The sequence below is a fragment of the Streptomyces sp. NPDC020747 genome (assembly GCF_044334695.1).
Lineage (GTDB): Bacteria > Actinomycetota > Actinomycetes > Streptomycetales > Streptomycetaceae > Streptomyces.
The window spans coordinates 772,823-1,003,508 of the sequence record NZ_JBIRTJ010000001.1 but is presented as its reverse complement, the minus strand read 5'-3'; the positions used below and the strand labels follow the sequence as shown (position 1 = coordinate 1,003,508).

Here is a 230,686-nt window from a genome sequence, read left to right as displayed (position 1 = left end):
GCGCCAGTTCCAGCTGACTGACCCGGCGCTGCTCCCGCCAGCCGCGCAGCAGCGGACCGACACCCTGGTCGACGGCGGAGGCGGTGGTGGACACGCCGGCGGACTCGGCAGCGGACGGGGAGGCGGACGCGGCGGCGGTCATACACCGACCGTAGTCGATCTGCCGCCCGGGAGTCGATGAGCCGCCTGGCGGCCGAATGCCTGCCCCGCCCCTTGCGCCGGACGCGCCTGACCAGCGACGGGACGGCCGGACTGTGGCACGCTGAGGAGATCCGGACGTCACGGAAGGAGCGCGATCATGCCCCTTGCACCGCTGTCTCAGAAGGAGATCGAGGACCGGCTCGCGGAGCTGCCCGGCTGGTCCCTGGACGGAGACCGGATCGCCCGCTCCTACCAGCTCGGCTCGCACTTCGCGGCGGCCGCGCTGGTCGTGCACATCGCCCAGGTGCAGGACGAGCTGGACCACCACTCCGACCTCACGCTCGGTTACCACAGCGTCTCCCTCACCGTGAACACGCACAGCGTGGGCGGAGCCGTCACCGAGCTGGACCTCGACCTGGCACGCCGGGTCGAGGAGCTCGCCGCCGGGCACGGCGCACATTGAGCCCGCTGGTGTTCGACTACGACAAGGAAGCGGAGCGGTACGACGTGTCCCGAGGCGGCGAACCCCGTGCCGCCGCGGCCGCGAGCGCCGTGCTCGGACTGGTCCCCGAGGGCACGGGCAACCTCCTCGACATCGCCTGCGGCACCGGCATCGTGACGCGCCGGCTCGCGGCGGCCGGTCTCGACGTGGCGGGCGCCGACGCGGCGTACGGCATGCTGCGGCGGGCCGCCGAGCGCGTACCGGGCCGCGTGATTCTCGCGGACACCCGTCAACTCCCCTTTCCCGACGCCTCGTTCGGGGCCGTCACGGCCGTCTGGCTGCTGCATCTGCTGGACGACGCGGAGCGGGTCGTGGCCGAGGCGGCCCGGGTGCTGCGGCCCGGCGGCGTCTTCGTCACGACAGTCGACAAGGCCGCCTCGCACGACGTCCGCAGCGACATCGACGCCGTGATGGCCCCGCGCCCGCGCCGCGCGGCCCGCGACCGCGACGACCTCGTGGGCTCCTTCGCCGACCGGCACGCCCTGATCCCGGCGGGCCGGGCCTGCTTCCGCGGCTACGGCCAGGGCCGGGCTCCGGCGCGGGCCGCCGCCGACGTACGACGCGGCTGGTACACGCTGCTGCCGCCGGGCGCGCCCCTCACCGAGAAACTCGCGTTACGTCTGGAACAGCTCCCGGACCAGCATGTCCCGCGCCCTGACCCGAAGTTCAAACTGCGGGCGTTCCGGAAACCGGGTCCGGCGTTGAGCCCGTCCGGTGTCGGCGCGTGAAGTCCATGACCCAGTTGGTCACCCACGTCCTCTCGCCGTCCACGGAGAACGCCTGCTCCCAGCGGGCCGTGGTCGCCGAGATCCCCGACCACACGAACCGCACGCGCACGTCCTTGCCGTCGTACGTGTCGTCCCCGTAGAACTCGCCCCGCCCGTCGGTGAATTGGCCGAACACGGGCGGGAACAGCCGTCCACTGCGACTGCTGGACCAGTTCAGCGACCACTGCCCGGTCTCGCGGTCACGCAGCCGTAGGGTCAGCCCCTTCCAGCCCTGGCCGGGCACGTCCATCTCGTCGATGTTGCCTGCCCCGTCGAAGAGGCTCCAGCAGCGGTTCGTGGCGGGGAACTCCTCCCAGTCGCTCCCGGCGTCCAGGAAGTCGGTGCGGCGGCGATTGGCCACCTCCCACTCGCCGACGAAGAAGTCGAAGTCGTGCGGTGTGCTCATGAACGGTCTCCGGTCGTGCCCTCGGGCAGGCAGTCGGCCATGTAGGCGTCGAGGTCGGGGACGTCGGGGGCGAGCATGTGCCGTACCCAGGCGTCGCGTTCGTGCAGGATCGGCGGCAGCTCCCAGACACAGCCGATCCACGGCAGGTCGGGAGCGACGAAGTGCGTCGGGTCGCGATCCGGACAGCCGAGCACCGGCTGGCCCGCCGAGGCGCCCTTGAAGTGCAGGACGTTGTCCCACACCCAGCTGTACGCGTTCAGGTAGGCGCCGGAGTCGGCGCCCCGGTGCAGCACGACGAACGTCGCGGCCGGTGTGCCGTCCGCCTCCGGCAGCAGCTTCGGCAGCATCGCGTACGCCGCCTCCTGGACGTCGGACGCGATGCCCGCCGGGTCGGCGGTCACGTGGTAGCGCTTGATCCGCCGCCCCGCCACCTCGATGGGCGGCGGCACGGTCAGCAGTTTCTCCGCGAAGTTCCTGGAGGTCGCGGAGACCTGGGCGGGCTGGGAAGCCTTGGAAGTCATGAGAGGACGCTAAGGCCGCTTCACTGACACCTTCTGTCAGTGAAGCCTGACATTCTGGAGAGGTGAAATCAGCCCGACTCGTCTCGATCCTCCTGCTCCTCCAGACCCGGGGCCGGATGACCGCCGCCGACCTCGCCGAGGAGCTGGAGGTCTCGGTGCGCACGGTCTACCGGGACGTCGAGGCGCTGAGCGCCGCAGGCATCCCGCTGTACGGCGACGCCGGGCACGCGGGCGGCTACCGGCTCCTCGACGGCTACCGGACCCGCCTCACCGGCCTGACCGCGGGCGAGGCGGAGGCCCTGTTCCTCGCGGGCGCGCCCGGACCCGCCGCCGAGCTGGGCCTCGGGCCCGTCCTCGCCGCCGCCCAGCTCAAGGTGCGCGCGGCCCTCCCACGCGAGCTGCGCGAACACGCCGACCGCATCAGCGGCCGCTTCCACCTCGACGCGCCCGGCTGGTACGCCGACACCGACAGCGGGGGAGCCCCGTACCTCCCCGCCGTCGCCGACGCGGTCTGGAACAGCCGCGTCCTGAACGTCCTGTACCGCCGCTGGCGCGAGCCCACCGACGTGGAGCGCCGCCTCGAACCGTACGGCCTGGTCCTCAAGGCGGGCCGCTGGTACGTCGTCGCGGGCCCCGGACCACGTACGTTCCGCGTCGACCAGATCCTCGAACTGGCCACGTCCGGTGAGGAGTTCACCCGCCCCGACGACTTCGACCTCGCCGCGTACTGGACGGCGTACCAGCGTGACTTCCACGACCGGCTGCACCGGGGAGAGGCGGTGGTCCGGCTCGCCCCGGGCGTCCGTCTCACCGGACCGGCGGGCGACGCCGTACGGTCCAACGGCCGTACGGACGCGGACGGTTGGACCCTGGCCACCGTCCCCATCGAGTCCGTCGACCACGCACACGGCGAGTTCCTGCGTCTCGGCACGGACGTCGAGGTGCTGGAACCGGCCGAGTTGCGCGACCGCATCGCCGGGACGGTCGCCGCGCTGTCCCACACGTACGACGTATCCAGCACATCCGACGCATCCAGCACGTCCGAAGAATCCCGCACGCAGAACACATAGACAGCGCTTGCTGAATCGCGGCAACTCCCGTGCCCCCAGCGGCAACTGAGGTAGCAGAACCCGTCTGCCCCTCCCAGGGAGGTACGTCACCGTGCAGCACCCGCAACGCAGACGCAGCAGCAGAACCAGGCTCCTCCTCACCACCGTCGTCGCCGGCACCCTCGCCGCCGCAGGCCTCACCTCGCTCACCGCGAGTCCGGCGCATGCCGCGACCGCACGCCAGGTCGAGAGGCTCGACCGGGGTGTGGTCAGCGTGCACACCGACGCGGGCAACCTAGTCAGTTGGCGCTGGCTCGGCACCGACCCGAACGACGTCGCGTTCAACGTCTACCGGGCGGGTACGAAGGTCAACTCGGCCCCGGTCACCGGCTCGACGAACTACTTCCACTCCGGCGCGCCCTCCCAGGCCGACTACACGGTCCGCGCGGTCGTGGGCGGCGTCGAGCAGGGCGACTCGGTCCACGCGATCCAGTTCCGTACCGGATACAAGGACGTGCCCATCACCCCGCCCGCCGGTGGCACCACCCCGGACGGCGTCGCGTACACCTACGAGGCCAACGACGCCTCGGTCGGCGATCTCGACGGCGACGGCGCGCTCGACTTCGTCCTGAAGTGGCAGCCGACGAACGCCAAGGACAACTCCCAGTCCGGCTACACCGGCAACACGGTCATCGACGGCGTCAAGCTCGACGGCACCCGGCTGTGGCGCATCGACCTGGGGCGGAACATCCGCTCGGGCGCGCACTACACACAGTTCCAGGTGTACGACTACGACGGCGACGGCAAGGCCGAGGTGGCCGCGAAGACCGCCGACGCCACGGTCGACGGAACGGGCGCGGTCATCGGCAGCGCCTCCGCCGACCACCGCAACTCCAGTGGGTACGTCCTCGCCGGTCCCGAGTACCTGACCATGTTCAACGGCCAGACGGGCAGGGCGATGCAGAGCGTCGACTACGTCCCGGCGCGCGGCACGGTCTCCTCGTGGGGCGACTCGTACGGCAACCGCGTGGACCGGTTCCTCGCCGGGACCGCCTACCTGGACGGCGCCCGGCCCTCGCTCGTCATGGCCCGCGGCTACTACACGCGTTCGGTGATCGCGGCCTGGGACTGGCGCAACGGGGCGTTCACGCGGCGCTGGACCTTCGACACCAACTCCTCGACCAACAGCGGCAAGGGGTTCGACGGCCAGGGTTCGCACAGTCTGTCCGTCGGGGACGTCGACAACGACGGCAAGGACGAGATCGTCTACGGGGCGATGGCCGTCGACGACAACGGCAACGGCCTGTGGACCACGAGGACCGGGCACGGCGACGCCCAGCACCTGGGCGATCTCGACCCGGGGACGTCAGGCCTTGAGTACTTCAAGGTCTCCGAATCCACGTCCCAGCCCGCCGAGTTGTACATCAACCCCGCGAGCGGCGCGATCCGCTGGCAGCTCGCCGCCTGCTGCGACAACGGCAGGGGAGTGGCCGGGGACATCTACGCGGGCAACGACGGCGCCGAGATGTGGTCCGCCTCCGACACGAACATCCGTGACGAGTCCGGCGCCACCAAGGGCCGCGAGCCGTCCTCCGTCAACTTCCTGTCCTGGTGGGACGGAGACACCACGCGCGAACTCCTCGACGGCACCCGCATCGACAAGTACGGCACGTCCGGCGAGACCCGCCTGCTGACCGGCGCCTCGGTCCACTCCAACAACGGCACCAAGGCGACCCCGGCGCTGTCCGGCGACCTCTTCGGCGACTGGCGCGAGGAGGTCGTCTGGGCCACCAGCGACAACAGGGCACTGCGGATCTACTCCACACCGGCCGAGACCACCACGAAGATCACGACCCTCCTCCACGACACGATGTACCGCACGGGCATCGCCTGGCAGAACACCGCCTACAACCAGCCCCCACACCCGAGCTTCTACATCGGCAACGGCATGCCGACGGCCCCCAGGCCGACGGTCTACACGCCATGACCTGCTGAAACGGGTTCCAGGGGTGGGATGAAGGGGCGGCCGTCCGAGCTCGTGGGACGGCCGCCGAAACTCGGCCCGTCAGCCGACCTTCTTCCACGTCTTGCAGCCGGTGGACTGGAACGCCCCGTCGCTGCTGGAGACGGTGACCGTGGTGGGGCCCTTGACGTTGCCGTTCGCGATGATGTCCTCGAAGTCGCCCGACGTGCCCTTCAGCCGCGCCCAGTAACAGTTCGGGATCACCGAGTCCTCGGCGCCCGCCGTCCTGTACGTGCCTGCCTTGATGTCGTCGCCGACGACGAAGGTCCCGTCGCCGGGGATGGTGGCGACCTTCGGCTCGGCCTTCTTCGACGGCTTCGCCGTGACGGTCTCGGTTTTGGTGACCGTGACCTCCGGTGCCGGTTCGGCATCGGCATCGGCTTTCAGGTCGGCGGCGGTGGCGGTCACGGTGACGGTCGGCCGTGCGGACGCCTTCTTGCCGGACTCCTCCCCACCGGACGCTCCGATGCCGGCCCCGACCGACAACAGCACGACTGCGGCGGGGATCACGATGCGCTTGCGCGCCCAGCCGGGCCGGGGAGGCGCGGGCGGCGGCGGGGGCGGGCCCCACTGAGGCTGTGGCTGTGGAGGCGTGGACGGCGGTGGTCCGAAAGACATGGGTCCCCCCGGGGTTGTGGAGGAATGACCGTAACGAGAGAGTTAAATAGAGTGTAAGGGGTGTGTGTGGATAGTGCCTCAGTTGTGACGTAGGCAGTCCGTCTCCGCAGCCGTCGAGCGCACGAAGAGGGCGCGGGCCTTGTCGGGCCCGCGCCCTCCAGCTCGTCCGGCCCTGGTGTCAGGTCACCGTGTGGACCGGTCGGCGAGCTTGCGCCGACGAACCGGACACCACGTTCGCGTCCGACGAGTCGCCGTAGACGACGCCCCGGCCGTTCGTCGACACGTACACACGCCCGTAGACGCGCGGATCACCGGTGATGGCCGCGCCCGTCCAACCCCACTGGTGTGCCTCGTCGTTGACGCGGATCCAGGTGGTGCCCTTGTCCGTGGAGCGGAAGATGCCGCGTACGCCGCCGATCTTCGCGCTCGTGTAGAGGGTCTGGTAGGAGGCGCCGGCCGCCGCCTTGCCGAAGCCGATCGTGTCGGCCTGCTCGACGCCCGGCAGCTTGGTGAAGGTCGCGCCGCTGTCCGTGGAGTGCCACAGCCCGTACGCGCCGTCGCTCGCGCCGCCCGCCAGCCACACGTCACCCTTCGTGCCCGGCAGTGCCTTGAACCGTACGCTGTCGCCGCTCGGCAGCCCGGTCGCGGACGAGGCCGTGAAGGAGGCGCCGCCGTCCGAACTGACGTAGAACTTGCCGGACTTGAAGCCGTAGAAGGTCTTCGGGTCGACCCGGTCCGACTCGACGACCGCACCGGCAGGAATGCCGGTCGAGGCCGACCACGAGGTGCCGAAGCCCGTCGCGTGGTGGACGCCCGCGCCGTCCGGGCTCCACACGAAGCGGCTCCCGTCGGAGGCCGCCGCGACCGTGCCGCCGCCGCTCACGCCCGAAGGGTCCGTCCCCGCGAACCAGTTGGCGCCGTTGTCCGTCGAGTACGCCACATGCGGACCCGAGTCGAGATCGCCGGTCCGCACCACCGTGCCCGGGTTGGACTCCGCGAAGTCGAGGCTCGTGGTCGTGGTGAAGTTCGGCGAAGTGAACATCAGCGAGGGGACCTTGGTGAGGTCCGTGTGCCGGAAGCCGCCGATGTCGCCCAGCGCGCTGAGGAGTTGGGCCCCGCCGGACGGGGGAGCGGCCAGGTCGTTGACGGCCGTCTCCTCCAGCCCCTGGACCATCGGCCTGATGGTGAACTGGCCGCCGCTGTCCCACTGGTTGAGGTTTTCGGTCCCGTAGACCGTCGCGCCCGTCCCGTACATCATCCGGGCCGAGTTGAACGGGTCGATCTCCAACGCCTCGGTCATCCAGCCCAGTTTGGGAGCCTGCTCGGGCGGCGACGGATTGGCGCCCCAGCTCAGCCACGGCGAGGACGAGACGTCCATCGTGTAGCGGTTCGAGCGGTTGGGGTACGAGGTGTAGTCCCAGGCCTTCGTCCAGGTCCCGCCGCTGTCCGTGGAGCGGAAGATCTGTGTGTCGGGCCACCAGGAGCTGTACGCGGTCGCCATGACTGTTCCCGGCTTCTGCCGGTCGACCGTCAGCCCGCTGAAGCCGTAGTAGGTGTCCGCCTCCGCGACCGGGCTGATGTTCGTCCAGGCGCCGGTCGCCGTCGCGTACCGCCACAACTGCCCCTTGCCGCCGTCGTACGGGCCGCCCTTGTCGCTGTAGGCCAGGTACAGGTAACCGTTCGTCGCGTCCAGGACCCCCTTGTGGGCCAGGTGTCCCGTGGGCTGCCCGGCGAGCCGGGACCAGGTCGCGCCCGCGTCGGTGGAGCGGTAGACGGCGTTGTCCTTGTCGGCGACACCGACATAGACGGTCCCCGTCGCGTTGGTGCCCGTGCCGGTCGACTCGTCGAAGGTGACCCAGGCGATGCCCTGGTTGTCGGAGGCGTACCCGCTGGTGTCGGTCGGATCCTGCACGTAGTTGCCGACGTTCGGGAAGTTCGTCACCTGCGACCAGGATGCGCCCGAGTCGGTGGACCGCCACAGTCCCTTGCCGCTCGGGGCGCCCAGATACAGCACGCTGTTCCTGTGGGGGTCGACAGCGAGCCGTTCGCCCATGCCGCGCCCGGGCATGTTGCCGCCCAGCTTGAACGGCAGATCGGCCTTCTGCCAGGTCGCGCCCCGGTCGGCGGACCTGAGCACAGCTCCGTTTCCCGGGTCCCAGCTGTTCGTGTACGTCCCGACGGCCGCGTACACCTTGTTCGGCGCGACCGCGTCGGAGGCCAGGCTCACGACGCCGGTGTGGCCCCAGCGGTCCCAGCCCACCGAGTCGAGCAGCGGGGTCCAGCTCTTCGACGACTCCTGCCAGCGATAGGCGCCGCCGATGTCGGTCCGCGCGTACGCGAGGTTCTTCTCGGACCGGTTGAAGACGATGCCGGGGACGAACCCGCCGCCGTCGATGCGCGCGTTCTTCCAGGTGTACGCGTCCACGGCGACGGACGCCGAGGGCGCGGCCTTCTCGACGGGCTGCGCGGCCAGCGCGGGCGGCGTACCCGCGAGCAGCCCGGCCGCCAGCCCGAGCACGGCGGTGAGGACGGGGGTTCTTCGCACGGTGACCCTCTCCTTGCACGTGGGGGGATGAGAACGCGAAAGGCCGGGCGGCCCCCAGTGAGGGTGGGGACCGCCCAAGGGCACGGTCGCCGTTCCCCGCGCCCCCCTTTAGGGGCGCGGGGCCGGGTCGACCCGCGGCTTCCGTACCGACCTCCCCGCGGAGCGATCAACGGGGCTATTCGAGGAGCTCCGCGTACGAGCCCATGGCAAGGGCGATGTCCGCCTGGGCCCAGAACCGGTGATACGTGAACGAGGGCGCGGCCCCGCCCGCCAGATACGCCTCGATCTTCGACCAGGCCGGATCGTCCTCGTAGAACGAGCGGATCGAGTCGAAGGTCGACGACGAGTTGATCGTGTCGCCGTTCGGCATCTTGCCGGTCCAGCCGCTCGGGACGTACACGCCGTCGTCGAAGCGGTTGTAGTCGGAGCGGGTCTCCGGGACCGCGATGCCCAGCGCGTCCTGGTTGTTCGCCCACATGCCGTCGAGCAGCGCCTTGGCCGTGGTCCTGGCCTCCGCGTCACCGGAGCGGTCGGCGTAGTACGTCAGGGTCTTGGCGTACGCGGCCGCCACGCCGACGTCGTTCGTGTAGTCGGCGACGGTGACGTGAAGTCCCGTGTTCCCACCGGGACTTGACGCGTTCCAGGTGTCGGGCTTGCCCGACCACTGGAGGGTGTTGGGGATACGGAAGGAGCCGTCCGGGTTGACCGTGGTCTTGGACAGCGCCCAGTCGACCCACTTGTCGAGGACGACCTTGGCGTCCGCGTCACCCGTCTGCTGGTAGTACTCGGCGACCCGCTCCATCGACCACGCCTGGAAGCCGAACCACTGGTTGGACGGTGGGTCGTGGTAGACCGGCTTCTCGTCGTAGAACATGCCGTAGAAGGTCGGCGTCCCGGACGGCGGCGTTGCGTAACGCCCCTGCCAGCTGTTGGTGGCGCCGCCCGCGATGGCTCCCTCGCTGGACTGCAGCCAGCGGTAGAACTCCAGCTGCCGGTCGAGGGACTTGGCCCAGTCCGCCTGTCCTGTCGCCGACTTGGGCTTCAGGTCGGTGTACGAGCTGAGCGCGTAGGCCGCCAGCGGGTTCTGGTAGCCGCCGTGGGTGTGGCTGGAGCCGATGCGCCAGGCCCAGCCCGCCGAGGCGTCGGTGGCGCCGCCCCACGCGTAGTACCAGTTCAGCAGGTAGTGCGAGGCGTCCTTGCCGGTGCCGGCCGGGCAGGTCGACGGTCCGACGCAGTTGCCGATTTTCTTGAAGTACTTGTCGTACATGGAGTAGCGGAGATAGTCGCCCATCTTCGCGGCCTTGCCGACGGTCGCCGTGACGGCGGAGCCGTTGCCCTGTTGCTTGGCCCAGATGTCGGCCCAGTACGCGGCCTGCACGGCCCGGGCGTCGGCGTCGGGGGCGTTGGTGAACTTCCACTGCTTCGCGTACGAGGCGTCCTTGGTGAACAGGTCCAAGTACCCGTTCGTACCGCCGTACTTGAAGGCGTCGCACGTCGGCTGCGGCACGGTCTCCCACACCGACTCCTGCGATCCGCGCTGGAAGGTGTTGATGTACGAGGGACCGGTGTCCGCCGGACCCGCCTCGCATTTCCCGGGCGAATTGCCGTACCCGTAGACGTTGTCGACGTCCTGCAGCCAGTGCATGCCGTAGATGTCGTCCGTGCCGTACGCGCTCTTCAGCTCGGCGGCGATCGGGTCGGGACCGACCGAGACGCCGCTGTCGAGCTGCGCAGGGTACTCGTTCGGGGTGTCGTGCTCGGGCGCGTAGGTCGCCGGCTTCGAGGCGTTGTAGAACGAGTTGGTCGGCTGGTCGGCCTTCGTGGGGATCATGAACTTCTCCATGATCTCCCAGGCGCCGTTGAACCTGGTCCAGTCGCCCGTCACCTTGCCGTACATGGCCTGGAGCCACAGCAGATAGCTGTACGCCTCCGACGTCGTCTCATGGCCGTGGTCGGGCGCCTCGACGATCAGCGTCTCCACCGAGTGGTACGGGATGCCCTCCGGCGAGAAGTAGCCGTTCGCCGGGTTGGTGATCTTCCCGTAGAGGTCCAGGAAGCGGGCGTCGTACTCCTTCGACGCGGCGAGCTGCGTGACGGTGACCGCGCCCTTCGCGTGCCCGGTGGCCGTCGACTCGAAGGTCGCCGAACCGGTGCCCGAGGCGGCGGCCGTGACGGTCACCTTCTGGGCGGTGTTCCAGTTCGCCGGCGTGAAGGTGAGCGACGCCCCGCCGGTGACGGACAAGCCCGTGTTGCCGCTCGCCCGAGCGGTCGCCACGGTCACGTTCGCCGACGGCTGGGTCGAGAGCTTCACGTCGTACGTGCCCGACTTGCCCTGCTGGACGCCCAGTTGGGTCGGCGAGACCACCACGGCGGGACCCGAGGCGACCGTGATGCCGACCGGTGTGGACTCCGCGGACGCGCCCAGGCTGTCGTACGCCTTCGCGAGCAGCGAATGACTGCCCACGGTCAAGCCGGAGGCCGAAAGCGAGTACGGCGAGCTCGTGTCGGTGCCCAGCAGCGTCGTGTTGTCGTAGAACTCGACCTTGCTGATCGTCGCGTTGTCCGCGGCCGCGGCGGTCGCGGCGAGCGGGACCGCGGCGCCCTGGGAGTAGACGGCACCCGCGGTGGGACTGGTCAGCACGGTGATCGGCGGCTGGTGGGCGCCGGTGCAGGCCGTGCCGTTGATCGCGAAGGAGGTGGGGGCCGCGTTGGTGCCGCTGTACGTGAACTGGGCGCCGGTCGTCACCGCGGCACCCACCGCGATCGTCCCGTTCCAGGACGCGTTCCTCGCGGTGACCGTCCTGCCGGCCTGCGACCAGGTACCGCTCCAGCCGCTGCTGAGCTGCTGGTTGCCCGCGTAGTCGTACGTCAGGACCCAGCCGCTGATCGCCTCCGTGCCGCGGTTGGTGAGGGTGAGCTCGGCGGTGAAGCCGGAGCCCCAGTCGTTCGTCTTGTAGTCGACGCTGCACTGGACGGCCGCCGCCTGAGCGGGGGTCGCGCCGGTCGCCAGTGTGGTCAACGGAAGGGCGAGGGCCGCCACCACGGCGGTCCACATCCGCCGCGCGAGGCGGCGTCTGCGTCTGGGTGCCATGTTCTGGTTCCTCTCCATGCGGCTCGGAGATGGGGGGAGGGGCAACAAGCCTTGAACCAGTGGGAGCGCTCCCATAGTGGGGATGCGGGTCGAAGGGGTCAAGGTGCTTGAAGAGTCGAAATGATTCGATAGATCAAGAGTGCAACTCCTCTGTCCTTTACCAACACTTGGCGCTACCTTCTTCGGCACCAGTGGGAGCGGTTCCATCAGTCGACACGTCCGTCACGACGTGTCAGAGCTGCAAGGAGTCGCTCATGCGACACCCCCCGCGTTCATCTCTTTTAGTGGTCGGCGCCCCGGCGTTCCCTCTCATGGGCACCGCGGTCGCGCCGCTCGTCACGGCTTCGGGAGCCGCGCCCGCCTGCACGGTGGAGTGCTCAGGGCACGCCCTCATCTCCCGGTACGACGGCACACCCACGTCATTCGGCATAGGGCCGCGCGACCGCCTGCGCTCCCTCGACGGATAGGACACCCCGCACATGAGCCGTACCAGAACAGCAATCCTCGCGGCGATGGCGCTGGTCGCCGGCACCGCGGGCGCCGCCGTCGCGGCGATACCGTCGGACGTCGGCGTGGCCGCCGTCCCCTGCACCGTCGACTACAAGGTGCAGAACCAGTGGGACTCCGGCTTCACCGCCGCGGTCACCGTCACCAACAACAGCGCGGCCAAGTCGAGTTGGGCCGTGAAGTGGTCGTACGCCGGAAACCAGAAGGTCACCAGCGGCTGGAACGCGAAGCTCAGCCAGAGCGGCACCGCCGTCACCGCGGCCAACGAGAGCTACAACGGCACGCTGGGGACCGGGAGTTCGGTCAGCTTCGGCTTCAACGGCACCTACAGCGGCACCAACGCGCTGCCCACCACGTTCACCCTCGACGGAGTGACCTGCAACGTCGACGACGGTGGCAGCGGCCCCGGACCCACGGACCCACCGGGCCCGGGCACCAAGGTCGACAACCCGTACGCGGGCGCCAAGGTGTATGTGAACCCGGAGTGGAAGGCGAAGGCCACCGCGGAGACCGGTGGCAGCCGGATCGCCAACCAGCCGACGGGCGTGTGGCTCGACCGGATCGCCGCCATCAACGGCGTGAACGGCGGCATGGGCCTGCGCGCCCACCTGGACGCGGCGCTGGCGCAGAAGGGGTCCGACGAACTGGTCGTCCAGCTGGTCATCTACAACCTGCCGGGCCGTGACTGCGCGGCCCTCGCCTCCAACGGCGAACTCGGCGCGACGGAGATCGACAAGTACAAGACCCAGTACATCGACCCGATCGCGGCGATCCTCGCCGACAGCAAGTACGCGGGTCTGCGGATCGTCACGACCGTCGAGATCGACTCGCTGCCGAACCTCGTCACGAACGTCTCGCCGCGTGCCACCGCCACCGCCAACTGCGACACGATGAAGGCGAACGGCAACTACGTCAAGGGCGTCGGCTACGCGCTGAACAAGCTCGGCGACGCGCCCAACGTCTACAACTACGTGGACGCCGGACACCACGGCTGGCTCGGCTGGGACGACAACTTCGCGCCCTCCGCCGCCCTCTTCAAGGAGGCGGCCACCGCCGAGGGCGCGACTGTCGCCGATGTGCACGGCTTCATCGTGAACACCGCCAACTACAGCGCCCTCAAGGAAGCCCACTTCACGATCAACGACTCCGTGGGCGGCGCGTCGGTCCGTACGTCGAAGTGGATCGACTGGAACCGCTACGTCGACGAGCAGTCGTACGCGCAGGCCATGCGCACCCAGCTGGTCTCGATCGGCTTCCCGTCCGGGCTCGGCATGCTGATCGACACCTCCCGCAACGGCTGGGGCGGCACGGCACGGCCCACCGGTCCCGGGGCGACGACCAACGTCGACACCTACGTCGACGGAGGCCGCTACGACCGGCGCATCAACACCGGCAACTGGTGCAACCAGTCGGGCGCCGGCCTCGGCGAACGCCCGCAGGCCTCACCGGCGACCGGCATCGACGCGTACGTGTGGATGAAGCCGCCGGGTGAGTCGGACGGGTCGAGCACCGCCATCCCGAACGACGAGGGCAAGGGCTTCGACCGGATGTGCGACCCGACGTACACCGGCAACCCGCGGAACAACAACAACATGTCGGGCGCGCTGGCGAACGCGCCGCTGTCCGGGCACTGGTTCTCGGCGCAGTTCCAGGAGCTCATGAAGAACGCGTATCCGGCACTGTGACCTTCCGCTGAGCGCGGGGTCACGTTGCGCAGTTCCCCGCGCCCCTTTCGGGGCGTGGGGAACTCTTTGCTGTTTCGGCAAGGTGAGTGGCTGTTTTGGGGAGGTGGTAGCACGCTGTCCGTATCCCGGACGAGAGGCTTGGAACCATGGCACACGACCACGGTCACCACGGTCACCACGACGAACACGGCGACGAACACCGCGACGAACACGGCCACACCCACATCGACTTCGCCGAGATGCTGCCGATGCTGGAGCAGGAGGCCGAGTTGTTCACGCCGCTCTACGCGGAGGCGGCGGGCTGGCTGCGGGAGTGGCAGCCGGAACCCGAGATGATCGTGGACGCGGGCAGCGGCCCCGGTGTCATCTCCTGTCTGCTCGCCGACACGTTTCCCAAGGCACGGGTCGTCGCCGTGGACGGCGCCGGGCCCCTCCTGGAGGCGGCCCTCGCCCGCGCCGCCCGCCTTGGGATCGCCGACCGCTTCGGCACGCTGGAGGCCGAACTCGGCAACGGGCTCGGAGACTTGGAGTACCCGGCCGATCTTCTCTGGGCCAGCCGGTCGCTGCACCACGTCGGCGACCAGCGGGCCGCCCTCGCCGGGTTCGCCGACCGGCTCGCGCCCGGCGGGATCGTCGCCCTGCTGGAGGGCGGCCTTCCCTCGCGCTACCTTCCGCGCGACATCGGCATCGGCCGGCCCGGTCTGCAGCCCCGGCTGGACGCGGTCGAGCAGGAGTGGTTCACGCGGATGCGGCGCGAGCTGCCGGGCGCGGCCGAGGAGACCGAGGACTGGGCCGGCCTGCTGACGGCCGTCGGGCTGCGGCATGCGGCGACCCGTACGTTCCTGCTCGATCTGCCCGCGCCCCTGTCGGAGGAGGGCCGCGCCTTCGTCGCGACCAGCCTCGGCCATCGCCGGACCGGGCTCGCGGAGAGCCTGGAGGCCGATGACCTCGCTCTGCTCGACCGGCTTCTCGACGCGGACGACAAGGCGAGCGTGTTCCAGCGGTCGGATGTGTTCGTGCTGGCCGCGATGACTGTGTATGTCGGGGTGAAGGGGTCTCCAACTGTTGGGGGTTTCGCTTAAGCCGACTGGTTGATGCTGTTTCGTGCCATCGGTACGGATCCTCAGGATCTTCCACTGTTTTCATCCCGTCCGGTTGTGGTTTCCGATGTTCTTGAGAGACGCGGGTGTTCCCCCTCCCCGCCCCTCTCTCGCCCTTGGTCTCGTCGGATGGCGGACTCGTACGGGGAGCGGGTGGCGGGGGTGGGCAGGGTGATGGCGACGGCCACGTGTACCGCTTTCCGCGGCGTCCTGGAAACCACCGGTGAGCGGGTCGTCCAGCGTGTCCTGCTGGAACGGGTGGGTTTTCTCGCCCGGTTGAGCCGGGAGTTGACCGGTGCTCTGGTGGCTTCCCGGTGGGATGAGGCCTCTCTGGACTTGTTGGCCGCCGGGGTGGATGAGCGGGGCGAGGTGTTGCCGTCCAAGGGCTGGATGGCACTGCGCCGCCTCGGCTGGCCGCAGGCTGTCACGCCCCTGACGGGGGTGTATGTGTCGGACCGGGTGCGCCGGGGTGTGGAGGAGTACGCGGCGCGCACGCTGCGGCTGGCCCTGCACCGGCGCGGCATCGTGGCGGCGGTCCTGGCCACCTGGCCCGCCGATCCGCACCGGCGTACCGAGGCGGAGTGGACCGCGTTGCGGAAGCTGCTGCCTGCCGGGGTGAACGGTGCGGAGATCCGTAACCGCACCCGGCAGGTCCGCGCGTACCTGTCCGAGCACGGGTGCCTGCCTGCCGGGTTGTGTGTGCTGGAGGGCCCGCCGCAGGTGGCCGGGCTGGTGCTCCTGGCCGCGATGGACCGCCAGCAGGTCACCCTGGCCAGGGTGGATGCGGCCACCGCCCGGCTGAGGGTCAAGCTCCCCCTGTGCGCGGTTCCTGCCACGGGCCGGGAGTGGGCCTGGCACGTGATCGACATCCGGCTGCCCGCCACCATCACACCGGACGCGGTGCTGCACACCCCGACCCTGCGCCCCACCCCGGCCGGGCGGATCGCCGTCGACCTGTCACACTCCCGGCCCGCCCCGACCACCAAAGCGACGGGCCATACGGTGGCCCTCGGCTTCGACTGGGGGGTGCTTCTATCTGTTCAGTCAAGGTCTGTGGGCTTGGTCAGGCTGTTTGTTCGTGCCCGGGCTGGTAGAGGGTGCGGTGTTTGAGCATGGCGTGCAGGACGTCGACGCGGCGGCGGGTGAGGCAGATGAGGGCTGCGTTGTGGCGCTTCTTCTCCGCCCGTTTCCTGTCGTAGTAGGCCCGCGATTCTGGGCTGCTCAGCGAGGCGAACGAGGCGAGGAACAGGGCCCGTTTGAGCATCTTGTTGCCGCCGCGGGGTGGTCCTTCGCCCCGGATGGAGGTTTCCGAACGGCGCGTGGTGGGGGTCAGTCCCGCGTAGGAGGCCAGGTGGGCGGCGGTGGGGAACGCGCCGGCGTCGCCCACCTCGGCCAGGATGCGGGCACCGGTCCTGACCGCGACCCCGGGCATGGAGGTCAGGACCTTCGCGAGAGGGTGTGCCCCCAGCAGTGCGGCGATGCGAGTCTCCAGAATGTCCCGGCGCCTGAGGAGGACCGCGAGGGCCTCGGCCAGGCCGGAGACGATCTCGCCTGCCGAGGCGGTGCCGGGGACCTGCACCGTCTGCTCGGCCAGGGCGGTGGTGATCTGGTCGGCCAGGGTGCGGGCGCTGCGCATCCGCGGTGCGGCCTGGAGCATGACCTGCGCGATCTGCTCGGTGCCGGCCTGGGCCAGCTGGGCCGGGGAGCCGAAGGTCTGCAGCAGGGCCAGAACGGCCGGGTGCCGCAGGCGCGGCCCCAGGACGCGTTCGAGGGCGGGGTGGATGGAAGTCAGCAGTCCGCGCAGCCGGTTGGAAGTGCGGGTGGCGTCCTGGGCGAGGTCGTCGTCGTGGCCCAGGACCATGGTCAGTTCGGCCCGCACGCTCTCCCCGACGTCGAGGGAGTGAAGCAGGTGGGGCAGGGTGCGGGCGGCATCGGCGATAACGTAGGCATCGCGGGCGTCAGTCTTGCCGCTGCCGGGGTGCAGATCGGCCAGCCGGCGCATCGACAGGCCCGGCAGATAGGCAACCTCGCACCCGCACGCGCGGGCGACGGTCACCGCCAGGGTGCCGATGGAGGCCGGCTGGTCGACCACGACGAGGACCTTCCCCTTGCGCTTGAGGCGGTTGAACAGCTCCCGCAGCTGGGGCTCGCCGTTGGGCAGCGGCTTGTCGAAAGCCGTGCGGCCATCACGCAGCAGGGCCGTGCCGTGGTGGGCGGACTTGCCCACGTCCAAGGCGCAGAACACATCGATCAACGTGAAGTCGTTGCTGGTCACCGGGCTTTCCCTCCCCGGAGTCGCCACCGGTGGCCCACCCGGGCACCGGAGATCGGCAGCCACATTACGCAGCCCTGCCTGTCGGCGGACACGCTTCCATCAGCGACCATCCAGTGCCGCCGGGACCGGTGACAGCACCCCCCGGATCATCAAGGACAGGGGCAAAGAGTCATACCGGCCCCGAAGGCCACGAACCCGAACCGGGCTCTACGAAGAAGGTAATGGGCAACACCCTTCTCACCGGCGCACTGGGCCGCCTGACCGGGAAAGGGCAGGGTGAGCGCGTACTCACCGACGGGCGTCCGCTGGTCTTCGACGCCACCGCGGTGAGCGCTGTCCTGCACCGGCTGCGCACCCTGCGCGAGCACCTCGCCGTCAAGCGCGATCACTGCCAGGCCCTCGCGGACGGGCTCGGCTCCCCGCACCTGGCCTGGGGCGAACACGTCGCACGGGCCGGGGTGCTGGCGGTGGAGCATGGGCGGGTGTGTGCCCGGATCCGGCACCTGAATACCGCGCTGGCCCGGGCGGCCGCCCGCTGGGCCGTCGACCAAGCGGCCGCGCTCGGCGCGAGCGTCATCTGCCTGGAGGACCTGGCCACACTGGAGGCCCGCGGCCACCGCAGGGGCAACGCCCGGCTGTCCGGACAGGTCCGCGGCACCGTGGCCGAGGCGATCCGCCACCTGGCCGCGAAGGCGGGGATCGCGGTGGTCACCGTCCCGGCCCGGGGCACCTCCAAACGCTGCCCCGGCTGCCTCGGCACGCTCACTCATCATCCGGCCCCCGACCGGCTGTCCGAGCGGGGCTGGAAGTGGGCGCACTGTGCGGGGTGCGGGCTGTCGATGGACCGCGACCTTGCCGCCGCCCGCCGGATCGTCTCCCGCGGCCTCCTCGCCCAGACCCACACCGTCACCGACCGCGCCACCGGCATCCGGGCCATCCGCACCACGGTGGAGGGCACCGTGGCCCTGGTCCGCCGTCCGAAGAAGACCACCCGCCGCCTGCGCCGCAGGCGCCACGCCCAGAGCGCCCCACCCCGCCCGGCCGGGCCGAAGACCACCAAGGGCACGGGGCACCCCACCCCCACCAGGCCGAGCGGCCCCCGGCACCGGCGTGCCCTGCGCACTGCCGCAGAACAGGCCCCGGCCCAGGCCCCGGGCTCAGAGATTTCCCGCCGTATGCCCGATGTGCGTACGGTCCCCGCCACCACCCCCACCGGGGTGGTTCAGCGTCCGGCGGGGCATGACACCACGACACCAGCCCCCTCCGGGCCGGTGCCAGGTCATGGAGTACCCGCACCCCACCGGACCGAAGACCACGTTCCTCGGTCCGGCCGGGTACGGCTCTCACACAGAACCTGTCGACGGCGCACCCGCGCCGCCGAGCGGACCGGCTTCCACCACCTGCGCACCACCGAAGTCCACCCCCTCACCCCGAGGTTCGGACCACAACACGGTGACCGCACACGGCTACGCCGCGCCCGAAAAGCCTGGAAACCACAGGCACACACAGAGTTCTAGAGACGCTTAGCGCTTGCCGCCGGGACCGTTCGTCGGTTGTGGGTTCGTGGGCGCCGGTCACGCCCACGCGGCGGAGCCGCACATCGCCACAGCCCCGGGCCCCTCACGGGGACCTGCCCCTCAGCACTCGCCCGGGCGGGCGTACACCGTCACCCGGGCTCCGTGAGCCTTGCGTGTGGCGCACTCCTCGAAGTGGGCCTTGAGTACGTTCCGCTTGATCGCCTCCCCTGCGAAGGCGTCCAGTGGTTGGCCCGCGGGGTCGCGGACCGTGACGATCCTCGGGGTGGCGAGCATGCGGGCGCGGATGTCGGAGGGGGGCACCTCTGTGCCGTACAAGGTGTGGGAGGCGTGGGGACCGCGGGCGAGTGCGAGGTCGCGGAGGCCTGCGACGGACTGCGGATACGGCAGGGACCACACGCGGCGGCGCAGCGGCATGTAGAGGATGCCGTCGCCGGGTTCGCCCATCTCCTGGACCGTGCGGGCGATGGCCGTGACGTCGTCGACGCGGCTTGCGGTGTCGCGCAGGTGCAGGGTGCCGGGGATCAGGGCGAGGACCGTCGCCGCCGCCGCGACCCGTACCCGGCCCAGCCTGCCGAACCGGTGGAGCGCGGCGCCGACCAGTAGGGCGAGCCCCGCGTTGCCGTAGAGGACATAGCGGTCCACGTACAGGGGCTGGAACACGGACACCAGCATGAGCAGGGCCGCCGGTGCGACGAGGAGGGCGAGCGCGAGTGTCCTCAAGTCCACGGTCCGGCCTGTGCCCCGAGGGAGGACGCGTGCGCAGGCCAGGCCGAGGGCTGCCACGGCCGCGAACGTGACGTACGAGACGGTGTCGAAGCCGATCCACCCGACCTGCTGCGACTGGCCGGTGCTGAGAATCGCGACGGGGGCGAGCCCGAGGACCACGGAGGCGGCGGTGACCGCCCAGCCGCGCCGGTCCGCGCTCGGGACGGCGCACACGTGCGCGGCCAGGGCGAGGACCGCGAACTCGTGCAGCAGACAGGCCGCGAGCATCAGCGTGCCGTAACCGACCCAGACCATCGCGTTCCGTGTGGCCACCGCCCGGACCAGCGCATACGTGGCCCACACGACCAGCGCGCACACGACCGCGTAGGAACGGCCCTCCTGCGCGTACTCCTGCACAGGCGGCAGCAGGGCGAAGACGAAGCCCGCCAGAAGGCCCGCGCGGGGGCCCGCCAGCCCGTGCCCGAGCCGGATCACGCCCGCCGTGGCCGCCGCCGTGGCGAGCACCGACGGCAGTCGCATGACAAGGAGCGGGTCGGCGCCGCCGAACACGGCGTACAGGGCGTGCATGAGGAGGTAGTACGTCCCGTGCACGGCGTCCGCGTTGCCGAGCGTGGCCCACAGGTCGGGCAGACTCCGGTGCGCCATGTCGTACGTGACCGCCTCGTCCCGCCACAGCGAGCCGCCCCGGCGGACACCCCACAGACCGAGGGCGAGGGTGAGGAGGACCGGCAGCAACATGAGGAGCGGGCCGGGGCGACCTGTGACGGCACCCGGGAGGCGCGCGATGGCTGTGGGGGCCGGACGGAGGGACTGCGCGGTGGCGATGACGGGCTCCCGTACGTGGGTGTCGTCCGCGGGGTGACGACGGAGGGACTCGGAGATATCGAGTCCAGCCGCCGGAGGATTGATGCGCAGGCCCGTTCCGGGCGCCAATCAATCGGATTCCGGCGTCCCCGGGCGTGGCCGGACGCCGGTCGGCACGGTTGCGGGGCTTGCTACCGTGCCGTGGGAAACGGTTGCGTCTGGGGGACGGGGGAGACGCCTGTGGGACGCCGAGAGAAACCGCTCGACCCGGCCGCCGGGCCTGTGCAGCGCTTCGCGCACGCACTGCGCAAGCTCCGGGACGAGGCGGGCGGTCCCACTTACCGGGACATGGCCCGGGAGGTTCCCTATTCGGCACCGACGCTCTCCGCCGCGGCGGCCGGCGAGCGGCTGCCCTCGCTGTCTGTGCTCCTCGCCTACGTCACCGCGTGCGGCGGCGATCCGCACGAGTGGGAGCGCCGGTGGGCCGAGGCGCTGGCCGAGGCGGCCGACGACCGGGCACCGCAGGACGGCGACTCGCCGTATCCGGGGCTCGCCCGCTTCGAGGCCGACGATCGGTACGCGTTCCACGGGCGTGACGAGCTGGTCGCGGAACTCATCGAGCTGACTGGCAGACGACGGATCCTGGCCGTCATCGGTGCCTCCGGCAGCGGTAAATCCTCTCTGCTGCGCGCCGGACTGATACCCGCGCTGCGGGCATCCGGCGAGGGGCTCGACGCCATCCGGATCCTCACTCCCGGAGACCGCCCGGCCCGCACCCACCGCGACCTCTTCGTTCCGCGAGCCACCGACGGGAACGGGAGCAGGAACGGGAACGGGAGTGGGGAGAGCGGTGAGGGTGGGGGTAGGAAGGGAGCCGGGGGCAGGGAGAAGACCGGGGACACGCTGCTCGTCGTCGACCAGTTCGAGGAGGTGTTCTCGCTCTGCCACGACCCGGCCGAGCGGGCCACGTTCCTCGACCAGCTGCTCGCCGCACGCGACCCGGACAGCCGGCTCCGTGTGATCCTGGCCGTCCGTGCCGACTTCTACGGCCGCTGCGCCGAGCACGGCCCGCTCGCCGAGGCGCTGTCCGACGCGAACCTCCTTGTCGGCCCCATGCAGCCGGACCGCCTGCGCGAGGCGATCGTCCGGCCCGCCACCATCGCCCGGCTCGTCGTCGAGCGGGCCCTGACCGCCCGGATCGTGGCCGACGTAGGCGGCGAACCGGGCGGTCTGCCACTGATGGCGCACGCCCTGCACGAGGTGTGGCGGCGACGTTCGGGCAAGACGCTCACCGAGGCCGCGTACGACGCGATCGGAGGCGTACGCGGGGCCGTCGCGCACACGGCGGAGGAGGTGCACGGCACGTTCACCCCCGCCGAAGTCGCCGCCACCCGGGCGCTGTTGCTGCGCATGGTGTCGCCGGGCGACGGCACCTCCGACACCCGGCGTCCGGTCGACCGTGCCGAACTCGCCGCCGACGCCGCCACGGAGCGGGTGCTCGAACGTCTCGTCCGTGCCCGCCTGTTGACGGTCGACGGCACGGTCGTCGACCTCGCCCACGAGGCGCTCATCGACGGCTGGCCACGGCTGAAGGGCTGGATCGACGAGGACCGGGAGCGGCTGCGGCTGCACCGGCGGCTGACCGAGTCGGCCAACGCCTGGGCCGAACTCGCCCGCGACCCTGGCGCGTTGTACCGCGGCACCCGGCTCACCGCGGCCCGCGAGAGCTTCACCGACCCCTCGTGCCTGAGCCCGCTGGAGCGCGACTTCCTGACCGCGAGCATCGAGTCGTACGAGCGCGGGGCGCGCGCGGCCACACGTACCACCCGACGGCTGCGCACCCTCACAGCCGCGCTGGCGGCGCTGCTGTGCGTCGCCGTCGTGGCGGGCCTGTCCGCCTGGCGGCAGAGCGGCACGAACGCCCGGCAGCGCGACGAGGCCGAGGCCCGCCGGATCGCCGATGTGGCGAGGGAGTTGCGCACGTCCGACCCGCGTACCGCGATGCGGCTGTCCGTGGCGGCCTGGCGGATCGCGGATCTGCCCGAGACCCGGGCGGCCGTGCGGGCGGCCGCGGGGCGGCGTGAACAGACGGCGTACACCCCGCCCGACGGGTTGTCCCTGAACGCGCCGTCGTGGCTGAGCGGGGACGGCCGATCGCTGACCACGGTGTCGCACGACCGTGTCACGCAGTGGGACGTCCGCGCGGAGCGCGAGGTCCGGTCCGTGAAGGTGCCGGGGATCTCCGAGGGCGTCACGGATGTCTCCGGGGACGGACGGTGGATCGCGTACCACAGCGAAGGAGGGGTCACCGTACGGGACTTGACGAGCCGGACGACGCGGCACCTCCTGGTCGGTGACCGACGTGACGACGACGGGGCGTTCTCGCCGAGCGGTCGTCTGTTCGTCGACAAACGGCACATGGGTGAGGATCGCGCACGGATCCAGGTGTGGGACGTACGGCGGCAGAAGCGCGTCTTCACGTACGGGCGCGCGGAGGACGGCGGCCAGATGCCGGTGGTGAGCCCGGACGACCGGCTGGTCGCCTGGTGCATCCGACCTGAGGCCAGGCTGGAGATCCACGACCTCGCCACCGGCCGCCGTTTGGCGCCCAATTGGCCGCCCGCCATGGGGCAACGCCTCTGCGGATCCGGTGGGGACGAGTTCGACTTCACACCCGACGGCCGGGCCGTCGCCGTCGTGAACACGGACGGTGTCCACACCTGGGACTTCCGTGCGGGGCGTGAGCGTGCGGCCCTGCCGTTGAACGGAGTCGGTCAGACGGCCGTGCGCTTCGACAGCACGGGCGACTACGCCCTGACCTGGTCCGGCGGTCTCTTCGCGGTCTGGCGCACGGACAGTCCTGACCGACCGCTCATCACCTTTCCCGTCCCCAACCGCACGGTGAGCGAGTACCGGTTGGACATTGCGGACGCGGTGCTGCGCTACCGCGAGGGCGGCCGGACGAACAGCGTTCGCACGTTCTCGCTCGACGGGCTCGTCGGCGATATGAGATGGCGTCAGCGGGCGCTCACGCACGTGGTGTTCGACCAGGACGGGAGGACGGTCCGGTCCCCGGGGCCGGCGCGCATGACCCGTACCGTGGCCAGGGACGGCACGCTCTTCACCGCCGTCACCACGGACAGTGGTGTCGAGGTCCGGCGCGGAGGCGACCGGCCCAGGAGCTGGATGGTGGGAACGCCGCAGATGAGCGCGGTCGCCATCGCTCCCACCGGACGCACCGTCCTTGAGGTGCAGGGCCAACTGATCGATGTGTCAACGGGTCGTAGGAGCAAGGCCGTTCGGGGTGAGGACCTGGTGGAGGCGGCGGCCTTCAGCCCCGACGGGCGCTACCTGGCTGTCGCCGTCGGCAACGGGCGGATCTCCTTGTGGGACGCACGTGGGCAGCGCCGGATCGCCGTGCTGGTCGACACCGACGACGCCATGTCGCCCCCGGTGCTCGCCTTCTCCGCCGACGGCTCGCTGCTCGCGGTGGGCGACGAGGGCGGCTCCGTACGCGTCTGGGAGACCGCGGCGCCCCGTCTGTCGCCCGCGTTGGTACAGGTGGGGGACGGTCCGCTGCTCGCGGTCGGATTCACCCCGGACAACCGGGAGTTGAGGGTGGCCACACCGCATCTGCCCCAGCGGGGGTACGCGCTGGCACCGGAGAGCGCCGCCACGACCGTCTGCGCTCGGGCGGGCGGCGGCGTGAGCGAGGAGCAGTGGCGTGCGTATCTGCCCGCGGTGTCCTATCGGGGCACGTGCTGAGGGCGACGCGCCGCCGATTTGTGCTGACGAGGGACTGCGTCGCGACGTGTTGACATCGAGTGCTCTCCAAGTGATGGACTCCGGGCACTTCGTGACGGACACGACACGGACACGGCTTGGGGGAACGTATGACTGACTCACCAGTGGCGCTGATCACCGGCGGCGGCAGTGGGATCGGCGCGGCGGTGGCGCGGCAGCTGCTCGACGCCGGGCACCGGGTGACGGTGACCGGGCGCGGGGAGGAGCGGCTGCGCGGGTTCGCCGAACAACTCGGCAAGCCCGAGGGGCTGTTGACGATCAGGGGTGACGCGGCCGACTACGACCACGTCCAGGCGGCCGTCGAGGCGACGGTGAAGGAGTTCGGACGGCTCGACACCGTCGTCGCCAACGCCGGGTACGCCACGCACGACACCGTCGCCGAGGGCGATCCGGCCGGGTGGCGGGACATGTTGCTGACCAATGTGCTCGGCCCCGCGCTGCTCATCCGGGCGTCGATCGACCAGTTGAAGGAGACCAAGGGGAGGATCGTGCTCGTCGGCAGCGTCGCGGGCCACATCCACGGGCCCGGCAACATCTACGGGGCGACGAAGTGGGCCGTGACCGGGCTCGCCGAGAACACCCGGCGGCAGGTCACCGAGTACGGCGTGGGCGTGACCCTGATCTCGCCCGGCCGGGTGGAGACACCGTTCTGGGACAGCTACGGCAGCCTGCCGCCCGGGCATCTGCTCACCTCGGACCAGCTCGCGGAGTCGGTCGTCTGGGCGATCCGGCAGCCGAGCGGGGTGGATGTGAACACCGTCGTGATACGGCCGATCGGCCAGCCGGTCTGAGTCGGTCTGAGTCGGGGGACAGCTGAGGCCGGTCCGGCCGCGGCAGGATCCGCGGCCGGACCGGCCTCAGCCGGTTCGCCGGCTCGTCGGCTTACCGGTACGCCGGCTCGCCGGTACGTCAGTGCGCCGGTTCGTCGCTTCTCGGGCGTTCTTTTCTCAGTTGTTCTCCAGGAACCGCTCCGCCAGCGCCTCGCCGAGGGACGTCGCCGCTTCCTGGTCCTCGATGGGGGAGACCCGGGAGTCGGTGAAGACGATGTACGTCACTCCCGAGGCCGCGCCGCCGGTCGCCGGGTCGGGATTGATGCCGAGAGCGCGCGCGGTGGCGTACGAGGCCTCGCCAATGATCTTCGTGGGGCCGGTGTCACCGACGACCGCGTACTTGACCTCGTCGCCGTGGATCACCGCCGCCACGCTGCCGCCCCTGATGCCGGAGCTCGCGTAGTTCCAGATGCCGCTGGGGCCGGGCACCACGATGTAGGGGAGATCCTCGGAGTTCAGCGGTCTGCCGTCGGACTGGTGGAACGCCGTCTGGTCCTGGAACCACGGATCGGTGCGCTTGTTGCACTCGGTGGTGACCTGGCCGTCGCAGTCGATGTCCATGTCGGCCTTCCAGTAGACCGCGCCGTTCGTGCCGCACACCGGGACGGTGGCCGGTGCCCCCACGTCGAGGCTGTACTTGCCGTTCGAGATCTGCGAGCAGGACGTCATCTCGGCGAGCAGGTCGGAGGCGGTGACCGTACCCTCTCGAGCCTGTACGGGGGCGGCGCCCGCCGGGAGGGCCGCGGCGGCGAGGAGCGCGGTGCCGGCGGCTGCGGCGGCGAGGGTCAGTGTTCGAGTGCGCACTGTGGGAGGACCCTTCTGGGCCTTGGGGACGTCACGCGGCGGGGCGACGTGCATCCGACGTGTAGGGGGACATCGATGAGGACGAGGGGGCATCGACCGGGCATGACGGGGGGCATCGACCGGGCATATGTGTGTTCGCTGAACGGGTACTCGGGCGAGCCTGACCGATGCCCCTCGCATCGGCGAGGATGCCGCGCCTTGTCTCACCCGCCCGCCGCATCCACGACACCGTGTCGGCAGAGCCCCTCGCCCGACCGTGAGCCGTGGTTCAGGAGACCGGGATACCGGGGAGACCGGGAGGCCTCGAACACATGACGAAGCCGCCGCCCGAGCGTGTCGGGCGACGGCTTCCGGTGTCGCGGGTCGTACGTCCGTACATCCGTCCGTACATCTGTCCGTCCGTACGTATGTCCGTCCTACGGTCAGTCGTTGACCTTCGTCGGGTCGGAGCCGACCCGGCGGTCCTCGTTGAGTGCGCTGATCGCGGCGATGTCCTCGGTGTCGAGGGAGAAGTCGAAGACGTCGATGTTCTCCTTGATCCGGGACGGGGTCACGGACTTGGGGATCACCACGTTCCCGACCTGGATGTGCCAGCGCAGGACGATCTGGGCCGGCGTGCGGTTGTGCTTCTGGGCGATGGCCACGATGGCCGGGACCTCCAGCAGGCCCTTGCCCGAACCGAGCGGGGACCAGGCCTCCGTGGCGATGCCCTGCTCCGCGTGGTACTCGCGGGACGCGTGCTGCTGGAGGTGCGGGTGCAGCTCGATCTGGTTGACGGCCGGAATGACGGACGTCGCGGCGATCAGCTTCTCCAGGTGCTCCGGAAGGAAGTTGGAGACACCGATCGACTTGACGCGGCCGTCCGCGTGGAGCTTCTCGAAGGCCTTGTACGTGTCGATGTACTTCTCCTTGGCCGGCATCGGCCAGTGGATGAGGTACAGGTCGACGTAGTCGAGGCCCAGCTTGTCCAGGGACGCGTCGAAGGCGCGCAGCGTCGAGTCGTATCCCTGCTCGGCGTTCCAGAGCTTGGTGGTGACGAAGAGATCCTTGCGGGCGACGCCGGAGGCGGCGAGGCCCCTGCCGGTGCCCTTTTCGTTGCCGTAGATCGCCGCGGTGTCGATGCTGCGGTACCCGGCCTCCAGCGCGGTGGCGACGGCCCGCTCCGCCTCGTCGTCCGGCACCTGCCAGACCCCGAAGCCCAGCTGGGGCATCTCGACGCCGTTGTTCAGGATGATCGGGGGGACCTTGCTCACGAGCTCTCGATCCTTCAGTCGTCGGGTGGTACTCCCATCGTCAACGATCACGGGCCGCCATGCATTCCTGTCCTGTTTTTCGGTCCCGTGCGTGCGTCGAGCGAGTTGGAGATTGGCCGGAAACCTACCCGGGTTCACTGGTCCGAACCATTGACCGCGTCCTGCCATTACAGAGACTCTTTTGCATGTTGGTGAACGGGGTGCACGTATGTGAACTCAGGAGCTCGTCTACGAGAATGAGAGACCGATGACCCCCACACGAAGGAACCTGCTCGGCGCGGCACTCGGCGGCGTGGCCGCGGCGGCCGTCGGTTCACCCGCCCTCGCGGCGACCGCCGCGTCCTGGCAGCTGAAGTGGTCACCGTCGGCGCGCACCGACGGGCTCGGCGCCTTCGAGACCCTGGAGGACGACCGCGCGGACTCGCACCCCGCGGCCTCCCCGCACATCTTCGCCACGGGCGACAACTGGCGCTTCAACATGCACACCGTCGACCGCGACACGTCGACGGACCGCCAGCGGCACGAGGTCACCGGCCTGCGCAACGGCTCCGGGAGCAACTACCTCAAGTGGACGGAGGGCCAGACCTGGCGGGTGACGTACTCGATGTACATCCCCAGCTCCCTGAAGGCGACCACCACGTTCACCCACATCATGCAGATGAAGCAGCCCGGCGCCGGCAGCTCCCCGATCGTCGTGCAGTCGCTCCGGCGGGTGGACGGTGTGCAGACCATCGAGCTGAAGCTGTTCGAGCAGGACATCCTCGTCGGCCGTACGAACCTGGAGCCCCTGCACAACAAATGGATCGACGTCGACTTCCAGATCAAGGTCGGCAACGGCTCGGCCGGTTCGGTCCGCTGGATCGTGAAGAACGGCTCGACGACGGTCGTCGACGCGTCACGGACGGGCGTGGACACGTTTCTGGCCGACCGCGTACGCCCCAAGTGGGGCATCTACCGCTCCCTCGGCGACACCTCGGGCTCGCTCCAGGACTGTTATCTGCTGCTCTCGAACATGCGGGGGTACCAGCTGGTCTGAGCCCGCCCCTTCCTGCCGTCAGTCCGCGGTCGTGCCCAGGTACGCGTCCCGCACCCGCCGGTCGGCGTGGACCTCGGCGGGGGTGCCCTCGGCGAGGACGCGGCCCAGGTCGAGTACGACGATCCGGGCGGACAGTTCCATGACGAAGGCGACGTTGTGCTCGACGAGGAGGACGGCACAGCCCTCCTCCTCGGAGAGCCGGCGGATGACGGACGACAGGTGACGACGTTCGTCGGCGGTCATCCCGGACGCGGGCTCGTCCAGCAGCAGCACCCTGGGCGGGTCCGCGACCGCCCGCGCCAGTTCGACCATGCGGGCCCTGCCCACCGGCAGGGCACCGGCGTAGGTCTCACCGAGGTCGTCGAGCCCGCAGGTGCGCAGGACGCCGGCAGCCCGGGCCCGGCGGTCCCGCTCGTACGTACGCCGCGTCGGGGACGCCAGCAGATCGGCCGCGAGCCCGCCTCCGCCGCCGCGCCACTCCTGGGCCACCACCAGGTTGTCGGCCACGGTGAGCTGGCCGAACAACTGCTGCCGCTGGAAGGTGCGGCGCATCCCGCGACGCGCGCGCCATACGGGGGAGCGGCGGGTGACGTCCGTTCCGTCGAGACGGACGCGGCCCACGTCCGGGCGCCGGATGCCGGAGAGCACGTCGAAGAGGGTCGTCTTTCCGGCACCGTTGGGGCCGATGAGCCCGCAGATCTCCCCGGGACGGAGGGCCAGGCTCACGTCGTCGAGCGCCCGGACACCGCCGAAGCGGACGCCGATGCCGGTGGCCTGGAGGGCGGGGGGCACGGGATGCTCGGGGGCGCTGCTCATGGACGGACCCCTCCCCGGGTCTGGGACGGGACCGTCGGATTCACGGGGGACGTGGGGCCCGGCTCGGCACCGGGACCGGGGCTGGGGTCGGCTCCGGCCTCGGAACCCGCGGCGGGACCGGCTTCGGGATCCGTATCCGCTTCGGGCCCGGCCGCCAGGCCCAGGTACGCCTCCGTCAGCCGGGCCGTCTCCACGGACGCCCGGGGGCCGCACCACGTCACCCGCCCCTGCGCGAGGTACGCGACCGTGTCCGCGACGCCCAGTGCCTCGGTCGCCTTCTCCTCGACGAGGAGCAACGCCGTTCCGGTGTCGCGGAGTTCGGTGAGGAGGCGGAACACCTCCTCGACGATGCGCGGGGCGAGGCCGAGGGACGGTTCGTCCGCGATCAGGACCTTCGGGGGGCGCTGGAGAAGCGGGGCGAGGGCGAGCATCTGCTGTTCGCCGCCGGAGAGGGAGCCGGCGGGCACGCCACGGCGTCCGGCGAGGCCGGGGAACCGCTCGTACACGGCCTCGCGCTGGTCCTTCTCCCTCAGGTACAGGGCGAGGTTCTCCTCGATGGTGAGCGCCGGGAAGATGCCCCGGCCCTCCGGTGCCAGGACCACCCCGGCGCGCGACCGGCGTACGGCTCCCTCGCGGGTGGCGTCGCGACCGGCCACGTACACCCGGCCGCCGAGCGGACCGACCAGGCCCGCCGCGACACGGCACGTCGTCGATTTTCCGGCCCCGTTCGGGCCGAGGAGCGCGACGATCTCGCCGGGGTGCACGGCGAGATCCACCCCGTGCAGGACGGGCGTGCCGTCGTATCCGGCGCGGACGGCGCGGAGTTGGAGGGCGGGCGCCGGTTCGGTGGGGGAGGTGGGCGCCGCCGGCGGGGCGCCGGTTTCGGTGACGCCGGCTGGGCCCCCCTTCGGCTCCGCCCTCGTACCCATCGATGTCTCTGCCCCGGCCGGCCCTCCACGCCCCAACCGCCTCCGATGCACCCGCACCGACACCGCCGCGCAGTACCCGTCCGGGTCGTTCGCCAGTGCCAGGCCCGCGAGGCCGAAGAGGATCACCGGGAGGTGGACGGACTCGGTGACGTAGTCGGAGACGAGGTGCGGTACGAGGGCGTAGACGAGCCCGGCCACGACCGCGAACTGGGGGCGGCGCAGGCCCGCCGCGACGACCACCGCGAGCCAGATCAGTCCCGTCATCGCGGTGAAGTCGGTAGCGGTGACACGGGTGTTGTAGGACGCGTACATCACGCCGCCGAAGCCCGCGAGCCCGGCCGACAGAGTGAACAGGACCAGCTTGGTGCGGACGACCGACACCCCGGAGGCCATCGCCGCCGCGGGCGCCGAGCGCACCGCGAGCATGGCCCGCCCGGACGGTGAACCGCGCAGCGCGCTGAGCGCGGCGACGGCGGCGGTGACCAGTATGAGCAATGCGACGCCGAACGCCCGGTCGTCGTTCAGGTCCACCGGACCGAAGACCGGCCGGGGGATCGACCATCCGGTGTCACCGTTCCTCAACCAGCCCATCTGGAAAAGGACTTGGTCCGCCAGGAAGGCCAGCGCGAGGGTCGCGAGGGCGAGTGAACGGCCGCCCAGCCGCAGTGCCGGAAGCGCCACCAGGGCACCGAGTACGGCCGCCGCGCACGTCCCCACGGCGGCCGCGGCCACGAACGGCCAGCCATGACTCATCAGCAGCCCCGCCACCAGCGCCGCCCCGGTCACGAAGGTCGCCTGCGCCAGCGACACCATCGCGCCGAGCCCCGTCACCACCGTGAAGGAGACGAACACCAGGGACAGGGCGAGCCCTTGGGCGAGGATGCCGCTCCAGAAGGGGGTCGTCACCGTGTAGAAGGCCACGGCGAGCAGCACGGCGGCCACCGCCCACGGTCCCCACCGCCTCAGCCGGGACCGGCCCGCCAGATAGTCGACCGGCGGCGCGTCCACGGCCGCCGTCCCCGCCGTACGGCTGCGCCTGGTCAGCAGAAGCAGGCCGGCGAAGAGGATCAGGAACGGTACGGCGGTACGGAATCCGGTGATCCGCTCGGCGAAACCCGCGTACCCGGCGACCAGGTTCTGCAGCACCCCGAGCCCGAGCCCGCCCGCGAACGCAAGCGGGATGGAGACGAAGCGGCCGAGCACCGCCGCCGTCGCCGAGACGAAGAGGAAGAGCGTGAAGTCGTGGGCCGACAGGCCGAGCAGAGGGGTGGCCAGGACGCCCGCCAGACCCGCGAGCCCCGACGACAGCATCCACGCGATCGAAGACAGCCGGTCCGCGCTCAGCCCGCGCAGCTCCACCAGCGAACGGTCGTCGACGGCCGCCCGGAGCTTCAGCCCCAGCGGGGTGTGCCGCATCAGGACCCACAGGCCGACCGCCACCACCGCCGTCGCCACCCAGGTGATCAGCTGGTCCGAGTCGATGCCCACGCCGTCCGCGAGCTGCCAGGACTTGGCGGGACTCGGTCCGACACCGGGCAGCCCGAACTGGTTCTCGGCCGGTTTCACCGACGTGCCCGCGTCCTCCAGCAGCTCGACGATCCACAGCCCGAGCGCGGGCAGCGCCACCAACAGCCCGATGGTGGCGACGATCTGGGCCGTCTCACCGACCCGCGCCAGCTTGCGGAACATCAGCCGGTCGAGACCCCAGCCCAGCGCGGGTGCCGCCACACAGACCAGCAGCACGGCCGTCGGCACGGCGGGCCAGCCGAAGCCCGAGTGCAGCTCGTAGAAGGCGAGCGCGCACAGGTAGGCGGTCGCGCCGTGCGCGAAGTTGAAGAGGCCCGAGGCCGAGTAGGAGAGCACGAGACCGGTGGCGAGCAGCGCGTACAGCGCACCCGACACCAGTCCGCTCAGTACGAATCCGAGAAGGTCCGCCATGCCGAGTCCCCAAATCCCCAAAACTCCAGGTCGTCAAGTCGCCTTCGGCCGCGCCCACTTGCCTACTTGAAGGGGATCGGCGGATAGCACTCGAAGGGCGACGAGACGGTGTACTTCCCGTCCTTGAGCTGGACGAGCGCCCCACAGCCGAACGACTCCCGCTGCCCCTTGGGCTCCGCCCGGTCGCCGACCATCGTGCCGGTGTCCGTGAACCCGTCCGCCGCCTTCTGGAAGGACGCCACCGTCAGGTCCTTGCCGGCCTTCTCGGCGATGGCGAGGAAGAGATCGGCCGACATATAGCCGGTCATCATGTGCATGTTCAGGGGTACGTCCTTGCCGGCCGCCTTCGTGATGTCCTTCCTGAACTGCGTCATCGCCGCGCTGTCCTGCTCGAACGGCTGGAACGACAGCAGGACATGGACCCCGTCGAGCGCCTTCTTCGTCGCACTCTTGGCGAGCAGCCCGGGGTCGTAGTCGGTCGGATCGGTGAGCACACCGGTGTACCCCGCGCGCTTGATCGCCGTGAACAGGCCGATGTTGTACGGGGTCTGCATCACCGAGACGACCGCGTCCGGGGCCTTGCCGCCGTTGCTCCGCAGGATCTCCTTCGTGTACGCCGACCAGTCGTTCGGCACCGAGGTGGCGGGCACCGACGGCTTGGCGAAGGTCACCTTGAATCCGGCCGACGTGAAGCTCTGCTTGTACGTGCGGATGGCGAACGTCCCGGCGTCACTGTCGTTGGCGAGGATCGCCACGCTCTTGCCCGCCGAGCCGCCCAGCACCTTCTTCAGACCCTCGGGCCAGGTCTGCGAGATGGTGCCGCCGGGCATCGGGACCATGCAGCCGCCGAAACCGTAGATGTACGTGGGCCCGCAGAACGACGGCAGCGTGCCCCAGCCGAAGGTGGGCACCTTCTGCTTCTGCAGGAAGTCCGCGCCGGAGAAGGTCGTCGAGCTCATCGGCGCGATCGCGAACACCTTGTCCTGCTGGACGAGTTTGCGGGCCGCCGTGAGGTTCTTGGCCGGATCCTGGCCGTCGTCCTCGGCGCCCAGGTAGTCGATCTTCCGTCCGTTCACACCGCCTTCGGCGTTCGCGCGGTCGAAGCGGGCCCTGGCCCCGAGGTCGGTGTCCTTCTTCGAGTACCCGCTGGCGGTGGTCATCGAGACGATGCCGCCCACCTTGACGGAGGTGTCGGAGACTCCGCGTACGGAATCCTCGGCCTCCGAACTTCCTGTGGTGGACGCCGAGTTGCAGGCGCTCACCAGGAGCAGGGCGGTTGCGGCCGCAGCGGCGGCGATGGTTCGGATCGGTCGCGACACGGTCGGATCCCCCTCCGTCGGGTGACCGAAATGATCCGTGCGATCTGACGATGCGTCAATATCTGACGCATCGGTATGTGATGAACCGTCAGAGATGGGTTGTGAGTCGACTGCGGACCGGTTGTGGCCGGTCGCGCCCCGCGGCGGAGCCGCACGATGTCACAGCCCCGCGCCCCTCAGGGGGCGCGCTACGCGCGATAGAGGGCTTCGACCTCTGCCCCGTACGCGTTCTCGATCGCCTTGCGCTTCAGCTTCAGGGAGGGCGTCAGCAGGCCGTGTTCCTCGGTGAACTGGTGGGCCAGTATCCGGAACGTGCGGATCGACTCGGCCTGGGAGACGAGGGTGTTCGCGGCGACCACGGCGCGGCGCACCTCGGTCTCCAGGTCGGGGTCCCGGACCAGCTCCGACGCGGTCAGCTGGGGCTTGTCCCGCATCTGCAGCCAGTGTTCGACGGCCTCCCCGTCGAGCGTGACGAGCGCCGCGATGTACGGCCGGTCGTTGCCGACGACGATGCACTGCGCGACCAGCGGATGATCGCGCACCCGCTCCTCCAGGATCCCCGGCGAGACGCTCTTGCCGCCCGAGGTCACCAGGATCTCCTTCTTGCGCCCGGTGATGGTGAGATAGCCGTCCTCGTCGAGCGCTCCCAGGTCACCGGTGGCGAGCCACCCGTCGTGCAGGGCCGCGTCGGTGGCCTTCTGGTCGTTGAGGTAGCCCTGGAAGATGTTGGCGCCGCTCAGCCAGATCTCGCCGTCGTCCGCGATGTGCACGGTCGTGCCCGGGATGGGCTGGCCGACGGTGCCGTACCGGGTGCGCTCGGGCGGGTTGGCGGTGGCGGCGGCGGTGGACTCGGTGAGCCCGTAACCCTCGTAGATCTGCACTCCGGCGCCCGCGAAGAACAGCCCGAGCCGCCGGTCCATCGCCGAGCCGCCGGACATCGCGTGCTTGATGCGACCGCCCATCGCGGCACGGATCTTGGAGTAGACGAGCTTGTCGAAGAGCTGGTGCTGCATGCGGAGTGCCGCCGAGGGCCCGGGGCCGATGCCCCACGCCTTCGCCTCCGCCGCGTCCGCGTAGCGCACGGCGACCTCGACGGCCTTCTCGAACGGGCCCGCCCTGCCCTCCCGCTCCGCCTTCCTGCGCGCCGCGTTGAAGACCTTCTCGAAGATGTACGGCACCGCGAGGAAGAACGTCGGCTGGAAAGCGGCCAGATCAGGCAGCAGGGCCGCCGCGTTGAGCTGCGGCTGATGGCCGAACTTGACCCGCCCGCGGATCGCCGCGACCTGCACCATCCGCCCGAAGACGTGCGCGAGCGGCAGGAACAGCAGGGTGGCCGCCTGGTCGCCGCGCTTGGAGTGGAACAGCGGCTCCCAGCGCTCGGTGACCGTGTCCGACTCGAACATGAAGTTCGCGTGCGAGAGGACACAGCCCTTGGGGCGGCCGGTCGTTCCGGACGTGTAGATGATCGTCGCCGTCGACTCCGGCGTGACCGCACGCCGGTGCCGGTGCACCACCTCGTCGTCGATGTGCCCGCCGGCCTCGTACAGCTCCTGCACCGCGCCCGTGTCCAACTGCCACAGCTTGTGCAGTGTCGGCAGCCGGTCGATGACCGTGGCGATGGTCATCGCGTGGTCCTCGTGCTCCACCATCGCGGCCGACACCTGCGCGTCGTGCAGCATCCAGAAGACCTGCTCGGCGGACGAGGTGGGGTAGATGGGCACGACCTGCGCGCCGATCGACCACAGCGCGAAGTCGAAGAGAGTCCACTCGTAGCGCGTGCGGGACATGATCGCGACCCGGTCGCCGAACCGGATGCCGTGCGCCAGCAGACCCTTGGCCAGTGCCAGGACCTCGTCCCGGAACTCGGCGGAGGTCACATCGCGCCACTGGCCCTCGTCGTCCTTGCGGCCGAGTGCGATGTGGAGCGGATCCTCCTGGGCATGTTCGAACACGGCATCGGCCAGACCGCCCACCGGCGGTGCCGACGCCAGGGGAGAGTTGGTGAACTCGCGCAATCCCCGCTCCTTGTGGTGCTCGCAGCGCCGTGAAAGCTACCCCACCACGCTCCTCGGCGGGAGGGGCGCCGAATCGGTGTGAGGGCGGGTGTACGCACTGGTCAACCGTTGAAATACGGCCACAAGGGTGCTGGCCGGGACAGAATCCTTACTCTTCCGTAAGTTTCGGACCCGTAATCTCCACGGAATCTGTACGACCCGCTTACCGGTGCGCTGCCGTGGCCCCCGCACCCCTGAAGGCGCCCCTTCGGGGCCGCCCCAGGGGCGTCGGGCCGGGTCAGGGGCGCGGTGCCGGGACCCTGTCCGCCGGGGCCGGGCTGTCCAGTGATGGTCCCTGGTGCGGGCGAGGCGCGCGCACCAGGGCCAGGACCAGGGCACCTGCGAGCGTTCCCGTCACGCCCGCCACCACGGCGGCCGTGTTCAGGCCGGAGGCGAAGGCCGCGTGCAGGGTGTGCGAGGAGAAGCTCGCCCGGAGGGCCTCCGCGCCGCCGCCCGCGAGGGTGTGGGCGGCCTCGTGCGGGAGGGTGTCCCGCATCCGGGACGTGAGGACCGTGCCGAAGACGGCGACTCCGAGCGCGTACCCGAGCTGCCGGGAGGTGTTGACCGCGCCGCCCGCCATGCCCGCGCGTTCGGGCCGCACGGTGGCCAGCGCGGCGCCCGCGAGCGTCGGCGCCACCAGACCCGTACCGAGGCCCACCAGGACCAGACCCGGCACGAGCACCGTCCAGGTGGTGCCCGTGTCGAGCACGGCCTGGCAGAACATGCCCGCCCCGATCAGCAACAGCCCGCCGCCCACGGTGAGCCGCGCCGGGACCCCGTGCAGCAGCCGCCCGACCAGCACGGACGCCACGACCGAAGCTCCCGTCATGGGCAGCAGCACGAGCCCGCCCCGCACCGGGCTCATCCCCTGCAGCGTCTGCAGCCAGATCGAGAGATACGGGATGACACCGAACGCCGCCGCGTTGAAGGCCAGCGCGCCCAGCATCACGCCCACGAACGCCGGCCGGCGCAGCAGCGCGAGATCGAGCAGCGGATGGGCCGCCAGCCGCTCGACGAGCACGAAGCCGAGCAGCGAGAGCGCCGCGAGCCCGTACGACACGAGGGTGGGCGTCGACGTCCAGCCGTCCGACCCGGCCCGCACCGTCGCGTACGTCGTCGCCCCCGCGAAGCACGCGAACGTCGCCGTACCCGCCCAGTCCACCCGCATCTCCCGCGGGCCGCGCGACTCGGGCACCACCCGCAGGGTCAGCCACACCGAGGCCACGCTCACCGGCAGGTTGACGAAGAAGATCCACCGCCAGCCGGGTCCCTCGGCGAGCAGGCCGCCGACCAGTGGCCCGATCGCGGCCGCGGACCCGCTCACCGCGCCCCATACACCGAGCGCGGCCGACCGCTGCCGTCCCTGGTACACCGAGCCAAGCAGCGGCAGCGTCGTCGCGAACATCGCGGCCGCGCCCACCCCCTGCACCCCGCGCGCCGCCACCAGCATCCCGGGCCCGGACGCGAGCCCGCACCACAGCGAGGCCGCCGCGAACAGCACGACACCCGCCACATGCACCCGGCGCCGGCCCAGCACGTCGGCCGCCGCGCCCGCCGCGAGCAACAGCGCGGCCAGCGCGAGCGCGTACCCGTCGACGACCCACTGCAGATCGCTCAGCGAGGCGCCCAGCGCCCGCGCGATGTCGGGCAGCGCCACGATCACGATCGTCACGTCCAGCAGCAGCATGAACGTGCCCAGACAGACCGCCGTGAGCGGTCCCCATGTACGCATCCTCAACAACTCCTCGTCCCTCGGCACGCGGCCCCGCGGCACGCATGAGGCGTGCCCGGCCGTCCGTGCTCACCGTCCGTGCCTCGTACGATGAGGTGCCGCCGGACGAATCAGGTGATCGGCGACGGAATGACGCCAGGAACCGACATGAAGGAGCGGTATCCCGATGGATTCCACCGTAGCCGACGCTCTCGACGTGGAACTCCTCCACGCCCTGGAACTGGACGGACGTGCCCCCTTCAGCCGGATCGCCACGGTCCTCGGGGTCTCGGACCAGACCGTGGCCCGCCGCTACCGCAGACTCCTCACCGAGGGCGGCCTGCGGGTCGTCGCCGTCCGCAACAACCGCAGACTCGGCCGGGACGACTGGATGCTCCGGCTGCGCTGCGCGCCGGACGCCGCGGAGACCATCGCCAACGCGCTGGCCCGGCGGCCCGACACGGCCTGGATCGGTCTCACCTCGGGCGGTACGGAGATCGTCTGCATGACCCGGCCGCGCACGGCGGGCGACCAGGACGACCTGCTGCTCGGCAAGCTGCCGCGGACGCCGCACATCCTGGAGATCCGGGCCTTCCAGATGCTGCACACCTTCTTCGGCGGGCCGGTGGGCTGGCTCGTCAAGCACGGGCCGCTCACCGAGGAGCAGGTCGCCGCGTTGCGCCGGGCGCCGGTCCCGGACACCGGGCCCGCCCGGATCACCGCCGAGGACGAGCCGCTGGTCGCCGCCCTCGAACGGGACGGCCGTGCCACGTATCCGGAGTTGCAGCGGGCCACCGGCCGGTCGGAGTCCGCCGTCAAGCGGCGGCTCGGTCAACTGCTCGGTTCCGGGGCGCTGTTCATCGACATCGAGTACGACTCGGCGCTCATCGGGTTCGCCGTCGGGGCGATCCTGTGGATCACGACGGCGCCGGACGCGTTGGAGGCGGTGGGAAGCGCGATGGCCGCGCACCCGGAGGTGGCCCACGCGGGGGCGACCTCCGGGCCGTCCAACCTGGTGGCGACCGTCGTGGCCCGTGACACCGCCGAGTTGTACGCGTACGTGAGCGGGAAGCTCGGGCGGCTCGACGGCGTGCAGCATGTCGAGACCTCGCCGTTCCTGCGGCGGGTGAAGCAGCTGACGTATCAAGTGCCGTTGCGGTAACGCTCCGAGGGGAGGTCGTGTGTCCGCCGCGGGTGGGCGGAGGCCGGGCACGCCCACGGGGCGGAGCCGCATGCTGTGGCAGCCCCGATCCCCTTACGGGGCGCTGCGGTACAGCCTGTTTCCGCCCGCCAGGATCGACGCCGCCAGCGCGTCCGCAGCACCCTTCGCCGCAGTGTGGCGTTTGGCATGTACGAGGACGAAGTCGACCTCGCCCAGTTCGGGGAGGCCCGCGCGGTCCGGGATGCGGACCAGGCCCGGTGGGATGAGGCCGCGGGAGTGGGCCATGACGCCCAGGCCCGCCCGGGCGGCCGCGATGAGGCCGTTGAGGCTGCCGCTGGTGCAGGCGATGCGCCAGGCGCGGCCCTGCCGTTCCAGCGCCTCCAGGGCGAGGGCGCGGGTGATGCCCGGCGGCGGGTAGACGATCAGCGGTACCGGACGCTCGGGGTCCAGGCGCAGCCGCTCCGCGCCGATCCAGACCAGACGGTCGTGCCAGACCAACTCGCCGCGCGGGTCCTCGGGGCGGCGCTTGGCCAGCACCAGGTCGAGCTTCCCGTCGGCCAGTTGCTCGTGCAGGGTGCCCGAGAGCTCGACCGTCAGCTCCAGGTCGACCTCCGGATGGTCGTGCCGGAAGCCCTCCAGGATCTCGGTGAGGCGGGTGAGGACGAAGTCCTCCGAGGCGCCGAAGCGCAGCCGGCCGCGCAGCCGCGTCCCCGTGAAGAACGCCGCCGCCTGCTCGTGGGCCTCCAGGATCCGGCGTGCGAAGCCGAGCATCGCCTCGCCGTCCTCCGTCAGCTCCACGGAGTGGGTGTCCCGCGTGAACAGCTGCCGCCCGGCGGTGTCCTCCAGGCGCCGCACATGCTGGCTGACCGTGGACTGGCGCAGCCCGAGCCGCCGGGCCGCCTGCGTGAAGCTCAGCGTCTGGGCCACCGCCAGGAACGTACGCAGCTGTGAAGGGTCGTACACACCACCCAGGCTATCGCGATTCGTAATGACAGTCAGAGTGGTATGCCGGATTCCCGATCAAGAGTCCGAGGAGGACGATGGAGAGGGCGCCGCCCAGCACTGAACCGCGGCACTGAACCACCACACCGAACCGCCGCGCTGAATCACCGCACCGAACTGAACCACCGCACCGAACTGAACCACCGCACCGAACTGAACCACCGCACTGAACCGACTGAGCAACGGAGCACCGTGAAACGCCTGAAGTGGCCGTCCTGGCTGCCGATCGACCCGTACATCCTGCTGCTGCTCGGGACGGTGGGGCTCGCCGCCCTGCTGCCCGCCCGGGGGACCGGAGCCGACGTCGCGTCCGGCGCCTCCACCGCGGCGATCGCCTTCCTCTTCTTCCTCTACGGGGCCCGTCTGTCCACCCGTGAGGCGATGGACGGCGTACGGCACTGGCGGCTCCACATCACGGTCCTGGCCTGTACGTTCGTACTGTTCCCGCTGCTCGGCCTGGCGGCACGCGGCCTCGAACCGGTGCTCCTGAACCACTCGCTCTACACCGGACTGCTCTTCCTCACGCTGGTCCCGTCCACGGTCCAGTCCTCGATCGCCTTCACCTCGATGGCGCGCGGAAACGTTCCGGCAGCGATCTGCGCGGGCTCCTTCTCCTCCCTCGTGGGCATCGTGCTCACCCCGCTGCTCGCGGCGGCGCTCCTCGGCGGCAGCGGGGGCGGCTTCTCCGCGGACTCGCTGCTCAAGATCGTGCTGCAGCTGCTGGTGCCGTTCCTGGCCGGGCAGTTGCTGCGCCGTTGGATCGGCGGCTTCATCGCGCGCCACAAGAAGATCCTCGGCTACGTCGACCGCGGCTCGATCCTGCTCGTCGTCTACACCGCGTTCAGTGAGGGCGTGGTGCAGGGCATCTGGCACCAGGTCAGCCCGCTGCGCCTGGGCGGCCTGCTCGCGGTCGAGGCCGTACTGCTCGCCGTGATGCTGGCCCTCACCTGGTACGGCTCGAAGGCCCTCGGCTTCAACCGCGAGGACCGCATCGCCATCCAGTTCGCCGGGTCGAAGAAGTCCCTGGCGTCCGGACTGCCCATGGCGAGCGTGCTGTTCGGCGCCCACGCCGCGCTGGCCGTCCTGCCGCTGATGCTCTTCCACCAGATGCAGCTCATGGTCTGCGCGGTCATCGCCAAACGCCGCTCCCGCGACCCCGAGACGGAACAGCCCGTCACCCCGGCCCCAGCCGCAGAGTCACGAATCGCGGTCGGTACAGGGACACGTTCCGGCTGAGGTTCGCCTGCGCCGCGACCCCGCCGTTCGCGTCCAGCCAGTTGACGTCGTAGCTGAGCACGAGCCTGCCCCGGCTCACCGTCGGATGGAGCTGCGGGTTGTACGCGGCCACGCCCGCCCCCTGCTCCGGCAGTGGCGGGCTGAAGCCCTTGCCGGGACCGTGCCAGGGCCCGGTGGGGGAGCACGCCCAGTACGAGGTGATCGTCGTCAGCCCCTCGGCGCCCGCCGCCATCGTGAACAGCACATAGGTGCCCCCGTCGCGGGCGACCGTGAACGCACTGCCCACCCCCTTGCGCCCGCCGTCGCCCAGCACGGGCTTCATGAGCGAGGGAATGGTCCACCGCTCGCCGTCCCAGTACCGCCACGCGCCCGGGTCGGCCAGCCGGCCCCGGGGCACGCGCGCGACGTACGCCTTCGACGCCGGCTGGGCGGCGGCCCGCGCGTCGTCGCCGCCGAAGACGTACGTCCAGTCCCCGTCGTCGGTCAGCGCGGTCGTGCCGAACAGCACCCGCTTCGCCGGGTCCTGGACCCGCTGCTGGTCGAGGACCCGCACGATGCCTTCGAGCCGCAGGTCGGGCAGCGAGAGAGTGGCCACCTCGGTGGCCGTCGGCACCCCGTAGATCCAGGGGTACGTGCCGGTCGTACGGGTCCACAGCACGACCCGTACGACCTGTTCGGACGAGCCGGGGGAGCGGGGCTCGACCCGGGCGGCCACCGGCCAGCGCCACTGGCCCGGGGCCGGGTCCGCGAACAGCGGTGCGGGCAGCGTGCGTTGGAGGCGGCCGTCGTCCATGACCACGGCCGAGTTGCGCACCAGGGGGGCGGTCGTGTCCCGCCACGCGTAGGACTCGCCCGCCGGGTTCGGCGGACGGTACACCTGGCCGAGAAATGTGTCCGAGAACAACCACAGCACCCGGCCGTCCGGCAGCCGCACCGAGTGCGTACCGTCGCCGCCGGTCCAGTCGTCGGCCCGCGAGGCGTCGTCCCCGTACCGCGCGAACTCTCCCGTGAGGTCCCGGTCAGCGGCCCAGGACGCGACCGTACGGGCCTGGCAGGAGCCCTCCCGGTCGTCGTCACCCGGGAGGGCGGTGAGCAGCACGGCGCCGAGGACCAGGGCCAGGAGCAGGCCGAGCCCGGTCCCCGTGCGCTGTCGTGCTCGTGCGTCGTCGGGCACGCCCGGGACGTTAGTGGCTGCCGCTCACCCGGTCCATGGGCAGCCACAGCACGGTGTCCCGGGTCACAGGAGCGTCCATCGTGCGGACATCAGTCAACTCGGCCTCGCTCAGCGCCCGGTCGTAGACCCGTACGTCGTCGATCGTGCCCGTGAAGTGCGCCCGGCTGTCCGGCTTCTGCCCGATGCGCACACCGAACGGCGCGTTGCGGCTCACGGAACCCGGCACGTCGGCCGTGCTGAGGATCGCCCCGTCGGCACCCTCGGTCATCGTCATCTCGGACGGCTTCTGCCAGAACGTACCGTCGGCCGCGATCGGCCACGAGTCCGTCGCCCCGATCCGCCAGTGGTCGCCGTCGTCGTCGCTGACGGTCGGCGCCGCTTGGTGGTGTGCGCCTCCCCCGGACGGGTGCTGACGGAGTGTCATGTCCGGCTGGGCCACCGGTTGACGGTGAAGGGGTCGAACCCGAGCAGTTCACGGGCCTATTGATCCGGATTTCCGGTACGGACGGCTGATGCGGGCTAACGTTCCGTCATGAACGCACCGGACATGGAACCCCGCCTGGCCCTCGACCCCGCACGCACCGCCCTCGTGCTCGTCGACCTGATGGACCGCATCGTCGGACTGCCCCTGGAGCCCCACAAGGGGACCGAAGTCCTCACCGTCGCGGAGGAGTTGGCGGCCGCCTTCCGGCAGGTGGGCGCGCTCGTCGTACTCGTGCGGGTGGAGCGGCCCGGTGTCCACGAGCAGCCGCCCGGCAGCGGTCTGGTCGCGGGGCTCGCGGCGGAGGGCGACGTAGAGATCGTGAAGCAGACCATCGGCGGTTTCCAGGACACCGGGCTGCACGAGCGGCTGCGTGAACACGGTGTCTCCACGCTGGTGTTCGGCGGAATCGCCACCAACCTCGGCGTCGAGTCCACCGCCCGCGCCGCCGGTGACCTCGGCTACGACCTCGTCTTCGTCGAGAACGCCATGGCCGCCCTCACCGGCCCCGAACACGAGGCCTCGGTGAAACTGGACTTCCCGCGCCTGGGCACGGTCGTCACGGCTTCCGAGGTGCGGTTCGCCGGGGCGTGAGCCCTCGTGGCACCGGGCGGGCGATCGGCCTCCCGGGACTGAGACGGGGCCCCTCCGGCGCAGGGGGCGCTCCCCGCCGGGTGGGGCCCCGCCGCCGTGCAGCGGGGAGACCGGTCAGCCCTGGGTGGCCGTGGCCCGCAGGGCGACGCGGTGCTCGCCCGCGTACACGTTCATGGAGGTGCCCCGCAGGAAGCCGACCAGTGTCAGGTTCGACTCGGCGGCCAGGTCCACCGCGAGCGAGGACGGAGCCGAGACCGCCGCGAGGAACGGGATGCCCGCCATCACGGCCTTCTGGGCCAGCTCGAAGGACGCCCGGCCCGAGACCAGCAGGACCGTGCGGGAGAGCGGCAGCGAGCCGTTCTGGAGGGCGCGGCCGACCAGCTTGTCGACCGCGTTGTGCCGGCCGACGTCCTCCCGGATGTCGACCAGCTCGCCGTCCTCCGTGAACAGCGCCGCCGCGTGCAGACCCCCGGTCCGGTCGAACACGCGCTGCGCCGCGCGCAGCCGGTCGGGGAGGCTCGCGAGCAGTTCGGGTTCGAGCCGCACCGGGGGAGCCGTGTCGCCCGCCGTGTCGTCGATCGACCAGCGGGCGGTCGTACGGACCGCGTCCAGGCTCGCCTTGCCGCACAGGCCGCAGGACGAGGTCGTGTACACGTTGCGTTCGAGGGTGATGTCGGGGATGACGACGCCGGGCGCGGTCCGCACGTCGACGATGTTGTACGTGTTCGAGCCGTCCACCGTGGCGCCCGCGCAGTAGACGATGTTCTGCAGTTCGTCGGCCGCGCCCAGCACCCCCTCGCTGACCAGGAAGCCCGCCGCGAGCGCGAAGTCGTCGCCCGGGGTGCGCATCGTGATCGCGAGGGGTTTGCCGTTGAGGCGGATCTCCAGTGGCTCCTCGGCGACGAGCGTGTCCGGGCGGGTGGAGACCGCCCCGTCCCGGATGCGGATCACCTTGCGTCGTTCCGTGACTCGTCCCATGTCCTGATCAGTCCCGGTTCTGTACGTGCTGGTAGCCGAAGCGGCCCTTGATGCAGAGGTTGCCGTGGGTCACCGGGTTGTCGTGCGGCGAGGTGACCTTCACGATCTCATTGTCCTGCACGTGCAGGGTGAGATTGCAGCCCACTCCGCAGTAGGCGCACACCGTGGTCGTCTCGGTCTGCGCCGGCTCGTCCCACGTACCCGCCGCGCGCATGTCGAACTCCGACTTGAACGACAGCGCGCCCGTCGGGCACACCTCGATGCAGTTGCCGCAGTACACGCACGCCGAGTCGGTGAGCGGCGCGTCGTGCTCGACGGCGATCCGGGCGTCGAAGCCGCGTCCGACGACCGAGATCGCGAAGGTGTTCTGCCACTGGTCGCCGCAGGCGTCCACGCACTTGTAGCAGAGGATGCACTTGTCGTAGTCGCGCACGTACAGGTCGTTGTCGACCTTCGGTTCCTCGTCGAGACGGGCCGCGTCCGGTCCGAACCGGTCGGGCTTCGCCTCGTACTCCTTGAGCCACCCGGCGACCTCCGGTGTGGTCGAGAGGTCGACCGAGGACGCGAGCAGTTCGAGGACGATCTTGCGGCTGTGCCGGGCGCGCTCGGTGTCCGTCCGCACCCGCATGTCCGCCTCGGCCTTGCGGGAGCAGGCCGGGACGAGGGTGCGCGCGCCCTCGACCTCGACGACACAGACGCGGCAGGCGTTCTTGGGGGCGAGGGTGTCGCCCTGGCAGAGGGTCGGGACGTCCTTGCCGACCGACCGGCAGGCGTCGAGGATCGTCGACCCCTCGGGGGCCCGTACGGGCTCACCGTCGATCGTGAACTCCAGCAGACGGCGGGGGATCCCCAGCGGTATCAAGGTCATTCGTACGCCCCCAGGCGGTCGATGGCGGATTCCACGGCGTTCCACGCGGTCTGCCCGAGACCGCAGATCGAGGCGTCCTTCATGGCACGGCCCACCTCGCGGAGCAGGGCGATGTCGGGTGCCGCGTCCGCGCCCGTCCGGTCGGCGATGCGGTGCAGCGCCTCCTCCTGGCGCACGGTCCCGACCCGGCACGGCACGCACTGCCCGCAGGACTCGTCGCGGAAGAACTCGGCGATCCGCAGCAGCAGACGCGGCAGCGGCACGGTGTCGTCGAAGGCCAGCACGACCCCGGAGCCGAGCGTCGTCCCCGCCTCCCGCGTGCCCTCGAAGGTGAGCGGGATGTCCAGCTCGTCGGGCCGTACGAAGCCACCGGCCGCGCCGCCGAGCAGCACCGCGCGCAAACGTTTACGTACGCCCGCGAGGTCCAGCAGCTCGCCGAGCGTCGCGCCGAACGGCAGCTCGTAGATACCGGGCCGGTCCACGCTGCCCGACACACAGAACAGCTTCGGTCCGGTGGACTTCTCGGTGCCGATCGCGGCGTACGCCTGCGCCCCCATCGTGAGGATGGGCAGCACGTTGACCAGCGTCTCGACGTTGTTCTCAGCAGTGGGTTTGCCGAACAAACCCTTCTCTACGGGGAAGGGCGGTTTCGACCGCGGCTCTCCTCTGTACCCCTCTATGGAGTTGAAGAGGGCGGTCTCCTCGCCGCAGATGTACGCGCCCGCACCGCGCCGGATCTCGATGTCGAACGCGTACCCCTGGCCGAGGACGTCGTCGCCGAGCAGTCCACGCGCGCGCGCCTGCCCGATGGCGTGCTCCATGCGTTCCAGCGCCCGCGGGTACTCGCCGCGCAGATACAGGTAGCCCTTGTGCGCCCCGACCGCGTAGCCCGCGATCGTCATCGACTCCACGAGGGAGTACGGGTCGCCCTCCATGACCACGCGGTCCTTGAAGGTGCCGGGCTCGGATTCGTCGGCGTTGCAGACGAGGTAGTGCGGATGGTCGGGCTGCGACGCCGTGGCCTGCCATTTGCGGCCGGTGGGGAAGGCGGCGCCGCCGCGCCCGACCAGGCCCGCGTCGGTGACCTCGCGGATGACCCCGGCGGGCCCGATCGCGAAGGCCTGCCGCAGGGCCGTGTAGCCGCCGTGCGCCCGGTAGTCGTCCAGCGAGGCCGGGTCGACCACGCCTACGCGGCTCAGCAGCACCAGCTCCTCACGGCCCGCCCGACCCGCCTGGGGTACCGCCAGGGCCGCCGACGGCTCCTCGGGCGCCGAGTCGGGCGCGCTCGCCGCGAGCACCGCCCGCTCGACGGTCGCGGGCGCCGACACGGCCGTACGCACCGGATCCCCGGCCTTGACCGCCAGCGCGGCCGGAGCCCGCTCGCACAGGCCCAGGCAGGGGCTGCGCTCGACGCTCACACCGCTGCCGAGGCCGAGCCTGGCCTCGACACCGGCGCACAGCTCCGACGCCCCGGCCGCCGCGCACGCGAGGTCCGTGCACACGTGCAGGACCGTCGCGGGGCGCGGCTTCACCGAGAACATCGCGTAGAAGGTGGCGACCCCGTAGGCCTCCGCCGGCGGCACGGTCAGCCGTCGGCAGAGGTAGTCGAGAGCGCCCTCGCTGATCCAGCCGATCCGGTCGTTGACGGCGTGCAGCCCCGGCAACAGCAGGTCACGGCGTTCCCGGGCCGCACGCCCGCCGCGTGCCCACCTCAGGTCGGCATCGCTGCGGTCGGCGCCCTCCCACGAAGACTCCGGAGGACCGAGCAGCGTGTCGATGGCCGCCCGTTCCTCGTCCGTCGGCTTGCTGTCACCGAAGTGCAGGTCCACCACACATCACCTCACTTGAATAGCAACCGGCAGCTTGTCGATCCGGATCGCCGACGCCTTGAACTCCGCCGTCCCCGCGATCGGGCAATTGGCCTCGATCGTCAGCTGGTTGGTGTCCACCTCGTCGGGAAAGTGCATGGTCATGAACGCGAGCCCGGGCCGCAGCGCCGTGTCGACCCACACCGGCGCCACCACCGCCCCGCGCCGCGAGGAGACCTGGACCTCCTCACCGACCACCACGCCGTAGCGCTCCGCGTCCTCCGGGCACAGCTCGACGTACTCCCCGCGCCGCAGCGGCGAGGCGAAACCGCCGCTCTGCACCCCGGTGTTGTACGAGTCGAGCCGCCGCCCGGTGGTCAGCCGGATCGGGTACTGCTCGTCCGTCAGGTCGACGGGCGGGTCGTGCTGGACAATCCCGAAGGGCGCGAGTCGGCCGCGTTCGGCCGGGTCGGAGGCCCACAACCGGCCGTGCAGATAGGTCGGTTCGATCCGGTCCGTCTCCGGGCACGGCCACTGGATGCCCTGGTGCTCCGCCAGGCGCTCGTACGTCATCCCGTAGTGGTCCGGGGACACCGACCGCAGCTCGTTCCAGACGGCCTCGGAGTCCGCGTACTTCCACTCGTGGCCCATTCGGGAGGCGAGGTCGCAGAGGATGTCGATGTCCTCGCGGGCCTCACCGGGCGGGACCACCGCCCGGCGCACCCGCTGAACGCGCCGCTCGCTGTTGGTCGTTGTGCCCTCGGTCTCGGCCCAGCCGGCCGTCGCGGGCAGGACGACGTCCGCGAGCTCGGCCGTCTTCGTCAGGAAGATGTCCTGGACGACGAGGAAGTCGAGGGCCCGCATACGGCGTACCGCCTGCTCGCTGTCGGCCTCCGACTGCGCCGGGTTCTCCCCGATGCAGTAGACGGCCTTGAGCGTGCCCTCCTCCATGGCCTCGAACATCTCGGTGAGGTTCATCCCGTAGTGGGGCTGGATGGCGGTGTCCCAGGCGGACTCGAACTTCAGCCGGGTGTCCGGGTCGAGGATGTCCTGGAAGCCGGGCAGCCGGTTCGGGATGGCGCCCATGTCGCCGCCACCCTGCACGTTGTTCTGCCCGCGCAGAGGCTGCAGCCCGGAGCCGAACCGGCCCACATGGCCCGTCAGGAGCGACAGGTTGATGAGCGCGCGGACGTTGTCCGTGCCGTTGTGGTGCTCGGTGATGCCGAGCGTCCAGCACAGCTGGGCGCGCTCGGCGCGGGCGTAGGCGTGCGCCAACTCCCGTATCGCGGCGGCCGGTACGCCCGTCACCTTCTCGGCGAGGGACAGCGTCCAGGGCTCGACGAGCTGCCTGTACTCCTCGAAGCCGGTGGTCGCCCGCTCGATGAACGCGTCGTTGGCCAGCCCCGCCCGGATGATCTCCCGGCCGATCGCGTGCGCCATCGGGATGTCGGTTCCGACGTTCAGCCCGAGCCAGCTCTCCGCCCACTCGGCCGTCGACGTGCGGCGCGGGTCGACCGCGTACATCCGGGCGCCGTTCCTGATCCCCTTCAGGACGTGCTGGAAGAAGATCGGGTGCGCGAAACGGGCGTTGGACCCCCACATCACGATGAGGTCGGAGTGCTCGACCTCGGCGTACGAGGAGGTGCCGCCGCCCGAGCCGAAGGCCGCCGACAGGCCCGCCACGCTGGGCGCGTGACAGGTGCGGTTGCAGGAGTCGACGTTGTTGGTGCCCATGACCACGCGGGCGAACTTCTGCGCCACGTAGTTCATCTCGTTGGTCGCGCGGGCGCAGGAGAACAGGCCGAACGCCTCGCGTGCCGCGCCGATGCCCCGGGCGGCGCGGTCCAGGGCCTCGTCCCAACTCGCCCTGCGGAAGGGCTCGTCGCGCGAGTCGCGGACCAGCGGATACTCAAGTCGGGTGTAGGTCTTGGGAGTTCGGTCGCGCTTCCTCATACGGCGTTCCTCAGAGTCCTGGTGAATGTCGTGGTGAAGGTCCTCATGCGGCGGTCCTCAGTGCGAGCAGGTCCGAGATGGCGTGGACGGTGCGGAGCGTGGGCACCGGGACGTCGGTGATCTCCGCGAGTTCGACGACGGCGGCGAGCAGCACGTCGAGTTCGAGCGGTTTGCCGCGCTCCAGGTCCTGGAGCGTCGAGGTGCGGTGGTCGCCGACGCGCTCCGCGCCGGCGAGGCGCCGTTCGATGGAGACGCCCACCTCGCAGCCGAGTGCCTCGGCGACCGCGAGCGTCTCGGTCATCATGATCTCGATGACCCGGCGCGTACCGCCGTGCAGGCACATCTGCCGCATGGTCGCGCGGGCCAGGGCGCTGATGGGGTTGAAGGAGATGTTGCCGAGCAGCTTGAGCCAGATGTCGTTGCGCAGTTCCGGCTCGACGGGGCACTTGAGTCCGCCCGCGACCATGGCCTCGCTGAACGCCGCACAGCGCACCGAGACCGAGCGGTCGGGTTCACCTATGGAGAACCGGGTGCCTTCCAAGTGGCGGACGACTCCCGGTCCCGCCAGCTCGGTCGCCGCGTAGACGACACAGCCGATGGCCCGTTCGGGCGCGATCACCGCACTGACCGCGCCGCCCGGGTCCACGCTCTCGACCCGGTGGCCGTCGTGCGGGCCGCCGTGCCGGTGGAAGTACCACCAGGGGATGCCGTTCTGAGCGGCGATCACCGCTGTCGTGTCGTTCAGGAGAGGCTCGATGAGCGGCCCGCACGCCGCGTACGAGTTGGCCTTCAGGCCCAGGAGGACGAAGTCGACCGGGCCGACCTCGGCCGGGTCGTCGGTGGCGTGCGTCCGCGCGGTGAAGTCGCCGCGCGGGCTGAGCACTCGCACTCCGTGCTGCCTCATGGCCGCAAGATGCGGTCCACGGGCGATGAGGTGCACATCGGCACCCGCGCGATGCAGCGCGGCACCGACGTAGGCGCCGATGGCACCGGCGCCGAGAACTGCCACTTTCACGAGAGGGGCTCCGTTCGGTCGAGGGTACCGAGGAGACGCTGAACAGCGTGGAATCATGTCGACTGAATATTGTCTACAGTATGGGAGTTGGGGCAGCAAGAGTTCGCGCAGCACCTGCGACATGCCTGGGGCTCCACCCGGTATCGCCGGGCACGGCCCCGGAGTTCGCTGAGCGTCGCGCCCCGAACACCCTTGGTGGAGCAGCCGAGTTCGGCCGGGCGTGGCCGAACTCGGTGCCCGAATGCCGTTCGTCCGACCGAACCGACCGTTCGTCGCGCACGGCATACCGTTCACCGCATATGGCATATGTGTTCGTGCGGCCGCCTTCCCAACCGGCCGACCGGTTCCTATCGTCCGGGATCATGAGTCCCCCTGTAGCCCCACCGGGCTGGAGCCGCTGGCTGGTCCCGCCGGCGGCCCTGTCGGTCCACCTCTCGATCGGACAGGCCTACGCCTGGTCCGTGTTCAAGCCGTCCCTGGAGTCCGCGCTCGACCTCAGCGGCACCCAGAGCGCCCTGCCCTTCCAGCTCGGCATCGTGATGCTCGGCCTGTCCGCCGCGTTCGGCGGCACACTCGTCGAGCGCAACGGGCCGCGCTGGGCGATGACGGTCGCCCTGATCTGCTTCTCCTCGGGCTTCCTGCTCTCCGCGCTCGGCGCCGCCACCGAGCAGTACTGGCTGATCGTCTTCGGCTACGGCTTCGTCGGCGGCATAGGCCTGGGCATCGGCTACATATCGCCCGTCTCCACGCTCATCAAGTGGTTCCCGGACAGGCCCGGCATGGCCACCGGCATCGCCATCATGGGCTTCGGCGGCGGCGCGCTCATCGCCTCGCCGTGGTCCGCGCAGATGCTGGAGTCCTTCGGCTCGGACAGCTCCGGCATCGCACAGGCCTTCCTCGTGCACGGACTGACGTACGCCGTCTTCATGTCCCTCGGCGTGTTCCTGGTCCGCGTGCCGCGCCCCACGAAGACCGCGGCCGACGGCACTCCGGCGCCGCTCCAAGGCGTACAGGTCTCCGCGAACAGCGCCATCCGCACCCCGCAGTTCTGGTGCCTGTGGGTGGTGCTCTGCATGAACGTGACCGCGGGCATCGGCATCCTGGAGAAGGCCGCCCCGATGATCACCGACTTCTTCTCGGACACCTCCACACCCGTCTCGGTGTCGGCGGCGGCCGGGTTCGTCGCGCTGCTGTCCGCGGCGAACATGGCGGGCCGTATCGGCTGGTCGTCGACGTCCGACCTGATCGGGCGCAAGAACATCTACCGCCTCTACCTGGGCGTCGGCGCGCTGATGTACGCCCTCATCGCCTGGGCCGGGGACTCCTCCAAGCCGCTGTTCATCTGCTGCGCCCTGGTGATCCTCTCCTTCTACGGAGGCGGCTTCGCGACCATCCCCGCCTACCTCAAGGACCTCTTCGGGACCTACCAGGTCGGCGCGATCCACGGACGGCTGCTGACCGCCTGGTCGACCGCCGGAGTCCTCGGACCGCTGATCGTCAACTGGATCGCGGACCGGCAGGAGGAAGCCGGCAAATCCGGAGCGTCCCTCTACGGAGTGTCACTGATCATCATGATCGGGCTGCTCGTGATCGGCTTCGTCGCCAACGAACTCGTCCGCCCGGTCAACGCCCGCCATCACATCCCCGCCCAGAGGGAGGCCCCCGATGTCCACGAGCGACAGCAGTCCGCCTGAGGGCGCCACACCTGACCGCCGCCCACTGATCGCCTTCGCCTGGCTCTGGGTGGGGGCGCCGCTGGCCTATGGTCTGTACGAGCTGGTGCAGAAGGCCACCCAATTGTTCACAGGGTAGGTGTTCGGGTGTCCGAGGGCCTGACAGAAGCCGACAAGGGTGGCACATCAATCCTGTGACTTTACGTGCCCTCGTACCCGTGAGTACCTGATCAGACTGGTGAGTCCCGTTACCCAGGCAACCAAGGGGACCGCCCATGAACGGCTCACGCATCGCCGCTGTCGGCCACTACCAGCCCGCCAGGATCCTCACCAACGAGGACCTGGCGGAACTGGTCGACACCAGCGACGAGTGGATCACGAGCCGGGTGGGCATCCGTACGCGGCACATCGCGGGCCCCGACGAACCGGTCGACGAGCTGGCCGCGCACGCGGCGGCCAAGGCCCTGGCGGCCGCCGGCCTCGCCCCCGACGACATCGACTTCGTCCTGGTGGCCACCTCCACCGCCGTCGACAAGTCGCCGAACATGGCCGCCCGGGTCGCCGCCCGCCTCGGCATCCCGTCGCCCGCCGCCATGGACGTCAACGTCGTCTGCGCGGGCTTCACCCACGCGCTGGCCACCGCCGACCACGCCGTACGCGCGGGCGCGGCGACCCGGGTGCTGGTCATCGGCGCCGACAAGATGTCCGACGTGGCGGACTGGACGGACCGTACGACCTGCGTGCTCGTCGGGGACGGCGCGGGGGCCGCGGTCGTCGAGGCGGCCGAGGCCGCCGAGGAGCCCGGCATCGGGCCCGTGCTGTGGGGCTCGGTGCCCGAGATGGGGAACGCGGTACGCATCGAGGGCACCCCCTCGCGGTTCGCGCAGGAGGGCCAGAGCGTCTACCGCTGGGCCACCACCAAGCTGCCGGCCATCGCACGCAAGGCCTGCGAGCGCGCCGGCCTCGCCCCCGAGGACCTCGCCGCGGTCGTGCTGCACCAGGCCAACCTGCGCATCATCGAGCCCCTCGCCGCGAAGATCGGCGCCGTGAACGCGGTCGTCGCGCGTGATGTCACCGAGTCGGGCAACACCTCCGCCGCCAGCATCCCGATCGCCCTGTCCAAGCTCGTCGAGCGTGGCGAGATCTCCACCGGCGACCCGGTCCTCCTCTTCGGCTTCGGTGGCAACCTCTCGTACGCGGGACAGGTCATCCGCTGCCCGTGACGTGCGCGTTCTCCGGCGAGCGAGCCTCTCAAAAGGGGCGTGTGACGAGGCCAACTCCCCCTCGGCCTGGCCATTGTGCGCCGTAGACTGTAGACGAAAGACAATTGATACTGGCTCTGAGGCTGCCGTGCGGCCGCCGCGCACGCCGCCACTGCCCAGGAGGGGGACCGCGATGTTGTCGACCGGACTGCCGCAGGGGTCGGTGCCCAAGCTCGAACGGCCGGGACCACTCCGGGACCGGGTCTACGAAGCACTGCTCGAACTGATCACCACACGTGCCCTGCAGCCCGGCCAGCATCTGGTCGAGAGCGAGCTGGCGGGGCACCTCGGGGTCTCCCGGCAGCCCGTGCGCGAGGCGCTGCAGCGGCTGAACACCGAGGGATGGGTCGATCTGCGGCCCGCCCAGGGCGCCTTCGTGCATGAACCGACGGAGGCCGAGGCGGACCAACTCCTCACGGTACGCACGCTGTTGGAGGCCGAGGCCGCCCGGCTCGCGGCGGCCAACACGGGCACGGCGGGCATCGCCGCCCTTGAGGAGCTGTGCGCCCAGGGCGAGGAGGCGGTCGGCGCCGACGACGTGGACGGGGCGGTCGCGATGAACGCCCGCTTCCACGCCAAGGTCATGGAGCTCGCGGGCAACACGGTCCTCGCCGAACTGGCCGCCCAGGTCGACCGGCGGGTCCGCTGGTACTACACACCGGTCGCCCGGCAGCGCGGCCACCAGTCCTGGATCGAGCACCGCGACCTGATCGCCGCGATCGCGGCCCGTGACGAACAGCGCGCGACCGAGGTCATGCGCGCCCACACCGAGCACACCCGCAGGACGTACCACGCGCGACCGCGCGACTAGACGACCGGAACGGCCTGCGAGGAGAGGCGGTCCGGGCCCGTCAGAACGCGTCCGCGTGTTCCGCCGCCCACTCCCGGAACGTGCGCGGCGGCCGCCCCGTGATCTCCTCGACCGTGGGCAGGACCTGGGACTCGTCCAGGATCCCGTCGGCGAAGAAGCGGAGGAACGCCTCGGCGTACGGAGCCGGGAAGGCGGCCCCCAGCGCCTCGCGGGCCTCCTCGTCCGTGAGTCCGACGGTACGCAGCTCGCGGCCCAGCACCTCACCGAGGACGGTGATCCTGTCGGCGGGCAGCAGTGACTGAGGGCCCGTCAGAGTGTAGGCGTGGCCCGCGTGTTCGGGCGAGAGGAGGGCCCGGGCGGCGACCTGGGCTATGTCGTACGGATCGATGTCCGCCGTACGGACGCCGGGGAACGGCACACGCACCTCGTCGCCCTTGCGTATCTGGTCCGCGAGCGACACCGCGTTCGACATGAAGCTCACGGGCCGCAGGAAGGTCCAGGCGAGCCCGGACTCGCGCACCCCGTTCTCCGACGCCCGCAGATAGCGGGTGACCGCGTTGCCGTCGTCGACCGCCGCCGACTTGCCGGAGAGCATCACGACCCGCTCGACACCCGCCGCCCGCGCGTCGGCGAGGACGGCCCGCTGCCCCTCGTACCCGGGCATCAGGAACAGGGCGCGCACTCCGTCGAGCGACGCCCGTACGGTCTCCGGGCGGTTCAGGTCGCCGGCCACCCCCTCGGCACCCTGCGGCAGTCCGGCCCCCTCGCCCGTGCGGCTCATCGCCCGCACCGGCTCACCCGCGGCGGCCACCGCGCGCACCACACCGGCCCCGACGTTCCCCGTGGCACCCGTCACCAGGATCATGAGTTTCCCCCTCTCCCGCCCCGGGCCACGGCAGCCCGGAGCACAGGGTGCTCATCCTGCTGCGTCGTTCCGCGGGTGGCCACCGCTCCAACTCGCTTTGTCCTCTGAGTGGAAGAAGTCATCAGCAATTCGTGCGCAACTTCTTCCCAGCTTCGGCAGCCGCTGCTACGTTCCACTCGAAAGCCAACGACGGCGGTGCCGATGAGGCGGGGAGGGGCTCGTGAGACGCATGACGGCGCGACCCGGAAACGCCCACCAGGCGCGGCTGCTCAGGCTGCTGCGTGACGGGGGTCCCAACTCGCGGGCCCAGCTGGGCGATCAGGTGGACCTCTCGCGGTCCAAGCTGGCCGTCGAAGTCGAACGGCTGCTGGAAACGGGCCTCGTGGTGGCCGACGGACTCGCCGCCTCGCGCGGCGGCCGCCGCTCCCACAACATCCGGCTCGCTCCCGCGCTGCGCTTCCTCGGGGTCGACATCGGCGCCACCTCGGTCGATGTCGCCGTCACCAACGCGGAGCTGGAGGTGCTGGGGCACATCAACCAGCCCATGGACGTACGCGAGGGCCCGGTCGCGGTCTTCGAGCAAGTGCTCGCCATGGCAGCGAAGTTGAAGGCCTCGGGGCTCGCGGAGGGGTTCGACGGCGCCGGTATCGGCGTCCCCGGCCCGGTCCGTTTCCCCGAGGGCGTCCCGGTCGCCCCGCCGATCATGCCGGGCTGGGACGGGTTCCCGGTCCGCGAGGCACTGAGTCAGGACCTCGGCTGCCCCGTCATGGTCGACAACGACGTGAACCTGATGGCGATGGGGGAGCAGCACGCGGGCGTGGCCCGCTCCGTGGGCGACTTCCTCTGCGTCAAGATCGGTACCGGTATCGGCTGCGGGATCGTCGTCGGCGGTGAGGTCTACCGGGGTACGACGGGCAGCGCGGGCGACATCGGCCACATCCAGGCCGTGCCGGACGGCCGCCCGTGCGCGTGCGGCAACCGGGGCTGTCTGGAGGCCCACTTCAGCGGCGCCGCGCTCGCCCGCGACGCCACGGAGGCCGCCCAGCAGGGGCTTTCCCAGGAACTGGCGGCACGACTGGAGGCGGCGGGCGCCCTGAGCGCCGTCGACGTCGCCGCCGCGGCCGCCGCGGGCGACGCCACCGCGCTCGATCTGATCCGCGAGGGCGGCAACCGCACCGGCCAGGTCATCGCCGCACTCGTCAGCTTCTTCAACCCGGGCCTGGTGGTGATCGGCGGCGGGGTGACCGGACTCGGCCACACCCTGCTCGCCGCGATCCGCACCCAGGTCTACCGCCAGTCGCTGCCTCTGGCGACCGGCAACCTCCCGATCGTCCTGGGGGAGTTGGGCCCCACCGCCGGAGTCATCGGCGCGGCCCGGCTCATCAGCGACCACCTCTTCTCACCCGCGTAACGCCTGCTTCCAGAGCCGCAAGAGCGCAACCACTTCTCCACGAGCCGCAAAAGCGCCACTTCCGCACGAGCCGCCAGAGCGCCACATTCTCCACGAGCCGCAAGAGCAGCACCTCTTCCAGGGGCGTTACCGCACCACACCTCACAGCGCACCCTGCTTCGCCCTGCCTCACTCCGCCCTGCCCTGAGACCGGCCCGCACGCCGAGGGGAACCGTCATGGCTCCAGAACCACCCCTGCTCACCATGTCCGGCATCACCAAGTCGTTCCCCGGTGTCCGGGCCCTCGACGGCGTCGACCTCGACGTCCAGACCGGCGAAGTGCACTGCCTGCTCGGCCAGAACGGCGCGGGTAAGTCCACGCTCATCAAGGTCCTGGCCGGTGCCCACCAGCCGGACGACGGCACCATCACCTGGCGCGGCGAACAGGTCACCCTGCGCTCGCCCATAGCCGCCATGCGCCTCGGCATCGCCACCATCTACCAGGAACTCGACCTGGTGGAGCACCTGTCGGTGGCCGAGAACGTCTACCTCGGCCATGAACCGACGACCGCCGGTTTCGTCGTACGCGGCAAGGAAGCGAAGGCGTCAACTGCCGCACTGCTCAAGCGACTTGGGCACTCGGAGGTCGACCCCGGGCGGCTCGTCGGTGACCTGTCCGCCGCCCAGCAGCAGATCGTCTCCATGGCACGGGCGCTCTCCCACGACGTACGCCTCATCGTCATGGACGAACCGTCCGCGGCCCTGGACCCCGACGAGGTCGACAACCTCTTCCGCATCGTCGGCGACCTGACCGCGGAGGGCGTCGCCGTCGTCTACATCTCGCACCGGCTGGAGGAGATCCGCCGCATCGGCGACCGGGTCACGGTCCTGAAGGACGGCCGGGCGGTGGCGGGCGGACTGCCCGCGGAGTCGACGCCGACCCGCGAGGTCGTCGCCCTCATGACGGGGCGGAACGTCGAGTACGTCTTCCCCGAGCGGCCCACGCACCAGGCGCTGCCCGATCCGGTGCTGGAGGTCCAAGGCCTCGCCCGGGACGGCGAGTTCGCCTCGCTCGACCTCACCCTGCGCCCCGGCGAGATCGTCGGCCTCGCGGGACTCGTCGGCTCCGGCCGCTCCGAGATCCTGGAGACCATCTACGGCGCCCGGAAGCCGAGCAGCGGTCAAGTCCTCGTAGACGGCAAGAGGTTGAAGCCCGGCAGCGTCCGAGCCGCCGTCCACGCCGGCCTCGGCCTCGCCCCCGAGGAGCGCAAGGCGCAGGCCCTCCTGATGCTGGAGTCCGTCACCCGGAACGTCTCCGTGTCCTCCATGTCCCGCTTCTCGTACGGAGGTTGGCTCGACCGGAGCGCAGAGCGGAACGCGGCGCAGAAGGCGACGCGTGAGCTGTCGCTGCGCCCCGACAACCCGTCCGCCCCCGTGCGCACCCTCTCCGGCGGCAATCAGCAGAAGGCAGTCCTCGCCCGTTGGCTGCTGCGCGGCTGCAGGGTGCTGCTGCTCGACGAACCGACCCGCGGCGTCGACGTCGGCGCCCGCGCCGAGCTGTACGCCGTCATCCGCCGCCTCGCCGACGAAGGCCTGGCCGTGCTCATGGTCTCCAGCGAAGTACCCGAGGTCCTCGGCCTCGCCGACCGCGTCCTGGTGCTCCGAGAAGGCCGGGTCGTGCACACGGCGCCCGCCCAGGAGCTCGACGAACACCGCGTACTCGACCTCGTCATGGAAGGAAGCCCGGCGTCATGACGCAGCCCGTGTCCCCGCCCCGGGACGAAATCCCGAAGCTGTCACCACAGGTGGAACCCAGTCCCTGGCGGGTGGTCGTGGCCCGCGCCGACGTCCGCACGCTCTCGCTGCTCGGTGTGCTCGCCGCCCTGATCCTCATCGGAGGCATCACCAAGCCCGACGAGTTCCTCGACACCCGCAACCTCCAACTCGTCCTCACCCAGGCGTCGGTGATCGGTGTCGTCACGGTCGGCATGACCTTCGTCATCATCTCCGGCGGCATCGACCTGTCCGTCGGCGCGATCGTCGCACTCGCCTCGGTGTGGGCGACGACCGTCGCCACCCAGGACTACGGCTTCGCCGGCATCTTCTTCACGGCGGTGATCGTCGGAGTCGGCTGCGGCCTCGTCAACGGGGTACTGATCGCATACGGCACCATGGTGCCGTTCATCGCGACCCTGGCCATGCTCGCCTCGGCCCGCGGCCTCGCCCTCCAGATAACCGACGGCAACACCCAGGTCGTCACGGTCGACGGCATCCTCGACCTCGGTGAGCGCGACTCCTACGTTCTCGGTGTCCCGCCGCTCGTCATGGTGTTCGCGGTCGTGACGATCATCGGCTGGCTCGTGCTCAACCGCACCACCTTCGGCCGCCGCACGGTCGCCGTCGGCGGCAACGCGGAGGCGGCCCGGCTCGCCGGCATCGACGTACGCCGCCAGCGCCTCTACCTCTACCTGTTGTCCGGACTGTGCTGCGGCATCGCGGCCTTCCTGCTGATCATCCTGTCCGGCTCGGGCCAGAACACCAACGGCAACCTCTACGAACTCGACGCCATCGCCGCCGCGATCATCGGCGGCACCCTGCTCACCGGGGGACGCGGCACCATCACCGGGTCGGTGCTCGGGGTCCTGATCTTCATCACGATCCAGAACATCTTCGCCCTGAACAACCTGCAGAGCGACGTCCAGCAGATCGCCAAGGGCGCGATCATCGTCGCCGCCGTGCTCGTCCAGCGCCGTACCGCCAGCACGACCTGAGGAAAGGGTTCACCGCCATGCCAGAGATCACGAGCCGCAGAGGACTGCTCTTCGGCACCGCCGCCGTCTCGGCCGGTGTCCTCCTCACCGGTTGCACCAGCAACGAATCCAAGGATGAGCCGGCCTCCAACGACCAGCCCGCCGCCGACGACAAGCCCGGCAAGCAGGTCACCATCGGCTTCGCCGGCCCGCAGGCCGACCACGGCTGGCTCAACGCGATCAACGACAACGCCAAGAGCCGCGCCAAGAAGTACAAGGACGTGACGCTGGAGATCACGGAGGGCTCCAACGACACCGCCCAGCAGATCGGCCAGATCGAGACGCTGATCAACAAGAAGGTCGACGTACTGGTGGTGCTGCCCGCCGATGGCAAGGCGCTCACCCAGGTCGGCCTCCAGGCGATGCGCGCGGGCATCCCCGTCGTCAACCTCGACCGGATCTTCAACTCCCCGCAGGCGTACCGCTGCTGGATAGGCGGCGACAACTACGGCATGGGCCTCAGCGCCGGCCACTACATAGGCGAGAAGCTCAAGGACAAGAAGGGCGCCCGGGTCATCGAGCTCGCGGGACTCGACAACCTGGAGCTGACGAAGCAGCGCACGCAGGGCTTCGACGCGGCCCTCAAGAACTACCCGAACATCAAGAAGGTCGCCCGCCAGGCCGCCGATTTCACCGTCGAGTCGGGACAGGCCAAGATGTCCCAACTGCTGCAGGCCCAGTCGAACTTCGACGCCCTGTGGAACCACGACGACGACCAGGGAGTCGGCGCCCTGCGCGCCATCGAGCAGGCCGGACGCGACGACTTCCTGATGGTCGGCGGTGCGGGCGCCCTGTCCGCCATGCAGGCCATCGAGTCGGACAACAGCGTCCTCAAGGCCACCGTCCTCTACCCGCCCACCATGGCCGCGTCCGCGATCGACCTCGCCCGCGCCCTCGGCCAGGGCAAGGGCGTCGGAGGCCTCGCCGAGTTCGAGATCCCGGCGTCCCTGACCCTCTACTCGGCGGTCGTCGACAAGGCGAACGTGAAGCAGTACCTGCCCACGGGCTTCAAGTAGGCCGCGCCCCCTTAGGGGCGCGGGGAACTGCGCGACCAGCTGAAGCGGACCCGCAGTCTCCAACCGTGCAGCAAGCGGAGCGCCCCCGCACGACACCCCCCACCGCGCCACGACGAAGAGGAGGACCTCCGCATGGGACAGCCGCAGCAGCCCGACGAGGCACAGGCCGGGGCAGCGGCCGGAAGGCCGCCCCTGGGCGTCGGCATGGTCGGATACGCGTTCATGGGCGCCGCCCACTCACAGGGCTGGCGCACCGTGGGCCGTGTCTTCGACCTGCCACGCCGACCGGTCCTCGCCGCCGTCTGCGGCCGTGACGCGGAAGCCGTGAGAGCGGCGGCAGACCGGCTCGGCTGGGCCGCCGCCGAGACCGACTGGCGGGCGCTGATCTCCCGCGAGGACGTCGACGTGGTCGACATCTGCACCCCCGGCGACAGCCACGCCGAGATCGCCGTCGCCGCGCTCGCCGCGGGCAAGCACGTGCTGTGCGAGAAGCCCCTCGCCAACAAGGTCGAGGAGGCCGAGGCGATGGCCGAGGCCGCCCAAGCCGCCGCCGAGCGCGGCCAGGTCGCCATGGTCGGCTTCAACTACCGCCGGGTGCCCGCCACTTCACTCGCCCGGAAGATGGTCGCCGAGGGACGCCTCGGCACCCTGCGGCACGTACGGGTGACATACCTTCAGGACTGGCTGGTGGACCGGGAGTTCCCGCTCACCTGGCGGCTGCGCAAGGAGACGGCGGGCTCCGGCGCGCTCGGCGACCTCGGAGCGCACATCGTCGACCTCGCCCAGTACCTGGCGGGCGAGCCGGTCGTGGGAGTGTCCGCGCTCACCGAGACCTTCGTACGGGAGCGGCCGCTGCTGTCCGGATCCTCCAGCGGCCTCTCGGCGGCCGGGGGCGGTCAACTCGGGGCCGTCACGGTCGACGACGCCGCCCTGTTCACCGGACGGTTCGCCTCGGGCGCCCTCGCGTCCTTCGAGGCCACCCGGTTCGCCACCGGCCGCAAGAACTCCCTGCGCATCGAACTCAACGGCGAGAACGGCTCGTTGGCCTTCGACCTGGAGCGCCTCAACGAACTCTCGTACCACGACGGCACGGAGCCCGGCACCCACGCCGGCTTCCGCCGCATCCTCGTCACCGAACCCGACCACCCCTATCTGGAGGCCTGGTGGCCGCCGGGCCACGGCCTCGGCTACGAGCACACCTTCACCCACCAGGCCCGCGACCTGGTGCACGCGATCGCGGACGGCGGGCAGCCGCTGCCCTCCTTCGCCGACGGGCTGCAGGTGCAGCGTGTGCTCGCGGCGGTCGAGGAGAGCGCCGAGAAGAACTCCGTCTACACCCCCATCGCGAGCTGAGGAAGGCCAGTCCATGCCGCGCAACTTCACGCTGTTCACCGGTCAGTGGGCCGACCTGCCGCTCGAAGAGGTCTGCCGGCTCGCCCGCGACTTCGGCTACGAGGGGCTCGAACTCGCCTGCTGGGGCGACCACTTCGAGGTCGACAAGGCCCTCGCGGACTCCACCTACCTCGACTCGCGCAGGGAACTGCTCGACAAGTACGGCCTCAAGTGCTGGGCCATCTCCAACCACCTGGTCGGCCAGGCCGTCTGTGACGCCATCATCGACGAACGCCACCAGGCGATCCTGCCCTCGCGTATCTGGGGCGACGGTGAGGCCGAGGGCGTACGGCAGCGGGCGGCGGCCGAGATCGCCGACACCGCGCGCGCCGCGGCGGCCTTCGGCGTCGACACCGTCATCGGCTTCACCGGGTCCGCGATCTGGCACCTGGTCGCGATGTTCCCGCCCGCCCCCGAGTCGATGATCGAGCGCGGCTACGAGGACTTCGCCATGCGCTGGAACCCCATCCTCGACGTCTTCGACACCGAGGGCGTGCGGTTCGCGCACGAGGTCCACCCGAGCGAGATCGCGTACGACTACTGGACAACTCAGCGCGCCCTGGAGGCCGTTGACCACCGGCCGGCCTTCGGGCTGAACTTCGACCCCTCGCACTTCGTCTGGCAGGACCTCGACCCGGTCGGCTTCCTGTGGGACTTCCGCGACCGGATCTACCACGTGGACTGCAAGGAGGCCCGCAAGCGCCTCGACGGCCGCAACGGACGCCTCGGCTCCCATCTGCCGTGGGGCGACCCGCGCCGCGGCTGGGACTTCGTGTCCGCGGGCCACGGCGACGTCCCCTGGGAGGACGTGTTCCGGATGCTGCGCTCCATCGACTACAAGGGCCCCATCTCGGTCGAGTGGGAGGACGCGGGCATGGACCGCCTCCAGGGCGCACCCGAGGCGCTCACCCGGCTGAAGGCCTACGACTTCGAACCTCCGACGGCGTCCTTCGACGCGGCGTTCGGCGGCAACGACTAGCCACCCCCCTCACAGAGTTCGTTCCGGGGTGACGGCGCACCCCGGCGCATCGCACCCGCATGTACAACCAGCCCCACTCTGGAGGCATTCCGTGCACGGGAACGACCACATAAGCACCACCAGAACCGAGAGCCACAGACGACGCCCGAGACTGCGACTGCGCAAGGCGCTCGCCCTGTTCACCGGAGCGCTCCTCGCGGGTGCCTCGCTCACCCTGGCCACACCGCCGGCGGGCGCCGCCGTCGCCGACCCGGCCGCCGCACCGGCCGCACCCGTGGCCGCCGAGGACTTCCAGCAGGTCACCCTCGCCAAGGGCGAACCCGAGGTCGGCGAGCCCATGTCGCTGGCCGTCCTCCCGGACCGCTCGGTCCTGCACACCTCGCGCGACGGCGAACTGCGGATCACCGACAGCGCCGGCAACACCAAGCTGGCGGGCAAGCTCGCCGTCTACTCGCACGACGAGGAAGGCCTCCAGGGCGTCGGCATCGACCCCGGCTTCGCCGACAACCGCTTCATCTACCTCTACTACGCCCCGCCGCTCGACACCCCGGCGGGCGACGCCCCCGAGACGGGCACCGCGGCCGACTTCGCGCCCTTCGACGGCGTCAACCGGCTCTCGCGCTTCGTCCTGAACGCGGACGGCACCCTCGACAACGCCAGCGAGAAGAAGATCCTCGACATCCCGGCGACCCGCGGCATCTGCTGCCACGTGGGCGGGGACATCGACTTCGACGCGGCCGGAAACCTCTACCTGTCGACCGGTGACGACTCCAACCCGTTCCAGTCGGACGGCTACGCGCCGATCGACGAGCGTGCCGACCGCAACCCCGTCTTCGACGCGCAGCGCACCTCCGGCAACACCAACGACCTGCGCGGCAAGATCCTGCGCATCAAGGTGAACGCCGACGGCTCGTACACGGTCCCTGACGGCAACCTCTTCGCGCCCGGCACGGACAGGACGAAGCCCGAGATCTACGCGATGGGCTTCCGCAACCCGTTCCGCTTCAGCGTCGACAAGAAGACCGGCATCCTCTACGTCGGCGACTACGGCCCGGACGCCGGTGCCGCCGATCCCGCGCGCGGCCCGGCCGGCCAGGTCGAGTTCGCCCGCGTCACCGAGCCCGGCAACTTCGGCTGGCCCTACTGCACGGGCAACAACGACGCCTACGTGGACTACGACTTCGGGACGAAGGCGTCGGGGGCCTCCTTCGACTGCTCCGCACCGAAGAACACCTCGCCCAACAACACCGGTCTGACGGACCTGCCCCCGGCCCAGGCCGCGTGGATCCCCTACGACGGCGGATCCGTGCCCGAGTTCGGCACCGGCTCCGAGTCCCCGATGGGCGGCCCGGTCTACGACTACGACGCCTCGCTCGACTCACCGGTCAAGTTCCCGGAGGCGTACGACGGCGACTTCTTCGCCGGCGAGTTCGGCCGCCGCTGGATCAAGCGGATCGCCTCCGACGACAGCGGCACCGTGCAGTCCATCAACGACGTGCCGTGGACCGGCACCCAGATCATGGACATGGCCTTCGGCCCGGACGGCGCGCTGTACGTCCTCGACTACGGCCTCGCCTGGTTCGGCGGCGACGAGAACTCGGCCCTGTACCGGATCGAGAACGCGACCGACGGACACTCGCCCGTGGCACAGGCCGCGGCCGACCGCACCTCGGGACAGGCGAAGCTGAAGGTCAAGTTCTCCTCGGCCGGCAGCACGGACGCCGACGGTGACGCCCTCACGTACAGCTGGGACTTCGGCGACGGCGGCAAGTCGACGGCGGCGAACCCGACGTACACGTACAAGAGGAACGGCACCTACACGGCGACGCTGACCGCGAAGGACGCCACCGGGCGGACCGGCGGCGCGAGCGTACGGATCGTCGTCGGCAACACCGCGCCGAAGGTGACCCTCCAACTCCCCGAGGACGGACAGCTGTTCAGCTTCGGTGACGCCGTGCCCTTCAAGGTGAAGGTGACCGACCCCGAGGACGGCAGGTCGATCGACTGCGCCAAGGTGAAGGTCAGCTTCGTCCTCGGTCACGACAGCCACGGCCACCCGCTGACCACGGCCAACGGCTGCTCCGGCACCATCCAGACCAGCGCCGACGGCGGCCACGACGAGGACGCGAACATCTTCGGTGTCTTCGACGCGGAGTACACCGACAACGGAGGCGGCGGCCAGGAGGCGCTCACCACGCACGACCAGAACGTCGTCCAGCCCAGGCACCGGCAGGCCGAGCACTACGGCAAGTCGGAGGGCGTCACGATCCAGTCGAAGGCCACCGCTCACGGCGGCAGGACCGTCGGTGACATCAACAACCGCGACTGGATCTCCTTCGAGCCGTACGTCGTGAGCAACGCCACGAAAATCACGGCACGCGTCTCCTCCGGTGGCACCGGCGGCAAGCTGGAGGTCCGCGCGGGTTCGCCCACCGGCCGCCTGCTCGGCACGGCGACCGTCCCGGTGACCGGCGGCTGGGAGAACTTCCAGGACGTCACCGCCAATCTGACGAAGGCGCCGCGCGGCACCACCACGCTCTACCTCGTCTTCAGGGGGAGCGGGACCGGAGCCCTGTACGACGTGGACGACTTCACCTTCACAACCCGCTGAGGGAGGTGCGCCATGCGAGCAACTGGCCGAACAGTGACCGCGGTTGTCGGCGCCGCCCTGCTCATCGGGTGTGTCTCGGGACCGGCCGCCTCGAAGGGACCGGCCGCCTCGAAGGGACCGGCCGCCTCGAAGGGACCGGCCGCCTCGAAGGGATCGGCGGGTGAGCGGGTCCTGGTGTTCTCCAAGACCGCCGGGTTCCGGCACGACTCGATCCCCGAAGGGGTCGCCGCGGTGAAGAGCCTCGGCGCCGAGAACGGGTTCAGGGTCGACGCCACCGAGGATGCGAGAGCCTTCTCCTCGCGCAACCTCGCCCGGTACGACGCCGTGGTGTTCCTCTCCACGACCGGGGACGTCCTCGACGAGGCCCAACAGCGGGCCTTCGAGGGCTACATCAAGCGCGGCGGCGGTTACGTGGGCATCCACGCGGCCGCCGACACCGAGTACGACTGGGAGTTCTACGGCGGAATCGCCGGCGCCTACTTCCAGTCGCACCCGGCGATCCAGCCCGCGCGGATCGAGGTCGAGGACCGGGCACACCCGGCCACCTCGCACCTCGGGGAGTCCTGGAACCGTACGGACGAGTGGTACAACTACCGCTCCAATCCCCGGGACCGGGCCCACGTCCTGGCCTCGCTCGACGAGTCGTCGTACAGCGGCGGCACGATGAGCGGCGACCATCCGATCGCCTGGTGCCAGGAGTACCGGGGCGGCCGCGCCTTCTACACCGGCAGCGGTCACACCAAGGAGTCGTACGCCGATCCCGCCTTCCAGCAGCATCTGCTGGGCGGCATCCGGTGGGCCGTCGGCGCCGCGGAGGCCGACTGCCGCCCGGAGAAGGGGTATTCACCCCTCTTCGACGGGACCGCCGAGTCGCTGGCGGACTGGAGGCAGGCGGGACCGGGCTCGTTCTCGCTCTCGGACGACGGCACACTCACGTCGTCCGGCGGCCTGGGCATGCTCTGGTACGCGGACCGAGGCCTCGGCTCGTACTCGCTGAAGCTCGACTGGAGGATGGCGAGTGCCTCCGGGGACGACAACTCCGGTGTGTTCGTGGGCTTCCCGGCCTCCGACGACCCGTGGTCGGCCGTCGACAACGGCTACGAGGTCCAGATCGACGCGTCCGACGCCCCCGACCGCACCACCGGGGCCGTGTACAGCTTCCAGTCCGCCGACATCAGGAAGCGCGACCGTGCGCTGAACCCGCCGGGGGAGTGGAACACGTACGAGATCCGCGTGGAGGGCGAACGACTCCGTGTCTATCTCAACGGCGTGAAGATCAACGATTTCACCAACACCGATCCGGCGCGCAGCCTGCGTGACGGTCATGTCGGCATCCAGAACCACGGAGCCGAGGACCAGGTGTCCTTCCGGGACATCCGGATCAAGGAACTGCCGGCGCGAACCGGCGCGCAGGGCGATTGAGCGGCGGCGGGCGGAGGACGCCGGACCTCCGCCCGCCGTCTTGTCCCTTCTGTTCGTCCCCTCTGCGGCGGCTGATTCATCCGGCTGCCGCATCCGGCTCGCGTTTCCGGCTCGCGAACGACCTCACGTACGACAAGGAGGCTGCCCATGTCCGCCGAATCCTCCGTCTCCCCGCCCCGGGTGGGAGTGTGGCTGGTCGGAGCACGTGGCTCTGTCGCCACCACGGCCGTCACGGGTTGCGCCGCGGTGACCGCGGGGCTGCACCCACCGACGGGCATGGTCACCGAGACCCCCGCGTTCGCCGACTGCGGACTGCCCCCACTCTCGTCTCTCGTCTTCGGCGGGCACGACACGGTGGACTGCCCCCTGCCCAAACGGGCGGAGGCGCTCGCCGCGGGGGGCGTGCTGCCGCCCGGACTTCCGTCGGCCGTCACCGCCGAACTCGCCGCCGCCGACCGGGAGATCAGGCTCGGCGGCCCGCTGTCCGGTGAGACCCGGGGCGAGGACGAACTGATCGAGTCCCTGGCCTCCGACATCCGTGACTTCACGAGCCGGTGCGGTCTGGACCGTACGGTCGTGGTCAACGTGGCGTCCACGGAACCCGCGCCCACCGGTACGGAACTCCCGGCCAGCTCCCTGTACGCGTCGGCCGCGCTGCGGGCGGGCTGCCCCTACGTCAACTTCACCCCGTCCATGGGCCTGCACCACCCGGCACTCGGGTCCGCGGCCGCGGAGTCCGGGCTGCCGTACGCCGGCCGTGACGGCAAGACCGGCCAGACCCTGCTGCGGTCGGTCCTCGGCCCGATGTTCGCGCAGCGCGCGCTGGCGGTCCGCGCCTGGTCCGGTACGAACCTGCTGGGCGGCGGCGACGGCGCCGCCCTCGCCGACCCGGGGGCCGCGGCCGCGAAGAACGCGGGCAAGGAACGCGTCCTCGCCGACACCCTCGGCGGGGTTCCCGAGGGCGAGACCCACATCGACGACGTCCCGTCCCTCGGCGACTGGAAGACCGCCTGGGACCACATCGCCTTCGACGGCTTCCTCGGCACCCGGATGGTCCTCCAGACCACCTGGCAGGGCTGCGACTCCTCCCTCGCGGCCCCGCTGATCCTGGACCTGGCCCGCTTGGTCGCCCGCGCCCACGAGGCCGGCCTGTCCGGCCCGCTCTCCGAACTCGGCTTCTACTTCAAGGACCCGATGGGGGAGGGTCCCGCGGCCCTGGGCGAGCAGTACGCGCAACTGGTGGGGTTCGCGGGGCGGTTGCGGGAGGTCGGGGATCCGCAACCGCCTTCGGGTGAGGGGGCTGGCCCTTCGGGCGAACGACCGGGCCTTCCGGGGGAGCGGCGATGAGCACGGAGCCGGGGCGCGAGGCAGCAGACAGGTCCCACACGGAGACTCCGCACGGGAACTCCCGCACCGATGCTCCGCACGGGAACTCCCGTATTGAGGCTCCGCACGGGAAGGAGGAGCACCCGTGGCCACGGCGTAAGGGGCTGCGGTACGAGGCGTCGCGGGTCTCGGGGCCGAACTCGCAGGACGCGAACCGGAGCGAGCCGCATGCGAACCCGAGCGAGCCGCACGAGAGCCTGAGTGAGTCGCGCGAGAGCCCGGTGCAGCTGGAGGCAGACCCGGCGGAACAGCAGGCACGCCCTGGGGAGCGGGGCGCGAGCCCGATGCCACAGGACGCCGCGAGGGCGCAGCCACCACGGTCCGCGAGGCAGGGAGTGAACGTGAACGCCTGGGTGGAACTCCTGCGCCTCCCCGCCCTCTTCACGGTCCCCGGCGACGCGCTCGCGGGCGCCGCCGCGGCCGGGGCACGCCCGAACCCCCGAACCCTGGCGGCCATCGCCTCCTCCCTCTGCCTGTACGAGGCCGGTATGGCCCTCAACGACTGGGCCGACCGCGCCGAGGACGCCGTGGACCGCCCACACCGCCCCCTTCCTTCCGGCCGCATCAAGCCGGCCGCGGCCCTCGCGGCGGCCGGCGGCCTGACAGCGGCGGGCCTGGCCCTGGCGTCCACGGCGGGCCGACGACCCCTCGCGGTCGCCGGCGCACTGGCGGCCACGGTCTGGTCGTACGACCTGGTCCTCAAGCGCACCCCCGCGGGCCCCGTGGCGATGGCCGGGGCCCGCGCCCTGGACCTCCTCCTCGGCGGGGTGGCCGCCCACGGCGACATCCGCAGGGCACTGCCCTCCGCACTGGCCCTGGGCACCCACACCCTGGCCGTCACCACGGTCTCCCGCCACGAGACCCAGGGCGGTTCAGCGTGGGCCCCCTTGAGCGGGTTGGCCACGACGGCGGCACTGGCCTGGTCGGTCACCCGCGACGACCCGGCACGGGACCGGCAATCGGGAGAGGGCCTGCAAGGAGGACGGGACCGGCAAGCGGCACGGGACTGGCAACCGGGATGGGACCGGCAGCCAAGAGGGGATCGGCAAGCGGGACGGGACCGGCAGTCAGGTCGCGCGGCGGCAACCGCCACCAACCTAGTGTCCCTGCGCGGAGCACTCGCCGCCGTCTACGCGGTCACCGCCGCCCGCCCCCTCTTCCACGCCGCTCTCAACCCGTCCCCCCAACTCACCCAACGAGCCGTCGGCGGCGGCATCCGAGCCATGATCCCTCTGCAGGCCGCCCTCGCCGCCCGCTCCGGCGCTCCGGTCACCGCCCTCCTGACGGCGGCCCTCGCTCCGGCCGCCCGCCGGTTCGGCCGGAAGGTGAGCATGACATGAGCCTTCTGCCGAGCCCCCGCCCCACCGCTCACCCCCTCCGCTACTCCTACGGCACCAACGGCCTCACCGACCTCCGCCTGGACGACGCCCTCTCCCTCCTCGCCGACCTCGGCTACGACGGCGTCGGCCTGACGCTCGACCACATGCACCTGGACCCACTCGCCCCCGACCTCGCGGCCCGCACCCACAAACTCGCGCGCAGACTGGACGAGCTCGGCCTGGGCGTCACCATCGAGACCGGCGCCCGCTACGTACTCGACCCGAGGCGCAAGCACGGCCCGTCCCTCCTCGACCCGGACCCGGCCCAACGCGCCCGCCGCGCCGACCTGCTCGTCAGAGCCGTCCAGATCGCCACCGACCTCGGCGCCCACGCGGTCCACTGCTTCAGCGGCATCCTCCCGACGGACACCGCCACGGCCGGGGAAGCGGACGCCGAAGAGGATGCCGTCGCGGACGGTGAAGCGTCCGAGGACGCCGCCTGGAAGCGCCTCACCGAAACCCTCACCCCCGTCCTCGACGCCGCCACCGCCGCCGGAATCCCCCTCGCCGTCGAACCCGAACCCGGTCACCTCCTCGCCACCCTCGACGACTTCCACCGCCTGCGCACCGCCCTCGGCAGCCCCGACGCCCTCGGCCTCACCCTCGACATCGGCCACTGCCAGTGCCTCGAACCCCTCTCACCCGCCGACTGCGTACGAGCCGCCGCCCCCTGGCTGCGCCACGTCCAGATCGAGGACATGCGGCGCGGCGTCCACGAACACCTCCCCTTCGGTGACGGAGAGATCGACTTCCCTCCCGTACTCGAAGCCCTCGCCGCCGTCGGCTACCAGGGCCTGGTCTCCGTCGAACTGCCCCGCCACTCCCACGCCGGCCCCCAACTCGCCCAGCAGTCCCTCCCGTTCCTCCACCACGCGGCCGCCGTCTCCACACCCCCGGACGCCGACCGGCCGCCGATCCCCGGCGAGGGCTCCACCGCCTCCGAAGGGAGAACCCCGTGAACCACCTCCACGACGACCTCGGCACCCCGACGGACGTCGCCCCGCCGGCCCTCGCCGCCCTGCACACCCGCCTGAACGGCCGGCTCGACGGCGCCGCCCGCGCCTGGCTGGACCAGGCCCTCGACGAGGCGGCCGCCCACCCCGGCACCCACCGGCCCATCTCCGTATGGGAGTTGAGGATCGCCGAGGCCGGCCGCCGCTGCGGCCCCGAGCACGCGGAGGCGGCCCGCGTCCTCCTCCTGCACGCGGCCCGAGCCGACGCCACCACCCTCGCCCGCGTCTACCGCCAGGGCACCGCCGACGAACGCCGCGCCGTCCTCCAGGCCCTGCCCCACCTCGTGCCGGGCCCCGACGCCCTGCCGATCGTCGAGGACGCCCTGCGCACCAACGACACCCGGCTCGTGGCCGCTGCCGTCGGCCCGTACGCCGCCCTGCACCTGGACGCCCACAGCTGGCGGCACGCCGTGCTCAAGTGCCTGTTCACCGGTGTCCCCGTCGAGGCGGTGGCCGACCTGCCTCGCCGCGCCCGCGCCGACGCGGAACTCGCCCGCATGCTCGCCGACTACGCCGACGAACGCACCGCCGCGGGCCGTCCCGTACCCCAGGACCTGCACCACGTCCTGGCCCTGACCGAGCACCCGGCCACCCCGCCCGGCACCGACGCCCCCCACGGCAGCGACGGCAAGGAGTCCTGATGCGCATATTCGACCCCCACATCCACATGACGTCACGGACCACCGACGACTACGAAGCCATGCACGCGGCCGGTGTCAGAGCCGTCGTCGAACCCGCCTTCTGGCTCGGCCAGCCCCGCACCTCGGCGGCCTCCTTCCTCGACTACTTCGACTCCCTCCTCGGCTGGGAACCCTTCCGCGCCGCCCAGTACGGCATCGCCCACCACTGCACCCTCGCCCTCAACCCCAAAGAGGCCAACGACCCCCGCTGCGTGCCCGTCCTCGACGAACTTCCCCGGTATCTCGTCAAGGACCACGTCGTGGCCGTCGGCGAGATCGGATACGACTCGATGACCCCCGCAGAGGACACCGCCCTGGCCGCCCAGCTCCAGCTCGCCGCCACCTTCGAGCTGCCCGCGCTCGTCCACACCCCGCACCGCGACAAGCTGGCCGGCCTGCGCCGCACCCTCGACGTGGTCCGGGAGTCCGCACTGCCCCCGGACCACGTCCTGATCGACCACCTCAACGAGACCACGGTCAAGGAGGCCAAGGACGGCGGCTGCTGGCTCGGCTTCTCCGTCTATCCGGACACCAAGATGGACGAGGAACGGATGGTCGCGGTCCTTCACGAGTACGGGCCGGAGAAGGTGCTGGTCAACTCCGCGGCCGACTGGGGCAAGAGCGACCCGTTGAAGACCCGCAAGGTCGCGGACGCCCTGCTGAAGGCAGGGTTCACCGAGGACGACGTCGACCGGGTGCTGTGGCGCAACCCCGTCGCCTTCTACGGACTCAGCGGCCGCCTCGACCTGGAGGTCGCCGGCACGGACGCCACCCACGAGGGCAACTCCATCCTGCGCGGCGTCCCGAAGGCCGACCCCGGGACGGACCCGGACACCGCTTCCAAGGCCGATCCCACGATGACGGAGGCCTGACCCATGCGCTTCCGCCACCCCGACGGCTCCACCGTCCACCTCGCCTACTGCACCAACGTCCACCCCGCCGAGACCCTCGACGGCGTCCTCGCCCAGCTCCGCGACCACTGCGAACCCGTACGCAAACGTCTCGGCCGCGACCGGCTCGGCATCGGCCTGTGGCTCGCCAAGGACGCCGCCCACGCCCTCGTCTCCGACCCGTCCGCCCTGCGCGGGCTGCGCGGCGAACTCGACCTCCGCGGACTCGAAGTCGTCACCCTCAACGGCTTCCCCTATGAAGGATTCGGCGCCGAGGAGGTCAAGTACCGCGTCTACAAGCCGGACTGGGCCGACCCCGAGCGGCTCGAACACACCACGGCCCTCGCCCGCGTCCTCGCCGGACTCCTCCCCGACGATGTCGCCGAAGGCACCATCTCGACCCTGCCGCTCGCCTGGCGCACGGTGTATGACGACGGCCGTGCCGCCCGGGCCCACGCGGCCCTGGCCACCCTCGCCGAACGCCTCGACGCGCTGGAGGAACTGACCGGCCGCTCCATCCGTATCGGCCTGGAGCCGGAGCCGGGCTGCACCGTCGAGACCACGGCCGACGCCATCGCCCCGCTCACCGCGATCGGCCACCCCCGTATCGGCGTCTGCGTCGACACCTGTCACCTCGCCACCTCCTTCGAAGATCCGAACACCGCCCTGGACGCGCTTGCCGCCGCCGGCGTCCCCGTCGTCAAGTCCCAGCTCTCAGCCGCCCTGCACGCCGAACACCCCCACCTCCCCGAAGTCCGCGAGGCTCTCGCCGCCTTCGACGAACCCCGCTTCCTGCACCAGACCCGTACCCTCACCGCCGCCGGACTCCGTGGGACCGACGACCTCGGCGAGGCCGTCAAGGAGGACGCCCTGCCCGACGCCTCTCCGTGGCGCGCTCACTTCCACGTCCCGCTGCACGCGTCCCCGGACGCACCCCTCACCTCCACGCTGCCCGTACTGAAGGACACGCTGACCCGACTGGTCGGCGGCCCGCACCCGCTGACCAACCACCTCGAGGTCGAGACCTACACCTGGCAGGCCCTCCCGCCCGAGCTGCGCCCCCGCGCCCGCGCCCAGCTCGCCGACGGCATCGCCGCGGAACTCACCCTCGCCCGGGACCTGTTGACGGACCTCGGCCTGAAGGAACTCCCATGAGCACCCACGAGACCCCGGCAGCGCCGGCCGGCACCGACGGCTCCACGACCCCCACCCCTCTCCTCGTCCTCGACGTCGTCGGCCTCACCCCCCGTCTCCTCGACCACATGCCCCACCTCAAGACCCTCGCCCAGTCCGGCTCGCAGGCCACCCTCGGCACGGTCCTGCCCGCCGTCACCTGCGCCGCCCAGTCGACGTTCCTCACCGGCACCCACCCGTCCGAGCACGGCATCGTCGGCAACGGCTGGTACTTCCGCGACCTGGGCGACGTACTGCTGTGGCGCCAGCACAACGGACTGGTGTCCGGCGACAAACTGTGGGACGCCGCCCGGCGCGCGCACCCCGGCTACACGGTCGCCAATATCTGCTGGTGGTACGCCATGGGCGCCGACACCGACATCACCATCACCCCTCGTCCGATCTACTACGCCGATGGCCGCAAGGAACCCGACTGCTATACCCGGCCCCCGGCCCTGCACGACGAACTCACCGAGCAACTCGGCACGTTCCCGCTCTTCCACTTCTGGGGTCCCGGCGCCGACCTCGTCTCCAGCCAGTGGATCATCGACGCCACCCGGCACATCATCCGCACCCGCCACCCGGACCTGACCCTCTGCTACCTCCCTCATCTCGACTACGACCTGCAGCGCTTCGGCCCCGACGACCCGCGCTCCCTCAAAGCGGCCGCCGACCTGGACGCGGCCATGGCCCCCCTTCTCGACGACGCGCGAGCCGAAGGCCGGACCGTCGTCGCCCTGTCCGAGTACGGCATCACCCGCGTGGACCGTCCCGTCGACATCAACCGCGCACTGCGCCGCGCCGGACTCCTCGAAGTGCACACACAGGACGGCATGGAGTACCTCGACCCGATGGCCTCACGTGCCTTCGCCGTCGCCGACCATCAGATCGCCCATGTCTACGTACGCCGCCCCGAGGACCTGGAGGCCACGAAAGCGGCGCTCGCCGATCTGCCCGGCATCGAGCAACTCCTCGACGACGAGGGCAAGAAGACCCACCACCTCGACCATCCGCGCTCCGGCGAACTCGTCGCCGTGGCGGAGCCGGACGCCTGGTTCACGTACTACTACTGGCTCGACGACGCCCGCGCGCCCGACTTCGCGCAGCTCGTCGAGATCCACCGCAAACCCGGCTACGACCCGGTCGAGCTCTTCATGGATCCGCTCGACCCGTACGTCAAGGTCAAGGCCGCGGGCGCGCTGGCCCGTAAGAAGCTCGGCATGCGCTACCGCATGGCGGTCGTGCCCCTCGATCCCTCACCTATTCGAGGCAGCCACGGCCGCCTCCCCCTGAGCGACGACGAAGGTCCGCTCATCATCTGCTCCACCCCCCGCGCTGTCGGCGACCGCGTCGCGGCCACCGATGTGAAATCCCTGTTGCTCGACCTGGCCGGCCTCGGGTGACAGCACCCGGGAGTGGCCGGACGAGCGATTACGAAAAGTGAAACACACGGCACTGACAGTGTGTTCGGCCTGTGGATAACCGGCGTACCGCACGGCACCTGTCACAGCCGGACTCCTGACGAACATGGCTGGGCCCCTGCAGAACACGGTGGGCCCCTACCCGAAAGAGAGACACCGTGACCGCGTTCAACGACGAATCCGGAACCGGCGACGCCCTGCGTCGCGCGCTCGGCGTCAACCGCCGCCGCTTCCTCAGCACCTGCACCGCCGTTGGCGCCGGGGCGATCGCCGCCCCGGTGCTGGGCGCCTCACCGGCCCTGGCCCAGGACCGGGGCAGAGGCCACGACCACGGCCGTGGCCACGTCCTCGTTCCGCCGGGCAGGCGCGGCATCATCCTCTACACCGTCCGCGACGCCACGGCCCGCGACCCGCTCGCCTCGGACCTGCCCTCCGGCTTCCGCGAGGTGTTCAAGCAACTGGCCCGCCACGGATACCGCCAGGTGGAGTTCGCCGGCTACGGCCAGCACGCCAACGCGCCGGGCGGTGCCAACCTCGGTTCCGTGGCGGGCGCCAAGCTGCTGCGCTCCTGGCTCGACGACTACGGCCTGCGTGCCCAGGGCAACCACGGCTTCATACCGCCCTCCTGGCCGCTGACCAGCGCCGACGTGGACACCTTCAAGCTGAACCTGGAGATCGCCAACATCCTGGGCATGGACCACATGGGCACCGGCGGCGACCCCACCGGCAGCTCCTACCCGGCCGACTGGGACGTGGCGGCCGACAAGTGGAACGCGCTGGGCAGGATCGCCCGCCGCGAAGGCATCAAGCTGTACACGCACAACCACGACTCCGCCTACGGCTTCCTGCTCGACGGAGGCCCGCTGGACGCCCAGGGCCGGCCCACCCGCAGCTCCGGCATCCGCAAGCTGGAGTACTTCCTGAAGGCCACCGACCCGAAGCTGGTCTGGCTGGAGATGGACATCTTCTGGGCGCACGTGGCCCAGTACAAGTTCCACACCTACACCGCCCACGACGGCTCCACCCGCGAGAAGGTCTTCGACCCGGCGGGGCTCGTCGCCCGCCACAACAAGCGCTACCCGCTGTTCCACGCCAAGGACGGTGTCGTGAGCACCACCAACGGCATGGGCTACGACATGGTGCCCTTCGGAACAGGTGTCATCGACTACACCACGTTCTTCTCGCGGGTCGGGGACCGGAACTACCACAACCCGATGGTCGAGGACGACAACTCGCCCAGTGCCGCCGACCCCGCACAGTCGCTGCGCGAGGCCAAGATCAGTTACGACAACCTCGCGGCCCTCCGCGCAAGGCGCCGCTGACCACGACACGCAGCGAACGGTCCTCCCCACGTGGTGCGTGGGGAGGACCGTCGGCGTTTCCGAGGACTGAAGCGGTTCTTGGGGGGACTAGGACGTTGTCGGGGACGGGCACGGCGGACACGGCACGGGACGGTTCCGCGCTGCGGAGTTCATGGCGCGGCATCGCCTCACCAAAGCTGATCGTCTCCTCACCGCTCAGGCCATCTCCTCGCCGATCGGGTGCGGGTTGGGCACGACGCGCTTGGGACTCGGGCGGCCGGGAGCGCGCAGGAAGAGCGCGAGGACCGCGGAACCGAGACCGATGCTGCCTGCCAGTGCGAAGGCGCCTCCGTAGCCCCAGGTGCTCACGACGACGGCTCCCACGCCGGAGCCGACGAGACCCGAGATGAGCTTGGAGCTGTAGACCATGCCGTAGTTGGAGGCGTTGTTGTTCTCACCGAAGTAGTCCGCCGTCATGGCCGCGAAGAGCGGGAAGATCGCGCCGCCGCCGAAACCGGAGACCATCGAGCAGACCAGGAAGAACGGCATCGATCCCACGTTCCCGGAGAAGAACACGCCGAACTGCGAGCAGCCGAGGACGATACAGACGATGACGAGTGTGTTCCGGCGGCCGTAGCGGTCCGAGATCCAGCCGATGACACCGCGTCCGGTGCCGTTGACGATCGCCTTGAGTGACATCGCGGTGGCCACGATTCCGCCCGCGAACCCCATCTCCTTTCCGAACGGCACCTGCATGGCGATGCCGAAGATGTTGATGCCGGCCGTGCACAACAGGCAGAACCACATCATCCACAGGACGGGCGTCCTGGCCGCCTCCCGCGGTGTGTACTGCTTGACCGCCGGCGGGTTCTTCGCCAGTGCCCGCACGACCCGCGGGTCGTCGGAGGTCTTCAGCGGGTCGACGTTCGCGGGCCACCAGTTCTTCGGCGGGTCCTTGAAGAACCAGCCGGCGACGGCGACGACCGTGCAGCAGATCACGCCGACCATGACCAGCACGGTCTCGTAGTTGGACAGGTCCATGTAGGAGGTGAACAGGAACACGAAGGGCACGGAGCCGTAGGCGAAACCGCCGTTGACCATGCCGGTCTTGCCGCCCTTGCGCTCCGGATACCACTTGCCGACCATGTTCACGCAGGTCGCGTAGACGAGGCCGGCGCCGATGCCGCTGAACATGCCGAAGCCTATGTAGGCGACGATCACGTGCGGCGCGTACGCCAGTGAGACATAGCCGAGGACCGTGCCGAGCGCGCCGAGCATCATGGCGTACCGCGCGGGCAGTTTTCCGCTCTCGCGCAGCTGGCCGGCCGGGAAGGCCACGGCCGCCTGGAAGAACACCCAGACGCCCATCAGCCAGAAGATGTGCCCACTGTCCCAGAGGTGGGCCTCGTGCAGGGTGTCCTCGGCGGATGTGAACGCGTACTCCGAGGAGCTGATGCCCATCATGCCCATCCAGGGGAAGAGCACCATGGTCCAGCGTGGTCGCCCCATGATGTCCCGGTCGGTCTCACCGATCCGGTACAGGCGGCCGTTGCGGTCCGTCACCTCCCTGTAGGGGACGGATGTCGTGAAGTCGGTGGTTGTCATGTCGCGTAGCACCCCTCGCGTCGAAAGATCTGGCCAGCGCCCCCTGTCCAATTCCTTTCGTGTGCGCACGGGTCCCGGGGCGGGCCGACGCGCACCGTCGGCCCGCCCCTTCACCGGGTCAAGTCATGAACCGCCCCCCAACAGCGCCCGCCGTGCGCCGCGGCGTCACAACAGCCCCGCCGCGCGCGCCCAGCGGGCTGCCACACGCCCGGGGGACAACCCCCGGACCCCCGGCCGGTTCGCCGCTCGCCCGCCGCCTCACAACAACCCCGCTGCCCGCGCCCACCGATACTTCGCGCCGAGCACGGCCACCGGCTTCTCGGTCGTGTACGGGTATGCCACGACCCCGTGCTCGTAGAGGTACTGGCAGGCCTCCTCGACCTCGACGTCGCCCGCGAGCGACGCCACGACGGGCTTCTCGATCCCGCGCTCCCGGAATTCGGCCACCACGCGCGCGGTGAGCTCGGCGAAGACCATGGGAGGGGTCACGATGGTGTGCCAGTAGCCGAGGACGAGCGAGTGGATCCGCGGGTCCTCCAGACCGAGCCGGATCGTCGCCTCGTACGTCGACGGCGGCTCGCCGCCCGTGATGTCCACCGGGTTGCCGGCCGCGCCGAAGGGCGGGATGAACTTCCTGAAGGACGCGTCCAGATCCGGTGGGATCTCCATCAGGGAGAGGCCGTTGTCGGTCACCGCGTCGGACAGCAGTACGCCACTGCCGCCGGCGCCCGTGATGATCACGATGTTGTCGCCCTGGGGCGTCGGCAGCACCGGCAACGCGCGCGCGTACTCCAGCATTTCGTTCAGACCGGGCGCCCTGATGACACCGGCCTGCTTGAGGATGTCCTCGTACACGGCGTCGTCGCCCGCGAGGGCGCCCGTGTGCGAGCCCGCGGCCTTGGCACCGGCCGCCGTACGGCCCGCCTTCAGGACGACCACCGGCTTCTTGGGGACGGTCGCCCGCGCGGCCTCCACGAAGGCGCGTCCGTCCTTGAGGTCCTCCAAGTGCATGGCGATGCACTTGGTGTTGGGGTCCTCGCCGAACCAGGTCAGCAGGTCGTCCTCGTCCAGGTCCGACTTGTTGCCGAGCCCCACGATCGCGGAAACACCTGTCTTCGTAGTGCGCGCGAAGCCCAGAATGGCCATACCTATGCCACCGGACTGGGAGGTGAGCGCGACGCCGCCCTTGACGTCGTACGGCGTGCAGAACGTGGCGCACAGGTCGTGCCACGTCGAGTAGTAGCCGTAGATGTTCGGCCCGAGCAGCCGGACTCCGTAGCGCTCGCCGATGGCCACGATCTCGTCCTGGAGCGCGTGCTCACCGGTCTCCGCGAACCCCGAGGGGATCAGGACGGCGTTGGGGATCCCCTTGCGTCCCACCTCCTCCAGGGCCGAGGCCACGAACTTGGCGGGAATAGCGAAGACCGCCACATCCACCTCACCGGGAACGTCCGTGACACTCTTGTACGCCTTGCGGCCCAGAATGTCATCGGCCTTGGGGTTCACCGGGTGGATCTCCCCGGAGAAACCGCCGTCGATGAGGTTGCGCATGACCGAATTGCCGATCTTGCCCTGCTCGTTGGAGGCGCCGATCACGGCCACCGACGACGGCTGCATCAGCCGGCGCATGGTGGTGAGGATCTCGTCGCGCGTGTACTTCCGTCGCGGCTTGGCCACTTCCTCGGCGAGGATGACCCGGATGTCCGCGGCCATCGCGCCTTCCGGGGTCGCGATCACCGGGTTCAGGTCCACCTCGGCGATCTCCGGGAAGTCCGCGACCAGTTCGGAGACCCGGCGGATCTGCTCGGCGATCGCCCACCGGTCGACGGCCGGAGCGCCGCGCACCCCGCGCAGGATCTCCGCGGCCCGGATCGAGTCCAGCATCGACAGCGCCTCGTCCGCGTCCACGGGTGCCAGCCGGAACGTGACGTCCTTGAGGACCTCGACGAGCACACCGCCGAGCCCGAAGGCCACGACCTTCCCGAACGTCGGATCGGTCACCGCGCCGACGATGACCTCCTGCCCCTTGGGGAGCAGTTCCTGGACCTGTACGCCCTCGATACGGGCCTGGGAGTCGTACGCCCGGGCGTTCTCGATGATCTTGTGGAAGGCGGCGCGTACGTCCGTCGCGCCCTCCACGCCGACGATCACGCCGCCGGCGTCGGTCTTGTGGAGGATGTCGGGGGAGACGATCTTCATCACGACGGGCCCTCCGAAGCGCGCCGCGTAGGAGACCGCCTCGTCCACGTCGGTCGCCAGCTCCTCGCCGGGGACGGCGATCGCGTACGCGTCGGCGATCACCTTGCCCTCGGGCGCGGTGAGCGCCGTCCGCCCCTCGGCCCGCACGGCTTCGAGGAGCGTGCGCACCCTCAGCACCCGGTCTTCGGCCATCAATCAGATCACTCCGTTCGACTTGAGCAGGCGCAACTCCTCGTCGCCGAGACCGAGCTCGCCGACGTACACCTCTTCGTTGTGCTCGCCCAGCAGCGGCGAACTGGTCACGTCCACGGGAGAGTCGGAGAGCTTCAGCGGGCTGCCCACGGTCACGAAGTCGCCCCGCTCGGGGTGCGGCACCGTCACGACCATCTCGTTGGCGACCAGCGACTCGTCCTCGATGATCTCCTTGGTGGAGAGGATCGGGCCGCAGGGGATGTTGTGGGCGTTGAGCTGCTCGAGCACCTGCCACTTGGGGAGCGTGGACGACCACTCCTCGATGAGCTGGAACATCTTGGTGAGCTGCGGGAGGCGGGCCTCCGGGGTCGCCCACTCGGGGGCGTCCGCGAGTTCCGGGCGTCCGATGAGCTCGGTGATGGGCTTCCAGCCGACGGGCTGCACGATGACGTACACGTAGTCGTTCGGGCCGCCCGGCGCGCACTTGACGGCCCAGCCGGGCTGGCCGCCGCCGGACGCGTTGCCGGACCTGGGAACCTCGTCGCCGAAGTCGTCGTTGGGATATTCAGCCAGCGGTCCATGCCCGAGGCGCTGCTGGTCCCGCAGTTTCACCCGGCACAGATTCAGCACGGCGTGCTGCATCGCCACGTTCACGCGCTGCCCGCGCCCCGTGTTCTCCCGCTGGAACAGGGCGGCGAGGATCGCCGCCACCGCGTGGATGCCCGTGCCCGAGTCACCGATCTGGGCCCCCGTCGCCAGCGGCGGCCCGTCCTCGAAGCCGGTGGTCGACATCGACCCGCCCATGGCCTGAGCGACGACCTCGTACGCCTTGAAGTTGGTGTACGGGCCGTCCCCGAACCCCTTGATGGAGGCATAGACGATCTGCGGATTGATCTCCTGGATGCGGTCCCAGGTGAAGCCCATGCGGTCGACCGCGCCCGGTCCGAAGTTCTCGACCATGACGTCCGAGCGCCGGATCAGCTCGGTGAGGATCTCCTTGCCGCGCTCGGTCTTGGTGTTGAGGGTGATGCTCCGCTTGTTGCAGTTGAGCATCGTGAAGTAGAGGGAGTCGACGTCCGGGAGGTCACGCAGCTGCTTGCGCGTGATGTCTCCGGTCGGCGCCTCCAGTTTGACGACGTCCGCGCCGAGCCAGGCGAGCAGCTGGGTGGCGGAAGGACCGGACTGGACGTGCGTCATGTCGAGGACGCGGACGCCTTCGAGGGCCTTGGCCGAGGTCGTCGGCGTCGCTGCCGTTGCTGACGCCGCAGTCGTTGCTGTCGCTTTCGTCAACGGTTCCACCTCACTTGTACATCGTCTGGTTCATGGTTCCGGGGGCGTACGCGTCCGGGTCGACCCAGACGTTGATCAGTGACGGCTTGCCCGACTCACGGGCGCGCTGGAGGGCGGGGGCGATGTCGGCGGGGTCGCGGACCTCTTCGCCGTAACCGCCCAGCATCTGGGCGAACTTGTCGTAGTGGACGTCGCCGAGGGTGTTGCCGACCCGCTCGCGCTCCAGGCCGTACTTGGCGGCCTGGCCGTAGCGGATCTGGTTCATGGAGGAGTTGTTGCCGACGATGCCGACGAAGGGGAGGTTGTAGCGGACGAGGGTCTCGAAGTCCCAGCCGGTGAGGGAGAAGGCGCCGTCCCCGAAGAGGGCGACGACCTCCTTGTCGGGCCGTGCCTTCTTGGCGGCGAGCACGAAGGGGACGCCGACGCCGAGCGTGCCGAGCGGCCCCGGGTCCATCCAGTGCCCGGGCGACTTGGGCTGCACGACCTGACCGGAGAAGGTGACGATGTCGCCGCCGTCGCCGATGTAGATGGAGTCCTCGGTGAGGAAGTCGTTGATCTCGCTGACCAGGCGGTACGGGTGGATCGGCGAGGCGTCCGACTTCAGGTTCGGCAGCCGCTTCTCGATGGCGGTCTGCTCGGCGGCGCGCAGTTCGTCGAGCCACTCCTTGCGCTTCGACGCGCCCCCGTTGATGCGTCCGGAGGCCGCCTCGGTGACCGACTTGAGGACCAGACCCGCGTCACCGACGATCCCGAGGTCGATGTCCCGGTTCTTGCCGACGGTCCGGTAGTCGAGGTCGATCTGCACGACGGTCGCGTCCTGCGACAGCCGCTTCCCGTAGCCCATGCGGAAGTCGAAGGGCGTACCGACGATGACGATGACGTCGGCGTTGGAGAAGGCGTACCGGCGCGACAGCTGGAAGTGGTGCGGGTCCCCGGGCGGCAGGGTGCCGCGCCCGGCGCCGTTCATGTACGCCGGGATGTTGAGGGTGCGTACGAGGTCGATGGCGGACTCGGTGCCGCGGGTCGTCCACACCTGGCTGCCCAGCAGGATCGCGGGCTTCTCGGCGTGCACGAGGAGGTCGGCGAGCTTCTCGATGGCCTCGGGGTCACCGGCCGAGCGGGTCGAGGCCCGGTAGTGGCCGGCGGCGGGGACCCGGGCCTTCTCGACCGGCACCTTGGCGTCGAGGACATCGCGCGGGATCTCCAGGAAGGACGGGCCGGGCGCCCCGTGGTAGCACTCGCGGAACGCCATCGACACCATGTCGGCGGCCCGCGCGGTGTCCGGCACGGTCGCCGCGAACTTGGTGATCGGCGTCATCATGTCGACGTGCGGCAGGTCCTGAAGGGACCCCATCTTGTGCTGGGTGTGGGCTCCCTGGCCGCCGATCAGCAGCATCGGGGACTCCGCGCGGAAGGCGTTGGCGACACCCGTTACGGCGTCGGTCGTGCCGGGGCCGGCGGTGACGACGGCGCAGCCGGGCTTGCCGGTGATGCGCGCGTAACCGTCGGCGGCGTGGGCGGCGACCTGTTCGTGGCGTACGTCGACGACCTCGATGCCCTCGTCGACGCAGCCGTCGTAGATGTCGATGATGTGGCCGCCGCAGAGCGTGTAGATGACCTCCACACCCTCCGCTTTGAGTGCCTTGGCGACCAGGTGCCCACCGGAGATGAGGTTCTGGCTGTTGTCGTCGGGCATGGCGAAGTCCTGTCCCTTCGTAGGGGATTGGGCGCGCGGAAGTGCAGGTCGGACGTGGTGCGCGCACTGTTCGTGGATGCCGTCGCGGTACATTGCATACAGTCGACGAATACTGTATGAAGCTTGTTATCCCGCATCCAGTGGGTGGTGTCCAGGGGGCGTGCGGCACTTTTAAGAGGGAGCCGAGATGGACCTGTTCGAACACCAGGCAAGGGAACTCTTCGAGGAACACGGCATCTTGGTGCCGAGGGCGGAGGTCACGAACTCGCCCAAGGAGGCGCGCGAGATCGCCCGCAGGCTCGGCGGCCGGGTCGTCGTCAAGGCACAGGTGAAGACCGGAGGACGCGGCAAAGCGGGCGGCGTGAAACTCGCCGCGGACCCCGCCGCCACCGAACTGACGGCCCGCCAGATCCTCGGTATGGACATCAAGGGCCACACCGTCGGCAAGGTGATGCTGGCCCAACCGGTCGACATCGAGAGCGAGTTCTACGTCAGTTACGTACTCGACCGAGCGGCCGGCCGGTTCCTCGCGATCGCCTCGGCCGAGGGCGGCATGGACATCGAGGAGGTCGCCGCCACCCGGCCGGGCGCCGTGGCGCGCGTCCACATCGACCCCGCCGAGGGCGTCACCTCCGCGAAGGCGGCCGAGATCGCCGACGCCGCGGGCCTGCCCCCGCAGACCGTCGACGTCCTGGTCAGGCTCTGGGACGTACTGATCCGTGAGGACGCCGTACTCGTCGAGGTGAACCCCCTCGTCCGTACCGCCCAGGGGCAGATCCTCGCCCTCGACGGGAAAGTCACCCTCGACGACAACGCCCGCTTCCGGCAGGCACGTTGGGGCGACCAGGAGTCCACGCACGACGACCCGCTGGAGGCGGCGGCCGCCGCCAAGAACCTCAACTACGTGAAGCTGGACGGCGAGGTCGGCGTCATCGGCAACGGCGCGGGCCTCGTCATGTCGACGCTCGACGTGGTAGCCGGCTGCGGCGCGCGCCCCGCCAACTTCCTCGACATCGGCGGCGGAGCCTCCGCCCAGATCATGGCCGACGGCCTCTCCGTCATCCTCTCCGACCCGGCCGTCAAGTCCGTCTTCGTCAACGTCTTCGGCGGCATCACCGCCTGCGACGCGGTCGCCGACGGCATCGTGCAGGCCCTGGAATCGGTCCACTTGACCAAGCCGCTGGTCGTCCGCCTCGACGGGAACAACGCCGTACGCGGCCGGGCGATCCTCGACGACCGCGCGCACCCCCTGGTCCAGCAGGCCACCACCATGGACGGCGCCGCGCGCCGTGCCGCCCAACTCGCCAACGCCAGCTGAAGGAGCGGGACATGGCCATCTACCTCACCAAGGAGAGCAAGGTCCTCGTCCAGGGCATGACCGGCGGCGAGGGCATGAAGCACACCCGGCGCATGCTCGCGGCCGGCACCGACGTCGTCGGCGGCGTCAACCCGCGCAAGGCCGGGCAGAGCGTCGACTTCGACGACCGTGCCGTCCCCGTCTTCGGCTCCGTGCGCGAGGGCATCGAGGCCACGGGGGCCGACGTCAGCGTCGTCTTCGTCCCACCGGCCTTCTCCAAGGCGGCAGTTGTGGAAGCCGCGGACGCCGGCATCGAGCTCGTCGTCGTCATCACCGAGGGCATCCCGGTCCACGACTCGGTCGCCTTCACCGCGTACGCGAGGGCGAAGGGCACACGGATCATCGGCCCCAACTGCCCCGGCCTGATCACCCCCGGCCAGTCCAACGCCGGCATCATCCCGGCCGACATCACCAAGTCGGGCAGCATCGGCCTGGTCTCCAAGTCGGGCACGCTCACCTACCAACTCATGTACGAACTCCGGGACATCGGCTTCTCGACCTGTGTCGGCATCGGCGGGGACCCCGTCGTCGGCACCACCCACATCGACTGCCTGGCCGCCTTCCAGGACGACCCGGACACCGAACTCATCGTCCTCATCGGGGAGATCGGCGGCGACGCCGAGGAACGAGCGGCCGCGTACGTCCGCGACCACGTCACCAAACCCGTCGTCGGCTACATCGCCGGTTTCACCGCACCCGAGGGCAAGACGATGGGCCACGCGGGCGCGATCGTCTCCGGCTCGTCCGGCACAGCCCAGGCGAAGAAGGAAGCCCTGGAAGCGGCAGGAGTCCGGGTCGGCAACACCCCGACCGAGACGGCCCGGCTGGTCCTCGCCGCACTGGACGAGACCGGATGACGGAGCGTGATGTCACTCATAGTTGAAATGACGTTACTTTCCGAGGTCGATTCGCCTCGCTAGCGGCCTTCGTACGACGTCTCCGAACGCGAGTACACCAAGCGCTCTGAGTACGCCAAGCAACTCCGAGCGTTCCAGGTACTCCAAGCGCGCCCAGTACTCCCTACGGGCAACGAGCCATGCACTACCGCCCCCGACTGTGCACCGAGAGCGGAGCAACCGAATGGCACCCACCCTCACCCTCAAGTCCCACACCTCCTGGACCGACGCCTGGCAACGCTGCCTCGCCGTGGCGCCGGAAGCCTTCCGGGACGACCGTGTCCTCAACCTCTGGGGCGCCGCCTGGCAGGCGGACGGCAGGGCGCTGTCCGCCACCAGCCCCGTGGACGGCAGCCCGATCGCGGGGCCGCCGCGCCTGGACGGCCTGACGGCCCACCAGGCCGTACGCGCCTCACTCGACCACCACCGCGCCTGGCGGCACGTGCCCCTGGACGAACGCCGGGCCCGTGTCGCGGCCACGCTCGACGCGCTCACCGAGCACCGCGAACTGCTCGCGCTCCTCCTCGTCTGGGAGATCGGCAAGCCCTGGCGCCTCGCGCAGGCCGACGTCGACCGGGCCATCGACGGCGTGCGCTGGTACGTCGACGGGATCGAGCCCATGGTCGAGGGCCGGACCCCGCTCGACGGACCCGTGTCCAACATCGCGAGCTGGAACTACCCGATGAGCGTGCTCGTTCACACAATGCTGATACAGGCATTGGCAGGGAACGCGGTCATCGCCAAGACCCCGACCGACGGCGGCGTCGCGTGTCTCACCCTGGCCTGCGCACTCGCCGCGCGCGAGGGGATTCCCGTCACCCTCGTCAGCGGCAGCGGGGGCGAGCTGTCGGAGGCGCTGGTGCGCGCGCCCGAGATCGGCTGCGTCTCCTTCGTCGGCGGCCGCGACACGGGCGCCGCGGTGGCCACGGCCGTCGCCGACCTCGGCAAACGACACGTACTGGAACAGGAGGGACTGAACACCTGGGGCATCTGGAACCACACCGACTGGGACACGCTGACGGCGGTCATCCCCAAGCTCTTCGACTACGGCAAGCAGCGCTGCACCGCCTACCCGCGCTTCGTCGTCCAGCGTGAGCTGTTCGACGACTTCCTGGCGGCGTACCTGCCGGCGGTCCGTACCCTGCGAGTCGGCCACCCGCTGGCGGTCGAGCACCCGGACGACCCGTATCCGCAGCTGGACTTCGGTCCTGTGATCAACGCGGCCAAGGCGAAGGACCTCCACGACCAGGTCGCCGAGGCGATCGACCGGGGCGCGGTCCCGCTGCACCGCGGCCGGCTCGCCGACGCGCGCTTCCTGCCCGGCCAGGACACGGCGGCGTACGTCCAACCGGTCACGCTCCTCAACCCGCCCCCGTCCTCGCCCCTTCACCACGCGGAACCCTTCGGCCCGGTCGACACCATCGTCCTGGTCGACACCGAGGCGGAGCTGCTCGCCGCGATGAACGCGTCGAACGGCGCGCTCGTCGCGACCCTGTCGACGGACGACGAGGCCACGTACGACCGACTGGCCCCGCAGATCCGCGCGTTCAAGGTCGGCCACGGCAAGCCCCGTTCGCGCGGCGACCGCGACGAGCTCTTCGGCGGCTTCGGCGCGTCCTGGCGGGGCGCGTTCGTGGGCGGCGAACTGCTGATCCGCGCGGTGACGCGAGGACCGGCGGGGGAGCGGTTGCCGGGCAACTTCCCGGAGTACCACCTCATGCCGTGACCGCGAGTGGGCGGCGCCGTGCGGGGCGTCGCCCACTGGCTTCGGGGGGCGCCGGTGGCCTGGTGGTCGTGTCGTCGTTTGCGCGCCCACCGGACCGCGTGACTGGTTTTTCGCGCCCAACCGCCCAACCGCCCGACCGCGCCCGCGCGACGGCCCGATCGGCGGGGCGGCGGAGAGGGCAGAGCCGTGCTTATCCGATGCCCTGCCGGTCCGGGTGGAGGGCGAAGGCGCGGTCGGCGGCTTCCGGTACGGTCCGTTCCACGGCCTGGGTCAGCAGCGTGCGATGGCGGACCAACGGCGCCCGACGGTCCTCGGGAACGGCAGCCAGGAGATCGTCGAGCCCGGCCAGCAGACGGCGGGTGACCTGAGGACTGGACACCCCGCACCCCCGGATCTCGGTGAAGGCGAGGTCGACCAACTCCGTCCAGCCCGGCACGGGTTGCACCAGCCGTACGACGCCTCGCCGGTCCCGGTGCAACAGCGCCCCGAGCGGGCGCTGAGCCACCGAGGACAGGAACTGCACGATCCGGTCCACGGCCTGAACCGCCGTGGTGGGGTCGTTCACGGCGGGCGACAGCGCGCGCAAAGCGATGTCCGACAACTGCCGCAGCCCGAAGCCCAGATCCTGATGGAACGTCCGCTCGGCACCCACGGACACCTGAAAACTCAGCGCGCGCAGCGCCTTCGAGGCGGAACCTCCATGTACGGCGAACACCGGCGTACCCGGCACGACGAAGTCCCCGATCCGCGGGACGAGCCGCAGCACGACACCGTTCTGCCGCGCCATCCGGACGAGCCGCGCGATGTCGACGTCCCGCAGCACGCCCGCGCGGCCGTGATGGGCGATGCGGGCGGTCTCGGCACCGAGGCCGGTGCCGCGCCCGGGCCCGGTACCGGCCCCGACGGCCTCCTCCGCGGAGACGTCGAGCGGCATGCTCGCGACGACCCGCAGCGCTTCCCTGGTGATCAGGTCGACGACGTGCGCGACGCGCATCAGCCGCAGCGTCGAGTTCACGTACATCACGAACAGAACGACGCTCAGCGCCACCAGGATCAGCGTGAGGACGGACTGGACGAGCGGGATCGAGGCCACCAGCGCGGGGTCGCGCTGGCTGTCGTACGAGGTGAGCACGAGCAGGGACTGGACGAAGGTGGCCAGGAACACCGCGAAGGTGGCCTTGGTGATCCGGCTCCGCACGAAGATCCGTACGACACGGGGGCTGAACTGCCCGGCGGCCATCTGCACGGCGACCAGCGAGATGCTGAAGACGACGCCGATGAAGGTCATCATGGCCGCGCTGATCGTGGTGACCACGGTCTTCGCGTCCTCGGCGATGCCCAGCAGATCGCTGACGGCTTCCTCGTCGCCCGCGTCGCGCAGCGCGGTCAGGATCGCGTCGTCCGCCGCCGTAGCCGCGGACCACACCACGAACACCAGGACCAGAGCGGCGGTCGGAGCGAACCAGAACGTGTCCCGCAGATGCTCCCGCAGCGGCGACAGAGCCCGGTGCCGCCGTCTCCGCGGCAACCCGTCCGTAGTCTTCCAGTCACCCATGGTGAGACTGTAGGCGTACCCTCCGCACCTGTCGGGAACCCCCGCCGGGGCGAGGAAACGCAGGTGAAAGCCACTCCGAAAGCTTGGTATTGTTGTCCATGTCGCCACGGGGAACACCCCCGTCCAGGCGGCAGACACCTAGTCCGGGTGGCGGAATGGCAGACGCGCTAGCTTGAGGTGCTAGTGCCCTTTATCGGGCGTGGGGGTTCAAGTCCCCCCTCGGACACATCTTCGGAATGCCTGCTTAGCGCGCTGAGCGGGCATTTTGCATGAGGTGCCGATTGCGTGGCCAAAACTGACGCGTGATCCCTCGGCGGCGTACCCCCGCTGACCTGGGGTTTCTCCGCAGTCTCGGCGTGGGGGTTCGTGTCGGGTTCATGTGGAGATTATGTGTGGTCAGGGCTGCTCGCCTGTGGCATCAGGGCTCTGACCTGCATCGTTGTCGGCGCGCGTCGTGGATGTTCGTATCGGTATCGCAGGAATGGTGGGGTGAGATCCGCCCTTGCTGTTAGGCGTGGTCAGTTCTGTGCACCGCCTCGGCTGTGGAGGCATCTGTGGATCGGGCAGTGACGGGTTGCTGAGCCTGAAGCCGTTCGTGAGCAGCAAGCAGAATCTCCAGGAGCGCCCTCGTTGCGGCGGGGTTGAGCTCGGGCGGCTCGTCGGGCACTACCACCGTCACTGCTGGACGCCGCCGACTGGTGTCCGCCACTCGAACCACCGCGCTTCTCGAAGAGTTCTGGAAGCGATCATTCGCGCTTGGAGTCAGGTTGCCGCGCAACGGCTCGGGCCGCACGGCGCAGTCCGCCACACGGGGGATCCCCAATGCAGCTCCCCCACGGGATACTCCACGCCCTCCAACGCAGGGCAGCCTCTCGAATGCTCGGTATGAGAGGGCGGTATGCGAGTCGGTAGGTGATTTGTTGTCACCTGAACGTGTGGGGCTGCGGCATCCGAGCCGGTCGGCGGCCTTGGGCGTGCTGGGCTGAACACCGCGAGCGAGCGCAAGCCCTACAAGACCGACCTGCCCGACGAGCAGTGGGCGCTGATCGAGCCGGTGATCGCCGCGTGGAAGGCCGCGCGCCCCTCGGTCAGCGGTCACCGGGGCCGGTACGAGATGCGGGAGATCGTCAACGCGCTCCTCTACCAGGGCCGCACCGGCTGCCAGTGGGACCTGCTCCCGCACGACCTGCCGCCGCGCGGCGCGGTGATGTACTACTTCACCAAGTGGCGCGACGACGGCACCGACCGGACCATCCACGACCTGCTGCGCTGGCAGGTGCGGGAGAAGGCGCGGCGGAAGGCGGACCCGAGCCTGGTGGTGCTCGACACCCAGAGCGTGCACGCGACGGCCGGGGTGCCCGCGGAGTCGACGGGGCGTGACGCGGCAAAAAAGTACCGGGCCGCAAGCGAGGCCTGGCCGTTGACGTGTTGGGGCTGGTGATCGCGGTGGTGGTGCTCGCCGCGTCCGTGCACGACAACGCCGCCGGCATCGCGCTGCTGGACAAGGTCGCCGCCGACACCGACACCGTTCAGAAGGCGCTGGTCGACCAGGGCTTCAAGAACTCCGTCGTCGCGCACGGGGAGAAGGTGGGCATCGAGGTGGAGATCGTCGAGCGCAACTCGGCCCAGATCGGGTTCGTGCCGATCCCCAAACGGTGGATCGTGGAGCGCGCCTACGGAATCTTGATGCTGCACCGTCGGCTGGTGCGTGACTACGAGCACCTGCCGCGCAGTTCCGAGTCGCGAGTGTACTGGGCGATGACCGCGGTGATGCTACGCCGTCTGACCGGGGCCACCGCAGCGGCCTGGCGCAGCGCATGACCGGCGAGTTGACCCTCGGGACGGTGCTGGCGCGGCTGGAGGAGCGGGAGGGGGAGATCGCCGCGCAGGCCGAGGCGACGAGGGAGCAGATCGCGCAGCTGACCGCACAGCTGGACGAGGTCGGGCCGCCGAGGAGGTCCGGATCACCCGCAAGACGCTGCTGGAGCTGCCCGATTCGTCCCCGCCCGCGCCACCGGTCCCGAAGCTGCCGGACCATCCGGCCTACCAGCAGATCATGGCGGTGTTCGCCGCGGCCGACGCGCCGCTGCGGGCGCGGCAGGTGTGCGAGGCGATGGACCTGGAGATCGCACCCAACAACATCAACAACACCCGCCTCAAACTCAAACGGCTGACCGAGCGCGGAATCCTGGTCGAGACCGAGCAGGGCTTGTTCACCCAACCCCGGCCGTAGCCGCCCGGCGGCCCCCGACCAGCCTGCCTACCCCAGTTGAAACGCGGCCTACCTCACACGTGCGGCTGACTAAGGGCTCGGTTGCCGTCGGGCATGCTTCGGCCATGGACATGCCCGACAACCTGTCCGAGTCCGAGCAACGCCTCGTGGCGAGGGCCCGCCAGGAGATGGTGGTCGACTTCCGAACCGACGACGCTTACGGCCCGAACGAGGCGGAACAGTGGAGCGAGGACCGTCGGGTCCGCGCCGTAGTGATCGCTGCCCTGGTGTCCGGCGCGGACTCGCTCAGCCGATTCACCCTGTGCGGGGTAAGGATCTCCGGCGACCTCGACCTGGCCAGCGCACGAGTGCAGACCTCGCTCCTGTTCGAGCACTGCGTGTTCGACGGCGAACTGTTGCTGGCTGAGGCAACCACCCGCAGCGTCAGGCTACGCGGCTGTTACCTCTCCCACATAAACGCGGCTCGTATCACTCTCGACGGGGAACTGGAGGTCGCGGGCTGCCGACTCGACAAGCTGTCGCTCTACGGAGCGCGAACGGGAGACGTGGAAATCTCCGGCTCGACGTTCACCTCCCCGAACGTCGCGGTACAGGGTGATCTCGCCGCGATCGACGGCGCCTTCTACTGCCACGACGCCGTCCTCGACGGACAATTACGGCTGCCCGGTGCTCACATCAAGGGCTACGCGGAGCTGGACGGCTCCACAATCCGCGGCGGGGTCCTCGCCAGAAACCTCGAAGCCGAAAGCGGCATGTACTGCCGCCTCGGGTACAACGCCGACCGTGCCGCGTGCGCAATCGAAGGCGATTTCGACCTGCGTGGCGCACGGATCAAGCGCGAACTGCGACTCGACAACACCCGCCTCACCGTGCTGGATCTACGCCAGGCACAGGTCGACAGCCTGTGTGACGACCCGGCGCACTGGCCACGGGAAACCAGGCTCGACGGTCTGCGATACGAGGACCTGGCGCCTCGCCTCCCCGCACCGGCACGACTTGACTGGCTCTCCCGCGGCCGGAACGACTACCAACCCCAGCCCCTCGAACAACTCGCGGCGCACTACCGGCGAATCGGCCACGACGAGGACGCCCGGCGTGTCCTGCTGCACAAGCAGCGCGAGCGCCGCAGGACGCTCGCACCACCTGGCCGTACATGGGGCCTGATCCAGGACCTGCTCGTCGGCTACGGATACCGACCATGGCTGGCCGGCCTCTGGCTACTGGTGCTGCTGGCCGCGGGCACCGTGTTCTTCGCAGCCACGCCTCCGAGTGCCGCCCGCGACGACCCGCCGCCCTTCTCGGCACCTGCCTACACGTTGGATCTCCTGCTACCGGTGGTGAACCTCGGCCAGGAGACCGCGTGGAGTCCGCATGGCCCGGGGCAGACCGTCGCCTACGGCCTGATCGTCGCCGGCTGGATCCTCGCCACCGCGGTGATCGCTGGCATCACGCGTCAGCTGGTCCGCCCTTGACGGTTACGAAGCTTGCCGATCGGCATGATCGTGACCTGCTGGAGGTTCACGTGCCTTGTAGGGCTTGCGCTCGCTCACGGTGTTCCGCCCAGCACGCCCGAGGCCGCCGACCGGCTGGGCTGCCGCAGTCCCATGTTCAGGTGGCGACAAATCACCTGTCAACTCACATACCGACCTCTGACAGAACCCGGCGTACGGCCCGGCTCGTCTGCCGCTACCTGCGGCTTTGCCGGAGAAAGGGCCTCTGACCTGCGCCGGAGGCCCTTTCCGGCCTTTCGGGGGCTTGCCGCGCTAGGCGGCGAAAAGTCCCTCGGACAGCGCTGAAAGTCCCTGAAAGTCCCAGGAGCAGAGGAGCAGGCGACGCCTCTCAGCTGGTTCGGATTGATCGGACACAGCGTTGTTGATCTGCCCGCGGCTTTGCAACTGCCGTGAGGTAAGACGCGGTCTGCGGTGGAGTGGTGGAGGTTTGGGCACCGGTGTACTCGTGTCGCCTTGAAGGCTGGCAGGTTCCTGGCGTTGCAGGCTGACCTCTACGGCGTCCGGAGCCCGTACCAGCGGACGCTCGTAGGGCGGGTGACGGAGATGCTGCCGTTCACCCCCGAGATCGGCATCGAGCGCCCGGTCCTGAAGTTCCTCATCACTTCGGCCCAGCTCCACGCCATCAACGAGGCCCGCGACGGAGACTTGCGGATGGAACTGGAGGTCACCGGCACGCTGCCCCAGGCCGCCGGCTATCCCGGCAGCACGACGGAGGTGCTCCATTTCAGCGTCGCCAAGAGCCGCTGGATCGATCAGATCAACGCCCTCGGCCCCTCCGTCGCTTTCGAGATGCAGGTCCCGTTCCTGCTGGAGGACGACCCCCGCGCCGAGTCCGCCCAGCATCTGCGCTCCGCGCAGCGTCGGCTTCTGGACAGCGACATCGACGGCGCGATTCTGGAAGCCCGCCAGGCCCTGGAGTGGGTCAGGCTCCACAGTGGGTGGACCTGGCCCCTCAACAAGGATCCCCGCCAGCGCGGGCAGGACGAGCGATGGACGGCGATTCGCACGGCTGTGGAGGACCAGGCCAGCGGATCGGTGCACGCGGACGCGGTCACGTCGGCGTTCAAGTACAGCCGGGACGAGGCCAAGGCTCTGATCGCTATCGCTGCAGTGCTGTTGACGGGCGTGGACCAGCCCGTCTGAGTCGATTCCGGCACAAAAGCCGGCGCCCCTGTCAGCTTCCCTCTGGCCGGGGCTCCTTCCCGCCTGCCGTCAGGCGGAACTGCCCTCCTTCTCGGGCTCGGGTGGGGTCGAGGACGATCAAAAGAGGTTCTGCCGAAGGGAGCGAAGTCGCGTGCGATGTAACGTTCTCTGAAACGATGTGAGTCAACTAGACATGTTTGTATGGAGGTTGCAGCGTGGGAGTGGTGCAGAGGTCATGACCGACGAGGTTCGACGTGGCGACGGCAATGACACCGTTTCGAACAAGATCACGGGCGGGCTCTTCGTCGGTGCCGTGATCCAAGGTCGTGACATCACGGTCCAGCTCCCCGAGCAGATCGCTCCTGCACTGTCTGGGCTACCACCTCGCCCTCGATCGTTTGCTGGTCGTAAGGATCAACTGGCCGAACTATTGGAGGCTCTCGCTCCTGATCAGTCCTGTCGGGCGGCAATGGCCGCGATATCCGGACTGCCAGGTGTGGGTAAGACTCAGCTAGCCCTGCAAGCCGCGTACCGTGCTCTCGACGAGCCGGACTGGTTCCCCGGCGGAGCGCTCTTCGTAGATCTACAGGGCTACGACGACGAGCGTCGCCTTAGCCCCAATCAGGCGTTGGGTAGTTTCTTGCGTGCCCTTGCCATCCCTCGGGAACATGTGCCGGATGAGCTAGAAGACCGTGCCCGGCTTTATCGCACGGTGCTTTCCACTTATGCCGAGCATGGGCGACGAATCCTAGTCATTATTGATAATGCATGTAGTGCGGCGCAGGTTCGCCCGCTGTTGCCCAGCGACGCCTCCACCGCAGTGCTGATTACCTCTCGCGGCACCCTCGACATCGATGCTCGCCTTTACGACCTCGCTGTGCTGACGTCATCCGAGTCGGTAGACTTGATTCGGCAGGTTTTGTGGCGGGCGCGAGGATATGACGATACACGTGTCGACGACGCGCCGACAGATGCTACTGAGATTGCGCAACTGTGCGGTCAATTGCCTCTAGCGTTAGACATCTGTGCAGCCCTGCTCGCAGACATGCCGAGTCGGCCACTTGTCTCCGTCAAGAGATCCCTACTTGAAGCACATACCCGACTCAGGTATCTCTGTCGGGAGGACCGAGCAGTGCAGGCGTCTTTCGACTTGTCGTACGAGCAGCTTACGGCCTCGCAAGCTCGGCTCTTTCGTCTGCTCCCTCTCAATCCGGGTCCCGATATATCGAGTCAAGCCGCAGCGCATCTTGCCGATATCGACGAAGATTTGGCCGACGAGGTGCTTACCGACCTCGCGCGAGCCCACCTGGTCGACCCAGGAGACGTCTGGGGCCGCTGGCGTATGCACGACTTGATCAGGCTCTACGCCGACGGTTGCGGGAGAAGGCATGCTCATGAAGACCTACGGGATCAAGCCAACCTTCGGCTGATAGATCACTACGATCGCACCGCAAAGGCGGCTGTTGACAGGATTGAAGCCCGCAGTGAGTCCCCTTCTCTGTTCGCCGACCACGATGAAGCGTTGGCATGGCTGGAGACTGAACGAGCCAACTTGGTTGGGATCGTCACTGTTGCTGCGGATGACGGCCGTGATGATACAGCCGTGAGTCTTGCTGCTGACCTAAGTTGGTTCTTTCATCGATCTCGGTATCTTGACGACTGGGTCGAAGTCGGAACGACGGCACTTGCAGCCTCACGCAGGATCGGTGATCGCGACGGCGAGGGAAGGATGCTGAGTAACCTCGGCTCAGCTTTGAAAGAGGCGCGGCGGTTTGAGGAATCCATCGGCCTTCTTGAGGCTGCGGCCTCCTGTTTCCGTGAGGTCGGCGATGTCAATAGCGAGGGTGCAGTGCTCTGCAACTTGGGTGCTGTGATGGTTGACGCGCGGCAATACGATGAAGCTGTTGATGTTCTCAAGTCATCCATGACCAAGCTGTCAGGGGCTTCTCCCCAAAGCGAGGTCGTGATGCTGACCAACCTCGGGCTGGCTCTGACGTCGACGCGGCGGTATGAGGAGGCCGTCAGTGTCCTAGCCGGCGCTGCGTCCCATGCTCGAAGAATCGGCGACCGCAGACGCGAAGGCATGTCTCTTCTCGGACTTGGGGAAACCTGGGCGAAGCTCGGTCGGTTTGAGGACGCCGTCAACGCGCTTACTGTTGCCATGGAAATTTTTCAAGAGACGGGTGAACGTCGTCGTGAAGGCTCAGTACTAAGCATCCTTGGTGAGACCTTGGGGCAGGTGAACCGCACAGACGAAGCCCTCGAAGTCCTTGCCACAGCTGTCGCTGTCCTTCGCGATGTAGATGATCGCCAGCTTGAAGGTAGGGCCTTGGCTATCCTCGGCTCAATTCTGAGGCAGGCGTACCGCTTCGAGGAATCCATCGACACTCAAAGAGAAGCTGCCTCCATATTTCGTGGGATCGGCGACTACTATCGCAAGGGCGTTGCGCTGGCTGAGGCTGGTGAGGTCCTGCAGGACTTGCGAAAATTTGAAGAGGCATTGGATGCGCACAAGGCCGCAGCAGCAATATTCCACACGTCTGGCGACATTCACAACGAAGCTTTGGCGCAAGCAAGCATCGGGGCCTCCTTGGTCGAGTTGAAATATTTCGATGAAGCGATTGCTGTCCTCACCCCCGTTGTCGCCACGCTGCGAGAAGTTAGCGATGCAGCTTGTGAAGGGGTAGCGCTAGCCAACCGGGGATTTGCTCTCAGGTCTATTCGACGGTTCGACGAGGCCGTCGTTAACCTCGCTTCTGCTGCTGCCATATTCCGCGAGATCGGAGACCAGCATCGCGAGTATATGGCAGCCATCAACCTCAGTGCAGCGCTGCAGGGCCAGATTTCTCAGTAATACCTGCTTTCAAACCTTGATCGACTCCCGGACTCGTGGGCTCAGCGATGATCTCCCACGGTGGCTGTCGGGCTCCTCCGCTACCTGCGGTGGATGATGTTGGTTTGCGCGGTATATGGCGTGTTGGGGGCGGCTCCTCCGGGAGGCCGCTCAACAAAGGTCCGGCCGAACTTTGTCTAGTTGGCCTACGAGGAACCACGGCTCTTCGTAGCGTGTCTACTCCTGCTGAATGTGTAGGCAGGAACGGAAGGCGGTGCAGGGTGGATCCGTATCGGTTGGACTGCTGGCGGCGTTGGCGGGTGGAGCCGGTGGTGAGGTCGGCAAGCAGGTGTGGACGGGGCTAAGTGAGCTGGTGCGGCGCCCGTTCCAGCGGGGCCTCGGCACTGCGGACGTTTCTGCGGTGAGTTCGGGCGAGGCAGAATTCGCAGGTCTGGAACGGGCTCCGGCCGATCAGGCGCGTGCTCAGGCACTCAGCACGGTGTTGGCGGTACGGGCCGCCATGGATGGGGACTTCCGCGTCGGTCTGCAACAGTGGCTCGAGGCGGCGAAGTCGGTGCGTGCGGGCGACGGCGACGTGAGTAACACGATCAGTGGTGGCACTTTCAACGGGCCGACGCTGCAAGGCAGAGACTTCTCGGGAGTCTCCTTCAGCGCTGCGTCCGCGTCACCAGCCGATCCCGGCGCTCATACGCCACGACAGGGATGAGGAGGTGAATGGCCCTCCCAACATTGGGAACAAACCTGGCGCTTGTCTCCGAGGATGCCTCGGTCGGCCGTTTCCACGTCGCACGACAGGGCGAGACGGCAACAAAACGGGGTCTTATCTTGAGCGGTGCGCCTGCTCAGGGCCTCTGACGTTTCGTCACGCTCAGTGATCACGCCTGGTGGCTGCTGCCGCGGCCGCAGGCACGCCGGGAGCCCACACGGCCACGGACCCGCTCCGCGACTACGGGTCAGCATCTCGCCCTTCGCTAGCATCACTACGTACTTCTCGATCCGGCGCGCCCGGGTCTCGGCCATCTTGGCGTCCTGGATCCGGTACAGGATCGCGTAGCGGTTCTGCCGGTCCAGCGTCTCGAAGAACGCCGCCGCGGCCGGGACCTGGACGAGCTTTCACTGCCGCTGCCTCTGCACCTGGCGTCCCTCGCTCAGCACTACGTGCTGCCGACCGTCGCAGAGTCCGGACCCGATGACGAAGAGGCCCCTGAAGAAGTCGTCGAACCGCAGTTGAAGAACACAGCGGAAGGGCAGCAACTGGTGGCGGCGCTCGGCGTAATCGCCGAGACTGTGGACACCGAGACGGCGGACATGGACCCGGAGTTCACGGAAGAACCAGGCCTCGCTCAGGCACCGGAGGACGAACAGCTTGCGCTGTTCCCATGAGGCAGGCATAGCAGGCGCAAGTACCGGCCGAGACAGGGCCGGGAACGGGTCCAACCGATGTTTCCCAGGCTCGACAGTTGCGCTTCGCGGATCCAGCTGGCTGGGGACACTCGCCAGGTGGTGCCATTGTCCCTGGTGCGGCGGGCGACCGGGACAGACGCGAACCGGGAGTGAAGGAAGCAGGGGCGCAGAGCATCCGGCCGCTTGCGGGCGCGGATGGCGATTTGCGGGCCCTGCACCTCGCCTGGCTCTCCGGCCTGGGTCGGTGGGAGCTGAGGGACGATGACGAGGAGGAGCACAGCCTCGTCGCTGGGCCTCCTGTGCCCGCCTGGGCCGGCCGCGCTGACCGGCCCGCAGCGCGCTGGCCGCCTTCCTGTGCGTGGAACAGGATCTGCTGACCGCCGCCGCGCAGCGGGCCCGGCCCAGGAACGGCGTCGCAATGCCGGTTGCTCGCACTTCGGGTGGACCGTGGTGAACAGCAGCGACGGGCACCGTTAGCGCCGATCGGCGGTGAGAGGGGTCTGCACGCCGTGCGGCCATACGGGCCCGAGACAGTGACGATCAGGGAAGCGGGAATTCGCCTCGCACCACCGGCATGTGCGTATGGAGAGTGTCGGTCCTCGGACGCATTTTGTATATATGCGGCCCGGTTTCCGAGCAGCATCGATCGACACCCGATCTCGGCCTTCGGCTGAGGCGGGTGCTTTTCGCTGTCCGCCTCCCTTCCTCGCGTGGTGCGCGCAGTTGCAGCGCGGGCAGCGCCGCCCAGATCTGCGCCTCGCGGACATAGGCGTTGCGCGGCCGTGTTGTGTCCGGTGGGGGGCGCTGGAGTGGCCGTACCGGTACCGGTAGGTGGGATGTTGGTGGACCCAGCAGGACTCCATCCGCCGTCCGCAGATCCCGCAGGTGACCGTTCCGGCCGGCCGGTAGGTGCGCCTGGGCACTTGGACGGTGGCGCGGACGGATCGGACGCGAACGAAGTCCGTCGCGCTCACCAGAGCGGGGCGGGCGGGGTAGTGCGAGATCGCCCACTCCTCGCGGGGGTTCCAGCGCATCACGTCGCGCCCCCGAGCATGGTGTTGTCCGGGTTGAGGAGCGAGTGGTCGGTGCGGGCTGCGCTCCGGGTCCGTCCTGCCGGGGGAGGGAATGCCGGCATCGTTGAGCGCGCGGTACGCGTCGTGGTCGTCATCGTGGGCCTCGGGGTCAGGTCAGGGAGTGTCCGAGCCCTGGCATCTGGTATCTGCTGGGCCGTGCCGGACACAACCTTGCTCACCCACCAGACTGCCTCGCCAGGGGCTTCGGAGTCATCGGTGCGCAGGAGCAGGCGCCGCGCGTACTGAGCGCATGTCACCGGAGCGACGTCCGGTCCCGCGTGCCGGGCCGCCAGACGGATGGCAAGGCGACTGCTCCACGCTGGCTGGGTGGTGCCGTGGTGACAGCATGCCGCGATCCGCGCCGTTGTTGTCGCTGCGCGCGGACGGCCGGCTCAGTGCGGCTCTCCGTCGTCCGGCCTGTCATCGCCGCCCGTGCTCATGCTGTCGGGCTCGGGCTGGATGACGCCGTGTTCGTCCAGGAGCGGGCGGATCCGCATCGGCTCGGTGGTCTCCGGGTCGGAGCGGCGGGGCGGCTCGGGGCCGTCGGGGCCGGTGCGCAGCATGCGTTCGACGCGGCAGATGCGGTAGGTGTCGCCCTGGACCGTCACCTCGTTCAAGTGCGGTGTGGATTCCAGGTGTTCGGCGGCGCGTGCATAGGCGTCGCGGGTCGCGGTGTCCAGGTCGTCCATGTCGGCCCAGATCCCGGACAGGCCGTTGTGGAGGACGCGGCGAGCGTCGTGCGGGGTCGGCTGGAGGCGGCCGGCTGGCATCCAGCCGGGCCCGGTTTGCTTGACGACGCCGAATCTGACCGGGAGCAGGACGAGTTCAGGGTGACCCAGGACCGCCTGCTGGGATTCGGCACGAATGGCGGGCGGGACGTGCTCGCCCTCGTAGGTGAAGCCCCGGAGGGCTTGGCGGTTGCCTTCGGCCATGACGCCGGGAGACGTCGTGGGATCGCCCATCAGGGCATCGAGGGCGTGGTCGATGTCGGGCAGGGTCCGGGCGCGGCCGGGCTGGTGGTGCCAGGAGCGGTCGGCTGGTTCGGGGTCGGTGGGGCGGGGTGGCTCCGGGCCCTCGGTCAGGCCGCAGTGTGCGTACTCGTCGCCGCGCACGACGCGGTAGCGGGTGCCGAGGACGGTCAGCTCGTCAATCCGCTCGCACTCCAGGAGGTGTACGGCCGCGAGGAGTTCGCGGCGCTCGGGGACGGTGCCGGCCTCGTCCTTCGCCTGGAACCACAACAGAGAGTTGAGGGCGTCCCGGGCCTCTTGCGGGGTGCCGTCGGTGGCCTCGGACACCAGCCGCCAGCGGGCATCGGGTTCCGGGCCGAGCGCGGCCACACCGAACACCGGTCCGCGCGGCCACACATAGGGGAAGCGGGTTGAGGCGTTGAGTGCGTCAACCTCGCGGACCAGGGCCACCGGGTCGTCCCGGCGCAGGAGTTCGGCCGCGGCCCGTTCCAGTTGTCGCATCCAGTCATCACTCACGTACGCATTGTTGCCGCGGTTGGCGTGCGGTGTCAGAGGGTTCACGAACATCACCACCCCGCTCCCTGCGCCCGGCCGTGGTGCGCCATGGGACAGTCGGGCTCTCCCCTGCCGTGGCGTCGGGCACTGCCTCTGTGCCCTGCCCCCGCCCCCCCCTGCGGCGCGCAGGCGGACACGGCGCCCCAGCCGTTCACAGCCGGGCCCGGCCCGGCGGACTGGCGCGGGCCGCCCGCACCGCCTTGGCGGTCGGTCTGCCGCAGTTCTCCGGCACCCGTTCCAGCGGCACGCCCAGCTGTTCGGCTCAGGTCCTGCGCCTCTCGTTCATGACACAAACGTTACGGGGCGCCACTGACAGTGAGAGGCGATTCGGGGTGACCGTAGCGGGCGCAACACCTTGTGCACGGATCGGCTCCGGGATTCACCCCGCACGGACTTCGTGAAGAGTCTCGAAGCGCGACTGCCGCCGGTAGGTGTATGCAAGGAAGGCAACGGCCCCTGCGGCCTTGTCCGGGATGCCCGCGCCGATCCAGTGGGATGCCGCGGCGTTGCGCCTCTGGCTGGCTCCACTGTGGCCATGGGGCGGGTTCGGCCTCGTGGGGAGCGACCGCAGAACCGGAAGTGGCTGTTGAGCGGGTACCGGCGGACCAGTGCGTTACCTGGCCGAGTGGCTGACTTTCCCGTCAGGGGCACGGGGCGCGAGATCGGCCAGCAGGTCGGCCAGGACTGTCTCCTCCTCGACGCGCACGCCGAGTTCGGTCAAGGCGGGTGCCAGGTCCGGGTCCCATGGTGCGGTGGTGGGTGTGCCGTCGAGGGGTGCGGTCGCGGGCGTGTTGGCGGCCGCGGTGCGGTAGTGGACGGTGGTGTAGCGCCAGGGCTGCCAGGGGACGCGGTCGAGGAGCGTGGTGGCGATGCGCAGGCCGCCCCAGTCGAAGTCGCCGTGGTAGTGGAGGGAGGATCCGTTGTCGTGAAGCCGGCCGAGCAGTGTGAGGGCGGCGGCGGAGGGCTGGCCCTGGAGGCAGACCAGGGGTGGGCAGGCGCTGCCGTACGTGTCGGCGGCAGTGGCCAGGACGGCCGGGTTCTCGCAGATGTACACGGCGGCGGGCGCTGTCCGTGGTGGCCGCAGGGTGAGTTGGCGCAGGGTCACCACGGCGGGCTCTCCCTCCTCGGCCAGGTGGTCGAGGGCGGGAGTGCCGCGCAGGTTCAGGGTGAGGACGGTGGAGGAGAGGGCGTCCTTGAGGACACCGGCCGAGGCCCAGGCCGCACGTCTCCACTCGGCGCCGGTGCCGTCGGGGCAGCCGGTGAGGGCACGGATGCCGGACAGGACGAGGGTTGCGTGCGGGGTGCCGTCGTCGAGGGCGTGGGCGCGGCCCAGTGCCCTGGTCGCGAAGACGGGCAGGGGTGTCGGGGGGTGTGCGGGGAGTGCGCCGAGGGCCTGCGTCGTTTCAGCGAGCAGGGTGCGGGCGGCGTCCGGGGTGCGGGCGAGGCGGCGTACCAGACCGTCCTTGCGCAACTGCGCCGCCCAGTGGGCCAGTTCGGGCTGCTGTCGGCTCAGGGTGTCGAGTGGCGCGTAGGCGGCGTCCCAGGCCCGGGTCTCCTGCCGTCGTGTCTCGCTGAGCGGGGTGACGGTGCCGGTGAGCTCGGTGACGGCGGCGGCCAGGCCTGCGGGGCTGATCGCGGAGCGCCGCAGCACGGCGTCCACCGCTTCGAGGCGGACGGTCAGCGAGCGTCCGGCGCGCGGGGGACGGCCCAGGAGGCGTTCGGCCGCGGCCCGTTGCGCGTCGGTGGGGGCGGACAGGGAGACGGGGCCGGTGAGGGGTTCCTCGCGTTCCATACGGCGGCGGATCCGCTCGACGAGCCAGCCGAGTTCGGGGTCGCCGAGCAGGCGCCGAAGCCGGTCGTGGTCGATGTCGTGGTCGATGGGGCCGTCGTGCTCCGGCACGGGGGTCACTGCCACAGCGCGTCCCGCCCGAAGTCGGTGCCGGTGCCGGTGCCGGATGCCGACGCACCGGAGGGGCCGGCGTCCGGACCGGTCGGCACGAGGCTCTCCGGATCGGCGGCCCGGCTCCGCCGGGTGCCGTCCCACTCCCAGCGGGTGACCAGGACCGCGGGGATCTCGTCGACGCGGGAGAGCTGGGCGATGGCGATGCCGGGAACTTGCGGGTAGCAGGCCCATTCGCGTTCGCTGGTCATCACGACGTCCAGGTCGAAGGCGTGCAGCAGGCCCAGGCACTTGGCGCGGGAGTCGTCGTCCACGCCGGCGAACGCCTCGTCCAGGGTGATCAGTCGTGGCGCGTGTTCGGCGGACGCGCTCGCGTAGTGCGAGGAGGCCGCGGCGAACAGCGGGACCGACATGGCAAGGACGCGCTCGCCGCCGGAGGCCGGTCCGGTGGCCGGTACCCATGTGCCGTGCTGGTGGCGTTCGACGCCGAACTCGTGCCAGGCCCGGTAGTCCAGAGCGGCCGTGAGCAGTTCCAGCCAGCTGCCGGTGTCGTCCTCGCTCTGCCGGCGGGCGATCTGTTCCTGGAGGAACTCGCCGACCGCCGCGCGGTCCTCGGGGGTCCAGGCGTCGGCGGACTGGCGCAACCGCTCCCGTGCCGGGGCCAGTCCCGCGGGCGCCTTGCGCGAGGCCCGCCACACCAGGCGCAGTCTCATACCGGTGGAGGTGGGGCGTTCCTCCAGTTCGGCGTTCATGTCCCGTACCTGGCGCTCGGCCGTCGCGATCAGTTCCTGCAGAGTGCCGGCGACCTCGGTCAGCAGGTGGGTTTCCAAAATCTCGCGTTCGTGCGCGGACAGGATGCGGGCCAGTTCCTCGACCTCGGCGGCGAGGGCCTGGGCGAGTTCCGGGACAGCCCGCTCTCGGCCCTGGTAGACGATGTCGACGACCATGCAGTCCTCGGCGGGGCGCAGGGAGGCGGTGTGTCCGTGCCGGGAGAGCGAGTCCTGTAGTTTCTTGTGCTCCTCGCTCAGCTGTTTCTGTACGCGTTCCCAGGCGCTGTCGGAGTCGTCGATGGAGGTCAGTTCGGTCTCGACGCCGCGGGCCAGGGCGATCGCCGGGGTCGCCGACCACGGCCCGTCGTCCAGCGGGGGTACGTCTGCCTCGGGCAGTGCGACGGCCAGCAGACCCGTCGACGCGAAGCGCTGCAGGGCGGCGATGGCGTCGGTGCGGGCGGCGGACCTTTCGGCGACGTCCTTTTCCAGCTGCTTGATGGTGCCCTTGGCCTCGTAGGCACTCTCGTTCGCCTGGTTCTGGTCCTCGGTCGCCGCTTGCGACTCGCGCTCGCAGTCGGCCAGGTCGCGGGCGGTCCCGGTCAGCCGCCGCTCCAGTTCGGCGACGGCGGTGCCGACGGTGGAGCGCAGGGTGGTGTGCCGTTCGGCCGCGGCGGTCGCCAGGTGCGCCGCCCCCTCGGTGCGCAGCGCCAGTTCGGCCACCTGGGCGCCGGCTTCTTCGGCCTCGCCGCGCAGTTCGCCGACCCAGCGGGCCGCGTCCGCCCGCTCGCGCAGGGCGGGCCACAGGTCCGCGAGGACGAGGTCGTACGCGTGCAGGGCATCGCGCACGCCGACGAGCCCCGGCCGGTCGGCGGGCAGGTGCACGGCAGCCGCGGTGTCGGTGAGTTCGGTCTCGGTCTCGGCCTGCCTGCGGGCCGCCTCGGCGAGTTCGGTGGCGCGCTCGTCCTGACGCTGCCGGGCCCGATGAGCCGTGTCCGCGGCGGCGGCCGTCCGCTCGTGCGCCTGGCGCAGCACGACATCGTCGGGAACGCCGGCCAGGTCGCCGTCCAGGGCGGCGCGGCGCCGCGTCACCGTCTCGCGCTCCCCCCGCAGCGCTGTCGACTCGCCCTGGAGAGAGCCGAGTTCGTCGCGCAGTGCGACGATCCGGGCCCGGCGGGCCTCTTCGCGGGCGCCCTCGCCGACATACGCGGCGCTCTGCTTGGACCAGCTGCCGGTCAGCGCGCCGACCCGGAAGCGACCATCCGTACCCGTCCAGGTGTCGCCGTTCACGCCGAGCCCGATGGCCCTGAGCAGCCGGCGTACCGTCTCCTCGCCCACGGCCGCCGCCCGCGCGTCGCCGTGGTCGACGGCGGGGCGCAGGGCGTCGGCGAGGGTGGCCCCCGGCAGCGGGGTCCGCGGCGAGAGCAGTACGTCGTGCCCGTACTCGTCGGCGTGCGTCGCTGTGCCGTCCGGGCGCACCCACGCGTCCAGCAGACCCGATGCCTCCAACGCCGCTTCCAGACCTGCTCGTTGTGCGTCGGTGAGGTGCTCGTGGAAGTCGACGAGGCGCCACAGCGGTGCCCCCGTGGCCTGCTCACGTACACCAGGGGCCCGGGTGTACGGCGCGGTGGGACCGCGCCGACCGCCCGCCTCCAGCTCGGACAGCTCCCGCTCGGTCTCGGTGCGCCGCGCCTCCACTCCGGTCAGGCGTTGCCCGAGAGCGGCCCATCGGTCGGCCAGGCGCGCGTCCTGTGCGCGATGTGCGCCGGCCGCGTACGCGCGGGCCGGGTAGGGGCCGTCGAGATGGGTCACCCAGTCCTGCAGGCCGTCCAGCAGGCCCGCGGGGTCGGGCAGCGCCAACTCGGTGCAGCCGTCGAGATGTTCACGTACGGAATCCAGCAGGGCCCGACCGGCGGCGGCCGCCGCCTCGCCCGCCTCCGCCTGGCGTTGTGCGGCGGCGGTGGCCTCGGCGTCGGCCTCGTCCAGGCCTCGCTGGGCCACACGTCGTTCGGCCGCCGCTGCCTCGGCCCGCGTGGCCAGCTGCTCCAGGTGATCGACTGCGCGCCGTCCGCGCTCGACCGACTGGGCCGCCGTGCGCCGCAGTGCGGCCTCCGGGCCGACCTCGATGTCCGCCACCCCGTCGAGCCGGGCGGCCGAGGCCGTCTCCCGTTCCCGTACGAGGATGTCCGCGAGCTGCTTCTCGGCGCTCGCCAGTCGGTTCTGGGCCGAGTGGAGTCTTCCCAGGGTCTTGGTGTGGGCGTGCGCGGCCCGCTCCCGGTCCTGCCCGGCGAGGGCGAGGTCGCCCGCCGTGCGCTCGGCGTCCTTCGCGGCCTGTTCGAGCTCCCGCGCGCTGCGCATCTCGGGCCCTTCGCGCAGCGCCGCGTCCTGCGCCTTGAGCCGGGTCGCCGCCTCCTTGAGCTCCGCGACCCGTGAGGCCGCCGCCTGACGGTCGGCCTCGGCCTGCTCGCGTTCCGCCTGGGCCTGTGCGAGGTCGCGGTGCAACTGCTCGTAGCGGGCGTGCTCCCGGCGCGGCAGCCGGGCCCGGCGGCGGGTGGCGATGCGGGCGTAGCGCCGGTAGTGGTCCAGGAAGGCGGATGCGGCCCGTTCCGCCTCGGTGGCCGCCCGCAGCTCGTCCTGTTCCTCGTCCAGGGACCGGAACGCCTCGGCCACGTCGGCGATCACCGCCTGGTCCATCGGGGGCAGTGCCTCGGTCAGTGCCCGCGACAGGGCCGCCTCGCTGGGCCGCTTGGACAGCTGGGGCTGGCGCAGCTGGATCAGCAGGTCGACCAGGGCCGCGTACCGCCGCTCGCCGAGCCCGAACAGTGCCTCGTCGGCCGCCCTGCGGTACACCTTCGCCTGGTCGTACACCATGCCCCGCCCGGCGACCGCCTCGGCGAGCCGGTCCCGGGACAGCGCGGTGCCCGTCGCGTCCAGGAGGCTCAGCTCCGGTCCGACGCGCTGGTTGGTGACGGCGTACCAGTGGCGGGCGATGCCGCGCCCGGCGACCGCCTTCAGGCCGCAGACGAGCGTACGGAAGTGAGCCTGCCCGCTCTCCTCGTCGAGACGGCCGAACTCGATCCACGTGTAGCCGAGCCGCTCGGGGTGCGGGTGCTCCCCGCCGAGAAGGAGATTCCACTCCATCCGCTTGCCCGGGTCCGCGTCGGGCTCGACCCGGCGGGCGGACAGGTCGCCATCGAGCAGGAACGGCAGGGTCAGGGCCAGGACCTTGGACTTTCCGGTGCCGTTGTTGCCACGCAGCAGGAGTCTGCCGTCCCGGAACCAGAACTCCTCCACGTCGTAGTAGAAGAGGTCGACCAGACCGATGCGCAGCGGGCGCCACCGCCCGGGGGCGGGGACGGGCAGACCGGCGGACAGGGTTTCGGTGGTGTGGGCGGCCTGGCTGGTCAACGCGTACGCGCCTTTCGCTGAGCGGGCAGTGGCGCCTTCGCGCCCGTGCGGGTACCCGGTTCGAGTACGACCGTCTCGCCGACCGCGTACCGGGCAAGACCCGGGCGAGCCTCCACCCGGTCAGTGGTGCGGGTGAGGAGGCCAAGCGCGGTCAGCTTGGCCAGCGCCTGCTCCACGAGCTGTGGTTCCGCGCCTGGCTGCTTGGCGGTCTTCGACCAGTACCCGGCATGTTCAGCGGCCAGTTCGCGTACGCGCCGCTCCAGGTCCGAGGCGGTGACCGGCCCGGCCGCCGTCGCGATGTACTCGGCGAGCAGCAGGGTGATGTGCCCGTGGGTGCCCTGCTCCGGCATCCGGACGTCGGTCAGGTCGTCCTGCGGGTCGACCATGGCGATGCCCTCGGCGCGCACCTCGGCGACCAGGCCGGTCAGCTGGGTGATCTGCGCGGTGATGAAGCCGCGCTGCCGGGTCAGATAGACCAGTTCGGCATCGCTCAACTCCTCGTAGTAGAGCACCGGATCGTCGAGCAGGCGCCGGTAGAGCGTCCAGCGGATGGCCCTGAAGCGCAGGTCGTCGCTGTCCAGGGCGGACTCGGCGACCAGTTCGGTGAGCCGGCTCTCGAAGTCCTGTGCGGTGACCGTGGACGGGCCCTTGCGGGTGGCGAGCAGCCCCGCCAGGACGCGGCGCTCCACGTCGTACAGGACGTCTCCGTTCCCGCTCACGTATGCCTCCTCGTCCCCGGCCACCCGCCGCAGCACCCCGAGGCGCAGCAGCAGCCGCACCACCGCCGCGAGATCGAGGCGCTCGTCGCGCCGCTCCAGGGTGAACTGCACCGCCGCCGCGGCCAGCTGCGGATCGGCCGCGTCCAGGACCACCTGTTCGGCGAGGCGGCCGAGCGCTATCTGCGACTCGCCGCGCTCCAGGGCCGCCAGCGCCAGGCACAGCAGGACATAGCGGCGGCGGGTGAAGGGGGCACGGGCGCCGGTGACCTCCCGCGCCGGATGCGTGGCGTCAGCGAGGGCCCCCGGAGTCTTGCGCAGCCGGGCCGCCTCCGCGTCCACCCGCAGGGACCAGCCGGTGTTGCGGTCGAACCAGTCACGCAGTTCGGTGGCGTGCTGGCGTACGAGGCGGAACTCGTCGGCGTACGACCCGTGCGCGAGCAGCAGCGGTTCCTTGAGCAGGGCTCGCGCGGCCTTTTGCAGGTCCGCGGCGCGGCGGCCGTCGAGCACCTCGGCCAGGGGTGTCGTCATCGGTCCTCCTGCGGTGGGGCGTCGGCCTTCGGTATGGGGACTTCGCGGGTGAGATCGGTGATCTCGATGATGTGGTCGGGGCCGTGGAACACGCCGCCGGGAGTGTGGACTTCGGCCGTGGTGCCGTCCGCGAGCGCGGTGAGCCGGATCTCCATCGAGCCGTCGTTGCTGGTCGCCGTGGTCGAGGTGGTGCCGGGCCGCCACGTGGCCAAGGCGTCCCCGAGGAGCTGCAGGAACAACCGGAAGGCGAGTGGGTCGAGTTCGCCCAGGCCGGACAGGCGGGTGACCCCGGGTGTCTCCAGGCGGGCGCGGGCCGCGGTGATCTCCGTGGTCTGCTTGGCGGCGATCTCTTCGAGCAGCCGGCGTTCCTCGGAACGGTCCTGGACCCTGCGCGGTTTGCCGCGCCGCTCGTAGCTCCCGGTGCGGCGCAGCTGCGGACTGATCCGCAGCGGCTCGGCCTCGGCCCACGGTGTGGACGCCGGCACCGGACGGGTGGCCCGCTCGGCGAGGGTGTCGGCGTCGACGGTGAGATGGCGGGCTGGATGCAGACCGAACGCGGTACGCCACAGCCGGTGCCGCGCGGCGTCGTCCGGCGCCTCGGCGAACCAGCGGGCCAGCGTACGGAAATCCGCCGACCGGTCGGAGCGCCCGGCCCGCCGCTCGTTCAACTGACGTACGACAGCGAGCAGTTGGGGAATCGCGCCCAGTGCCCGACCGCGCAGCAAACGGGCCTGCGACTCGCGGTCGTCCCCGGACACGAACCAGGCCGCGAGCCCCGACCAGCGCGCCAGCCACCGCACGTACGCCCGCGCCTCGGCGCTCTCGGCCATGTCCGGAGCCGCGTCGGCCGACTCCCGGACTGCGGCCAGCCGCAGCAGCCCATGGACCTGGCCCTGCCCCTCCAGCTCCCTGATCAACAGAGCGATCCGGCCGCTCAGCGTGATCAGATCCTGGATGAACCGCTCCAGATACCGGATCAGTTGGTCCTTGTACGCGAGGAACGCCTCGACCTCGACGCCGTGCAGGTCGATGGTGCGCTGCAGCGACCCCATGAAAGCCCGTGCGTTCTCGGCGAGTGCCTCGAACCGGCCCGTCAAAGAGGACAGCGCCAGGTGGGCCTTGGCCGCGTCGGGTTCCTCCTCGGCAGCGATCACCAGCAGGGCGCGCAGCTGGGTGACGATGTCGTGCAGCGCCACCGCCTGCAGCGCGCCGCGCCGCCCCAGCGCCTCGTCGTACCCGGCCAGCGCCTCCTCGGCGGCCTCACCCGCCCGCGTGAGCTGGTAGATGAACCGCTTGCGGTAGAAGTCCTCGACCGCTGTGACCCGTGCGGTGTCCGGATCAGCCCGTAGGTTTCCCCACTCGACGAGGGAGTCCAGGGCCTTGACGACGGAGTCCGCCTCCACCGGTCGGCGCTGCGGGGGTAGTGCCGCGTACACGTCTTCGGGACGCAGGTGCACAGCGAACCGTTCCTTGGCCGCCAGGAACGCACCCATGACGAGCCGGTACAGATCGGCGTTGGGCACCGTCAGATGCGCGAACGGCGCGTAGTCGGGACGGTCAACGCGTGCCTCGCGGGAAGGATCGCGGGAGGGATCAGTCGTCATCGCCCCGCCATTGTCCCTGACCCGTTCATCCTTCCGGGACCTGTGGCTGAAGCCTCACGCAGCGCAGCCGCCCTCGCGTTCCCGGACCACCCGTGCCGGTGAGCGGTGAGTAGGGTGCAGGAGCGTGAGTGAGTACCAGTACTACGAGTTCCTGGCCGTCGACCGGCCGCTGACCCAGGACGAGCAGGCGCAGGTGCGGGCGTTGTCGACGCGTGCGGAGATCACCTCGACACGGTTCGTCAACGAGTACCACTTCGGGGACTTCCACGGGAACACCACGAAGATGGTGGAGCAGTTCTACGACGCACACCTCTACTTCGCGAACTGGGGCTCGCGCCGTCTGCTGCTGCGGCTGCCCACCGCGGCCCTGGCCAAGAAGGCGGTCGAGCCGTACGCGTTGGAGGAGTCCCTCAGCGTCCATGTCAAGGGAGGCTTCACCCTGGTCGACTTCTGTCTGGACGCCGCCGAGGACGGCGGGGCGGAGTACGAGGACTGGGACGCCATGGAGTCCTGGACGCTGGGGGGCTTCGCGCAGCTGCGCGTCGATCTCGCCGCCGGGGACCTGAGGCCGCTGTATCTGGCGTGGCTGGCGGGCCTGCGGGTGTGGGAGCTGGCCGAGGACGACGAGGAGGAGTACGTCCGCGCAGTGGAGCCGCCGGTGCCGGCCGGACTTGGTGAGTTGACAGGGCCTCAGCGGATGCTCGCCAACTTTCTGCGGGTGGACGAAGACCTGCTGGCCGTCGCAACCGAGGCCTCCGCCTCCCTCACGGGTGCCGCCCCGGCCGACCAGGACAAGGCGCTGGCGGCGTTCATCGCTGCCCTGCCCGTCGCGCAGAAGGAGGCCCTGCTGGTGGAGGTCGCCCTCGGCGGAGCGGCTCATGTGGGGCCACAACTGATGAGACGGTTCCGCGCCGCTCACACTCGGGCCGACGACACCACTGCCCACGCACGCCGCAACGCCGCCGAGCTGCTCGACGCTGCTCACCGGCACCGCACCGGACGGATCGAGCGCGAACGGCGGGTCCGTGCGGCGGCACAGCAGGAGCGGCGTCTGGCAGCCGAGAAGCAGCGTGCCGCGCACCTGGACAAGGTCGCCACCGCCCCCGGGCCGCTCTGGGAAGAGATTGACAACCTGATCGGGCAGAAGAAGCCCGCCGCCTACGACCGGGCGGTCACCCTTCTCACCGACCTCCGGGACGCAGCGGCCCGTACTCCCCAGGCGTCGGCCGACTACCACCGCCGAACCAGGGCGCTGCGCGAGGCCCACCGGGCCAAACCGGCGCTCCTGGGCCGTTTGGACAAGATCGGTATTCCCCACCCCTGATCCGGGGCCCTGCCCATACGGGCCCGTACCGGTCCGGTCGCATGCTGGATGTGTCACGATGCGACGGCACGGTCACTTGACGAAAGGAGGCGGATTGTCATGGTCGGCACCTTTCACACAGGTTCTGCTGACTCCCACGGAGACATCGGAGTACCTCCAGATCCCGCAGTCCACCCTGCGCAGCTGGCTGGAAGGCCAGGCGGCGGGCGCCCCTCTCGTCCACCGGGTGCCGCCGAACGGCCGGGGCAGCCCACGGTGCCCTTCGTCGCCGTCGCCGAAGCCGTGTCGACGGTGGCTGGTTCGGTGAAGGTGACCAGTTCGCGAGCTGTTGGGCGATCGTGGTGTCGGGCATGAAGGGGCCTCGTTTCCTGCGGGGAGGAAGCGGGTGAGGCGCGTGCGCATCGCGGGTGTTCCGGGCGGACATGGTCGACGGCGTGGGCGATCGGGATGGTCCGTGATTGCTTGGCGTGTCGGCCACGACTATGGACGCTCGGATGCGGGCAGGAAGTCAAGCGCTGGCAGCCGTTCGGCGTCGGCCCATGTCAGAGCGATTCGTCGGGCGTTGCTGGCGGTGTCGAGCTGTCGGCGAGCCGCTCGTGGATCCGGGCCGCTGAGTGCGGACCGATGCGCAGCTCTTGGCGATGTCGCCGGACACTGACGGGCGTTTCGGCTGATGTCCAACCTGGAGAGCTCGTAGCTGAGTTCGGGAAGTGCGGGAGCCGCGGTAGCGGGTCCCGTGGCGTAGCCGGGTGTTGTGACTGAGTTGACCGTCGGAGGCTGCCAGGATGCGCATCGTCACGTGCGGCCCGGTCGGCTTCCAGTCAGCTCGAGCCTTCCCTGCGCGATCACGACCGTATCGTCAGTGGCCGAATCCCCCCTCGGACACAGTTTTTACGCACACGGATGGTGCCGGCCGGGTTTCGGTCGGCACCATCCGTGTTTCACGGTCGTCAGGTCCGGCGTTCGGCTGCGTTCGCTTCGCCTGACGTATCCGTCCCCTCCTCGGACCGTCTACCTCCAGCTCTGGGTCGTGCCGCCGTGGCACCCCACGGTGCGGAGCCCGCGGTCGCTGTCGTCCGCGCAGCGGCCGGTGCCCACGCTCTTGAACTGGATGGCGCCGCCCCCGAGCGAAGTCACCGTCCACTGCTGGGTCGTGCCGCCGTGGCACCCCACGGTGCGGAACCCGCGGTCGCTGTCGTCCAGGCAACGGCTCGTGGCGACGTTTTTCAGCTCGCGAACCCCGCCGATGGCGCGTACGGTCCACTGCTGGGTCGTGTCGCCGTGGCACCCCACGGCGCGCAATCCGCGGTCGCTGTCGTCCAGACAGCGGCTCGTTCCTATGTTCTGGTACGTCTGCGGGGCGAGCACGGTGACCTCTCCCGCGTCCTCCGCCATGGCCTGCGTGCTCAGCGCACCACCCAGCGCACTGCTCAGTGCGAGTGCGCCGCCTGCCGCCGCGAGTGCGAGCCTTTTTCGCCTCATGTGTTCTCTCCTCCATGGAACCGGGCCCGGTGCGGAGTGCCGCCGGACCGTTCGCCCCAAGGTGTAGCGGCACACGTGTTGTTCGCGTTCGGTCACTGGTGCCGAACAAACAACTCCTGAAAAATGTGACGACGCAGCGACCACTGCGACACGGGGGAACGTCAAGGGGGAGGTGCGGCGATGCCGCGCAGGGAGAGGCCGTTGGACTCCGGAGAGGGGCCGTTACGCGAGTTGGCCGCGGGGCTGCGGCAGTTGAGGCAGAAAGCCGGCACCCCGCCCTATCGGGAGCTGGCGGAACGGGCGCACTACTCGATCTCGACCCTGTCCTCCGCTGCGTCCGGGCAGCGGCTGCCGACGCTGGCCGTGACACTGGCGTACGTACGCGCCTGTGACGGGGACGTGGCGGCCTGGGAGCGCCGTTGGCGGGACGCGGCGGTGCGGCTCGGCGAAGGGCATGCCGTCGTCGAGCCCGCCGAGGAGCCCGGCACTCCCCAGCCGTATGCGGGTCTGCGCTCCTTCCGGGAGCAGGACGCGGAATGGTTCTTCGGCCGGGAGCAACTGGTGGAGGAGCTGGCCGGGCGGCTGGAGAGCCGGCGGTTCGTCGTGGTGATCGGGGCTTCGGGTTCGGGGAAGTCGTCGCTGCTCAGGGCGGGGCTGGTGCCGCGCCTGCAGCCCGAGGCGACGGTGGTGGTACTGGCGCCGGGGCCGCGGCCTCTGGAGGAGTGCGCGGTGCGGCTGGGTGCGTTGGCGGGCGTCTCGCCTGGCGGACTGTACGGGGAGTTGCGGCGCGACCCGGAGAACCTGGACCGGCTGGTGCGGCAGATCGGCGTCCGTTCTCAGGAGGACGGGGGCATCGTGCTGGTCGTCGACCAGTTCGAGGAGACCTTCACGCTGTGCCGGGACGACACGGAGCGGCGGAGTTTCATCGAGGCACTGGTCACCGCGGCCTCGGCCGAGTCCGGCCGGTGCCGGGTGGTCCTCGGCGTGCGCGCCGACTTCTATGCCCACTGCACCCACCATCCGTTGCTGGTGGAGGCGATGCGTGACGCGCAGGTGCCGGTCGGGCCGATGAACATCGAGGAGTTGCGCCGGGCCGTGGTGAGACCGGCCCAGCAGGCCGGTTGCACCATCGAGGGCGCGCTGTTGGCATCGCTCACCGCACAGGCACACGGCCAGGCCGGCATGCTTCCGCTGCTGTCGCACGCCCTGCTGCAGACCTGGCGGCGGCGCCGTGGCAACGCGCTGACACTGGAGGCGTTCGAGGCGGCGGGCGGACTAGAGGGCAGCCTGGCCCGCACCGCGGAGGAGTTCTACGGACAGCTGGAGCCGGAACAACGCAAGCTTGCGCGGCGGGTGTTCGTGCGGCTGACCGCGCTGGGCGACGGGACGGAGGACACCAGGCGGCCGACACGTCTGGAGGAGCTGGAGGGGCTGGCCGGGCAGTCCGACGGCGCCGACATCGCCGGTGTCCTGGACCGGGCGGCCCGAGCGCGGCTGCTGACACTGGGGCACGAGCGGGTGGAGGTGGCCCACGAGGCGCTGATCCGCTGCTGGCCCAGGCTTCACGGGTGGCTGAGCGAGGACCGGGATGCCCTGCGGGTCCTGCGTCAGCTCACCGACGCGGCACACGCGTGGGAGACGCTGGGGCGGGATCCCGGTGCGCTGTACCGAGGCACGCGGCTGGACATGGCCGCGGCGCTCGACCGCGGCTCCCTGTCCGTGAAGGAGCGGGAGTTCCTCGACGTGAGCCGGACCGCGGCGGACGGCGAACAAGCCGCCGCACGCCGCGGTGCCCGCCGCCTGCGCCGGCTCACCTTGTTGCTCACCGTGCTTCTGGTCACGGCCTCGGCCACCGCTCTGTACGCGGTGCGCGCGCAGGGCACCGCCACCCGGCAGCGCAACATCGCCCTGTCCCAGAAGGTCGCGGACCAGGCCACCGCACTGCGCTCCACCAACCCGGCGCTCGCCACCCAGCTCAGCCTCGCCGCCTACCGCCTGGCCCCCACCACCGAGGCCCGCAGCAGTCTGCTCAGCGCCTTCGCGACCCCCTACGCGACCCGGCTCACGGGCCACTCCGACAACGTCAACGCCGTGGCCTATCGCGCAGACAGCCGCACGCTGGTCACCGGCAGCAACGACAACACCGCCCGACTGTGGAACATCGGCAAACCCCACCGCCCACGCCCGCTGGCCACCCTGGCCGGGCACACCGAGAAGGTCAGCCACGTCGCCTTCAGCTCCGACGGCCACACACTGGCCACCGCGAGCTGGGACGACACCGTCCGGCTGTGGGACGTCGTCGACCCGCGCAGGCCGCATCGTACGGCCGTGCTGCGCGGCCACACCGGCGACGTCAACGCCGTGGCGTTCAGCCCGGACGGCACCGCCCTCGCCACCGCGAGCACCGACGGCACGGTGCGGCTGTGGGACGTCACCGATCCGCGGAGCCCGCGCGCGACGGCCACGCTGCGTGCCGGCGACGACACGCGCGCCGCGGTCGTCTCCGTGGCCTTCGGCCCCGACGGCCGCACCCTGGCCGCGGCCGGCTTCGATCGCGCCGTACAACTGTGGACGCTCAATGCCTCCGGGGGCGCCCGAAGGTCGGCCACCCTGACCGGCCATACCGCCGCTGTCAGCTGGGTGGTGTTCAGCCCCGACGGAAAGACGCTGGCCAGCGCGAGCTGGGACCGGACCGTGCGGCTGTGGAACCTGGCCTCCCCAGGACGACCGGCCCGGTCGGTGGTCCTGACCGGACACTCCGACGGCGTGCGTTCCGTCGCCATCAGCCCGGACGGACGCACACTCGCCAGCGCCGGCCTGGACCGCACCGTGGGGGTGTGGGACATCAGCGACACGCGCCGACCGCAGCGGTCGGCCGTGCTGACCGGGCACACCGACGCCGCCGTCTTCGTGGCCTTCAGTCCCGACGGCCGTACGCTGGCCAGCGCCGGGGACGACCAGACCGCCCGCCTGTGGGACCTTGCCACCGCCACCCTCCACGGCCATACCGACGCCGTGTGCGCGGTGGCGGTGAGCCCCGACGGCCGCACTCTGGCCACCGGCGGTCACGATCGCACCGCGCGGCTGTGGGACATCACCGCTCCCCGCCGCCCCCGCGAACTCGCCACCCTCACCAGGCACAAGGACGCTGTGTGCGGGCTGGCGACGAGTCCCGACGGCCGGACCCTGGCGACCGGCAGTCACGATGGCACGGCCCGGCTGTGGGACATCAGCGATCCACGCGACCCCCGTGAGCTCGCCACCCTCACCGGACACGGCAACCACGTGAACACGGTGGCCTTCAGTCCCGACGGCAACACCCTGGCCACCGCCGGCCTGGACGGCACCGTGCGTCTCTGGGACGTCGAAGACGCGCGCCGCCCCCGCGAGTCGACCTCCGCCATCGGACACTCCAGGGGCGCCAACGCCGCCGTCTTCAGCCCGGACGGCACCGTCCTGGCCACCGGGGGATGGGACCGCACGGTACGGCTGTGGAACGTCGGCGACCCCCGCCACCCGAAGAGGCTGGACACCTCACCGGCGCTCTCCGAGGGGGTCAGCGCCGTCGCCTTCAGCCCGGACGGCGACACCCTGGCCACCACGGAATTCGGTGGTGAGACGCGCCTGTGGAGTGTCGAGGGCCGCCGCCTGCACCGGACAGCGGTCCTCGACGGCCACGTCGGCGCCGCCTACTCGCCTGTGTTCAGCACCGACGGGAACACCCTGGCCACCATGGGCTCCGACGGCACCGCCCGCCTGTGGGACACGACGGATCCGGGCCGCCCCCACGCGCTGGCCTCTCTCAGCAGCGAGAACTCGTACCTCGCAGCGGCATTCGGCCCTGACGGTCACAGCCTGGTGACCGCGGGCGCGGACCGCACCACCCGCCTGTGGGAGACCACCCCGAAACGCGTCGCCGACCGCGTATGCCGACTCAGCCGCCCCACGATCACTCGCCCCGAGTGGAGGAAGTACTTCGGAAACCTGGCCTACCGGCCCCCATGCCCGTAACCCTGCCCGTAAAGAGTGTCCTGTCCCGTCGGCAGCGATCGGATCGAGGGTCGGGCATCGCGCCGGTCTTCGGTGGGCGCCATGTGTCCGTTCGCCCGGTCGTCAGTAGAACTCGACCGTGTTCACCCTGTTGAGCAGGCTCTCTCCGTCGAGGAGGCGGGTGGCGTTGGTGGCGAAGAGTTCGGCGATGAGGCGGTCCTCGGCGGTGCTCAGGGCGGCGGTGTGGGGGCTCACCAGGACGTGGTCGTGGTTCCAGAGGGGGCTGTGGGACGGGAGTGGTTCCGTCTCGAAGACGTCCAGTGCGGCGAAGCCGACTCGGCCGGAGTCCAGGGCCTCGATGAGGGCGCCCTCGTCGACGACGCTTCCGCGGCCGACGTTCACGAGGGTCGCACCGGGCCGGAGGGCGTCGAAGAACCGCTTGTCGAGCAGGTGCTCGGTCGCTGCGGTGCCGGGGAGGGTGTTCACGACGGCGTCCACCGTCGGTGCCACCTCGGCGATCCGGTCGAGGGGTACGACCTCGTCGACCCCGGGAACAGCGTTGCCGCTCCTGCTCGTTCCAATGACCCTCGCGCCCAGCGCGTGCAGCTTCCGGGCGACGACCCGGCCGATGCCGCCGAGGCCGAGCAGCAGGATCGTCTGCTCGCTCACCTGCCCCATCGTCCAACGGCCGCCCCACTCGTGATCCCGTTGCCCTCGGACCAGGCGGGGGAGACCCTTGGCTCCGCCGAGCACGCCGAAGACGGCGAACTCGGCGAGCGGCTGTCCGTGCACTCCGGCGGAGGTGGTGAACAGGACCCGTTCGAGTTCGTCGGCGGCGAGCCGCGCGGCCTTCACCTGGCTGCCGCCGCCCGCGGCCATCGTGTGCACCCAGCGCAGCCCCCGGTTGGCGCGGACCGTCCGTGCCAGGGCGGCCGGGTCCACGTCGGGGATGCCGTAGAGCGCGTCGGCCGAGTCGAGGGACTCCTCGTAGGCCCGCTGTTGTGCCGGCGTGCGGTGCCAGGTCGGGTCACCGGCGAAGTCGGCCGGCCACCGCATCGGCGGGAGCAGCGCCTGGTCGACGACGAGGTCGATCCGTGGTTCCAGCGCCAGGATCCGCGCGCAGTTGTCCTCCGACAGCGGCGCGGCGACCGCGACGCGGAGCCTGCCGGGGGCTCGTTCCTCGGTTCCCATCAGGCGTTTCGACTCCGCAGCTCCGCGACCTCGGCGTCGAGGTCGGCCTCGCGGGCGACGATCGCCTCGACCGCCGTCAGCGCCTCTTCGGCGCGATGGGGTGGGATGACGATGACGCCGTCGCCGTCGGCGACGACGATGTCGCCCGGGTTCACCACGACACCACCGAGAGCGACGGGTTCGCCGATGGTGCCCGGTCCGTTCTTGAAGGGGCCGGCGGGCGTGAGCCCACGTGCGAAGACCGGTACGCCGAGCTTCTCGACGATCGCGCCGTCACGGACGTAGCCGTCGACGACCGCGCCGACGGCGCCGAACACGTCGAACCGCTGGGCGAGGTTGTCACCGATGATGGCGCGGCCCTCGTAGCCGAAGGCGTTGATGACCAGGATGTCCCCGGGGCGGATGTGGTCGAGCGCGGCGATCACCGCCTTGTTGTCACCGGCGACGGTGAGTACGGGCAGCGCGGTGCCGACCGCCTTCGCTCCGCTCCAGACCGGGGAGATCCCGCCGTCCACGATGTTCAGCCGGTCCAGGGCGTCGCCGAGATTGGCCACGGAATGCTCGCGGAACCGCTGAAGCAGCTGCTGGTCCGGGCGCTCCCAGGCAGGAGCCACACGCACGTTGTCTTCGGTCATCACAGTCTCCTGCGGGTGGTGTCGGGGATGGGAGCCAAGGGCCCGTCCGCCCCGTCGCGGCCGGGAAATGCGAAAGGTTTCGCGTTTCGCGAGAGTCAGTGTGCATCCATCCGTGCCCCGAGACAAGGGCGGGCCGGGGTGGCGACGGCCTGGCGGGCCCCGTCGCCCGGAGCCTGCGGCCGGGAGTGTGGCCTGGTCGGCGCCTTGTGGACCGGCCGGGGAGTGTGGTGCCCGATCGGCGCGGTGGCACCGGGGCGCGGTGGGGGGTGGCGGGCTCGCGGGCGGCTGTCGGCCGGCTTTTGGGTGGTCGATGGCCGGCCGGTGGGCGGTCGCCGGACCGCCGTCTCTCCGGTGAAGTCCTGGTGGCCGAGGGTGGAATCACGCCGGAACCACAAGTTTTACCTGGAGGCAACTTCCATCCTTGACCGCCTCGGAATGCGAATCTATTCTCATTCGAGATTTGAGTCGCAACTTGGCTCGGATGTGCCCCTACGATCCGCTCCAGAACGTGCTCCACTGGCGCGAACGGGGCGGGTGGGGGCGTCACCAGCCGTCCACCGACACCTCCAGAACATCCTCCGACGACACCGAGGCCCGCTCTACCGCCGAGGTGTCATCGTCGCCTTCCCACGAGGATCCGGAACGCAGGCGGAACACCCCGGCACATGGGCCACCGCAGGCAGCGACGACGTTCAGCGTACGACTGTTCAGGACACCGTCCCCGGAGTCCGCGACCGAAGGTGAACGTATGACAACGTCAGATCGGCTCGACACGACGTCAGATCGTCACGACGCATCGTCGGACCAGCTCGACGCGACCACGGCCGGTGTGGTCACGGCCGACGGCAAGATGGTCCGCAAGGTCACGGTCGCCGGAGCCATAGGCTCCTTCGTCGAGTGGTACGACTACGGCATCTACGGCCTGCTCGTCACCTATCTCGCGATCAACGTCATGGGGGAGGCGGAAGCCGGCGGGCTCTTCCTCACCAACGTCGGCTTCCTCGTCAGCTTCGTCGCGCGGCCGTTCGGCAGCGTCATCTGCGGCTACCTGGGAGACAGGCTCGGGCGGAAGAGACTGCTGGCCACCCTGCTGGTGCTGATCTCCGCCGCCACGGCGGCGATCGGCCTCATCCCCTCCCACGCCGCCATCGGCGTCGCCGCGCCCGTGCTGCTGGTCGCGCTCCGTGTGCTGCAGGGCTTCTCGGCCGGTGGCGAGGTGGCGGGCGCCATGTCGTTCGTCGGCGAGTACGCCCCGGACGCCCGCCGCAACTACATGATGAGCTTCATCGCCGTCGGCTCGTTCATCGCGCTCATGGTCGGCAGCGCCTTCTCGGCCATCCTCATCTCGACGCTCGGCGACGACGCCATGGCCTCCTGGGCCTGGCGGATCCCCTTCCTCGTCGCCGTCCCGCTCGGCTATGTCGGCTTCTACATCCGCCGCCAGCTGGAGGAGACCCCGCACTTCAAGGCACTGCGCGAGCGCAACACCGTCGTACGCAACCCGCTGAAGGACGCGCTCACCTCCCCGCGGCACCTGAAGGCGATCGTGCTCACGATCTTCCTGCCCGCGCTCAACGGACCTGGCTACTACCTGCTGTTCGTCTACATGCCGACCTATCTCAAGACCTCGCTCGGCGACGACAACAACTTCTCCATGCTGCGGGCGCTCACCGTCACCGCCGTCAGCCTGGTCGCCATCGCCGTCTGTATCCCCCTCATGGCCCGGCTGTCGGACCGTATCGGCCGCAAACCCGTCCTGCTGATCTCCGCCGTCGCGATGGCCGTGGTCTCGTACCCGATGTTCCTGCTGATCACCACCGGCGAGTTCGCGCTGGCCTGTATCGGCACCACCGTTCTCGCGATCGCCTTCTCCGGCCACGCCGCCGTCGTGCACACCGTGCTCGCCGAGATGTTCCCGACCACGGTTCGCTACTCGGCCTACAGCATCGGGTTCAGCATCTCGACGATCATCTTCGGCGGCAGCGCCCCGCTGCTGATGACCGAGCTCATCGAATCGACCGGGTCCAATCTGATCCCCGCCTTCGCCGCCATCATCACCGCCCTGATCACCCTGGTCAGCATCGCGTTCGTACGCGAGACCAAGGGTCGTCCGCTGGCAGCCCACTGACCGCCACCACCCCGGGAGACACCATGGGAATCAACTCGGTAGCCGTCGTCGCAGACCTCGGCGAGAGCTTCGGCAACTACACGATCGGCGACGACAACGCCCTCCTCGGCCTCGTCACCGCGTCGAACATCGCCTGCGGTTTCCACGCCGGCGACCCGCGCGTCATGGACAAGACCGTCGCCGACTGCGTGGAGCGCGGTATCGAACTCGGCGCGCACCCCGGATACCCCGACCTCGTCGGATTCGGCCGCCGGCTCATCGAGGCGTCGGAGGAGGAGATCCGTACCGACGTCCTCTACCAGCTCGGCGCGCTCGACGCGTTCGCAAGGGTGCACGGCGGGACGATCACCCACGTGGCGCCCCACGGCCGGATGGGCTCGATCGCGCAGACCGACGCCAAGCACGCCCGCGCCATCACGGACGCGATCGCCGCGTACAACACGGACTACGTCGTGATCTGTCAACGCGGCCTGCTCGCCGAGGAGTCGCGCAAGCGCGGCCTAGAGGTCGGTTACGTGTTCCTGGCGGACCGCGGCTACGGCGACGACGGCATGCCCGTCTCGCGCTCGCACGAAAAGGGTCTGATCTACGACCCCGAGCTCATCGGCGAGCGCTCCGCCCAGGTCGTACAGGAGGGCACCGTGCTCTCGGTCGACGGCAACGTCGTACCGCTCGGCCACGACGCCGACGTGCTGCTTCTGCACGGAGACCACCCGACCGTCCTGCAGAACGGCCTCGCGCTGCGGGCCGCGCTCGACAAGGCGGGAGTTCGCGTCGCCGGCCTGCGGGACGTCCTGAAGGAGAAGGCCGAGGTCGCGCTCGCCCGTTGAGGGCAGCGCGCGGGAGCCAGCCGATGACCAGTGCACCGTTCGGTACCGTCGCCGTCGAGCCCTTCGGGGACTCGGCGGTGATGGTGACCGTCCCCCACGCCGAACAGGCGATCCGCAGATCCGCGATCGTCGCCTTCCGCGACCGGTTCCTCGCGCACCGCCCCCACGGCGTGCTCGATGTCGTCTCCGGTCTGGAGTCCCTGCTCATCGAGTTCGATCCGCTGCGGACCGCGCCGGAGCACGTGGAGTACGCGGTCCGGCTGCTGGCCCGGTGGGCGCCGGGCGATGGTCCGGAACTCCCGCGTGCGGTACGGGAGTTCGCCGTGCCGGTCGTCTTCGACGAGGAGACCGGCCCCGATCTGGTGTCCGTCGCCGAGGAAGTGGGCCTGGAGCCCGCCGAGTTGGTCGACTCGATCGCCAAGTCCACCTTCACGATCGCACTGTTGGGCGCCGCGATGGCTCCGATGATGGACGGGCTGGAGCTGCCCAAGCCGGTGCGCCGGCGTGCCGAGCCGCGTACGGACGTCGCTCCCGGCGCGATCATGATCGCCGGTGACAACGCGATCATCCAGCCGTTCCCCGGCCCGACCGGCTGGCGCGTGGTCGGGCGCACTCCGCACACCATCGTCGACATCTCCCGCCCCGACCCCGTCTCGTTCGGCCCCGGCGACGTCATGCGCTTCGTACCCGTCACGCGGGACGAGGCGGCGGAGCTGGACGCCGGCTTCCTGCTGCCGGTGGAGGTGTCCCTGTGACGACCGTGAAGACAGCCATGGCGATGAGAACCGTGGCGCTCGAATTCACCGGCACCGGATGGACCACCACGTTCCAGGACCTCGGCCGCCGCGACACGGAACGGCGTGGTGTCCCCACCGGCGGCGCCGCCGACCAGCACTCCGCGGTCGTCGCGAACCTCCTCGTGGGCAACCCCCGCGGCGCGACCCTGATCGAGAACCTCGGCGGGGAGCTGGCGCTCGTTCCCGACGCCGACGTCCTGCTCGCCGTGACCGGCGCACCCGCCCGCGTCACCGTCGGCGGCGCTCCCGTCGAGAGCTGGTCGCCGCTGGTGGTACGGAAGGGCCATGAGGTACGGGTCCACGCCGACGCCAACCGGGGGACCCGCACGTATCTCGCCGTGAACGGCACGCTCGCCGCGGAGACCCTGCTGGGCAGCGCCGCCCCGGACGCCCGGATGGGGTTCGGGCAGATCGTCACCCGGGGCTCGCGCGTGCTGCTGGAAACGGAGTTCCAGGGTTTCCGGCGACGGCTCTTCGAGCCGCCGTTGTTCCGGCTGCCCGTCCCCGTCCCGCGCTTCGACGAAGGGCCCTGGGTCGTCGATGTCGTCGCGAGCCACGGCATCCACGCGATCCCCGGCATCCGCGAGGTGATCGAGGAGTCGGAGTACGTCGTCACCCCCCGCTCCAACCACGTCGGGCTGCGGCTGGACGGCCCGGTGCTCCACCCGGACACCGACACCGAGATCGTGTCGCACGGGGTCCCCGTCGGGGCGCTGCAGATCCCGCACGCCGACGAGCTCATCGTGCTCGGCAGATACCGGAGCCTGACGGCGGGCTATCCGATCGTCGGCGTCGCCTCACGGGCCTGTCTGCCGCTGCTCGGGCAGGCCGGTTCGGGGCGGCGGCTGCGGTTCCGCTGGACCGACCGGGAGAGTTCGCTCCGCCGGTTCGCGCGGCGCGAGGCGGAGGTCCGAACGCTGGAACACGCGGTCGCGGAGGCCTTCGCCGCGCTCGGCTTCGAGACGTCCTTGCCCCGGCAGTAGCTGCGAAGCTATTCTCATTTGAACTTGAATTCTCATATCGATCGTGTCGAGCATGCTGATCATGGAGGAGGAACGGTGACGACGTCGGCCGGCAGGACCGCGCTCATCACAGGGGCCGGCAGCGGGATGGGGCTCGAAACAGCGCGGCTCCTGGCCCGGGACGGCGCCACCGTCGTGCTCGTCGGCCGCAGGCAGGAGGCACTCGACGAGGTCGCGGCCACGATCCGCGCCGAGGGCGGGACCGCACTCGCCCTCGCCGCGGACATCACCCGCACGGACGACGTGACGCGGGTCCTCGACCGGGTCCACGCCGCCCTCGGCCCGGTCGACATCCTGGTCAACAACGCGGGCAGCGCGTCGACCGTGCTCAACCCGCAGTGGCTCCCGCACGACGAGTGGCGCCAGGTCCTCGACGTGAACCTCACGGCCGTCTTCCAGCTCACCCAGGCCGTGCTTCCCGACATGCTCGGCCGCGGCACCGGAACCATCGTCACCGTCTCGTCGCTCGCCGCCGTCAACCCCAACCTGCTCGGCGGCGCCGCCTACGGCGCGGCCAAGGCCGGGGTGCGCAACTTCATGACGTTCCTGCACAACACCTTCCGCAACCAGGGACTGCGGGCCATCACCGTGCTGCCCGGCGAGGCGGACACACCCATCCTCGACAACCGCGCGCGACCGCCGGCCGCCGAGGAACGCGCCCACATGCTGCAGCCCGAGGACGTGGCCGAGGCAGTCCGCCTGGCCGTCGCCCTGCCCCAGCGCGTCGTCCTCCAGGAGATCGTCGTCGCCCCCACCCGGCAGCGGGACACCTCCGCCGACCTGGAGATCAGCCGCTGGGCGGGCGCCCCCGCCGACGCCGCACCGCAGCCCTGACCACCTCGTCTCCAGCCCTGCTTCGAGCACCCGCTTCCAGCACTTCGCCTCCAGGAGGAGCGCATGCCGTCAACCGTCTCCACGTACCCGCCCCGGTTCGCCACCGCCGAGGCCGTCGCCCGGATAGCCGCCGCCTCCCGCCGGACGCAGCAGCCGCAGTCCAAGGGCGACCTCGTCTCCCTCGCCATGGGTGAGCCCGACTTCGACACGCCCCAGCAGGTGACCGAGGCGGCGGACGCCTCGCTCCGCGCCGGACGCACCCACTACTCACCGCTGCTCGGCGAACCGGAACTGCGCGAGGCACTCGCCGAGAAGCTGAAGGGCATCGCCGGAACGCCGGTCTCCGCCGCGGACATCCTCATCACGCAGGGCGGTACCGCCGGCCTCGCCGCATCGATCCTCTCCATCGTCGACCCCGGCGACAAGGTGGTCATCCCGGACCCCACGTACTCCCTCTACGCCGACCTGGTCAGCATGGCCGGCGGCACCGTCGTACCCGTCCCGCTCGCCCCGGACCTGCACTGGGACCTCGACCGGCTCGCCGACGCCCTCGACGGCGCGAAGCTCTTCGTCTTCTGCAACCCGAGCAACCCGACCGGCATCGTGCACAGCCGCGCCGAACTCGACGCGCTCGCCGACCTGTTGGACGGCACCTCCACGATCGTCATCTCCGACGAGGCGTACTCGGACCTCGACTACACCGGCCGCCCCTTCACCTCGGCGATCTCCCTCGACGGACTGCGCGACCGTACGGTCTACTGCCAGACCTTCTCGAAGAGTTACGCGATGACGGGCTGGCGCGTCGGCTACCTCTGGGGCCCCGCCCCGCTCATCCAGGCCGCCGCGCGCATCCACAACACGTTCAACGGCTCCGTGAACACCTTCATCCAGGACGCCGCCCTCGTCGCCGTGCGGACCTGCGACGCCGACATCGCCAGGATGCGGGCCGCCTACCAGGAGCGCGGCGCGATCATGCGCGCGGGACTCGCCGAGATCCCCGGCCTCACGCTCAGCGCGTCGGAGGGGGCGTTCTACCAGTTCCCGCGCTACGACCTCGACCTGCCCGCCGTGGAGGTCGTGGCGGCCCTGCGCACGCACGGTGTCGCGGTCCGGCCCGGGAGCGAGTTCGGCGCCCGGGGCGAGGGGCACCTGCGGCTGTCGTACGCTGCCAGCCCGGAGTCCATTTCCGAGGGTGTTCGCCGGCTGGCGTACGGCCTCTCGGCCCTTCAGTGAACGCCGTTCCGCAGCAACGGGGGAGTCGACCCATGCGCAGTGACACCGAGCGCAACCGCAGGTACCTCATCAAGGCCGCCGCGCTGCTGTTCGAGAACTCGCCGACGCCCGTGAGCCTGGCCGAGATCGCCAGGCAGGCCGAGGTGTCGACCGCCACGGCGTACCGGCACTTCTCCTCCGTCGAGGAGATCCTGCACGCCTTCCGGGCTCAAGTCGGCTCCGAACTGCGCGACTTCAGCGCGCGGCAGAGCACCCGGGGCATGGCGAGGCTGGAGGCGGTGTCCCGCTGCTGGGTGTCGCTCGTCCTCGAACACGGCGGGGCGATGGCGCAGATGCGCTCGCACCGCGGATATCTGGAGCGGCTGCGCGAGGGCACCGGCTATCTCGCGCCGCAGGCCGAGGCGCTCGCCGAACCGTTGCGGCAGACCACCGAGGAACTCGGGCTCGGCGACCTGGGCGACGAGGCCCTGTTCCTGTGGAACCTCCTGTTCGACCCCCGCGACATCCTCGACCTCATCAAGAGCGGTCACACCGAGGAAGAGGCCGCCACCCGCCTGGTGACCGCCCTGCGCGGCGCCCTCGTCGGCTGGTCCGCGGCGGCGGACGGGAATCACTGAGGCCGCTCCGAAGCACCGACGAGGTCATGCCCCTCACGTCATCCCGGCGATGGCCCTGTCGGCCTTCGCGCGTGCTGCTTCGACATACTCCAGTGCCTCGCGGGTCGACTCGAACGGGAACACGGTGTCGACGACGGGGCGGATCCGATCCGGGCCGGGCCCGGACATGCCCGGGCCCGGCCCGGATCGGATGATCCCGGACCGGGCCGGACCGGCCGTACTCGGCTGCCGATCAGTCGAAGGCGGCGGCGAACATGCCGGGCTCGTAGGAGCCTCCCCGCTGGTGCACGATCACGGCGAGTCGGTTGGCCGCGTTGATCAGGGCGACCAGGCAGACCAGCGCGGCGATCTGGTCGTCGTCGTAGTGCTTGCGCGCCTGGGCCCAGGTCTCGTCGGACACGCCTTGGTGGGCGTCGGCGAGCCGGGTGCCCTCTTCGGCGAGCGCCAGCGCGGCCCGCTCGGCCTCGGTGAACACGGTGGACTCGCGCCAGGCGGCGACCAGACCGAGCCGGACCGCCGTCTCACCGGCGGCCGTCGCCTCCTTGGTGTGCATGTCGATGCACCAGCCGCAGCCGTTGATCTGGCTGGCGCGCAGCGACACCAGCTCCTGCGTGGACTTCGGCAGCGGCGACTGCTGGATCACCAGGCCGGTGCCTGCGAACCGCTTGGCGAACTTGCCGGCGATCTCGTTGCCGAACAGGTTGAAACGGGCGTCCATGACTTCGTCCTCTCGCGGTGTTGCGCCGGCGTGGTGTCGCGCCGGCCGAACACGAGATGCCGGCGCCCCGCTCCCTGTGACCGGACGGTCGTGTGACGTGGGCCACCGCTCATGGATGTCACAAGACGGCGGCGACCGGCGTCTTGTGCGCGTGACACCGTCGACAGCGAACAGGCAGGAGCAGCCGGTGACGAGCGAGCACGGCGAGCGCACAGAGGACACGGCCGGGCGGCTCGCCGACGGCGGACGCACGGACGCCGCCACCGAGGCGTTCGTCGCCCATCGCAACCTGCTGTTCACCGTCGCCTACGAGATGCTCGGCTCGGCCGCCGACGCGGAGGACGTCCTTCAGGAGACCTGGCTGCGGTGGGCGGGCGTCGACCTCGGCACGGTGCGGGACCAGCGCGCGTACCTGGTACGGATCACCACGCGCCAGGCACTGAGCCGGCTGCGTACGCTCGGCCGCCGCAAGGAGTCCTACGTCGGTTCCTGGCTGCCCGAGCCGCTGCTCACCGCGCCCGACGTGGCCGAGGACGTCGAGCTGGCCGACAGCGTCTCGATGGCGATGCTGCTCGTGCTGGAGACTCTGCAGCCGACCGAGCGGGCCGTCTTCGTGCTGCGTGAGGTGTTCGACCTCGGGTACGACGAGATCGCCGAGGCCGTCGACAAGAACCCCGCCGCGGTCCGCCAGATCGCGCACCGGGCCCGGGCGCATGTCGCGGCGCGGCGGCCGCGCGGGGTCGTCTCCCCGGCCGAGACCAGAAACGCGCTCGACGCGTTCCAGCGGGCGGTCGACACGGGTGACCTGCAGAGCCTGCTCGACATCCTCGCGCCGGATGTCGTCCTCCTCGGCGACGGCGGCGGGGTCAAGCAGGCCGTGCTGCGGCCCATCGTGGGGGCCGACAAGGTGGCCCGCCTGCTGGTCGCGGGGCTTGGCAGGGTCGCCGACGCGGTGTCGCTGCGGCCTGTGCAGGTCAACGGCCATCCGGCGCTGATCGTGCGGCTCGACGGCGAGCTCGACACCGTCGTGGCGGTGCGCATCGAGGACGGCCTCATCACCGGCCTCTACGCCGTCCGCAACCCCGAGAAGCTGTCACACATGCAGCGGGAGACCGCCCTGCGCCGCTGAGACAGGGGCCAGAGGTCAGAGGCCAGGGGCCAGGGGCCAGGGGCCCTCGGAGTGAACTCCGGTCTGAGCGGGCCCGCGAGCCCGGGACGGGTGGTTCACGATCGAGGGCGGGCGCCGGGTCCCAGCCGGGCGGTGACATCGCGGGGAGTCAGGGCGGAGTGTTCCGCGGAGCACTCGACGACGACGCGGACCGGGGCGTCGCAGCCGGTGTGACGGACGTCCAGTACGAGGCCCTCGGGGGCGGGGGCGTAGGTCTCGCCCCACTGGCCCAGCGCCATCAGGACCGGCCACAGGTCCCAGCCCTTGCGGGTCAGGCGGTACTCGTTGCGGGAGCGGCTGCCCGCCTCCCGGTAGGGGACGGTCTTCAGGATGCCGGCCGAGATCAGCTTCCGGAGCCGGTCGCTGAGGACGGCCTCCGACAGGCCGATGTGGCGGTGGAAGTCGTCGAAGCGGCGGACTCCGTTGGCGGCGTCACGCAGGATCAGCAGCGTCCATTTCTCCCCGATCACGTCGAGCGTCCGCTGGACGGGGCAGTTCTCCGTGCTCACCTCAAGCCACTCCATCCCGTCATCGTAAGGGCCTGGCTTCGTCATTGACAGTCAGGTGAACCGGAAGCTAGCTTCGTTTGCAGAAGCCAGATGGGGAGGCGCCGGATCGTGGGACGAACGCGTACGTATCAGTGGGAGGACCCAGCGGCCCTGGCGGAAGCCGCCGGACGCATGGCGGGCATCGACTTCCTGCGCGAGCTGCGGGCGGGGCGACTGCCGGGGCCGCCCATCAGTTACACCATGGACTTCACCCTGGACGAGGTGGAGCCCGGCCGAGCGGTCTTCTCCCTGACGCCGGGGGAGGAGCACTACAACCCGATCGGCAGCGTGCACGGCGGAGTCTTCGCCACTCTGCTCGACTCGGCGGCGGGTTGCGCGGTCCAGTCCACCCTCCCGCAAGGCATGGCGTACACCTCGCTCGACCTGACGGTGAAGTTCCTGCGGCGGATCACCGTGGACACGGGCACGGTGCGCGCCATCGGTACGGTCGTCAACCAGGGCCGTCAAACCGCCCTCGCCCAGGCACAGTTGGTCGACACGAAGGACCGCCTGCTCGCCCACGCCACCAGTAGCTGCCTGCTCTTTCCGGTGCCGCTCGTTCAGGGGTGAGACGCCGCCTCGGCCGGTGCCGGTGCATGTTGCCGTGCCGGTCGGCGCCAGTCGTTGTCGGGCGGTCGGCATCCGTCAGTGTCGGACGGCCGGTGTTCGTCGTCGGGCAGTTGCTCGCGCTGGACCGTGCTCAGGGGGATGGGTTCGCGGCCGAGCAGGGTGGCCAGTGTCGGGTCGACGACGGCGAACTCGGCGGCGCGGCTCGCTGTGAAGATGCCGGGCAACTGGTCCGCCGCCTCGGCGGGGACGTCGCGGCCCGTCAGCTATTGCCGGAACCGGTCGTCGGGCGCGGGGCTCCTCGTGATGGTGACGCCGGTGACGCCGGTGACGCCGGTGACGTCGGTGGCGATGCGGGCGATGTTGTCGAAGGTCAACGCCTGTGCCGCGGTGAGCGGGGCGTGGGGCCGTCGAAGCGGCCTTCGTCGGCCGGGACGGCGGCGGGCGCGTCGGCGAGTCGGCGTGGTCGGTCCAGCTGACGGGTCCGTCCGCGGGGAGCACGACCTGGCCGGATCGCGTGGCGTGGCCCAGGAACCGCACCGCGCCGGCGGCGCCAGAGCCACGCCGCCCGTATGGTTCCCGGCACACCTCTGAGAACGCCCGACGCGCCACTGAGGGCAGTGCCCCGGCGTAGCCCGAGCGGTGCCCCGGTGCAGCCCGTCGGTCGCACCGTCCTCGGCAGACCTCTCGGCGACGGAGCCCCTGTCACCGCGGGCTGTCCTGGGTGTGCCGCACCTAGGGAAACGGCGGCCTGGTTGCCGTGCGGGCGTGGAGCGAGTCTTGGGCCGGAAGCCACTCGGCCGAGACGCGGCGCCTCCCGCGGCGCCTTCGAAGAGCCACCCGAAAGGGGCCCGCCATGAGCACCGACGACACCACCAGCGCCGGCCTTCTCGAACAACTGCGACGCCGGTCCGCCGATCCACGTCGGCGCATCCTGTTCACCGGCGCCACCATCGTCACCATGGACCCGGAACTGGGCATCCTGCACAACAGCGACCTGCTCGTCGAGGGTGACGCCATCGCCGCGATCGGGTCGAACCTGACCGCGGAGGCTGCGGAGGGCGCGGTGGTCGTCGACGCCTCCGGCACGATCCTGGCACCCGGCTTCGTCGACACCCACCGGCACGCCTGGGAGACCCAGCTGCGCCGGATCATGCCCGACGTCGACGACCTCGGCGGCTATGTGATGTCCACGCTCGCCGGACACGCCACCGTCTACCGCCCGCAGGACATGTACGTCGGCACCAGGCTGGCGGCGCTGACCGCGATCGACAGCGGTATCACCACCATGCTCGACTTCTCCCACAACTCCCGTACCCGCGAGCACTCCGACGCGGCGATCGAGGCTCTGCGGGACACCGGTATCCGCGGGGTGCACGCCTCGATGGGGCCGCACTTCGGGGAGTGGGACCGCCAGTGGCCGGCCGACCTGACCCGCCTCAAGGACCAGTACTTCAGCAGCGACGACCAACTGCTCACGCTGCGTATGGCGACGCTGGCCACCGACGAGATCGCCGGCCCCGTCCTCGCGTACGGCCCCGAACTCGCCCGTATCGCAGCCGACTTGGGCATCGGCGTCAGCGTCGACGCGGTCTTCGGTACGGCCTCGTCGGAGGCTGTACGGTCCTGGGCCGAGCACGACATCCTCGGCCCCGATGTCACCCTGATCCACGCCACCGGTCTGACCTCCGAGGCATGGAAGGCGATGGGGGAGTCGGGCACCACGGTCGCCCTCGCGCCCACCTCGGACGCACAGATCGGGCTGGAGACCGCGATCCCCGCGGTGGACGAGGCGCTCGCCGTCGGCATCCGCCCCGGCCTGAGCATCGACGTCGAAGTCGCCCTCGCCAGCGACATGTTCACCCAGATGCGAACCCTGCTCGCGATCCAGCGGATGCGCGCGGTCAACGCCGCCTACGGCACCGGCGGCGACCTCTCCCGCATCACCACGCACGACGTCCTGGACTTCGCCACCCTCCAGGGGGCGCGGACCAGCGGCCTCGGCGACGTCACCGGCTCCCTCACCCCTGGCAAGAAGGCCGACCTGCTGGTCGTCCAGGCCGAGGATCTCAACAACATGCCGCTCAACGACCCCATCGGCACACTGGTGTTGGGCTCCGACGCCCGCAACATCACCGGCGTCCTGGTGGGCGGCCGACCCCGCAAGTGGAACGGTCAGGTTCTCGACGTGGACCTCGCGGCGCTGCGGAGCGAGGTCAGCGCGTCCCGGACGTACGTACTCAACACACCAGCGCGCTGACCGGAGTTCGAGCCGCTCCTCGCTCTACGGCGTCATCTCCGCGGCGGCCTCTCCCGTGACAGTCCTCCCCACGACTGCCTCGCCCCCGACGGTCCCTTCCGGCCGCCGCCGCTCGGTCGGCACGCGGCAAGCGGAGTCGCCTGCCTGAGTGCCGCGACATGGCGTACGGCGCCAACGGCAGCTTCGCCCGCCAGGTGACTGCCGGATCACTCCGGATACGCCTCCGCGTCCTTCTGCAGCTGTACGGCCGCCAACAGGCTCAGCTGCGGTTCCGCCTGGCGGAGTGCCTTCACCGCCTCGACCGAGGTGATGTCCCCGGTGAAGCCCGCGTCGGCCAGCCGGGAGCGGACCCAGCGGGCGCGCAACTGGGTTTCGGTGGCGGCGGCGGTGGACTCGACGAGTGCGGCAGCGCGTTCCAGGCCCGGGCGCTCTTCAGGCGAGGCCCCGGCGAGCGCCTGACGCAGGGCCGCCGCGACCACGTCCGCGTCCCGGATGGCCAGCACGAAGTTGTTCTTCTTGCTCAGTCCCATGATTCCTGTCATGCGGAACAGCCTGGCCGTCATGATCCGTCCGTGCCAAGCGACTTGAGCAGGCTCAGAGGGTGGGCCACCGGCTACGAGCCGCCGGCTGTCCGCCGACCCGTCATGGCGGGGGAGGAACAGCCGAGCGCATGAAGGCGACGGTCTCGGCGACGTCGATGCTCTGGAGTACGTCGATGTCGTGGATGAGGTCGGCCATCAGCTTGGACGCGTCGGGGTCGGTGACGTGGTCGGGCAGTTCGTGTCGACCATGCCGGGCTCGACGGGCAGCAGCCGGGTGAGGTGGCTGATGTACGCCTTGGTGCCGGAGTGGACGGAGAACCTCGCCAGGAGTTTCAGCACCAATTCCGCGGCAAGCGCCGGTGACAAACCACGTAGCCATGGGGAAAGCCTCTTTCGTCGTTTCCCCTTTTCGGGGATTTCCTGCTGACGTATTCGGGTCTGTCCGTCGGCTACGACGCGATGAAGGCTGCGCTTTTCCTGGGAGTCCCATTCCTGGGAAGGCGAGGCGGACGTCAGGGAGGTACTTCGGGCGCGCTGATGGAACCCAGCAGGGACAGGCGGTCCGCGGAGAGGGAACCCGGCTCCGGCTGCAGGATGACGAGCTGCTGCCCCGGAGCGCTGCGGATGGTGAGGGCCTCATGCCTCAACTCCAGGTCTCCCACGCAGGAGTGGTACATCTCCTTGACCTCGTACGGCGGGACCCGGGTGTACTCGCGTGCCCACAGGGAGCGGAACTCGCCGCTGCGCACCGACAGTTCACCGACGAGCTCCAGGACGCGGGGATCCTCGGGAGTGCTCGCGGCGGTCTGCTGAAGGTCGGCGACAGCACGGTTCCTGGCCCGTTCCGGGTTCCGGTAGAAGGTCTTCGCCGCGGGGTCCAGGAAGAGCATGCGCAGTACGTCGTCGTGCTGCGCGAAGTCACAGTAGAGGGCGTCCGCCAGTGCGTTGGTGGCCAGCAGGTCCTGGGCGTGGCCAATGATGAAGGCCGGTGTCCTTGTCCAGCTCTCGATCAGTCGCCGCAGGTGCGGGCGGACACGCTCGACCCGGATGGGGGACCTCGTGCGGCGGGTCGCCGGCCGGGCCGGCCGGAGGAGTTCCCTCTTGTCCTCCTCCCCGAGGTGCAGCACGCGGGCCATGGCCTCCAGAACCCGTGGCGAGGGGCTGAGTTCACGGCTCTGCTCCAGCCGGCTGTAGTAGCTCAGGCTGACACCCGCGAGCGCCGCGACCTCGTCGCGCCGCAGTCCGGGCACCCTTCGCCGGCCGGCGCCCGGCAGTCCCGCTCCCGCGGGGGTGAGGCGTTCCCTGCGGGAGCGGAGAAACCGACCCAGCCCTTCAACCAGGTCGGGGCCCGTGTCGTTGTCCATGATGTCGAGGCTAGGCGGAGAACACCCGGAAATGGTGTGCGGACGGTGGGTGCGTTACACCCAGGATTGCGGGGCGCACTTCAATCCATGGCTACGCTGCGTAGACGTGTGTGTCGCCTGGTGCCAATATTGTGCAACCTGGACTTCTGGTCGGCCGGAATCCATCTAGGCTTGCCGCATGAGCAATGGGACACCCTTGGGTGATTTCCTCAGAGCCCGTCGAGAGGCCCTCAAGCCGCACGACGTCGGTCTGCCCGAATACGGACGACGTCGGGTGCCGGGACTGCGCAGAGAGGAAGTCGCGCTGCTCGCAGGAGTGAGCTCCGACTACTACATCAGGCTGGAACAGGGACGTGAAAGCAGCCCCTCCGCGCAGGTGGTCGAGGCCGTGGCACTCGCGCTGAAACTGGACGCGGAGGCCGCCGGCCATCTCAACCGCCTCTGTCTCACCGCCTCGCAGCGCCAGCGGGGCCGGGGCGAGGAACAGGTCAGCCACCAGCTGTCGCAGCTGATGGACGGGTGGGAGCACACTCCGGCCTTCGTGGTCGGCCCGGCCCTCGACATCATGGCGGCCAACTCCCTCGCCACGGCCCTCCACAGCGGATTCGACCAGTTCGACAACCTCGCCCTCATGGTGTTCGTCGACCCGGCAGGGCGCGAGTTCTACCAGGAATGGGAGCAGGCCGCGCAGTCCTCTGTCGCCGAGATCAGGGCCGCCTACGGCCACGATCCCGCGTCGGCCCGTATCGCCGAGGTCGTCGCGGAACTGTCTGCCCGGAGCGAGGAGTTCGCCGCGCTCTGGAAGACGCACGAGGTCAAGAGCAAGTCCCAGGAAGGCAAGCGGCTCAGGCATCCCGAGGTCGGAGACCTGAACATCAAGTTCGCGGCTTTCACGGTCAACGGGGCTCCGCATCAGCAACTGGTCGTCTACCAGGCCGAACCGGCCGGCCCCACGGCGGCCGCCTTCGAGACGCTGAGGGCCCTGGCAGCCGCACCGAAGCAGGCCCGGGCCGTCGAGCCGGAGCAGCCCCGGGAGACCCCTCCCGTGACCGCCCCGGACCGGCCTCTGGGGCACGATGCGCTCCGCTATGCTCGCCCCCGTTCGAGTGAATGACGGCCGGTGGGTGTCCAGGCCCCGCCGGGAGGGAAATGTGGGAGCGCGTGTTATCCGGAGATGGCGATCACCAGGCGGGGATACGTGCGGAGCGCGGCTCGGGGCGGCTGATCGCCGGCCGGTATCTGCTCGATGACGTCCTCGGCAGGGGCGGGATGGGCACGGTCTGGCGGGCTCATGACCAGTTGCTGGACCGTCCGGTCGCCGTCAAGGAACTGCACATCCTCACCCACAGCGACGAGGAGCAGCGGGTACGGCTGCGTCGTGCGGTCCGTGAGGCGCGTGCGGTCGCGCGGGTGCCGCACCCGCATGTGGTGGGTGTCCATGACCTGGTCGAGTCCGAGGACCGGCTGTGGATCGTCATGGAACTCGTCCAGGGCCCCTCGCTGGCCCACCACATCGCCGAGACCGGACCGCTCACCCCGCGGCACACCGCCGCCCTGGGACTGCAGTTGCTGGACGCGCTGGTGGCGGTGCACGCGGCCGGCACCCTGCACCGGGACGTCAAGCCGGCCAACGTCCTGCTGCGCCGCGACGGCAGCGCCGTCCTGAGCGACTTCGGCATCGCGGTCCTGGACGACGGCGAGTTCCTGACCACCACCGGCGAACTGATCGGCTCCCTGGAGTTCATGGCCCCCGAGCGGGTGACGGGAGCCGACGTCGGCCCGGCCTCCGACCTGTGGTCGCTGGGCGCGACCCTGGCCACGGTGTGCGGCGGACAGTCCCCCTTCCGCAGACCGGCACGCCCCGCCACCCTCCACGCGGTGGCCTACGCCGAACCCGCCCTGAACGAACGGCTCGGCCCGCTGCGCCCGGTCATCGAGGCACTCCTGCGCAAAACCCCCGACGAACGCCCCACCGCCGCCCACACCCGCGACGCCCTGCACCACATCGCGGCCGGCCACCCGGACACCGAACCACTGCCGCTGCCGTCACCGACCGCCCACACCTCCCGGCCGTCGCCCCTGCTGTCCGACGCGGACACCATGACCAGCGGCCCCCGGCACCCGGCCCCCTACGGACAGACCATGCCGACGGCACCGCACACCACCTCCCTCAGGCCCTCACCCCAGCCCTCCTCCCGCCCCCGGAGCGCGAAGCGTCTGGGGTGGGCGCTGGCCGCAACCGCGGTACTGGCGGCGGGTGTTGGCGGCGCACTGTTCCTCACCGGGATGCTGCCGCTCAAGAAGGACCCCGTCACCACGACCACCCGCCAGGCCGTGAAGTCCACCACCGGCTGGCAGACAGTGACCGGGGTGACCGTCCAGCAGGGAGACAAGGTCACCGTGCGCTTCGTCTCGGGCCGGTGGACCGTCGACCACGTCAACATCCCCATGACCGGCCCGGCCGGCTACAACACGGCCATCGACCAGTCCCTGAACGGCGCCAAGGACTGCAAGATCAAACCCCAGGCACCGTTCGGCACCCTGCTCGCACGCCTCACCGCCGAGAACGACAACCTCCCCATCCGCACCGTCGGACGGAAAATGACCTTCGAAGCAGCCACCGACACCACCCTCCAACTCGCCATCAACGACACCGCCGACAGATGCGTCCAGGACAACCAAGGGGCCATAACCGTGCAAGTCAGCGTCACACACCAACCGTGACGGGCGAACGGTCCGCTGACGCGGTCGAGGATTGCCGAGCGTCTCCGTACGTCATGGGGACGGCCGCCCCGACTTCCTCGCCTTCAGTCGTACGCGTACGCCGCATTCGTGCCGCTGTTGCGGCTCCGCCGGCGCGGGCTCGTGGCCGCTCGGGGCCCGGTACGGCTCAAGTTCCTTGAGCTGTGCGTTGGTTCGTCGGTTCCGGCGGAGGCGTTCCGGAAGCGGGGTGCGGGAGTCCGGCAGCAGGCGCTGGGCGCGGAACGCGGACTTCAGGAAGACGCGGACGACACGCTCGCGGCGGGGGCCGATCCAGCCGATGCCGTGGAGTCGGCAGACCCTCTCGCCCGCGAGGTAGCGGGTCAGGTCGGTGCCGAACGACCGTAAGGGGGCGGGGAACCAGCGCTCGGCGAAGAAGTCCATCATCGCGGTCGCCACGCGATGGCCCGACTCCGTCGGCTCGTACGGCCTGGACTCGAACTCGACGGCGAACGCGTTCATCGCGTCCCAGTTCTCGGGGAACGCCTCGTCGGACAGTGGGCCGGACTCGCGTTCCAGGAGCCGGAAAAGCGTCTGCGCCCATCGGTGCCAGGCGGTCTTCATGGGTTCGCTGGTGCCGGGCAGGCCCAGCGAGGTCTGGAGACGGTCGCCGAACGTGGCCAGCAGCACCAGTGGATAGACGAAGTCGTCGGTGTCGTCGAAGTTGCCGGGTAAGTGCGGGGTTCCGCGGGCGACGGCCAGGTGGATGCGGTTCAGCCGTGCGGCGGCCCCGCGGCCGGCCGTACTGGACAAGCCGTCCACCATCCAGGCCATCAGGAAGTCGTTGCCGTCCTGGAAACGCCGGTGGGGCCTCGTCTCCAGCTTCGAGGTGTGGGCCAGCGTGGCGGACCCGAAACTCGGTTGCATCATGCGCATGGTGCCCGGATAGACCATCATCGCCAGGGCGAACTCCGGGACGCGGTGGCCGACATAGAGCGAGACCATCCGCTCCCAGTCGGTCTCCGGGTCCATCCGGGACAGTTCGCGGTCCACCCACTTGTATCCGCGGCGCAACGTCGGTTCCCCCTGTCTCCGACCATGCGCTGTGGCGTACTACCGGCCGCACGTCCGTCGGCCTCGTCCGCAGGACGGCGCATGATCCTCGTGGGGGAGAGGACGCTCCCGCTCCTCCTCTCGGTACCGCGGCTCGTTGTGACTTGCGCCATATCGCCGACGCCCCGCGAAGCAACCCTTCCAGGCGCGCGGGCGTCCTTCCCGGCGTCGTGTTCGGAGGATCAGGACCAGCCTCCGTCCACGTGTACCGGCAGTCGACTGAAAGGGCGCAGTCCATGGAGCTCGATCCCGATCTCTGCCTCGACGTTCCGGAGGGTTTCGACGACACGGATGCCGAGAGCCAGGTGCATCCCGTAGCCAGGAAACAGTTCCCCGCCGCAACCGCCGCGGAGGCCTTCGGCAAAGCCCAGGAGTGGGTGGGGGAGAACCAGGTCTTCCTGCTCGACACCTCATGGGACTTCGCGTACGACGAGGACGAGCCCTACGTGCTGGGCATCTACTTCACGTTCGAGCTGGAGCCCGAAGACGCCTGACGGCAGTCGGCCGAGGCGGTCGCGGTAGGCGCGCATGTGTCGTCGACCATGCCGCACATGCAAGGTGGAAGTCCCCTTTTGCTTTGCCTGAGCCGGAGTTGCTGTCCTTAGGAGTGGCATGTGCGTTTGTGTGGGGCGGGTGTCCGGGTACGGTCATGCGGGAGGTGGTAGCCCGTGAGCCAGTCCCTCGCAGCCGCCCGATCCGCGACGAGTACCTGATCGTGGACGGCGGCGCACTGGCGGGAACGGGCGCGCACTCGTACTCGGTCACCACTGGAACCCGGTCATCACCTGACCGCGCGCTGGTACCTGGTCACCAAGTGACCGTCCTCCCGGCCGAGTTGTGACCGGCGGAGGCCATCACCGTTCCCCTCAGGAGCGGAGGCCACCCCCGCTCCCTCAGGCGCGGTCGATGTGCACGTTCGTCGACTTCACGCGGGCGGTGGCCTCCACCCCGACCTCAAGACCCAGTTCCTCCACGGCCTCCCGGGTCAGCAAGGACACCAGCCGGTGCGGCCCGGCCTGGATCTCCACCTGGGCCGCGACATCGCCGAGCTTCACAGCGGTGACGATGCCGGGAAAGGCGTTGCGGACGGAGGTGTACGAGACGTCCTCCTCGCTGCCGCTCCTCGCCAGCTCGACGGAGAAGGCGGCCAGGTCCCGCCCGTCGACGAGGCGCCGCCCGCCCTCGTCCCGGTGCGTGGCCACCCGGCCCGCGTCCGCCCACCGCCGAGCGGTGTCAGGACTCACTCCGAGCAGCCGCGCTGCCTGGCCGATCGTGTAGGACTGCATACGCGTCAAGATAGGCGATCACGCGCCGACGTACGCCGCCAGGTGCTCGCCGGTGAGGGTGGAGCGGTCGGCGACGAGGTCGGCGGGAGTGCCCTCGAAGACGATCTTGCCGCCGTCGTGGCCGGCGCCGGGGCCGAGGTCGATGATCCAGTCGGCGTGCGCCATGACCGCCTGGTGGTGCTCGATGACGATGACCGACTTCCCGGAGTCGACGAGCCGGTCGAGCAGCCCGAGCAACTGCTCCACGTCGGCGAGGTGCAGGCCGGTCGTCGGCTCGTCCAGTACGTAGACGCCGCCCTTGTCCCCCATGTGCGTGGCCAGCTTGAGCCGCTGCCGCTCGCCGCCGGACAGCGTGGTGAGCGGCTGGCCGATGGTGAGATAGCCGAGCCCGACGTCGGCGAGCCGCTGGAGGATCCGGTGAGCGGCGGGCGTGGCAGCCTCGCCGGCGCCGAAGAACTCCTCGGCCTCGGTCACCTGCATCGCGAGCACCTCGCTGATGTCGCGCCCGCCGAGGCGGTATTCGAGCACCGACGCGTCGAACCGCTTCCCGCCGCAGTCCTCGCAGGTGGTGGCGGTGCCGGCCATGATCCCCAGGTCGCTGTAGATGACGCCGGCGCCGTTGCAGCTCGGGCAGGCGCCCTCGGAGTTGGCACTGAACAGCGCGGGCTTCACGTCGTTGGCCTTCGCGAACGCCTTGCGGATCGGTTCGAGCAGTCCGGTGTACGTCGCCGGGTTGCTGCGCCGCGAGCCGCGGATCGGGCTCTGGTCGACCGACACCACCCCCTCCTCGGTGGGGATCGACCCGTGCACGAGCGAGCTCTTGCCGGAGCCCGCGACACCGGTGATGACGCTGAGCACCCCGAGCGGGATGTCGACGTCGACGCCCCGGAGGTTGTTCGCGGTCGCGCCGCGGATCTCCAGCGCACCGGTGGACTTGCGGACCTCCTCCTTGAGGGAGGCCCGGTCGTCGAGATGGCGGCCGGTGATGGTGTCGCCGGCCTTCAGCCCTTCGACGGTGCCCTCGAAGCAGACGGTGCCGCCCGCCGTACCGGCGCCGGGGCCCAGGTCGACGACATGGTCGGCGATCGCGATCACCTCCGGCTTGTGCTCGACGACGAGCACGGTGTTGCCCTTGTCCCGCAGCTGCAGCAGCAGGTTGTTCATCCGCTGGATGTCATGCGGGTGCAGGCCCGCGGTGGGCTCGTCGAAGACGTACGTGACATCGGTGAGCGAGGAGCCGAGGTGGCGGATCATCTTGACGCGCTGCGCCTCGCCGCCGGAGAGCGTGCCCGACGCCCGGTCGAGCGAGAGGTAGCCGAGACCGATCTGCACGAAGGAGTCGAGGGTCTGCTGGAGCGCGGTGAGCAGCGGCGCCACCGACGGCTCCTTGACGCCGCGGACCCACTCGGCCAGGTCCCTGATCTCCATCGCGCAGGCGTCGGCGATGCTCTTCCGGTTGATCTTCGACGACCGGGCCCCCTCGGTCAGCCGGGTGCCGTCGCACTCGGGGCAGGTGGCGAAGGTGACCGCCCGCTCCACGAACGCCCGGATGTGCGGCTGCATCGCTTCCTTGTCCTTGGACAGGAACGACTTCTGGATCTTGGGGATCAGGCCCTCGTAGGTGAGGTTGACGCCGTTGACCTTCACCTTGGTCGGCTCGCCGTAGAGGAAGGCCTGCATCTCCTTCTTGGTGAAACTGCGGATCGGCTTGTTCGGGTCGAGGAAGCCCGACTGGGCGTAGAGCCCCACGGTCCACTGGCTGTCCGACTTCCAGCCGGGGATGGTGAACGCGCCCTCGGCGAGCGACTTGGAGTCGTCGTAGAGCTGGGTGAGGTCGATGTCGGAGACCTTGCCCCGGCCCTCGCAGCGCGTGCACATGCCGCCGGTGCGGTTGAAGGTCGCCTTCACGGTCTTGGTCTTGTCGGCGCCGCGCTCGACGGTGATGCCGCCGCTCGCCCGGACCGAGGCGGTGTTGAAGGAGTACGCGCTGGGCGGACCGATGTGGGGCTTGCCGAGCCGGCTGAAGAGGATGCGCAGCATCGCGTTGGCGTCGGTGGCGGTACCGACCGTGGAGCGGGGGTCGCCGCCCATCCGCTGCTGGTCGACGGTGATCGCGGTCGTCAGCCCGTCGAGTACGTCCACCTCAGGCCGCGCCATCGTCGGCATGAAGCCCTGGAGGAAGGCGCTGTACGTCTCGTTGATCAGCCGCTTCGACTCCGCGGCGATCGTGTCGAACACCAGGGAGCTCTTGCCCGAGCCGGAGACGCCGGTGAACACCGTCAGCCGCCGCTTGGGGATCTCGATGCTGACGTCCTTGAGATTGTTCTCGCGCGCGCCGTGCACGCGGATCATGTCGTGGCTGTCGGCATCGTGCGTCGCAGGCGACTGCGCGTCCGTCCTCGTGGTCCTGCTCATCGTGTCTCCCTCCGTGGGACGGGACCGCTGGCGCGGTGCTCCGTCGGCGTCGCCTGGCTCGATCCGACCGGCTTCGAGCAGCATGTCTGGTTCTACTTCGTCGGCGCCGGTCGCGGCAACGGTTCGCCGTCATTCCTGGTCGGCGGCGTCGGCCGGGGTGACCCGACGCCCGCCGGGCCGACGCGTCAGACCGACCAGCGGCCGTCTCGCATCAGCTCGCGGTCGTCCAGTTCGTTCACTTCGCGCCACGCCTGGACGCGGCGCGGCGAGATCCGGAACCAGCGGTACGGCGTGGCCAGTGTCCGCGGATCGAAGTCGGTGTGCGCGGCGAACCGGTCGCCCCTCTCCTTCGGCAGCGCGTCGATCTCCAGGACCTCGACCTCACCATCGATCATGACCACGTCCCGGGTCGGGCCGAGCCCCAGCCGAACGGTTCGGGTGGCGGCCAGGTTCCGGCCGGTGGGGCTGTTGGCCGGCGTGGCCACCAGCAGCGCCTCGCCGTCCCAGTCGAAGGACAGCGGTACGAGGTAGGGCGTACCGTCCGCCGAAGCGCTCGCCACCCACAGATCGACGTCGTGGGCGAGCCGATGCTCGGTGTCGCGACGACGGCGGGCGCGGGAGCGCGGGGCCTCGGCCGGCTTCGCCTCGGTGTCCGGCACGGTCTTGACTCCCTGTGCGGCGGAGCCGGTCATGGTCACTCCTGAATCGATCGTGTCGGGAGGGGAGGCCGGGGACGCGCCCGGGGACGCGTTCGTGTCGTCGCGCGGCGGGAATCCTGGCTGGCTGGTGAAGCACATGCCGGCCACGCTAGCCGCGGCCCGAAGGCGACGCTTCTCGATTCCTGACCGATGCGTTTCAGCTGCTTCACGAGGTCGATCGGGTCGTACGGGGAGGCCGTCCGCGGAGCAGCCGTAGACCTCCTCCTTCAGTTCAGGTCCTTCAGACCTGTCGCCCGGCCCTCCTCGTCCCACTGGATCTCCAGGACGCGTTCGACGGCGTCGCGGTCGAGGGGGCCGAACACGTGGGGGAACAGGACGCCTTCGTCGACCCCCGGCGGCGGGGTGGGATCCGGCGCCTCCCATACGCACCTCGCGCTGAGCCGGGCTTCGTCGAGGAGCAGCGCCAGCAGGGGCCTGGGCGCGTCCCGGTAGAAGGCGTCGACGACGGCCAGCGTGGTCGTCTCGTCGGGGGAGCAGTGGACGAAACCGTCCTCCGCCAGGGACGCGGGGGCGTACGCCCGGTCGGGACGGGCGGTCCAGTCAGCGAGCGTCACAGCGTGGTAGATCATGGGCCGGTTATACAACGGCGGGCGGGCGAGCATACGGGCATGTCGGAGGCCCCGCCCGAGCCGCTTCCGTCGGCGTGCGCGCTGGGAGGCGTCGCGGGTTCGGCTCGGCTCGGGGATGTGGCAGCGTGGGTGTGTGTCCCCGTGGATCAGCCGACACGCTTCGGAAGCCGGAAGCCGGAAGCCGGAAGCCGGAAGCCGGAAGCCGGAAGCCGGAAGCCGGAAGCCGGAAGCCGGAAGCCGGAAGCACAGGGCGGGGACATGCAGGACGTGAAGCCGTACGTGAGGCCATGACGCAGAGGAGAGTTCGTGTCGAAGCCGCCGCTTCCCGAGGCCGTGGTCGCCATGCTGAGGAAGCCCAACCCCGCCGTCATCGCCACCCTCCGGTCCGACGGACAGCCGGTGTCCGCGGCCACCTGGTACCTCTGGGACGACGGGCGCGTGCTGGTCAACATGGACGAGGGCCGCAAGCGGCTCGACCACATCCGCAACGACCCGCGGGTCACCCTGACGGTGCTCGACGAGTCGGGCTGGTACACCCATGTGACCCTCATCGGCCGTGTCGCCGAGATCCGTGACGACGAGGGCCTGGCCGACATCGACCGGCTGTCCACGCACTACCTGGGCCGCGAGTACTCGGGCCGGAAGCGCGCCCGGGTCAGCGCGTGGATCGAGATCGACCGCTGGCACGGCTGGGGCAGCCACCGGGACAGCAACCAGGCGATGGGCTAGCCAGGGGTCGCCGCCCCGCGCGACGGAGTCCGATGTCCGGTACCACCGACGCATGGGGACGGAGCGGTTCAGCGGCATCGACCTCGCCTGGGCGCACGGGATCAGGGTCGGGTCACACGGGATCCGGGTTGAAGGAGCGGTGGTAGCTCTCCGGTGGTGCGAGGTAGCTGGTGGGCAGTCCGCCGGTGTCGATGACGATCTGGTCCACGGCGATCGCGGGGTCGACCATGAAGAGCCTCAGGACGTGCTCGCCGGGTTCGGAGACGGTCACGGTGGTGGTCAGTTTCTCGATGCCGTCCTCGACGTTACGGGCCCAGGCGTCACCGCGGTTGCCGGTGGCGACGGACTGGCCCGACAGGACGGTGACCGGCTGGTCGTCGAGGGCGACGGCGACCCGGCGATGGCCGCGTTCGTCGAGGGAGGGGAGGCGGAAGACGGTCACCCGGAAGACCCCGGTGGAGGTGAAGCGCACTCGGTAGCGCAACTCCGGTGCACGGGTGGGGAGTTGATCCGTGATCGGCGCCGCGGTCGACGGCACCGTCTCCAGGGCGGCCGTGCGGCGACCGAGTCCGCGTACCGTCCGCCAACGGGCTCCGCCGCGTGCCACCCGGCGGTCGAAGTGCGCGGCGTCGATCGAGACGTACCCGTGCGACTCGACGAAGCCGCGGGCCCGACCGCGCGCCCGTTCCCCGTCGTTGAGCACCCGCAGGGGTACGTCGAAGCTCTTCCCGGCGCCGGTGAACGTCACCTTCGCCTCGTGCGCGCCCTCGGGCACCCGCTCCCAGTCGATCTCCACCCACACCCGCGTCTGCTCGGTCATCGCGCCGCCGGAGGTGCTCGGTCGCACCCAGGGATGGCTCGCCTCGGCGGTCCAATCCAGCGCGAGGAAGCCGGTGTTGAACACGTCGACGAAGCGCCGGCCCCGGGTGTACGAGGAGAAGGACAGGGGCCGCCCGGTCCCGGTCTCGTTGCCCTCGGCCGCCACCCCCAGCCCCGACGTCTCCTGCCGGGCGATGCGGGTGACACTGGGGCGGCCCGGTGCCTGGGGAATCTGCGAGGGGTACGGGTTGACGATCCCGTTCCATTTCCCGCCCGCCACCTTGGTGTTGTAGCGCCTGGTGATCGCCTGTTCCTCGGCGTGGGCGGCGTCGGACAGGTCCGCGAAACGGTTCACCCCGGCCCCGCGACCCTGGCGGACAGCGAGCGCGTTGCTCTCCGCCCAGTAGAACTTCAGGTTCATCAAGTACGCGCCGTGCACCGGGTATTCGACCAGTTCGTAGAAGGCGTCCCGGTAGGCGTCGGGCAGTTCGGCGCCGAGCGCCCGGGCCCGCTCCAGGAGTTGTTCGTACGCGGCCATCCGGCGGCCCGCCTCGTCACCGTGGTGGACCAGGGAGAGCAGACCGCGGGCGATGAACTCCGGACGCAGCTCCGCCGCGAGCCGGTAGTACTCGGTGCGGATCGCGGCGATCTCCCGGCCGTGGCGCTGCCCGAACTGCCGCCCGGCCCACTCGACGAGGAAGTCCTCCACGTCGTCGGCGTCCAGGCGGTCCACGTCCCAGGCCATGTCCATGGAGAAGGACAGCCCGGTCTCGATCGACTTGATGTCTCCCACGTTGAAGATCCACATACGGTCGGCGCCGTGCTCGTACACCCGTCTCAACTCCTGCCAGACCTTGCCGAGTTGTGTGGTGTCCAGCCACAGATAGCTCTTCGGGCGGCCCCAGTAGGAGAGGTGGTAGTAGATGCCGTTGCCGCCCGAGCGCCGCCGCTCCGCCTCGTCGGGAAGCTGGCGCATGTTGCCGTGGTTGTCGTCCGGCCAGATCAGCGTGACGTCGTCGGGCACCTGGACACCCGCGTTGTAGAGCTCCAGGACCTCCTTGTACGGGATGAAGATCTGCGGTTCTGCGGCGGCGCCCACCTCCTCGGCCAGGAGACGGCGCTGGTCCGCGATGATGTCGTTCATCACCACGACCTTCTCCGGAACGGTGGTGGCGTACCGCGTCTCCAGCGGGGTGTCGTGCAGCCCGCGCATCCCCAGCGTCCAACTGCTCTCGTAGCCGGCGTTCTGCCGCGCCCGCGCCCGCCAGTAGTCGGAGATGACGGCGGGGTTCACCGTGTAGTCGTACACCGGCGGGCTGCCGTCCGCGGCCGGGTGGTCCCTGGCCCACGGCTCCCACTCGTGAACTCCGTTGCGCAGCATGGCCTCGGGATGGCTGGAACCGACGACGATGCCGTACTGGTCGGCGAGTTCGGGGTTCTCCCGGTACTTGTTGAAGAAGTCGGAGTACGGATGCATGGCGGGCCAGAGGTAGTTGGCCTTCAGGCGGAGCAGCAGCTCGAAGACGTGCCGGTAGGTCTCGGGGCCGATGTTCTTGTCCGGCTCCTGGGTCCGGTGGGACCAAGTGGTGAGGTTCTGCTCGTCGTTGATGAAGATGCCCCGGTAGCGGACCGACGGCTCGTACCGCTTCAGGGGGCCCGACGGGACCGTCACGGTGTCGCGGTGTTCGACCGGGACGTCGGCCCACCAGTGCCATGGCGAGACCCCGATGCGCTCCGAGGTGTCGTAGATCCCGTAGACGGTTCCGCGCCGGTCGCTCCCGGCGATCACGAGTGCGTGCTCCACCCCGGGCAGCGGGCGGTCGACGACCTGGGTCACCGACGCCTCCCAGCGGCCCTTCACCCGGGAGACGTCCAGCCGCCGGTCCGCCACGAGCCGGTCGATGACCGGGCTCGCGCCGATCGTGCCCACCAGGACCAGCAGTGCGGCCTTCTCCGGCAGCGTGTGCAGCAGTCGCGGCCGCACTCCGGCGACCCGCTCCACGTCCGCTTGCAGGTCACCGGCCGCACGGACCACGGCGGGATCGTCCGCGGGGTCCACGAACAGGTCGACGGCCACGCCGCCCCGTACCAACGCGAAGCGGGAGCCGGAGCGGTCCGGTGAAGCGGACGCGGCCCGGGCCGTCGAGGGCAGCACCCCGGGGAGCAGCGGGACGACCCCGACGGCCGCCATGCCCCGCAGGAACGACTTGCGGGTCCACGCGGGCGACGGGCTCCGTGATTCGGCGTAGGGCGGTTCGTTGCACGGCAGTTCATCGCGTAGCGGTTCATGGTGCGGCGGTTCGTTGTGCGGCACGAGGCGCTACCTTTCCGCGTCGGGCATGACCATGTCAGAAAGCGCTTACTTCGGCACTCTAGGCCGGGCCTGCCGCAGGCGTCCAGATCCTGGACCGCGGGACATGGCGCGAGGCAGGAAGAACGATCGCGAGGCAGGAAGAACGACGCACCAGGGAGGCGGGTCGAAAAACCCGGTGCCCCGCTCCCGCCCCGTTCCCTAGACTCGCCCCACAACGCGCGCCGCACACCACCGTGGCACGCTCCGTGACCGTTGAGGGGAGCCCAGCCATGCGTTACCGCACCGCTGTTGTCGTTCCCCCGTCGCGGTTCGAGGTGATCCTCGTGTCTTCGGGTGTCCGGTGTCGGCTGCGCGGCCGGCCCCGGATGGCCCTGACGAACGCCTGACCTCCGTACCCCCGTCGCCCCACCCCGCCCCACATGCGTATCCGCTCGCGGTTGCGCGGGTTCGGGCGTGCCCGTAGGGCATGGGGCGTAGGTCATGGCCCGTTCGTCCGGGAATTGCGCCGACCCCTTCTGGAACATCCCGAAAGGCCATGGGCCGTGCGTACCGAACCTCACCGAAATCCCGTCAACCCGCTGACCACCGTCCGCAATCTGGGCATCCTCGCCCACGTGGACGCCGGGAAGACCACCGTCACCGAGCGGATCCTGTATGTCACCGGGACCACGCACAAGCGGGGTGAGGTCCATGACGGCACGACCGTCACGGACTTCGACTCCCAGGAGCGGGACCGAGGGATCACCATCTTCGCCGCGGCCGTGAGTTGTGGCTGGGACGGGCATCGGATCAACCTCATCGACACTCCGGGACACGTCGACTTCTCCGACGAGGTCGCGCGTTCGCTGCGGGTGCTCGACGGGGCGATCGCGGTGTTCGACGCCGTCGCCGGGGTCGAGCCGCAGAGCGAGTCCGTGTGGCGCCAGGCCGACCGGTACGGGGTTCCGCGCATCGCGTTCGTCAACAAGCTGGACCGGGCCGGTGCCGATCTCGACACGGCGGTCGACTCGATCCGGCAGCGGCTGCATCCGGCCCCGCTGGTCGTGCAGTTGCCGATCGGCGCCGAGGACGGGTTCGGCGGGGTCGTCGATCTGCTGCGTATGCGGGCGCTGGTCTGGGCCGACGGCCGTGACTCGGTCGCGGAGAGGCCCGTACCCGACGCTCTGGTGGACGAGGCGCGGCGACGGCGCCGGGTGCTGGAGGAAGCGGTTGCCGAACTCCATCCCGGCGCGCTGGAGGAGTTCTGCGCGGAGTCGGCCGTCTCCGCGCGGACCCTCGAAGGCGCGCTGCGCGACCTGACCCGTACCGGTGACGGTGTGGTCGTGCTGTGCGGCTCGGCCTATCGCAACCGGGGGATCGAACCACTGCTGGACGCCGTGGTGGCCTATCTGCCCTCGCCGTCGGACGTACCCGCCGTGCGCGGTGTCCGTGGCCGGGACGGCGGGGAGGAGGAGCGGGCCGCCGACCCCGCGGCGCCGTTCGCGGCGCTCGCGTTCAAGGTGAACGCCACCGCCACCGGGCGGCTGACCTATCTGCGTGTGTACTCGGGAACGATCAGGAAGGGAGAGGCCGTGACCGTGTGGGACGGGGGTGCGGTGCGCACCGAGCGGATCGGGCGGATCCTGCGCGTCCAGGCCGACCGGCACGACCGGTTGGACCTGGCGGTGGCCGGGGACATCGTCGCGGTGGTCGGGCTGAAGACCGCCCGCGCCGGTGCGACCCTGTGTGCGCCCGGGGCCCCGCTGGTCCTCGAACCGCCGACCACCGCCGAACCGGTGGTCTCCGTGGCGGTCGAGGCCCGTGCCCGTACGGACACGGACCGTCTGGTGTCGGCGTTGACGCGGCTGGTCGAGGAGGACCCCTCGCTGGTCGTCCGGACCGATCCCGAAACCGGGCAGACGCTGCTGTCCGGCATGGGTGAACTGCATCTGGAGGTGGCGGTGGAGAAGATCCGGCGTGCCCACGGGCTGGACGTCCGGGTGGGCCGGCCGAAGGTGGCGTACCGGGAGACGGTCGTACGCGGGGTCACCGGACACGTCCACCGGCACGTCAAACAGGACGGTGGCGCGGGCCAGTTCGCGCATGTCGTCCTCGACGTGGAACCGCTGCCGGACTCCTCGGACGCGGCCGGTGACAGTGCGACGGGCTTCGAGTTCCGGTCGGTCGTCGTCGGCGGACGCGTACCGCAGGAGTACGTGCGGGCGGTGGAGGCCGGTTGCCGGGACGCACTGGGTGAAGGGCCGGTCGGCGGTCATCCGGTGACCGGGCTGCGGGTGGTCCTGACCGACGGCGCGACCCATTCGAAGGACTCTTCGGAGATGGCGTTCCGGACGGCCGGACGGCAGGCGCTCCGGGAGGCACTGCGCGCCTGTGCGACGGTCCTCCTGGAACCGGTGGTCGAGGTCACGGTCACCGTGCCCGAGGACTCCGTGGGCGGGGTGCTCGGCGACCTGGCCGCGCGGCGTGGGCGGGTCACCGACTCGACCACGCGCGGGGGTGCGGGCACGGGTGCGGGCACGGCGGTGATCACCGCCACCGTGCCCCTGGCCGAGCTGTTCGGCTACGCGACCCGACTGCGCAGCCGTACACAGGGCCGGGGAGTCTTCACCACCCGGCCCACCGGTTACGCCCCGGTGCCGGCGTCGAGCGTGGCGTCCGACGGGACCACTGCCCGGTAGCGGGAGCTGACGTCCGCTCCCGCCCGCACTGACGGTCCCGCCCATGAGTGGGCGGGGCCGTCACTCCGCCGGATCCGCGGGACCCGCCGGGGGTACCGGCGTCCCCGTCAGCGCAACGTGTCGCGCAGCAGCCTGGCGTTCTTCAGAGCCTGGCTCGATCCCTTGCGGTCGGCCAGTGCCGTGACCTCGGGGATCTCGCCTTTGGCCCCGGAGCGGGAAGCGCATTCGACGGCGAGTGCGAGCATGGTCGCCGCGCCCCGGACCGGGGTGTCGCCCAACAGGCCGGGCAGAGCGGCTTCGAGTACGGACCACACGGTGGCGTACGCACCCGTCTCGGCGGCGGTCCGCAGCGAGCCGCTTGCCTTGTCCGCGAAGGCCCACCCGCGGTTCAGCAGCGCCTCCAACTGCCGTCCGAGCAGGTCCGTGTCCAACTGCTTCCGTGCGGCGAGTACCAGCACGGCGTCCACCACCGCGTCGCCGTCCGTCTGCCAGATCAGCCCGAGCGCCAGCGCGAGGTGCACCGAGTAGCCCGCCGGACCGCCGGACTCCACGACGAACGGCAGGTTACGGGGCCACCCCTGCTGGGACATGCGCGGCTCGAAGTAGTCGCGTGCCATCAACTCCTCGCGGTGATGCGGCAGTTGGGCCACCCAGAAGGGTGCCATCGGGTCGGCCAGGCCCTGGTTGCCGACGTACGGCCCGATCAGGGACGCGGCGACCTGCGGGAGCGGGGGATCCATGACGACCCCGGGGCGTGCCGGTGTCCACCACCCCTGCGACGCGGGCTTCGGCGGCTTGCAGTGGGGCCACCCCTTCGGCTCCGAGTCCTGGTGCGCCGGGCCGCCCTCGCGCAGCCAGCGCGCCAGCCGCCGTCCGGCGTCGGAACCGAGCTTCTCCGCCGCGCGCAGCACCTGTTGGTCCGCGGTCGGGGTGACCCGCAGCAGAGCCTGTGCCAGGTCGACGGGCGCGGGGGTGACGCCGAGTCCGTCGAGCGCCGAGACCCGCTCCACCAGTACGGCGGCGTCCAGCGCGCCGGTGGCGAGGGTCGGCACGGCCAGCAGGAACGGCTGGGTGCCGGACTCGATGACGTCCATCGCCTCGGTCAGACGTGCCGCGAGCATCGAGCCGGCCAGTGAGTGACTGCGGCTCGGGGTGGTCCGGTTGATGTGGACGGCCCGGTGCATCAGGACGGCCCGTGGCCTCGGCTCGTCGCCGCGTACCGCCCCCGCCACGTCGTAGAGGTCGGACTGCACCCAGTCGACCCTGCTCTTCGGTTCCCTGCGCATGACCGGCTTCAGCGCCTCGGCCAGCGCGGTCCGGTCGAGATGGGCGTGGCGGACCAGTCCGTCCAGGGCGCGCTCGAACGCCACCACGTCCCTGTCGTTCGCGACGACCGCCGCGACCTCCTGCACCACCTCGGCGGCGGTCGCGATGGGGCCCGGCACCGGGCGTGGTTCGGGCACGGCGGGCAGTACGTCGGCGTACGGCTGCCCGGTGGCGGCGTCCTCGGCCGTGCCGAGCGCTTCGGCCGTGCCGAACAGTTCGGCGGCCCGCGCCGAGAGCCCCGGGCTCAGCTGCTCGGCGGCGGTCCGCAGCTCTGTCAGTACCGAGTCGTCCGCGGCCTTGAGATGCTTCGCGACCAGTTTGAGTGCCTGCTCCTGCAGTGTCATCTCGCGGTGGCCGAACGTGATCGCCGCGTCGGCCAGGGCCCGGCCCGCCCGCGCCGGTTCCCGCCGCGCCACCCGGCCTAGCCAGGCGAGTTGGGCGCGCACCAGCTTCTTCTCCGGTCGGAGCAGGACCCGTTCGCACGCCTCGGTGAGCAACTCGGGCTCCAGCAGCCCCGCTTCGTCCAGCCCGGTCAGGACCTCCTGGGCGTACGTGGCGACCGGCAGCGACCGGTCGAGCAGCGCCAGGTAGTCCCTCACCACGAGCGCCTCCTCGTCCGGTGTGGGGGCCAGGGCCCGCAGGAACGCCAGGAACGGGGCGGTCTCCTTGCGCGTGCCGTCCTCAAGCAGACGCTCCAGAGGACGTTCGACCAGAGTGGCGCGATCCCGGGCCACCCCGGCGTGTTCGGCCGGGGTGAGCGCGAGCGCCTCCAGCACGATCGCCGCATGGTGCCCCCACGGCGGATCACTGACCATGTCCGCGAAGAGGTTGTGGATCAGTTCCCCACGGTCGACGATGCCTTCGGCGGCGAGGCTGATGACCGCTTTCTGCAGCCACTCCACCCGACTGAACACGAAACGCCCCGGTCGCGCCACGGCCGACGGAAGGAGCTTCGGTGTGAAGTCGTCCGCGCGCAGCCGCTCCAGGAGATCGGCACCCGGCGCTCCGCCCAGCAGCTGCGGGGGCCGCTCCCGGTTGTCGTAGCGGTCGACCAGCCAAGCCAGGGTGATCTCGAGGGAGGTCGGCATAGGACAACCGGTGTCGCGGACGAGGTGTTCGGTGATCGTGAACACCGTGGCCGAGACCGCCGCGTGTTCGCCGAGCACCGCGACCAACTCGGTCCGCCATGCCGCGGGGTACAGGTTCAGGACCTCCACCGTCCAGGTGTCCACCCTGAAGTACCGGTACGTCAGGAGCCAGGCCGCCGTGGCCTCGGGAGTGACCTGACACCCCAGTTGGGCGGCGAACAGGGCGGCGATCGTCTCCGCGGTGTTCTCCCGCCGGGCGATCGCCTCGCGGTGGGACGCCAACTCGGCTGCGCACGCCGCCCGCTGATCGGGCGTCAACTCGCCCAGTTCCCGGACCACTCCGGCGACGTCGCCGGCCTCCACAAGCTCGACCAGCTTCATCGTGCCGCCTTCGTCGTCGTGTCCCTGACCATGCTCACCGCGAGCGCGTGCTTGCACGGGCCGCGTCCGCCCCGGTACTTCGCCCACCACAGACAGGTGCAGCTCAGCCGCCCCGCGTCGTCGGCTCGGACCACATGGACGTGGTCGCCCTTCCCGACCCGTGCCAGGGCGCCGTCGAGGCGGACCGTACCCTCCGCGACCAGCGCCCGCGCACCACGCAGCCGGGGATTGCGTGCCTCCGCACCGCCCGCCGAGAGCGGCAGGTGCCGGTGGAAGTGAGCCTCCTCCGCGAGGTCGTAACCGAGCTGTCCGGAGGTCCCCAGCACCGTCAGCGCGGCGCGCACCCGCTCGGCGGGCAGGCCGGCCTGCCGGGACAGCTCGGCCACGTCGATCCTCGGCTCCCAGGCCAGCAGCGCCGAGACCAGGTCCGCGTCGGCCGCCGCCGTTCCCGTGGCGAGATCGTGCAGTACGCCGCCCTCGCCGGAGAACCCCCGCGAGGCGTTCTGGGAGAGCATCAACGTCAGCCGCATGCCCGGCAGTTGGACCTCCCAGCCGACGGCGGCCACGTCGGACTCCGCGCGGACCGGGGCGTACACCCGCACGGTCGTCGCGTGCCGCAGCACCTGCTGGAGCGCCGGCAGTCGTTCGGGGCCGGGCAGGCACACGGCGTCCGGCGACGGCCTGCTCGTGGGGCGCAGGGTGCGGCCGCCCACGGGCACCGCCCAGCGCGTCGTACGGGCACCGGACCGGAGGGTGGGGCGTGGCAGTGTCCGCAGGAAGGCGGACGCCTCCGTGGCCGGGATCTCGGCACGCAGGGTGAAGCCCGCCGCGAGCACCTGTGCCTCGGCGAAGCCTCGCAACCAGCGTTCGGGCAGCGGGACTCGCTTCTCCACGTACCGTCCGTCGAAGGTCGTGACCGCCAACTCGCCGGGTCCGACGGTCAGTTGCAGGGGGTCGAGTCCGCCGATCCTGGCGAGGGCCCTGCGGAGCGGGGAGTTGATGTCGACGTTGGTGGTGCCGTGGCCGACGTCGTCACCGTCGAGGCCGGGCGCCAGCACGTCGAGGCGCGCGTACACCCCGCAGCAGCCGGAGAAGGACTCCATCCGCAGGCGGTCCCCGTCGGCCGTCACCACCGGGTCCAGCGAGGCGGACGCCGCCGGCTGGTGGTAGCGGGTGGCGGCCACGTCGGCGACCGTCAGCATCGCAGCCGCGGCGGCGGCCGGCGCGGTCAGGAACCCGTGGAAGAACCGCGGGTTGGCGACCTCGCCGACCGGGGTCGCGCCGCCCGAGGTCTCCAGCGCGAGGGTGCGTCCGGCCGAGGACTCGCTCACGGCCGAGGGTTGTAAGTAGGTGTACGAATGTATGAGTGATGTCACGCGGCCACGCTAAGGCCGACCACTGACAGGAGCGCCCGCGGCACCACGGTTCGCCGCCTCGGCCGCGGCCCGACGCCTCGGCGCCCCGAAAACGCTTGCCCCGCTTGCCCCTTGACGAGGACCGGGTGCCGCGCACTCACGGGCGTGACAGGATTCGCCGCTTTTCTGTGAGGCTCGCTGTTGCGGACGTGCAGTCGCAAAGCTGTGGCTAGACTCGCGCCCCATGCGTAGCGCCAGCCCCATCCGGCAGTGGAAGACGACATCCCCTCGCGCATCGCGCGCCGACGTTCACGGCTGGAGAAGAACGACCCGGCACCCGGACCCACGAGGCGGCCGGACGCGCCTCGGCCTGTCCGCGGACCACGCCGAACACACCACGCGGGAGCCGTACCGCATAGTCGCCGAGAGGGGGGACGACGGCCCGTGAAGGCTCGGCACAAGCAGTCCCGCGACCCGCGCGCACACTGGCTGCTACTGATCCTCGTCCTGCCCGCGATGTTCGCGGCCCTGCTCTTCGAGGGCTGGACCAACCACGAGGTGGACGACGCGACGACGCGGTCCGCCTGCACCTCACCCGCGCCCGATGCCGTGGCCGGCGGCGGTCCCGTGGTGGGGATCAACGGCAACGGGATACAGACCGCCTCGATGCCCGCCCGCACCGTCGCGCTCACCTTCGACGGCGGCCCCGACCCCGTGTGGACCCCACGCCTGCTCGACCTGCTGAAACAGCACCGGGCGCGCGCCACCTTCTTCCTCTTCGGCTCCCAGGCGACCCGCCATCCGGACCTGGTGCGACGGATCCGCGCCGAGGGGCACGAGATCGGCTCGAACACCTACACCGGGGGCGCCCTCGGCGAGGCGTCGTCCGCCCGATTCTCCGCCGAACTGGACCTGACCCAGGCCGCGTTGGCGGGCACCACCGGCATCCGCACCAATCTGCTGCGGATGCCGCGGACCACCTCGCCGGACACCCTCTGCGGCCGTGAGTGGACCGCCGCGCGCCGCGCCGCCGCCCAGGGATACGTCCTCGTCGCCGCCGACAAGGGGTCCCGGAAACCGGCCCAGGGCCTGGTCCGGCAGCTCAGCCAGACCGCGACCGCGTACCGGGAGACGGAGAAGCTGCTCAAGAACCCGGGCGTCGACCGCTTCACCACCGTCTCGGCCGGCCTCCGGCTGACCCCGTACGAGCCGGTCTCGGCCTTCGAGCGCTGGCGCGGCACCGCCCTCGTCTGGGCCACCACCCTGGGGCGCGCGTTCTCGAACGCGATGACCTGGGTGCTCGGTATCGCGGGGGCCCTCGGGGTGCTGCGGCTGGTGCTGCTCGTCTTCTTCGCCCGGGCGCACGTCCGCCGGCTCGAACGCTCCAGGCCCGGCGCGCCCTGGCTGCAGGAGGTCGCCGAACCCGTGACGGTGCTCGTGCCCGCCTACAACGAAGAGGCCGGGATCGAGTCCACCGTCCACTCCCTGCTCGCCTCCGACTACCCCCAGCTGGAGATCATCGTCATCGACGACGGCTCGACGGACCGTACGGCGGAACTCGCCGAAGGCATCGAGGATCCGCGCGTGCTGGTGGTCCGCAAGCCCAACGGAGGCAAGGCCGAGGCCCTCAACACCGGTCTGGGGCACGCGAGTCACGACATCCTGGTGATGGTCGACGCCGACACCGTCTTCGAACCGGACGCCATCCACCACCTGGTCCAGCCGCTCGCGCACCCCGCCGTGGGCGCGGTCAGCGGCAACACCAAGGTCGGCAACCGACGGGGCCTGCTCGCCAAGTGGCAGCACCTGGAGTACTGCTTCGGCTTCAACCTCGACCGCCGGATGTTCGAGGTGCTGGAGTGCATGACCACCGTTCCCGGCGCCATCGGGGCGTTCCGCCGGGACGCGGTCGTCGGCGTCGGCGGGGTCAGCGACGACACCCTCGCCGAGGACACCGACCTCACGATGGCCCTGTGGCGGGCCGGCTGGCGGGTGCTCTACGAGGAGTCCGCCGTCGCCTGGACCGAAGTACCCACCTCGCTGCGGCAGTTGTGGCGTCAGCGCTACCGCTGGTGCTTCGGCACGATCCAGTCGATGTGGAAGCACCGCGGTGCCGTCCGGGAGATGGGCGTCGCGGGACGCTTCGGCCGCCGCGGACTCACCTACCTCGCGCTCTTCCAGGTCGCCCTGCCACTCCTCGCGCCCGTCATCGACGTGTTCGCCCTGTACGGCGTGCTGTTCCTCGACCCGCTCACGTCGGCCGGGGTGTGGTTCGGCTTCATGGCCGTCCAACTGCTCTGCGCCGGTTACGCGTTGAAGCTCGACGGGGAGCGCGTACGGACCCTGTGGTGGATGCCGTTCCAACTCGTCGTCTACCGGCAGCTGATGTACCTGGTCGTCATCCAGTCCGTGGTCGCGGTGCTCCTCGGCAGCCGGCTGAAGTGGCAGCGCATGAAGCGTTCCGGCACGGCGGCTGAACAGATCGAGGGTCCGACGCCGTATAAGAGCGTGCCGACGAGATGACCCCATGTGGTGAGGGACTGGACAGGGCGATGAGCGAAGGGACCGACCTGCCGGTGGGCTATGACCGGAGCGGTGGTGCGGCACAGCCTCCCAGCGGCGTCACGGGCCGGGTGGCACGCGGGAACGCGTCCTCGCCCTCGACCCGTACGGCACCACTGCCGGGCATGCCCTCGCCCGCCACCCCGGGTCGCACCGGGCACGGACGCCGGCCGCCGGGGGACGCGGGAGGCGGCAGGTCTCCCAAGCCGCCCCCCAGCCGGCGCCGCAAGGTCACGCGGCTCGCGATCCTCCTGGTCGTCGCGCTGGTGGCCTCCGCCGCCGGGACGTATGTGTGGGCCGACACCAAGCTCGACCAGGAGGTCGACCTCGGCGCGCTGCCGGACCGCCCGCAGGGGGGAAAGGGCACCAACTACCTGATCGTGGGCTCCGACAGCCGCGCCGGGCTGTCCGAGCAGGCCAGGAAAAGCCTGCGCACCGGCTCGGCGGAGGGCCGTCGCACCGACTCGATGATCCTGCTGCACACCGGCGCGAACGGCACCACGATGATGAGTCTGCCGCGCGACTCGTGGGTGACGGTTCCGCCGTACGTCCGCCCCGAGACCGGCAGGAGCTACCGCGCCGAGCCGAACAAGCTGAACGCCGCGTTCTCGCTGGGCGGCCCCGACCTGCTCGTACGGGCCGTGGAACGCAACACCGGGCTGCACATCGACCACTACGCGGAGATCGGCTTCGCGGGCTTCGTCGGGGTGGTGGACGCGGTCGGCGGAGTGGACATGTGCCTGGACCGCGCCGTCAAGGACGAGAAGTCCGGCGCGGACCTGCGCCAGGGCTGCCAGACCCTCGACGGCGCCGAGGCGCTGGCGTTCGTCCGGCAGCGCAAGCAGGAGGCCGAGGGCGACCTGGGCCGCACCCGCAACCAGCAGAAGTTCCTGACCGCGCTCGCCAAGAAGGCGGTCACCCCCGGCACGCTCCTCAACCCCGCCAGGTCCTTCCCGACACTCGGCGCGGGCCTCGACACGCTCGTGGTCGACCAGGACACGGGCCTACGGGACCTCATGTCGCTGTTCCAGGCGATGCGGAGCGTCTCGGCGGGCAACGGCAGGCAGATCAACGTGCCCGTGTCCGACCCCGGCTTCGCCACCACCAAGGGCAGCGCCGTGAAGTGGGACGACCGCCGGGCACGGCAGCTCTTCGCGGAACTGCGGGACGACCGGCCGGTGACGACGCTCCCGCCCGGGAAGTGACCCTGCCGGGCCGGAGCGCGTCGGACCTCAGGTGCGTCAGACCGGCTGCGCGGAGGAGTGCAGCGCCGGGGTGAGAACCGCCGGGTCCGGCATCCCGCGGGTGTGCGGGAAGTCGGCCGCCCGGTGCTGGAACGAGAGGATCTTCGGGTTCATGACGACGCCGTCGCGGATCTCGATGGCGTTGCTGATCGTGGCGTCGGCGTCCCATGCCGCGGGGCCGCTCATCACCTTGCGCAGATAGGGGAGCAGCGCCTCACTGATCTCCCACGTGGCCGAGTTCCACAGATGGGAGGGGCTGTGGTCCACCCCGTAGTAGTGGCAGCCGGGACCGACCGTGGGCATCGGATCGCCGAAGGTCGTCGGGCGGGCCCAGGTGAAGCCCATGCCCTCGTCGCAGGCGACGTCGACGAAGAAGGTCCCCGGCTTGAACAGGGCGAGCTCCTCGTCGGTGACGAAGGTCAGCGGCGCGTCGGTGTCCTGCCGGATGCAGTTGACGATGATGTCGAAGCCGGCCAGGTACTCCGCGAGCGGTACGGGGCCGAGCCCGGTGAGTGCCTGCAGTCGCGAGGGATCGTCCGGCCGCTCCTCGAAGTGGCCCATCACCACGGACGGCATCGGCGAGGCCACCGCGGCCGCGGCGCGCTGGGTGAGCACCGTGACGTCGGAGACCCCCATGGCGCCCAGACCCGTCACCGCTCCGCGCGCCGTGGCGCCGAAGCTGATGACCACCGCGCGCATACGGCGTCCGTAGCTGCCGGTCAGCCCGCCGAGCTGCAGGGCGTGCAGCACCGAGCAGTAGCCCGCCAGCTCGTTGTTCTTGTGGAACACATGGACACTGAAGGCGCCCGTGGACGTCCAGTGGTTCATGGCCTCCCAGGCGATGAGGGTCAGCTGGCGGTCGATGCCGAGCTGGGTCATCGTCTCGTCCTGTACGCAGTGCGGCCATCCCCACAGCACCTGGCCCTGGCGCAGTGCGGCGACGTCGTCGTGCATGGGTTTGGGCAGCAGCAGCACATCGCACTCGTCGAGAAGTTCCTCGCGCGAGCGCAGGCCGGCCACTTGCCGCCGCAGCGCATCGTCCGCGACGCCGAACCGTTCGCCGTAGCCCTGTTCGAGGAAGATCTTCTCGCGTACGTCGGGTGCGATCCGGCCGAGGTGGGCCGGGTGCAGCGGGAGGCGGAACTCGTTTTCCTTGTGGGAGGAGGCGAGTACTCCGAGACTCAGCAGGCTCATGCGCTTCCTCATCATCATTTCGTTCGTGTCATGGCGTTCGCGCCAGGTCGTTCTCGTCGTGCTGTGTGCTGTGTGGCGCGTTGTGCGTGCCGGCTGTCCGGATGGATCTCCGGTCAGGAGGCGGCGCCGGGCCGGTGCCCGCGGACGCGCTCGGTCAGCGGGAGCGGTGTCTCGGCAAGACCGTTCACCGACCCGCACGCCATGCGTGCGCACGTACCGTGGCAGGCGAGCAGCTGCTTGCCGTCGCGGTGGGAGACCACCACCGCCTCCGGGTCGGGCGTGTTGCGGTAGTCGGTGCCACAGATGAGGCAGGCCAGCCCGGAGAGCATCTCGGCGGTCGGCTCGGGGCGGCCGCGGCGGTGGCCGGAGATCGAGTCCTGTGAATACATGTGTCCGCATCCTCTTGATCGGTTCGAAGCCGTGCGCGGGACGCCGGAATGCGTCGGAAGCATCCCGGTGGGCAGAAGATTCGCTACCGCGCTGCGCGGGAACGGATGCGGAAGGAGGCGAGACGGTACGAGCCAGAAGGCATGTGCGGCCCATTTCCGGCCGGATCCGAGGTGCGCCGGCCTGTGCCGTTCCCCGAGGGCGACGCCGAAACGGATGACGGCATGCGAGGTGCGCTCGGTGCTTCCAACCGTACTCCCCTCCGGACCCGCCACGTGCCGGATCCCACACCCCGGGAACGTTGCCGACATCCCGGACGTTGTAGGGAACGGTTGTGGTTGAAGTTTGCGAACGTGGAAGCGCCCGCGGAGTTCCGGCAGCGGGCGTTTCGTCGTTTCGGGTGTTTTCTTCGACGGCTGACGACCGACAGCGCTGACGACCAACATCCCGGGACCGCGCGAGCGCGCGGCTCTCCCGAACGGCTCGTCATCTCGAAGGAGACATCACATGGCTCAAGGCACCGTGAAGTGGTTCAACGCGGAGAAGGGCTTCGGCTTCATCACCTCCGATGAGGACGGCGTCGACATCTTCGTGCACCACTCGGCGATCGACGCCGACGGCTTCCGCTCCCTGGCAGAGAGCCAGCGCGTGGAGTTCACCGCGAGCCAGGGCCCCAAGGGCATGCAGGCCGACCAGGTCCGCGCGCTCTGAGGACATCTCGTCAGGACAGGCCCGCACCTGCGGGCCTGTCCCGTGCGGCATCCGTCTGCGTCTCTCCGCACCTCTCCGTATCCAGCTGCTTCCGTACGGGCTTCCCGCGTTCGGCGCCCTGCCCCCGCGCCGGTGGAATCGGCCCGCGCGTCCCGAAAGGAAAGCCGTGAGCACTGATTTCATCAACCGGGGCACCGATCCGACGGCCCTGCACGCCCAGACGACGAAACCCCCGCCCGGCGCCCGGGGCAGCGACTACGCCGCGCTGTCCCGTGAGGTGAGGCAGCGCGGGCTGCTCAAGCGACGCACCGGCTACTACAGCGTCAAGGTCGGCGGGAACCTCCTTCTGCTGGCCGCAGGCTGGACCGCGTTCGCCCTGATCGGGCCGTCGTGGTGGCAGTTGCTGACCGCCGCGTTCCTCGCGGTGATGTTCACCCAGACGGGGTTCATCGGACACGACGCCGGACATCACCAGATCGCCTCCTCCAAGCGCGTCAACACGCTCCTCGGCCGCCTCCACGTCGATCTGCTGATCGGTCTCAGCTACGGCTGGTGGATCGCCAAGCACAACCGGCACCACTCCCACCCCAACCACGTCGACCGCGACCCCGACATCGCCGAGGGCGCGATCGCGTTCACCGAGGACCACGCCCGCGTCCGCAGCGGGGCGTACGCGTGGCTGGCCCGTCACCAGGCCTGGCTGTTCTTCCCGATGCTGCTCCTGGAGGGCTTCGCCCTGCACGTCGCCGGCGTACGGGCGGTGTTCGACCGCACCCGCACGGCGACCTCACGGAGGACCAGGCTCGCCGAGGCAGGCCTGCTGGCGGCGCATCTCGGCGGCTATCTCGCCGCCCTGTTCCTGGTCCTGTCCCCGCTCCAGGCCATGGTCTTCCTCCTTGTGCACCAAGGGCTGTTCGGGCTCTACATGGGCTGCTCCTTCGCCCCGAACCACAAGGGCATGCCAATCTTCGCCAAGGACGACAAGATCGACTTCCTGCGTCGGCAGGTGCTGACCTCACGGAACATCCGCGGCCACCGCTTCACCGACTTCGCGCTCGGCGGGCTCAACTACCAGATCGAGCACCACCTGTTCCCCTCCATGCCGCGCCCCAGCCTGCGCCACGCCCAGGAACTCGTACGCACGTACTGCGCCCGCCACGGCGTCGCGTACCACGAGACCGGTCTCCTCGACTCCTACGGCCAGGTGCTGAGGCACCTCCACGATGTCGCCGGGCCGCTGCGGCTGCGGGTGCGTCCCGAGCTGGAGTACTGAGTACCTGTCCGTCGCGTTCACGATCCGGCAATCCCGCACCCGGTGACAACGCACTCGCCATCATTGGGGCATGCAAAAGCTCGAGGCGCACGAGATGCCCCTGCACAAGGTCTTCAGCAGCGACTACGACTTCGAGATCCCGGACTACCAGCGCCCCTACGCCTGGGAGGAGGAGCAGGCGGTCCAGCTGTTGACCGACGTTGTGGAGGCACTTGACCGCGGGACCGAGGAGCCGTATTTCCTGGGCTCGGTGGTACTTGTGAAGGGAAGCGAGACGCCGAAGGCCGACGTCATCGACGGTCAGCAGCGTCTCACCACCTTGACGATTCTGTTGTCCGTGCTCCGCGATCTTGCCGAGGATCCCGAACTCCGCGGTGACCTCGACCGTTTGGTGACGGAGCCGGGCAACAGGATTCGTGGGCTGGCTCCGAGGCCGCGCCTCACCCTGCGCCACCGCGACGCCGAGTTCTTCGCGACGTACGTGCAGACGAAAGGGGCCATGGCCGCACTCCTGGCGTTGAATGTGGACACGCTTCGTACAGACGCGCAGAAGGCCGTTCTCCGTAATGCGGCTGCGATTCACCGGCAACTGGCCGGCTGGTCGGAGGCCCGTCGGCTCAGTCTCGTCCAGATGCTCGGAGAGCGAACGTACCTGGTTGTCGTCAGCACTCCCGACCTCGACAGCGCGCATCGAATCTTCAGTGTCATGAACTCCCGGGGGCTTGATCTGTCGCCCACGGACATCTTCAAGTCGCGGATCATCGGTGATCTCGGGCCTGAGGCGTCCGACGAGTGCGCCATCAGGTGGGAGGACGCCGAAGAAGCGCTGGGCCGGGACGACTTCGCCGACCTCTTCCTGCACCTTCGGATGATCTTCGCCAAGAAGCGCGCCGAACAGGAACTGCTCAAGGAGTTCCCCGAACAGGTGCTCAACCAGTATCTGCCGGGCAAGGCCGAGGCATTCGTCAACGACGTCGTCCGCCCGTACGCGGACGCCTATGAGCAGATCCGCGACACCGCCTACGAGGCAGCGTCAGGTGCGGAGAAGGTCAACGCCTGGTTCGAGCGACTGCAGCAGGTCGACAACAACGACTGGCGGCCTGCCGCCCTCTGGGCCCTGCGGCATTACGAGAGCGACCCGGCATGGTTGGACCAATTCCTCCGGGCCCTGGAACGGCTGTCGGCCAGCATGTTCATCCGACGCGTCTACACCACACCCCGGGTCACACGCTATGCCGAGCTTCTCCGCCAGCTCGATCTCGGCCAGGGACTCGACTCCCCGGCGTTCGAGCTGACGGACGTGGAGCGGGCGGAGACCCGCACCAGGCTCAACGGCGACCTGTATCTCGTGAGCAGGATCCGCAAGTACGTGCTGCTTCGGCTCGACGAACTGCTCGCCCGGGGGCAGGGCGTGACGTACGACCATCCGCTCATCACCGTCGAACACGTCCTCCCGCAGAACCCGAAGCACGATTCGCAGTGGGCCGCCCTCTTCGACGAGGACGAGCGAGCCCAGTGGACGCACCGGCTGGGAAATCTGGTCCTCCTGAACCGCTCGAAGAACTCCGCGGCCCAGAACTACGACTTCGCCGCGAAGAAGGCCAAGTACTTCACCGGCCGTGGCGGCGTCGTCCCCTTCGCGCTGACGAGCCAAGTGCTCCAGCACACCGAATGGACCCCCGACCTGTTGCAGGCAAGGCAGCAGCAGCTCGTGGAAATACTGGCCGAGGAATGGCGTTTGTGACAGCCGGTGTATGCGGGCCGCGCCCTGTCGCGACCCTGAAAACGGCCAGTTCTGGACGGGGCTGGCCGGGCTGACCTGTGACGCCGAACGCCACGGCCGAGCGCTGTGCTAGGCATGTGCTCATGCCGCTCCCGCGCTTCGTGCTCACCGATTCGCAGCGCCGCCTGCTGGCGGAGCTGGTACTTCAGCCACTCCCGCATCCAGTCGCAGGCGAAGCAGCGGAAATGGTCATACTCGCGCGAGAGCTGGATGTGAGCGAGGTTCTCCGGGATGCCCGGGAACTCGCCTTTCTGGGGCTGGCCGTGGGCGAGAACGGTGAGATGGCTGCCACTGATCTGGGCGCAGCCATTCACTATCGGGCGCTTCACGAGGCCGCGGAGTCCCTGTTGTCCGATGTGGTGCGGCTAGTCACAGCTGTTGAGGACGACGATCCCCGTCTTACACGCGTCGTGCGGCATCTGGCGCAGGGCGAAGTCTCGCTGGACCAGGCGCTTGCGAGCATGGACAGGGAGACCTGAACCAGGGATCGCCTCATTCGCCGTCGCCGTCTGCTTCTGGATCGAGAAACAGTCCACCGGTCGCGCGCAGCCTCGCTTTGCGAGCCGCCGGGCGCACCGGCAGGACTCCCGCGCTCTTGAGGTCTGTCTCGGTCACGGTCGGACCGGCCAGGATCTCCGAGAGCAGGTCGGCCTGAACAGGAGCGAGATCGGTGAGCCGCCGCAGCACGGAGAGCAGCTCGATTAGCTCGCCGGTCCATTCCGGAGGCCAGCTCTCGACATGGATGTCGTCCAACGGGCTGGTCTTCTTGCTGTTCGGTGACGCTTTGCGGTAGCCGAACCACTTCTTGACGACCTCCATGCCACCGACGTCGTACGTCCACACAGCCTCGGGCACCGGACTGAATGCTCCGTCACCGACGTGCAGCGTCTCGGTCTCGGGTTCGTAGCGGATACGAGCCGGGAGCACATTGCCGATGTGGGTCACGTACTTCACCTGCCGTACGTCACCGAGGGCAAACCCGATGTCCTCGGCCGGACGTCCTGCCGCCGGATCCGCACACCGCTCGCCGAAGGTGGACGCCCACACCAGCTCGCGACCGAGCGCCACTGCCCTCTCCCACAGTTCGCCGACGCGGGTGAGGGGAAGGCGTACGCCAGGAGTCAGCAGTTCCTCCGTGAACCGCTCGGTGAAACCGGAGTGCCCGGCAACGGCGAGGGTGTAGACCGCCAAGTCGTACGGGCTGACGTTGGCGCGGTCGAGAGTCCGGGCGAGGTGTGACAGGAGACCGGTAGGGGCATTGGGAGTGCCATCGGGATGCAGCAACGGCATGATCCGGCCGCCGCGGCCGTTGAAGTGGTGCGTATCGGGAATCAGATGTGTCGCCACCACTGCGGGACCCGAGCTGATCTCATGTGACGACTGCTGGTTGAGAAAGAGTTGACCGTCCTGTTGGGATGCCCAGAGATCGGGGCGAGGGCGGTCGAGTACGCGGTTGTCGGCGATGAGGTACTGGCGGTCGAAGCTGCGCAGGGCTGTGCGCACGAGTTGCGGGGAGGTATGGGTTTCCTCGGCGAGGGGGCGGGCCGGAGAAGCCGTGCCCGGTAACGGCTGTCTTCTGTCTGTGAGTTTCCGGTCGTCCGTCTCTTTGAACAGTACGGCCTTCTGCGCCGGGTCCGACTCGCGAATGAGCCGGGCCCACCTCCGGCGCAGGATCTCGGCCGAAGGCGCGCTCACCCAGGAGCGATTCGGTTTGGTTCCCGGACTGCCCCAGGGAAACAGGTCGTTGAGTTCGGGGAAGTCCTCCCAGCCGGACTCCGTGGTCGGAGTCAGGGGGCGCGTTCCCTGCGTATGGGTGTCACGCCACTCGTCGTCATCGAGGCGGATCTGCTTGAGCTGCCTGAACTTGTCGGCGCGTGTCCCGGTCACGGCCCGGTAGTGGATGTGGGCCCGGTGTCCCGGCCCGCGTTCCATGCCCGCCCTACGGACGAAGATGTAGATGGCGAGTGGCTGGGCTACACCGGGGAACACCCGGGTCGCGATCTCGGGCCGCTGGCCCTCGGGGGAGAGGTTGATGACCCACCCTTCGTCGCAGGTCCGCCGCAGATAGTCCCGCATGCCCCGGCCGCCGGGTCCTGTGGCCCACCCCGATGGCGTGATGAGACAGACCACGCCGTGTCGGTCGGCTGGGTGGGCGTCGAAGACCTTCCAGGTGGCCCAGCGCCAGAAGTACACGTACATGTTTTTGAGAACGTGTTCATAGCGACCGTTGCCCTCGTACCGAAAGGCGTCGAGTATGGGCGGCTCTTTCCCCTCAGGCCGCTTCTCCACCCAACCGCCGCGGCCCTCCGCCTTGTCGTCGTAGGGCGGGTTCGCGGTGACGGTGGTGACCGGGATGTTCGCCTTGACTTGGTTGGCGCGTTTGCGTGAGAGGGAGAGGGCTCCGTATGTCGAGGCCAGGTACTCCTCCTCCACATGAGGATTGTCCAGGGTGTCCGTGACGAAGAGGTTGAGGCCGCCCTGGGGTAACGGCACCTTGTACTTCTTCAGCAGGTCTGACGCGCGTAACTCGGATACCGCGAAGGGCCCCATCTGCAGCTCGAAGCCGAACAGGCGGGACGCGAGCCGGGAGATGGCGTCACGGGCCATCGCCGGGCCGTGCCGCTCGACAGCCTGCTCGGCCACCCGCTCGATGATGGTGTGGAGGAACGTGCCGGTACCCATGGCAGGGTCGACGATTCGTACGTCTTCCGCCGCGAACCCCAACTCCTGATCCAACCGCGTGCGGAGTACGTCCTCGGTGAGGCGGACCATCTCCTCGACGACCTCGCGCGGCGTGTAGTACGAGCCGCTCTTCTGGCGAAGCATCGGGTCGTAGACCGTGAGGAAGTGTTCGTACAGATGGAGGTAGGCATCCCGATTGCCGCTCCGGATGGCGGGCCAGACCACTTTGGCGATGGTGCGGGTCAGTAGGTCGAGGGTCACGGTGAAGCGTTCGTTGACGTTGTCCGTGAGCAGTTGGAGGGCCTTGCCCATGAGGGCATGGTCGGCGTCCAGGCCGCGGCCGATCTCATGGAACGAGTCGGGCTTCAGCGGGATGTCCTCCGTGCGCGCCAGCAGCAGAGCGAAGGTGACGGTCTGGGCGTAGCCGTCAGCAAAGGTGGCGTCGTCCGCCGACGGGAACAGGTACCTGCGCCAGTCGTTCTTGAGTCCGGTGAAGGGCCGCGCTCGCATGTCGTCGTCCGGGGCCGACGATCTGGCCTCGGCGGACAGTTGCTCCACTACCGCGGCTCGCAGCAGCCGGCACAGCGGCGCCACGTGCTGCACAAGGCGGGCCGCCTGCGTGATGGGCTCGGGCTTCCACATCAAGAACTGCTTGAGCAGAGTGTCGAAGGCAGCCGGTTCAGCTGCACTCAGCTTGTCACCCGCGCTCTTGAGGTGGCCCGCGAAGAGAACCGTCTCGCCGATTTGCCGGCCGTCGCGGAAGAGACGCCATTCCGTCCCGTTGGAGTACAGCAGGTTGGGCAAGTCCCGGAGTTTCTCCCACTGTTGACGGTTGCTCTTGCCGAAGGTATTCGGGTCCACGGACAGGCCGGGGCGTTTCAGTTCGATGTAACCGATGATGTCCTGCCCTGCCCGGACCGCGTAATCGGGGCGCACTCCGAGGTCCCGCAGGGCGTACTCGTCGTGCCAGGTCACCTCGTGCTGTTTGTGGTGTTCGCCGACGGTCTGCAGCAGGACTTCCAGCGGACCGCGTATTGAGGCCTCCGGACTGCCGCCGCCCGACAGCTTCTGCCTGCACGACGCGCCGAAGCGTGCAATGGCAGAACGCAGCCACTCGTACTCGTCTCTCTGCATGGGCTCCCCAGGAAGAGGCCGTCGTAGACGATGGTCGTTGGCTCAACTTCCTTATTTTCATGGGGCATCGGGGGAAAGTCAGGGGTGCTGCAAGCTCTTTCCAAAGGAATATGCGCTGCGGTGGGCGCGCGGTCTGGCCCTGTGCCCCTCGGCGTGCGCCCGGCTCACTTCCCGGCGCCGAGCAATAGAGGGCTGGACGTACCGGTACCGCAAGCCCCTTGAGGGAGTGCATCGTGCTGATGCCGACGACAACCGGATCGGCCGCCGCGTTGCCGCGCAGCCGCATGACCGGGATCCCCGGCCAGCCGGTTACGCGTGCAACGAGCGCATCGAGCTCGGTGTCCACTGTTGTGACGCCGTACCTCGGGGCCGTTGTCGTGCGCGGTGCCGAGCGGTAGTCAAGGAGGGTCTCGCGCATGGAGCGGTAGTTCTGGCGCATCTTCGTCGACCGATCCGAGACCGCGATTCCCACGGCCTCATCGGGACGCGGCAGGCGCCACTGGGCGGAGGTGCAGCCCTGTGCCTCGTCGCCCACGACGTGCTGGTACGCGTACCTTCCGCCCGTTGTCGATCGGTGGCCGTCCAGTAGGCGCAGAGGTGCGTTCGCCGCTCACCTGCAGCGCCTTGCCACGGCCGTGCCGTTCGCGCACCTCGTACGACTCCGGAAATCGCAGGTCCTGAGCCAGGGCCACGTGTTTGTCGTCCTGTGCGAGGGCCTGCGCGGTGCCGGTGAGTACTTCAAGTCCAGCCGGTGTCAGGCATGAATGGCGGTCGGGTGAGCCACGCCGTGGACGCGCTTGCCGAGCAACGGTGGCTGAGCCTCAGGTGGCTGAACCTGATCGATGCGGTCACAAATTCGTACAGTCGGGCAAGAGTGAGAAATATCCCAACTGTGGTGCGTGATGGGGCTAATGTACGCCTCGATACGTGAGCCGCACCGGACCGGGGTGGGCTGACGTGGGGGGGTGATATGGCACTGCTCGAACGCAGCCAGCCGTTTCTTCCTGCCCTTAGGTCAGCGGAGCGCGAGTCGCTCATGGGCCTTGGCGGCAGGCAGGTGTTCCCGCCCGGGAACCACCTGTTTCAGGAAGGCGAGCGCGGCACGCATGTGCTCGTCGTGCTGCGCGGCTGGGGGGTGGTGTCCACCGCGACGCAACGCGGCACCGCCAGGCTGACACTAGGCCTGCGTGGTCCCGGTGAGCTGTTGGGGGAAATGGCCGCACTGGACAGTCAACCGCGCAGTGCCACCGTGACCGCGCTCGGCGTCGTCGAGACACTACTGGTTCCGGGCGATCGGTTTCGCCGGTTCCTGATCGAGAACCCGCACGCCAGCGGCCTCGTGATGAGCCAGCTGTCGTCCCGACTGCGCAGTGCCGACGGGGAACGCCGGTCTCTCGCGTCGCTGACAGTGCTTCAGCGGCTCGCCGCCAGGCTGCTGGAACTTGCCGAGGGGAGCCCCTCCGCGTCGGGGTCCAGCGCCTGTCCGGGCGTGAGTCTGGCTCAGGAGGACCTTGCGGCGGCGGTCGGCGCGACGCGCGAGGCGGTCGCGAAAGCCCTCGGGTTGCTCAGGAACCAGAAGATCGTCCGCACTGGAACGCGGCGGGTGGAGATCACCGACACAGATCTGTTGCGTCTGCTGGCCGGAGGGTACGCCGCCCCCTCGGACGGCCGCCTGGAAGGGCAGGACGGATAACAAGGAGGGCCCGCCTGCGCGCCGACGCGGACCGCGATCCGCGGACTGGCCGCTCAGGGCATGTAAACGGTCACAGACGGCGCGGGTTTACACAGAGAAGCTGATGGCAGTGGCGCAGAGGCACACGCAGGGGGACGGCTATGAGTGACGACGACATCAAGCCCGCGACGTACCAGCTGGTGATCAGTGTGGACGCACGGAGGTCGGGCGAGTACGACGACGGCGACAAACCGGAGCTGCGCAAGCAGCTCTACCACGTGGTCGAACCCGCGTTCCTCAAAGCCGGTGCGGTGGGTGGCTCTGTCCACATGGAGGACCGGGGGGACGGCATCCTGGCAACGGTCGCTGCCTGTGTGCCGCCCTCCGGTCTGCTCGGCGTCTGGCTCGTGGAGGTGCACGAGCAGCTCCGGGCGAGCAACCGGCGGCTGGCGCGTCCGCTGGGGTTACGGGTGGGCATGCACGTCGGCCCGGTCCGTGAGGATTCCCGGGGAGTGAGCGGACGCGCCGTCGACCTGGCGTGCCGGCTGGCCGACTGCGATGAGGCCAGACGTCTGATGGACGCCGTGGAGGCCGACCTGATCTGCGTCGTCTCGGACTCGCTGTACCAGGACGTGGTGAGACCTGGCGGCTGGGGGATCAGTGCGGAGACATACCGGCCGGGCCCCGCGCGGCTCAAGGAGGGGGACGTCACCGCGTGGTTCCACCTTCCGGGGCTGGGCCGGGCGCAGTCGTCCGCCACGGATCTCCGTGAGAGCTCCGACCGTACGGCCGACGACGTCACGGACGATGTGCCGGAGCCCGGCACGGGCTACGTCACCATCGGGCGCGACCAGCACAACCACAACCAGCCGGTCTACCGGGCCCCCGTGCACTTCGGGGACACGCACGGGGAGGCCGGCCATGAGTGACGAGGCCGCGGGCGGCGCCCGGGAGCCTGCCGTCGGCCCGGCCGAGCCGGAGCGCCCTGCGCCGAAGAACGGCGCGGAACCGGGGCGCGGGGACCCGCAGAAGGCCAGAGCCAAGGACGCCGACGCCAAAGACGACAAAGAATCCATGGACGACGGCGCCGATCAGGAGAAGCGTGAGCGCGAGCTCAGGGAACGCGAACGCGCCGAAAGCCTGTTCCGCGAGGTGGGAAGTGATCCCCGTGAGGAGGGCGAGAGGGACGCGGCGGACGCGGCGGCCACCGCCCAGGCGCACCGCTCGGCCAGGGCCTCCTTCGACATCCGCCGTGACCAGCACAACTTCCACCGGCCGGAGTTCCACGCCGCACACTTCGGCGACATCAACCTCAGTCTCGAGTCGCTGCGGGCGACGGCCGTGTTCAGCGGCCCGGTTCCCGAGGAGGAGCTGGAGCGGCTGCGCCGGGTGTACCAGGAGCCGGCGGGCTTCGGGGATCTGGAGCAGGCCCTGCGCGCCCGACGGCTGCTGGTGCTCGTCGCGGCGCCGGGCAGCGGCCGTACGTGCACGGCGCTGGTCCTGCTCGACCAGGTGACCGCCACTGCACCGGACCCTGAGAAACCGCGGGCCGACCCGTTCGCGCCGCGTGTGTCCCGCCTCGACCCGCGCACCGTCCTTTCCGAACTCACCGCCGACAACCTGAAGGAACGGGGGACGGGCCACGGATTCGTCCTGGAGATCCCCGAGGGCAATGACGGGACCCTGATGCCGGCCGAGGTCCACCTCGACGCGCTCGCGGCGGCGCTGAAAACGTGGAACTCGTACGCCGTCGTGATCGTCGCCTCAGGTGCCGCCACGACCGCGTTGCTGTCCGGGCGCTACGGCGTGCTCTGCCCTGCCGCCCCCACCGACGAGTTGCTGGCCTCCCGACTGGAGGAGCATCTGGCGTCGTTGTCCGCAGAAGCGGGAGCGGACAGCCACGCCGACGCACTGCGGCGGGCTACTGAGCTCGCGTACGAGCCGGACGTCAGCACCGCCCTCGGCCTGGAGGAACTGCGACCGGCGGAGGCCGAGACACTGGCCGACCTGCTGGCCGGCCACATTCTCGGCCGGCTCTCCCGGGACGACCTGCTGGCCGGGTGCGGCGGCTTGGCCGACCGCCAGGCCCACGCCTGGTTCACGGGGCTGGACCGGGAGATCGGCAGTGAGTACAGCCCCGGTGTTCCCTCCGCCGCCGCCGTGATGTACCCGGCGGCCTTCCGCATCGCCCTGTCGGTGTTCAACGGCTCGACCCACGGCATCGTCGCCGAGACCGCCCACGCCCTGGCCTGGGAGCTCGCGGTGAGCCGTGAACCGGAGCGTGCACCCGCGCGCCCTCTGTTCTGCGACGACCAGTCGGTGGCGTTGGGACTGTCCCGGGCGGCACTCGCCGAGGGACGCGTCCTGGTGGCCGACGTACCCGTGCCCGTGCGCACTGTCCGATTCCGGGGCGGCGCACTCCCCACGGCCGTGCTGAAGGAGGTCTGGACGCGGCACCACGCCGCCCGGGCTCCCGTTGTGCGCTGGCTCCGCTCGTTCGCCGACGACCCCCGGCCGCAGGTGCGGATTCGCGCGGCGGTCGCCGCCGGGGAACTGTGCGTCCACGACTTCGAGCACGGATTCGAGCAGCTGATCCGCCCCATGGCCACCGCGTCCGGGGCCCGACGCCGGATGTTCGCCGCCGCCGCGCTGGACCAGGCCGCCCGCCACGACTCGCATCGGGCAGGAATCCAGGCGCTGGTCAGGGCGTGGGCCGGGGCCGAGTCCTCGCCACTGCGCTGGACCGCCGCGGTGACACTGGGGTACGGGCACGCCACGACGACGGTCGGTTCCGCGCTGGACCTGCTGGCCCGGATCGCGACGCGGGACGACGGCGAGCACCTGTCCGTCGTGTCGCACAGCACGGTGCTACTCGCCGCCGGCTCCGACGACATGACGGTGCTGCGTCGCGTCGCCACCTGGGTGCAGGGCCGCCGCAGGGACCGCCAGGATCAGAATCTCGGGCTGCTCAGCGTGGCCCGGCTGGCCGCCACCAGAGTCGGCGACATCTGGGACGACAGTGCCGCACCCGACCTGGCGGAGTATCAGAAGTGGCCGCTGGCCCTGGCGTTGACCGTGGCGCGGGAGGGCCGCACGGTCCCGGTCGCCGACCTGCTGTGGCACGCCCTGCGGGTGCTGCGTTCGCGCGAGGCGGTGGGCGCTTCGCTCAGCGCCTGGATACGCCAGGCCGCGGAGGAGGACGGCGAGGAGATGTCCGCGGGCTTGGACGACCTGCTGCCGCTGCTGGTGGACGACAGCGAGGACCGGGAGCAGTTGCGCTGGCTGATCAACCGGATGGTGGAGGACGAGGACGACCCGCTCCCCACCGAGCAGGCACGACGTATCTGGCGGACGGTCGAGCCGGGGCCGGCGCCGCGGGCAGACCGGGAGAGGGAGCGGGTATGAACATGGACCGTCGCGAGCTGATCCTTCCGGAGCAGCTCAGGGGACCCTTCCAGACCGAGTACGACCCCGCCGGCACCTTCCGGCACCCCGGTTCGCAGCTGACCTCGGTGCTGTTCTACCGCAGCGGTGGCTACAGCGTGGTCTCCGCCATGGGGACGGAGCACTTCGGCAAGCGCTTCGGGGCGAAGCCGTACACCGTGATCGAGGTGGCGCGCGGTCAGCACACCACCAGTTTCGAGTTGGAACTGCCGGCCGCGGGGGGCGCCGCGTTCTTTCGGGCCCAGGTCGATGTGCAGTGGATCGTGATCGACAACTTCCGGGTGGTGGACCAGCGCCTGGTGGACGTCGCGGAGGTGCTCGGCCCGCAGATCAAGAAGCGTCTGCATCAGGTCTCGGAGCGTTTCGTGGTGGAGGACGCCCAGCGCGCCAACCAGGCGGTGAACAGCGATCTCGAAGCGGGGGAGTGGCGGGACCTGGGCGCCGATGTGGGGCTGCGGACCAAGGTGTTCGTACGCATGGCGGTGGACGACAAGGCCGTCCGGCAGGCAGAGCAGGATCGTGACCTGCGGTGGGAGCAGCACGAGGTCAAGGTGAAGCAGGAGACCGCCCGGCTGAAGGAGCGTCACCAGAGCGAACTGCTGACGCTGCGCATGGAGTTCTTCCGGGCGATGATGGCGGGCGGCCAGGGGGCGCAGATCAACTACATGCTGGCGCAGGACGACGCCAACGCGGGCGCTTTCCTGGAGGCGCTGCGGCAGGAGAAGCGCAGCGACCAGGCCGAGATGCTGGACCGGGTCATGCAGTGGGTCTCGGAGGGCGTGATCCAGTCCCCGGACATCGAGCGCCAGGTACGCAGGATGCTGCTCAGCGGTGGCCGGGTGCCCGACGAGCCCGGGCGGGAACTGCCTGAGCGGATCGAGATCCAGCGGGTCCAGCCGGAGGAGACGTATTTCTCGGCCCCGGACTCCGGCCCGGGGAACGGGATCGGTGAGACAGCCGATTCCTTCGATCCGGACGACTGGCGGTCCGCGCGCGGGGAGCGCGCCCACGACGATCCCCCGGCCGCGGAGCCGGATTGGGGCACGGGCCCGGCCGACGGGGAGGCCGGCAGCGCGGAAGGGTCCTCGTCCCAGTCGTCGGCCCGTTCCCGCGAGGAGCGCAGGAAGAAGTTCGAGTGGTAGTGGAACCGGCCGACCGCTACGTCGCCGAACGGCTGCTCATGGCCGCGCGGGAGGACGTCGGCCGCGCTGACAGCAAGGCCGCGGTGCTGCTGTCCGGCGCGCTGGCCCTGCCGGCCCTGCTGCTGGGCGGTCGCTGGCGGCCGACCGGCCTCGACCGGTCCGGGGTGGTGCTGCTGGCTTCGGCGGGGGTGCTCTGGCTGGCCGGGGTGGGCTGTCTGGTGATGGTGGTGCTGCCGAGGCTCGGTACCAGCCGGACCGGCCCCGGGCTGACGTTCTTTGCGGACTTCCTGCACAGGGACGGGCCCGAGGCGCTGTCGGTGCGGGTGGGCGAGGCGGCCAGGGACCCGGTCCACTGGCTGGTGGTCCAGACCCTGGACATCTGCGTGATCCTGGCCGCGAAGTACCGATGGCTGCGCTGGGGGGTCGGCGCGCTGACGCCGGCGGCGGTGCTGGCGGCATGCGGGTTGGCCGCGGGCTGACAACCCAAGAGCGCGTGGCCTGACTGAACGTCGAATGTGACCGTACGTCAAAAACCTTTCTCTTTCTGGCTTTGTTCTTTCTTTTGTCCTTCTTCAGGGACAAAGGCTGATAACTATCTAAATGAGCCCTAGGGGGCCGAGGGGGTAGTCATGGCACATGAGTTCCACGCGTCCAGACGCGTCACGGGGCGGTCCGCACGCCCGTCACCAGCGATACCGCCGCCGAGGCGCCGAGCGACCCCGCGCCTCGCCGCGCTGCTGGTCTCGGCGTTGCTGGCCGCAGGCCTCCCGCTGCTCACCGCAGCCGAACCCGCGGGCGCGACCTCGGAGCAGGGCGCGAGCGCCGCCGCCATCGACCCGATCGACTTCGCGATCGCTGTGGACGAGTCCGCGAGTCTCAGCGACGCGGACATGCTCCAGGAGCGCGACGCCGCCGAGCGGATCGCCCTCGGCGACGTGTCGGCCGACTCCACCGTCGACATCTTCGGCTTCGCCAGTGCCGACGAACCCCCGCAGCACGCCGTGGACACCCCGTGCCCGCAGCTGAAGCTGGACTCCATCGGACGCGCCCAGGTCGGCGCCTGCACCGCGAAGCTCAAGATCCGCGAGGCCGGCACCGGCACCGGCACCGACTTCCCCGCCGCGATCCGGCAGGGCATCGCCGACCTGAAGGACGGGACCGCCGACACTCCCCGAGTGCTGTTCATGCTCACCGACGGCTATCTGGACGTCGAGGACAGCAGCTCGTACGGCGACAAGCCGCACCGCGAGGCGGAGGGGCGGCGCCAGCTCCGCAAGGCTCTCGACGAGGCCAGGGCCGCCCGTGTACAGATCTGGCCCCTCGGCTTCGGCTCCGACGTGAACGAGAAGACGCTGCGGCAGATGGCCGACGGCGGCTACCAGCAGTCCTGCCCCGGCATCAAGAACACCGCACCCGCCGCGCAGGACGTGGACAGCTCCGCCGATGTCGGTGCGGCGCTCGAACGGGCCTTCGCCTCGGCCCACTGCCTGCACCACGAGAAGCCGTCGGAGGGCGCCTACCCGCCCACCACCCAGCAGGTGCACATCTCCGCGGTCGCCACCGTCGGCGCCATCGTGGTGTCCAAGGGCGACAAAGCCGTCACCGTGACCTACACCGATCCCGACGGCAAGCAGCTCAAGCCGGACGCCCCCGTCTCGGGCACCTTCAACGGTTCCAAGTACGACCTGGCCGGCCAGGACGAGACGGTCGAGTCGCTGCGGCTCACCGACCCCGTCCCCGGCGACTGGTCCGTGCGCATCGACGCCCCTCCGGGGCACCGCAAGCAGTTGGCCAGCGTGAGCGTGCTGTGGCACGGCGAACTGCGCACCTCGATCACTCTGGACCCGCCCAACCCGGAGCCGGGCGGCACAGCGAAGGTGACGCTGCAACTGCTGACGAGGAAAGACACCGCGATCACCGATCCCAAGGACCTGAAGGGCCTGCGGGTGAAGGCGGCTCTGGCGGGCAGCGGGTTCACCGACCAGCCGCTGAAGCTCACCGACGACGGCTCCGATCCCGACGACGAGGCCAGCGACGGCGCCTTCACCGGCACCGCGTCCATCCCCTCCACGGCGGATGGCGCGATCCGGGCCACGGCTACCCTCAGCGCCATCGGGCTGGCAGCAGACCCCGACCGCAGCGAAGGCGGCCAGGTCTCGCTCGGTGAGCCCCTGGTGTCCTCCCGGCTCGTTCTGACCGGTGCGAAGGCCCACCCCGGCGGCAGCCTGCACGGCACGCTCGAACTGCGCAACAACAGCAAACAGGCGCACACCCTGCGGGTTTCGGTACGGAACACCGCCGGCCGTCTGCTGACCGCGGACCCGTCGTCGGTGTCACTCGCGGCCGGCGAGGAACGGAAGGTCCCGCTGGAGCTGGAGGTCGCCGACAGCCGTGCCTTCGAGGCGGCCGGCGTCTCCACGACCACCCGGCTCGGCGGCGCACTCACGGTCACCGACCGCTCGGCGGGCGGCGGGCCGCTGGGCCAGAACCCGCTGTCGATCTCCGTCACGCCGAAGCCCACCTTCATGGACGAGCACGGCGGCATGGTCGGACTGGGGGCCACCGTGCTGCTGTTGCTCGTCGCGGCAGTCGTCCTGGCGCTGCGCCTGCGTATCTGGAACCGCACGGCACGCGGCCTGCGGCTCGAACTCAGCCTTCCCGACGGCACCTCGCTCAGCACCCTGCCGGCCGGCCGGGCGAGCAAGGGCAGCTGGTTCGAGTTCAAGGTCGTCGACAAGACCGGCGACCACCCGACGCTCGCCGCCGGGCCCGGCGGCGGCTACGCGGTGCGCCGCGACCCGAGGGCCGGTGTCCTGCTCCGCACGGTCGGCGAGGGCGAGCAGTCGCTCACCCGGGGCCGGACGGTGACGCTCGACACGGGCCAGGACCGCACACTGCGCCTCTCGCTCGCCGAAGGCGGGGGCTCCCAGGGACCCAGACCCGGCGGGTGGCTGCAGCGACTCCTGGGTCGCCGCACCCGGGTGAGGCCCACCCCCGCGACCCGGCCCGGAGTCGCCGGGTCCGCGGGCCTCGACGACGACTTCGATCCGCTCCTCTGACCCCAGACGTCCGCCCCGGACTCCCGGGGCGGACCACAGTCGCCGTTCAGACAGTGTTCAGACAGGGGGAAACACGTATGAAAGTCTTCCAGCCCATGCTCTTCGTCGGCCTGGGTGGCACCGGCGGGCAGGTCGGCTCCGAACTGGAACGCAGGCTCCGCACGGAGCTGTGCGGCCCCGACGGCACCGCCCTCAGCCGGATCGGCGTACAGCTGCCCTACCAGCTGCCGGAATGCCTGCAGTTCGTCTACGCGGACTTCAGTGAGGCCGAGCTCGACCTGCTGCCGCTCAACAGCGTCAGCGACCCGACGCTGCGTACCGCCTACCGCAAGACCGCCAGAGTCACCCACGACCTGCTGCCCCCGGAGGACAGTTCCTCCGACGTCAACCGGGTGCTGCGGGCCAAGTTCCGCCGGGAGACCGAGAGCTGGCTGCCGGCGGAGCGCAACGAGCCCCGGATAACACCACTGAGCAAGGGAGCGGGCCAGTACCCGACGATCGGCCGGGCCGCGCTGTTCGGCACACTCCAGCACAGCCTCAAAGGGGTCATGGATCCCCTGACCGAGGCGATCAACGCGATCGCGCGCTCCGGCCCGGCGCTGGCCCAGCTCGGCGGAAACCAGATCACCGGCTGCGACGTGTTCGTGTCCTTCTCGGTGGCCGGCGGCACCGGGGCCGGAATCTTCCTGGACTATCTGCACCTCATCGCGGAGGCCTTCAAACAGAAGGGCTTCCAGAACATCAAGATCTATCCGCTGGTGGTGATGCCCTCCGCCTTCACCGCCGAGGCGGGCGGCGGGCCCGCGGCCGAACTCAACGCGGCCAGGTCGTTGATCGACCTGTTCCGGCTGGTGGACGAGCAGAACCGACCGGTGTCCAGCGCCGAACTCGGGGACGTCGAGGAGAACGCGGGGGGACTGCGGATCACGTACCCCACTGCGAGCCCGATCCGGATGCGCCCCGGGCTGATGCCGACCGGCTTCCTGTTCAGCCGTACGGCCGGCATCCGCCCCGACGACCTCCGGCGCTCCATCGTGTCGCTGGTGATGTCGCTGATCGGCACCGAACTGGGAGACGGTCCCGCCAACGGCGGTGTGGCCCGGGACAGCAACGATCAGACCTTCGCGTCCAGCTTCCTCAACCGCGGGCAGCAGCGAACCGAGCGCGCTCCGTCGGGCATCGGCTTCAAGGGAGTCTCCACCAGCCTGGTCGCGTCGCTCACCGTGCCGGTGGACGAGCTGGCCGAAGTGATGTCCGCGCGGATGCTGGCCGTGGCCGTGGACGCCCTCGCCGACGAGGGCCGCCGGTCGGAGCTTCCTCTGCGCCCGCTGCTTGAGCAGATGTTCGACACCTGCGGGTTGTCGGACCTGCTGCACCGGCCGTTCGAACCGGCGTCGGACCCGACAGTGCTGCCCCGCGGCAGGGCCGCGATCGAGCAGGAACTGCAGGACCGGATCGTCGCCCTGGAGGCGCAACTGGAGAACCTGCGAAAGAAGGTCGCGCGCCGGATCCCGGACCTGGTCCACGCCTTCAAACCGCTCCACGCCATGGACGACATGGTGGGCAAGGTCAATCCGTTCGATCTGACGCGGATCGTGCTGGGCGACGGCAGCGATCCGGACAAGGCCGTCCAGCAGGGGCTCCTCGGCATCCTGCAGCTACGGGGCCGACCGCCGGCCCGGCCCGCCGACGTGGCGGGCGAGAAGCCGCCCTCGGTCCCGCGGATCCGCAGTGGCAAGATCGCCCGGCTGCACTGGAACGACTCCGAGGTGCAGACGGCGGTGGCGGAGCAGGACCGCTGGTACGCCTGGCGCTGTCAGGCCGTCTGGCACTCCGCCTGGGCGGCCCACCGCACGTCGTGGGAGCGGTCGGGCAAGCTCCTGGAGGGCGAGGTCAAGCGGCTGACCTCGGCGTTCCTCGGACACATCGACGACGAGAGGAAGACCCACAAGCGCGCGGTCCAGGAGCTCTACCAGGACCGCACCGGAGTCGCGTACCTGCTGCCGTCGCAGCGCGATCTCCGGGAGTTCTACGGTGACCTGGCCGATCGCCTCTCCAACCGGCACGGCCTCGACGAGAACGACGACGAGGGCACCCTGCTGCTGAAGTTGGTCAGCTCGGACGAGTGGACAGCGGCGATGCGGGCGGTGCGCAAGGAGAAGCCCGAGATCGCCGTGGGCGAGGTCAAGTCCATGGTGAAGAAGCGGGTCAAGACCCTCTTCGCCGAGCGCCTGCGGCACGAGGAGGAGCGCCCGCTGCTGCCGTCGATGGGTGCGCTGCTGGCCGCGGCCGCGGGTGACCGGGGCGCGGCCGAGGGGGTCGGCGAGGCCGCGCTCGCGGACTTCGGGCACAAGATCAAGGGGCTGCTGCCGATCGGCTTCAGCCCCGAGGGCAACGGCCCGATGAAGGTGCTGCTCGTCTACCCGCAGGTGCCCAACCGGCAGGAGGTCGAGGACTATCTGCGGACGGTGCTGCCGTTGCCCAGGGACACCAAGCGGCTGATCGAGTTCCGGGGCGTGGAGACCGAGTCGATCACCGTCGTGCTGTTCCGCAGCGAGATGAGCATCACCGAGGTGCCCGAGGCCCGCAACGTGCTGCGCAACTGGGCCCGCGCGGCCCGCAGGAACGGGGCGATGCTCAACTGGCGGCAGCGGCTGGGTTATCAGGACAGCTGGCTGGCCAGCACCGAGGACGACCGGACCCACATCCTGTACCGGCTGCTGTGTGCCATGTGGAACGGTCAGGTGGAGGTCGTGGAAGGCAGCCAGGACTCCCCGGAGCGGATTCGGATCTGGCTCACCACCGACACCAGGCCGGGACAGCCCGGCATCACCCTGAGCCTGGACGAGTACCAGGACGGCACGTCCAGCTGGGTGGGGCTGCTGCGGTCGTACGAGCGCTGGGCCCTGCTCGACGAGGGCACCATCGTGGACACGTACTGCGACGTGCTGATGCAGATCACACCGAACGGACTGGAACGCCCGGGCAGCAAGCCGCACCCGCTCTTCGTCCATCTGGTCGAGAAAGTGGCTCCGCAGGAACTGCAACTGATGGCACGCCGCGAGGACTTCGACGATCCGCGGACCACCGCCCGGCTCAAGCCGCTGCACCGGTTCTGGTCGTTCACCCTTCCCGAGGCGCTGAACGTCGACGCCGAGGAGCAGGAGTTCCAGGTCAGCCTGCGGGATCTGCTGGACGCCTTCCGTGAGGGGCAGCCGCGCCGCTGGCGGGTCCGGCCGAGCGCGGCGGAGACGGCACAGCGGGCGTTCGAGCGGCCTGCTGACGAGGACTTCGGAACCCAGCCGCTGGCGGCCTCCGCCCCGCCCCGCGAGCCCACCCGGGGATCCAAGACCCGCCCGGACGACACCCGGTCCCACGAGAGGGAGCCGTACGAGGGAGAGCGGTACGGGACGGAGCCGTCGGAGAAGGACACGTTCCAGGAGGAGCCGCACGAGAAGGAGCCGCTCCGGAGTGCCCCCGAGAGCGTCCCGGACGAGGCCGGCACCTACTCCTGGGAGCGTGATCCCGAGTGACCGGCGCCCAGGGAAGCTCGCAACCCGTGATCCGTCTGAGTCTGCTGGAGGACGCGGAGCGGTTCGACGACGACCAGCGGCTCGCGGCCGCCATCGGGGCGTCACTCGCCCCCTACGGCCGCACAGCCCCCGGCACCTACCGCTTCCTGGTGGTGGACACGCCGGCGGGACTGGTCCACCACCAGTCCGTCTACGAACGGCTGCTGCGCTACCAGCGGGCCTCCAGGATCAGCCTGCTCTGCGTACTCGCCGGGGATCTGCGCCCGGGGTCAGGCACCTACGAGGACTCACCTGTGCTGCGTCTCCCCGGCATGCTCAGGACCACATCGGTCGGGGTCCTGTGGACGGGCGACATCAAGGCGGCCCGGCGGCACGGGCCGCCCGCGCCCCGCAGCGCGACCGACCCTCGCGCCCTGGGCACACTGACCGGGCTGCTCCTCGTCCCCGAGCTCTTCGACCAGGTGCTGCTTCGCCTCGGCGCCACCTGCAACGGGGTCGCCGCCCCGGGCGCGCGGCTGCTGGAGTACGACCTGTCGCCGACGGCGTGCGACCGCGCGTGGGAGAAGGGGGCCGCCCGCTTCGTCGGGCAGCCGTCCCAGAGGGCCGGCGTGCACGTCACGGCGGACAGAGCCGCCTCAGGCCCGTCCAACCTGCCGGAACCGCTTGACCGGCTGGCCGACGGCAGCGGAGCGCAGCACGCCGTCGAGTACACACGGGGAGGGCCGCTGGAGGCGACGCGGAGCCGTTGCGTCGGCGCCCTGCGCGATGCCGGGCAGGCGAAGAACCATCTCGCCACCGTGGGCGGCCTGTTCGCCGACCACGGCGCGGGAGCCTTCTCCGTGGCGCTGGCCGGCGCCAGAACCGCCCTCGGCGAGTACCGCCGGCAGGTGAGCGACGTCGTCGAACTGGGCGCGCGCCCACAGGCGGCGACCGAACCAGCCGAGGCCGGGCTGCGGCTCAAGGAACTCGGGCTCACCCTGCCGCCTGCCGGCATCACCCCGGAGCAGTCGGGCGAAGGACTGCGCGAACTCGCCGAGCGCCTCTTCGGCGCCGGTCTGACCCTCAGCGGCGTCGCCGACCGCTTCGAGGACTGTTCGGCCCGGATGATGCCGTACCAGAACGACACCCTCACCGAGGGGCCCGAACGTGCCTGCCCGCAGGAACTGCTCGCCCCCGGTGGCGGCGGCCCGCCGCAGACGTCAGAGGGAGCGGCGGGGGCACGCGTCCTCACCTTCCTGGCCGGCGCGCTCGCCGGACTGGGCGTCTGGCCCTGGGCGGCTGCCACGGTCGGCGTCCTGCTGCTCGTCCTCTTCGGCGCGACCCTGATACCCCGTCACCTGCCGGACAGCGCGCCGAGGGTGCGCGCCGCGTTCGGTAGCGGGTACGCCTGGGCGCAGGGCACCGCCGCCCTGCTCGGCGGTGCGGCCGCCGTCACGCTGGGGACCCTGCTCGGGCTGCCCACCTGGACCGCGCCGATCGGCCTGCCGGTCGGTCTGGTCCTGGCCTGGATCGTGGTGGTCCGCGAGTGGAACCGGGCCGTGCGGCAGGTGTGGAGGGACAGTGGCGCGGCCGCGCTGCAGGGGGCGGTGCGCGCGCTCGACGAAGTGCTCGACCAGGCGGTACGGCAACGCTGGTGGGCCGAGCCGGAACGGACCGGCTGCGCCGAGGCCGCCCGGTCCGTGTCCGTGGTGCTCGGAGGAGTGAGCGCGACCGTCACCGCCGAGGCCGCCGCCGGGGTGCGGACCGCGGGACCCGCCCCGGGCCTCGACGCCGACCGGGACGGGAGGGGCCCGGGCACCGCTCATCGGCCCGACGTTCCCGCCTGGATGCCCCGGGCCCCCTCCGCCGCACGTCCGGGATCCGGACCCGCGTCCGGGGCAGGGCCGGCCCTCGCACGTCCCGGCGGCACGCCGGACGACCGGACTCCGCCCTGGGTGGACCGGGAGGACGGCGACGGCGGCCCCGACCTGGTCGCCACGCTCGGCGGCGACTTCGCAGACCTGGTGGTGCGGGCGCTGGAACCGTACTGGGAATCGGTGAAGGGCGGTCACTCCGCCTCCGGGGCGGCGAAGCAGGTGGCCAGGAGGGTCAGGGAACTACTGGACGAAGCCAGGCGGCATCTGCTGCACAACGGCGTCATCCCGGCTCCCCCGTACGCCGATCCCAAGCGCGCCCGCAGCGGCCCCGCAGGACTGCTGGGTCTCGGCCTGGACCGGGTGGTCGAAGTCGCGGCCCCCGGCGCGGACCAGGACCTGGTGGTTCAGCTCGTCTCGCCCGCACAGCTGCCGCTGTTGAGCCGCGACCCGACCGTCGTCGAATGGATCCGGTTCGCCCCCGCGGCCGTCCGCGACCAGGTCGACGGCCCGGAGGCCGACGGCGACGGAGCGGTGTGGACGTACTCGGGCCGCTACGCGGGCCAGTTGAGGCTGACCCCGCTGCGGGCGGGCTCCGTGGAGACGCTGATGTCCTACGGCGGCACGCGGGACCCCTACGACCGGCGCGCGGGACACCCCGCCGGTGGCCGAGCCGCCGGCGAGGCCACCGCGCCCGCTCCCGAGGAGGAACAGCCGCACCCCGCGAACGACCCCTCGGACGAGGAGCACTCATGGTGAACCCACCCGCCGAACCGCCCGGGCCGAACGGAGGGCCGACGGGCAGCCCCCTCCGGTTCACCGATCCCGCGGGCCGGCGGCACACCGCGCGGATGGTCCCCGGCGAGGAGCTGCCCCACCTGGTCCCGGGCCCCGCCGTCGCCCGGTGGGTCACCCTGGACGGCGACTACGACCTGGTCCAGGTCCGGCTGCCGTCGGCCCAGGCCCGCACCGCCGAGGCACAGCGCGCCCTTGAGGCGGAGGTGGGCGCGGCGCTGGACATCAACTCCGCGCTGCGCGGCACCGGCCATGAGCGGCTCTTCCCGGTGCCGGTCGGCTACGACATGGACGTGGCCGAGCCGTTCGTGCTGTATCTCGGGCCGAGCGGTGATCCGCTGTCCGTGGCCGACGGCGTGCAGATCAGGGAACAGCGGCTGATCCAGCGCGACCTGGTGCTCGCCGTCCACCTGCTGGAGGATCTCGGCCTGGTGCATCGCGGCATCTCTCCGGCGTACGCGCACTGGGACCACGGCACCGTGCAGCTGTGGGACCTCGGCGCGGTCACCCGGACCGGCCGGCCGCGCACCGCGTACGGTCTGGCCCCCTACGCCCCTCCGGAGCAACTGGCCGGGATCGGCGAGGCCGATCCGCGCGACTCCCTGTGGAGTGTCGCTCAGCTGATGTACGAGCTGGTGGCGCGGCGGCCGGGGAATGCCCACGGGAGGCCGGACGACCTGGCCAGATATCCCTCCCTGGTACCGGACGTCGGACCGCTGTTCGCCCCACTGGCCAGGGACCGGCCCGGCCCGAAACAACTGCTGGAGCGGCTCCAGCCGGGTTTCGGCCGCGGCAGGGCCTCGCCGGCCGGACACGACTCGCTGGACCCGCTCCGCAGAGAGTTCGACGCCGCCATGGCACGCAAGCGGCTGTCGGGACAGGCGCGTTCCGTACCCGCTGCCGGGAGGCCGCCCGGCCGGAGCGGGCCGGCCGGGTCCGGGCCGGTCGACTGCCCCTACTGCCTCACGTCGATGACGTACGACCAGAGCAAGCTGTTCATCGTCGATGCCCAGCTCCAGTACCAGAAGCTGGATGTGACATCCGAACACAACCCGAAGCGGCTGGCGGATCTGCTGCGCCGGGCGGTGCAGAAGTGCCCGGGCACACACGACTCCCCGACGCACTACGTCCCGGTCTCGTACCTCACCAACGGGCGACCGCTGATCGTCGCCATGGTCGGCAACTCCCACAGCGGGAAGACCCATCTGCTGACGCAGATGATCGGCGAGGTGACCGCCGAGGCGCTCGCGCCCTTCGGACTGCGATGGCAGTCCGTCAGCCCGCAGATCCACTCCGACTTCTACACCAAGCGGGTGGCCCCGCTGCGCAGTGGAACCGAACTGGGTCACACCCTGCAGACCGCCTTCGCGCAGTTCGCGGAAGCCGTCCTGATCACCGACCGGCACGGTGCGACCCGCCCCGTCGCCTTTTTCGACCTGGGCGGCGAGGACCTGCTCAAGACCAACGAACTGCTGAACTTCCTACTCAACGTGGACGCCCTGGTGTTCGCCGTCGACCCGCTGCTCGCGCTCCCGCTGCCGCAGCTGGACGAGGCCCGCGCCAAGGACGCGGTGAACGTCAGCCCGGGGGGCGACCCCACCTTCGAGACCGTCCTGGACCGGCTTCCGTCCGACCATCAGGCGGTCGCCGCCCTGGTCGTGGGGAAGTCCGACCTGATCAGGTTCGAGAACCCGGTCTGTCAGTGGCTCGGTGAGGTCACGCAGGCCTCGGGGACCGCTCTCGACCAGGAACGGCTTCTGAGGGAGAGCCGCGACGTCTACGCCTTTCTGCGGCTGCACGCGCACCGCCCGTGGCTGCGGCCGTTCGAGAGCGTTCCGCGGTGCACTCTGCACTTCGCCTCCGCCACAGGCGGCCGGGCCGAGGACGGCCGCTACCCGCACGGGGTGCGGGCGAGACGGGTGATCGAGCCACTGCTGTCGGTGCTGGCCATGTGCGGCGTCATCGACTCGACCATCGATTCGACCGAGGAAGCATCCGCCGAGGTGGGGGCATGAACGACTGGGAACGGGATCACGACCTGGTCGACCAGGTCTTCTTCCGCTGGCAGGGCAACGCGCACAGCCCGCAGAGTCAGCGCAACGGCATCGCCCCGGTGGCGCATTCCTGCGACGAGGCCCGCGCCTGGCAGCTGTACCAGGAGCTGGCTCCGCTGCTGCGGGTCGAGGGCGGACCCGACCGGCCCAGCCTGGTGCGGACGGTCGTCTCGACCGGCGAGGTGGTGCTGATTCACCGCCTGGCGGGCAAGGAGCCCGGCGGCCGCCCCACCACCAACTGCCATGCCCTGGTGGGCAGCAGAAAGCAGCTCAGCATTCTCCCGAGCATCGCGCTGGTGGCCTGGAAGTGGCCGGCGACGCCGGAGATTCCCTACGCCGAGGGAGGAGGCCCCCGGATCGATCCGGTCCGCCACGACATCCTGCGGGTCTCCTGGCGGGAGACATCGGATCGGATGAGGCGGCTTGCGCGGGAACTCACCCCTCAGCTCACCGAGGTCACGGCCGCCGTGCTGCGGGCTCCCGGGCACCGGCTGTCCGTCAAGTCCGAACGGCTCGCCGACCCGGGCGAGCTCAACATGGCGGCGCCGCTGTTGTGGGGCCTGCACGAGATCTTCGGCAACCGGTTCACCTCGGAGTTCAACTTCGCGACCTTCGACACCACGGACGAGCACGGGCTCGGAATCGTGTTCGTCCCCGAGTGGCAGGCCTCGGCGGCCGGAGACCCGCTGCTCAGCCGGATCTCTCTCGAAGGCCTCCCGGAGCCCGGCGCCGTCCCGCCGCGGGACAGGGCGGAGGAGATCGCCCGCGAACTGGTCAGACGCTACGAGTCCTCGTCAGGGCGTGAACGGTCGGTGGCGGAGCTGCTCAAGAAGGCGCCCTGGAAACCTGCCGCCCCCGTGGAGCAGCAACTGGAGGATCTCGCCGCGCTGCTGGAGCTGAGGCAGCGCGCCGGGGACCAGCTCCTGCCACCGCCCACCGGACAGCCCAAGGACGAACGGTTGCCGCCGCCGGCGGAGCCGCTCTTCGACGAGACGTTTCCGGACGGCGAACTCATCGACATGACACCGCACGAACCTCCTTCGGTGCCGATGGCGGCAACCGGGCACGGCCACGTGACGCTGGCCGAGGCGGGGAGGGAGCGGGAGTTCGACGTTGAGGTGGACACCGAAGCGAACATCGACACGCTCGACGCGGCGGCGGCGTCCGTTCGCTACGGCCCGGCCCAAGAGCCGGACCCGGACCCGGACCTGACACCGGCCCCAGCCTCCACCTCGGCGCCGGCCCCGCTCCTCGTGAACTCCTTCACCATGCCGGACCGGTTCACCGTCCGGGCCTTCCTGGGCGAGTGGCGAAGGCGGCGCCGCGCTGTCCGCCGGGACTGGGACCAGTCACACTTCGGTTCCCGCCAGAACGACCTCTTCGGGCTTCCCTCGACCGCGACGAAGGAGGACCCGGCCTGGCAGAAGCTCCTGGGGCAGCTCCGCTGCCTGCCTGACGCACGCCTGCTGAAGATGCTGGAAGACAGGGAACTGCACCAGGCCGCGCGGAACCTGCTGCTCCAGGCACTGGCCGACCGCACCCGTCACCGTGGGCCGCGTGAGGCCCGGCGCCTGTGTACACGGCTGCTGCAGGAGCGCCTGTACCTCTATCCGGACGAGAGCCGCCTCGACCGGCGCGGAGACGAGGGGAAGGAGCAGCGCATGGACGAGTCCGCGGTCCACACCGCTTCGTGGCTCTTCGCCTGGGGGGTTCGGCCCTACGTCCGAGACCGGGACCAGCAGGCCGGCCTGGCCGACCTGCTGCGGACGGTCGCAGTGCTGCCGACCGGTGCCGACCGGGCTCTGCTGCTGCGCATCTCGGTCGCCCCTTACGACGGGACACCGGCGGACTTCACGCCGCGGATCTGGCAGAAGCTGCTGGAGACGCTGGTCCCTGAGGCCCGGAGCGCGGCGGACGTGTCCCGGGCGAAGGACCAGCGTGCGCGGCAGCACCGTCGCCGCCGGTTCAGCTCAGGATCGCCGGCCCGGCCGTCGGGCGACCAGACCGGCGCCGGGGGCCGGACGAGGTGGTCGGTGGAAAGCCGGGTCTTCGTCGCCGGAGCCATCCTGTTCTGCGTCCTGCTCATCCTGTTGTTCCTCGCCTTCTCCTAGCGAACGCCTGGTGAAGGCTGGAGGAACCGGGGCGCGCGCCGGGCCCGATGGGCGGGTGTCCCCGTCATCGACGCCTTGCGGGGGTGCAGTTGCGTGGGCGCTTGGAGGTCAGCGGGCTGTACGCACCCCGTCCAGCGCGACGGACAGGATCCGGTCGCGCTGGGCGTCGTCGTCGAAGGTTGTCGCGGTGATGCCCGAGACCATGCGCAGCAGGTCGAAGAAGTTCATGTCCGTGCGCGCCGTGCCGGTCCGCTGAGCCCGCTCGAAGAGGGGGCCGCCGGCCGCGTACATCGAATCGCGGCAGGCGGTGAAGATCTCCGACTCGTCGTTGAGCGCCTCCCGGACGGCCCGCTTGGTCACCATGTAGTCGGCGAACCGGTCGAGCCAAGTGGTCAGCGCCTCCCACGGCTCCAGGTCGGTGACCTCCTCGGCGACCTGGCACAGGGCGTTGACCTCGTCGGCGTAGACGCTCTCGAAGAGGTGCCTGCGGGTGGGGAAGTTCCGGTACAGCGTGCCGATGCCGACGCCCGCGCGTCGGGCGACGTCCTCCAGGGAGGCATCCGCGCCGTGCTCCGCGAAGGCCTCGCGGGCGGCCGCGATCAGGGCGTCGTAGTTGCGCGCCGCGTCCTTCCGGTGCGGCCGCCGGGACGCGACGATCTCGCTGACGGGGAACGACTGGGCGGTCACTGCTGCCTCCCGGGGCGGGACGAGGTTGAAGCGGAGGTATGCCTCCGCTACAGTGGAGGGGTACCTCCACTTTAACAGTGCGGGGTGCGTACGGCGTGGACGCGTGCGGCCGCACGCATCGACGACGCGACGCCACCCGCATACGGGCGGGCCCTTGGGCCACCTCGCACACGGACGGGCCCCGAGCCCGTACCCGTGCGGGTCCCGCGCCGGAGCGCATCGCCCGTCCCCCTGACACTTTCCGCGACCTCCCCCGGCTCCCGGCCGCGCCCGAAACCGGGGGGACCGCCACCCCGCGACCGTCGCCGTGCCCTGTGCTGCCCGCGGGCAGGCACCGGGCACGTACGGCCGCGGTCCGAGGCTCTCGGCCGCAACCAGTTCGGAGAGGCTCTTCATGCCCCGCAAGTCCACCCGCCTCACCTTCGCGGTCCTCGCGACCGGTGCGGGCGTGTTCTCCATGCTCCAGTCGCTGATCGCGCCGGCCCTGCCGACCGTTCAGCACGCACTGAACACCTCCCAGTCCACCGCGACCTGGGTGATGACGGCATACCTGCTGTCCGCCTCGGTCTTCACGCCGATCCTCGGCCGGGTCGGCGACCTGATCGGCAAGAAGCGCACCCTCGTCGCCGTCCTGGTGGCCGTGCTGCTTGGGTGCCTGCTCGCCGCACTCGCCCCGACCATCGGCGTACTGATCGTCGCCCGGGTCGTCCAGGGCATCGGCGGCGCGCTGTTCCCGCTGTCCTTCGGCATCATCCGGGACGAGTTCGCCGCGCACCGGGTGAGCCCCAGCATCAGCAACCTGTCCGCCGTGATCGCCGCCGGCGGCGGTGTCGGCATGGTCGCGGCCGGTCCCGTCGTGACCGCACTCGGCTACCGCTGGCTCTTCTGGCTCCCCGTCGGCATCGTCGCGGTGACCACCCTGATCGCCCTCCGGTACGTCCCCGAGTCGCCCAGCCGGGCCGAGGGCCGGGTCAACTGGCTCGGCGCCGTCCTGCTGTCGGCGTGGCTGGTGGCGCTGCTGCTGCCGCTGAGCCAGGCGGGCCAGTGGGGCTGGGGTTCCGTCCGGGTGATCGGGCTGTTCACCGCGGCCGTGGTGCTCTTCGCGCTGTGGCTGCTGGCCGAGTCCCGTTCCCGCTCCCCGCTGATCGACCTGCGTGTCATGCGACTGCCCGCCGTGTGGACCACCAACACCGCCGCGCTGCTGTTCGGCGCCGGCATGTACTCGATCTGGTCCTTCCTGCCGGGCTTCGTCCAGACACCCAGCTCCGCCGGGTACGGCTTCGGCGCGAGCGTCACCGCGTCCGGACTGCTCATGCTGCCGATGCTGATCGCGATGTTCGTCTCGGGCATCCTGAGCGGCCGGCTGGAGCCGGTACTCGGAGCGAAGAAGCTGCTCACCACCGGTGCCGCACTCGGCGCGGTTGCCTGCGGCTTCCTCGCCCTCTGGCACGACGAGCAGTGGCAGATCGCCTTCGTGTCAGGCGTCTTCGGCCTCGGCATCGGTCTGGCCTTCGCCTCGATGGCCAACCTGATCGTGGGCAGCGTCCCGGCCGAGCAGACCGGCGCCGCGACCGGCATGAACGCCAACATCCGCACCATCGGCGGATCCATCGGCGCCGCCGTGACCAGCGTCCTGGTGACCGGCCACCTACAGCCCTCGGGCCTGCCGTACGCCTCCGGCTACACCAACGGATTCACCCTGCTCGCCCTGCTCTGCCTCGCCGCGGCCCTGGCCGCGCTGCTCGTCCCGGGCCGTCGGGCGAACCGTCTGCCCCGCGTACCCCGCGCCGCCGCCGACGACCACGAGGTGTCGCGTACGGACCAGGAGACCGTCACGTCCGGCGTACGCGGCTGATGTGATCGCGGACCGCGCACCGGCCGTCGCCGAGGCCCCCGCCAGGGGTCTGGGCGACGGCCGTCACTGCTCGTCGACGGCCTGGTGCTCGTCGGAGCCGGTCAGCTTCCGGCTCTCGCCGGAGGAGGTCGCCGTCAAACTCCCGAGTATGGCGAGCAGTTCGGCGTCGCGGCTGCCCGGTTCGGCGTGGAAGACCTTGAGGATCAGGCCGTCGGTGCCGTTGATGGCCAGCTTGTTGGACTGCAGTTCGAGGTCGCCGACCTTCGGATGGCGCAGCCGCATGACGCGCGCGTGCTTGGGCCGCACGTCGTGACGGCCCCACAGCCGACGGAAACGCTCACTGCGTACGGACAGTTCGCCCACGAGTTCCACCAGGCGGGGATCGTCTACATCGGGCCCGACGTTGGCCCGCAGGGCGGCGACCCCGGCCTCGGTCAGTTCCTCCCAGTCCCGGCGCAGTTCCCTTTCGGACTCGTCGAGAAAGATGGCCCTGATGAGATTGACGCCGGGGGAGTGGTTCGGGGACAGGGCCGTCGCCAGCGCGTTGGCCGCGAGCACGTCGGTGAACCTGTTCTCGACGTACGCGGGATTGCCCGGCCAGCCGTCGATGAGCTGGAGGATGCCGGTCGGCACGGGCTCGGGCTTTCGTGAAGCCCGTCCACCGTCGCCGGCACGGCCCGGACGACGGGCCTGGGACGGGCGCGCCTGGGTCAGGCCGATCAGGTGCGCGGTGGCGGGGGCGTCCAGGTCCAGGACGTCGGCCAGGGCTTCCAGCACCTGGAGCGACGGGTTGCGGTCGCGGCCCTGCTCCAGACGCAGGTAATAGTCGGCGCTGATCCCGGCCAGCATCGCGACCTCCTCGCGCCGCAGTCCCGGCACGCGCCGCAAACCGCCGCCGCGGCGGATCCCGGCGTCCTCGGGCCGTATCAGCGCGCGGCGGGCCCGCAGGAACTCTCCGAGGGCGTTCGTGGCGTCCATGAATCAACCGTAGTTCCGTCCCGGCGCCGGTGACTGTCCCTGTCACTCCCAGGAACAGCGGGGTACTGCCGACCGCGGCCGATCAGGCGAAGAGTCGGCAAGGGCGGAGGACGAACCCGTCCACGTACATGAGGACGAACCCGTCCACGCCCACACAGACACAGAACAGCCATGGACACGCAGTGAAAGGCACCCCATGACGGACGCAACCGGCACGGTCTCCGGCGGAACCCTCACCCCGGCGGACGGTCTCACGATCACCCGCATGGGATACGGAGCCATGCAGCTGGCGGGTCCCAACGTCTTCGGGCCGCCCAAGGACCGGGACGAGGCGGTCGCGGTACTGCGGGAGGCCGTCGAGCGGGGCATCACCCACATCGACACCAGCGACTTCTACGGGCCCGTCGTCGTCAACGAGATCATCAAGGAGGCCCTGTACCCCTACCCCGCCGACCTGCGCATCGTCACCAAGGTCGGCGCCCGCCGCGGCGACGACGCCAGCTGGATCCTGTCGCGGGACCCCGAGGACCTCAAGGCCCAGGTCCACGAGAACCTCCAGCACCTCGGCGTGGACGCCCTCGACGTGGTGAACCTGCGCGTCGGCTCCAACGACGGGGGAGTTGACGAGGAGCCGCTGAGCGAGCAGTTCGGCGCACTGGCGGAGCTGCGGAAGGGAGGCCTGATCCGCCACCTCGGAGTCAGTTCCGTGTCCGACGCCCAGCTGACCGAGGCCCAGGCCATCGCCCCGGTCGTCACGGTGCAGAACCTCTACAACCTGGCCAACCGCCAGGACGACGCCCTCGTCGAACGGTGCGCGGCGGAGAACATCGCGTTCGCCGCGTTCTTCCCTCTCGGCGGCTTCAGCCCGCTGCAGTCCCAGACGCTGACCGACGTGGCCGCCCGCCTGGACGCCTCGCCCCAGCAGGTGGCCCTGGCCTGGCTGCTCCAGCGCTCCGCGACCACGGTCCTGATCCCCGGCACGTCTTCGCGGGCCCACCTGCGCGAGAACATCGCGGCGGCGGAACTGGCCCTGCCGGCCCACGAGATCGCAGAGTTGGACGGGATCGCCGGCTGATCCGGCATTGCCCAAGAGGCGCGGGACTGCATCGATATGCGGCCTTCGCCGCGTGGACGCGCCCAGCCACACACAAACCCGCAGCCAAGGGTCGTACCTCGGCTGCGGGTTTGTGTGTGGCCGGGTGCGCAGTTCCCCGCGCCCCCAAAGGCACCCCCCTACGGGGCGCCCGCGCCGGCCGGCTCCCGGTGGAGGAGCTCCACCTCCGCCGCCGCGGCCTCCCGCTCGGCGGAGCCCCGCGTCCGCCACAGCCACGCGATGTCACGGCCGAACGACCAGGTCAGCAGGCCGAGGGCGAGAGCGACGACGCCGAACGTCACGGCGTACGGGAGGATCCCCGAGCCCGCGAGCAGCAGCAGGACGCCCTGGAGGGCGGCCACCGTCTTGCGGCCCGTGCTGGGCGGGAGCGTGCCGTTCAGCCACGGCTGGAACTTCGCGGTGGCCACGAAGGCGTAGCGCATGCCGCCGATCAGGAGTGCCCAGGGGCCGACGGTCGTGGAGACGTACACGCTGAGCACCAGGATCAGGAACGCGTCGACCTCCATGTCGAAACGTGCGCCCAGTGCGGTGGAGCACCCCGTCCGGCGGGCGACCTTGCCGTCGACCGCGTCGAGGATCAGGGCGACCGCGGTGAGGGCCACCAGGACCGTCACCGGCGGCGGGCTCTGGAAGGAGTCCGCGACCAGCGCGGTGACTCCGCCGACAAGGGTGGCCCGGCCCAGGGTCACGCGGTTCGCCGGTCCGAAGGAACGGGGGCGCGTGCGATGCAGGGCGCGTGAGAGCACCGCCCACGTCGCGAGCGCGAACGCCAGTCCCGTCAGCCAGCCCACGGGCCCCATGCCGAGCGCCGTGCCGAGCACGGTGAGCAACAGAAGCTGCACACCCGCTCCCACGGCCGTCTCCTGCTGCAAGAGCCTCGCGTCATACGTGTTGTTCAGGGCCACCGCACATCCTCCGGCCAGGTGACAGAGACGATCATTGCCGCGTACCTTGTGCGCGGCTTCGCAAAGGTCGGTACGTGGCTCGCCGCCCGATCGTTCAGCCGTTTTGCTCAGCCCATTCACATGGACCACCCAGGAGGATGCCGAATGGACCGCTCCGCCCGCGCCTTCTGGCTCCGCTCGCCCGGCCTCGGCGAGATCCGGGACGCCGAACTGCCCGAACCCGCCGAGGGCGAGGTCGTGGTGCGAACACTTTTCTCAGGGGTGAGCCGCGGAACCGAGACGCTCGTCTTCCGCGGAGGCGTGCCCGAGAGCCAGCACGCCGCCATGCGGGCGCCCTTCCAGGAGGGCGATTTCCCGGGCCCGGTGAAGTACGGGTACCTGAACGTGGGAGTGGTGGAGGCGGGACCGACGGACCTCCTCGGGCGAACCGTCTTCTCCCTCTATCCCCACCAGACCCGGTTCGTCGTCCCGGCGAGCGCCGTGACGCCCGTGCCCGAGACCGTGCCCGCCTCGCGCGCCGTCCTCGCCGGAACCGTGGAGACGGCCGTCAACGCCCTGTGGGACGCGGCACCCCTGATCGGCGACCGGATCACCGTGGTCGGCGCCGGCATGGTCGGCGCGAGCGTCGCCGCACTCCTGGCCCGGTTTCCCGCGGCCCGGGTCCAACTGGTCGACGCCAACCCGGCGCGCGCCGACATCGCACGAGCCCTCGGCGTCGACTTCGCGCTCCCGGCGGACGCGGCAGGGGACCGTGACCTGGTCGTCCACGCCAGCGCCACCGAGGCCGGGCTCGCCCGTTCCCTCGAACTCCTCACACCGGAGGGCACCGTCCTCGAACTGAGCTGGTACGGCGACCGCAAGGTCAGCCTGCCGCTCGGCGAGGCGTTCCACTCCCGCCGCCTGGTCATACGCAGCAGCCAGGTCGGAACCGTCTCCCCGGCCAGAAGTGCCCGCCGCACCTACGCCGACCGCCTCGCCATCGCCCTCGACCTGCTCGCCGACCCAGCCCTCGACGCCCTGATCACCGGCGAATGCGCCTTCGAGGACCTCCCGGAGGCGATGGCGGAACTCGCCGCAGGACAGACGACAGCGCTGTGTCACCTCGTGCGGTACGACGCCACTCCCGTCCCGGATCGCGACACGCGACCCGTCGGGCCCACCAGTCACCCCGAAGACACTCCGTAGTCACCTGGTGTCCATCGGGTGACCAAGTCCTCACACCGGTAACCAACTTCGCACTCACCGTCTCTCTGTCCGCCTGTACTGGGCACCATTGGCCGAAACTCCGAGCCGAACCCCCTGAACACGGAGAACGGACCGGCCGTACTACACGGCACGCCCCGGCAGAGGGGTCAGACGCGCCGCACCTGGAGGGTCGTCCGTTGTTCAGCATCACCGTCCGCGATCACCTGATGATCGCCCACAGCTTCCGCGGAGAGGTCTTCGGACCCGCGCAGCGCCTGCACGGAGCGACGTTCCTCGTGGACGCCACGTTCCGCCGCGCCGAGCTGGACGACGACAACATCGTCGTCGACATCGGACTGGCCACCAGGGAACTCGGGGAGGTGGTGGCCGAGATGAACTACCGGAACCTCGACAACGAGCCGGTGTTCGCCGACACCAACACCTCGACGGAGTTCCTGGCCAAGGTCGTTGCCGACCGCCTCGCCGAGCGCGTGGAGAAGGGCCTGCTGGGCGAGGGCGCCCGCGGCCTGGCCGGCATCACCGTCACCCTGCACGAGTCGCACATCGCCTGGGCGAGTTACGAGCGTGCCCTGTGAGCCACAACGCCGACATCATCCCCATGTCCCTGCGCGCCATGCACTTCGTGATGCCCGGCGGAGTGGACGACCCGACCATGCCGAGCGGCGGCAACGTCTACGACGCCCGGGTCAGCCTCGACCTTCCCGGCTTCGGCTGGCAGGTCCACAAGCACGCCATCGGCGGCAGCTGGCCAAAGCCCGAGGCCCCGGCCCGCGCCGAACTGGCCCGCACCCTCGCGGACCTGGCCGACGACACCGTCGTACTCCTCGACGGCATCGTCGCCTGCGCGGTCCCCGAGATCGTCATCCCGGAGGCCGAACGGCTGCGGCTCGTCGTTCTCGTACACCTGCCGCTCGGCGACGAGACGGGACTCACGCCCGCGCTGGCCGCGGACCTGGACGCCCGGGAACGCCGCACACTGCGATCCGTGCCCGCCGTCGTCGCCACCAGCGAGTGGGCGGCCCGCAGGCTCGTCGCCCACCACGGCCTCGCGCCCGACCGGGTCCATGTCGCCGCGCCCGGCGCCGACATCGCACCCCTGGCCTCCGGTACCGACGGCGTCTCGCGGCTGCTGTGCGTCGCCTCGGTCACCCCGCGCAAGGGACAGCACCGACTGGTCGAGGCCCTCGCCACCGTCACCGACCTGCCCTGGACCTGCGTCCTCGTCGGCGGCCTCGACCACGACCCCGAGTACGTGGCCCGGCTGCGGGCGCTGATCGACCAGCACGGCCTCGGCGACCGGCTCCAGCTGGCCGGCCCGAAGTCCGGCGCCGCGCTCGACGCGAGCTACGCCTCCGCCGACCTCATGGTCCTCACCTCGTACGCCGAGACGTACGGCATGGCCGTCACCGAGGCGCTCGCCCGCGGTATCCCCGTGCTGGCCACGGACGTCGGCGGACTCCCCGAGGCGGTCGGGCGCGCGCCCGACGGCGGGGTGCCCGGACTGCTCGTGCCGCCGGAGAACCCCGCGGCCCTCGCGGCGGAGCTGCGCGGCTGGTTCGGCGAGGCCGACGTACGCCGTCGTCTGAAGGCCGCGGCGCGCGCCCGCCGGGCCTCCCTCGGAGGCTGGGCCGCCACGGCCCGGAGTCTGTCGGGTGTCCTGGGGCGACTGAAGAGCGAGGCAAGGAGGGGGGCGGCATGAGCAGTACGAGTACGACGCCGGCCGGGATTCCGGCGCACGGCACGACGGCCGAGCAGGGCCTCGACGAGGAGACGACGACCGCCTCGCTGGGACGTGGTGAGGCGACGCACACGGCAGGGCGGGGGCGTGACGGTATGACGACGACCGAGACCGAGGTTGTGGTGCCGGGCCAGGCGCGAAACGGCGAGGGGCGGGACACAGGAACGATTCGGCTCGGTGACCGCACCCGCGGTGAGGCCATCGACGACACGACCCGCTACGCCCCCGAGTGGCTGGAACTGCGCGAGCCCGTCGACGCGGCGGCCCGGGCGGCCGAGCTCCTCGACCCGCTGCGGATCCGGCTCGCGAACCTGCCGGGGCGTGGCGGGCTCGTCATCCACGACCTGGGCTGCGGCACCGGCTCCATGGGCCGCTGGCTCGCGCCCCGGCTCGACGGGCCCCAGCACTGGGTGCTGCACGACCGCGACCCGTATCTGCTGCACTTCGCCGCCGTCGGGTCGCCCCGGTCGGCCGCCGACGGCAGCCGCGTCACGGTGGAGACACAGCGCGGCGACGTCGCCCGGCTGACCGCGGACGCCCTGGCCGGCGCCTCGCTGGTGACGGCCTCCGCGCTGCTGGACGTCCTCACCCCGGACGAGATCGAGGCCCTGGCCGCCGCCTGCGCCGGAGCCGGCTGCCCCGCGCTCCTGACGCTCTCCGTGGTCGGACGCGTCGAACTCACCCCGGCCCACCCGCTGGACGACGAGATCGCCGGCGCCTTCAACGACCACCAGCGGCGCGGCGACCTGCTCGGTCCGGAGTCGATCAACGCGGCCTGCGACGCCTTCGCCCGCCACGGCGCGACGGTCCGGGTGCACCCCAGCGCATGGCGCCTGGGCCCGGACGAGTCCGCGCTGACCGCGGAGTGGCTGCGCGGCTGGGTCGGCGCGGCCGTCGAGCAGCGCCCGGAACTGGCCGCGCGCGCCGACGCCTACCTCAAGGAGCGCCTCGCGGCCTGCGAGGCGGGCGAGCTCAACGTGGTGGTGCACCACAGCGACCTGCTGGCACTGGCCCGCCCGACAGGGGGAGCCTGATGAGCACGCCGGCGATGGCGGACGAGGCACAGTCACTGGCCCTCCTGGACGACGAACTGTCGTCGGCGGTCCGTGACGGCGGTGCGGAGGAACGAGAGACCGGACGAGTACGTCTCGACGGTGAGAACGGCGGGGACGGCGAGACCGGGGCGGCACGTGCCGACGCGACGGCGGACACGCCCACCGCGGGTCCGCGCAAGACCCTGGCCCGCGTCACGGGTCCCGTCCTGGCCCGCCTCAATTCCCGCGTCCTGCGCACCCACTTCGGCACCATCGCCGGCGTCGTCATCCTCACCGTGCTCACCTGGCGGCTCGGCACCGGGGTCTTCCTGGACGGCCTGCGCCGGATCGACGGCCCGACGCTCCTCGCGGCGCTCGGCATCGGCCTGCTGACCACCGTGTTCAGCGCCTGGCGCTGGTGCGTGGTGGCCCGCGGGATGAAGCTCAGGCTGCCGCTGGGCCCGGCCGTCGCCGACTACTACCGCGCGCTGTTCCTCAACGCGGCCCTGCCGGGCGGCGTGCTCGGCGACGTGCACCGCGCGGTACGGCACGGACAGAGCGCCGGTGACGTCGGCCGCGGAGTACGCGCGGTCGTCCTGGAACGGGTCGCGGGACAGGCGGTCCTGGCCGTCGTCGGCGTGACCGTGCTGCTCACCCAGCCCTCACCGGTACTGACCGAGACCCGGCAGCTCGCCGTGCTGCTGGCCGCCGTCTCGCTGTGCGGGGTCGTCACCGTGGGCGCGGTCCGCAGCAGGGGCAGGGCGCCGCGTGCGTCCCGCCGCTACCGGGCCGTGCGCGCCGCGCTCACCGAGGCGCGCGGGGCGCTGCTGGCCCGCGGCAGCTGGCCGGGCGTCGTCATCTCGTCGGTCGTGGTGCTCGCGGGACACGTCCTGATGTTCCTGCTCGCGGCCCGGGCGGCCGGCTCGTCCGCCTCCACCGTCGAGCTGGTGCCGCTGGCACTGCTCGCCCTGATCGCCATGGGGCTGCCCCTGAACGTCGGCGGCTGGGGCCCCAGGGAGGGCGTCACCGCCTGGGCGTTCGGCGCGGCGGGTCTGGGCGCGACCCAGGGCCTGACCGTGGCCGTGGTCTACGGCGTGCTCAGCTTCGCCGCGAGCCTGCCCGGTGTCGCCGTACTGGTGGCGCGTTGGTACGCGGGGCTGCGGCGCCCGCAGGAGAGCGCGGCCGCCGAGCCGGGCCCGGACTCCCACCTGGAGTCACCGGCGCCCCGGATCTCGGCCCGCGCGGAGGGAAACGGGGACACTCAGTGCCGATCGACGACCGCAGGAAGCCCGGTCTCCGATGTCAGCAGGGAGAAGTACGCTCCGAAGGAGCCGGCCAGCGAGGCGAGGAGTTCCTTCCCCTTCTCGGCGGACGCCCTCGAAGGGCGGCCGATGACACCGGACTTGGTATAGGCCGACATGCCCAGCGTGAGCAGTTGCCGGCGGTCGTCGGCCTCGAAGTCGGAGGTCTCGTAACCCGGCCTGACCAATTCGGGATGCCTGTGCAGCAGAATGGAGGTCTCTATTTCCCCCGCGTGCATATCAGTGAGCAGCGAGGTCTCTATCCCGGCCCGCTCCCGCGCCGTCTCCCAGTCCTCGGCGGCCGGGAAAAGAGCCATCCGGGCACCGGCGGCGGTGGATTCCTGTACGACATTGCCCAACACGTAATTGCCGCCATGTCCATTGACCACGACGAGGGTGTCCACACCCGACCGACGCAGCGAGTCGGCGATGTCCCGCACCACCGCATGGAGCGTCACGGAGGAAATGCTCACCGTTCCCGGCCAGGCCGCGTGTTCGTGCGAGCAGGAGATCGTCACCGGAGGAAGGAGGTGAACGGGGAATGCGGCAGCTACTTCTTGGGCTATCGCGCAGGCGACGAGCGTGTCCGTCGACAGCGGAAGATACGCACCGTGCTGCTCGAAGCTGCCCACGGGAAGCACGGCGACCTGCCGGGCAGCACCGGCACCTCGTGCGCGTACGTCCTCCGTGGTGTCTGTCGGCAACTGTCCTGACACCGTGAGTCGTATTTCCGAACCGCCCGAATTGCCCATGTTCTCGCGACCTTTCGTCTCTGCTTAGGAACCAGAATCATGACAGAAATAGATGGCGTACTTGCCGGGAAAGCCCACTCCGCCGGTGTCGAGCGGGTCGTGAATGCCCCGCTGCCCACGGTGTACGGCGATTTCCAGGCCGTCGGCTACCTGGACCGTACCCGCGGAGACGAACAAGTGGCTCTGGTCTACGGGGACATCCAGAAAGACGGAATGCTCACGCGGCTGCACTCCGAGTGCCTCACCGGTGACGCGTTCGGATCCCGGCACTGCGAGTGCGGTCCCCAACTCTCCACCGCACTGCGGGAGATCGTGACCGAGGGGCGCGGCATCCTCATCTATCTGCGGGGCCACGAGGGCCGCGGGATCGGCCTGCTCGCCAAGCTCCAGGCGATGAAGCTCCAGTCGGAGGGCCTCGACACCGTCGAGGCGAACCTCGCGCTCGGGCTGCCCGTGGACGCCCGCGACTACGGCGTGGCCGCGGAGATGCTGCACGACCTCGGCGTCCGCTCCGTGAGACTGCTGTCCAACAACCCGCGCAAACGCGAGGCGTTGCTCCGCAACGGCATCAAGGTCGACGCGCAGGTCCCGCTGCTGATCCCGCCCTGCGAGGACAACATCACCTATCTGCGCACCAAGCGGGAGCGCCTGGACCACGACCTGCCGCACCTGGACGCGGTGGTGGGCCACCGCGTCTGACCCGACCGCCCGGCCCGCAGCCGGCCCCGCGCGCCGCGCGTCCCCAGTGGCGCGCGGCGGCCGGCGGCCGGGCAGCGGTGTGATCAGGAAGAGTGTCACCCGGACGCCCCGACCGCGGTGACATCGGCGCGGACAGGGGAAGGGAAGAGGGATGACCGACGACGTCCTCCACCTCTCCCGCGACCAGGTGGCCGCCCTGCTCGACACCGACACCGCGATCCGGTCCCAGCGAGCCGCCTTCACCGCGCTCGGGGACGGTACCGCCGAGCTGCCCGGCAAGATCATGCATCCGAGCGGGTTCGACGACAGTGTCGTGTTCGCGTACCTCGCGCGGCTGTCCGCGGGCACGGGGGCCGTCGCCAAGATCGGCAGCGTCAACCCGGGGAACGCGGCCGCCGGGCTGCCGACGATCCATGCCGTGATCAACGCGCTCGACCCGGTCACCGGGCAGCTCGTCGCCGTCATGGACGGCACGGCGGTGACGACCCTGCGCACCGCCGCGGCCAGCGCCGTCGCCTTCGACGCGCTCGCCACCCCCGACAGCGCAGAGCTGGGCCTGATCGGCTCCGGCACCCAGGCCCTCGCGCACGCACGCTCGGTCGCCCGGGTGAGGGACCTGAGAGCCGTACGGATCTGGAGCCCGTCCCCGGAGCGCAGAGCACGGGCGGCGCGGCTCCTCGCGGCCGAACTCGGGATCCCCGTCAAGGCCGTCGACTCGGCCGAGGAAGCCGTGGCCGGACTGCCCATGGTCGCCGCCTGCACCCTCAGCAGCACGCCCGTCGTCCGGGGCGAGTGGCTGGCGCCGGGGTGCACCGTCGTCAGCGTCGGATCCTTCGAGCCCAGCCGCAGCGAGGTCGACACCGAGGTCGTACGGCGGGCCGCGGCCGTCGTCGTCGACGACCCCGAGACCGCGGCGGAGCACGCGGGGCCGGTCGTGGAAGCGCTGCGCTCCGGGACGCTCGCCCCGGACGACCTGATCCCGCTCGGCGGGGTACTCACCGGCCGCCGCGAGGGACGCACGACCGGGCGGGACATCGTCTACTACAACAGCGTCGGCATCGGCATCCAGGACGCCGCCGCGGCCTGGGCCGTCATCGACGCCGCCCGCGATCAGGGAGTGCGCTGATGACCCGTGTTCCCGGACGCGCGGGAGTCGTCGTCATCGGCGGCGGGGTGATGGGCACGAGCATCGCGTACCACCTGGCGCGCGCCGGAGTGCCGGACGTGGTGCTCGTCGAGCGGGACGAACTCGCGTCCGGGTCCACCTCGCGGGCCGCGGGCGGAGTGCGCGCGCAGTTCTCCGACGAGCTCAACATCAAGCTGGGCGCGCGCAGCCTGGAGGCGTTCGCCAACTTCGGCGAGGAGACGGGCCACGACATCGGGCTGCACCGCGTCGGCTACCTCTTCCTGCTGTCGACACCGGAGGAGGTCGAGGCGTTCGAGGCCGGGGTGCGGCTGCAGAACGGACTCGGTGTGCCCAGCCGCATGCTGGACCCGGCCGAGGCACGCCGCCTCTCGCCGCTGATCACCACCGACGGACTGCTGGCCGCCGCCTTCTCCCCGGACGACGGCCACTGCACCCCCGAGGCCGTGGTCCACGGATACGCGGCGGCAGCCCGCCGCCACGGCGCGAAGGTCGTACGCCACTGCGAGGTCACCGGTATCGAGACGCGCGGCGACGACATCACGGCCGTCGACACCGCTCTGGGCCGGATCGACACGTCTGCCGTCGTCTGCGCGGCGGGCGCCTGGTCGCGGGCCGTCGGCGCGATGGCCGGCGTGGACCTCCCGGTGGAACCGCTGCGCCGCCAGATCGCCGTCACCGAACCCGTCCCGGACCTCCCGCCCGACCTCCCCATGACCATCGACTTCACCAGCAGCCTCTACTTCCACACCGAGGGCCCGGGCCTCCTCGTCGGCATGTCCGACCCCGACGAGGAGACCGGCTTCGCCACCGAGACCCACGACCGCTGGATCCCCCGCCTCTGCGAGGCCATGGAGCACCGCGCACCCGCCCTGCTCGACCTGCGCAGGACGGGCGGCTGGGCGGGCCTGTACGAGATCACCCCCGACCACAACGCGCTGATCGGAGAGGCCAGTTCGGTCTCCCGCTTCCTGTACGCGACCGGGTTCTCCGGGCACGGCTTCCTCCAGGGGCCCGCCGTGGGCGAGGTCGTCCGCGATCTCTTCCTGGGGCATGATCCCTTCGTCGACATCACCCCGCTGCGTGCCGAACGGTTCGCCGCCGATGCCCTGAGACCGGAGGTCAACCTCGTATGACCGAACTCCACTTGTGGCTGCGCCACGAGACCCGCACGACCGAGCGACGTACCCCGATCGTGCCGTCCGACGCCCGACGGCTCCTTGAGAACGGCGTGACGCTCACCGTCGAGGACTCCCCGCAGCGCGTCTACCCGACCGGGGCGTACGAGGAGGCGGGCTGCCGTGTCGTCGAGGCGGGCTCCTGGGTCGACGCCCCGGCGGACGCGGTGATCGTCGGTCTCAAGGAACTCCCGGACGGACCAAGCGAGTTGAGGCACCGGCATCTCTTCTTCGGGCACGCGTACAAGGCGCAGCCCGGGGCGGAGGCGTTGCTGCGACGGCTCGCCGCCGGGGGAGGGACGCTGTTCGACCTGGAGTACCTGGTGGACGACAACGGCCGCAGGCTCGCAGCCTTCGGCTACTGGGCGGGCTATGTGGGCGCGGCCCTCGCGGTACTGCACCACCGGGGCAGGCTGAGCGCTCCACTGCGGCCGGCGTCCAAGAAGGAACTGGACGCCGAACTCCAACCTGCCCCCGGCGACGAGGAGTTCGCATCACTGGTGATCGGCGCGCTCGGCCGCTCCGGACGCGGTGCGCGGGCCGCGCTCGCCGAGGCGGGGCTCGACCCCACCTGCTGGGACCTCCCCGAGACCCGCGACCTGGACCGACAGGCCCTGCTGGAGCACGAGTTGATGGTGAACACCGTGCTCACCACCGGGCCGAGCACCCCCTTCCTCACGGACAAGGACATGGACGAGCCGGGCCGTCGGCTGCGCACGGTCTGCGACGTGACCTGTGACGTCGGCTCCCCCTACAACGTCCTGCCGGTCTACGACACGGTCACGGACTGGTCCGCCCCCGTGCGGCGCCTGCACGAACGGCCCGCCCTCGACCTCATCGTCATCGACAACCTGCCGTCCCTGCTGCCCAAGGAGGCGAGCTGGGACTTCTCGGCTGCGCTGACGCGACAGCTCCTGGAGTTCGGGGTGGCCGGGACCTGGGGACGCAACCTGGACAGGTTCCACCAGGCATGCCGTGAACTCGGCCTGACACAAGGGGAGTCCCGCGATGGCTGAGACCGCCGCCCGGCCTGCCGGCGTCCCCGCCTCCGGCACCGTCCACTGGATCGGCGCGGGCCTGTCCACCGGCAGCGGTCTCGCCGCGCTGTGCGACGCGGCCGACCGCGTACGTCTGTGGCACCGCACCGAGGAGCGGGCCGCGCAGGGCCTGGAGGCTCTCGGTCTCACCGGCCGCGCCGAGCCCCGCGCGTACACGCTCCAAGCCCTCACCGCCGAACTGGCGCCCGGTGACGTGGTGGTCTCCATGCTCCCGGCGCCCGAACACGCGCCCCTGCTCGCCGCCTGTGTGAGCCGCGGGGCCCACTTCGCCTGCTCCAGCTATGTCTCGGACGCGGTCCTCGACCAGGTCCCCGCCGCCACGGCCGCCGGGGTCGTCGTCCTCACCGAGGCCGGCCTCGACCCGGGCATCGACCACCTCTTCGCGCACAGCCTCATCGCCCGGGCCCGCGAGGAGATCGGCGCCGACACGGCCGCCGAGGTGAGCCTCACCTCGTACTGCGGAGGCATCCCGGCCGTCCCGAACGACTTCAGGTACCGCTTCAGCTGGGCCCCGGCGGGCGTCCTCAACGCCCTGCGCTCGCCCGCCCGTTACATCGAGGCCGGCGCCGAGACCACGGCCCCGCGCCCCTGGGAGGTCACACGCCCCCACGTGGTGGACGGCGAACCGTTCGAGGTCTACCCCAACCGCGACAGCCTCCCCTTCGTCGACCAGTACGGACTGCCCCCGGCCTGGAAGCCGCAGACCTTCGTCCGCGGCACGCTGCGCCTCGACGGCTGGCTCGACGCCTGGCAGCCCGTCTTCGAGGAACTCCGCCACGGCGACGACCGGCGAATCACCGCCCTCGCCCAGGAGTTGGCCGCCCGCTACCCGACCACCGACGCCGACCGCGACCGCGTCGTCCTCGCCGTCTCCCTGGATGTAAGCGACGGCTCGGACCGCACCTGGTCGGGCCGCTACCTGCTGGATCTGGAGGGAGACGAGGAGGAGAGCGCGATGGCCCGGTGCGTGTCGCGGACGCTGGCACTCGGGGTGCGGCGGATCCTCCACGACGGCCTGCCGCCCGGCCTCAACAGGGCCGCGGAGACGGCCGAGCGTTCCGAGGACTGGCTCGCCGAACTCGCCCGGGACGGCGTCGACTTCACGCTGCGCACAGGTGGGCCCTCCTGACGTCCGGGGAGCACCCGTGACGAGACCTGCCGCTACGGTTGATCCTTCAGGGCGTCGGGAACGGGGAGTGCGGGATGCTGGAGCCCATGTCGGTGGCCGCCGTGGCGGGTGTGCTCGGGGCCGTGGGCTCCGGGATGGCCAACGAGGCCGGGAAGTGGGCCTGGGAGTCGGCCGGCGGGCTCGTACGGAGGATCGCCGGGCGTGAGGTGGCCGCGCCCGCGAACCCGGCCGAGGTCGAGGCCGTGGCACGGGTCGTCCACGAAGGAGTGCTCGGCGATCCACGACTCGCCCGCGCCTGGGCCGAGTTCGCGGGCGGAGTACGGCCGCCCGGCGGTACGGTCGGGCGGCCCTGTCTGCCCCCGTCCATACGGTCCTTCACCGACCGGCGGGACGCGCTGAAGCGGCTCGACGAGGAGGCCCGGCGCAAGGCCGACGGCCGGCCCCGGCTCGCGCTGCTGCACGGGCCGGAGGGCATGGGCGTCACCACACTCGCCACACACTGGGGCGTACGGGCGGCCGAGCTGTTCCCGGACGGCCAGCTCCATGTGGACCTGAGCGGCGGCGGCACGGGCACACCCCTCGACGCGGCACGGGTGCTCGGCGAGGTGCTGCGACAACTCGGCCTGAGAGAGGAGGAGTTGCCGCCCGCCTTCACCGAGCGGCGAGAGCTCTTCCGCCGGTACGCGGCCGACCGGCGACTGCTGGTCATCCTCGATCACGCGCGGTCCGCCGCCCAGGTGGAGCCGGTGATCGGCTCGGCGCCCGGGGTCTTCACGATCGTCGGCGCCCGGCATCGTCTGACGGGCCTGGACGCCCTGTCGATCCCGGTGGGGCCGCTCACCGAACGGGACTCGGAGCGGCTGCTGGCCGCCCTCGTCGACAAGCCCGCCCTCGCGGCCGCCCGCGCCACGGTGCCGTCCCTGCTGGCCCGGGCCGCGGGTTCGCCGTACGCCATCAAGGCCGCCGTCCCCCGACTCTCCGCACCCGCGCCGGAGGCTCCTGCCGTGTCGCCCGAGACCGATCCCGTACGCGCCGCCGCCGAGGACTCGTACCGGCTGCTGGCACCCGGCGCGGCACGGCTCTACCGGCTGGCTGCGCTGTGCGATCTGCCCGCGCTCGACGCGACGGGAGCCGCCCGGGCCGCCGGTCTCCAACAGGCCGAGGCGGACCGGTGGTTGGCGGAACTCGCCGAAGCCATGCTGCTGGAGCGGGTGGGCGACGGACGCTACCGCTACCGGGAGGGCGTACGTGCCCACGCCGAGGCCGCCGCGGCGCGCGAGGACGGGATCGTCGCCTGCTCGGCTGCGATGAACCGGACCATCGAGGGACATCTGCTGTCGGCGGTGAGCGCGGCGCGGGTGGTGCTGCCAGAGAGCTGGCGGATTCCGGAGTTGCCCGCCGGGGCGGCTGCCGTGCCGTACGCCGACCGGGGTGCGGCACTCGACTCGCTGGCCGCCGAGGCGGGCAACCTGGTGCGTGTGATGGGCCTCGCCGAAGAATTTGGCGACGCGGACACCGTCGTACGGCTCGGTCGGGCGCTCTGGCCGCTCCAGCTCAAGGCGGGACACCACGACGTCCTGCTGCCCGCGCTGCGCATCGCCGTACGGGCGGCCGACGAGCGCTTCCCCGGCACGCGCGAGGCAGGGGCGCTGCATGCCCAACTCGCGCACACCCTCACCGAGTCGCGTCTCTGGGACGAGGCGGAGCACGAGGCTCGCGCCGCGGCGCGGGACGAACGAGCCGCCGGGCATCCGCGCGGGCACGCCTCCGCCGTCGAGTTCCTGGGGCTGCTTCGGTTGAGGCAGTGGCGGTTCCAGGAGGCGTACGACTGCTTCGAGGAGTCGTACGGGATCTACGGAGGGATCGGTCCCGAGGACGAGGGCGCCGGTGATCTGCCGCGTGCCCTGGCCCTGTTGGAGCGGCACCGGGGGCGGGCGCTGCGCGGGCTTCAGCGACGGGCCGAGGCACGGGAGAGGCTGGAGCGTGCGCTGGCGTTCTTCCGGGAGAGCGGCGAGGCCTACAACAGGGCGCGCACACTCACTGACCTTGCCGAAACCCTTCTGGACGGCGAGGAGTTCGCGCAGGCGCTGCCCCTCGTCGACGAGGCGATCGCCGCACTCACCCCGGAGAAGGCCGAGTACCACCTCGCGTATCTGCGGACGTTGCGGGAGAGGTGCGTCGCCGTCAGGCCGGAGTGACCCGGACGGACGTGATCTGTACGGAGTGAACGGCCGCGCCGGTCCGGACGGTCAGGCCCTCCGGCATCAGCTCCTCCACCGACTTGCCCGCCGCGAGCCAGGCGTGAAGCGCCGAGGCGTAGACGGAGGGGTCGGCGGTCGACTCGGTCGTGAGATGGAGGAGTCGGCTGTCACGGGTGCGAACCGTGCATGCGCTGGGGGACGTCACGTACGCCGCCAGGGCGCTGTGCGGGTGGCGGAGGAGGGTCTCGGCCGTCCACCGAGCCGGGGGGCCGAAGCGGGGATCGGTGGCCGAGCCCTCGCGGAACACCACGTCTGCGATGGCGAGTTGGGCCGGGTCCCGGGTGTCCTCGTGCACGGCCAGGTGGACCTCGCCGTCGCCGGGCGGGTGGGAACTCGGCTCGGAGCGCGGGTCGGCGTACCGCTCCACCGTGACCTCGCCTGAGCCCCGCAGCCAGGTCAGAACCCTCAACGGGGCGGTACGGGACGGGGGTTCGTACGGAGGCAGCGGGAGCGGTTCGAGGAGGGCCGGCCCGTCCGGCTCGGGCAGACCCAGCTGTCCGTAGAAGAGGCGGCGCAGCCGGGCCGCCGACCCGCCGGGGTGCGAGGTGGTGAACTCCGCCGGGCCCGGCAGGGGTTGGTGCTCGGAGATCAGCGCGTCCAGTTGCGGGCGCAGGGGAGCCGTGGCGTTCAGCCGGGGCGCTTCCCGCACGAAGTCCGAGATCGGCGCGTCGGGATCGAGCGCGGCCAGGGGAGCCGCGCCCAGGAGTACGGGGGTGCCGAGCGCGGCGGCGTAGTAGGTGACCGAGCCGTGGTCGCCGATCACCGCGTCGGCGGCGAGCAGGGCCTGCCGCCAGCCGTCGAGGGGGTCGACCAGGGTGAGGCCGGCGCGGCGGGCGCGGTCCAGCCAGATACGGATCTGGCCGGGGCTGTGCCCGTACCAGATGTTGGGGTGGAGGACGGCCGCGACGCGGTACTCGTCGGCGGGGAGTTCGGAGGTCAGCCGGGGGAGGAGGGCAGGCAGGAGGTCGTCACCGCCGTCGCCGAACAACGACTCCGTGTGCCAGGTGGAGTTGAGGAGCACCAGTCGCTGGCCGGGGTGTGTGCCGAGGGCCCCCCGGTAGCGCTCGCGATTCCCGCGCGCCGCCAGGACGCGGTCGAAGCAGGGGTCTCCGGCGAGCACCGCCGTGTGCACCGCCTCGGGACAGGCCGCCCGCAGTCGCTCCAACTGCTCGGGGTGGGACAGCACCAGCGCGTCCGCGACCGGCGCCCCGTCCTCGCCGAGCAGCCACTCCCGCGACAGCCCGAACACGGGCGCACTCCCGGCTCCCGGCTCCCGGCTCCCAATGTCCGGTGTCCGGTGTCCGGTGTCCGGTGTCCGGTGTAGCCAGCCTCTTAGTGTAGCCAACTCCGTGGGACAATATGGTCAATTGGCCTGAAAGTGCGGCCAGTTGGCCGCCGAAGCTTGCCGAGATCGCCAGCTGCACCGGCAGGCGAAGCGCCTGTTCCCACGGCACCACCGGCACACCGACCTCCGCGAACAGCTCCGCGAGACCCGCGCGGAACGCGGAGGATCCGGGAGTCGTCGCGAGGAGCTGTACCCGGAGGTCGTCGTGGAACAGCGGCAGGACGTCCAGGAGCCGCGTCGCCGCGGTGACGTTGTGCACGACGAGCAGTACGGGACGGCTGTCGGCCCGCGTCGCCCAGCGGGCCGCGTCGTCGCCGACCGGCACCCGTATCCAGCCGTCCCGCCCCGTGTCCATCCCGCGCCCTCCCGAAGTCACCGGCCCTGGGCCGTGTGGTCGGGCAACGATAGTCAATGACCCGCCGGGCCCTCCTCAGCCGCCGAGCGCCTCGCTCACGAACCCCTTCAGTTCGTGGAAGGAGAGCATCCCCGCAGGCCGCAGCTGTGTCATGAGCTGGACGGTCAGATCGTTGCGCGGGTCGACCCAGAAGGTCGTACCGCCCGCCCCGCTCCAGCCGTAGGACCCCTCGCTCTCCGGGGACTCCGTGCGGCCCGCGTCCACCACGACCGACACGCCGAGGCCGAAGCCGAGGCCCGCGTTGCCCGGCTGGCCGTGGATGGGCTTGCTGCCGAAGGCGTGGAGGTCGGTGGGGAGATGGTTGGCGGTCATGGTGTCCACGGTCTCGGGGGACAGCAGCCGGACACCGTCGAGTTCGCCGCGCCGGCGGAGGAACTCCATGAAGCGGTGATAGTCGCGGGCCGTCCCCACCAGCCCGCTGACGCAGGAGAGCAGGCGCGGGCGCTCACGCACCGGTGGGCCCGGGATCGGCGCGAACCCGCCGTCCTGGTCCTGCTGGTAGAGGACGGCCAGCCGGTCCGCCCGCTCTCCGGAGGCCCAGAAGCCGGTGTCCGTCATTCCGAGGGGTGCGAAGACCCGCTCGGCGAGGAACGTGTCGAGCGGCCGGCCCGTCACCACCTCGATGAGCCGCCCGACCACATTGGTCGCGACCGAGTAGTTCCACTCGGTCCCCGGCTCGAACTGGAGCGGCAGACCCGCGTACACCGCGCAGGCCTCGGCGAGGTCCGCGTCCTTCGGTGCCTGGATCTCGACTCCGGCCGCCAGGTAGAGCGAGTCCACGGGGTGGGTGCGGTACGCGCCGATGGTCAGGCCCGCCGTGTGGGTCAGGAGGTGCCGGACCAGGACGGGGCTCTCGGCCGGGCGGGTCCTGATGTCGTCGCCCGCACCGCTCTCGTAGACCTGGGGATCGGCGAAGGCCGGCAGGTGGCGGGAGACGGGGTCGTCGAGGTCGAGGAGGCCTTCCTCGTGGAGCATCAGCGCGGCGACGGACGCCACCGGCTTGGTCATCGAGTAGAGCCGCCACACCGTGTCCGCGGTGACCGGAATGCCCGCCTCCTGGTCGCGCAGACCGTACGACGTGAGATGCGCGACACGGCCGTGACGAGCCACGGAAATGAGGTACCCGGGCAGCAGGCCGTCGTCCACGCGACGGGCGTAGAACCGGTCGAGACGGTCCAGCGCCACCGGATCGAGACCGACCTCGACCGGATCCACTTCTTGCTGCAACTGATCCATGGTCTGCCTCCGGTCGACGGTCGGAAAGGGGCGGAAACGGGTTGGAAGGGGACTGCGGCAAGAGGTCGGCAATGGGGCGGGGAGATCGAGAAGCGCTACGAGAGTAGCCGTGAGGGGGGTGTCCTCCGAATGAAATTCGTGGCCACGGCCGGACGTGTACAACGACCCGTGGTCCGGCGCGCGCAGGCGCCGCCGGCCCCGGGGCACCTCACGGGCGCGCGAGGCGTTCGAAGGGTGAAGGTGTGCGCCAGTGCGCTGAACTGCGGCTCGGCCCCGGATCCGTAACCCCGGGACGTGCGTCATAAGAGGCGAATGACTGCCCCATGCACGCAGGATCGGCCCGGTCGGATCACGTCACGGACCGTACTCGTCCGATGACTACGCTGCGTGAGGCAACCATTCGCCTGTTCGATTCGTATATCTCCGTGGAAGCCCTGCAAACCTGTCAGGCGACGTGACGCCGGAGCGTCACGATCCGCTTCACCGGTTCGCACCGAGCAAGGAGAACCGATGCGACCGTTCGCGCTCAACTACGCCCGTCCGGCCCAGCAGTTGGAGGTCAGCGTTCCGTATGCCTATGACTCCAGACTGCAGTTGAACGTGCTCCCGGACGGGCGGCTCGCCGCTCATGACTACGCCGTGTTGCGGGAGTTGGGGGCAACCACCTCCACGGCGGGCTCGAAGACCCACTTCGACGACTGAAGCCGGACCTCCGACGATGACGGTTCTGATCCTGACGTGCGAACAGGATGTGACCGCGGACATGGTGGTCGCCGAACTCGACGAGACCGGAGTTCCGGTCGTCCGCCTCGACCCCGCGGACCTGCCGGGCCCCGTGGCCCTGTCGGGCGAGTACGTGCACGGCGCCTTCCGTGGACACCTGTCCGTAGGTGGCCGGCTGGTGAGCATGAACGGGTTGCGGTCCGTCTGGGTCCGCAGGCCCGGCGTGCCCGCGAGTCTGGCCGCCGAGCCCTCCGACTGGCTGACCGAGGAGTCCGCCCAGGCGCTCTACGGCATGCTGCGCTCCACCGACGCGCGCTGGATGAACCACCCCGACGCGGCCCGGCGGGCACGGCACAAGCCCTGGCAGCTCCACCTCGCCCAGCTCAGCCGACTGCCCGTACCCGCCACACTGATCACCACATTCCCGCAGGCGGCCCGTGACTTCGCGGACCGCTTTCCGGATCTGGTGGTCAAGCCCGTCTCGGGCGCGCACCCGCAGGAGCCGCCCCGGGCGGTCCCGACCAGCAGGGTCGCGCCCGACGCGGACTTCGCGGCCGTCGCATTCGGCCCGACCCTGCTCCAGCGGCGGGTGGCCAAGCGGGCCGACATCAGGCTGACCTGTGTCGGCGACCGGATCCACGCCGCCCGCAAGGCGGTCGACCCGGACGCCGACCCCGAAGAGGTGGACGTACGGTTCGCCACCTCCGACGCTCCCTGGCACGCCGCCGACGTGCCCTCGTGCGTCGCCGCCGGTGTGGTCACCTATCTCCGGGAGGCCCAACTGGCCTACGGCGCCTTCGACTTCGCCGAGGACGCCGAGGGCATGTGGTGGTTCCTGGAGTGCAACCAGTCCGGCCAGTTCGGATTCATACAGATCGACTCGGGCCAGCCCATCGCCCGGACGGTCGCCGACTGGCTCTCCGCCCCGGCCTCGACCGCCACCCCGACCAACGGCGGCAGAGCATGGCTGGTGGAGGGCCACTGACGAACTCCGGCGCCGGGCGACACTCCGGCGCCGGACACGAACAGCGCCTCTTCTCGGGGCGCGGGGCTCCGCCGCGTGGGTGCGACCGGCCCCTACCGACCCGCAGGCAGATCACCACGCCCGGCGGAGCGCTCTCGTGGAGCGCTCCGCCGGGAGCGACTACGTGAGCCGCACGGACAACCCACGCCCCGTGAACACCTGCTCGGCGTGGAGCCCCTCCACCGTGACGCTCCCGAACCGCCCCTGCAGCACCCGGCTCTCGATCACCGGAAGAACGGCACCCCGCCGCGGCCGGTAGGAGCCGTCCAGCCGGACGACAAGCCGACTGCCCCGGTCGAGCACCACACGCCGGTCCACCTTCAGAGCCGCCGCGCGATCCTCGTCGAGCGTCACGTCGAGGACAGCGCCGGACGCCTGGGTGTACACCCCCCGCACGCGAAGCGGCGAACTCGCCCGCAGCGCCCCGCCCTTCACCCGCACGTCACCACGGCCGAGCGCGTCCGCCGAACCGGTCGCGAGGACACCGCCCTCCACCGTGCTGCCGCCGGAGTACTCGTTGTCGCCGGTGAGCGTCAGCGTGCCGCTGCCGTGCTTGACGAGCGCTCCCCGGCCGCCGATGTCGTTGCGCCAGGTGTCGGCGGCACCGAAACCACCGGCCGCGCCGTCCAGCGTGACGCGCACCTCCGTGTCGAAGGCGCCGTACCCGTCGGCGGCGGCGAAGAGGTTGAGGCGCCCCCACTGCTCGAAGCCGTCCAGCAGGACGTAACCGGCGGGCAGCGCGGTCGTCCGTAGCACCTCGCGCCGCTGGGCCGCCGTGAGATACGGCAGACGCGTCTCCAGCAGAACCTCCGCGCCCTTCGGCACGGTCATACGGTCGTGGGAGTGCCGCTTGGGCAGGACGTACGTCAACCGGGGCTCGACCGCTGCCCAGTTGGCAGAACGGCTGGCGTACGGGTCGGTGTCCCGGCCCGCCGAGTGCGCGTACGCGTACAGGGTGTCCGCGGTCGTGCCCGTCTTCTCCTGGAAGTACGCGGCGGCCTGGGCGCGGGCGGCCGCCTTGAGGCCGGCGTTCTTCGGGTCGGCGAGCGCCGCCGCCGCGAGGGCCGTGGCGAGGACCCGGCCGCCGACCACGTCCACGGTGTTGTGCATGCCCGCCACGATGCGGGTGTGGGCGAGCTCGGAGGCGCGGGCCACCAGCTCCTGGAACCGCTCGGGAACCGCGTACCCCATCGCCAGCGACGCCAGGTAGAAGGCGTTCGTGTGGCCGCTGGAGAAGCCCCCGTCGTCGGCCGGGTCGGTGCCGCGCTGCCTCAGCAGCTGGGGGACGACCACGACGTCGGACTCGTAGACGGGGTAGCCCAGTTCGTCGGTCCTCCCGGTGTCGACGACCTCGCTTTCCTCGTTCATGCGCCACGGACGCGGGTACTGGTAGGCGAGCTTGGAGGGGTTGCTCGACGCGAACGGACCGCGCACCGTGTCGACCAGCTCGGCGACCTTGCCCAGGTCCGAGGTGTGGGAACCGGCGCCCAGCGCGGAGCCCTCGGGCGCGTCGGCCGGGAGCGTGTCGTTGATCTTGTCCGCGGGAATGCCGTCCGGCGCCGAGGTGATCCCGGTGACGGCCTTCGCCCCGCTCCGGTAGAGGCCGGCGAGCGGGCCGAGGCCCGCGATCACCGCGTAACTCTGGTGCTGGCGGTCCTGGATGAACGCCGTCCGGGCCTCGGCGTCCGTGCGGCGCCGGGTGACGCGCACGGAGTACCGCACGTTGGCGCGCAGGACGTCGGGCATGAGCGGGGTGCCGGTGTTCCAGGCCGTGCCCGTCTTCCAGATGCGCGCGAAGCCGTCGAGGATGTGCACCGCCGCGTTGGTCTCGGACGTGAGGTTGCCGATGACGTTCGTGGTGTACGAGTCCACGAAGGCGGCGGACGCGTTCGTGGCCGCCGAGGCCGTGGCGGCGGGCCAGGCCACCACGGCGGGGCCCGCGACCAGTCCGGCCGAGACGCCCACGGAGGTCCGCAGGAACACACGCCGGTCGAAACCGGAGCTGCCACGAGGGGGACGGGGGTGCGCACCGGGCATGGAGGTGCCTCTCCTTCTGGAGTCACAACGGGAGGAATGAACTCGACCGTCACGAAAGCGAGAGCGACGGCCTCGAAAGCGATGAACTCGAACTGATCACGTGAGCTGAACCCGGACCGCTGAACGGGAGTTGAACGCGTGGACGCATCCGGGAGCGGTCAACTCAACGGTCCGGGAAACAGCTCGGACCGGGCCGCCTCACCGGAGCGACCTGGCCAGTGCCACGGCGCCCTCCACCGGGGGAACGCGCAACGGCCGGGGCCGCGCCGACGGCAGCGACTCGGCGAGCGCGTCGGTGAACGCCTCGTACAGCGCGGGCTGGACGAGCACCGTGCTGCCCGCCACCACCACGTCGTCCACGGGAACCCCGCGCCCGGCGAGCCGTACGACGAGCGACGCCAGCGCGCGGCCGCCCTCGGCGATCACCCGGCGGGCGAGCGGTGAACCGTCCTCGGCCGCCGCGAACACACTGGGCGCGTGCCGCCCCCACTCGGCGGACGGCTGGGTCGCGCGCTCCAACGCCGCGCCCAGGGACGGGACTTCGGGAACGTCGAAGGCGGCGGTCAGCCGGTCCGCGAGCGCGTCCGGCGGATCGCCGCGGTCGTGCGCGGCCCAGAGGGCCCGCGCGGCCTCGCGTACGAGACCGGCCGAGCCGCCCTCGTCGCCGAGCACCGCGCCCCAGCCGCCGACCTGGACGGTGTCGCCGCCGGGCAGTCGCCCCACCGCGACCGAACCGGTGCCGGCGACGAGGCCGACCCCCTTGTCCAGACCGGCGGCGGGTACGAGGAGTTCGGCGTCTCCCACGACGAGGCAGGGGACACCGAGAAGAGTGTGGAGCGCGGAGCGGATCTCCTCGCACTGGCGAGGCGTTTCGCAGGCGTGCCCGCCGACGGCGACCGCGGCCGGGCGCGCGCCCCGGGGCAACGCCTCGTCGATCAGCGCGGCCAGCCACGCGGCGGCGGACACGGGATCGTGGGGCCGCCAACCCCTGCTCGTACGCACGTGATCGGCGACGCTCGTACGCACGTGATCGGCGACCGCACTCTGCCCGGGGCCGGGGTTTCCCCCGGCCTCCGCACGGAGATGCGTCTTCGTGCCGCCCACGTCGATGCCGACGGCGATGGGCGTGGAGTCCTGCACGGAGCCTCTTTCGTCGTTGCGCGATACCGCGCATGCGGAGCGAACGGCGGGCGAACCGTGTCTTGGCACGAGCGATCGTGTCTTCGGACGAGTTCTCGGGAAGCCCCGGGACGGGCTTCTGATGAGCGCGGCAGGCGTGTACCGCTTGAGTTCGTTAGGAAGTTAACTAACGAAGTAGGGTGCGTCAAGGGGTACGGAATCCCGGTGCCGTACGACCATTGCGACCACATCGCCGCGGCATGACCTGAGGGAGCCCATGAACCTGAGTGAGAGTGCCCGCGCGGTGTTCGCCGTGCTGGCCGAGGCGGGCACCGCCACCCGCCCCCAGCTGGCGGCCGGCGCGCGTCTGTCCAAGCCGACCGTCTCCTCTGCCGTGGCCGAGCTGGAGACCGCCGAACTCGCCACCCACTCCGGCACCGTCTCCGGCGGCACCGGCCGGTCCGCCGCCGTCTACGGGCTCGGGCCGGCCGCCGGCACCGTGCTGGCCGTCGACCTCGGCCCCGCCCGGACCCGGGTGCGGGGCTGCGCCCTGGACGGCACGCTGCTGGCCGAGGGCACCGGCACCCGGCCGGAGGCCGCCGACACCGTACGCGAGGTCCTCGACACGCTGCCGGCCGGAGTACCGCTGCGCGCCATCGTCGTCGCCGTCGGTGACGTCACCGCACAGGACAGGGAGGGCGCCGGTATGCGCCCCGCGACCGAGAAGGCGGGCCCGGTCTTCGACGCCGTGGCCGTCGCGCTGCCTCCGGGTGTTCCCGTCCACCTGGAGAACAACGTCAACTGCGCCGCGCTCGCGGAACTGCACGAGGGCGCCGCCCGTGGCCGGGACACCTTCGGCTATCTGCGGATCGGCGTGGGCATCGGCCTCGGTGTCGTCATCGGCGGCCAGGTGCTGCGCGGGGCGAACGGCGCCGCCGGTGAGGTGGCCCGGCTGCCCTACCCCTGGAACGACGGCGTCGAACCGCGCCACGAGGCCCTGGAGGAGCGCATAGGTTCGCCGTCCCTCCTGCGCCGGGCCGCGCAGGCCTGGCAGAGCGCCGACGGCCCGTGCCCCCCTACCGCCGAACGGCTCTTCGCCCTCGCCGAGGAGGGCCATGCGACGGCCCGGACCGTGGTCGCCCTGCACGCGGCCGAGGTGGGCCGGCTCGCCGCCGCCGTGGCCGCCGTGCTGGACCCGGGACTGATCGTGCTGGGCGGCGGCACCGGCGCGTTTCCGCAGCTCCTGCCCGGTGTACGGGCCGAACTGGGGCGGCTCAGCTGGCCCACGGAAGTCGTCAGCAGCACGGTCGGCGACAGCGGCACGGTGGTGGGCGCGAGCCGTCTCGCCGTGGCCCGTGGACGTCAAACCGTGACCGGTGGTAGGGAGGCGAAGCATTGACGGCCTACGTGTAGGTCTGCCAATGTCCGGACAAGCGCTTTCCATAGCCGGTGGGACCCGGCTCTGGATGAGGCGTCCCGCTGTACGTGACGTACGGCAGCCGTGCGAGGGCGCGCTCGTACGACTGCGGCCCGCAGTGGCCGGGGATCCCCATCCGTCAGTGCGCAGCGGCCGGGCGAGGCCGAGCGCGGGAACGCGTACTCCAGTGAAAAGACCCGAGCCGCTCGTTCGGCCAGGGGATCCGTCACGCACATCCAGGAGGACCCGGTGGGTCACCAGATCTCGCGCAGAACTCTGCTCCGGACCACGAGCGGTATCGCCGTCGCAGGCGCGCTCGGCAGTGCGCTCGGCGCCTGCAGCGGAGGAACCGGAGCCGGCAGCACCAGCAGCGACCTGACCATGATTTGGTGGGGCAGCGACGACCGGCACGCGGCCTACAAGAAGGCGCTGGCCGCCTTCCAGAAGAAGAACTCGAAGATCAAGATCCGGGAGACCTACTCCGGCTACGACGGGTACTTCGACAAGTTCAACACCAACATCGCCGGCGGCAGCGCCCCGGACCTGTTGCAGATGGACACCGCCCTGGTCGCGCAGTACGCCCGCAAGGGAGTCCTCGCTCCGATCGACTCCTACGTCGGCAAGAGCCTGGACCTCACCGGCTTCTCCAAGACGCTCCTCGCCGCCGGCACCGTCGACGGCAAGCTGTACGGCGTCCCGTCCGGCATCGGCGTCAACCAGCTCACGGTCAACCGCACCGGCCTGGAGAAGCTCGGCCTGAAGCTGCCCGACCGCGAGTGGACCTGGGCCGACCTGAAGAAGATCTCCCAGGAGGTCTACAAGAAGAGCGGCGGCAAGGTCTACGGCGTCGACGACGGCGGCGGCTCCACCCTCCAGTGCTTCGAGGTGTTCGCCCGGGAGAAGGGCGAGACGTTCTTCTCCGACGACGGCAAGAAGCTCGGCTTCACCCCTGCCACGCTCCAGGAGTGGTGGGAGTTCTGGGCCGACATGCGCAAGGCCGACGCCTCCCCGCCGCCGGCCATCACCTCGGCCGCGCACAACGACCTCACCAAGAACGCGGTCGTCATCGGCAAGGCCCTGTTCAGCTTCGACTCCGGCATCTACGGCGCGGGCGGCTCCATCACCGACGCGCAGCTGGACTTCCTGCCCACCCCGCAGGGCGACTGGTCCGGCGCCCGCGAAGGCAACTTCGTCAACGGCGGTGTCCTGCTGAGCGCCACCAAGGCCAGCAAGAAGGTCGCCGACTCCGTCAAGATCATGTCGTTCTTCGCGCAGGACGCCACGGCGATCAAGGACATGCAGCTGCTGCGCGGCATCCCGCCGACCGAGAAGGCCCGCAACCTGATCGCCGCCGGTCTGACCCCGACGGACAAGCTGAACATGGAGAACGCCGACTACATCTCCCAGCGCGTAGGGAAGGCGACCAACGCCCTGCCCGCGCCGGTGCCCCCGCCGCAGGGTGCCGACCAGATCTGGGACCTGCTGTTCCAGTCGAACCTCGCCGTGGCCTTCGGCAAGAAGTCGATCAAGGGCCAGCTCGGCGAGTTCTTCGACCAGGCGTCGGGGATTCTGGGCGGCTGAGCTCCGCCGGGAGGCGGTCATCCGGCTGCGGGACGTCGGCTGCGGGTTGTCCGTGGCTGGTCACGCCCACGCGGCGGAGCCGCAGATCGACACAGCCCCGCGCCCCTGACCGGGGCGCGGTACGCCCGCCTAGTAGTGCCGCACCACCGCAAGACCGGAGAGGGCCAGGGAGAGATGAGTATGACCACCGCGAAGACAGACGAGGTTGTGAAGGAGCAGTCTGCTCCCACGACCCCGTCCGACCAGCGGGAGCGCGACCGTATGCGCCGCCGCCTCGCCAGACGGCGGGGCGGCGGCTGGTGGCCGTACGCCTTCCTGGCCCCCTGGTTCATCGGCCTCTTCGGCCTGACGATCTACCCGATGCTGGACTCGCTGTACCTGTCCTTCACCAACTTCGACCTGCTGACGCCGGCGCAGTGGGTCGGGACGGACAACTACAGCAAGATGTTCACCGACGACCCGGTCTTCTGGGACTCGGTGCACGCCACGCTGCTGTACGTCGTCGTCTCGGTGCCGCTGAAGCTGGCGCTCGCGCTCGGCGTGGCGATGCTGCTCAACCGTGACCTGAGGGGCATCGGCCTGTACCGGGCCGCCTTCTATCTGCCGTCGCTGCTCGGCGGGGCCGTCGCGATCGCCATCGTGTGGCGGCAGGTCTTCGGCGGCGACGGTCTGTTCAACGACTTCCTCGCCTGGTTCGGCATCAAGGGCCAGGACTGGATCTCCAGCCCCGACACCGCGCTCTACACGCTGATCCTGCTGGCCGTCTGGCAGTTCGGCACCCCGATGGTCATCTTCCTCGCCGGTCTGAAGCAACTGCCGAAGGACGTGTACGAGGCGGCCGCGATCGACGGCGCCTCGCCCGTCACCCGGTTCTTCAAGATCACCCTGCCGCTGCTGACCCCGATCGTGTTCTTCAACGTGGTCCTGCAGATCATCGACGCGTTCAAGACGTTCACCCCCGCCTTCGTCATCAGCAACGGCTCGGGCGGACCGCTCAACTCGACCATGCTGTACTCCCTCTACCTGTACAAGAAGGGCTTCACCGACCTCCAGATGGGATACGCCTCGGCTCTCGCCTGGGTGCTGTTCCTGGTCATCGCAGGCTTCACGGCGGTCAACTTCATCGCCAGCCGCTACTGGGTCCACTACGACGACTGACGCCTGAAGTCTGAGCGAGGAGTCCTTCAGCCATGTCCGCCATCACCTCGGCCCGTGCCCCGAAGTCGCCGTTGCGGAAACTGCGTTCGGCCACCGGATCGCGCCGCATCCTCATCCACACCGTGCTCATCGGCGTGGCGATCGTCATGCTCTATCCGCTGCTGTGGATGCTGAGCAGTTCGTTCAAGCCCGACACCCAGATCTTCACCCAGCCGGGCCTCATCCCGAGTTCGGTGCGCCCGGAGAACTACTCGGAGGGCTGGAGCGGCTCCGGCAACTCCTTCTCCCTCTACATCACCAACTCGCTGATCGTCACGATCGGCGCCGTGATCGGCAACGTGATCTCCTGCTCGCTGGCGGCCTACGCCTTCGCGCGCTTCGAGTTCCGCGGCAAGAAGATCTGGTTCGGCCTGATGCTCGGCACGCTCATGCTGCCCACGCAGGCCGTCCTGATCCCGCAGTACACGATCTTCTACAACCTGACCTGGATCAACACGTACCTGCCGCTGATCGTGCCGAAGTTCCTCGCGGTGGACGCCTTCTTCATCTTCCTGATGGTCCAGTTCATCCGCTCCATCCCGCGCGAGCTGGACCACGCGGCCATGATGGACGGCGCGAACCCCTTCCAGATCTACTGGAAGATCATCCTGCCGCTGATGAAGCCGGCCCTGATCACCACCACGATCTTCACCTTCATCTGGACGTACGACGACTTCCTCCACCAGCTCGTCTACCTCCAGCAGAACGACAAGTTCACCGTCCCCCTCGGTCTGACCCTCTTCATGGACCAGACCAGTGGTTCCTCCTACGGTGCGATGTTCGCGATGTCGACGCTTGCCCTCCTGCCCACGCTCATCTGCTTCCTCATCTTCCAGAAGAGGCTGGTAGAAGGCTTGGCGACCTCGGGCATGAAGGGCTGAATTCCGTGCATCTTCCCCACCAGCGCGGCCAGTTGCACCACCTCTCCGACGACCCGGCCGCGTACGACGCCGTGCTGGCCGCCGTCACCGAGGCGGCCCTGGCCCGCCTCACCCCCGAGGGCAACCTGGAGAACCCGGCCGCCGTCGACGACATCGGCGACACCTCGCTCGGCATCACGTCCCTGCTCGCGCTCGCCTGGCACCGCACCAAGGACCCGCGGCTGCCCGAGGCGGTCCGCCGCAGCCTCGCCTTCCACCTCAACTCGCGCGTCTACACCGAGGACAACCCCGGCTACCCGAACCTGACGGCACGCAACTCCCGTCTGCCGTACGCCCGTTACACACTGGCGGCGGGCGCCCACCCCATCGGCGACTGGCCGAGCACGGTGTGGGCGCTGCTCCAGGCCGTCAACGTCCTCGACGCGGCGGACGGCCTCGTCGACGAGGAGCAGTACCACGAACTCCTGGGCGTCGCGGGCGGCTACTGGCGCTGGCTCACCGAGGTCACGTTCTTCAACCCGCAGGACGCGGCGAACCAGGCCATCGGCTGCGTGGTCGGCGGCCTGATGCTCGCCCGCCACCTCCCGCCCGAGGAGGGCGAGCCGGTCCGGCAGCGGGCCCTGCGGCTGTACGAGGACGAGATCCGCGCCCGGCGTGTCCGGGACCGGGGCGCGCCCCTGCCTCCGGAGCACGGCGGCGCCTACGACAACAACTACGGGCCGATCTCCCTGTCCTTCCTCGCCCAGGCCCACCGGGTCAGCGGCGAGGAGGTCTTCGCGGAGGACGGCGACACGCTCGCCCGGTACATCGACGCGCGGGTCTGCGCGAGCGGCTTCGACATCGGCGGGCCGCGCTACAGCGAGCAGCACTCCGCCTTCGAATCCGTCCTCGGGCTGCGGTACTTCGGCCACCGCATCGGCGCCGACATCGGCCGCTACGCCGGTGACTCGCGCTGGGCCCGCCACGCGGTCGGGGCCGACGGAGGCGTGGACGGGCACTTCGCGTACATGCTCGTCTGGCAGATCCAGGACACCACGAGCTGGCACCGCACGCCGAGCACGGCACCCGCCCGACACCAACTGCGGTCCGGTACGGTCACGGTGTCGTTCGACGACCGGATGACGCCCTCCGTGATCGAGGCGGGCGGCACGGCTCTCGTGGCCGCCGCCGTCAACCGGCAGCACGGCTTCGGGCCCGTGACCGACGACTTCCTGCTGTGCCGCCCGGCGGGGGCGGTGCGGGTGGCGGACGTGCGCGCCGGCGGACTCGCGGCCAAACTCGTGACCAAGCCCGTCGTCGGACGTGACCATGTCCTGCGCCGTCTGCGATCGCTGTACGTCACGGACGGCACCCGGCTGTGGATGACCGTGGTCGTCGAACGGCTGGACGGGGAGCGGTACTTGCTCGCCGGGATGCCGTATGTCGCCGCCGACGGCGACCGGTTCCGGCGGGTGGGCGACTTTCCGCTCGTCGCGGCCGCCGGTGAGCTGCGTCTGACGCACCCTCAGGAGGACACCCCGGACTCCTTCGACGCCCGCGCCGAACTCACCCAGCAGCAGGCCGCGTTCGCGTTGGCCGCCGATCCACGCGGATACGGCGATCCCGACGCCGGGTGGCGGCACGTACGGACCACGACCGCCCTGGAGGTCGGGCCCGCGCCGGACGCGCCGGAGGGGCTCGACGTCTTCGCCGTGCGGTACGGGTCGGCGGCCGACGAGCCGCTGAGCGTGGTCTGCGAGCGGGGGGAGGAGGGGCTTGTGCTGCGTACGGGGTCCTTCACCGCGGTGCTCGGCGAAGCGGATGAGCGCGGCGAGCCGCAGTTCACATTGACTGCCGCGGGGACCTGACCTCCCTGGCGGATGCGCCCGAGCCCCCGGACAGCTGATGCTGCCGGGGGCTCGGGCGTTCCGGAGGGGGTTCGCCCCCGCCGCCCCTACCCATTCCCGTCCCTTTTCGGGGGCCAGCCCCCGAACCCCCGCTCCTCAAACGCCGGAGGGGCTGAATACATTGCGGCCCGGGCCGACACATTCAGCCTGTCCGGCGTTTGAGGACGAGGCCGTTCAGGCCGATGCGGGGGTCTGGGGGCGGCAGCCCCCAGGGACGGGACAGGTAGGGGCGGCGGGGGCGAGATCAGGCCGAGACCGCCTCCCGGGTCGGGGACTTCTGGGGGAGCCGCTCGCCGAGGTGTTCCGTCGGTACCTTGTGGGTTTCGCGGGCCGTGAGTGCCGCGATCACCGGCGGGACGCACAGCGCGGCGGTGAACAGGGCCACGGATACCCAGTCGTCGCCGTCCGGGCCCGCGATCTGCGCGGCGAAGGTCACCGCGAACCCGGCGATCGCGAAGCCGATCTGCGTGCCGATGGCCATGCCCGAGAGGCGGACCCGGGTGGAGAACATCTCGCCGTAGAAGGACGGCCAGACGCCGTTCGCGGCGCTGTACACGACACCGAAGGTGACGATGCCGAGGACCATGACCAGCGGGTACGAGCCCGTGGAGATCGCCCACAGATAGGCGACCATCAGCACACCACTGCCCGCGGCACCGATCAGGAAGACGGGGCGGCGGCCGATGCGGTCGGACAGGGTGGCCCAGAGGGGGATGGCCCCGAGGGCGACGAGGTTGGCGAGCGCGCCCACCCACAGCATCGACGTACGGTCCATGCCGACCGAGTCGCTGGTCGCGTACGACAGCGCCCACACCGTGAAGATCGTGCTGACCGAGGCGACGAGCGCGGCCGCGACCACCCTGAGGACGTCCGCCCAGTGGTCCCGCAGCAGCACGGCCAGCGGCATCTTCGCGACGCCCTCGGTGGCGGCCTGCTGGGTGAAGGTCGGAGTCTCTTCGAGGGTGCGGCGGATGACATAGCCGACCACGGCGACCGCGATGCTCATCCAGAACGGGACCCGCCAGCCCCAGGAGAGCAACTGGTCCTCGGGGAGCGCGGCGACCGGGATGAACACCAGCGTGGCGAGGAGCTGGCCGCCCTGCGTGCCGCTGAGCGTGAAGCTGGTGAAGAAGCCGCGTTTGTCCGGCGGCGCGTGCTCCAGCGACATGGAGTTCGCGCTGGCCTGCTCGCCGGCGGCCGAAATGCCTTGCAGGACACGGCAGATCACCAGGAGCACCGGGGCCAGCGTGCCGACCTGGTCGCGCGTCGGCAGACAGCCGATGAGGAACGTCGAGAGCCCCATCAGGATCAGCGTGAAGACCATGATCTTCTTGCGGCCGACCTTGTCGCCGAAGTGCCCGAGGAACAGCGCGCCGACCGGCCTGGCCGCGTACGCGACGCCGAACGTGGCCAGCGACAGCAGGGTCGCGGTGGCCGGGTCCGACTCGTCGAAGAAGACCTCGGGGAAGATCAGCGCCGCCGCGCTGCCGTAGATGAAGAAGTCGTAGTACTCCAGCGCGCTGCCGATCCAGGCGGCCGTCGCAGCCTTCTTTGGCTGGCCGGGTGGCGCGTCGAGGGGCGCTGCGGGGACGGACACGGCTTGCTCCTTCGGGGGAACTCCAACGTAAGCGGAGTGAGCGGAGGGGGAGAAGTGCCGGATCCCTGGGGTGCGGGGCGGCCGTGCCGGGTGCTACCCGGCTAATTAACCCACTGGGTAGTTAGTAGCGGTTGGCTACGGATGTTGCGCTCACGTTTCCCGGGTGTCAAGAGGTCATGCCGAAGGATCTTGCGGTGCCGTGCCTGGGGTGCGCCCGCGTCCCGCCCGCACCGCGCCGTGCCCCCGGTCCGTCGGGCGGTCCTCCGTCAGTCCGTCGAGCGGTCCGCCGTCAGATAGGCGATGACCATGTCGCCCAGCATGTTCCGGTAGTGCTCGCGCCGGCCGGGGTCGACCAGGTCGCGGCCGAACAGGGCCCCGAAGGTGTGCCGGTTGGCGACCCGGAAGAAGCAGAACGAGCTGATCATCGCGTGCAGGTCGACGGCGTCCACGTCGGCCGTGAAGAGACCCGACTCCTGTCCCGACTCCAGGATGCGGCGGATCACGTCCAGGGCGGGCGAGCCGATCTTGCCGAGCTTCTCGGAGGCGGCGACGTGCTCGGCCCCGTGGATGTTCTCGATGCTGACCAGGCGGATGAAGTCGGGGTGCGCCTCGTGGTGGTCGAAGGTCAGCTCGGCCAGCCGCCGGATCGCCGCGACCGGGTCGAGGTGCTCCACGTCGAGCCCCTGCTCGGCCTCGCGGATGACGCTGTACGCGCGTTCCAGTACGGCGGTGAACAGCTGGTCCTTGCCGCCGAAGTAGTAGTAGATCATCCGCTTGGTGGTCCGGGTGCGGGCGGCGATCTCGTCGACCCGGGCCCCGTCGTAGCCGGCCCGGGCGAACTCGTGCGTGGCGACGTCGAGGATCTCGGCCTGGGTGCGGGCGGCGTCACGGATGCGCCCGTTCGGTCGTGCCGGTTCTTCGACGCTGGTCATCGGGCTTCCTTCGGGCGAGGGGCGTGTGCCCGAGATTCTAGAAGCAGGCCCCCGCGCACGGTTCCGGGTTACGGGCCGGGCCTTCCCGTGGCTCCTCGATACTGGTATAGCTAACGTACTAGTTCGTACATTAGTGAGCCGCTCTGGAGGTCCGTCGTGGTCGCCCTGGTCAAGGACTCGTATCTCGTCGGACTGATCGGCGCCGGGATCGGCCCGTCGCTCAGCCCGGCACTGCACGAGCGGGAGGCCGACCGGCAGGGCCTGCGCTATCTCTACCGGCTGATCGACATCGACGCGCTCGGTGTCCGGCCGGAGGCGGTGGGGGAGCTGGTACGAGCCGCCCGCGACCTGGGCTTCGACGGGCTGAACATCACGCACCCCTGCAAGCAGCTCGTCATCGAGCATCTGGACTCGCTCGCCCCACAGGCCGAGGCGCTCGGCGCGGTGAACACCGTCGTCTTCGAGGGCGGGCGCGCGGTCGGGCACAACACGGATGTCACCGGGTTCGCCGCCTCGTTCGCCCGTGGCCTGCCGGACGCCCCGCTGGAGAGGGTCGTGCAGTTGGGCGCGGGGGGAGCGGGCGCGGCCGTCGCGCACGCCATGCTCACGCTCGGAGCCGGGCACGTCACCGTCGTGGACGCCCTGCCGGACCGGTCGGCCGACCTCGCCGCCTCGCTGAACCGGCACTTCGGTGCGGGGCGGGCCGCCGCCGCGGGCCCGGAGCGGCTGGCGGCGCTGCTCGGCGGTGCGGACGGCATCGTGCATGCCACGCCGACGGGGATGGCTGCCCATCCCGGGCTGCCGCTCCCCGGTGAGTTGCTGCATCCCGGGTTGTGGGTGGCCGAGGTCGTGTACCGGCCGTTGGAGACCGAGTTGTTGCGTGCCGCTCGGGGAGTGGGGTGTGCGGTGCTCGACGGTGGGGGGATGGCTGTCTTCCAGGCCGCGGACGCGTTTCGGCTGTTCACGGGGCGGGAGCCGGACGCGGTGCGGATGCTCGCGGACATTGCGGAGTTGGCCGGTGCGGCTGGTGCCACCGGGGCTGCAGGGGCGCGGAGTTGAGGGCGCCTCGGGAGTGGGGGGCTTGGAGTGTGCGGGCCCGTGGGGGTTGAGCGCGCAGTTCCCCGCGCCCCTTGAAAGCAGGGCCTCAGCTGTGTCGTGAAGTGGAACCGGAGGAGCATCAACGTGCGTACGTCCATTGCCACCGTCTCTCTCAGCGGGGCCCTTACCGAGAAGCTCGCGGCCGCGGCGCGGGCGGGCTTCGACGGTGTCGAGATCTTCGAGAACGACCTGCTCGCCAGCCCCCTCACGCCGGAGGAAGTGCGGGCCCGCTGCGTCGATCTCGGGCTGAGTATCGATCTCTACCAGCCGATGCGTGACATCGAAGGAGTGCCGCCGGAGGAGTTCCGGCGGAATCTGCGGCGGGCCGAGCACAAGTTCCGGCTGATGGAGCGGCTCGGGGCCGACACCGTGCTCGTGTGCTCCAGCGTGTCACCGCTCGCCGAGGACGACGACGCGCTGGCCGCGTTCCAACTGCGGCAACTCGCCGAACTGGCCGGGGAGTTCGGCATCCGCGTCGCGTACGAGGCGTTGGCGTGGGGCCGTCACGTCAGTACGTACGACCATGCCTGGCGCATCGTCGAGGCCGCCGATCATCCCATGCTCGGGACCTGCCTGGACAGTTTTCACATCCTGGCCCGCGGCTCCGACCCCAAGGGCATCGAGGACATCCCCGGGGAGAAGATCTTCTTCCTGCAGCTGGCCGACGCGCCGTTGATGGCCATGGACGTGCTGCAGTGGAGCCGGCACTACCGCTGTTTCCCCGGACAGGGCGGCTTCGACGTCGCCGGGCTCGTCGGGCATGTGATGCGTGCCGGATACGAAGGGCCGCTCTCGCTGGAGGTGTTCAACGACGTGTTCCGGCAGGCGGAGGCCGGGCCGACCGCAGTCGACGCGTTGCGTTCGCTGCTCATGCTGCAGGAGAGCGTCGGCCTCAGTGAGCCGCCCGCCCCCGTCGTACCGACCGGCATCGCGTTCGCCGAACTGGTCACTCCCGACGTCGAACCGCTGTCGGAGATCCTCGAAGCGCTCGGCTTCGCCCGTACGGCCCGGCACCGCAGCAAGCCGGTCGACCTGTGGCAGCAGGGCGAGGCCCGGCTGCTGCTCAACACCGGTCCGGCCGCACGACGGGACGGTACCCAGCTGGCCGCCGTCGGTCTGGAGTCCCCGGATCCGGCGGGCGCGGCCCGGCGTGCCGAGGCCCTGCTCGCTCCTGTGCTGCCGCGTCGGCGGTCCCCCGAGGACGCCCCGCTCGACGCGGTCGCCGCACCCGACGGCACGGAACTCTTCTTCTGCGCCACGGACCGTCCCGAACTGCCCAGCTGGACCGGCGACTTCGAGCCCGTCGCGCACAAGTCGCCCGTCGCCGGGGGCGTTCACCGCATCGACCATCTGGCCCTCACCCAGCCCTGGCACCAGTTCGACGAGGCGGCCCTCTTCCATCACAGCGTCCTCGGGCTCGGCGCGCAGGAGAGCGTGGACGTCGCCGACCCGTACGGACTGCTGCGCAGCCGTGCCGTCACCAACGCCGACGGCAGCGTGCGGATAGCCCTCGGCGTCGGTGCGGCCCCGAGCGCCGACGAGGGCGGCCGTGCCCAGCACATCGCCCTCGCGACCGGCGACATCGTCACCGCGGCCCGCCGGTTCCGGGACGCGGGTGGCCGTCTGCTGCCGATTCCCGCGAACTACTACGACGACCTCGCGGCCAAGTACGAGTTGGCCGACGGGGAGTTGGAGGCGTACCGCGAGCTCGGCATCCTCTACGACCGGGATGCCGGTGGTGCCTTCCGGCACTGCTACACGGAGACGGTCGGCCGTGTCTTCTTCGAACTGGTCCAGCGGGACGGGGGCTACCGGGGGTACGGGGCGCAGAACGCTCCGGTACGGCTTGCCGCGCAGCATGTGCGGCGGCCGGGGCGGTGACTGTACGCGGGGGTGCGTCCCTCCATCGGGCAGCAGCCGCCGCGGGGCTTTCGCCCCCGCCGCCCCTACCCTCCCCCACTCTCGGCTTCGCTCGAGCGGGGGGACCCCCATCGTCCCTTACTCGGGGGCTCCGCCCCCAGGGACGGGACGGGTAGGGGCGGCGGGGGCGAGAAACCTACGCAGGCGGAAGGGTGTTCCACTCCGTGATGACCGGGCGGTCGTGCTCCAGGGAGAGCCGGCTCAACGTGCCGGTTCCGAGTTGGAACAGGCGGCCGTCCGCGGCGGGCAGGCCGAGCCGCCGCGCGGTCAGGACACGCAGGAAGTGGGCGTGCGCGACAAGAACCACGTCCCCGTCGCCGAGCGACTTCTCCGCCCGGGCCAGGACACGATCCGCCCGCTCACCCACCTCGGCGGGGGATTCGCCCGGATGACCGTCCGGCCCCGCCGCCGGCACCCCGTCGTTCCACAAGTACCAGTCGGGACGAGTGCGGTGGATGTCGACGGTGGCGATACCTTCGTACGCCCCGTAGTCCCACTCGTGCATGTCCGGATCGGACACCGCCCCGGTCAGCCCCGCCAGCTCCGCGGTCCGCATCGCCCGCCCGAGCGGACTGGTGAGCACGAGCGCGAAGTGCCGCCCGGCGAACAGCGGGACGAGGGACTTGGCCTGTTCCTCGCCATGCTGGGTGAGGGGCAGATCGGTCCAGCTGGTGTGCCGGCCCGACCTGCTCCATTCGGTCTCGCCGTGCCGGACGAGAAGGAGGTCGCCCATGACCACTGACTCCTACTTCGCGGACTCGACGGCGTGGCCGCCGAACTGGTTGCGCAGCGCCGCGACCATCTTCATCTGCGGCGAGTCGTCCTGCCGGGACGAGAACCGCGCGAAGAGGGAGGCCGTGATGGCGGGCAGCGGCACGGAGTTGTCGATGGCCGCCTCGACGGTCCAGCGGCCCTCGCCGGAGTCCTCCGCGTAGCCGCGGAGCTGCTGCAGGTGCTCGTCCTCGTCCAGCGCGTTGACCGCCAGGTCGAGCAGCCAGGAACGGATGACCGTGCCCTCCTGCCAGGAGCGGAACACCTCGCGCACGTCCGTGACGGAGTGCACCGCTTCGAGGAGCTCCCAGCCCTCGGCATAGGCCTGCATCATGGCGTACTCGATGCCGTTGTGGACCATCTTCGAGAAGTGGCCGGCGCCCACCTTGCCCGCGTGGACGAACCCCGCCTCGCCCTCCGGCTTGAGCGCGTCGAAGATCGGCTGGACCCTGGCGATGTGTTCGGCGTCGCCGCCGACCATGAGCGCGTAGCCGTTCTGCAGACCCCAGACACCGCCCGAGACACCGGCGTCCACGAAGCCGATGCCCTTGGCCGCCAGCTCCTCGGCGTGCTTCTCGTCGTCCGTCCAGCGGGAGTTGCCGCCGTCGACGACGGTGTCGCCCGGCTCCAGCAGGTCGCCGAGCTCGTCGATGACACCCTGGGTGGCCGCACCGGCCGGGACCATCACCCAGACCACGCGCGGGCCTTCGAGCTTGCCGACCAGTTCCGTCAGGCCGCTGACGTCGGAGAGGTCCGGGTTGCGGTCGTAGCCGATCACGGTGTGGCCCGCGCGGCGGATCCGCTCGCGCATGTTGCCGCCCATCTTGCCGAGGCCGATGAGCCCGAGCTGCATCGCAGTCATGTCAGTTCACTTCTTTCGCAGGGTGCGGTACGTGGCCACGAGGGCGGCGGTGGAGGGATCGAGACCGGGGACGTCGGCGCCCTCGGTGAGGGCGGGTTCGACACGCTTGGCGAGGACCTTGCCGAGCTCGACGCCCCACTGGTCGAAGGAGTCGATGTTCCAGATCGCGCCCTGCACGAACACCTTGTGCTCGTAGAGGGCGATCAGCTGACCGAGGACGGACGGGGTCAGCTCGGCGGCCAGGATCGTGGTCGTGGGGTGGTTGCCGCGGAACGTGCGGTGCGGGACCTGCTCCTCGGGCACCCCCTCGGCGCGTACCTCGTCGGCGGTCCTGCCGAACGCGAGCGCCTGGCCCTGGGCGAAGAGGTTCGCCATCAACAGGTCGTGCTGGGCGGCGAGTTCGGCACCCAGATCGTCGACCGGGTTGACGAAGCCGATCAGGTCGGCCGGGATCGCCTTCGTGCCCTGGTGGAGCAACTGGTAGTACGCGTGCTGGCCGTTGGTGCCCGGCGTGCCCCACACGACAGGCCCGGTCTGCCACTCGACGGGGTTTCCCTCGCGGTCCACGGACTTGCCGTTGGACTCCATGTCGAGCTGCTGCAGGTACGCGGTGAACTTGGACAGGTAGTGCGAGTACGGCAGCACCGCGTGCGACTGGGCACCGAAGAAGTCGCCGTACCAGACACCCAACAGACCGAGCAGCAGAGGTGCGTTGGCCTCGGCGGGGGCGGTTCGGAAATGCTCGTCGACGGTCCTGAAGCCGTCGAGCATCTCCCGGAAGCGGTCCGGACCGATCGCGATCATCAGCGACAGACCGATCGCCGAGTCGAACGAGTAACGGCCGCCGACCCAGTCCCAGAACTCGAACATGTTGGCCGTGTCGATACCGAAGTCCGCGACCTTCTCGACGTTCGTCGACAGCGCCACGAAGTGCCGGGCCACGGCCTCCGGTTCACCGCCGAGACCGGCAAGCAGCCAGGACCGCGCCGAGGTTGCGTTGGTGATCGTCTCGATGGTGGTGAAGGTCTTCGAGGCGACGACGAACAGCGTCTCCGCCGGATCCAGGTCCCGTACCGCCTCGTGCAGGTCGGCCCCGTCCACGTTCGACACGAAGCGGACCGTCAGATCGCGGTCGGTGAAGGCGCGCAAGGTCTCGTACGCCATCGCCGGACCGAGGTCGGAGCCGCCGATGCCGATGTTGACCACATTGCGGATGCGCCTGCCCGTGTGGCCGGTCCACTTGCCGGAGCGGACCTGTTCGGCGAAGTCGGCCATCTTTTCGAGCACGGCGTGCACCTTCGGCACGACGTTCTCGCCGGCGACCTCGACGACCGCGTCGAGCGGGGCGCGCAGCGCGGTGTGCAGCACGGCCCGCCCCTCGGTGACGTTGATCCTCTCGCCGCGGAGCATCGCGTCCCGCAGTCCGAACACATCGGTGGCGGTGGCGAGTTCCTGGAGCAGCGCGAGCGTCTCGTCGGTGATCAGGTGCTTGGAGTAGTCGATGCGCAGATCGCCGACCCGCACGGTGTAGCGCTCGGCGCGCTCCGGGTCCGTGGCGAACAGTTCGCGCAGGTGCGCGTGGAGGAGCGGACCGGCGCGATGGTCCTCCAGGGCCGTCCACTCGGGGCGGCGGTTGAGCCGGGGAGTGGCGGTCCCGGACCCGGTTGCGTCAGGCACCGCTCTCCTCCCTTCCGGTGTCGTCACCGCGCAGGGCGATGGCGTACATCTCGTCCGCGTCCAGGCGCCGCAGCTCCTCGGCGATCAGCTCGGAGGTGCTGCGGACCTTCAGCGCGAGGGTGCGCGAGGGCTGGCCGGGCAGCGACAGCGTCGCGAGGGGACCCTCGGGGCGGTCGATGACGATCTCGCCGTTCTTGGTGCCGAGCCGGACGGCGGTGACGACCGGCCCCGCGGTCACGACACGCTCGACCGGGACCTGGAGGCGGGCCTCCAGCCAGCGGGCCAGCAGTTCGGCGCTCGGGTTCTCGGCCTCGCTCTCCACGGCGGCCGAGGTGACCTTCGTACGGGCCTGGTCCAGGGCGGCCGCGAGCATGGAACGCCACGGGGTCAGCCGGGTCCAGGCCAGGTCGGTGTCGCCCGGCGCGTACGAGGCGGCGCGGGCCTCCAGGGCCGCGAGCGGTGTCTCGACCGCGTACATGTCGGTGATCCGGCGCTGTGCGAGGGCGCCCAGCGGGTCCTTGGCCGGGACCTCGGGTGCGTCCACCGGCCACCACACGACGACCGGGGCGTCCGGCAGCAGCAGCGGCAGGACCACCGAGTCGGCGTGCTCGGACACCTCGCCGTACAGCCGCAGCACGACCGTCTCGCCGGTTCCCGCGTCGGCGCCCACGCGGACGTCGGCGTCGAGGTGCGAGTTCGTGCGGTCGCGCGGGGTGCGGACGTGCCGCTTGATGACGACCAGGGTGCGCGAGGGGTGCTCGTGCGAGGCTTCCTCGGCCGCCTTGATCGAGTCGTAGGCGTTCTCCTCGTCCGTGACGATGACCATCGTCAGGACCATGCCCACGGCAGGTGTGCCGATGGCGCGGCGGCCTTCCACCAGCGCCTTGTTGATCTTGCTTGCCGTGGTGTCGGTCAGGTCGATCTTCATGGCCTGCGCCAGCTCCGTCCGTCTCGTGCGAGCATCTCGTCGGCTTCCCCGGGACCCCAGCTGCCCGAGGCGTACTGCGCGGGCCTGCCGTGCTTGTCCCAGTACTCCTCGATCGGATCGAGGATCTTCCAGGACTCTTCCACCTCCTGGTGCCGGGGGAAGAGATTGGCGTCGCCGAGCAGGACATCCAGGATCAGCCGTTCGTACGCCTCCGGGCTGGACTCCGTGAACGACTCGCCGTAGGCGAAGTCCATGGACACGTCCCGGATCTCCATCGAGGTACCCGGCACCTTCGATCCGAAGCGCACCGTCATGCCCTCGTCGGGCTGGACGCGGAAGACGATGGCGTTGGCGCCGAGCTCCTCCGTGGCGGTCGAGTCGAACGGGGAGTGCGGGGCGCGCTGGAAGACGACCGCGATCTCCGTGACCCGCCGGCCGAGCCGCTTGCCGGTCCGCAGGTAGAAGGGGACGCCGGCCCAGCGGCGGTTGTCGACCTGCAGCTTGACGGCCGCGTAGGTGTCGGTCTTCGACGTGGGGTCGATGCCGTCCTCTTCGACGTAGCCGGGCACCTTCGCGCCGCCCTGCCAGCCCTCCGCGTACTGCCCGCGAACGGTGTGCTCGCCCAGGTTCTCCGGCAGTCGCACCGACTTGAGGACCTTGAGCTTCTCGGTGAGCAGCGAGTCCGCGTCGAAGGCGATGGGCTCCTCCATCGCGGTCAGCGCCATCAGCTGGAGCAGGTGGTTCTGGATGACGTCACGGGCCGAGCCGATGCCGTCGTAGTACCCGGCCCGGCCGCCGATGCCGATGTCCTCGGCCATCGTGATCTGTACGTGGTCCACGTACGACCGGTTCCAGACCGGCTCGTACATCTGGTTGGCGAAGCGGAGCGCCAGGATGTTCTGGACGGTCTCCTTGCCGAGGTAGTGGTCGATCCGGAAGACCTGCTCCGGGTCGAACACGTCGTGCAGGACCTTGTTCAGCTCGCGGGCGCTCTTGAGGTTGTGGCCGAACGGCTTCTCGATCACCGCGCGCCGCCAGGAACCCGCCGGGGCGTCGGCCAGCCCGTGCTTCTTGAGCTGCTTGACGACCTTCGGGAAGAACTTCGGCGGTACGGAGAGGTAGAAGGCGTAGTTGCCGCTGGTGCCCCGGGAGGCGTCCAACTCCTCGACCGCGGTGCGCAGTTGCTTGAACGCCTGATCGTCACCGAAGTCACCGGGGATGAACCGCATGCCCTCGGCGAGCTGCTGCCAGACCTCCTCGCGGAACTCCGTACGGGCGTGTTCGCGCACCGAGTCGTGGACGATCTGGGCGAAGTCCTCGTCCTCCCAGTCGCGCCGGGCGAAGCCGACGAGGGAGAAGCCCGGCGGAAGCAGCCCGCGGTTGGCCAGGTCGTAGACGGCCGGCATCAGCTTCTTGCGGGCCAGGTCGCCGGTGACACCGAAGATGACCAGCCCGGACGGCCCGGCGATCTTCGGCAGACGGCGGTCGCCGGGGTGGCGGAGCGGGTTGTCCCAGTCGGAGGCGAGGTCCAGCGCCTGGGCGAGGGACCCGGGCGTGAGGTCGGCGGCGGTGGCGTCCAGCGCCTCGTCGGCCGAAGCCCCCGTTGCCGAGGCCGGTTTCGTTCCAGACCCCTTCGCCGGGGCTCCCTCGGGAAGCTTGTCGCTCATTCCCCGTCAACTCCCTTTCCCTTGTGGCTCAGTGAGACGGCGACCGCGTCGAGCAGTTCGCCCCAGGCGGCCTCGAACTTGGCGACGCCCTCGTCCTCCAGCTGTCGTACGACCTCGTCGTACGAGACGCCCTGCTTCTCGACGGCCTCCAGGTCGGCGCGGGCCTGGGCGTAGCCGCCGGTCACCGTGTCGCCGCGGATCTCGCCGTGGTCGGCGGTGGCGTTCAGCGTGGCCTCCGGCATGGTGTTGACCGTGCCGGGCGCGACCAGCTCGTCGACGTACAGCGTGTCCTTGTGGGCCGGGTCCTTGACGCCGGTCGAGGCCCACAGCGGACGCTGCTTGTTGGCACTCCCGCCGAGGGCGGTCCAGCGGTCCGAGGCGAAGACCTGCTCGTACGCCTCGTACGCGAGCCGCGCGTTGGCGAGTGCCGCCCTGCCCTTGAGCGCGAGGGCCTCGTCGGTGCCGGTCTTCTCCAGCCGCTTGTCGATCTCGCTGTCGACGCGGGAGACGAAGAAGGAGGCCACGGAGTGGATCGTGGAGAGGTCGAGCCCCGCGGTCCGCGCGTTCTCCAGACCGGCCAGGTAGGCGTCCATCACCTCGCGGTAGCGCTCCAGGGAGAAGATCAGCGTGACGTTGACGCTGATCCCGCGGCCGATGACCTCGGTGATCGCGGGGAGACCGGCCTTCGTCGCGGGGATCTTGATCATGACGTTCGGGCGGTCGACCAGCCAGGCGAGCTGCTTGGCCTCGGCGACCGTCGCCGTCGTGTCGTGGGCCAGGCGCGGGTCGACCTCGATGGAGACCCGGCCGTCCCGGCCGCCGGTCGCGTCGTACACCGGACGCAGGATGTCGGCGGCGGCGCGGACGTCGGCCGTGGTCATCATCCGTACGGCCTCGTCGACCGTGACGCCGCGCGTGGCGAGGTCGGCCAGCTGCTCCTCGTAACCCTCGCCCGAGCCGATCGCGGCCTGGAAGATGGAGGGGTTGGTGGTGACGCCGACGACGTGCTTCGTCTCGATGAGCTCGGCGAGGTTGCCGGACGTGATCCGCTTGCGGGACAGGTCGTCCAGCCAGATGGAGACGCCTTCCGCGGAGAGGTTCCTGAGGGTTTCCGCGGTTGCGGTTGCTTCGGTGGTCGCGGTTGCTTCGGTCACAGTGATCATCTTCCTTCGGGCGATCGGATCAACCGCGCGCGGCGGCGAGGGATTCCCGGGCGGCGGAGGCCACGTTCTCGGGGGTGAAGCCGAACTCGGCGAACAGGGTCCTGGCGTCGGCGGAGGCGCCGAAGTGTTCGAGGGAGACGATGCGTCCGTGGTCACCGACGTACCGGTACCAGGTAAGACCGATGCCTGCCTCGACCGCCACGCGGGCCTTCACGGACGGCGGAAGCACGCTCGCGCGGTACGCCGGCGTCTGCTCCTCGAACCACTCGACGGACGGCATCGACACCACGCGCGTTCCGACGCCCTCGGACTCCAACCGCTCGCGCGCCGTGACGGCGAGCTGCACCTCGGAACCGGTCGCGATGAGGATCACGTCCGGGGTCGCGGTGGAGGAGTCGCGCAGGACGTAACCGCCCTTCGCCGCCTCGGGGTTGGCCTCGTACGTCGGCACGCCCTGACGGGTGAGGGCGAGGCCGTGCGGGGCCGGGTTTGTGGCGTGCCGCTTGAGGATCTCGGCCCAGGCGATCGACGTCTCGTTGGCGTCGGCCGGGCGCACGATGTTCAGGCCCGGGATGGCGCGGAGCGAGGCCAGGTGCTCGACCGGCTGGTGGGTCGGGCCGTCCTCGCCGAGACCGATCGAGTCGTGTGTCCAGACGTACGTCACCGGCAGCTGCATCAGGGCCGAAAGGCGGACGGCGTTGCGCATGTAGTCGGAGAAGACGAGGAACGTACCGCCGTAGATCCGGGTGTTGCCGTGCAGCGCGATGCCGTTCATCTCCGCGGCCATCGAGTGCTCACGGATTCCGAAGTGGACGGTTCGGCCGTACGGGTCTGCCTCCGGCAGCGGGTTGCCCTTCGGGAGGAAGGACGACGTCTTGTCGATGGTCGTGTTGTTCGAGCCGGCGAGGTCGGCGGAGCCGCCCCACAGCTCGGGGAGCACATCGCCGAGCGCCTGGAGGACCTTGCCGGACGCGGCACGGGTCGCGACGGACGTGCCCGCCTCGAACACCGGGAGCGCGGACTCCCAGCCCTCGGGGAGCTGACCGGCCACGATCCGGTCGAAGAGCTTGGCGCGC

General features: G+C 70.4%; 168 protein-coding genes, 1 tRNA gene and 4 pseudogenes (2 of these 173 cut by a window edge). 100 read left to right on the top strand and 73 right to left on the bottom strand.

Annotated features, from left to right (window positions below):
* Positions 1-142, bottom strand: partial view of a helix-turn-helix domain-containing protein gene (locus ACH4YP_RS04035; RefSeq protein WP_398489236.1) — the 5' end (the start) only. 758 nt of this gene lie to the left of the window's left edge; only the first 142 of its 900 coding nucleotides appear in the window; its start codon is at positions 140-142; its stop codon lies off the left edge, out of view.
* A 156-nt stretch (positions 143-298) separates the two neighbouring features.
* Here ACH4YP_RS04035 and ACH4YP_RS04030 point away from each other — a divergent pair, with 156 nt between their 5' ends.
* Both ACH4YP_RS04030 and ACH4YP_RS04025 read left to right on the top strand, forming a co-directional pair.
* Positions 299-604, top strand: a complete 306-nt coding sequence (locus ACH4YP_RS04030; protein WP_361064509.1) for a 4a-hydroxytetrahydrobiopterin dehydratase — start codon at positions 299-301, stop codon at positions 602-604.
* An 8-nt stretch (positions 605-612) separates the two neighbouring features.
* Positions 613-1,371 carry a class I SAM-dependent methyltransferase gene (locus ACH4YP_RS04025; protein ID WP_361064512.1) on the top strand — a complete coding sequence of 253 codons (759 nt, stop codon included), beginning with the start codon at positions 613-615 and terminating at the stop codon, positions 1,369-1,371.
* Here the strand turns inward: ACH4YP_RS04025 and ACH4YP_RS04020 are convergent.
* Both ACH4YP_RS04020 and ACH4YP_RS04015 read right to left on the bottom strand, forming a co-directional pair.
* A complete protein-coding gene (locus ACH4YP_RS04020) occupies positions 1,310-1,816 on the bottom strand; it encodes a hypothetical protein (RefSeq protein ID WP_361064515.1) in 507 nt (168 codons plus the stop codon). The genes ACH4YP_RS04025 and ACH4YP_RS04020 overlap by 62 nt on opposite strands.
* Positions 1,813-2,337, bottom strand: coding sequence for a hypothetical protein (locus ACH4YP_RS04015; protein ID WP_361064518.1), 525 nt, complete (start codon positions 2,335-2,337; stop codon positions 1,813-1,815). The genes ACH4YP_RS04020 and ACH4YP_RS04015 overlap by 4 nt, the downstream gene beginning before the upstream one ends.
* 62 nt (positions 2,338-2,399) lie before the next feature.
* Here ACH4YP_RS04015 and ACH4YP_RS04010 point away from each other — a divergent pair, with 62 nt between their 5' ends.
* Positions 2,400-3,407 (top strand): YafY family protein, encoded by a 1,008-nt coding sequence (locus ACH4YP_RS04010; protein ID WP_361064521.1) that lies wholly within the window; start codon positions 2,400-2,402, stop codon positions 3,405-3,407.
* Between the two features lie 91 nt (positions 3,408-3,498).
* Positions 3,499-5,373, top strand: a complete 1,875-nt coding sequence (locus ACH4YP_RS04005) for a rhamnogalacturonan lyase (RefSeq protein ID WP_361064524.1) — start codon at positions 3,499-3,501, stop codon at positions 5,371-5,373.
* A gap of 78 nt (positions 5,374-5,451) precedes the next feature.
* On the opposite strand, the gene ACH4YP_RS04000 is transcribed toward ACH4YP_RS04005, so the two are convergent.
* From ACH4YP_RS04000 to ACH4YP_RS03990, 3 genes are all read right to left on the bottom strand, one after another.
* Complete coding sequence (locus ACH4YP_RS04000) at positions 5,452-5,919, bottom strand: hypothetical protein (protein WP_361064527.1); 468 nt, start codon at positions 5,917-5,919, stop codon at positions 5,452-5,454.
* Between the two features lie 286 nt (positions 5,920-6,205).
* Entirely contained in the window at positions 6,206-8,572 is a 2,367-nt protein-coding gene (locus ACH4YP_RS03995; RefSeq protein WP_398489233.1) for a xyloglucanase, read from the bottom strand.
* A gap of 175 nt (positions 8,573-8,747) precedes the next feature.
* Positions 8,748-11,663, bottom strand: a complete 2,916-nt coding sequence (locus ACH4YP_RS03990; protein ID WP_398489231.1) for a glycoside hydrolase family 48 protein — start codon at positions 11,661-11,663, stop codon at positions 8,748-8,750.
* 311 nt (positions 11,664-11,974) lie between these two features.
* Between ACH4YP_RS03990 and ACH4YP_RS03985 the strand changes: the two genes are divergently transcribed.
* From ACH4YP_RS03985 to ACH4YP_RS03970, 4 genes are all read left to right on the top strand, one after another.
* On the top strand, positions 11,975-12,130 hold the full coding sequence (locus tag ACH4YP_RS03985) for a hypothetical protein (RefSeq protein WP_398489229.1): 156 nt from the start codon (positions 11,975-11,977) through the stop codon (positions 12,128-12,130).
* Between the two features lie 12 nt (positions 12,131-12,142).
* Positions 12,143-13,855: a glycoside hydrolase family 6 protein gene (locus tag ACH4YP_RS03980; protein ID WP_361064539.1), complete on the top strand. Its 1,713-nt coding sequence runs from the start codon at positions 12,143-12,145 to the stop codon at positions 13,853-13,855.
* Between the two features lie 146 nt (positions 13,856-14,001).
* Positions 14,002-14,937 (top strand): class I SAM-dependent methyltransferase, encoded by a 936-nt coding sequence (locus ACH4YP_RS03975; RefSeq protein WP_398489227.1) that lies wholly within the window; start codon positions 14,002-14,004, stop codon positions 14,935-14,937.
* Between the two features lie 147 nt (positions 14,938-15,084).
* Positions 15,085-16,065, top strand: a complete 981-nt coding sequence (locus ACH4YP_RS03970) for a hypothetical protein (RefSeq protein ID WP_398489225.1) — start codon at positions 15,085-15,087, stop codon at positions 16,063-16,065.
* Here the strand turns inward: ACH4YP_RS03970 and ACH4YP_RS03965 are convergent.
* The gene (locus tag ACH4YP_RS03965) at positions 16,019-17,230 is read right to left on the bottom strand and encodes an IS110 family transposase (protein WP_398489224.1); all 1,212 of its coding nucleotides are present in this window, start codon (positions 17,228-17,230) and stop codon (positions 16,019-16,021) included. The two genes, ACH4YP_RS03970 and ACH4YP_RS03965, sit on opposite strands and share 47 nt — an antisense overlap.
* 221 nt (positions 17,231-17,451) lie before the next feature.
* Between ACH4YP_RS03965 and ACH4YP_RS03960 the strand changes: the two genes are divergently transcribed.
* On the top strand, positions 17,452-18,747 hold the full coding sequence (locus ACH4YP_RS03960) for a zinc ribbon domain-containing protein (protein ID WP_398489223.1): 1,296 nt from the start codon (positions 17,452-17,454) through the stop codon (positions 18,745-18,747).
* 120 nt (positions 18,748-18,867) lie between these two features.
* Here the strand turns inward: ACH4YP_RS03960 and ACH4YP_RS03955 are convergent, their stop codons facing one another.
* Positions 18,868-20,427, bottom strand: a complete 1,560-nt coding sequence (locus ACH4YP_RS03955) for a hypothetical protein (protein ID WP_398489222.1) — start codon at positions 20,425-20,427, stop codon at positions 18,868-18,870.
* A gap of 111 nt (positions 20,428-20,538) precedes the next feature.
* Here ACH4YP_RS03955 and ACH4YP_RS03950 point away from each other — a divergent pair, with 111 nt between their 5' ends.
* Together ACH4YP_RS03950 and ACH4YP_RS03945 are read left to right on the top strand one after the other, a co-directional pair.
* Positions 20,539-24,063, top strand: coding sequence for a hypothetical protein (locus tag ACH4YP_RS03950; protein WP_398489221.1), 3,525 nt, complete (start codon positions 20,539-20,541; stop codon positions 24,061-24,063).
* Between the two features lie 128 nt (positions 24,064-24,191).
* Positions 24,192-24,893, top strand: coding sequence for an SDR family oxidoreductase (locus ACH4YP_RS03945; protein ID WP_398489220.1), 702 nt, complete (start codon positions 24,192-24,194; stop codon positions 24,891-24,893).
* Positions 24,894-25,049: 156 nt separating this feature from the next.
* Here ACH4YP_RS03945 and ACH4YP_RS03940 read toward each other — a convergent pair whose 3' ends face one another.
* Entirely contained in the window at positions 25,050-25,736 is a 687-nt protein-coding gene (locus ACH4YP_RS03940) for a glycoside hydrolase family 75 protein (protein WP_361060679.1), read from the bottom strand.
* 422 nt (positions 25,737-26,158) lie between these two features.
* Entirely contained in the window at positions 26,159-26,947 is a 789-nt protein-coding gene (locus ACH4YP_RS03935) for an aldo/keto reductase (RefSeq protein ID WP_361060756.1), read from the bottom strand.
* Positions 26,948-27,236: 289 nt separating this feature from the next.
* On the opposite strand from ACH4YP_RS03935, the gene ACH4YP_RS03930 reads away from it, so the two are divergent.
* Complete coding sequence (locus ACH4YP_RS03930; RefSeq protein ID WP_361060681.1) at positions 27,237-28,025, top strand: Tat pathway signal sequence domain protein; 789 nt, start codon at positions 27,237-27,239, stop codon at positions 28,023-28,025.
* 18 nt (positions 28,026-28,043) lie between these two features.
* Here the strand turns inward: ACH4YP_RS03930 and ACH4YP_RS03925 are convergent, their stop codons facing one another.
* The 5 genes from ACH4YP_RS03925 to ACH4YP_RS03905 all read right to left on the bottom strand — a co-directional run bounded on the left by ACH4YP_RS03925 (position 28,044) and on the right by ACH4YP_RS03905 (position 36,813).
* Positions 28,044-28,841, bottom strand: coding sequence for an ABC transporter ATP-binding protein (locus ACH4YP_RS03925; RefSeq protein ID WP_398489219.1), 798 nt, complete (start codon positions 28,839-28,841; stop codon positions 28,044-28,046).
* Positions 28,838-31,708 (bottom strand): ATP-binding cassette domain-containing protein, encoded by a 2,871-nt coding sequence (locus ACH4YP_RS03920; RefSeq protein ID WP_398489217.1) that lies wholly within the window; start codon positions 31,706-31,708, stop codon positions 28,838-28,840. Before ACH4YP_RS03920 ends, ACH4YP_RS03925 begins: the two co-directional genes overlap by 4 nt.
* A gap of 62 nt (positions 31,709-31,770) precedes the next feature.
* A complete protein-coding gene (locus ACH4YP_RS03915; protein ID WP_361060687.1) occupies positions 31,771-33,027 on the bottom strand; it encodes an ABC transporter substrate-binding protein in 1,257 nt (418 codons plus the stop codon).
* A gap of 188 nt (positions 33,028-33,215) precedes the next feature.
* Positions 33,216-35,042 carry an AMP-dependent synthetase/ligase gene (locus ACH4YP_RS03910; RefSeq protein WP_398489215.1) on the bottom strand — a complete coding sequence of 609 codons (1,827 nt, stop codon included), beginning with the start codon at positions 35,040-35,042 and terminating at the stop codon, positions 33,216-33,218.
* A gap of 277 nt (positions 35,043-35,319) precedes the next feature.
* The gene (locus ACH4YP_RS03905; RefSeq protein ID WP_361060691.1) at positions 35,320-36,813 is read right to left on the bottom strand and encodes an MFS transporter; all 1,494 of its coding nucleotides are present in this window, start codon (positions 36,811-36,813) and stop codon (positions 35,320-35,322) included.
* 166 nt (positions 36,814-36,979) lie between these two features.
* Here ACH4YP_RS03905 and ACH4YP_RS03900 point away from each other — a divergent pair, with 166 nt between their 5' ends.
* The gene (locus ACH4YP_RS03900; protein WP_398489213.1) at positions 36,980-37,954 is read left to right on the top strand and encodes an Lrp/AsnC family transcriptional regulator; all 975 of its coding nucleotides are present in this window, start codon (positions 36,980-36,982) and stop codon (positions 37,952-37,954) included.
* Between the two features lie 93 nt (positions 37,955-38,047).
* Here the strand turns inward: ACH4YP_RS03900 and ACH4YP_RS03895 are convergent, their stop codons facing one another.
* Entirely contained in the window at positions 38,048-38,917 is an 870-nt protein-coding gene (locus ACH4YP_RS03895) for a LysR substrate-binding domain-containing protein (protein ID WP_361060694.1), read from the bottom strand.
* A gap of 231 nt (positions 38,918-39,148) precedes the next feature.
* Here ACH4YP_RS03895 and ACH4YP_RS03890 point away from each other — a divergent pair, with 231 nt between their 5' ends.
* Positions 39,149-40,192: a bile acid:sodium symporter family protein gene (locus tag ACH4YP_RS03890; protein WP_398489210.1), complete on the top strand. Its 1,044-nt coding sequence runs from the start codon at positions 39,149-39,151 to the stop codon at positions 40,190-40,192.
* On the opposite strand, the gene ACH4YP_RS03885 is transcribed toward ACH4YP_RS03890, so the two are convergent.
* Together ACH4YP_RS03885 and ACH4YP_RS03880 are read right to left on the bottom strand one after the other, a co-directional pair.
* A complete protein-coding gene (locus ACH4YP_RS03885; RefSeq protein ID WP_398489209.1) occupies positions 40,131-41,366 on the bottom strand; it encodes a DUF4185 domain-containing protein in 1,236 nt (411 codons plus the stop codon). The genes ACH4YP_RS03890 and ACH4YP_RS03885 overlap by 62 nt on opposite strands.
* A 10-nt stretch (positions 41,367-41,376) precedes the next feature.
* Positions 41,377-41,619: pseudogene (locus ACH4YP_RS03880) on the bottom strand (LamG-like jellyroll fold domain-containing protein); the annotation flags it as partial.
* Between the two features lie 294 nt (positions 41,620-41,913).
* Between ACH4YP_RS03880 and ACH4YP_RS03875 the strand changes: the two are divergent.
* Positions 41,914-42,441: an isochorismatase family protein gene (locus ACH4YP_RS03875; protein ID WP_398489473.1), complete on the top strand. Its 528-nt coding sequence runs from the start codon at positions 41,914-41,916 to the stop codon at positions 42,439-42,441.
* Positions 42,442-42,555: 114 nt separating this feature from the next.
* Here the strand turns inward: ACH4YP_RS03875 and fdhD are convergent, their stop codons facing one another.
* The 5 genes from fdhD to ACH4YP_RS03850 are packed head-to-tail and all read right to left on the bottom strand — an operon-like array spanning position 42,556 to position 49,063.
* Complete coding sequence (gene fdhD / locus ACH4YP_RS03870) at positions 42,556-43,419, bottom strand: formate dehydrogenase accessory sulfurtransferase FdhD (protein WP_361060700.1); 864 nt, start codon at positions 43,417-43,419, stop codon at positions 42,556-42,558.
* 7 nt (positions 43,420-43,426) lie between these two features.
* Entirely contained in the window at positions 43,427-44,287 is an 861-nt protein-coding gene (locus ACH4YP_RS03865) for a 2Fe-2S iron-sulfur cluster-binding protein (RefSeq protein WP_398489207.1), read from the bottom strand.
* Positions 44,284-46,116: an NAD(P)H-dependent oxidoreductase subunit E gene (locus ACH4YP_RS03860; protein WP_398489205.1), complete on the bottom strand. Its 1,833-nt coding sequence runs from the start codon at positions 46,114-46,116 to the stop codon at positions 44,284-44,286. The genes ACH4YP_RS03865 and ACH4YP_RS03860 overlap by 4 nt, the downstream gene beginning before the upstream one ends.
* A 6-nt stretch (positions 46,117-46,122) precedes the next feature.
* On the bottom strand, positions 46,123-48,048 hold the full coding sequence (locus ACH4YP_RS03855) for a molybdopterin oxidoreductase family protein (protein ID WP_398489203.1): 1,926 nt from the start codon (positions 48,046-48,048) through the stop codon (positions 46,123-46,125).
* Between the two features lie 43 nt (positions 48,049-48,091).
* Positions 48,092-49,063 (bottom strand): 2-dehydropantoate 2-reductase, encoded by a 972-nt coding sequence (locus ACH4YP_RS03850; protein WP_398489202.1) that lies wholly within the window; start codon positions 49,061-49,063, stop codon positions 48,092-48,094.
* A 362-nt stretch (positions 49,064-49,425) separates the two neighbouring features.
* On the opposite strand from ACH4YP_RS03850, the gene ACH4YP_RS03845 reads away from it, so the two are divergent.
* From ACH4YP_RS03845 to ACH4YP_RS03835, 3 genes are all read left to right on the top strand, one after another.
* The gene (locus ACH4YP_RS03845; RefSeq protein ID WP_398489200.1) at positions 49,426-50,757 is read left to right on the top strand and encodes an OFA family MFS transporter; all 1,332 of its coding nucleotides are present in this window, start codon (positions 49,426-49,428) and stop codon (positions 50,755-50,757) included.
* Positions 50,758-51,011: 254 nt separating this feature from the next.
* Positions 51,012-51,959: a beta-ketoacyl-ACP synthase III gene (locus ACH4YP_RS03840; RefSeq protein WP_361060711.1), complete on the top strand. Its 948-nt coding sequence runs from the start codon at positions 51,012-51,014 to the stop codon at positions 51,957-51,959.
* Positions 51,960-52,131: 172 nt separating this feature from the next.
* Positions 52,132-52,809: a GntR family transcriptional regulator gene (locus ACH4YP_RS03835; protein WP_055616771.1), complete on the top strand. Its 678-nt coding sequence runs from the start codon at positions 52,132-52,134 to the stop codon at positions 52,807-52,809.
* Positions 52,810-52,849: 40 nt separating this feature from the next.
* Here the strand turns inward: ACH4YP_RS03835 and ACH4YP_RS03830 are convergent, their stop codons facing one another.
* Positions 52,850-53,674 (bottom strand): NAD(P)H-binding protein, encoded by an 825-nt coding sequence (locus ACH4YP_RS03830; RefSeq protein ID WP_398489197.1) that lies wholly within the window; start codon positions 53,672-53,674, stop codon positions 52,850-52,852.
* A 229-nt stretch (positions 53,675-53,903) separates the two neighbouring features.
* Between ACH4YP_RS03830 and ACH4YP_RS03825 the strand changes: the two genes are divergently transcribed.
* From ACH4YP_RS03825 to ACH4YP_RS03750, 16 genes are all read left to right on the top strand, one after another.
* Positions 53,904-55,085: an ROK family transcriptional regulator gene (locus ACH4YP_RS03825; RefSeq protein ID WP_361060760.1), complete on the top strand. Its 1,182-nt coding sequence runs from the start codon at positions 53,904-53,906 to the stop codon at positions 55,083-55,085.
* Positions 55,086-55,301: 216 nt separating this feature from the next.
* On the top strand, positions 55,302-56,819 hold the full coding sequence (locus tag ACH4YP_RS03820; protein WP_361060715.1) for a sugar ABC transporter ATP-binding protein: 1,518 nt from the start codon (positions 55,302-55,304) through the stop codon (positions 56,817-56,819).
* Positions 56,816-57,835 (top strand): ABC transporter permease, encoded by a 1,020-nt coding sequence (locus ACH4YP_RS03815; protein ID WP_361060717.1) that lies wholly within the window; start codon positions 56,816-56,818, stop codon positions 57,833-57,835. The genes ACH4YP_RS03820 and ACH4YP_RS03815 overlap by 4 nt, the downstream gene beginning before the upstream one ends.
* Before the next feature lie 17 nt (positions 57,836-57,852).
* A complete protein-coding gene (locus ACH4YP_RS03810; protein WP_398489195.1) occupies positions 57,853-58,890 on the top strand; it encodes a substrate-binding domain-containing protein in 1,038 nt (345 codons plus the stop codon).
* A 132-nt stretch (positions 58,891-59,022) separates the two neighbouring features.
* The gene (locus ACH4YP_RS03805; protein WP_398489194.1) at positions 59,023-60,243 is read left to right on the top strand and encodes a Gfo/Idh/MocA family protein; all 1,221 of its coding nucleotides are present in this window, start codon (positions 59,023-59,025) and stop codon (positions 60,241-60,243) included.
* Positions 60,244-60,256: 13 nt separating this feature from the next.
* Positions 60,257-61,261: a sugar phosphate isomerase/epimerase gene (locus tag ACH4YP_RS03800; protein WP_055616778.1), complete on the top strand. Its 1,005-nt coding sequence runs from the start codon at positions 60,257-60,259 to the stop codon at positions 61,259-61,261.
* 91 nt (positions 61,262-61,352) lie between these two features.
* Positions 61,353-63,872, top strand: coding sequence for a PQQ-dependent sugar dehydrogenase (locus ACH4YP_RS03795; protein WP_398489192.1), 2,520 nt, complete (start codon positions 61,353-61,355; stop codon positions 63,870-63,872).
* Between the two features lie 12 nt (positions 63,873-63,884).
* Positions 63,885-65,294, top strand: coding sequence for a ThuA domain-containing protein (locus tag ACH4YP_RS03790; protein WP_398489191.1), 1,410 nt, complete (start codon positions 63,885-63,887; stop codon positions 65,292-65,294).
* A gap of 147 nt (positions 65,295-65,441) precedes the next feature.
* Entirely contained in the window at positions 65,442-66,641 is a 1,200-nt protein-coding gene (locus tag ACH4YP_RS03785; RefSeq protein WP_398489190.1) for an inositol-3-phosphate synthase, read from the top strand.
* 323 nt (positions 66,642-66,964) lie between these two features.
* Positions 66,965-68,020 carry an SCO3242 family prenyltransferase gene (locus tag ACH4YP_RS03780; protein WP_398489472.1) on the top strand — a complete coding sequence of 352 codons (1,056 nt, stop codon included), beginning with the start codon at positions 66,965-66,967 and terminating at the stop codon, positions 68,018-68,020.
* The gene (locus tag ACH4YP_RS03775; RefSeq protein ID WP_398489189.1) at positions 68,017-69,018 is read left to right on the top strand and encodes a sugar phosphate isomerase/epimerase family protein; all 1,002 of its coding nucleotides are present in this window, start codon (positions 68,017-68,019) and stop codon (positions 69,016-69,018) included. The genes ACH4YP_RS03780 and ACH4YP_RS03775 overlap by 4 nt, the downstream gene beginning before the upstream one ends.
* Positions 69,015-69,713, top strand: coding sequence for an EboA domain-containing protein (locus ACH4YP_RS03770; RefSeq protein ID WP_398489187.1), 699 nt, complete (start codon positions 69,015-69,017; stop codon positions 69,711-69,713). Before ACH4YP_RS03775 ends, ACH4YP_RS03770 begins: the two co-directional genes overlap by 4 nt.
* On the top strand, positions 69,713-70,624 hold the full coding sequence (locus tag ACH4YP_RS03765) for a TatD family hydrolase (protein WP_398489186.1): 912 nt from the start codon (positions 69,713-69,715) through the stop codon (positions 70,622-70,624). Before ACH4YP_RS03770 ends, ACH4YP_RS03765 begins: the two co-directional genes overlap by 1 nt.
* A gap of 3 nt (positions 70,625-70,627) precedes the next feature.
* Positions 70,628-71,797 (top strand): metabolite traffic protein EboE, encoded by a 1,170-nt coding sequence (gene eboE, locus ACH4YP_RS03760; RefSeq protein ID WP_361060737.1) that lies wholly within the window; start codon positions 70,628-70,630, stop codon positions 71,795-71,797.
* Positions 71,794-73,218 (top strand): nucleotide pyrophosphatase/phosphodiesterase family protein, encoded by a 1,425-nt coding sequence (locus tag ACH4YP_RS03755; RefSeq protein WP_398489185.1) that lies wholly within the window; start codon positions 71,794-71,796, stop codon positions 73,216-73,218. The genes eboE and ACH4YP_RS03755 overlap by 4 nt, the downstream gene beginning before the upstream one ends.
* A gap of 176 nt (positions 73,219-73,394) precedes the next feature.
* Positions 73,395-74,558 carry a sugar phosphate isomerase/epimerase family protein gene (locus tag ACH4YP_RS03750; protein ID WP_398489184.1) on the top strand — a complete coding sequence of 388 codons (1,164 nt, stop codon included), beginning with the start codon at positions 73,395-73,397 and terminating at the stop codon, positions 74,556-74,558.
* A 195-nt stretch (positions 74,559-74,753) separates the two neighbouring features.
* Here ACH4YP_RS03750 and ACH4YP_RS03745 read toward each other — a convergent pair whose 3' ends face one another.
* The 4 genes from ACH4YP_RS03745 to ACH4YP_RS03730 form a co-directional block, all read right to left on the bottom strand.
* On the bottom strand, positions 74,754-76,142 hold the full coding sequence (locus tag ACH4YP_RS03745; RefSeq protein ID WP_398489182.1) for an OFA family MFS transporter: 1,389 nt from the start codon (positions 76,140-76,142) through the stop codon (positions 74,754-74,756).
* Between the two features lie 258 nt (positions 76,143-76,400).
* The gene (locus ACH4YP_RS03740; protein WP_398489181.1) at positions 76,401-78,533 is read right to left on the bottom strand and encodes an acetate--CoA ligase family protein; all 2,133 of its coding nucleotides are present in this window, start codon (positions 78,531-78,533) and stop codon (positions 76,401-76,403) included.
* A 3-nt stretch (positions 78,534-78,536) separates the two neighbouring features.
* On the bottom strand, positions 78,537-79,823 hold the full coding sequence (gene frc / locus ACH4YP_RS03735) for a formyl-CoA transferase (protein ID WP_398489180.1): 1,287 nt from the start codon (positions 79,821-79,823) through the stop codon (positions 78,537-78,539).
* Between the two features lie 10 nt (positions 79,824-79,833).
* Positions 79,834-81,519, bottom strand: coding sequence for a thiamine pyrophosphate-binding protein (locus tag ACH4YP_RS03730; protein ID WP_361060748.1), 1,686 nt, complete (start codon positions 81,517-81,519; stop codon positions 79,834-79,836).
* A gap of 187 nt (positions 81,520-81,706) precedes the next feature.
* On the opposite strand from ACH4YP_RS03730, the gene sucC reads away from it, so the two are divergent.
* The 3 genes from sucC (at position 81,707) to ACH4YP_RS03715 (ending at position 85,498) form a co-directional block, all read left to right on the top strand.
* Entirely contained in the window at positions 81,707-82,837 is a 1,131-nt protein-coding gene (sucC, locus tag ACH4YP_RS03725; RefSeq protein ID WP_398489179.1) for an ADP-forming succinate--CoA ligase subunit beta, read from the top strand.
* A gap of 11 nt (positions 82,838-82,848) precedes the next feature.
* Entirely contained in the window at positions 82,849-83,733 is an 885-nt protein-coding gene (gene sucD, locus ACH4YP_RS03720; RefSeq protein ID WP_398489178.1) for a succinate--CoA ligase subunit alpha, read from the top strand.
* Positions 83,734-83,956: 223 nt separating this feature from the next.
* Entirely contained in the window at positions 83,957-85,498 is a 1,542-nt protein-coding gene (locus tag ACH4YP_RS03715; protein WP_398489177.1) for an aldehyde dehydrogenase family protein, read from the top strand.
* Between the two features lie 190 nt (positions 85,499-85,688).
* Here the strand turns inward: ACH4YP_RS03715 and ACH4YP_RS03710 are convergent, their stop codons facing one another.
* Positions 85,689-87,053: a DUF2254 domain-containing protein gene (locus ACH4YP_RS03710; RefSeq protein ID WP_398489175.1), complete on the bottom strand. Its 1,365-nt coding sequence runs from the start codon at positions 87,051-87,053 to the stop codon at positions 85,689-85,691.
* Between the two features lie 141 nt (positions 87,054-87,194).
* Here ACH4YP_RS03710 and ACH4YP_RS03705 point away from each other — a divergent pair.
* From ACH4YP_RS03705 to ACH4YP_RS03675, 7 genes and pseudogenes are all read left to right on the top strand, one after another.
* A tRNA-Leu gene (locus ACH4YP_RS03705) sits at positions 87,195-87,279 on the top strand.
* Positions 87,280-88,035: 756 nt separating this feature from the next.
* A pseudogene (locus tag ACH4YP_RS03700) lies at positions 88,036-88,874 on the top strand (IS5 family transposase).
* Positions 88,875-89,109: 235 nt separating this feature from the next.
* Complete coding sequence (locus ACH4YP_RS03695) at positions 89,110-89,286, top strand: hypothetical protein (RefSeq protein ID WP_398489174.1); 177 nt, start codon at positions 89,110-89,112, stop codon at positions 89,284-89,286.
* A gap of 104 nt (positions 89,287-89,390) precedes the next feature.
* Complete coding sequence (locus tag ACH4YP_RS03690; protein WP_398489172.1) at positions 89,391-90,758, top strand: hypothetical protein; 1,368 nt, start codon at positions 89,391-89,393, stop codon at positions 90,756-90,758.
* 492 nt (positions 90,759-91,250) lie between these two features.
* Positions 91,251-91,940 carry a hypothetical protein gene (locus tag ACH4YP_RS03685; protein WP_398489170.1) on the top strand — a complete coding sequence of 230 codons (690 nt, stop codon included), beginning with the start codon at positions 91,251-91,253 and terminating at the stop codon, positions 91,938-91,940.
* A 235-nt stretch (positions 91,941-92,175) separates the two neighbouring features.
* Positions 92,176-94,794 carry an ATP-binding protein gene (locus ACH4YP_RS03680; protein ID WP_398489169.1) on the top strand — a complete coding sequence of 873 codons (2,619 nt, stop codon included), beginning with the start codon at positions 92,176-92,178 and terminating at the stop codon, positions 94,792-94,794.
* A 253-nt stretch (positions 94,795-95,047) separates the two neighbouring features.
* Entirely contained in the window at positions 95,048-95,500 is a 453-nt protein-coding gene (locus tag ACH4YP_RS03675) for a hypothetical protein (RefSeq protein WP_398489167.1), read from the top strand.
* A 248-nt stretch (positions 95,501-95,748) separates the two neighbouring features.
* Here ACH4YP_RS03675 and ACH4YP_RS03670 read toward each other — a convergent pair.
* Positions 95,749-95,892 (bottom strand): annotated as a pseudogene (locus ACH4YP_RS03670) (YdeI family protein); the annotation flags it as partial.
* Positions 95,893-95,952: 60 nt separating this feature from the next.
* Here ACH4YP_RS03670 and ACH4YP_RS03665 point away from each other — a divergent pair.
* Complete coding sequence (locus tag ACH4YP_RS03665; RefSeq protein WP_398489165.1) at positions 95,953-96,177, top strand: hypothetical protein; 225 nt, start codon at positions 95,953-95,955, stop codon at positions 96,175-96,177.
* Between the two features lie 1,486 nt (positions 96,178-97,663).
* On the opposite strand, the gene ACH4YP_RS03660 is transcribed toward ACH4YP_RS03665, so the two are convergent.
* From ACH4YP_RS03660 to ACH4YP_RS03640, 5 genes are all read right to left on the bottom strand, one after another.
* On the bottom strand, positions 97,664-98,755 hold the full coding sequence (locus tag ACH4YP_RS03660; protein ID WP_398489163.1) for a DUF5954 family protein: 1,092 nt from the start codon (positions 98,753-98,755) through the stop codon (positions 97,664-97,666).
* Between the two features lie 652 nt (positions 98,756-99,407).
* Positions 99,408-100,709, bottom strand: a complete 1,302-nt coding sequence (locus ACH4YP_RS03655) for a TIGR02679 family protein (RefSeq protein WP_398489161.1) — start codon at positions 100,707-100,709, stop codon at positions 99,408-99,410.
* Entirely contained in the window at positions 100,700-104,869 is a 4,170-nt protein-coding gene (locus ACH4YP_RS03650) for a TIGR02680 family protein (protein ID WP_398489159.1), read from the bottom strand. Before ACH4YP_RS03650 ends, ACH4YP_RS03655 begins: the two co-directional genes overlap by 10 nt.
* Positions 104,866-106,116: a TIGR02678 family protein gene (locus ACH4YP_RS03645; RefSeq protein WP_398489158.1), complete on the bottom strand. Its 1,251-nt coding sequence runs from the start codon at positions 106,114-106,116 to the stop codon at positions 104,866-104,868. The genes ACH4YP_RS03650 and ACH4YP_RS03645 overlap by 4 nt, the downstream gene beginning before the upstream one ends.
* Positions 106,113-107,720 (bottom strand): TIGR02677 family protein, encoded by a 1,608-nt coding sequence (locus tag ACH4YP_RS03640; RefSeq protein ID WP_398489156.1) that lies wholly within the window; start codon positions 107,718-107,720, stop codon positions 106,113-106,115. The genes ACH4YP_RS03645 and ACH4YP_RS03640 overlap by 4 nt, the downstream gene beginning before the upstream one ends.
* Before the next feature lie 124 nt (positions 107,721-107,844).
* On the opposite strand from ACH4YP_RS03640, the gene ACH4YP_RS03635 reads away from it, so the two are divergent.
* Entirely contained in the window at positions 107,845-109,044 is a 1,200-nt protein-coding gene (locus ACH4YP_RS03635; RefSeq protein ID WP_398489155.1) for a hypothetical protein, read from the top strand.
* Positions 109,045-110,055: 1,011 nt separating this feature from the next.
* Here the strand turns inward: ACH4YP_RS03635 and ACH4YP_RS03630 are convergent.
* Positions 110,056-110,526 carry an RICIN domain-containing protein gene (locus ACH4YP_RS03630; RefSeq protein ID WP_398489154.1) on the bottom strand — a complete coding sequence of 157 codons (471 nt, stop codon included), beginning with the start codon at positions 110,524-110,526 and terminating at the stop codon, positions 110,056-110,058.
* Positions 110,527-110,727: 201 nt separating this feature from the next.
* Between ACH4YP_RS03630 and ACH4YP_RS03625 the strand changes: the two genes are divergently transcribed.
* Positions 110,728-114,537 carry an XRE family transcriptional regulator gene (locus ACH4YP_RS03625; protein WP_398489153.1) on the top strand — a complete coding sequence of 1,270 codons (3,810 nt, stop codon included), beginning with the start codon at positions 110,728-110,730 and terminating at the stop codon, positions 114,535-114,537.
* 102 nt (positions 114,538-114,639) lie between these two features.
* Here ACH4YP_RS03625 and ACH4YP_RS03620 read toward each other — a convergent pair whose 3' ends face one another.
* Both ACH4YP_RS03620 and ACH4YP_RS03615 read right to left on the bottom strand, forming a co-directional pair.
* Positions 114,640-115,707, bottom strand: a complete 1,068-nt coding sequence (locus ACH4YP_RS03620) for a D-2-hydroxyacid dehydrogenase (protein WP_361063477.1) — start codon at positions 115,705-115,707, stop codon at positions 114,640-114,642.
* Positions 115,707-116,342, bottom strand: a complete 636-nt coding sequence (locus ACH4YP_RS03615; protein ID WP_361063474.1) for an RraA family protein — start codon at positions 116,340-116,342, stop codon at positions 115,707-115,709. Before ACH4YP_RS03615 ends, ACH4YP_RS03620 begins: the two co-directional genes overlap by 1 nt.
* A gap of 748 nt (positions 116,343-117,090) precedes the next feature.
* Between ACH4YP_RS03615 and ACH4YP_RS03610 the strand changes: the two genes are divergently transcribed.
* From ACH4YP_RS03610 to ACH4YP_RS03580, 7 genes are all read left to right on the top strand, one after another.
* Positions 117,091-118,470 carry an MFS transporter gene (locus tag ACH4YP_RS03610; protein WP_361063471.1) on the top strand — a complete coding sequence of 460 codons (1,380 nt, stop codon included), beginning with the start codon at positions 117,091-117,093 and terminating at the stop codon, positions 118,468-118,470.
* Positions 118,471-118,493: 23 nt separating this feature from the next.
* Positions 118,494-119,300, top strand: a complete 807-nt coding sequence (locus ACH4YP_RS03605) for a LamB/YcsF family protein (protein WP_398489152.1) — start codon at positions 118,494-118,496, stop codon at positions 119,298-119,300.
* A gap of 23 nt (positions 119,301-119,323) precedes the next feature.
* Complete coding sequence (locus tag ACH4YP_RS03600; RefSeq protein ID WP_398489151.1) at positions 119,324-120,055, top strand: allophanate hydrolase subunit 1; 732 nt, start codon at positions 119,324-119,326, stop codon at positions 120,053-120,055.
* Complete coding sequence (locus ACH4YP_RS03595) at positions 120,052-121,080, top strand: biotin-dependent carboxyltransferase family protein (RefSeq protein WP_398489149.1); 1,029 nt, start codon at positions 120,052-120,054, stop codon at positions 121,078-121,080. The genes ACH4YP_RS03600 and ACH4YP_RS03595 overlap by 4 nt, the downstream gene beginning before the upstream one ends.
* 75 nt (positions 121,081-121,155) lie before the next feature.
* Positions 121,156-121,953 carry an SDR family oxidoreductase gene (locus ACH4YP_RS03590; RefSeq protein WP_398489147.1) on the top strand — a complete coding sequence of 266 codons (798 nt, stop codon included), beginning with the start codon at positions 121,156-121,158 and terminating at the stop codon, positions 121,951-121,953.
* A gap of 63 nt (positions 121,954-122,016) precedes the next feature.
* Entirely contained in the window at positions 122,017-123,186 is a 1,170-nt protein-coding gene (locus tag ACH4YP_RS03585; RefSeq protein ID WP_361063456.1) for an aminotransferase class I/II-fold pyridoxal phosphate-dependent enzyme, read from the top strand.
* A 32-nt stretch (positions 123,187-123,218) separates the two neighbouring features.
* Positions 123,219-123,803, top strand: a complete 585-nt coding sequence (locus tag ACH4YP_RS03580; RefSeq protein WP_361063455.1) for a helix-turn-helix domain-containing protein — start codon at positions 123,219-123,221, stop codon at positions 123,801-123,803.
* Between the two features lie 33 nt (positions 123,804-123,836).
* Here the strand turns inward: ACH4YP_RS03580 and ACH4YP_RS03575 are convergent, their stop codons facing one another.
* Both ACH4YP_RS03575 and ACH4YP_RS03570 read right to left on the bottom strand, forming a co-directional pair.
* Positions 123,837-123,971 (bottom strand): hypothetical protein, encoded by a 135-nt coding sequence (locus tag ACH4YP_RS03575; protein ID WP_398489146.1) that lies wholly within the window; start codon positions 123,969-123,971, stop codon positions 123,837-123,839.
* Between the two features lie 64 nt (positions 123,972-124,035).
* Positions 124,036-124,521, bottom strand: a complete 486-nt coding sequence (locus ACH4YP_RS03570) for a carboxymuconolactone decarboxylase family protein (protein WP_361063452.1) — start codon at positions 124,519-124,521, stop codon at positions 124,036-124,038.
* Positions 124,522-124,708: 187 nt separating this feature from the next.
* On the opposite strand from ACH4YP_RS03570, the gene ACH4YP_RS03565 reads away from it, so the two are divergent.
* The gene (locus ACH4YP_RS03565) at positions 124,709-125,650 is read left to right on the top strand and encodes an RNA polymerase sigma-70 factor (protein ID WP_361063449.1); all 942 of its coding nucleotides are present in this window, start codon (positions 124,709-124,711) and stop codon (positions 125,648-125,650) included.
* Between the two features lie 95 nt (positions 125,651-125,745).
* Here the strand turns inward: ACH4YP_RS03565 and ACH4YP_RS03560 are convergent, their stop codons facing one another.
* Positions 125,746-126,213: a helix-turn-helix domain-containing protein gene (locus ACH4YP_RS03560; RefSeq protein WP_361063446.1), complete on the bottom strand. Its 468-nt coding sequence runs from the start codon at positions 126,211-126,213 to the stop codon at positions 125,746-125,748.
* Positions 126,214-126,306: 93 nt separating this feature from the next.
* Between ACH4YP_RS03560 and ACH4YP_RS03555 the strand changes: the two genes are divergently transcribed.
* Positions 126,307-126,807 (top strand): PaaI family thioesterase, encoded by a 501-nt coding sequence (locus ACH4YP_RS03555; protein ID WP_398489145.1) that lies wholly within the window; start codon positions 126,307-126,309, stop codon positions 126,805-126,807.
* On the opposite strand, the gene ACH4YP_RS03550 is transcribed toward ACH4YP_RS03555, so the two are convergent.
* Entirely contained in the window at positions 126,798-127,031 is a 234-nt protein-coding gene (locus ACH4YP_RS03550) for a hypothetical protein (RefSeq protein WP_398489144.1), read from the bottom strand. The genes ACH4YP_RS03555 and ACH4YP_RS03550 overlap by 10 nt on opposite strands.
* A gap of 629 nt (positions 127,032-127,660) precedes the next feature.
* Here ACH4YP_RS03550 and ACH4YP_RS03545 point away from each other — a divergent pair.
* Positions 127,661-129,064: an amidohydrolase family protein gene (locus ACH4YP_RS03545; protein WP_398489142.1), complete on the top strand. Its 1,404-nt coding sequence runs from the start codon at positions 127,661-127,663 to the stop codon at positions 129,062-129,064.
* Positions 129,065-129,270: 206 nt separating this feature from the next.
* On the opposite strand, the gene ACH4YP_RS03540 is transcribed toward ACH4YP_RS03545, so the two are convergent.
* From ACH4YP_RS03540 to ACH4YP_RS03530, 3 genes are all read right to left on the bottom strand, one after another.
* Positions 129,271-129,606: a hypothetical protein gene (locus tag ACH4YP_RS03540; protein WP_361063438.1), complete on the bottom strand. Its 336-nt coding sequence runs from the start codon at positions 129,604-129,606 to the stop codon at positions 129,271-129,273.
* A gap of 195 nt (positions 129,607-129,801) precedes the next feature.
* Positions 129,802-129,945 (bottom strand): hypothetical protein, encoded by a 144-nt coding sequence (locus ACH4YP_RS03535; protein ID WP_361063436.1) that lies wholly within the window; start codon positions 129,943-129,945, stop codon positions 129,802-129,804.
* 173 nt (positions 129,946-130,118) lie between these two features.
* Positions 130,119-130,970, bottom strand: coding sequence for a helix-turn-helix transcriptional regulator (locus tag ACH4YP_RS03530; RefSeq protein WP_398489141.1), 852 nt, complete (start codon positions 130,968-130,970; stop codon positions 130,119-130,121).
* Between the two features lie 178 nt (positions 130,971-131,148).
* Between ACH4YP_RS03530 and ACH4YP_RS03525 the strand changes: the two genes are divergently transcribed.
* Positions 131,149-132,084 carry a helix-turn-helix transcriptional regulator gene (locus ACH4YP_RS03525; protein WP_398489140.1) on the top strand — a complete coding sequence of 312 codons (936 nt, stop codon included), beginning with the start codon at positions 131,149-131,151 and terminating at the stop codon, positions 132,082-132,084.
* Between the two features lie 47 nt (positions 132,085-132,131).
* Positions 132,132-133,694, top strand: a complete 1,563-nt coding sequence (locus ACH4YP_RS03520; RefSeq protein ID WP_398489138.1) for a protein kinase — start codon at positions 132,132-132,134, stop codon at positions 133,692-133,694.
* 51 nt (positions 133,695-133,745) lie between these two features.
* Here ACH4YP_RS03520 and ACH4YP_RS03515 read toward each other — a convergent pair whose 3' ends face one another.
* Positions 133,746-134,723 (bottom strand): DUF2236 domain-containing protein, encoded by a 978-nt coding sequence (locus tag ACH4YP_RS03515; RefSeq protein ID WP_398489137.1) that lies wholly within the window; start codon positions 134,721-134,723, stop codon positions 133,746-133,748.
* A gap of 296 nt (positions 134,724-135,019) precedes the next feature.
* Between ACH4YP_RS03515 and ACH4YP_RS03510 the strand changes: the two genes are divergently transcribed.
* Positions 135,020-135,277: a hypothetical protein gene (locus ACH4YP_RS03510; RefSeq protein WP_361061639.1), complete on the top strand. Its 258-nt coding sequence runs from the start codon at positions 135,020-135,022 to the stop codon at positions 135,275-135,277.
* A gap of 399 nt (positions 135,278-135,676) precedes the next feature.
* Here ACH4YP_RS03510 and ACH4YP_RS03505 read toward each other — a convergent pair whose 3' ends face one another.
* The 4 genes from ACH4YP_RS03505 to ACH4YP_RS03490 all read right to left on the bottom strand — a co-directional run bounded on the left by ACH4YP_RS03505 (position 135,677) and on the right by ACH4YP_RS03490 (position 139,772).
* Positions 135,677-136,069 (bottom strand): helix-turn-helix transcriptional regulator, encoded by a 393-nt coding sequence (locus ACH4YP_RS03505; protein ID WP_361061636.1) that lies wholly within the window; start codon positions 136,067-136,069, stop codon positions 135,677-135,679.
* A gap of 18 nt (positions 136,070-136,087) precedes the next feature.
* Positions 136,088-138,484, bottom strand: a complete 2,397-nt coding sequence (locus ACH4YP_RS03500; RefSeq protein ID WP_398489136.1) for an ATP-binding cassette domain-containing protein — start codon at positions 138,482-138,484, stop codon at positions 136,088-136,090.
* A 185-nt stretch (positions 138,485-138,669) separates the two neighbouring features.
* On the bottom strand, positions 138,670-139,176 hold the full coding sequence (locus ACH4YP_RS03495; protein ID WP_398489135.1) for a pyridoxamine 5'-phosphate oxidase family protein: 507 nt from the start codon (positions 139,174-139,176) through the stop codon (positions 138,670-138,672).
* Positions 139,177-139,409: 233 nt separating this feature from the next.
* A complete protein-coding gene (locus tag ACH4YP_RS03490; RefSeq protein ID WP_361061627.1) occupies positions 139,410-139,772 on the bottom strand; it encodes a DUF952 domain-containing protein in 363 nt (120 codons plus the stop codon).
* 306 nt (positions 139,773-140,078) lie between these two features.
* On the opposite strand from ACH4YP_RS03490, the gene ACH4YP_RS03485 reads away from it, so the two are divergent.
* Positions 140,079-140,501, top strand: coding sequence for a PPOX class F420-dependent oxidoreductase (locus ACH4YP_RS03485; protein WP_361061624.1), 423 nt, complete (start codon positions 140,079-140,081; stop codon positions 140,499-140,501).
* Positions 140,502-140,613: 112 nt separating this feature from the next.
* Here ACH4YP_RS03485 and ACH4YP_RS03480 read toward each other — a convergent pair whose 3' ends face one another.
* Entirely contained in the window at positions 140,614-143,511 is a 2,898-nt protein-coding gene (locus ACH4YP_RS03480) for a glycosyl hydrolase 115 family protein (protein ID WP_398489471.1), read from the bottom strand.
* A gap of 665 nt (positions 143,512-144,176) precedes the next feature.
* Here ACH4YP_RS03480 and fusA point away from each other — a divergent pair.
* Positions 144,177-146,312 (top strand): elongation factor G, encoded by a 2,136-nt coding sequence (gene fusA, locus ACH4YP_RS03475; RefSeq protein WP_398489134.1) that lies wholly within the window; start codon positions 144,177-144,179, stop codon positions 146,310-146,312.
* A 107-nt stretch (positions 146,313-146,419) separates the two neighbouring features.
* Here the strand turns inward: fusA and ACH4YP_RS03470 are convergent, their stop codons facing one another.
* Positions 146,420-149,107: a DUF6493 family protein gene (locus tag ACH4YP_RS03470; RefSeq protein WP_398489132.1), complete on the bottom strand. Its 2,688-nt coding sequence runs from the start codon at positions 149,105-149,107 to the stop codon at positions 146,420-146,422.
* Positions 149,104-150,438, bottom strand: coding sequence for an SWIM zinc finger family protein (locus ACH4YP_RS03465; protein ID WP_398489131.1), 1,335 nt, complete (start codon positions 150,436-150,438; stop codon positions 149,104-149,106). Before ACH4YP_RS03465 ends, ACH4YP_RS03470 begins: the two co-directional genes overlap by 4 nt.
* Before the next feature lie 468 nt (positions 150,439-150,906).
* Between ACH4YP_RS03465 and ACH4YP_RS03460 the strand changes: the two genes are divergently transcribed.
* Together ACH4YP_RS03460 and ACH4YP_RS03455 are read left to right on the top strand one after the other, a co-directional pair.
* On the top strand, positions 150,907-152,985 hold the full coding sequence (locus ACH4YP_RS03460; protein ID WP_398489130.1) for a glycosyltransferase: 2,079 nt from the start codon (positions 150,907-150,909) through the stop codon (positions 152,983-152,985).
* 29 nt (positions 152,986-153,014) lie between these two features.
* Positions 153,015-154,229 (top strand): LCP family protein, encoded by a 1,215-nt coding sequence (locus ACH4YP_RS03455; protein WP_361061613.1) that lies wholly within the window; start codon positions 153,015-153,017, stop codon positions 154,227-154,229.
* A gap of 36 nt (positions 154,230-154,265) precedes the next feature.
* Here ACH4YP_RS03455 and ACH4YP_RS03450 read toward each other — a convergent pair whose 3' ends face one another.
* Together ACH4YP_RS03450 and ACH4YP_RS03445 are read right to left on the bottom strand one after the other, a co-directional pair.
* Complete coding sequence (locus ACH4YP_RS03450; RefSeq protein WP_361061610.1) at positions 154,266-155,462, bottom strand: N(5)-(carboxyethyl)ornithine synthase; 1,197 nt, start codon at positions 155,460-155,462, stop codon at positions 154,266-154,268.
* Between the two features lie 113 nt (positions 155,463-155,575).
* Positions 155,576-155,851, bottom strand: a complete 276-nt coding sequence (locus tag ACH4YP_RS03445) for a hypothetical protein (RefSeq protein ID WP_361061607.1) — start codon at positions 155,849-155,851, stop codon at positions 155,576-155,578.
* A gap of 505 nt (positions 155,852-156,356) precedes the next feature.
* On the opposite strand from ACH4YP_RS03445, the gene ACH4YP_RS03440 reads away from it, so the two are divergent.
* The 4 genes from ACH4YP_RS03440 (at position 156,357) to ACH4YP_RS03425 (ending at position 160,095) form a co-directional block, all read left to right on the top strand.
* Positions 156,357-156,560, top strand: a complete 204-nt coding sequence (locus tag ACH4YP_RS03440) for a cold-shock protein (protein ID WP_361061604.1) — start codon at positions 156,357-156,359, stop codon at positions 156,558-156,560.
* A 166-nt stretch (positions 156,561-156,726) separates the two neighbouring features.
* Positions 156,727-157,833, top strand: coding sequence for a fatty acid desaturase family protein (locus ACH4YP_RS03435; RefSeq protein ID WP_398489128.1), 1,107 nt, complete (start codon positions 156,727-156,729; stop codon positions 157,831-157,833).
* 70 nt (positions 157,834-157,903) lie between these two features.
* Entirely contained in the window at positions 157,904-159,577 is a 1,674-nt protein-coding gene (locus tag ACH4YP_RS03430) for a DUF262 domain-containing protein (protein ID WP_398489127.1), read from the top strand.
* Between the two features lie 122 nt (positions 159,578-159,699).
* Positions 159,700-160,095, top strand: a complete 396-nt coding sequence (locus ACH4YP_RS03425) for a hypothetical protein (protein WP_361061598.1) — start codon at positions 159,700-159,702, stop codon at positions 160,093-160,095.
* Positions 160,096-160,108: 13 nt separating this feature from the next.
* Here the strand turns inward: ACH4YP_RS03425 and ACH4YP_RS03420 are convergent, their stop codons facing one another.
* Positions 160,109-163,432 (bottom strand): type ISP restriction/modification enzyme, encoded by a 3,324-nt coding sequence (locus ACH4YP_RS03420; protein ID WP_398489126.1) that lies wholly within the window; start codon positions 163,430-163,432, stop codon positions 160,109-160,111.
* 970 nt (positions 163,433-164,402) lie between these two features.
* On the opposite strand from ACH4YP_RS03420, the gene ACH4YP_RS03415 reads away from it, so the two are divergent.
* From ACH4YP_RS03415 to ACH4YP_RS03370, 10 genes are all read left to right on the top strand, one after another.
* Positions 164,403-165,125: a Crp/Fnr family transcriptional regulator gene (locus ACH4YP_RS03415; protein WP_361061594.1), complete on the top strand. Its 723-nt coding sequence runs from the start codon at positions 164,403-164,405 to the stop codon at positions 165,123-165,125.
* A gap of 140 nt (positions 165,126-165,265) precedes the next feature.
* On the top strand, positions 165,266-166,033 hold the full coding sequence (locus ACH4YP_RS03410; RefSeq protein ID WP_361061592.1) for a hypothetical protein: 768 nt from the start codon (positions 165,266-165,268) through the stop codon (positions 166,031-166,033).
* On the top strand, positions 166,026-168,509 hold the full coding sequence (locus ACH4YP_RS03405) for a hypothetical protein (protein ID WP_398489125.1): 2,484 nt from the start codon (positions 166,026-166,028) through the stop codon (positions 168,507-168,509). The genes ACH4YP_RS03410 and ACH4YP_RS03405 overlap by 8 nt, the downstream gene beginning before the upstream one ends.
* Positions 168,506-169,690 carry a hypothetical protein gene (locus tag ACH4YP_RS03400; protein ID WP_361061588.1) on the top strand — a complete coding sequence of 395 codons (1,185 nt, stop codon included), beginning with the start codon at positions 168,506-168,508 and terminating at the stop codon, positions 169,688-169,690. The genes ACH4YP_RS03405 and ACH4YP_RS03400 overlap by 4 nt, the downstream gene beginning before the upstream one ends.
* Entirely contained in the window at positions 169,684-170,169 is a 486-nt protein-coding gene (locus ACH4YP_RS03395) for a Pycsar system effector family protein (protein ID WP_398489123.1), read from the top strand. The genes ACH4YP_RS03400 and ACH4YP_RS03395 overlap by 7 nt, the downstream gene beginning before the upstream one ends.
* A 150-nt stretch (positions 170,170-170,319) precedes the next feature.
* Complete coding sequence (locus ACH4YP_RS03390) at positions 170,320-172,749, top strand: VWA domain-containing protein (RefSeq protein ID WP_361061584.1); 2,430 nt, start codon at positions 170,320-170,322, stop codon at positions 172,747-172,749.
* 77 nt (positions 172,750-172,826) lie between these two features.
* Positions 172,827-176,282: a tubulin-like doman-containing protein gene (locus ACH4YP_RS03385; protein ID WP_361061582.1), complete on the top strand. Its 3,456-nt coding sequence runs from the start codon at positions 172,827-172,829 to the stop codon at positions 176,280-176,282.
* Between the two features lie 26 nt (positions 176,283-176,308).
* Positions 176,309-178,894 carry a hypothetical protein gene (locus ACH4YP_RS03380; RefSeq protein WP_398489121.1) on the top strand — a complete coding sequence of 862 codons (2,586 nt, stop codon included), beginning with the start codon at positions 176,309-176,311 and terminating at the stop codon, positions 178,892-178,894.
* Positions 178,888-180,945, top strand: a complete 2,058-nt coding sequence (locus ACH4YP_RS03375; protein WP_361061578.1) for a hypothetical protein — start codon at positions 178,888-178,890, stop codon at positions 180,943-180,945. The genes ACH4YP_RS03380 and ACH4YP_RS03375 overlap by 7 nt, the downstream gene beginning before the upstream one ends.
* Positions 180,942-183,095, top strand: coding sequence for a hypothetical protein (locus ACH4YP_RS03370; protein ID WP_398489119.1), 2,154 nt, complete (start codon positions 180,942-180,944; stop codon positions 183,093-183,095). The genes ACH4YP_RS03375 and ACH4YP_RS03370 overlap by 4 nt, the downstream gene beginning before the upstream one ends.
* A gap of 108 nt (positions 183,096-183,203) precedes the next feature.
* Here ACH4YP_RS03370 and ACH4YP_RS03365 read toward each other — a convergent pair whose 3' ends face one another.
* Complete coding sequence (locus tag ACH4YP_RS03365) at positions 183,204-183,782, bottom strand: TetR/AcrR family transcriptional regulator (protein ID WP_398489117.1); 579 nt, start codon at positions 183,780-183,782, stop codon at positions 183,204-183,206.
* A gap of 394 nt (positions 183,783-184,176) precedes the next feature.
* On the opposite strand from ACH4YP_RS03365, the gene ACH4YP_RS03360 reads away from it, so the two are divergent.
* Positions 184,177-185,637, top strand: a complete 1,461-nt coding sequence (locus tag ACH4YP_RS03360; RefSeq protein ID WP_361061572.1) for an MFS transporter — start codon at positions 184,177-184,179, stop codon at positions 185,635-185,637.
* Between the two features lie 63 nt (positions 185,638-185,700).
* Here the strand turns inward: ACH4YP_RS03360 and ACH4YP_RS03355 are convergent, their stop codons facing one another.
* Positions 185,701-186,615 (bottom strand): helix-turn-helix transcriptional regulator, encoded by a 915-nt coding sequence (locus ACH4YP_RS03355; protein ID WP_361061570.1) that lies wholly within the window; start codon positions 186,613-186,615, stop codon positions 185,701-185,703.
* 196 nt (positions 186,616-186,811) lie between these two features.
* Between ACH4YP_RS03355 and ACH4YP_RS03350 the strand changes: the two genes are divergently transcribed.
* Positions 186,812-187,690 (top strand): oxidoreductase, encoded by an 879-nt coding sequence (locus ACH4YP_RS03350; RefSeq protein ID WP_361061568.1) that lies wholly within the window; start codon positions 186,812-186,814, stop codon positions 187,688-187,690.
* Between the two features lie 158 nt (positions 187,691-187,848).
* Here the strand turns inward: ACH4YP_RS03350 and ACH4YP_RS03345 are convergent, their stop codons facing one another.
* Positions 187,849-188,634, bottom strand: coding sequence for a CDP-alcohol phosphatidyltransferase family protein (locus ACH4YP_RS03345; protein WP_398489115.1), 786 nt, complete (start codon positions 188,632-188,634; stop codon positions 187,849-187,851).
* Positions 188,635-188,778: 144 nt separating this feature from the next.
* On the opposite strand from ACH4YP_RS03345, the gene ACH4YP_RS03340 reads away from it, so the two are divergent.
* The 5 genes and pseudogenes from ACH4YP_RS03340 to ACH4YP_RS03320 all read left to right on the top strand — a co-directional run.
* Positions 188,779-189,819, top strand: coding sequence for a zinc-binding alcohol dehydrogenase (locus ACH4YP_RS03340; protein WP_361072718.1), 1,041 nt, complete (start codon positions 188,779-188,781; stop codon positions 189,817-189,819).
* A gap of 197 nt (positions 189,820-190,016) precedes the next feature.
* Positions 190,017-190,415 (top strand): 6-carboxytetrahydropterin synthase, encoded by a 399-nt coding sequence (locus ACH4YP_RS03335; protein ID WP_189839644.1) that lies wholly within the window; start codon positions 190,017-190,019, stop codon positions 190,413-190,415.
* A gap of 23 nt (positions 190,416-190,438) precedes the next feature.
* Positions 190,439-191,539 carry a glycosyltransferase family 4 protein gene (locus tag ACH4YP_RS03330; protein WP_398489470.1) on the top strand — a complete coding sequence of 367 codons (1,101 nt, stop codon included), beginning with the start codon at positions 190,439-190,441 and terminating at the stop codon, positions 191,537-191,539.
* Positions 191,536-192,612, top strand: a complete 1,077-nt coding sequence (locus tag ACH4YP_RS03325; RefSeq protein WP_361072721.1) for a class I SAM-dependent methyltransferase — start codon at positions 191,536-191,538, stop codon at positions 192,610-192,612. Before ACH4YP_RS03330 ends, ACH4YP_RS03325 begins: the two co-directional genes overlap by 4 nt.
* A pseudogene (locus ACH4YP_RS03320) lies at positions 192,612-193,670 on the top strand (lysylphosphatidylglycerol synthase transmembrane domain-containing protein); the annotation flags it as partial. The gene ACH4YP_RS03325 and the pseudogene ACH4YP_RS03320, both read left to right, overlap by 1 nt.
* 203 nt (positions 193,671-193,873) lie before the next feature.
* Here the strand turns inward: ACH4YP_RS03320 and ACH4YP_RS03315 are convergent.
* The gene (locus tag ACH4YP_RS03315; RefSeq protein ID WP_361072724.1) at positions 193,874-194,665 is read right to left on the bottom strand and encodes a creatininase family protein; all 792 of its coding nucleotides are present in this window, start codon (positions 194,663-194,665) and stop codon (positions 193,874-193,876) included.
* A gap of 39 nt (positions 194,666-194,704) precedes the next feature.
* Here ACH4YP_RS03315 and ribA point away from each other — a divergent pair, with 39 nt between their 5' ends.
* From ribA to ACH4YP_RS03285, 6 genes are all read left to right on the top strand, one after another.
* On the top strand, positions 194,705-195,364 hold the full coding sequence (ribA, locus tag ACH4YP_RS03310) for a GTP cyclohydrolase II (RefSeq protein WP_398489113.1): 660 nt from the start codon (positions 194,705-194,707) through the stop codon (positions 195,362-195,364).
* 151 nt (positions 195,365-195,515) lie between these two features.
* Positions 195,516-196,490 (top strand): ornithine cyclodeaminase family protein, encoded by a 975-nt coding sequence (locus ACH4YP_RS03305; protein ID WP_398489111.1) that lies wholly within the window; start codon positions 195,516-195,518, stop codon positions 196,488-196,490.
* Positions 196,490-197,644: an NAD(P)/FAD-dependent oxidoreductase gene (locus ACH4YP_RS03300; RefSeq protein ID WP_398489109.1), complete on the top strand. Its 1,155-nt coding sequence runs from the start codon at positions 196,490-196,492 to the stop codon at positions 197,642-197,644. The genes ACH4YP_RS03305 and ACH4YP_RS03300 overlap by 1 nt, the downstream gene beginning before the upstream one ends.
* A complete protein-coding gene (locus tag ACH4YP_RS03295) occupies positions 197,641-198,702 on the top strand; it encodes a saccharopine dehydrogenase (protein ID WP_398489107.1) in 1,062 nt (353 codons plus the stop codon). The genes ACH4YP_RS03300 and ACH4YP_RS03295 overlap by 4 nt, the downstream gene beginning before the upstream one ends.
* Positions 198,695-199,873 carry a saccharopine dehydrogenase family protein gene (locus ACH4YP_RS03290; RefSeq protein ID WP_398489106.1) on the top strand — a complete coding sequence of 393 codons (1,179 nt, stop codon included), beginning with the start codon at positions 198,695-198,697 and terminating at the stop codon, positions 199,871-199,873. Before ACH4YP_RS03295 ends, ACH4YP_RS03290 begins: the two co-directional genes overlap by 8 nt.
* 74 nt (positions 199,874-199,947) lie before the next feature.
* Positions 199,948-202,071 (top strand): tetratricopeptide repeat protein, encoded by a 2,124-nt coding sequence (locus ACH4YP_RS03285; RefSeq protein ID WP_398489104.1) that lies wholly within the window; start codon positions 199,948-199,950, stop codon positions 202,069-202,071.
* Here ACH4YP_RS03285 and ACH4YP_RS03280 read toward each other — a convergent pair.
* Together ACH4YP_RS03280 and ACH4YP_RS03275 are read right to left on the bottom strand one after the other, a co-directional pair.
* Positions 202,058-203,383: a hypothetical protein gene (locus ACH4YP_RS03280; protein ID WP_398489102.1), complete on the bottom strand. Its 1,326-nt coding sequence runs from the start codon at positions 203,381-203,383 to the stop codon at positions 202,058-202,060. The genes ACH4YP_RS03285 and ACH4YP_RS03280 overlap by 14 nt on opposite strands.
* A gap of 526 nt (positions 203,384-203,909) precedes the next feature.
* Positions 203,910-205,130, bottom strand: a complete 1,221-nt coding sequence (locus ACH4YP_RS03275) for a serine hydrolase domain-containing protein (protein ID WP_398489100.1) — start codon at positions 205,128-205,130, stop codon at positions 203,910-203,912.
* A 510-nt stretch (positions 205,131-205,640) separates the two neighbouring features.
* On the opposite strand from ACH4YP_RS03275, the gene tgmA reads away from it, so the two are divergent.
* Both tgmA and tgmB read left to right on the top strand, forming a co-directional pair.
* A complete protein-coding gene (gene tgmA, locus ACH4YP_RS03270; protein WP_033325990.1) occupies positions 205,641-205,832 on the top strand; it encodes a putative ATP-grasp-modified RiPP in 192 nt (63 codons plus the stop codon).
* 16 nt (positions 205,833-205,848) lie between these two features.
* Positions 205,849-206,838 carry an ATP-grasp ribosomal peptide maturase gene (tgmB, locus tag ACH4YP_RS03265; RefSeq protein ID WP_361072948.1) on the top strand — a complete coding sequence of 330 codons (990 nt, stop codon included), beginning with the start codon at positions 205,849-205,851 and terminating at the stop codon, positions 206,836-206,838.
* Positions 206,839-206,997: 159 nt separating this feature from the next.
* On the opposite strand, the gene ACH4YP_RS03260 is transcribed toward tgmB, so the two are convergent.
* Together ACH4YP_RS03260 and ACH4YP_RS03255 are read right to left on the bottom strand one after the other, a co-directional pair.
* Positions 206,998-208,914 carry a phosphatase PAP2 family protein gene (locus tag ACH4YP_RS03260; RefSeq protein ID WP_398489099.1) on the bottom strand — a complete coding sequence of 639 codons (1,917 nt, stop codon included), beginning with the start codon at positions 208,912-208,914 and terminating at the stop codon, positions 206,998-207,000.
* 198 nt (positions 208,915-209,112) lie between these two features.
* Positions 209,113-210,054: an N-acetylglucosamine kinase gene (locus tag ACH4YP_RS03255; RefSeq protein ID WP_398489098.1), complete on the bottom strand. Its 942-nt coding sequence runs from the start codon at positions 210,052-210,054 to the stop codon at positions 209,113-209,115.
* 256 nt (positions 210,055-210,310) lie between these two features.
* On the opposite strand from ACH4YP_RS03255, the gene ACH4YP_RS03250 reads away from it, so the two are divergent.
* The 5 genes from ACH4YP_RS03250 to ACH4YP_RS03230 all read left to right on the top strand — a co-directional run bounded on the left by ACH4YP_RS03250 (position 210,311) and on the right by ACH4YP_RS03230 (position 216,956).
* Entirely contained in the window at positions 210,311-211,432 is a 1,122-nt protein-coding gene (locus tag ACH4YP_RS03250) for an ROK family protein (protein ID WP_398489097.1), read from the top strand.
* A 267-nt stretch (positions 211,433-211,699) separates the two neighbouring features.
* Positions 211,700-213,031 (top strand): ABC transporter substrate-binding protein, encoded by a 1,332-nt coding sequence (locus ACH4YP_RS03245; RefSeq protein WP_398489096.1) that lies wholly within the window; start codon positions 211,700-211,702, stop codon positions 213,029-213,031.
* A gap of 180 nt (positions 213,032-213,211) precedes the next feature.
* Positions 213,212-214,189, top strand: a complete 978-nt coding sequence (locus ACH4YP_RS03240) for a sugar ABC transporter permease (RefSeq protein WP_361072193.1) — start codon at positions 213,212-213,214, stop codon at positions 214,187-214,189.
* Between the two features lie 32 nt (positions 214,190-214,221).
* A complete protein-coding gene (locus ACH4YP_RS03235) occupies positions 214,222-215,109 on the top strand; it encodes a carbohydrate ABC transporter permease (protein WP_361072190.1) in 888 nt (295 codons plus the stop codon).
* Positions 215,110-215,114: 5 nt separating this feature from the next.
* On the top strand, positions 215,115-216,956 hold the full coding sequence (locus tag ACH4YP_RS03230; RefSeq protein ID WP_398489095.1) for a hypothetical protein: 1,842 nt from the start codon (positions 215,115-215,117) through the stop codon (positions 216,954-216,956).
* Positions 216,957-217,239: 283 nt separating this feature from the next.
* Here the strand turns inward: ACH4YP_RS03230 and ACH4YP_RS03225 are convergent, their stop codons facing one another.
* Together ACH4YP_RS03225 and ACH4YP_RS03220 are read right to left on the bottom strand one after the other, a co-directional pair.
* Entirely contained in the window at positions 217,240-218,592 is a 1,353-nt protein-coding gene (locus tag ACH4YP_RS03225; protein WP_398489094.1) for an MFS transporter, read from the bottom strand.
* Positions 218,593-218,858: 266 nt separating this feature from the next.
* Positions 218,859-219,524, bottom strand: coding sequence for a TetR/AcrR family transcriptional regulator (locus ACH4YP_RS03220; RefSeq protein WP_361073044.1), 666 nt, complete (start codon positions 219,522-219,524; stop codon positions 218,859-218,861).
* A gap of 165 nt (positions 219,525-219,689) precedes the next feature.
* On the opposite strand from ACH4YP_RS03220, the gene ACH4YP_RS03215 reads away from it, so the two are divergent.
* The gene (locus ACH4YP_RS03215) at positions 219,690-220,583 is read left to right on the top strand and encodes a shikimate dehydrogenase (RefSeq protein WP_398489469.1); all 894 of its coding nucleotides are present in this window, start codon (positions 219,690-219,692) and stop codon (positions 220,581-220,583) included.
* 123 nt (positions 220,584-220,706) lie between these two features.
* Positions 220,707-222,503 (top strand): bifunctional sugar phosphate isomerase/epimerase/4-hydroxyphenylpyruvate dioxygenase family protein, encoded by a 1,797-nt coding sequence (locus ACH4YP_RS03210; protein ID WP_398489092.1) that lies wholly within the window; start codon positions 220,707-220,709, stop codon positions 222,501-222,503.
* 175 nt (positions 222,504-222,678) lie between these two features.
* On the opposite strand, the gene ACH4YP_RS03205 is transcribed toward ACH4YP_RS03210, so the two are convergent.
* The 7 genes in view from ACH4YP_RS03205 to tkt are tightly spaced (at most 19 nt apart) and all read right to left on the bottom strand, a layout consistent with a single transcriptional unit that may run on beyond the window.
* A complete protein-coding gene (locus ACH4YP_RS03205; RefSeq protein WP_398489091.1) occupies positions 222,679-223,275 on the bottom strand; it encodes a histidine phosphatase family protein in 597 nt (198 codons plus the stop codon).
* A gap of 12 nt (positions 223,276-223,287) precedes the next feature.
* A complete protein-coding gene (gene gnd, locus ACH4YP_RS03200) occupies positions 223,288-224,166 on the bottom strand; it encodes a phosphogluconate dehydrogenase (NAD(+)-dependent, decarboxylating) (RefSeq protein WP_361051727.1) in 879 nt (292 codons plus the stop codon).
* A 15-nt stretch (positions 224,167-224,181) separates the two neighbouring features.
* On the bottom strand, positions 224,182-225,852 hold the full coding sequence (gene pgi, locus ACH4YP_RS03195) for a glucose-6-phosphate isomerase (RefSeq protein WP_398489090.1): 1,671 nt from the start codon (positions 225,850-225,852) through the stop codon (positions 224,182-224,184).
* The gene (opcA, locus tag ACH4YP_RS03190) at positions 225,845-226,780 is read right to left on the bottom strand and encodes a glucose-6-phosphate dehydrogenase assembly protein OpcA (protein ID WP_398489089.1); all 936 of its coding nucleotides are present in this window, start codon (positions 226,778-226,780) and stop codon (positions 225,845-225,847) included. Before opcA ends, pgi begins: the two co-directional genes overlap by 8 nt.
* On the bottom strand, positions 226,777-228,447 hold the full coding sequence (gene zwf, locus ACH4YP_RS03185) for a glucose-6-phosphate dehydrogenase (RefSeq protein WP_361051440.1): 1,671 nt from the start codon (positions 228,445-228,447) through the stop codon (positions 226,777-226,779). Before zwf ends, opcA begins: the two co-directional genes overlap by 4 nt.
* Positions 228,444-229,610 carry a transaldolase gene (tal, locus tag ACH4YP_RS03180; RefSeq protein ID WP_398489088.1) on the bottom strand — a complete coding sequence of 389 codons (1,167 nt, stop codon included), beginning with the start codon at positions 229,608-229,610 and terminating at the stop codon, positions 228,444-228,446. The genes zwf and tal overlap by 4 nt, the downstream gene beginning before the upstream one ends.
* A gap of 19 nt (positions 229,611-229,629) precedes the next feature.
* Positions 229,630-230,686 carry the 3' portion of a transketolase gene (gene tkt, locus ACH4YP_RS03175; protein WP_398489086.1) on the bottom strand. It continues 1,019 nt past the right edge of the window, so only the last 1,057 of its 2,076 coding nucleotides appear in the window; its start codon lies off the right edge, out of view; its stop codon occupies positions 229,630-229,632.

What these genes read in the sequence shown, in the direction of transcription:
- ACH4YP_RS03370 (WP_398489119.1), top strand. Translation starts at nt 180,942, where the DNA reads ATGAACGACTGGGAACGGGATCACGACCTGGTCGACCAGGTCTTCTTC.
- ACH4YP_RS03510 (WP_361061639.1), top strand. Translation starts at nt 135,020, where the DNA reads ATGGAGCTCGATCCCGATCTCTGCCTCGACGTTCCGGAGGGTTTCGAC.
- sucD (WP_398489178.1), top strand. Translation starts at nt 82,849, where the DNA reads ATGGCCATCTACCTCACCAAGGAGAGCAAGGTCCTCGTCCAGGGCATG.
- ACH4YP_RS03835 (WP_055616771.1), top strand. Translation starts at nt 52,132, where the DNA reads ATGTTGTCGACCGGACTGCCGCAGGGGTCGGTGCCCAAGCTCGAACGG.
- ACH4YP_RS03645 (WP_398489158.1), bottom strand. Translation starts at nt 106,116, where the DNA reads ATGACGACACCCCTGGCCGAGGTGCTCGACGGCCGCCGCGCCGCGGAC.
- ACH4YP_RS03580 (WP_361063455.1), top strand. Translation starts at nt 123,219, where the DNA reads ATGCGCAGTGACACCGAGCGCAACCGCAGGTACCTCATCAAGGCCGCC.
- ACH4YP_RS03810 (WP_398489195.1), top strand. Translation starts at nt 57,853, where the DNA reads ATGCCAGAGATCACGAGCCGCAGAGGACTGCTCTTCGGCACCGCCGCC.
- ACH4YP_RS03480 (WP_398489471.1), bottom strand. Translation starts at nt 143,511, where the DNA reads ATGGCGGCCGTCGGGGTCGTCCCGCTGCTCCCCGGGGTGCTGCCCTCG.
- ACH4YP_RS03440 (WP_361061604.1), top strand. Translation starts at nt 156,357, where the DNA reads ATGGCTCAAGGCACCGTGAAGTGGTTCAACGCGGAGAAGGGCTTCGGC.
- fdhD (WP_361060700.1), bottom strand. Translation starts at nt 43,419, where the DNA reads ATGGGACGAGTCACGGAACGACGCAAGGTGATCCGCATCCGGGACGGG.
- ACH4YP_RS03875 (WP_398489473.1), top strand. Translation starts at nt 41,914, where the DNA reads ATGGAACCCCGCCTGGCCCTCGACCCCGCACGCACCGCCCTCGTGCTC.
- ACH4YP_RS03220 (WP_361073044.1), bottom strand. Translation starts at nt 219,524, where the DNA reads ATGACCAGCGTCGAAGAACCGGCACGACCGAACGGGCGCATCCGTGAC.
- ACH4YP_RS03715 (WP_398489177.1), top strand. Translation starts at nt 83,957, where the DNA reads ATGGCACCCACCCTCACCCTCAAGTCCCACACCTCCTGGACCGACGCC.
- ACH4YP_RS03315 (WP_361072724.1), bottom strand. Translation starts at nt 194,665, where the DNA reads ATGGGCAATTCGGGCGGTTCGGAAATACGACTCACGGTGTCAGGACAG.
- ACH4YP_RS03620 (WP_361063477.1), bottom strand. Translation starts at nt 115,707, where the DNA reads ATGGGAACCGAGGAACGAGCCCCCGGCAGGCTCCGCGTCGCGGTCGCC.
- ACH4YP_RS03970 (WP_398489225.1), top strand. Translation starts at nt 15,085, where the DNA reads ATGGCGGACTCGTACGGGGAGCGGGTGGCGGGGGTGGGCAGGGTGATG.
- opcA (WP_398489089.1), bottom strand. Translation starts at nt 226,780, where the DNA reads ATGAAGATCGACCTGACCGACACCACGGCAAGCAAGATCAACAAGGCG.
- ribA (WP_398489113.1), top strand. Translation starts at nt 194,705, where the DNA reads ATGACAGAAATAGATGGCGTACTTGCCGGGAAAGCCCACTCCGCCGGT.
- ACH4YP_RS03305 (WP_398489111.1), top strand. Translation starts at nt 195,516, where the DNA reads ATGACCGACGACGTCCTCCACCTCTCCCGCGACCAGGTGGCCGCCCTG.
- ACH4YP_RS03905 (WP_361060691.1), bottom strand. Translation starts at nt 36,813, where the DNA reads ATGCGTACATGGGGACCGCTCACGGCGGTCTGTCTGGGCACGTTCATG.
- ACH4YP_RS03410 (WP_361061592.1), top strand. Translation starts at nt 165,266, where the DNA reads ATGAGTGACGACGACATCAAGCCCGCGACGTACCAGCTGGTGATCAGT.
- ACH4YP_RS03855 (WP_398489203.1), bottom strand. Translation starts at nt 48,048, where the DNA reads ATGAGGAAGCGCGACCGAACTCCCAAGACCTACACCCGACTTGAGTAT.
- ACH4YP_RS03420 (WP_398489126.1), bottom strand. Translation starts at nt 163,432, where the DNA reads ATGCAGAGAGACGAGTACGAGTGGCTGCGTTCTGCCATTGCACGCTTC.
- ACH4YP_RS03455 (WP_361061613.1), top strand. Translation starts at nt 153,015, where the DNA reads ATGAGCGAAGGGACCGACCTGCCGGTGGGCTATGACCGGAGCGGTGGT.
- ACH4YP_RS03205 (WP_398489091.1), bottom strand. Translation starts at nt 223,275, where the DNA reads ATGGGCGACCTCCTTCTCGTCCGGCACGGCGAGACCGAATGGAGCAGG.
- tgmB (WP_361072948.1), top strand. Translation starts at nt 205,849, where the DNA reads ATGACGGTTCTGATCCTGACGTGCGAACAGGATGTGACCGCGGACATG.
- eboE (WP_361060737.1), top strand. Translation starts at nt 70,628, where the DNA reads ATGCGCTTCCGCCACCCCGACGGCTCCACCGTCCACCTCGCCTACTGC.
- ACH4YP_RS03490 (WP_361061627.1), bottom strand. Translation starts at nt 139,772, where the DNA reads ATGATCTACCACGCTGTGACGCTCGCTGACTGGACCGCCCGTCCCGAC.
- gnd (WP_361051727.1), bottom strand. Translation starts at nt 224,166, where the DNA reads ATGCAGCTCGGGCTCATCGGCCTCGGCAAGATGGGCGGCAACATGCGC.
- ACH4YP_RS04030 (WP_361064509.1), top strand. Translation starts at nt 299, where the DNA reads ATGCCCCTTGCACCGCTGTCTCAGAAGGAGATCGAGGACCGGCTCGCG.
- ACH4YP_RS03500 (WP_398489136.1), bottom strand. Translation starts at nt 138,484, where the DNA reads ATGAGCAGGACCACGAGGACGGACGCGCAGTCGCCTGCGACGCACGAT.
- ACH4YP_RS03385 (WP_361061582.1), top strand. Translation starts at nt 172,827, where the DNA reads ATGAAAGTCTTCCAGCCCATGCTCTTCGTCGGCCTGGGTGGCACCGGC.
- ACH4YP_RS03925 (WP_398489219.1), bottom strand. Translation starts at nt 28,841, where the DNA reads ATGAGCAGCGCCCCCGAGCATCCCGTGCCCCCCGCCCTCCAGGCCACC.
- ACH4YP_RS03825 (WP_361060760.1), top strand. Translation starts at nt 53,904, where the DNA reads ATGACGGCGCGACCCGGAAACGCCCACCAGGCGCGGCTGCTCAGGCTG.
- ACH4YP_RS03275 (WP_398489100.1), bottom strand. Translation starts at nt 205,130, where the DNA reads ATGGATCAGTTGCAGCAAGAAGTGGATCCGGTCGAGGTCGGTCTCGAT.
- ACH4YP_RS03405 (WP_398489125.1), top strand. Translation starts at nt 166,026, where the DNA reads ATGAGTGACGAGGCCGCGGGCGGCGCCCGGGAGCCTGCCGTCGGCCCG.
- ACH4YP_RS03450 (WP_361061610.1), bottom strand. Translation starts at nt 155,462, where the DNA reads ATGAGCCTGCTGAGTCTCGGAGTACTCGCCTCCTCCCACAAGGAAAAC.
- ACH4YP_RS03960 (WP_398489223.1), top strand. Translation starts at nt 17,452, where the DNA reads ATGGGCAACACCCTTCTCACCGGCGCACTGGGCCGCCTGACCGGGAAA.
- ACH4YP_RS03300 (WP_398489109.1), top strand. Translation starts at nt 196,490, where the DNA reads ATGACCCGTGTTCCCGGACGCGCGGGAGTCGTCGTCATCGGCGGCGGG.
- ACH4YP_RS03360 (WP_361061572.1), top strand. Translation starts at nt 184,177, where the DNA reads ATGCCCCGCAAGTCCACCCGCCTCACCTTCGCGGTCCTCGCGACCGGT.
- ACH4YP_RS03610 (WP_361063471.1), top strand. Translation starts at nt 117,091, where the DNA reads ATGACAACGTCAGATCGGCTCGACACGACGTCAGATCGTCACGACGCA.
- ACH4YP_RS03445 (WP_361061607.1), bottom strand. Translation starts at nt 155,851, where the DNA reads ATGTATTCACAGGACTCGATCTCCGGCCACCGCCGCGGCCGCCCCGAG.
- ACH4YP_RS03350 (WP_361061568.1), top strand. Translation starts at nt 186,812, where the DNA reads ATGACGGACGCAACCGGCACGGTCTCCGGCGGAACCCTCACCCCGGCG.
- ACH4YP_RS03545 (WP_398489142.1), top strand. Translation starts at nt 127,661, where the DNA reads ATGAGCACCGACGACACCACCAGCGCCGGCCTTCTCGAACAACTGCGA.
- ACH4YP_RS03990 (WP_398489231.1), bottom strand. Translation starts at nt 11,663, where the DNA reads ATGGCACCCAGACGCAGACGCCGCCTCGCGCGGCGGATGTGGACCGCC.
- ACH4YP_RS03730 (WP_361060748.1), bottom strand. Translation starts at nt 81,519, where the DNA reads ATGCCCGACGACAACAGCCAGAACCTCATCTCCGGTGGGCACCTGGTC.
- ACH4YP_RS03820 (WP_361060715.1), top strand. Translation starts at nt 55,302, where the DNA reads ATGGCTCCAGAACCACCCCTGCTCACCATGTCCGGCATCACCAAGTCG.
- ACH4YP_RS03930 (WP_361060681.1), top strand. Translation starts at nt 27,237, where the DNA reads ATGACCCCCACACGAAGGAACCTGCTCGGCGCGGCACTCGGCGGCGTG.
- ACH4YP_RS03605 (WP_398489152.1), top strand. Translation starts at nt 118,494, where the DNA reads ATGGGAATCAACTCGGTAGCCGTCGTCGCAGACCTCGGCGAGAGCTTC.
- ACH4YP_RS03755 (WP_398489185.1), top strand. Translation starts at nt 71,794, where the DNA reads ATGAGCACCCACGAGACCCCGGCAGCGCCGGCCGGCACCGACGGCTCC.
- ACH4YP_RS03900 (WP_398489213.1), top strand. Translation starts at nt 36,980, where the DNA reads ATGGATTCCACCGTAGCCGACGCTCTCGACGTGGAACTCCTCCACGCC.
- ACH4YP_RS03695 (WP_398489174.1), top strand. Translation starts at nt 89,110, where the DNA reads ATGGCGGTGTTCGCCGCGGCCGACGCGCCGCTGCGGGCGCGGCAGGTG.
- ACH4YP_RS03575 (WP_398489146.1), bottom strand. Translation starts at nt 123,971, where the DNA reads ATGTCCGGGCCCGGCCCGGATCGGATCCGCCCCGTCGTCGACACCGTG.
- zwf (WP_361051440.1), bottom strand. Translation starts at nt 228,447, where the DNA reads ATGAGCGACAAGCTTCCCGAGGGAGCCCCGGCGAAGGGGTCTGGAACG.
- ACH4YP_RS03775 (WP_398489189.1), top strand. Translation starts at nt 68,017, where the DNA reads ATGAGCCTTCTGCCGAGCCCCCGCCCCACCGCTCACCCCCTCCGCTAC.
- ACH4YP_RS03630 (WP_398489154.1), bottom strand. Translation starts at nt 110,526, where the DNA reads ATGAGGCGAAAAAGGCTCGCACTCGCGGCGGCAGGCGGCGCACTCGCA.
- ACH4YP_RS03985 (WP_398489229.1), top strand. Translation starts at nt 11,975, where the DNA reads ATGGGCACCGCGGTCGCGCCGCTCGTCACGGCTTCGGGAGCCGCGCCC.
- ACH4YP_RS03830 (WP_398489197.1), bottom strand. Translation starts at nt 53,674, where the DNA reads ATGATCCTGGTGACGGGTGCCACGGGGAACGTCGGGGCCGGTGTGGTG.
- ACH4YP_RS03560 (WP_361063446.1), bottom strand. Translation starts at nt 126,213, where the DNA reads ATGGAGTGGCTTGAGGTGAGCACGGAGAACTGCCCCGTCCAGCGGACG.
- ACH4YP_RS03780 (WP_398489472.1), top strand. Translation starts at nt 66,965, where the DNA reads ATGCCACAGGACGCCGCGAGGGCGCAGCCACCACGGTCCGCGAGGCAG.
- ACH4YP_RS03805 (WP_398489194.1), top strand. Translation starts at nt 59,023, where the DNA reads ATGGGACAGCCGCAGCAGCCCGACGAGGCACAGGCCGGGGCAGCGGCC.
- ACH4YP_RS03765 (WP_398489186.1), top strand. Translation starts at nt 69,713, where the DNA reads ATGCGCATATTCGACCCCCACATCCACATGACGTCACGGACCACCGAC.
- tgmA (WP_033325990.1), top strand. Translation starts at nt 205,641, where the DNA reads ATGCGACCGTTCGCGCTCAACTACGCCCGTCCGGCCCAGCAGTTGGAG.
- ACH4YP_RS03540 (WP_361063438.1), bottom strand. Translation starts at nt 129,606, where the DNA reads ATGACAGGAATCATGGGACTGAGCAAGAAGAACAACTTCGTGCTGGCC.
- ACH4YP_RS03250 (WP_398489097.1), top strand. Translation starts at nt 210,311, where the DNA reads ATGAACCTGAGTGAGAGTGCCCGCGCGGTGTTCGCCGTGCTGGCCGAG.
- ACH4YP_RS03470 (WP_398489132.1), bottom strand. Translation starts at nt 149,107, where the DNA reads ATGAAGCTGGTCGAGCTTGTGGAGGCCGGCGACGTCGCCGGAGTGGTC.
- tal (WP_398489088.1), bottom strand. Translation starts at nt 229,610, where the DNA reads ATGATCACTGTGACCGAAGCAACCGCGACCACCGAAGCAACCGCAACC.
- ACH4YP_RS03430 (WP_398489127.1), top strand. Translation starts at nt 157,904, where the DNA reads ATGCAAAAGCTCGAGGCGCACGAGATGCCCCTGCACAAGGTCTTCAGC.
- ACH4YP_RS03235 (WP_361072190.1), top strand. Translation starts at nt 214,222, where the DNA reads ATGTCCGCCATCACCTCGGCCCGTGCCCCGAAGTCGCCGTTGCGGAAA.
- ACH4YP_RS03840 (WP_361060711.1), top strand. Translation starts at nt 51,012, where the DNA reads ATGAACGGCTCACGCATCGCCGCTGTCGGCCACTACCAGCCCGCCAGG.
- ACH4YP_RS03240 (WP_361072193.1), top strand. Translation starts at nt 213,212, where the DNA reads ATGACCACCGCGAAGACAGACGAGGTTGTGAAGGAGCAGTCTGCTCCC.
- ACH4YP_RS03615 (WP_361063474.1), bottom strand. Translation starts at nt 116,342, where the DNA reads ATGACCGAAGACAACGTGCGTGTGGCTCCTGCCTGGGAGCGCCCGGAC.
- ACH4YP_RS03690 (WP_398489172.1), top strand. Translation starts at nt 89,391, where the DNA reads ATGGACATGCCCGACAACCTGTCCGAGTCCGAGCAACGCCTCGTGGCG.
- ACH4YP_RS03865 (WP_398489207.1), bottom strand. Translation starts at nt 44,287, where the DNA reads ATGACCTTGATACCGCTGGGGATCCCCCGCCGTCTGCTGGAGTTCACG.
- ACH4YP_RS04015 (WP_361064518.1), bottom strand. Translation starts at nt 2,337, where the DNA reads ATGACTTCCAAGGCTTCCCAGCCCGCCCAGGTCTCCGCGACCTCCAGG.
- ACH4YP_RS03740 (WP_398489181.1), bottom strand. Translation starts at nt 78,533, where the DNA reads ATGGCCGAAGACCGGGTGCTGAGGGTGCGCACGCTCCTCGAAGCCGTG.
- ACH4YP_RS03745 (WP_398489182.1), bottom strand. Translation starts at nt 76,142, where the DNA reads ATGACAACCACCGACTTCACGACATCCGTCCCCTACAGGGAGGTGACG.
- ACH4YP_RS03290 (WP_398489106.1), top strand. Translation starts at nt 198,695, where the DNA reads ATGGCTGAGACCGCCGCCCGGCCTGCCGGCGTCCCCGCCTCCGGCACC.
- ACH4YP_RS03325 (WP_361072721.1), top strand. Translation starts at nt 191,536, where the DNA reads ATGAGCAGTACGAGTACGACGCCGGCCGGGATTCCGGCGCACGGCACG.
- ACH4YP_RS03505 (WP_361061636.1), bottom strand. Translation starts at nt 136,069, where the DNA reads ATGCAGTCCTACACGATCGGCCAGGCAGCGCGGCTGCTCGGAGTGAGT.
- ACH4YP_RS03400 (WP_361061588.1), top strand. Translation starts at nt 168,506, where the DNA reads ATGAACATGGACCGTCGCGAGCTGATCCTTCCGGAGCAGCTCAGGGGA.
- ACH4YP_RS03845 (WP_398489200.1), top strand. Translation starts at nt 49,426, where the DNA reads ATGAGTCCCCCTGTAGCCCCACCGGGCTGGAGCCGCTGGCTGGTCCCG.
- ACH4YP_RS03375 (WP_361061578.1), top strand. Translation starts at nt 178,888, where the DNA reads ATGGTGAACCCACCCGCCGAACCGCCCGGGCCGAACGGAGGGCCGACG.
- ACH4YP_RS03680 (WP_398489169.1), top strand. Translation starts at nt 92,176, where the DNA reads ATGACCGACGAGGTTCGACGTGGCGACGGCAATGACACCGTTTCGAAC.
- ACH4YP_RS03285 (WP_398489104.1), top strand. Translation starts at nt 199,948, where the DNA reads ATGCTGGAGCCCATGTCGGTGGCCGCCGTGGCGGGTGTGCTCGGGGCC.
- ACH4YP_RS03785 (WP_398489190.1), top strand. Translation starts at nt 65,442, where the DNA reads ATGTCCGCCGAATCCTCCGTCTCCCCGCCCCGGGTGGGAGTGTGGCTG.
- ACH4YP_RS03415 (WP_361061594.1), top strand. Translation starts at nt 164,403, where the DNA reads ATGGCACTGCTCGAACGCAGCCAGCCGTTTCTTCCTGCCCTTAGGTCA.
- ACH4YP_RS03260 (WP_398489099.1), bottom strand. Translation starts at nt 208,914, where the DNA reads ATGCCCGGTGCGCACCCCCGTCCCCCTCGTGGCAGCTCCGGTTTCGAC.
- ACH4YP_RS03800 (WP_055616778.1), top strand. Translation starts at nt 60,257, where the DNA reads ATGCCGCGCAACTTCACGCTGTTCACCGGTCAGTGGGCCGACCTGCCG.
- ACH4YP_RS03330 (WP_398489470.1), top strand. Translation starts at nt 190,439, where the DNA reads ATGTCCCTGCGCGCCATGCACTTCGTGATGCCCGGCGGAGTGGACGAC.
- ACH4YP_RS03935 (WP_361060756.1), bottom strand. Translation starts at nt 26,947, where the DNA reads ATGCCCCAGCTGGGCTTCGGGGTCTGGCAGGTGCCGGACGACGAGGCG.
- ACH4YP_RS03815 (WP_361060717.1), top strand. Translation starts at nt 56,816, where the DNA reads ATGACGCAGCCCGTGTCCCCGCCCCGGGACGAAATCCCGAAGCTGTCA.
- ACH4YP_RS03495 (WP_398489135.1), bottom strand. Translation starts at nt 139,176, where the DNA reads ATGACCGGCTCCGCCGCACAGGGAGTCAAGACCGTGCCGGACACCGAG.
- ACH4YP_RS03340 (WP_361072718.1), top strand. Translation starts at nt 188,779, where the DNA reads ATGGACCGCTCCGCCCGCGCCTTCTGGCTCCGCTCGCCCGGCCTCGGC.
- ACH4YP_RS03945 (WP_398489220.1), top strand. Translation starts at nt 24,192, where the DNA reads ATGACTGACTCACCAGTGGCGCTGATCACCGGCGGCGGCAGTGGGATC.
- ACH4YP_RS03295 (WP_398489107.1), top strand. Translation starts at nt 197,641, where the DNA reads ATGACCGAACTCCACTTGTGGCTGCGCCACGAGACCCGCACGACCGAG.
- ACH4YP_RS03640 (WP_398489156.1), bottom strand. Translation starts at nt 107,720, where the DNA reads ATGACGACTGATCCCTCCCGCGATCCTTCCCGCGAGGCACGCGTTGAC.
- ACH4YP_RS03790 (WP_398489191.1), top strand. Translation starts at nt 63,885, where the DNA reads ATGCGAGCAACTGGCCGAACAGTGACCGCGGTTGTCGGCGCCGCCCTG.
- ACH4YP_RS03530 (WP_398489141.1), bottom strand. Translation starts at nt 130,970, where the DNA reads ATGGACAACGACACGGGCCCCGACCTGGTTGAAGGGCTGGGTCGGTTT.
- sucC (WP_398489179.1), top strand. Translation starts at nt 81,707, where the DNA reads ATGGACCTGTTCGAACACCAGGCAAGGGAACTCTTCGAGGAACACGGC.
- ACH4YP_RS03355 (WP_361061570.1), bottom strand. Translation starts at nt 186,615, where the DNA reads ATGGACGCCACGAACGCCCTCGGAGAGTTCCTGCGGGCCCGCCGCGCG.
- ACH4YP_RS03585 (WP_361063456.1), top strand. Translation starts at nt 122,017, where the DNA reads ATGCCGTCAACCGTCTCCACGTACCCGCCCCGGTTCGCCACCGCCGAG.
- ACH4YP_RS03980 (WP_361064539.1), top strand. Translation starts at nt 12,143, where the DNA reads ATGAGCCGTACCAGAACAGCAATCCTCGCGGCGATGGCGCTGGTCGCC.
- ACH4YP_RS03570 (WP_361063452.1), bottom strand. Translation starts at nt 124,521, where the DNA reads ATGGACGCCCGTTTCAACCTGTTCGGCAACGAGATCGCCGGCAAGTTC.
- ACH4YP_RS04020 (WP_361064515.1), bottom strand. Translation starts at nt 1,816, where the DNA reads ATGAGCACACCGCACGACTTCGACTTCTTCGTCGGCGAGTGGGAGGTG.
- ACH4YP_RS03975 (WP_398489227.1), top strand. Translation starts at nt 14,002, where the DNA reads ATGGCACACGACCACGGTCACCACGGTCACCACGACGAACACGGCGAC.
- ACH4YP_RS03425 (WP_361061598.1), top strand. Translation starts at nt 159,700, where the DNA reads ATGCCGCTCCCGCGCTTCGTGCTCACCGATTCGCAGCGCCGCCTGCTG.
- ACH4YP_RS03390 (WP_361061584.1), top strand. Translation starts at nt 170,320, where the DNA reads ATGGCACATGAGTTCCACGCGTCCAGACGCGTCACGGGGCGGTCCGCA.
- ACH4YP_RS03710 (WP_398489175.1), bottom strand. Translation starts at nt 87,053, where the DNA reads ATGGGTGACTGGAAGACTACGGACGGGTTGCCGCGGAGACGGCGGCAC.
- ACH4YP_RS03920 (WP_398489217.1), bottom strand. Translation starts at nt 31,708, where the DNA reads ATGGCGGACCTTCTCGGATTCGTACTGAGCGGACTGGTGTCGGGTGCG.
- ACH4YP_RS03525 (WP_398489140.1), top strand. Translation starts at nt 131,149, where the DNA reads ATGAGCAATGGGACACCCTTGGGTGATTTCCTCAGAGCCCGTCGAGAG.
- ACH4YP_RS03600 (WP_398489151.1), top strand. Translation starts at nt 119,324, where the DNA reads ATGACCAGTGCACCGTTCGGTACCGTCGCCGTCGAGCCCTTCGGGGAC.